At 63.6% G+C, this 223,119-nt stretch carries 215 protein-coding genes, 2 tRNA genes and 6 pseudogenes; 99 read left to right on the top strand and 124 right to left on the bottom strand.

Annotation, left to right across the window (positions count from 1 at the left end; all coding sequences use genetic code 11):
• Positions 1-75 precede the first annotated feature (75 nt).
• From AC0L2Z_RS04070 to AC0L2Z_RS04055, 4 genes are all read left to right on the top strand, one after another.
• Positions 76-873, top strand: coding sequence for a transporter substrate-binding domain-containing protein (locus AC0L2Z_RS04070; protein WP_473626808.1), 798 nt, complete (start codon positions 76-78; stop codon positions 871-873).
• Positions 874-894: 21 nt separating this feature from the next.
• On the top strand, positions 895-1,563 hold the full coding sequence (locus AC0L2Z_RS04065; RefSeq protein WP_023801531.1) for an amino acid ABC transporter permease: 669 nt from the start codon (positions 895-897) through the stop codon (positions 1,561-1,563).
• The gene (locus tag AC0L2Z_RS04060) at positions 1,560-2,207 is read left to right on the top strand and encodes an amino acid ABC transporter permease (protein WP_287345601.1); all 648 of its coding nucleotides are present in this window, start codon (positions 1,560-1,562) and stop codon (positions 2,205-2,207) included. The genes AC0L2Z_RS04065 and AC0L2Z_RS04060 overlap by 4 nt, the downstream gene beginning before the upstream one ends.
• A 111-nt stretch (positions 2,208-2,318) precedes the next feature.
• Positions 2,319-2,684: a hypothetical protein gene (locus AC0L2Z_RS04055; RefSeq protein WP_287246970.1), complete on the top strand. Its 366-nt coding sequence runs from the start codon at positions 2,319-2,321 to the stop codon at positions 2,682-2,684.
• A gap of 42 nt (positions 2,685-2,726) precedes the next feature.
• Here AC0L2Z_RS04055 and AC0L2Z_RS04050 read toward each other — a convergent pair whose 3' ends face one another.
• The gene (locus AC0L2Z_RS04050; protein WP_473626806.1) at positions 2,727-4,130 is read right to left on the bottom strand and encodes an MATE family efflux transporter; all 1,404 of its coding nucleotides are present in this window, start codon (positions 4,128-4,130) and stop codon (positions 2,727-2,729) included.
• A 65-nt stretch (positions 4,131-4,195) separates the two neighbouring features.
• Between AC0L2Z_RS04050 and AC0L2Z_RS04045 the strand changes: the two genes are divergently transcribed.
• The 3 genes from AC0L2Z_RS04045 (at position 4,196) to AC0L2Z_RS04035 (ending at position 6,102) form a co-directional block, all read left to right on the top strand.
• Complete coding sequence (locus AC0L2Z_RS04045) at positions 4,196-4,378, top strand: hypothetical protein (RefSeq protein WP_473626805.1); 183 nt, start codon at positions 4,196-4,198, stop codon at positions 4,376-4,378.
• A 165-nt stretch (positions 4,379-4,543) separates the two neighbouring features.
• Positions 4,544-5,299 (top strand): DUF1194 domain-containing protein, encoded by a 756-nt coding sequence (locus AC0L2Z_RS04040; RefSeq protein ID WP_473626803.1) that lies wholly within the window; start codon positions 4,544-4,546, stop codon positions 5,297-5,299.
• Positions 5,300-5,523: 224 nt separating this feature from the next.
• Complete coding sequence (locus tag AC0L2Z_RS04035) at positions 5,524-6,102, top strand: histidine phosphatase family protein (protein WP_473626801.1); 579 nt, start codon at positions 5,524-5,526, stop codon at positions 6,100-6,102.
• 25 nt (positions 6,103-6,127) lie between these two features.
• On the opposite strand, the gene AC0L2Z_RS04030 is transcribed toward AC0L2Z_RS04035, so the two are convergent.
• The 9 genes from AC0L2Z_RS04030 to gcvA form a co-directional block, all read right to left on the bottom strand.
• Positions 6,128-7,714: an FGGY-family carbohydrate kinase gene (locus AC0L2Z_RS04030; RefSeq protein WP_473626799.1), complete on the bottom strand. Its 1,587-nt coding sequence runs from the start codon at positions 7,712-7,714 to the stop codon at positions 6,128-6,130.
• Positions 7,711-8,394, bottom strand: coding sequence for an HAD-IA family hydrolase (locus tag AC0L2Z_RS04025; RefSeq protein ID WP_473626797.1), 684 nt, complete (start codon positions 8,392-8,394; stop codon positions 7,711-7,713). Before AC0L2Z_RS04025 ends, AC0L2Z_RS04030 begins: the two co-directional genes overlap by 4 nt.
• A 40-nt stretch (positions 8,395-8,434) precedes the next feature.
• The gene (locus tag AC0L2Z_RS04020) at positions 8,435-9,913 is read right to left on the bottom strand and encodes a mannitol dehydrogenase family protein (RefSeq protein ID WP_473626796.1); all 1,479 of its coding nucleotides are present in this window, start codon (positions 9,911-9,913) and stop codon (positions 8,435-8,437) included.
• 180 nt (positions 9,914-10,093) lie between these two features.
• The gene (locus tag AC0L2Z_RS04015; protein ID WP_473626795.1) at positions 10,094-10,864 is read right to left on the bottom strand and encodes an L-iditol 2-dehydrogenase; all 771 of its coding nucleotides are present in this window, start codon (positions 10,862-10,864) and stop codon (positions 10,094-10,096) included.
• Positions 10,861-11,865, bottom strand: a complete 1,005-nt coding sequence (locus AC0L2Z_RS04010) for an ABC transporter ATP-binding protein (protein ID WP_287059396.1) — start codon at positions 11,863-11,865, stop codon at positions 10,861-10,863. The genes AC0L2Z_RS04015 and AC0L2Z_RS04010 overlap by 4 nt, the downstream gene beginning before the upstream one ends.
• 50 nt (positions 11,866-11,915) lie before the next feature.
• Entirely contained in the window at positions 11,916-12,740 is an 825-nt protein-coding gene (locus AC0L2Z_RS04005; RefSeq protein WP_023801521.1) for a carbohydrate ABC transporter permease, read from the bottom strand.
• A gap of 11 nt (positions 12,741-12,751) precedes the next feature.
• A complete protein-coding gene (locus AC0L2Z_RS04000; RefSeq protein WP_091596287.1) occupies positions 12,752-13,624 on the bottom strand; it encodes a carbohydrate ABC transporter permease in 873 nt (290 codons plus the stop codon).
• 121 nt (positions 13,625-13,745) lie between these two features.
• Complete coding sequence (locus AC0L2Z_RS03995; protein ID WP_027152174.1) at positions 13,746-15,056, bottom strand: ABC transporter substrate-binding protein; 1,311 nt, start codon at positions 15,054-15,056, stop codon at positions 13,746-13,748.
• A 190-nt stretch (positions 15,057-15,246) separates the two neighbouring features.
• On the bottom strand, positions 15,247-16,155 hold the full coding sequence (gene gcvA, locus AC0L2Z_RS03990; protein WP_473626793.1) for a transcriptional regulator GcvA: 909 nt from the start codon (positions 16,153-16,155) through the stop codon (positions 15,247-15,249).
• 110 nt (positions 16,156-16,265) lie between these two features.
• Between gcvA and AC0L2Z_RS03985 the strand changes: the two genes are divergently transcribed.
• Positions 16,266-16,451, top strand: coding sequence for a hypothetical protein (locus AC0L2Z_RS03985; RefSeq protein WP_027152175.1), 186 nt, complete (start codon positions 16,266-16,268; stop codon positions 16,449-16,451).
• Between the two features lie 21 nt (positions 16,452-16,472).
• Here the strand turns inward: AC0L2Z_RS03985 and AC0L2Z_RS03980 are convergent, their stop codons facing one another.
• A complete protein-coding gene (locus tag AC0L2Z_RS03980; RefSeq protein WP_027152176.1) occupies positions 16,473-17,429 on the bottom strand; it encodes a sugar-binding transcriptional regulator in 957 nt (318 codons plus the stop codon).
• A gap of 237 nt (positions 17,430-17,666) precedes the next feature.
• Between AC0L2Z_RS03980 and AC0L2Z_RS03975 the strand changes: the two genes are divergently transcribed.
• On the top strand, positions 17,667-18,299 hold the full coding sequence (locus tag AC0L2Z_RS03975) for an HAD family hydrolase (RefSeq protein ID WP_473626791.1): 633 nt from the start codon (positions 17,667-17,669) through the stop codon (positions 18,297-18,299).
• Between the two features lie 41 nt (positions 18,300-18,340).
• On the opposite strand, the gene AC0L2Z_RS03970 is transcribed toward AC0L2Z_RS03975, so the two are convergent.
• From AC0L2Z_RS03970 to ureC, 7 genes are all read right to left on the bottom strand, one after another.
• Entirely contained in the window at positions 18,341-19,108 is a 768-nt protein-coding gene (locus tag AC0L2Z_RS03970; RefSeq protein WP_473626790.1) for a class II aldolase and adducin N-terminal domain-containing protein, read from the bottom strand.
• 85 nt (positions 19,109-19,193) lie between these two features.
• Complete coding sequence (ureG, locus tag AC0L2Z_RS03965) at positions 19,194-19,835, bottom strand: urease accessory protein UreG (RefSeq protein ID WP_128170112.1); 642 nt, start codon at positions 19,833-19,835, stop codon at positions 19,194-19,196.
• The gene (locus tag AC0L2Z_RS03960; RefSeq protein ID WP_287235963.1) at positions 19,832-20,272 is read right to left on the bottom strand and encodes a DUF3995 domain-containing protein; all 441 of its coding nucleotides are present in this window, start codon (positions 20,270-20,272) and stop codon (positions 19,832-19,834) included. Before AC0L2Z_RS03960 ends, ureG begins: the two co-directional genes overlap by 4 nt.
• Entirely contained in the window at positions 20,269-20,940 is a 672-nt protein-coding gene (locus tag AC0L2Z_RS03955) for an urease accessory protein UreF (protein ID WP_287238324.1), read from the bottom strand. Before AC0L2Z_RS03955 ends, AC0L2Z_RS03960 begins: the two co-directional genes overlap by 4 nt.
• Positions 20,933-21,502 (bottom strand): urease accessory protein UreE, encoded by a 570-nt coding sequence (locus AC0L2Z_RS03950; protein ID WP_287258864.1) that lies wholly within the window; start codon positions 21,500-21,502, stop codon positions 20,933-20,935. Before AC0L2Z_RS03950 ends, AC0L2Z_RS03955 begins: the two co-directional genes overlap by 8 nt.
• Before the next feature lie 156 nt (positions 21,503-21,658).
• The gene (locus AC0L2Z_RS03945) at positions 21,659-22,147 is read right to left on the bottom strand and encodes a DUF29 domain-containing protein (protein ID WP_128174682.1); all 489 of its coding nucleotides are present in this window, start codon (positions 22,145-22,147) and stop codon (positions 21,659-21,661) included.
• 105 nt (positions 22,148-22,252) lie between these two features.
• On the bottom strand, positions 22,253-23,965 hold the full coding sequence (gene ureC, locus AC0L2Z_RS03940) for an urease subunit alpha (RefSeq protein WP_473626787.1): 1,713 nt from the start codon (positions 23,963-23,965) through the stop codon (positions 22,253-22,255).
• Positions 23,966-24,156: 191 nt separating this feature from the next.
• Between ureC and AC0L2Z_RS03935 the strand changes: the two genes are divergently transcribed.
• Together AC0L2Z_RS03935 and AC0L2Z_RS03930 are read left to right on the top strand one after the other, a co-directional pair.
• Positions 24,157-24,540 (top strand): hypothetical protein, encoded by a 384-nt coding sequence (locus AC0L2Z_RS03935; protein ID WP_023801509.1) that lies wholly within the window; start codon positions 24,157-24,159, stop codon positions 24,538-24,540.
• 126 nt (positions 24,541-24,666) lie between these two features.
• On the top strand, positions 24,667-25,161 hold the full coding sequence (locus AC0L2Z_RS03930; protein ID WP_473626786.1) for a hypothetical protein: 495 nt from the start codon (positions 24,667-24,669) through the stop codon (positions 25,159-25,161).
• An 89-nt stretch (positions 25,162-25,250) separates the two neighbouring features.
• Here the strand turns inward: AC0L2Z_RS03930 and AC0L2Z_RS03925 are convergent, their stop codons facing one another.
• The 4 genes from AC0L2Z_RS03925 to AC0L2Z_RS03910 all read right to left on the bottom strand — a co-directional run bounded on the left by AC0L2Z_RS03925 (position 25,251) and on the right by AC0L2Z_RS03910 (position 27,142).
• Entirely contained in the window at positions 25,251-25,556 is a 306-nt protein-coding gene (locus tag AC0L2Z_RS03925) for an urease subunit beta (RefSeq protein WP_473626785.1), read from the bottom strand.
• Between the two features lie 114 nt (positions 25,557-25,670).
• The gene (locus AC0L2Z_RS03920) at positions 25,671-25,928 is read right to left on the bottom strand and encodes a DUF1272 domain-containing protein (protein WP_473626783.1); all 258 of its coding nucleotides are present in this window, start codon (positions 25,926-25,928) and stop codon (positions 25,671-25,673) included.
• A 25-nt stretch (positions 25,929-25,953) separates the two neighbouring features.
• Positions 25,954-26,256 carry an urease subunit gamma gene (locus AC0L2Z_RS03915; RefSeq protein WP_287139363.1) on the bottom strand — a complete coding sequence of 101 codons (303 nt, stop codon included), beginning with the start codon at positions 26,254-26,256 and terminating at the stop codon, positions 25,954-25,956.
• 43 nt (positions 26,257-26,299) lie between these two features.
• A complete protein-coding gene (locus AC0L2Z_RS03910; RefSeq protein WP_473627055.1) occupies positions 26,300-27,142 on the bottom strand; it encodes an urease accessory protein UreD in 843 nt (280 codons plus the stop codon).
• Positions 27,143-27,344: 202 nt separating this feature from the next.
• Between AC0L2Z_RS03910 and AC0L2Z_RS03905 the strand changes: the two genes are divergently transcribed.
• The 3 genes from AC0L2Z_RS03905 to AC0L2Z_RS03895 all read left to right on the top strand — a co-directional run bounded on the left by AC0L2Z_RS03905 (position 27,345) and on the right by AC0L2Z_RS03895 (position 29,604).
• A complete protein-coding gene (locus AC0L2Z_RS03905; RefSeq protein ID WP_023801503.1) occupies positions 27,345-27,602 on the top strand; it encodes an acyl carrier protein in 258 nt (85 codons plus the stop codon).
• Complete coding sequence (locus AC0L2Z_RS03900) at positions 27,603-28,811, top strand: beta-ketoacyl-[acyl-carrier-protein] synthase family protein (RefSeq protein WP_473626782.1); 1,209 nt, start codon at positions 27,603-27,605, stop codon at positions 28,809-28,811. It begins immediately after the preceding gene.
• 88 nt (positions 28,812-28,899) lie between these two features.
• Entirely contained in the window at positions 28,900-29,604 is a 705-nt protein-coding gene (locus AC0L2Z_RS03895; protein ID WP_473626780.1) for a glutathione S-transferase family protein, read from the top strand.
• A gap of 27 nt (positions 29,605-29,631) precedes the next feature.
• On the opposite strand, the gene AC0L2Z_RS03890 is transcribed toward AC0L2Z_RS03895, so the two are convergent.
• On the bottom strand, positions 29,632-29,760 hold the full coding sequence (locus AC0L2Z_RS03890) for a hypothetical protein (protein ID WP_473626779.1): 129 nt from the start codon (positions 29,758-29,760) through the stop codon (positions 29,632-29,634).
• Here AC0L2Z_RS03890 and AC0L2Z_RS03885 point away from each other — a divergent pair.
• Entirely contained in the window at positions 29,747-30,073 is a 327-nt protein-coding gene (locus AC0L2Z_RS03885; RefSeq protein ID WP_473626778.1) for a hypothetical protein, read from the top strand. The two genes, AC0L2Z_RS03890 and AC0L2Z_RS03885, sit on opposite strands and share 14 nt — an antisense overlap.
• Before the next feature lie 50 nt (positions 30,074-30,123).
• On the opposite strand, the gene AC0L2Z_RS03880 is transcribed toward AC0L2Z_RS03885, so the two are convergent.
• Positions 30,124-30,744 (bottom strand): nucleoside triphosphate hydrolase, encoded by a 621-nt coding sequence (locus tag AC0L2Z_RS03880; protein WP_473626777.1) that lies wholly within the window; start codon positions 30,742-30,744, stop codon positions 30,124-30,126.
• A 321-nt stretch (positions 30,745-31,065) separates the two neighbouring features.
• A complete protein-coding gene (locus tag AC0L2Z_RS03875) occupies positions 31,066-32,172 on the bottom strand; it encodes a hypothetical protein (protein WP_473626776.1) in 1,107 nt (368 codons plus the stop codon).
• Between the two features lie 425 nt (positions 32,173-32,597).
• On the opposite strand from AC0L2Z_RS03875, the gene AC0L2Z_RS03870 reads away from it, so the two are divergent.
• Together AC0L2Z_RS03870 and AC0L2Z_RS03865 are read left to right on the top strand one after the other, a co-directional pair.
• Entirely contained in the window at positions 32,598-33,482 is an 885-nt protein-coding gene (locus AC0L2Z_RS03870) for a D-alanyl-D-alanine carboxypeptidase family protein (protein ID WP_473626775.1), read from the top strand.
• 348 nt (positions 33,483-33,830) lie between these two features.
• Positions 33,831-33,907: transfer RNA gene (locus AC0L2Z_RS03865), tRNA-Arg, on the top strand.
• Positions 33,908-34,055: 148 nt separating this feature from the next.
• Here AC0L2Z_RS03865 and AC0L2Z_RS03860 read toward each other — a convergent pair.
• The 5 genes from AC0L2Z_RS03860 to AC0L2Z_RS03840 all read right to left on the bottom strand — a co-directional run bounded on the left by AC0L2Z_RS03860 (position 34,056) and on the right by AC0L2Z_RS03840 (position 42,920).
• Positions 34,056-36,125, bottom strand: coding sequence for an AIPR family protein (locus AC0L2Z_RS03860; RefSeq protein WP_473626773.1), 2,070 nt, complete (start codon positions 36,123-36,125; stop codon positions 34,056-34,058).
• Positions 36,112-37,095, bottom strand: a complete 984-nt coding sequence (locus tag AC0L2Z_RS03855) for a PD-(D/E)XK motif protein (protein ID WP_473626772.1) — start codon at positions 37,093-37,095, stop codon at positions 36,112-36,114. The genes AC0L2Z_RS03860 and AC0L2Z_RS03855 overlap by 14 nt, the downstream gene beginning before the upstream one ends.
• A complete protein-coding gene (locus AC0L2Z_RS03850) occupies positions 37,082-39,814 on the bottom strand; it encodes a Z1 domain-containing protein (protein ID WP_473626771.1) in 2,733 nt (910 codons plus the stop codon). The genes AC0L2Z_RS03855 and AC0L2Z_RS03850 overlap by 14 nt, the downstream gene beginning before the upstream one ends.
• The gene (locus tag AC0L2Z_RS03845; protein ID WP_473626769.1) at positions 39,811-41,286 is read right to left on the bottom strand and encodes an ATP-binding protein; all 1,476 of its coding nucleotides are present in this window, start codon (positions 41,284-41,286) and stop codon (positions 39,811-39,813) included. The genes AC0L2Z_RS03850 and AC0L2Z_RS03845 overlap by 4 nt, the downstream gene beginning before the upstream one ends.
• An 80-nt stretch (positions 41,287-41,366) precedes the next feature.
• Positions 41,367-42,920 carry a DNA cytosine methyltransferase gene (locus AC0L2Z_RS03840; protein WP_473626768.1) on the bottom strand — a complete coding sequence of 518 codons (1,554 nt, stop codon included), beginning with the start codon at positions 42,918-42,920 and terminating at the stop codon, positions 41,367-41,369.
• A gap of 76 nt (positions 42,921-42,996) precedes the next feature.
• Between AC0L2Z_RS03840 and AC0L2Z_RS03835 the strand changes: the two genes are divergently transcribed.
• Positions 42,997-43,521 (top strand): very short patch repair endonuclease, encoded by a 525-nt coding sequence (locus tag AC0L2Z_RS03835; protein ID WP_473626767.1) that lies wholly within the window; start codon positions 42,997-42,999, stop codon positions 43,519-43,521.
• A gap of 620 nt (positions 43,522-44,141) precedes the next feature.
• On the opposite strand, the pseudogene AC0L2Z_RS03830 reads toward AC0L2Z_RS03835, so the two are convergent.
• Positions 44,142-44,405 (bottom strand): annotated as a pseudogene (locus AC0L2Z_RS03830) (type I restriction-modification system subunit M N-terminal domain-containing protein); the annotation flags it as partial.
• 466 nt (positions 44,406-44,871) lie between these two features.
• Here AC0L2Z_RS03830 and AC0L2Z_RS03825 point away from each other — a divergent pair.
• The gene (locus AC0L2Z_RS03825) at positions 44,872-45,105 is read left to right on the top strand and encodes a hypothetical protein (protein ID WP_095484622.1); all 234 of its coding nucleotides are present in this window, start codon (positions 44,872-44,874) and stop codon (positions 45,103-45,105) included.
• An 83-nt stretch (positions 45,106-45,188) separates the two neighbouring features.
• Here the strand turns inward: AC0L2Z_RS03825 and AC0L2Z_RS03820 are convergent, their stop codons facing one another.
• Positions 45,189-45,509 carry a hypothetical protein gene (locus AC0L2Z_RS03820; RefSeq protein ID WP_473626765.1) on the bottom strand — a complete coding sequence of 107 codons (321 nt, stop codon included), beginning with the start codon at positions 45,507-45,509 and terminating at the stop codon, positions 45,189-45,191.
• Between the two features lie 183 nt (positions 45,510-45,692).
• Entirely contained in the window at positions 45,693-46,196 is a 504-nt protein-coding gene (locus AC0L2Z_RS03815) for a MarR family winged helix-turn-helix transcriptional regulator (RefSeq protein WP_473626763.1), read from the bottom strand.
• Positions 46,197-46,326: 130 nt separating this feature from the next.
• On the opposite strand from AC0L2Z_RS03815, the gene AC0L2Z_RS03810 reads away from it, so the two are divergent.
• Positions 46,327-46,809, top strand: coding sequence for a methyltransferase family protein (locus AC0L2Z_RS03810; protein WP_473626762.1), 483 nt, complete (start codon positions 46,327-46,329; stop codon positions 46,807-46,809).
• Between the two features lie 30 nt (positions 46,810-46,839).
• Here the strand turns inward: AC0L2Z_RS03810 and AC0L2Z_RS03805 are convergent, their stop codons facing one another.
• The 10 genes from AC0L2Z_RS03805 to AC0L2Z_RS03760 form a co-directional block, all read right to left on the bottom strand.
• Entirely contained in the window at positions 46,840-48,609 is a 1,770-nt protein-coding gene (locus AC0L2Z_RS03805) for an ABC transporter ATP-binding protein (RefSeq protein ID WP_473626760.1), read from the bottom strand.
• A 208-nt stretch (positions 48,610-48,817) separates the two neighbouring features.
• Complete coding sequence (locus tag AC0L2Z_RS03800) at positions 48,818-49,762, bottom strand: acetamidase/formamidase family protein (RefSeq protein WP_473626759.1); 945 nt, start codon at positions 49,760-49,762, stop codon at positions 48,818-48,820.
• Positions 49,752-51,347: an ABC transporter substrate-binding protein gene (locus AC0L2Z_RS03795; protein ID WP_473627054.1), complete on the bottom strand. Its 1,596-nt coding sequence runs from the start codon at positions 51,345-51,347 to the stop codon at positions 49,752-49,754. Before AC0L2Z_RS03795 ends, AC0L2Z_RS03800 begins: the two co-directional genes overlap by 11 nt.
• Positions 51,348-51,439: 92 nt before the next feature.
• Positions 51,440-52,360 (bottom strand): ABC transporter permease, encoded by a 921-nt coding sequence (locus tag AC0L2Z_RS03790; RefSeq protein ID WP_287065098.1) that lies wholly within the window; start codon positions 52,358-52,360, stop codon positions 51,440-51,442.
• The gene (locus AC0L2Z_RS03785) at positions 52,357-53,265 is read right to left on the bottom strand and encodes an ABC transporter permease (RefSeq protein ID WP_374120329.1); all 909 of its coding nucleotides are present in this window, start codon (positions 53,263-53,265) and stop codon (positions 52,357-52,359) included. Before AC0L2Z_RS03785 ends, AC0L2Z_RS03790 begins: the two co-directional genes overlap by 4 nt.
• Entirely contained in the window at positions 53,243-53,845 is a 603-nt protein-coding gene (locus AC0L2Z_RS03780; protein WP_473626757.1) for an ANTAR domain-containing response regulator, read from the bottom strand. The genes AC0L2Z_RS03785 and AC0L2Z_RS03780 overlap by 23 nt, the downstream gene beginning before the upstream one ends.
• Complete coding sequence (locus tag AC0L2Z_RS03775; protein WP_473626755.1) at positions 53,842-54,969, bottom strand: transporter substrate-binding protein; 1,128 nt, start codon at positions 54,967-54,969, stop codon at positions 53,842-53,844. The genes AC0L2Z_RS03780 and AC0L2Z_RS03775 overlap by 4 nt, the downstream gene beginning before the upstream one ends.
• A gap of 304 nt (positions 54,970-55,273) precedes the next feature.
• Positions 55,274-56,050 carry an ABC transporter substrate-binding protein gene (locus tag AC0L2Z_RS03770; RefSeq protein ID WP_287120243.1) on the bottom strand — a complete coding sequence of 259 codons (777 nt, stop codon included), beginning with the start codon at positions 56,048-56,050 and terminating at the stop codon, positions 55,274-55,276.
• A 108-nt stretch (positions 56,051-56,158) separates the two neighbouring features.
• Positions 56,159-57,904, bottom strand: a complete 1,746-nt coding sequence (locus AC0L2Z_RS03765) for a hydantoinase B/oxoprolinase family protein (RefSeq protein WP_473626753.1) — start codon at positions 57,902-57,904, stop codon at positions 56,159-56,161.
• 1 nt (position 57,905) lies between these two features.
• On the bottom strand, positions 57,906-59,993 hold the full coding sequence (locus AC0L2Z_RS03760) for a hydantoinase/oxoprolinase family protein (protein ID WP_473626751.1): 2,088 nt from the start codon (positions 59,991-59,993) through the stop codon (positions 57,906-57,908).
• Positions 59,994-60,226: 233 nt separating this feature from the next.
• Here AC0L2Z_RS03760 and AC0L2Z_RS03755 point away from each other — a divergent pair, with 233 nt between their 5' ends.
• The 5 genes from AC0L2Z_RS03755 (at position 60,227) to AC0L2Z_RS03735 (ending at position 66,922) form a co-directional block, all read left to right on the top strand.
• Complete coding sequence (locus tag AC0L2Z_RS03755) at positions 60,227-61,054, top strand: ferredoxin--NADP reductase (protein WP_128244738.1); 828 nt, start codon at positions 60,227-60,229, stop codon at positions 61,052-61,054.
• 276 nt (positions 61,055-61,330) lie between these two features.
• Positions 61,331-62,395 carry a deoxyribose-phosphate aldolase gene (gene deoC, locus AC0L2Z_RS03750; protein ID WP_473626749.1) on the top strand — a complete coding sequence of 355 codons (1,065 nt, stop codon included), beginning with the start codon at positions 61,331-61,333 and terminating at the stop codon, positions 62,393-62,395.
• Between the two features lie 16 nt (positions 62,396-62,411).
• Positions 62,412-64,784 (top strand): aldehyde dehydrogenase family protein, encoded by a 2,373-nt coding sequence (locus tag AC0L2Z_RS03745; protein WP_473626748.1) that lies wholly within the window; start codon positions 62,412-62,414, stop codon positions 64,782-64,784.
• A gap of 400 nt (positions 64,785-65,184) precedes the next feature.
• Positions 65,185-65,916, top strand: a complete 732-nt coding sequence (locus AC0L2Z_RS03740) for an SDR family oxidoreductase (RefSeq protein WP_473626746.1) — start codon at positions 65,185-65,187, stop codon at positions 65,914-65,916.
• Positions 65,917-66,076: 160 nt separating this feature from the next.
• A complete protein-coding gene (locus AC0L2Z_RS03735; RefSeq protein WP_023801471.1) occupies positions 66,077-66,922 on the top strand; it encodes a fumarylacetoacetate hydrolase family protein in 846 nt (281 codons plus the stop codon).
• Positions 66,923-67,087: 165 nt separating this feature from the next.
• On the opposite strand, the gene AC0L2Z_RS03730 is transcribed toward AC0L2Z_RS03735, so the two are convergent.
• The 7 genes from AC0L2Z_RS03730 to AC0L2Z_RS03700 form a co-directional block, all read right to left on the bottom strand.
• Positions 67,088-68,086, bottom strand: a complete 999-nt coding sequence (locus AC0L2Z_RS03730) for an ABC transporter ATP-binding protein (RefSeq protein ID WP_023801470.1) — start codon at positions 68,084-68,086, stop codon at positions 67,088-67,090.
• A gap of 64 nt (positions 68,087-68,150) precedes the next feature.
• The gene (locus tag AC0L2Z_RS03725) at positions 68,151-69,206 is read right to left on the bottom strand and encodes a Gfo/Idh/MocA family protein (protein ID WP_473626745.1); all 1,056 of its coding nucleotides are present in this window, start codon (positions 69,204-69,206) and stop codon (positions 68,151-68,153) included.
• On the bottom strand, positions 69,199-69,675 hold the full coding sequence (locus AC0L2Z_RS03720) for a DUF4304 domain-containing protein (RefSeq protein WP_473626744.1): 477 nt from the start codon (positions 69,673-69,675) through the stop codon (positions 69,199-69,201). Before AC0L2Z_RS03720 ends, AC0L2Z_RS03725 begins: the two co-directional genes overlap by 8 nt.
• On the bottom strand, positions 69,672-70,511 hold the full coding sequence (locus AC0L2Z_RS03715) for a carbohydrate ABC transporter permease (protein WP_023801468.1): 840 nt from the start codon (positions 70,509-70,511) through the stop codon (positions 69,672-69,674). The genes AC0L2Z_RS03720 and AC0L2Z_RS03715 overlap by 4 nt, the downstream gene beginning before the upstream one ends.
• 242 nt (positions 70,512-70,753) lie before the next feature.
• On the bottom strand, positions 70,754-71,677 hold the full coding sequence (locus AC0L2Z_RS03710) for a carbohydrate ABC transporter permease (protein ID WP_473626742.1): 924 nt from the start codon (positions 71,675-71,677) through the stop codon (positions 70,754-70,756).
• A 245-nt stretch (positions 71,678-71,922) separates the two neighbouring features.
• The gene (locus AC0L2Z_RS03705; protein WP_091591882.1) at positions 71,923-73,182 is read right to left on the bottom strand and encodes an ABC transporter substrate-binding protein; all 1,260 of its coding nucleotides are present in this window, start codon (positions 73,180-73,182) and stop codon (positions 71,923-71,925) included.
• A gap of 2 nt (positions 73,183-73,184) precedes the next feature.
• Positions 73,185-74,141 carry an N-acetylmuramic acid 6-phosphate etherase gene (locus AC0L2Z_RS03700; protein ID WP_473626741.1) on the bottom strand — a complete coding sequence of 319 codons (957 nt, stop codon included), beginning with the start codon at positions 74,139-74,141 and terminating at the stop codon, positions 73,185-73,187.
• Positions 74,142-74,341: 200 nt separating this feature from the next.
• On the opposite strand from AC0L2Z_RS03700, the gene AC0L2Z_RS03695 reads away from it, so the two are divergent.
• The 4 genes from AC0L2Z_RS03695 to nagA are packed head-to-tail and all read left to right on the top strand — an operon-like array spanning position 74,342 to position 78,205.
• Positions 74,342-75,223: a glucosamine kinase nucleotide-binding domain-containing protein gene (locus tag AC0L2Z_RS03695; protein WP_473626740.1), complete on the top strand. Its 882-nt coding sequence runs from the start codon at positions 74,342-74,344 to the stop codon at positions 75,221-75,223.
• Entirely contained in the window at positions 75,220-76,002 is a 783-nt protein-coding gene (locus AC0L2Z_RS03690; protein WP_473626738.1) for a GntR family transcriptional regulator, read from the top strand. Before AC0L2Z_RS03695 ends, AC0L2Z_RS03690 begins: the two co-directional genes overlap by 4 nt.
• Positions 75,999-77,030: an SIS domain-containing protein gene (locus AC0L2Z_RS03685; RefSeq protein WP_473626736.1), complete on the top strand. Its 1,032-nt coding sequence runs from the start codon at positions 75,999-76,001 to the stop codon at positions 77,028-77,030. The genes AC0L2Z_RS03690 and AC0L2Z_RS03685 overlap by 4 nt, the downstream gene beginning before the upstream one ends.
• Positions 77,027-78,205, top strand: coding sequence for an N-acetylglucosamine-6-phosphate deacetylase (nagA, locus tag AC0L2Z_RS03680; RefSeq protein ID WP_473626735.1), 1,179 nt, complete (start codon positions 77,027-77,029; stop codon positions 78,203-78,205). Before AC0L2Z_RS03685 ends, nagA begins: the two co-directional genes overlap by 4 nt.
• Before the next feature lie 41 nt (positions 78,206-78,246).
• On the opposite strand, the gene AC0L2Z_RS03675 is transcribed toward nagA, so the two are convergent.
• The 4 genes from AC0L2Z_RS03675 to AC0L2Z_RS03660 all read right to left on the bottom strand — a co-directional run bounded on the left by AC0L2Z_RS03675 (position 78,247) and on the right by AC0L2Z_RS03660 (position 86,389).
• Complete coding sequence (locus AC0L2Z_RS03675; RefSeq protein ID WP_473626734.1) at positions 78,247-79,626, bottom strand: malonyl-CoA decarboxylase; 1,380 nt, start codon at positions 79,624-79,626, stop codon at positions 78,247-78,249.
• 226 nt (positions 79,627-79,852) lie between these two features.
• On the bottom strand, positions 79,853-80,530 hold the full coding sequence (gene rpe / locus AC0L2Z_RS03670) for a ribulose-phosphate 3-epimerase (RefSeq protein WP_023801459.1): 678 nt from the start codon (positions 80,528-80,530) through the stop codon (positions 79,853-79,855).
• Positions 80,531-80,662: 132 nt separating this feature from the next.
• Entirely contained in the window at positions 80,663-82,621 is a 1,959-nt protein-coding gene (locus tag AC0L2Z_RS03665; RefSeq protein WP_473626733.1) for an EB domain-containing protein, read from the bottom strand.
• A 147-nt stretch (positions 82,622-82,768) separates the two neighbouring features.
• Complete coding sequence (locus tag AC0L2Z_RS03660) at positions 82,769-86,389, bottom strand: hypothetical protein (protein WP_473626732.1); 3,621 nt, start codon at positions 86,387-86,389, stop codon at positions 82,769-82,771.
• Between the two features lie 559 nt (positions 86,390-86,948).
• On the opposite strand from AC0L2Z_RS03660, the gene dnaK reads away from it, so the two are divergent.
• The 6 genes from dnaK to AC0L2Z_RS03630 all read left to right on the top strand — a co-directional run bounded on the left by dnaK (position 86,949) and on the right by AC0L2Z_RS03630 (position 92,890).
• Positions 86,949-88,865: a molecular chaperone DnaK gene (gene dnaK / locus AC0L2Z_RS03655; RefSeq protein WP_091591896.1), complete on the top strand. Its 1,917-nt coding sequence runs from the start codon at positions 86,949-86,951 to the stop codon at positions 88,863-88,865.
• 311 nt (positions 88,866-89,176) lie between these two features.
• On the top strand, positions 89,177-90,307 hold the full coding sequence (dnaJ, locus tag AC0L2Z_RS03650) for a molecular chaperone DnaJ (RefSeq protein ID WP_023801455.1): 1,131 nt from the start codon (positions 89,177-89,179) through the stop codon (positions 90,305-90,307).
• Between the two features lie 136 nt (positions 90,308-90,443).
• The gene (gene pmtA, locus AC0L2Z_RS03645; RefSeq protein WP_027154687.1) at positions 90,444-91,049 is read left to right on the top strand and encodes a phospholipid N-methyltransferase PmtA; all 606 of its coding nucleotides are present in this window, start codon (positions 90,444-90,446) and stop codon (positions 91,047-91,049) included.
• 235 nt (positions 91,050-91,284) lie between these two features.
• On the top strand, positions 91,285-91,881 hold the full coding sequence (locus tag AC0L2Z_RS03640; RefSeq protein WP_128169335.1) for an NADPH-dependent FMN reductase: 597 nt from the start codon (positions 91,285-91,287) through the stop codon (positions 91,879-91,881).
• Between the two features lie 20 nt (positions 91,882-91,901).
• Positions 91,902-92,585, top strand: coding sequence for an orotidine-5'-phosphate decarboxylase (gene pyrF, locus AC0L2Z_RS03635; RefSeq protein ID WP_128174823.1), 684 nt, complete (start codon positions 91,902-91,904; stop codon positions 92,583-92,585).
• Between the two features lie 17 nt (positions 92,586-92,602).
• Positions 92,603-92,890 carry a DUF1330 domain-containing protein gene (locus tag AC0L2Z_RS03630; RefSeq protein ID WP_473482011.1) on the top strand — a complete coding sequence of 96 codons (288 nt, stop codon included), beginning with the start codon at positions 92,603-92,605 and terminating at the stop codon, positions 92,888-92,890.
• 48 nt (positions 92,891-92,938) lie between these two features.
• On the opposite strand, the gene AC0L2Z_RS03625 is transcribed toward AC0L2Z_RS03630, so the two are convergent.
• The 14 genes and pseudogenes from AC0L2Z_RS03625 to AC0L2Z_RS03560 all read right to left on the bottom strand — a co-directional run bounded on the left by AC0L2Z_RS03625 (position 92,939) and on the right by AC0L2Z_RS03560 (position 103,816).
• On the bottom strand, positions 92,939-93,292 hold the full coding sequence (locus AC0L2Z_RS03625) for a cupin domain-containing protein (protein ID WP_128169333.1): 354 nt from the start codon (positions 93,290-93,292) through the stop codon (positions 92,939-92,941).
• 25 nt (positions 93,293-93,317) lie between these two features.
• Positions 93,318-94,704 (bottom strand): annotated as a pseudogene (locus AC0L2Z_RS03620) (NAD(P)/FAD-dependent oxidoreductase).
• 26 nt (positions 94,705-94,730) lie between these two features.
• Positions 94,731-95,839 (bottom strand): annotated as a pseudogene (locus AC0L2Z_RS03615) (ABC transporter ATP-binding protein).
• A gap of 1 nt (position 95,840) precedes the next feature.
• Positions 95,841-96,626: an ABC transporter permease gene (locus AC0L2Z_RS03610; protein WP_027154694.1), complete on the bottom strand. Its 786-nt coding sequence runs from the start codon at positions 96,624-96,626 to the stop codon at positions 95,841-95,843.
• Positions 96,626-97,516 (bottom strand): ABC transporter permease, encoded by an 891-nt coding sequence (locus AC0L2Z_RS03605; RefSeq protein WP_128169330.1) that lies wholly within the window; start codon positions 97,514-97,516, stop codon positions 96,626-96,628. The genes AC0L2Z_RS03610 and AC0L2Z_RS03605 overlap by 1 nt, the downstream gene beginning before the upstream one ends.
• Positions 97,517-97,526: 10 nt before the next feature.
• Entirely contained in the window at positions 97,527-97,787 is a 261-nt protein-coding gene (locus AC0L2Z_RS03600) for a hypothetical protein (protein ID WP_473627076.1), read from the bottom strand.
• 100 nt (positions 97,788-97,887) lie between these two features.
• A pseudogene (locus AC0L2Z_RS03595) lies at positions 97,888-98,013 on the bottom strand (ABC transporter); the annotation flags it as partial.
• Complete coding sequence (locus AC0L2Z_RS03590) at positions 98,010-98,597, bottom strand: extracellular solute-binding protein (protein WP_473626731.1); 588 nt, start codon at positions 98,595-98,597, stop codon at positions 98,010-98,012. The gene AC0L2Z_RS03590 and the pseudogene AC0L2Z_RS03595, both read right to left, overlap by 4 nt.
• A gap of 29 nt (positions 98,598-98,626) precedes the next feature.
• Positions 98,627-99,295, bottom strand: coding sequence for a helix-turn-helix domain-containing protein (locus AC0L2Z_RS03585; protein WP_091591909.1), 669 nt, complete (start codon positions 99,293-99,295; stop codon positions 98,627-98,629).
• Positions 99,296-99,402: 107 nt separating this feature from the next.
• Complete coding sequence (locus tag AC0L2Z_RS03580; protein ID WP_473626729.1) at positions 99,403-100,473, bottom strand: D-alanine--D-alanine ligase family protein; 1,071 nt, start codon at positions 100,471-100,473, stop codon at positions 99,403-99,405.
• Between the two features lie 95 nt (positions 100,474-100,568).
• Positions 100,569-101,450: an SMP-30/gluconolactonase/LRE family protein gene (locus tag AC0L2Z_RS03575; protein WP_473626728.1), complete on the bottom strand. Its 882-nt coding sequence runs from the start codon at positions 101,448-101,450 to the stop codon at positions 100,569-100,571.
• Positions 101,447-102,088 carry a 2-dehydro-3-deoxy-6-phosphogalactonate aldolase gene (locus tag AC0L2Z_RS03570; protein ID WP_128169325.1) on the bottom strand — a complete coding sequence of 214 codons (642 nt, stop codon included), beginning with the start codon at positions 102,086-102,088 and terminating at the stop codon, positions 101,447-101,449. Before AC0L2Z_RS03570 ends, AC0L2Z_RS03575 begins: the two co-directional genes overlap by 4 nt.
• Positions 102,089-102,110: 22 nt before the next feature.
• Positions 102,111-103,052, bottom strand: a complete 942-nt coding sequence (locus tag AC0L2Z_RS03565; RefSeq protein ID WP_128174804.1) for a 2-dehydro-3-deoxygalactonokinase — start codon at positions 103,050-103,052, stop codon at positions 102,111-102,113.
• The gene (locus AC0L2Z_RS03560) at positions 103,049-103,816 is read right to left on the bottom strand and encodes an SDR family NAD(P)-dependent oxidoreductase (protein ID WP_128169323.1); all 768 of its coding nucleotides are present in this window, start codon (positions 103,814-103,816) and stop codon (positions 103,049-103,051) included. The genes AC0L2Z_RS03565 and AC0L2Z_RS03560 overlap by 4 nt, the downstream gene beginning before the upstream one ends.
• 441 nt (positions 103,817-104,257) lie before the next feature.
• Between AC0L2Z_RS03560 and gshB the strand changes: the two genes are divergently transcribed.
• A complete protein-coding gene (gene gshB / locus AC0L2Z_RS03555) occupies positions 104,258-105,199 on the top strand; it encodes a glutathione synthase (protein WP_128169322.1) in 942 nt (313 codons plus the stop codon).
• 183 nt (positions 105,200-105,382) lie between these two features.
• Positions 105,383-106,915: a YifB family Mg chelatase-like AAA ATPase gene (locus AC0L2Z_RS03550; protein ID WP_128169321.1), complete on the top strand. Its 1,533-nt coding sequence runs from the start codon at positions 105,383-105,385 to the stop codon at positions 106,913-106,915.
• Positions 106,916-107,104: 189 nt separating this feature from the next.
• On the opposite strand, the gene AC0L2Z_RS03545 is transcribed toward AC0L2Z_RS03550, so the two are convergent.
• The 4 genes from AC0L2Z_RS03545 to lepA all read right to left on the bottom strand — a co-directional run bounded on the left by AC0L2Z_RS03545 (position 107,105) and on the right by lepA (position 114,068).
• Positions 107,105-107,647 (bottom strand): hypothetical protein, encoded by a 543-nt coding sequence (locus AC0L2Z_RS03545; protein WP_473626726.1) that lies wholly within the window; start codon positions 107,645-107,647, stop codon positions 107,105-107,107.
• Positions 107,648-107,791: 144 nt separating this feature from the next.
• Positions 107,792-109,984 (bottom strand): malate synthase G, encoded by a 2,193-nt coding sequence (locus AC0L2Z_RS03540; protein WP_473626725.1) that lies wholly within the window; start codon positions 109,982-109,984, stop codon positions 107,792-107,794.
• Positions 109,985-110,129: 145 nt separating this feature from the next.
• The gene (locus AC0L2Z_RS03535; protein WP_473626724.1) at positions 110,130-112,151 is read right to left on the bottom strand and encodes a hydantoinase/oxoprolinase N-terminal domain-containing protein; all 2,022 of its coding nucleotides are present in this window, start codon (positions 112,149-112,151) and stop codon (positions 110,130-110,132) included.
• Between the two features lie 111 nt (positions 112,152-112,262).
• Positions 112,263-114,068 carry a translation elongation factor 4 gene (gene lepA, locus AC0L2Z_RS03530; protein WP_473626722.1) on the bottom strand — a complete coding sequence of 602 codons (1,806 nt, stop codon included), beginning with the start codon at positions 114,066-114,068 and terminating at the stop codon, positions 112,263-112,265.
• Between the two features lie 164 nt (positions 114,069-114,232).
• Here lepA and AC0L2Z_RS03525 point away from each other — a divergent pair, with 164 nt between their 5' ends.
• From AC0L2Z_RS03525 to msrA, 3 genes are all read left to right on the top strand, one after another.
• Complete coding sequence (locus tag AC0L2Z_RS03525; RefSeq protein WP_473627052.1) at positions 114,233-115,282, top strand: TadE/TadG family type IV pilus assembly protein; 1,050 nt, start codon at positions 114,233-114,235, stop codon at positions 115,280-115,282.
• A gap of 418 nt (positions 115,283-115,700) precedes the next feature.
• Entirely contained in the window at positions 115,701-115,979 is a 279-nt protein-coding gene (locus tag AC0L2Z_RS03520) for a hypothetical protein (protein WP_473626721.1), read from the top strand.
• A 106-nt stretch (positions 115,980-116,085) separates the two neighbouring features.
• Positions 116,086-116,826 carry a peptide-methionine (S)-S-oxide reductase MsrA gene (msrA, locus tag AC0L2Z_RS03515; protein ID WP_473626720.1) on the top strand — a complete coding sequence of 247 codons (741 nt, stop codon included), beginning with the start codon at positions 116,086-116,088 and terminating at the stop codon, positions 116,824-116,826.
• 171 nt (positions 116,827-116,997) lie between these two features.
• On the opposite strand, the gene AC0L2Z_RS03510 is transcribed toward msrA, so the two are convergent.
• The 7 genes from AC0L2Z_RS03510 to AC0L2Z_RS03480 all read right to left on the bottom strand — a co-directional run bounded on the left by AC0L2Z_RS03510 (position 116,998) and on the right by AC0L2Z_RS03480 (position 122,673).
• Positions 116,998-117,723 (bottom strand): amino acid ABC transporter ATP-binding protein, encoded by a 726-nt coding sequence (locus AC0L2Z_RS03510; protein WP_473626718.1) that lies wholly within the window; start codon positions 117,721-117,723, stop codon positions 116,998-117,000.
• A complete protein-coding gene (locus AC0L2Z_RS03505) occupies positions 117,701-118,360 on the bottom strand; it encodes an amino acid ABC transporter permease (RefSeq protein ID WP_473626716.1) in 660 nt (219 codons plus the stop codon). The genes AC0L2Z_RS03510 and AC0L2Z_RS03505 overlap by 23 nt, the downstream gene beginning before the upstream one ends.
• Before the next feature lie 10 nt (positions 118,361-118,370).
• The gene (locus AC0L2Z_RS03500) at positions 118,371-119,042 is read right to left on the bottom strand and encodes an amino acid ABC transporter permease (protein WP_473626715.1); all 672 of its coding nucleotides are present in this window, start codon (positions 119,040-119,042) and stop codon (positions 118,371-118,373) included.
• Between the two features lie 38 nt (positions 119,043-119,080).
• Entirely contained in the window at positions 119,081-119,851 is a 771-nt protein-coding gene (locus AC0L2Z_RS03495; RefSeq protein WP_128169341.1) for a transporter substrate-binding domain-containing protein, read from the bottom strand.
• Positions 119,852-120,066: 215 nt separating this feature from the next.
• Positions 120,067-121,071, bottom strand: a complete 1,005-nt coding sequence (locus AC0L2Z_RS03490) for a cytochrome d ubiquinol oxidase subunit II (RefSeq protein WP_473626713.1) — start codon at positions 121,069-121,071, stop codon at positions 120,067-120,069.
• Between the two features lie 10 nt (positions 121,072-121,081).
• Positions 121,082-122,440, bottom strand: a complete 1,359-nt coding sequence (locus AC0L2Z_RS03485) for a cytochrome ubiquinol oxidase subunit I (RefSeq protein ID WP_287225169.1) — start codon at positions 122,438-122,440, stop codon at positions 121,082-121,084.
• A gap of 23 nt (positions 122,441-122,463) precedes the next feature.
• A complete protein-coding gene (locus AC0L2Z_RS03480; protein WP_128169312.1) occupies positions 122,464-122,673 on the bottom strand; it encodes a hypothetical protein in 210 nt (69 codons plus the stop codon).
• Between AC0L2Z_RS03480 and AC0L2Z_RS03475 the strand changes: the two genes are divergently transcribed.
• The 4 genes from AC0L2Z_RS03475 to AC0L2Z_RS03460 all read left to right on the top strand — a co-directional run bounded on the left by AC0L2Z_RS03475 (position 122,660) and on the right by AC0L2Z_RS03460 (position 125,675).
• The gene (locus AC0L2Z_RS03475) at positions 122,660-123,586 is read left to right on the top strand and encodes an ABC transporter ATP-binding protein (RefSeq protein ID WP_473626712.1); all 927 of its coding nucleotides are present in this window, start codon (positions 122,660-122,662) and stop codon (positions 123,584-123,586) included. The genes AC0L2Z_RS03480 and AC0L2Z_RS03475 overlap by 14 nt on opposite strands.
• Positions 123,583-124,344 carry an ABC transporter permease gene (locus AC0L2Z_RS03470; protein WP_027154718.1) on the top strand — a complete coding sequence of 254 codons (762 nt, stop codon included), beginning with the start codon at positions 123,583-123,585 and terminating at the stop codon, positions 124,342-124,344. Before AC0L2Z_RS03475 ends, AC0L2Z_RS03470 begins: the two co-directional genes overlap by 4 nt.
• Before the next feature lie 162 nt (positions 124,345-124,506).
• The gene (locus AC0L2Z_RS03465) at positions 124,507-124,998 is read left to right on the top strand and encodes a MarR family winged helix-turn-helix transcriptional regulator (RefSeq protein ID WP_473534732.1); all 492 of its coding nucleotides are present in this window, start codon (positions 124,507-124,509) and stop codon (positions 124,996-124,998) included.
• The gene (locus AC0L2Z_RS03460; protein WP_023801416.1) at positions 124,995-125,675 is read left to right on the top strand and encodes a GNAT family N-acetyltransferase; all 681 of its coding nucleotides are present in this window, start codon (positions 124,995-124,997) and stop codon (positions 125,673-125,675) included. The genes AC0L2Z_RS03465 and AC0L2Z_RS03460 overlap by 4 nt, the downstream gene beginning before the upstream one ends.
• Before the next feature lie 90 nt (positions 125,676-125,765).
• On the opposite strand, the gene AC0L2Z_RS03455 is transcribed toward AC0L2Z_RS03460, so the two are convergent.
• Positions 125,766-127,754: a PhoX family protein gene (locus tag AC0L2Z_RS03455; protein ID WP_473626710.1), complete on the bottom strand. Its 1,989-nt coding sequence runs from the start codon at positions 127,752-127,754 to the stop codon at positions 125,766-125,768.
• Between the two features lie 204 nt (positions 127,755-127,958).
• Here AC0L2Z_RS03455 and AC0L2Z_RS03450 point away from each other — a divergent pair, with 204 nt between their 5' ends.
• From AC0L2Z_RS03450 to AC0L2Z_RS03435, 4 genes are all read left to right on the top strand, one after another.
• Positions 127,959-128,297, top strand: a complete 339-nt coding sequence (locus AC0L2Z_RS03450; protein ID WP_027154722.1) for a hypothetical protein — start codon at positions 127,959-127,961, stop codon at positions 128,295-128,297.
• Between the two features lie 118 nt (positions 128,298-128,415).
• Positions 128,416-129,117, top strand: a complete 702-nt coding sequence (locus AC0L2Z_RS03445; RefSeq protein WP_287344283.1) for a phosphatase PAP2 family protein — start codon at positions 128,416-128,418, stop codon at positions 129,115-129,117.
• Between the two features lie 199 nt (positions 129,118-129,316).
• Positions 129,317-129,586, top strand: a complete 270-nt coding sequence (locus tag AC0L2Z_RS03440; RefSeq protein WP_023801411.1) for a helix-turn-helix domain-containing protein — start codon at positions 129,317-129,319, stop codon at positions 129,584-129,586.
• A gap of 122 nt (positions 129,587-129,708) precedes the next feature.
• Positions 129,709-131,430, top strand: coding sequence for a SulP family inorganic anion transporter (locus AC0L2Z_RS03435; protein ID WP_023801410.1), 1,722 nt, complete (start codon positions 129,709-129,711; stop codon positions 131,428-131,430).
• Between the two features lie 45 nt (positions 131,431-131,475).
• On the opposite strand, the gene AC0L2Z_RS03430 is transcribed toward AC0L2Z_RS03435, so the two are convergent.
• Both AC0L2Z_RS03430 and AC0L2Z_RS03425 read right to left on the bottom strand, forming a co-directional pair.
• Entirely contained in the window at positions 131,476-132,423 is a 948-nt protein-coding gene (locus tag AC0L2Z_RS03430; RefSeq protein WP_473626709.1) for a CHAD domain-containing protein, read from the bottom strand.
• Positions 132,420-132,893 carry a CYTH domain-containing protein gene (locus AC0L2Z_RS03425; RefSeq protein ID WP_473534729.1) on the bottom strand — a complete coding sequence of 158 codons (474 nt, stop codon included), beginning with the start codon at positions 132,891-132,893 and terminating at the stop codon, positions 132,420-132,422. Before AC0L2Z_RS03425 ends, AC0L2Z_RS03430 begins: the two co-directional genes overlap by 4 nt.
• Before the next feature lie 90 nt (positions 132,894-132,983).
• Here AC0L2Z_RS03425 and AC0L2Z_RS03420 point away from each other — a divergent pair, with 90 nt between their 5' ends.
• The 4 genes from AC0L2Z_RS03420 to AC0L2Z_RS03405 are packed head-to-tail and all read left to right on the top strand — an operon-like array spanning position 132,984 to position 136,724.
• On the top strand, positions 132,984-133,712 hold the full coding sequence (locus AC0L2Z_RS03420) for a CerR family C-terminal domain-containing protein (protein ID WP_473482063.1): 729 nt from the start codon (positions 132,984-132,986) through the stop codon (positions 133,710-133,712).
• The gene (locus tag AC0L2Z_RS03415; protein ID WP_473626707.1) at positions 133,709-134,662 is read left to right on the top strand and encodes an HlyD family secretion protein; all 954 of its coding nucleotides are present in this window, start codon (positions 133,709-133,711) and stop codon (positions 134,660-134,662) included. The genes AC0L2Z_RS03420 and AC0L2Z_RS03415 overlap by 4 nt, the downstream gene beginning before the upstream one ends.
• Positions 134,659-135,579 carry an ABC transporter ATP-binding protein gene (locus AC0L2Z_RS03410; RefSeq protein ID WP_091591967.1) on the top strand — a complete coding sequence of 307 codons (921 nt, stop codon included), beginning with the start codon at positions 134,659-134,661 and terminating at the stop codon, positions 135,577-135,579. The genes AC0L2Z_RS03415 and AC0L2Z_RS03410 overlap by 4 nt, the downstream gene beginning before the upstream one ends.
• A gap of 8 nt (positions 135,580-135,587) precedes the next feature.
• Positions 135,588-136,724, top strand: coding sequence for an ABC transporter permease (locus tag AC0L2Z_RS03405; protein ID WP_023801404.1), 1,137 nt, complete (start codon positions 135,588-135,590; stop codon positions 136,722-136,724).
• 69 nt (positions 136,725-136,793) lie between these two features.
• Here AC0L2Z_RS03405 and AC0L2Z_RS03400 read toward each other — a convergent pair whose 3' ends face one another.
• The 3 genes from AC0L2Z_RS03400 to AC0L2Z_RS03390 form a co-directional block, all read right to left on the bottom strand.
• Positions 136,794-137,447 (bottom strand): glutathione S-transferase family protein, encoded by a 654-nt coding sequence (locus tag AC0L2Z_RS03400; RefSeq protein ID WP_023801403.1) that lies wholly within the window; start codon positions 137,445-137,447, stop codon positions 136,794-136,796.
• A gap of 42 nt (positions 137,448-137,489) precedes the next feature.
• Positions 137,490-138,467 carry a threonine/serine dehydratase gene (locus tag AC0L2Z_RS03395; protein ID WP_473626706.1) on the bottom strand — a complete coding sequence of 326 codons (978 nt, stop codon included), beginning with the start codon at positions 138,465-138,467 and terminating at the stop codon, positions 137,490-137,492.
• A gap of 127 nt (positions 138,468-138,594) precedes the next feature.
• Positions 138,595-138,918, bottom strand: coding sequence for a hypothetical protein (locus AC0L2Z_RS03390; RefSeq protein ID WP_023801401.1), 324 nt, complete (start codon positions 138,916-138,918; stop codon positions 138,595-138,597).
• Positions 138,919-139,091: 173 nt separating this feature from the next.
• Between AC0L2Z_RS03390 and mbfA the strand changes: the two genes are divergently transcribed.
• Complete coding sequence (gene mbfA, locus AC0L2Z_RS03385; RefSeq protein ID WP_023801400.1) at positions 139,092-140,075, top strand: iron exporter MbfA; 984 nt, start codon at positions 139,092-139,094, stop codon at positions 140,073-140,075.
• Positions 140,076-140,279: 204 nt separating this feature from the next.
• Here the strand turns inward: mbfA and AC0L2Z_RS03380 are convergent, their stop codons facing one another.
• The 3 genes from AC0L2Z_RS03380 to AC0L2Z_RS03370 all read right to left on the bottom strand — a co-directional run bounded on the left by AC0L2Z_RS03380 (position 140,280) and on the right by AC0L2Z_RS03370 (position 141,278).
• Entirely contained in the window at positions 140,280-140,624 is a 345-nt protein-coding gene (locus AC0L2Z_RS03380) for an antibiotic biosynthesis monooxygenase family protein (RefSeq protein ID WP_023801399.1), read from the bottom strand.
• Positions 140,621-140,953 carry an NIPSNAP family protein gene (locus AC0L2Z_RS03375; RefSeq protein ID WP_023801398.1) on the bottom strand — a complete coding sequence of 111 codons (333 nt, stop codon included), beginning with the start codon at positions 140,951-140,953 and terminating at the stop codon, positions 140,621-140,623. The genes AC0L2Z_RS03380 and AC0L2Z_RS03375 overlap by 4 nt, the downstream gene beginning before the upstream one ends.
• Before the next feature lie 97 nt (positions 140,954-141,050).
• Positions 141,051-141,278: a DUF1127 domain-containing protein gene (locus AC0L2Z_RS03370; RefSeq protein WP_023801397.1), complete on the bottom strand. Its 228-nt coding sequence runs from the start codon at positions 141,276-141,278 to the stop codon at positions 141,051-141,053.
• Between the two features lie 68 nt (positions 141,279-141,346).
• Between AC0L2Z_RS03370 and AC0L2Z_RS03365 the strand changes: the two genes are divergently transcribed.
• Entirely contained in the window at positions 141,347-142,021 is a 675-nt protein-coding gene (locus AC0L2Z_RS03365) for an ArsR/SmtB family transcription factor (RefSeq protein ID WP_023801396.1), read from the top strand.
• Positions 142,022-142,024: 3 nt separating this feature from the next.
• Here the strand turns inward: AC0L2Z_RS03365 and ligD are convergent, their stop codons facing one another.
• Positions 142,025-142,984: a non-homologous end-joining DNA ligase gene (gene ligD / locus AC0L2Z_RS03360; RefSeq protein ID WP_473482320.1), complete on the bottom strand. Its 960-nt coding sequence runs from the start codon at positions 142,982-142,984 to the stop codon at positions 142,025-142,027.
• Between the two features lie 122 nt (positions 142,985-143,106).
• Positions 143,107-143,613: a YciE/YciF ferroxidase family protein gene (locus tag AC0L2Z_RS03355; protein WP_023801395.1), complete on the bottom strand. Its 507-nt coding sequence runs from the start codon at positions 143,611-143,613 to the stop codon at positions 143,107-143,109.
• Between the two features lie 420 nt (positions 143,614-144,033).
• On the opposite strand from AC0L2Z_RS03355, the gene AC0L2Z_RS03350 reads away from it, so the two are divergent.
• Complete coding sequence (locus AC0L2Z_RS03350; protein WP_023801394.1) at positions 144,034-144,180, top strand: hypothetical protein; 147 nt, start codon at positions 144,034-144,036, stop codon at positions 144,178-144,180.
• Positions 144,181-144,474: 294 nt separating this feature from the next.
• On the opposite strand, the gene AC0L2Z_RS03345 is transcribed toward AC0L2Z_RS03350, so the two are convergent.
• Positions 144,475-144,927, bottom strand: a complete 453-nt coding sequence (locus AC0L2Z_RS03345) for an Lrp/AsnC family transcriptional regulator (RefSeq protein WP_287237775.1) — start codon at positions 144,925-144,927, stop codon at positions 144,475-144,477.
• Positions 144,928-145,046: 119 nt separating this feature from the next.
• On the opposite strand from AC0L2Z_RS03345, the gene AC0L2Z_RS03340 reads away from it, so the two are divergent.
• A complete protein-coding gene (locus tag AC0L2Z_RS03340) occupies positions 145,047-146,042 on the top strand; it encodes a nucleoside recognition domain-containing protein (protein WP_473627050.1) in 996 nt (331 codons plus the stop codon).
• A gap of 113 nt (positions 146,043-146,155) precedes the next feature.
• Here AC0L2Z_RS03340 and AC0L2Z_RS03335 read toward each other — a convergent pair whose 3' ends face one another.
• From AC0L2Z_RS03335 to AC0L2Z_RS03325, 3 genes are all read right to left on the bottom strand, one after another.
• Positions 146,156-146,518, bottom strand: a complete 363-nt coding sequence (locus tag AC0L2Z_RS03335) for a DUF1850 domain-containing protein (RefSeq protein ID WP_473626705.1) — start codon at positions 146,516-146,518, stop codon at positions 146,156-146,158.
• Positions 146,515-148,617 carry a TRAP transporter permease gene (locus AC0L2Z_RS03330; protein WP_473626704.1) on the bottom strand — a complete coding sequence of 701 codons (2,103 nt, stop codon included), beginning with the start codon at positions 148,615-148,617 and terminating at the stop codon, positions 146,515-146,517. The genes AC0L2Z_RS03335 and AC0L2Z_RS03330 overlap by 4 nt, the downstream gene beginning before the upstream one ends.
• Positions 148,618-148,779: 162 nt before the next feature.
• Positions 148,780-149,739: a TAXI family TRAP transporter solute-binding subunit gene (locus tag AC0L2Z_RS03325; RefSeq protein WP_128169299.1), complete on the bottom strand. Its 960-nt coding sequence runs from the start codon at positions 149,737-149,739 to the stop codon at positions 148,780-148,782.
• A 242-nt stretch (positions 149,740-149,981) separates the two neighbouring features.
• Here AC0L2Z_RS03325 and AC0L2Z_RS03320 point away from each other — a divergent pair, with 242 nt between their 5' ends.
• Together AC0L2Z_RS03320 and AC0L2Z_RS03315 are read left to right on the top strand one after the other, a co-directional pair.
• Positions 149,982-150,335 (top strand): YciI family protein, encoded by a 354-nt coding sequence (locus AC0L2Z_RS03320; protein WP_027155901.1) that lies wholly within the window; start codon positions 149,982-149,984, stop codon positions 150,333-150,335.
• A complete protein-coding gene (locus AC0L2Z_RS03315; RefSeq protein WP_128169298.1) occupies positions 150,335-151,585 on the top strand; it encodes an RNA polymerase sigma factor in 1,251 nt (416 codons plus the stop codon). The genes AC0L2Z_RS03320 and AC0L2Z_RS03315 overlap by 1 nt, the downstream gene beginning before the upstream one ends.
• A 334-nt stretch (positions 151,586-151,919) precedes the next feature.
• On the opposite strand, the gene cysK is transcribed toward AC0L2Z_RS03315, so the two are convergent.
• The 3 genes from cysK to hrcA form a co-directional block, all read right to left on the bottom strand.
• Positions 151,920-152,900, bottom strand: coding sequence for a cysteine synthase A (gene cysK, locus AC0L2Z_RS03310; RefSeq protein ID WP_023803671.1), 981 nt, complete (start codon positions 152,898-152,900; stop codon positions 151,920-151,922).
• 305 nt (positions 152,901-153,205) lie between these two features.
• Positions 153,206-153,403 (bottom strand): hypothetical protein, encoded by a 198-nt coding sequence (locus tag AC0L2Z_RS03305; RefSeq protein WP_023803672.1) that lies wholly within the window; start codon positions 153,401-153,403, stop codon positions 153,206-153,208.
• 81 nt (positions 153,404-153,484) lie between these two features.
• Entirely contained in the window at positions 153,485-154,600 is a 1,116-nt protein-coding gene (hrcA, locus tag AC0L2Z_RS03300) for a heat-inducible transcriptional repressor HrcA (RefSeq protein ID WP_027155899.1), read from the bottom strand.
• A gap of 135 nt (positions 154,601-154,735) precedes the next feature.
• On the opposite strand from hrcA, the gene rph reads away from it, so the two are divergent.
• The 6 genes from rph to AC0L2Z_RS03270 all read left to right on the top strand — a co-directional run bounded on the left by rph (position 154,736) and on the right by AC0L2Z_RS03270 (position 159,485).
• The gene (gene rph / locus AC0L2Z_RS03295) at positions 154,736-155,452 is read left to right on the top strand and encodes a ribonuclease PH (RefSeq protein WP_023803674.1); all 717 of its coding nucleotides are present in this window, start codon (positions 154,736-154,738) and stop codon (positions 155,450-155,452) included.
• A 199-nt stretch (positions 155,453-155,651) separates the two neighbouring features.
• Positions 155,652-156,062 (top strand): VOC family protein, encoded by a 411-nt coding sequence (locus AC0L2Z_RS03290; RefSeq protein WP_473626703.1) that lies wholly within the window; start codon positions 155,652-155,654, stop codon positions 156,060-156,062.
• Positions 156,062-156,724, top strand: coding sequence for an RdgB/HAM1 family non-canonical purine NTP pyrophosphatase (gene rdgB, locus AC0L2Z_RS03285; protein WP_473626701.1), 663 nt, complete (start codon positions 156,062-156,064; stop codon positions 156,722-156,724). The genes AC0L2Z_RS03290 and rdgB overlap by 1 nt, the downstream gene beginning before the upstream one ends.
• Entirely contained in the window at positions 156,721-157,884 is a 1,164-nt protein-coding gene (gene hemW / locus AC0L2Z_RS03280) for a radical SAM family heme chaperone HemW (RefSeq protein ID WP_473626700.1), read from the top strand. The genes rdgB and hemW overlap by 4 nt, the downstream gene beginning before the upstream one ends.
• Positions 157,885-158,077: 193 nt before the next feature.
• Positions 158,078-159,109, top strand: a complete 1,032-nt coding sequence (locus tag AC0L2Z_RS03275) for a caspase family protein (RefSeq protein WP_473626699.1) — start codon at positions 158,078-158,080, stop codon at positions 159,107-159,109.
• On the top strand, positions 159,012-159,485 hold the full coding sequence (locus AC0L2Z_RS03270) for a peptidoglycan-binding domain-containing protein (protein ID WP_473626698.1): 474 nt from the start codon (positions 159,012-159,014) through the stop codon (positions 159,483-159,485). The genes AC0L2Z_RS03275 and AC0L2Z_RS03270 overlap by 98 nt, the downstream gene beginning before the upstream one ends.
• A gap of 111 nt (positions 159,486-159,596) precedes the next feature.
• Here AC0L2Z_RS03270 and AC0L2Z_RS03265 read toward each other — a convergent pair whose 3' ends face one another.
• The 3 genes from AC0L2Z_RS03265 to AC0L2Z_RS03255 all read right to left on the bottom strand — a co-directional run bounded on the left by AC0L2Z_RS03265 (position 159,597) and on the right by AC0L2Z_RS03255 (position 161,108).
• The gene (locus tag AC0L2Z_RS03265) at positions 159,597-160,502 is read right to left on the bottom strand and encodes an FHA domain-containing protein (protein WP_473626697.1); all 906 of its coding nucleotides are present in this window, start codon (positions 160,500-160,502) and stop codon (positions 159,597-159,599) included.
• A gap of 212 nt (positions 160,503-160,714) precedes the next feature.
• Entirely contained in the window at positions 160,715-160,903 is a 189-nt protein-coding gene (locus AC0L2Z_RS03260) for a hypothetical protein (RefSeq protein ID WP_023803680.1), read from the bottom strand.
• 7 nt (positions 160,904-160,910) lie between these two features.
• Positions 160,911-161,108: a hypothetical protein gene (locus AC0L2Z_RS03255; RefSeq protein ID WP_023803681.1), complete on the bottom strand. Its 198-nt coding sequence runs from the start codon at positions 161,106-161,108 to the stop codon at positions 160,911-160,913.
• Positions 161,109-161,274: 166 nt separating this feature from the next.
• Between AC0L2Z_RS03255 and rsmI the strand changes: the two genes are divergently transcribed.
• From rsmI to AC0L2Z_RS03235, 4 genes and pseudogenes are all read left to right on the top strand, one after another.
• Positions 161,275-162,204 carry a 16S rRNA (cytidine(1402)-2'-O)-methyltransferase gene (gene rsmI, locus AC0L2Z_RS03250; protein ID WP_473626695.1) on the top strand — a complete coding sequence of 310 codons (930 nt, stop codon included), beginning with the start codon at positions 161,275-161,277 and terminating at the stop codon, positions 162,202-162,204.
• Entirely contained in the window at positions 162,197-162,574 is a 378-nt protein-coding gene (locus AC0L2Z_RS03245; RefSeq protein WP_473626694.1) for a YraN family protein, read from the top strand. Before rsmI ends, AC0L2Z_RS03245 begins: the two co-directional genes overlap by 8 nt.
• Before the next feature lie 389 nt (positions 162,575-162,963).
• Positions 162,964-163,089: pseudogene (locus AC0L2Z_RS03240) on the top strand (winged helix-turn-helix domain-containing protein); the annotation flags it as partial.
• A gap of 486 nt (positions 163,090-163,575) precedes the next feature.
• Positions 163,576-164,880: a tetratricopeptide repeat protein gene (locus AC0L2Z_RS03235; protein ID WP_473627049.1), complete on the top strand. Its 1,305-nt coding sequence runs from the start codon at positions 163,576-163,578 to the stop codon at positions 164,878-164,880.
• A gap of 16 nt (positions 164,881-164,896) precedes the next feature.
• On the opposite strand, the gene AC0L2Z_RS03230 is transcribed toward AC0L2Z_RS03235, so the two are convergent.
• Both AC0L2Z_RS03230 and AC0L2Z_RS03225 read right to left on the bottom strand, forming a co-directional pair.
• Entirely contained in the window at positions 164,897-165,223 is a 327-nt protein-coding gene (locus AC0L2Z_RS03230) for a hypothetical protein (RefSeq protein WP_287171831.1), read from the bottom strand.
• A gap of 279 nt (positions 165,224-165,502) precedes the next feature.
• Entirely contained in the window at positions 165,503-166,309 is an 807-nt protein-coding gene (locus AC0L2Z_RS03225) for an undecaprenyl-diphosphate phosphatase (RefSeq protein WP_023803684.1), read from the bottom strand.
• A 181-nt stretch (positions 166,310-166,490) separates the two neighbouring features.
• Between AC0L2Z_RS03225 and AC0L2Z_RS03220 the strand changes: the two genes are divergently transcribed.
• The 13 genes from AC0L2Z_RS03220 to AC0L2Z_RS03160 all read left to right on the top strand — a co-directional run bounded on the left by AC0L2Z_RS03220 (position 166,491) and on the right by AC0L2Z_RS03160 (position 178,330).
• Complete coding sequence (locus AC0L2Z_RS03220; RefSeq protein WP_128169289.1) at positions 166,491-167,183, top strand: glutathione S-transferase family protein; 693 nt, start codon at positions 166,491-166,493, stop codon at positions 167,181-167,183.
• Complete coding sequence (queG, locus tag AC0L2Z_RS03215) at positions 167,164-168,324, top strand: tRNA epoxyqueuosine(34) reductase QueG (protein WP_473626693.1); 1,161 nt, start codon at positions 167,164-167,166, stop codon at positions 168,322-168,324. The genes AC0L2Z_RS03220 and queG overlap by 20 nt, the downstream gene beginning before the upstream one ends.
• Positions 168,321-169,223, top strand: coding sequence for an SDR family oxidoreductase (locus tag AC0L2Z_RS03210; protein ID WP_473626691.1), 903 nt, complete (start codon positions 168,321-168,323; stop codon positions 169,221-169,223). Before queG ends, AC0L2Z_RS03210 begins: the two co-directional genes overlap by 4 nt.
• A gap of 59 nt (positions 169,224-169,282) precedes the next feature.
• On the top strand, positions 169,283-170,473 hold the full coding sequence (gene mepA, locus AC0L2Z_RS03205; protein WP_473626689.1) for a penicillin-insensitive murein endopeptidase: 1,191 nt from the start codon (positions 169,283-169,285) through the stop codon (positions 170,471-170,473).
• Between the two features lie 324 nt (positions 170,474-170,797).
• Positions 170,798-171,814: a glucokinase gene (locus AC0L2Z_RS03200; protein ID WP_473626688.1), complete on the top strand. Its 1,017-nt coding sequence runs from the start codon at positions 170,798-170,800 to the stop codon at positions 171,812-171,814.
• Positions 171,815-171,928: 114 nt separating this feature from the next.
• Positions 171,929-173,782 carry an ABC transporter ATP-binding protein gene (locus tag AC0L2Z_RS03195; protein WP_473626686.1) on the top strand — a complete coding sequence of 618 codons (1,854 nt, stop codon included), beginning with the start codon at positions 171,929-171,931 and terminating at the stop codon, positions 173,780-173,782.
• A complete protein-coding gene (gene dapB / locus AC0L2Z_RS03190) occupies positions 173,779-174,609 on the top strand; it encodes a 4-hydroxy-tetrahydrodipicolinate reductase (protein ID WP_473626685.1) in 831 nt (276 codons plus the stop codon). The genes AC0L2Z_RS03195 and dapB overlap by 4 nt, the downstream gene beginning before the upstream one ends.
• Positions 174,610-174,642: 33 nt before the next feature.
• On the top strand, positions 174,643-175,263 hold the full coding sequence (locus AC0L2Z_RS03185) for a 2,3-bisphosphoglycerate-dependent phosphoglycerate mutase (RefSeq protein WP_473626684.1): 621 nt from the start codon (positions 174,643-174,645) through the stop codon (positions 175,261-175,263).
• 73 nt (positions 175,264-175,336) lie between these two features.
• A tRNA-Leu gene (locus AC0L2Z_RS03180) sits at positions 175,337-175,421 on the top strand.
• Positions 175,422-175,788: 367 nt separating this feature from the next.
• Positions 175,789-176,757: an ABC transporter substrate-binding protein gene (locus AC0L2Z_RS03175; RefSeq protein WP_473626683.1), complete on the top strand. Its 969-nt coding sequence runs from the start codon at positions 175,789-175,791 to the stop codon at positions 176,755-176,757.
• Entirely contained in the window at positions 176,754-177,446 is a 693-nt protein-coding gene (locus AC0L2Z_RS03170; protein WP_473626682.1) for a L,D-transpeptidase, read from the top strand. Before AC0L2Z_RS03175 ends, AC0L2Z_RS03170 begins: the two co-directional genes overlap by 4 nt.
• A gap of 184 nt (positions 177,447-177,630) precedes the next feature.
• Positions 177,631-177,849, top strand: coding sequence for a hypothetical protein (locus AC0L2Z_RS03165; protein WP_036263676.1), 219 nt, complete (start codon positions 177,631-177,633; stop codon positions 177,847-177,849).
• 241 nt (positions 177,850-178,090) lie between these two features.
• Positions 178,091-178,330 (top strand): hypothetical protein, encoded by a 240-nt coding sequence (locus AC0L2Z_RS03160; protein WP_023803696.1) that lies wholly within the window; start codon positions 178,091-178,093, stop codon positions 178,328-178,330.
• A 186-nt stretch (positions 178,331-178,516) separates the two neighbouring features.
• Here AC0L2Z_RS03160 and AC0L2Z_RS03155 read toward each other — a convergent pair whose 3' ends face one another.
• Positions 178,517-180,574, bottom strand: a complete 2,058-nt coding sequence (locus AC0L2Z_RS03155; protein WP_473626680.1) for a BTAD domain-containing putative transcriptional regulator — start codon at positions 180,572-180,574, stop codon at positions 178,517-178,519.
• A gap of 232 nt (positions 180,575-180,806) precedes the next feature.
• Between AC0L2Z_RS03155 and AC0L2Z_RS03150 the strand changes: the two genes are divergently transcribed.
• Positions 180,807-181,895, top strand: a complete 1,089-nt coding sequence (locus AC0L2Z_RS03150) for a PLP-dependent cysteine synthase family protein (protein ID WP_473626679.1) — start codon at positions 180,807-180,809, stop codon at positions 181,893-181,895.
• A 22-nt stretch (positions 181,896-181,917) separates the two neighbouring features.
• Positions 181,918-183,414, top strand: coding sequence for a pyridoxal phosphate-dependent decarboxylase family protein (locus tag AC0L2Z_RS03145; protein ID WP_473626678.1), 1,497 nt, complete (start codon positions 181,918-181,920; stop codon positions 183,412-183,414).
• 286 nt (positions 183,415-183,700) lie between these two features.
• Here the strand turns inward: AC0L2Z_RS03145 and AC0L2Z_RS03140 are convergent, their stop codons facing one another.
• The 10 genes and pseudogenes from AC0L2Z_RS03140 to AC0L2Z_RS03095 form a co-directional block, all read right to left on the bottom strand.
• Positions 183,701-185,341, bottom strand: coding sequence for an ABC transporter substrate-binding protein (locus tag AC0L2Z_RS03140; RefSeq protein ID WP_473626676.1), 1,641 nt, complete (start codon positions 185,339-185,341; stop codon positions 183,701-183,703).
• A gap of 534 nt (positions 185,342-185,875) precedes the next feature.
• On the bottom strand, positions 185,876-186,556 hold the full coding sequence (locus AC0L2Z_RS03135; RefSeq protein WP_287316973.1) for an isochorismatase family protein: 681 nt from the start codon (positions 186,554-186,556) through the stop codon (positions 185,876-185,878).
• Between the two features lie 86 nt (positions 186,557-186,642).
• Positions 186,643-187,947, bottom strand: a complete 1,305-nt coding sequence (locus AC0L2Z_RS03130) for a M24 family metallopeptidase (RefSeq protein WP_473626674.1) — start codon at positions 187,945-187,947, stop codon at positions 186,643-186,645.
• 293 nt (positions 187,948-188,240) lie between these two features.
• Positions 188,241-189,217: pseudogene (locus tag AC0L2Z_RS03125) on the bottom strand (GlxA family transcriptional regulator).
• Between the two features lie 196 nt (positions 189,218-189,413).
• Positions 189,414-189,602, bottom strand: a complete 189-nt coding sequence (locus AC0L2Z_RS03120) for a DUF1059 domain-containing protein (RefSeq protein WP_473626673.1) — start codon at positions 189,600-189,602, stop codon at positions 189,414-189,416.
• Between the two features lie 129 nt (positions 189,603-189,731).
• Positions 189,732-190,913 carry a cystathionine gamma-synthase gene (locus AC0L2Z_RS03115; RefSeq protein WP_473626672.1) on the bottom strand — a complete coding sequence of 394 codons (1,182 nt, stop codon included), beginning with the start codon at positions 190,911-190,913 and terminating at the stop codon, positions 189,732-189,734.
• The gene (locus AC0L2Z_RS03110) at positions 190,910-192,337 is read right to left on the bottom strand and encodes a pyridoxal-phosphate dependent enzyme (RefSeq protein ID WP_473626670.1); all 1,428 of its coding nucleotides are present in this window, start codon (positions 192,335-192,337) and stop codon (positions 190,910-190,912) included. Before AC0L2Z_RS03110 ends, AC0L2Z_RS03115 begins: the two co-directional genes overlap by 4 nt.
• 191 nt (positions 192,338-192,528) lie before the next feature.
• Complete coding sequence (locus tag AC0L2Z_RS03105) at positions 192,529-193,878, bottom strand: FAD/NAD(P)-binding protein (RefSeq protein WP_473482365.1); 1,350 nt, start codon at positions 193,876-193,878, stop codon at positions 192,529-192,531.
• Between the two features lie 37 nt (positions 193,879-193,915).
• A complete protein-coding gene (locus AC0L2Z_RS03100) occupies positions 193,916-194,368 on the bottom strand; it encodes an RrF2 family transcriptional regulator (protein WP_473626669.1) in 453 nt (150 codons plus the stop codon).
• Between the two features lie 457 nt (positions 194,369-194,825).
• Complete coding sequence (locus AC0L2Z_RS03095; protein ID WP_023802672.1) at positions 194,826-195,011, bottom strand: hypothetical protein; 186 nt, start codon at positions 195,009-195,011, stop codon at positions 194,826-194,828.
• Between the two features lie 306 nt (positions 195,012-195,317).
• Between AC0L2Z_RS03095 and AC0L2Z_RS03090 the strand changes: the two genes are divergently transcribed.
• From AC0L2Z_RS03090 to AC0L2Z_RS03080, 3 genes are all read left to right on the top strand, one after another.
• On the top strand, positions 195,318-195,677 hold the full coding sequence (locus AC0L2Z_RS03090; protein WP_023802673.1) for a septal ring lytic transglycosylase RlpA family protein: 360 nt from the start codon (positions 195,318-195,320) through the stop codon (positions 195,675-195,677).
• A 263-nt stretch (positions 195,678-195,940) separates the two neighbouring features.
• On the top strand, positions 195,941-197,218 hold the full coding sequence (locus tag AC0L2Z_RS03085; protein WP_473626667.1) for a polyhydroxyalkanoate depolymerase: 1,278 nt from the start codon (positions 195,941-195,943) through the stop codon (positions 197,216-197,218).
• A gap of 161 nt (positions 197,219-197,379) precedes the next feature.
• Positions 197,380-197,997: a transglutaminase-like cysteine peptidase gene (locus tag AC0L2Z_RS03080; RefSeq protein WP_128171022.1), complete on the top strand. Its 618-nt coding sequence runs from the start codon at positions 197,380-197,382 to the stop codon at positions 197,995-197,997.
• Positions 197,998-198,266: 269 nt separating this feature from the next.
• On the opposite strand, the gene AC0L2Z_RS03075 is transcribed toward AC0L2Z_RS03080, so the two are convergent.
• Genes AC0L2Z_RS03075 through AC0L2Z_RS03060 form a run of 4 tightly spaced genes read right to left on the bottom strand, consistent with a single transcriptional unit; the run spans position 198,267 to position 201,064 of the window.
• Positions 198,267-198,632 carry a helix-turn-helix domain-containing protein gene (locus AC0L2Z_RS03075; RefSeq protein ID WP_023802676.1) on the bottom strand — a complete coding sequence of 122 codons (366 nt, stop codon included), beginning with the start codon at positions 198,630-198,632 and terminating at the stop codon, positions 198,267-198,269.
• Positions 198,633-198,674: 42 nt separating this feature from the next.
• On the bottom strand, positions 198,675-199,205 hold the full coding sequence (locus AC0L2Z_RS03070) for a Smr/MutS family protein (protein ID WP_473626665.1): 531 nt from the start codon (positions 199,203-199,205) through the stop codon (positions 198,675-198,677).
• Positions 199,202-200,338, bottom strand: coding sequence for a murein transglycosylase A (gene mltA, locus AC0L2Z_RS03065; RefSeq protein WP_473626664.1), 1,137 nt, complete (start codon positions 200,336-200,338; stop codon positions 199,202-199,204). Before mltA ends, AC0L2Z_RS03070 begins: the two co-directional genes overlap by 4 nt.
• A gap of 24 nt (positions 200,339-200,362) precedes the next feature.
• Positions 200,363-201,064 (bottom strand): Tim44/TimA family putative adaptor protein, encoded by a 702-nt coding sequence (locus AC0L2Z_RS03060; protein ID WP_023802679.1) that lies wholly within the window; start codon positions 201,062-201,064, stop codon positions 200,363-200,365.
• Between the two features lie 199 nt (positions 201,065-201,263).
• On the opposite strand from AC0L2Z_RS03060, the gene AC0L2Z_RS03055 reads away from it, so the two are divergent.
• A complete protein-coding gene (locus AC0L2Z_RS03055; protein WP_473626662.1) occupies positions 201,264-201,758 on the top strand; it encodes an FxsA family protein in 495 nt (164 codons plus the stop codon).
• A 286-nt stretch (positions 201,759-202,044) separates the two neighbouring features.
• On the top strand, positions 202,045-202,545 hold the full coding sequence (secB, locus tag AC0L2Z_RS03050) for a protein-export chaperone SecB (protein ID WP_023802681.1): 501 nt from the start codon (positions 202,045-202,047) through the stop codon (positions 202,543-202,545).
• A gap of 127 nt (positions 202,546-202,672) precedes the next feature.
• Here the strand turns inward: secB and dnaQ are convergent, their stop codons facing one another.
• The 5 genes from dnaQ to AC0L2Z_RS03025 form a co-directional block, all read right to left on the bottom strand.
• The gene (dnaQ, locus tag AC0L2Z_RS03045) at positions 202,673-203,392 is read right to left on the bottom strand and encodes a DNA polymerase III subunit epsilon (protein WP_128176585.1); all 720 of its coding nucleotides are present in this window, start codon (positions 203,390-203,392) and stop codon (positions 202,673-202,675) included.
• 86 nt (positions 203,393-203,478) lie between these two features.
• The gene (gene coaE / locus AC0L2Z_RS03040; RefSeq protein WP_473626661.1) at positions 203,479-204,081 is read right to left on the bottom strand and encodes a dephospho-CoA kinase; all 603 of its coding nucleotides are present in this window, start codon (positions 204,079-204,081) and stop codon (positions 203,479-203,481) included.
• A gap of 6 nt (positions 204,082-204,087) precedes the next feature.
• Positions 204,088-204,930: a shikimate dehydrogenase gene (locus AC0L2Z_RS03035; protein ID WP_473482930.1), complete on the bottom strand. Its 843-nt coding sequence runs from the start codon at positions 204,928-204,930 to the stop codon at positions 204,088-204,090.
• Positions 204,923-205,522, bottom strand: coding sequence for a Maf-like protein (locus tag AC0L2Z_RS03030; protein WP_091592060.1), 600 nt, complete (start codon positions 205,520-205,522; stop codon positions 204,923-204,925). The genes AC0L2Z_RS03035 and AC0L2Z_RS03030 overlap by 8 nt, the downstream gene beginning before the upstream one ends.
• Before the next feature lie 196 nt (positions 205,523-205,718).
• The gene (locus tag AC0L2Z_RS03025; protein WP_023802686.1) at positions 205,719-206,540 is read right to left on the bottom strand and encodes a pyruvate, water dikinase regulatory protein; all 822 of its coding nucleotides are present in this window, start codon (positions 206,538-206,540) and stop codon (positions 205,719-205,721) included.
• Between the two features lie 746 nt (positions 206,541-207,286).
• On the opposite strand from AC0L2Z_RS03025, the gene hemE reads away from it, so the two are divergent.
• From hemE to rho, 3 genes are all read left to right on the top strand, one after another.
• Positions 207,287-208,315: a uroporphyrinogen decarboxylase gene (gene hemE / locus AC0L2Z_RS03020; RefSeq protein ID WP_473626659.1), complete on the top strand. Its 1,029-nt coding sequence runs from the start codon at positions 207,287-207,289 to the stop codon at positions 208,313-208,315.
• Positions 208,312-208,863 carry a protoporphyrinogen oxidase HemJ gene (gene hemJ, locus AC0L2Z_RS03015; RefSeq protein WP_473626657.1) on the top strand — a complete coding sequence of 184 codons (552 nt, stop codon included), beginning with the start codon at positions 208,312-208,314 and terminating at the stop codon, positions 208,861-208,863. The genes hemE and hemJ overlap by 4 nt, the downstream gene beginning before the upstream one ends.
• Before the next feature lie 295 nt (positions 208,864-209,158).
• Positions 209,159-210,424, top strand: coding sequence for a transcription termination factor Rho (gene rho / locus AC0L2Z_RS03010; protein ID WP_027153631.1), 1,266 nt, complete (start codon positions 209,159-209,161; stop codon positions 210,422-210,424).
• A gap of 64 nt (positions 210,425-210,488) precedes the next feature.
• On the opposite strand, the gene AC0L2Z_RS03005 is transcribed toward rho, so the two are convergent.
• Entirely contained in the window at positions 210,489-212,507 is a 2,019-nt protein-coding gene (locus AC0L2Z_RS03005) for a thioredoxin domain-containing protein (RefSeq protein WP_473626655.1), read from the bottom strand.
• Positions 212,508-212,571: 64 nt separating this feature from the next.
• Here AC0L2Z_RS03005 and mnmE point away from each other — a divergent pair, with 64 nt between their 5' ends.
• The 5 genes from mnmE (at position 212,572) to AC0L2Z_RS02980 (ending at position 218,503) form a co-directional block, all read left to right on the top strand.
• Positions 212,572-213,894, top strand: a complete 1,323-nt coding sequence (gene mnmE, locus AC0L2Z_RS03000; protein WP_473626652.1) for a tRNA uridine-5-carboxymethylaminomethyl(34) synthesis GTPase MnmE — start codon at positions 212,572-212,574, stop codon at positions 213,892-213,894.
• Between the two features lie 345 nt (positions 213,895-214,239).
• The gene (gene mnmG / locus AC0L2Z_RS02995) at positions 214,240-216,114 is read left to right on the top strand and encodes a tRNA uridine-5-carboxymethylaminomethyl(34) synthesis enzyme MnmG (RefSeq protein WP_473626650.1); all 1,875 of its coding nucleotides are present in this window, start codon (positions 214,240-214,242) and stop codon (positions 216,112-216,114) included.
• Complete coding sequence (gene rsmG, locus AC0L2Z_RS02990) at positions 216,111-216,746, top strand: 16S rRNA (guanine(527)-N(7))-methyltransferase RsmG (protein ID WP_128171034.1); 636 nt, start codon at positions 216,111-216,113, stop codon at positions 216,744-216,746. The genes mnmG and rsmG overlap by 4 nt, the downstream gene beginning before the upstream one ends.
• Before the next feature lie 36 nt (positions 216,747-216,782).
• Positions 216,783-217,583, top strand: a complete 801-nt coding sequence (locus AC0L2Z_RS02985; protein ID WP_473536365.1) for a ParA family protein — start codon at positions 216,783-216,785, stop codon at positions 217,581-217,583.
• Positions 217,584-217,618: 35 nt separating this feature from the next.
• Positions 217,619-218,503 (top strand): ParB/RepB/Spo0J family partition protein, encoded by an 885-nt coding sequence (locus tag AC0L2Z_RS02980; RefSeq protein ID WP_473626649.1) that lies wholly within the window; start codon positions 217,619-217,621, stop codon positions 218,501-218,503.
• A 419-nt stretch (positions 218,504-218,922) separates the two neighbouring features.
• On the opposite strand, the gene holA is transcribed toward AC0L2Z_RS02980, so the two are convergent.
• Positions 218,923-219,966: a DNA polymerase III subunit delta gene (gene holA, locus AC0L2Z_RS02975; RefSeq protein ID WP_473522975.1), complete on the bottom strand. Its 1,044-nt coding sequence runs from the start codon at positions 219,964-219,966 to the stop codon at positions 218,923-218,925.
• Positions 219,967-220,314: 348 nt separating this feature from the next.
• Between holA and AC0L2Z_RS02970 the strand changes: the two genes are divergently transcribed.
• From AC0L2Z_RS02970 to AC0L2Z_RS02960, 3 genes are all read left to right on the top strand, one after another.
• Complete coding sequence (locus tag AC0L2Z_RS02970) at positions 220,315-221,547, top strand: thiamine pyrophosphate-dependent enzyme (RefSeq protein ID WP_473626647.1); 1,233 nt, start codon at positions 220,315-220,317, stop codon at positions 221,545-221,547.
• A 2-nt stretch (positions 221,548-221,549) separates the two neighbouring features.
• Positions 221,550-222,563, top strand: a complete 1,014-nt coding sequence (locus AC0L2Z_RS02965) for an alpha-ketoacid dehydrogenase subunit beta (protein ID WP_027153639.1) — start codon at positions 221,550-221,552, stop codon at positions 222,561-222,563.
• A 229-nt stretch (positions 222,564-222,792) separates the two neighbouring features.
• Positions 222,793-223,119, top strand: a 327-nt coding sequence (locus AC0L2Z_RS02960) for a biotin/lipoyl-containing protein (protein ID WP_473498236.1), incomplete at its 3' end; no start/stop codon positions are given.

Raw genomic sequence — 223,119 nt, 5'->3', positions numbered from 1 at the left:
CACATCCAAGGCGACCGCCGCGCTGGAGCCGGCGGCCGCATTCAAACAAAACAAGCTTCCAGCAGGGGAACGACAATGGCACTTCACATGAAATCATCCATCGCCGCCGTGCTGATGCTCGCCGGCCTCGGTCTTGCCACCCAGGCCGCCAATGCCGACGCGCTCGACGACATCACCAAGGCCGGCGCGATCAATGTCGGCATTTTCTCCGACTTTCCGCCCTTCTCCTCGGCCAGTGCTGATATGAGCATCAAGGGCTATGACATCGACGTGGCGCAATTCATCGCCGACCAGCTCAAGGTCAAGCTCAATTTGGTCAGCGTGACCGGGCAGAACCGCATCCCGTATCTTACCGACAAGCGCGTCGATATCCTGATGAGCGTCGGCTACTCCAAGGAGCGTGAGCAGGTGATTGATTTCGCCGCCGCCTACGCACCCTACTATATCGCCGTGATCGGCCCGGCCGAGCTCAAGGTCGAAGGCAAGGACGACCTCGCCGACAAGTCGATCGCCGTCAACCGCGGCACGCTGGAAGATACGTCACTGACCGAGGCAGCACCCGCCTCGGCCGACATCCGCCGTTTCGACAACTACAACTCCGTCATCCAGGCCTTCATCTCGGGTCAGACCCAACTGATGGTCGTCGGCAACGATGTCGGCGCCCAGGTGCTCGCCCGCCAGGAGGCACTGAAGCCGGAGCAGAAGTTCCAGCTTCTCACCTCGCCCTCGCATATCGGCCTCAACAAGAACGAGGACCGCCTGAAGCAGGCGGTCAACGACGCGGTCGCCAAGATGCTGGCCGACGGCAAGCTGGACGAAAGCTCGAAAGCCTGGCTCAAAACACCGCTCAATCCCGACAACCTCAAGGATTGATCTCCGAGGTAAGGACCTATCATGGGCTACAGCCTCGACTTCGGCTGGCTTGCCGATGCGACAGGTGCGATCGCGCGCGGGGCGGCCATGACGATCCTTTTGATCGCCGTGACCACGCTGGCGGGAACGTTCCTCAGCATCCTCGGCGCAGCAGGGCGGCGAAACGGCCCCTTGCTGCTCAAGCGGGCAATCGGCGTCTATGTCGAAATTATCAGGAACACGCCGTTCCTTGTGCAGCTGTTCTTCATCTTCTTCGGGTTGCCCAGCATCGGCGTGAGGCTCGATCCGCTGCTGGCCGCCATGCTGGCAATGACGCTCAACATGGCGGCCTACACGATCGAGATCGTCGGCGCCGGGCTCGATGCGGTGCCGCGCGGGCAGACGGAAGCCGCCCTTGCGCTTGGGCTCAGGCTGCGTCAGGTCTTCGTCAAGATCGTGCTGCCGCAAGCGCTCAAGGTGATCTTTCCGGCGCTGACCAGCCAGATCATCATCATGATGCTGGAGTCCGCCGTGGTGTCGCAGATCGCGGTGCGCGAACTGACCTACGAGGCCGACATGCTGCAGGCGCGCACCTTCCGTGCTTTCGAGACCTATTTCGTGGTGACGATGGTCTATCTCGTCCTGTCGATGGGGCTGCGCCGGCTGCTGGTCAGCGGCGGCCGCCGCGCTCTGGGAGCCGGCGTGTCATGATCGAATTTACCTTCTGGGATATTGTCCGCAACCTTCTGCTCGCCGCGCGCTGGACGGTGCTTCTGTCACTGGCGGCCTTCGTCGGCGGCGGCGTGGTCGGCATGCTCGTGCTGTTCTTCCGGATCGCCAAGAATAAATGGGCGCGACGGCTTGCGTCGGGCTACATCGCGCTTTTCCAGGGAACGCCGCTGCTCATGCAGCTCTTCCTGATGTTCTTCGGCCTGCCGATGCTAGGCTTGCGCATCGAGCCGTGGACCGCTGCAGCGCTTGGCCTGACCTTCTTCGCCAGCGCCTATCTCGCCGAGATCTGGCGCAGCGGCGTCGATGCGCTGCCGCGCGGCCAGTGGGATGCCGGCGCCAGTCTCGGCCTTCACTATCTGCAGGAACTGAGGCTGATCATCCTGCCGCAAGCGTTTTCGATCACCCGTGCCCCGACCGTCGGTTTCCTGGTGCAGCTGATCAAGTCGACCGCGCTGACCTCGATCATCGGTTTCGAGGAACTGGTCAGGACATCCAACGCGATCAACAATGCGACCTTCGAGCCGTTCACCGTCTATGGGCTGGTCGCCTTGATCTTCTTCGTCATGTGCTTCCCGCTGACGCAATATGCGCGCTCGCTTGAACGACGGGCGACTTCAAACTAGCAAGCCGCCTCTGCGCTTGGCGTTCGAACGCCTTCTTCGCTTCTTCGGAGCTATCCCCTTGTTGGAAGAAGAGTTCTGTGTACTCTCACAATGCTTATCAAGGGCTTGGGGATGAGAATTGCAATGTTCGTCGCGTTGGCCGCGACAGTAGCCGGATGCGCGACCTCTCCGGTCGACTATGGAGCGTCGCTTTCGAAGCAAGACCGGAAATGGGCGTCGCCGGAATGCCAGCAAGCCCGCATGGAGGCTTCGGACTACGACGCTCGCGAAAAAAAGCAGCCGGGCTGGGGAACCGGCGTCTTTCTTGGCCCGTACGGATTAGGGCTCGCAGCAGCCATCAAGGAGCACCAGCAGAAGCAACGAAAATTGTTCGCCCGCGCGGTGCACTTGCGGTGCTCAAGCCTTCCACTGCCAAAAGAGTTGCACAGTGACCTAAGCCCACAGGCCGCGCGTGCAAATCAGACGAAATATCCATAGACGTCACGATCCCCGTCCTGCTTCGTGACGAAGCCGCTTTCATCAATGCCCAAAGGAGAGCGGCGGGGCGATCCGAACGCGCCCCAGCCAGCGCGCCAGGAGCAGCGCCGCCACCACCGCCAGCCCCAACGACAGGCCGATCCAGATGCCGACGCCGTCGAGCCCGGAATGGAAGGCAAGCAGCACGCCGAGCGGCAGGCCGATGCCCCAATAGCCGATCGCGGCATAGATCATCGGCACCTGGGTGTCGTGCAGGCCGCGCAGCATGCCGGCGGCCACGGCCTGGGCGCCATCGAAAATCTGGAACAGCGCGGCAAAGGCCAGGAACGACACGGCAAGCCCGATCACAGTGGCATTGGCCGGGTCGGCGAGATCGATGAAGGCGCTGATCAGCAATTGCGGCCACAGGATCATCACCAGACCCATCAGCGCCATGAACGAGACGCCCATGACAAAAGCGGTCCAGCCGGCGCGGGAAACACCTTCCGGATTGCCGGCGCCATGGGCGAGCCCGACGCGCACCGTCGCCGCCTGGTTGAGGCCAAGCGGCACCATGAAGCTGATCGAAGCGATCTGGATGGCGATGGCATGCGCCGCGAGCGAGGCGGCGTCTATCAGCCCCATGAGGAGGGCCGCCGCGTTGAAGATCGTCACCTCGAAGGCAAGCAGGCCGGCGATCGGCAGGCCGAGCCGGAGCAGGCCCTTGAAGCGCGGCCAGTCGGCCCGCCAAAACCGCCCGAACAGTTGGTAGCGGCGAAACTTCGGCTCAAGCGTCACCACCGCCGCCATGCCGGCGAACATCAGCATGCTGGACAGCGTGGTGGCGAGGCCGGAGCCGGCAATGCCCATCGAAGGAGCGCCGAGATTGCCGAACATGAACACCCAGTTGAAGAACACATTGCAGGCGACGGCACCGAAGACGATGACCAGCGCCCAACCCGGCCGCTCCAGCGCCGAGATGAACGAGCGCAGGACGATATAGCCATAGAACGGCAGCACCGCCCATTCGAGCGAGCGCAGGTAGATGCCGGCCTGATACGCCAGCGCCGGTTCCTGGCCCATGGCCAGCAACACGGCCTCGCCGTACCAGAGAAATATCCAGATCGGGATTGAGATGAGGATTGCCAGCCACAGGCCCTGCCGCACGGTGCGGCGCAGATCGCGCACCGAGTGGCGACGGCGGCCGAGTTCCGTTGCGATCATCGGCGAGGTCGCCAACATCAGGCCGAGCCCGAAGATCAGCGGCATGAAATAGAGGTTGGCGCCGAGCGCGCCGCTGGCCAGCGTGTCCGGACCCAGCCGCCCCATCATCATGACATCGGTGGCGGTCATCGCGGTCTGGCCGAGATTGGTGAGCACCATCGGCCAGGCGAGCGCCAGCGTCGCCTTGATTTCCCGACGCCAAAGATTTTCCGGCGCGCGCGCGCCGGCTTCGATCGCAGACATTATTTCGCCTATCCGATTGCGGCGCGTCGGCAAAAAGGGCCGGAAGCCGCGTCTCAGCGCGGAAAATGGCCGTGATCGGCCCGGATTCCGCATTATCCGCACGGCTTGTCGACGAAATGGGCAGCTATGGCAAGGGGGCTGGCTCAAGGGAAGCGTTGAGCCAGCAAGGCGTACGGCGCTGTGCCCTGTCATTCAAATGGACGATGACGGTGCTTGCCTGGAGAAGCGAGAATGTCGGGTTCATCTAGAATTTCGCGGCTAGTGCATATCGCCCAAAAGCGTGCCCTTGGGCTTGACCCAAAGGTGTGCGGCGGTTTTGGAACAACAGCATGCACAAAAACAAAGACTTCAAGCGCGTCGCATGAATCGGTTCAAACGCGACGCGCCTTAAGCGGGGAACGAGGAAACGCCCTATGTCTCATGCAACGCTGCGGAGCCTCCGCAGCCTCGTTTCCGGCGTTTGCTTGCTTGCCGCCATTGTACCCTTCCCTGGCGCGAAGGCCTGGGCAAACGATGTCGATGCGGCGATCGTCTTTGCGGTCGACAAGTCCGCCTCAATAAACATCGAACATGCGACCCTGCAGCGACAGGGGCATGTCGACGCACTCCGTTCGAAAGAGGTGGCGTACGCCATCGCCGGCGGCCTGGTCGGATGTATTGCCATCACTTACATCCAATGGTCGAGCGTTGGACGCCTCCAGACGGTGCTGCCGTGGACGACAATATGCGACAGTGGGCAAGCTGCAGCTGCGGCCTCAACCATCGACAGGGCGGGCGACACGGGTCAAGGGCGCAGCTCTCGCGGAAGAACGTCTCTTTCCTTCGCGATCGACGTAAGCGGCCAATTGCTCGACGGGTTTCCGGGAACTGCAAGAAAGAACATTATCGATGTCTCCTCGAATGGAACCAACAATGACGGGTTGCCGGTGACGGAAAGCCGCCGGCGAGCGGTTGCCAAGGGTTACATCATCAACGCAATCGCAGTGGAGCGAACCGAGCCTGGCATCACCACCGACCTTCCCGGCTACTTCAGGGAGAATGTCATCGGCGGGGCAGGATCATTCGTCATCGCTCCCGCTTCACCCGCCGACTATTGGGTCGCCATTCGCAGAAAGCTCGTTCTGGAGATCAGCAGCGCTACTCCAAGCAATGATCGCACGACCCGGTAGCAGATCCCTCTGTCTCTTCTCTGGATATCTCTGGATCATCCGCCTCCGCCGGCGCATTTCGAAAAGTTGCGATGATCGTCGCCGACCCTCGTGAGATCCGGTCGCGCCGCTTGCAATACCGTCGGAAGCAGCGACTGTAGAAGTGTAGAAGTCGATGAGGTCTGCTCTTCAGGCGGTTTCTAGCCGGGCAGGCTGTATACCCAGTGTCTCGAAAGGGCATGCGGATGAGCGCGTTTCCCGAAATCCATCTGGTTCGGCATGGCGAGACGGAATGGAGCGCGTCGGGAAAGCACACCGGCCTGACCGACATACCGTTGACGCCAGCCGGCGAGGCGGCCGCCGGGCGGGTCGCCGAGCGGTTGCAGGGGCTTTCGTTCCAGGCTGTCTGGTCGAGCCCGTCTCAGCGCGCCTTCAAGACTTGTACATTGGCCGGCTTCGGTTCGGCCGGCGTGAAGAAGGCCGATCTGGCGGAATGGGATTACGGCGCCTACGAGGGACTGACCACGAAGCAGATCCTCATCGAACGCCCCGGCTGGCGTCTGTTTCGCGATGGCTGCCCTGACGGCGAGGCGGCAGAGGATGTCGGCGCGAGGGCGGATCGGATCGTCAATGAATTGCGCGACGTCAACGGCAATGTCCTGGTGTTCTCAAGCTCGCATTTCCTGCGGGTGCTGACGGCGCGCTGGCTCGGGCTGCCGCCGCAAGATGGCACCTTGTTCGTGCTGGATACCGCCAGCACAAGCGTGCTCGGTTATGAGCACGACCTTGGCGAGCCAATTATCCGGCGATGGAATCAGAGATAGCAGACGCATTGCAGGCCATTCGAGACTACCTGATCGCATCCAGCGCCTGCCGCTGCCGGTGCATCTCCAAAAACACCCGGTAGTCGCGGTCGAACCGGCCGGCGGCCGCCGAGTTGGGTTCTCGCGTCTTGCCGCCTTGCTGCATGGCGACGCAGGCGGCGTTCAAATCGGGAAAAAGCCCGGCGGCAGTGGCGGCGATCATGCCGGTACCGAGCAGCACCGCCTCATCGGCCAGCGGCTCGACCACCGTGCAGCCGGTGGCGTCGGCATAAAGCTCCATCAACAGCGGGTTTTTGGTGTGACCGCCGGTGACATGCAGCGTGTCGATCAGATAGCCGTTCTCGTTCAGCGCTTCCAGCACATGCCGCACGCCCAGCGCAATGCTGACGGCGGTGCGCCAATACAGCTTGCACAGGCTGTCGAAGGAGGAATCCAGCGTCAGGCCGCTGATGACGCCGACGGCATGCGGGTCGGCGAGCGGCGAGCGGTTGCCATGGAAATCCGGCAGCACATGCAGCCTTCCGGCCAGATTTTCGCCCTCTATGGCGCGCAACTCGACAACGCGCCGGGCAATCCTGGCGTGCATGGCGGCGTCCGGCTCGCCGCCTGCGCCGTGCCAGCGGATGATGTGATCGAGCAGCGCGCCGGTGGCCGACTGGCCGCCTTCCGACAGCCAAAGCCGGGGAAGCGCCGCGCCATAATACGGGCCCCAGACCCCGGCAAAGGGCTGCGGGTCGGGCGACATCGCCATGACGCAGCTCGAAGTGCCGGCGATCAGCGCCAGATGCCGGCCGATGTTGGTTTCGTCGCCGGCGAAGCCGCCGAGCACACCGAGCGCGCCGGCATAGGCGTCGATGACGCCGGCGCCGACCCGGCATTGTTCGGTCAGGCCAAGCTCGGCTGCGGCTTGCGCGCTCAGCCCTCCGATATCGGCGCCCACCGGGCTGGCCTTGTCAGGCAGATTGCCATGCTCGAAAAGATCGCCGAGCCCGACGGCTTTGAAGAAGTCGCGCCGCCAGCCGGTCTCTTCATGCGCCAGATAGGTCCATTTGGCGGTCAGCGTGCATTGCGAGCGGGCAAGCGAACCGGTTGCCTTCCAACTGAGAAAGTCGGCGAGGTCGAATAGATAGCCGGCTTCGTTCCATGTTGCGGGCAGGTTGCGCTTCAGCCACATCAGCTTCGGCGTCTCCATTTCCGGCGACATGACGCCGCCGATATAGTCGAGCACGGCGTGGCCGCTTTCGGTGCATTCATCGGCCTCGGCAATGGCGCGGTGATCGAGCCAGACGATGGTGTCCCAGCGCCTTTCGCCTGATACCGAGACGCTGAGTTGGCCACCATCCTTGCCCCGCACCACCAGCGAGCAGGTGGCGTCGAAGGAGATGCCGACGATGTCCTGCGCTGCCACGCCGGCTTTTTCATTGGCCGCGCGCACCGCAATGCAGACCGCCGACCAGATATCCTGCGAATCGTGCTCGGCGTGATCGGCCTTCGGCCGGTTCATGACGATCGGATGCTCGGCGCGGCCGAGCAAGGTGCCTCCGGTGTCGAGAATGCCCGCACGGGCGCTCCCGGTGCCGACATCGACCGCGCAAACGAAACTGTTCGTCAAGATGTTCTTACTCTCGCTCCCAGGCCTGCAATCAGATCGGGCAGTTGCAGCATGTCAGCGAATATAAAGTCCGGTTCACTCGACGCAAGCCGCGCTTTCAGTGCCGGGTTGCCGGCATGCGAGCCGCCGGTGAAGGCGAGGACGCGCATTCCCGCCGCCCGTGCCGCCGCGACGCCGACGGGGCTGTCCTCGACGACGACGCAATTTTGCGGGATCGCTCCCATTTTGGCGGCGGCGTGGAGAAAAAGGTCCGGCGCCGGCTTGCCCCGCGCCACCATGGCGGCGCTGAACAGATGCGGCTCGAGCAGCCCGAGCAGCCCGGTGACGTCGAGCGCATAGCGGATGCGATCCAGCGTGCCGGAGGAAGCAACACAGCATGGCACGGTAAGCTTCGGAAGAACCCGGCCGATGCCGGGGATCGGCTTCAGCTCGTCGCGAAATTTGCGCATCAGCCCGACGCGCATCTCGCTCAGAAGCAGGTCGGTGATATCAAGTCCGAAGTCGCGACCGAGGATTTCGCGAACGCTTTTCATGCTCTTGCCGAGGAAATGCTCATAGGCGGCATCCTCGCTGACACTGCCGCCGGCAAGCGTGATCATGCTAAGCAGCGCCGAAACGGACAGCCCCTCGCTGTCGACCAGCACGCCGTCGCAATCGAAAATGACCAGGTCAAGCGTCATTGCAGGGCCCTCATCGGCGGGGACATGCATTGAGCCGATCTTAGAGGTTGCCGGCGAGGTAGCGCGTCAGCGTCGAACGTGCGCCCTCGGCCCAGAGCGCCTCGAGCGCCTTGGCAAAGGCTTCAACGAACGGCGTCGAGCGGCCGACCTCGCCATAGATGTCCTCCATGGCCAGCCAGGCGGCAGGCGCAGCCTTTGCCGCCCTGGCGGTCGTCTGCAGCCGGTCCCAGCTTGGATCATTGGGCTCGATGACGGCGCCGCTATCGGTCGTGCCGAAGCAGTAGCGGCACCAGAGCGCCGATTCCAGCGCCAGGCCGGCCACGCCCTTGCCGGCCTTCAGCCGGTCGGCGATGGTCGGGATGATGAATTTCGGCTGCCGGTTGGAGCCGTCGAGGCAAAGCCTGCGGATGGTGTCGCCGATCTTCGGATTGGAGAAGCGGTGCTCGATGAGCTGATAATAATCCTCCAGCACGGTGTCCGGCACCGGCGGCACGGTCGGGATGATCTCGTCGTGCTCAAGCCTGTCGAGAAAGCCGCGCACCAGTGGCTCCTGCATCGCCTCGTGGACGAAATGGATGTCCATCAGCCCGGCCGGATAGGCGATGGTCGCATGGCCGCCATTGAGGATGCGGATCTTCATCAGCTCATAGGGCGCGACATCGCTGACGAACTGCACGCCGACCTTTTCCAGCGCCGGGCGGCCGTCGGTGAAATGGTCCTCCAGCACCCATTGCCTGAACGGCTCGCAAAATACCGGCCAATTGTCGTCGAGCCCGAACTCGCTCGACAGAATGCCGCGCTCGCGGTCGGTGGTGGCCGGCGTGATGCGGTCGACCATGCCGTTGGGAAAGGCGACGTTCTCGCTCACCCAGGTCGCCAGTTTCTCGTCGATCAGTCGCGCGAGCCCGATGACGCCGTCGGCGGTGACATGGCCGTTGTGGGGGATGTTGTCGCAGGACATGATCGTGAACGGTACTATGCCGTCGTCGCGGCGGCGCAACAGCCCGGCAAGAATGATGCCGAAGACAGTCTTCGGCATTGCTCCCGGCTGCGCGTCGGCGACGATATCGGGATGGGTCGGATTGAACACGCCCGATGCCGGATCGATGAAGTAGCCGCCCTCGGTGATGGTCAGCGAAACGATCCTTATCGCCGGGTCGGCAAGCCGTTCTAAGATCGCGGCTGCATCGCCCGGCATCAGGAAGTCGATCATGGCGCCGGTGACGCGGGCGCTCATGTGGCCAGAATCCTGCTCGACCACGGTGGTCAGCCAGTCCTGTTCCTGCAACTTGCCGCGGCCAACTTTTTCACCGTCGAAGACGCCGGCGCCGACCAGTGCCCAGTCGTGGCCGACGCCCGCATTGAACAGGTCGTCGAGATAGATGGCCTGGTGCGAGCGATGGAAATTGCCGACGCCGAAATGCACGATGCCGGCCCTGAGCGCGGCGCGATCGTATTTCGGGCCGACGACTTTTTCCGGCAGGCGGGACAGTGCCGCCGATGAGAGTTTTACGGTCATTTTAACAAACGCCTTCTCATTGCGGCGCCTGCGCCTGCCTGACCTTCTCCCCTTATGGGAGAAGGTGGATCGGCGCGCGGCGCCGAGACGGTTGAGGGGTGCTGGACGAAGTGCTGCATCAGAACCCCCCGTCCACCTCGTGTCACTCGGCACCTTCTCCCCCAAGGGGAGAAGGAAAGTTCAACTCATCCACTGGCCGCCATCGACATTGTAGGTCTGGGCGACGATGTATTCGGCGTCGTCGCTGGCCAGGAACACCGCCATGCCGGTGAGGTCTTGCGTCGTGCCCATGCGGCCATAGGGCACGGCCTCGCCGACCAGCCGCTTCTTTTCGCCCTTCGGTCGGTTTTCGTATTTGGCGAACAGGGCATCGACATGGTCCCAGTGCTCGCCGTCGACGACGCCGGGCGCGATGGCGTTGACGTTGATGCGGTGCTTGATCAGGTCGAGGCCGGCCGACTGGGTGAGCGAGATGACGGCTGCCTTGGTGGCGCAATAGACGGCAACCAGCGCCTCGCCGCGGCGGCCGGCCTGGCTCGCCATGTTGATGATCTTGCCACCCCGGCCTGCCGCGATCATCGAGCGGGCGGCTGCCTGCAGCATGAACAGCGTGCCGGCGACATTGACGGAAAACAGCCTGTCATAGCTCGCCTTGCTGATCTCGACGATCGGCGCCAGGTCGAACAAAGCGGCGTTATTGACCAGGATGTCCAGTCCGCCGGCCCCTGTCTCGACTGCTTTCACCGCCGCCTCGATCGAAGCGAGATCGGTGACGTCCAGTTTCACGGCGTAAGCCTTGCCACCGATCTCCGAAGCGGCCTTTTCCGCGGCTTCGAGGTTGATGTCGCCGATGGCGACGGTGGCGCCCTCGCGAACATAGGCTTCGGCGAACGACCTGCCGATGCCGCGCGCCGATCCGGTGATCAGCGCCGATTTTCCCTCGAGCCTCATTGCATCATCGCCTTTCCGTCGGCGCCGAAGCGGTGCAGCTTGGTCTGGTCCGGCGTCAGATAGATCGTGTCGCCGTGATGGGCCGCCAGTTCGCCGTCGGCGCGCACCGTCAGCGGCCCGACACCGTCGGCCTGAACGTGCAGAAACGTGTCGGAGCCGAGATGCTCGGCAACACCGACCGTGGCTTTCCATTCGCCTGAAGTCGTCGAGATGTTCATATGCTCGGGACGGATGCCGACGGTCTTGGCGCCATGTTTGGCCGCCGGCGCGCCTTCGATCAGGTTCATCCTGGGCGAACCGATGAAGCCGGCGACGAACAGGTTCTTCGGCGTCTTGTAGAGCTCCATCGGCGAGCCGACCTGTTCGATGTTGCCGGCGTTGAGCACGACGATCTTGTCGGCCATGGTCATCGCCTCGACCTGGTCGTGGGTGACGTAGATCATCGTCGTCTTGAGCTGATGATGCAGTTCGCTGATCTCCAGCCGCATGGTGCCGCGCAGTGCTGCGTCGAGATTGGACAGAGGTTCGTCGAAGAGGAAAGCTGATGGCTGGCGCACGATGGCGCGGCCGATGGCGACGCGCTGGCGCTGACCGCCGGAGAGCTGGCCGGGGCGGCGATCGAGATAGTTGGTGAGGTTCAGGATGCGTGCCGCGTCCTTGACCTTCCGATCGATGGTCGCCTGGTCCTCGCCCGCCATCTTCAGCGGGAAGGCGATATTCTTGGCCACGGTCATGTGCGGGTAGAGCGCATAGGACTGGAACACCATGGCCAGCTTGCGCTTGGCCGGCGCCTCACCGGTGACGTCGCGGCCGTCGATGTTGATGGTGCCGGCGGTGGTGTCCTCCAGCCCGGCGATCAGTCGCAGCAGCGTGGACTTGCCGCAGCCCGACGGGCCGACGAAGACGACGAACTCGCCGTTTTCGATGACCAGGTCGATGCCCGGAATAATGATCGTCGACCCGAACGACTTGGAGACGTGCTTGAGCGTGATGTTTCCCATGGTTTCCTCCCCGAGGGGTTATTGTCCGTCGTTCATCGCTTGCGGCGGTGTTACTTCACGGCGCCAAACGTCAGGCCGCGCACCAGCTGCTTCTGGCTGAACCAGCCCATGATCAGGATCGGCGCGATCGCCAGCGTCGAGGCCGCCGAAAGCTTGGCCCAGAACAGCCCTTGCGGGCTTGAGAAGGAACTGATGAAGGCAGTAAGCGGCGCGGCCTCGGTGGTGGTCAGCCGGATCGTCCAGAACGCCTCGTTCCACGCCAGGATGATGTTGAGCAGCATCGTCGAGGCGATGCCCGGCACCGCCATCGGCGTCAGCACATAGACGATCTCGTTCCAGAGCGATGCGCCGTCCATGCGCGCCGCTTCCAGGATCTCGCCGGGGATCTCGCGAAAATAGGTGTAGAGCATCCACACCACGATCGGCAGGTTGATCAGCATCAGCATGATCATCAGGCCGATGCGGCTGTCGAGCAGTCCGGTATCGCGGAAGATCAGGTAGATCGGGAACAGCACGGCGACCGCCGGCATCATCTTGGTGGAAAGCATCCACATCAGGATGTCCTTGGTCCACTTGCCCGGCGAGAACGCCATCGACCAGGCCGCCGGTATGGCGACGAGCAAGGCCAGGATGGTCGAGCCGACCGACAGGAACACCGAGTTGAGGAAGAACTTGAAGTAGCCGCTCTGCGCCTCGACCGCGGTGTAGCTTTCCGTGGTTCCCGACGGAAACAGGTTGAAGCCCTGGATGGCCTCCTGCTCCGACTTGAACGAGGTGATGATCGTATAAAGGATCGGGAAGAAGATCAGCAGGGCGACGATCCAGGCGGCCGCGGTCGCGATCGTCTTGTGCTGGGTGCTGACTGCACGTGCCATCGTTTCCTCCCTTATTTGTCCAGGTTCTTGCCGACCGCGCGCATGGCGAAGAAGGCGACGATGTTGGCTAAAATGACCGCAATGATACCGCCGGCGGATGCCTGGCCGATTTTGAACTCCAGCAACGCCTTCTGGTAGACGAGGAAGGGCAGGTTGGTGGAGGCGTAACCCGGGCCGCCATTGGTGGTGACGAGGATCTCGGCATAGACCGACAGAAGGAAGATCGTCTGGATCAGGATGACGACGGTGATGGCGCGCGACATATGCGGCAGCGTCAGATAGATGAAGCGGCTGACAAAACCGGCGCCGTCCATCTCGGCGGCTTCCTTCTGCTCGCCGTCGAGCGACTGCAGGGAGGTCAACAGGATCAGCGTCGCAAACGGCAGCCATTGCCAGGCGACGATGATGATGATCGCCAGCATCGGGTATTGGCCAAACCAGTCGATCGGCTGCCCGCCGAAGAAGCGCGCAATGTCGGCAAAGACGCCGTATTGCGGATGCATGATCATGTTCTTCCAGACCAGCGCGGCGACCGGCGGCATGACGAAGAACGGCGAGATGACGAGGATGCGGACGATGCCCTGTCCCCACATCGGCTGATCGATCAGCAGCGCCAGCAGGATGCCGCCGATCACCGTGATCAAAAGCACGCTGGCCACGAGAATTAGCGTGTTGAGGATCGACTGCAGGAATGCCGGATTGGAATAGAAAAGCGCGTAATTCGAGAAGCCGACGAAGCCGTCGCGGATCGGGTTGAGCGGATTGTACTGCTGGAAGGAGAACCACAGGGTGAATGCCAGCGGCACGATCATCCAGACGAATAGCAGCACCACGGATGGCGCCATCATGAAGCGGGCAAGCGAACGGGTCTGCTGAGTAGCCATGACGGTCACCCTTCAAAGGTCAGCCAAATTTTTCAGTGTTGTGAAGGTGGCCGCCCGAACTGGGATTCGGGCGGCCCCTGCCGGTTAAGATGGGCAACCGGCTTTCGGCACCGGGAGGAGCCTACTGGATATAACCGCCCTCGGTCATCGTTGCGGTGGCGGCGTCCTGGGCCTGCTTCAGAGCGTCGTCGACGCTGGTCTGGCCGGCGAGTGCCGCCGAGAACAGCTGGCCGACGGTGGTGCCAAGACCCTGGAACTCGGGGATGGCGACGAACTGGACACCTACATAGGGCACCGGCTTGACGGTCGGATGCGTCGGATCGGCGGCATTGATCGAATCCAGTGTCATCTTGGCGAACGGCGCCGCCTTCTGGTACTCGGGGTTGGCGTAGAGCGAGGTGCGCGTTCCCGGCGGAACATTGGCCCAGCCTTCCTTCGATGCGACGAGCTCGAGATAGGCCTTGCTGGTTGCCCAGGATACGAATTTTTGGGCGGCGTCAGCCTTTTGCGTGCCGGCGGGAATGGCCAGCGACCACGCCCACAGCCAGTTGCCGCGCTTGCCCAGGCCATTGTCGGGCGCCAGCGCATAACCGACTTTGTCGGCGACCGTGGAGTTCTTTGGGTCGGAGACGAAGGAGGCAGCGACGGTGGCGTCGATCCACATGCCGCACTTGCCCTGCTGGAACAGCGCCAGGTTTTCGTTGAAGCCGTTCGAAGATGCGCCCTCCGGGCCATTGGCCTTCATCAGGTCGACATAGAACTGCAGCGTGTTCTTCCATTCGGGCTGGTCGAACTGCGGCTTCCAGTTCTCATCGAACCAGCGTGCGCCGAAGGAGTTCGACATGGCGGTCAGGAAGGCCATGTTCTCGCCCCAGCCGGCCTTGCCGCGCAGGCAGACGCCGTTCACGCCATTGGCGCGATCGGTCATCTTCTCGGCGGCCTGCTTGACGAAGTCCCAGGTCGGCGCGTCGGGCATGGTCAGCCCGGCCTTCTCCATCAGGTCCTTGCGGTACATGACGAACGAGCTTTCGCCATAGAACGGTGCTGCATAAAGCGTGCCATCGACCGACAGGCCACCGGCAATGGCCGGGATGATGTCCTTGACGTCATAGTCGTCGCCGAGCTTGTCGAGCGGCAGCAGCCAACTCTGCTTGGCCCAGATCGGAACTTCGTAAGTGCCGATGGTCATCACGTCGTACTGGCCGCCCTTGGTGGCGATGTCGGTGGTGACGCGCTCGCGCAGCACGTTCTCCTCGAGCGTGACCCACTGGAGCTGGATATCGGGGTTCTTGGCGGTGAAATCGTCGGTCAGCGTCTGCATGCGGACCATATCGCCATTGTTGACGGTGGCGATGGTGATGGATTCGGCATGCGCGGCGAACGCGAGGGTGCTGGCCGACAACAGACCCAGGGTGAGCGTGCGAAGTTTCATCAAAATTCCTCCCATGTACCAAGCTGAGCATTTGCTTTGGCTGTGAGCAATTACTCACCTCGCGTGATTTATGTCAAGCCGGATTCGTTGCTGCAGCGCAGCACGCAGCCTCGTGCGGATCTTGCTCCGGAGGATTTTTGCGCGCGAACAGGCCGGATGTCGGTGCCCGCTTGACCGGGTGGATTATCGACTATTGGCCGGCAATCTCAGCCAGGATCCATTCGCGAAAAGCGCGGATCTTCGGCACGTTGCGTCGCGCCTGGGGATAGACCAGCCAATAGGCGTGGCCGTCGTCGCCGACCAGATCGAAAGGCTGGATCAGGCGGCCATCGGCAAGCTCGGCCTTGAAAAGAGCGGCCGTTACGATCGCCACGCCCTGCCCGGCGATCGCGGCGTTGGCCTCATAGGCCTGCGCCCCCATGCTGGAGCCGGGGCGCCTGGCCAGTTCCTCCACCGGCAGGCCGGCGGCGATAAACCAATCCCGCCACCAGATATCGCCGGGGTCGAGGATCGGCAGGCGCAACAGATCGGCCGGCTCCTTCACCCCGCCGATGCTTGCCGCGAGTTTCGGGCTCAGCATCGGCGTGAAGTCCGCATTGAAAAGCTTGTGCACCTCCACGCCCGGCCAGTTTCCGCCGCCCGAACGGATGGCGATGTCGATGTCCTCGCGGGCGAAATCGACGAGGCGGTTCGATGTATCGAGGCGCACCGCCAGCGACGGATGCGCGACCTGGAACGAACCGAGATGCTGCGCCAGCCAGTTCGAGGCAAAGGTCAGCAGCGTCGAGACACAAAGTACGCCGTCGGCGCCGCTGCGCGCCGCGGCATAGGCTCCACCCAACAGGGCGAACGCCTCGCTGACCGCAGGCGCCATGCGTTGCCCCGCCTCGGTCAGCACGATCTGCCTTGGCCGGCGCAGGAACAACGGTGCCCCGACGCGCTCTTCCAGAAGCTTGATCTGATAGCTCGCAGCCGCCTGCGTCATACCAAGCTCGCCGGCGGCCTTGGTGAAGGAAAGATGCCGCGCCACCGCCTCGAACACCCGGATCGCCTGAAGCGGAGGGAGCTGGGAGACCTGCCGTGACTTGAGTTCAGGCATAAGCCCTCCTTATGGGCCGTGATCGACGTTTGATTGGCAGCAAGGGCCGAGCCGGCCGATATTTGAGGTCGACGATCACTCTCGTCTAGAGATAACGAAGGCTGATGATCATGACCATTGTACAGGAAAAGCTATTTCTGACGCCAGGCCAAGGCTGGTTTTTGCGGCTAGCGCGTGGATTGGCGCGGCACGGAGCCAGGAAACGGGCGTATCTCGACATCAGGGAATTGCCGCCGCATCTGCAGCGCGACATGGGTTTTCTCGACGGGAACGATCCTTATGGCCGGCGCAAATAGCCCTGCTTGATTTATCGCAAATCAGCTGGCGGCCAGCAAGGCGGCGGCGGTCCGCTCGTCGGTGATGAGGCCGTTGACCAGCCGCCGATTGACAGCCGCAAGTATGCCCGGCAGCTTCCGCTCGCCCATGGCGAGCGCGATCACCAGCGATTTTTCACGCGACGGCAACGATGCCGACGACACCCGGTCATTGGTGATGCCCTCGATCATCCGGCCCTCGCGATCGAACACCCAGCCGACGATCTCGGCGACGCCGCCTGCCTTTTGCAGCGCTTTCAATTCACTCTCCGAAATGAAGCCGTCCTCGTAAAGCGGCGCCTTGGGGCCGAGATCGCCGATGCCGACGAAGGTGACGTCGGCTTCCGCGGCAAGCGCCAGCGTCGGTTGGATCATCGGCTGGCTGAGCAGCATCTCGCGCTCCTGCGGCGAGGAGGCGATGACCGGCAGCGGCATCGGAAAAGAGCGTGCCTTGACCCTGTCGGCCATGGTGAAGATGACGTTGTAGAAGGCGGCCGAACCGTCGGGCGAGATGTTGCCGGTCAGCGACACCACCTTGTGCTGCGGGCATTCCATCGGCGGCAGCTGCTCGATTGCCGCCTTCAGGGTGCGGCCGGTGCCGATCGCCATGACGATCGGCGTCGGCGAGCGCAGCCGCCTCTCGATCTCGGCGGCCGCCGCCACGGCGACGCCAATAGTCGAGGAGGAGGAGGGATCGCTTGGAACCACCTCGACCAGATCGAGCGCGAAGCGCGATTTCAGCCGGGCCGCGAGGTCGAGGCAATTGGCGATCGGGTGGTCGACACGCACCTTGATCAGCCCTTCCGAGACCGCCAGCGACACCAGCCGCTGCGCCGTCTGCCGTGAGATGCCGAGCGTCGAGGCGATCTGGTCCTGCGTGTTGCCGGCGACATAATAGAGCCAACCGGCGCGCGCCGCGTCGTCCAGCCTGTTGCTGCCGCTGTCCTGCCGGGAATTCAACTTGCTGCCTCCCTGCCCCCGAGCACCGAGCGGGAGCGCATTTAGTTCTACCGGGGAATGCGTTTGTAAGCAATTGCCTGTTGCCAGAGCAATTGCCTAGGTAAAGCTCCCGATGGTGCCTGCGGTGTTTCGAGTGGGGGTTATATCCAAGCAGATCCCACAACGTTGGTGCAGCCAGGCGCGGCGGTTTATCTCCCGAGGCAAACCCTTTAAGGGATTCGGGCAAAGGAGCCTTGCATGACGCCGAAAGCGGTTTTCTGGGACATGGACGGCACGCTGGTCGACAGCGAGCCGTTGCACGAGGCGGCGCTGATAGCGGCGCTGCACAGCGTCGGCATCGCGGCGCCGGCCAACCTGCATGAGCGCGTGCTCGGCATCGCCGCATGGCCGGTCTACGAGATGCTGCGCGACGAGTTCGGCCTCGGCCTGGCCTTCGACGACTGGATCGTGCGCAAATACGACCACTATCTGCCGATGGCCGAGACGCTGAAGCCGCGCCCCGGCGCCATCGAGATCTACAACGAGCTGCGCGCGCTTGACGTGGCGCAAGCGGTGGTGTCCAATTCCGACCGGCTGGTCGTCGACGCCAATCTGCGCATGGTCGGTCTTTTCTATCCCGGCATGAAGACGATCAGCCGCAACGACGTGCGCGAAGGCAAGCCGCACGCCGAACCGTTTTTGCGCGCCGCATGGCTGGCCGGTGTCGATCCAGTCGATGCCATGGCCGTCGAGGACAGCGTGACCGGCGCCACGGCAGGGCTGGCGGCGGGGATCAGCACGATCTTCTGGCCGGAAGCACCCATGGCAGGGCCGCCCGGCGCGATCGTCATCAACAGCGCCGACGAATTGCGGGCTGAACTCGGGCTTTAAGAGGGTCCTTCTCCCCGTATAGTGACGGGGAGAAGGAGGCATCAGTTCCGGTAGACCGGCTCCTGCTCGTCGAGGATCGCCTTCAATTCGGAAAGGTGCCGCTCAGCCTGGCCGGGATAATCTTCCTGCTCCGCTGCTGCCTTCTCGGCGATTTCGTCCGACAGGACCCGTAGCGGACGGCCGGTCCACAGCGCCTTGATGTAGGTCTCGGCGGCGCGTTCGAAATAGAACATGCGGTTGAAGGTGTCGGCGACGGTATCGCCGATGACCAGCAGACCATGGTTGCCCATGACCATCACCTTGACCTTCGGATCGGTGAGCAGCTGCGAGCAGCGTTCGCCCTCTTCCTCGAAGGCGAGCCCACCATAATGGCCGTCGACGACGTGGCGGTTGAAGAAGATCGCCGAGTTCTGGTCGATCGGCGGCAGCGTCGAGTCGGCGAGCGAAGCGAGCACCGTGGCGTGGGTCGAGTGCACATGCATGACGCAGCGCGCATGACGGACATTGCGATGGATGGCGCCATGCAGCCCCCATGCCGTCGGGTCGGGCGCATCCGGGCCGGAGAGCGTATCGGGATCGTTGGCGTCGATCAGCAGCAGGTCGCTCGCCTTGATGCGCGAGAAATGCACCTGGTTGGGATTCATCAGGAATTGCGAGCCGTCATCGTTGACGGCCAGCGAGAAATGATTGGCCACCGCTTCATGCATGTTGAGCCGCGCCGTCCAGCGGAAGGCGCAAGCCAGATCGACGCGTTCCTCGTAGAAGGGCAGGTTGGTCAGCATTTCCTTCTGCAGGCGGGCGATGCTCATCGAAAACCTCCGTGAAAGAAGCAAGGATGCCGTGCGCCGCCGATGCGCGCAACCGGTTTCGTTTGGTGCAGGCGAGCGCCGTGCCTTACGCCGCCGTGCTTCTGGCGGCGTCGATGCGCAGCCCGCCATTCTCGACGATAAAATCGATCACCTGCTGCAGGCCCTTGCCGCGCGACAGATCGGTAAATCCGAACGGCCGCTTGCCGCGCATGCGGGCGGCGTCGCGCTCCATGACATCGAGATTGACGTTCACATAGGGGGCGAGATCGCTCTTGTTGATGACCAGGAAATCCGACCGGGTGATCGCCGGGCCGCCCTTGCGCGGGATTTCTTCGCCCTGGCAGACCGAGATGACGTAGAGCGTCAGATCGGCGAGATCCGGGGAAAACGTGGCGGCAAGGTTGTCGCCGCCCGATTCGATGAAGACGATGTCGAGATCCGGGAATTTCCTGGTCATCTCGGCGATCGCCTGCAGATTGATCGAGGCGTCCTCGCGGATGGCGGTGTGCGGGCAGCCGCCGGTCTCGACGCCGATGATGCGATCCTCGGGCAGCGCCTGAAGCCGGGCCAGCATCATGGCGTCTTCCTTGGTGTAGATGTCGTTGGTGACGACGGCGATCGAAAACTCGTCGCGCAGCGCCTTGCAGAGCTTTTCGGTGAGCGTCGTCTTGCCGGAGCCGACAGGGCCGCCGATGCCGACGCGAAGGGGACCATTGGCTTGTGTCATCCAGGGAACTCCATGATGGCTAGCACTGCAAAGCCGAGCCCGACAACCAGGCAGAGCGGCGAATAATAGCTGACATCGAGCCGCGCGAAAGGCTGTTCGGGCGCCAGCCGACGCCACCACGGCGTGAAGCCGGCAATGCCGCGCCCCAGGAAGACCAGCGCGATGAGCAGCGCTGTCGCGGCGAGCCCGGCCTTGGGAAAGGGCGTGGCAAACACGCCTTGGAGCGCCAGCGGCCACAGCGTCGCCAGGCCGAGGCAGGCGGCGACGGCAAAGCTGGCAAAGGGCGCCGGCATTTCGTCGACGCCGCGAAAGCCGACCACCGCGCGGGCGCAGGAGGCAGCGTCCCTGCCCGGCCAGATGCCGCCAATGCCCCAATAGACATGCAGGGTGGTGATCAGCAGCAGGACGAAGGAGAGCGCGAAGGCGAGGACGATCATGAGCGGAACAGCCGCGAATATTGCGTCTCGTGCTTCATCGCCATGACATCCGAGACGAAGGCGCAGCCGCCGAGATCGTCCAGCGTCGAGCCGGCAGCGCGGGCGGCAGTTTCCAACGCCAGCAGCTCGAAGCCGGCGAGCAGCGCGGTCGCTCCGGTCTGGCCGACGACGCCGAGCCGGATCGCGGCCTGGACGAGGTTGGAAAAGAAGCTGTGCAGGAAGGCGGACAGTGCATCGTGCAGGGCAATGGCATTGCCACCGGCAGTTGCACCGACGGCGACGCTATAGGCGCACTCGGCCGGCAGACGGTCGAGCACCTGACACGGCCAGGCCGACGCCGCGTTCAGGAAGGCGGCGCCCTGCAGCATGGTCTCGCTGTGGCGCTCGCGCGAGCCGGCCAAGGCCTCCGCGAGGGCTGCGATTTCGGCGAGATCGCCGGCTTGGCGGGCGCGCCGCCAGCTTTCGGCAAACAGCACGGCATCGTTCCAGCCCGAGCCCATCTCGACCAGCGTCTCCAGCCATGCGGCGAGGTCTTTGCTGTCGGCGACCAGGCCGGCATGCACGGCTTGTTCGAGACCATGGCTGTAGGAAAAACCGCCGACCGGGAAGGCAGGCGACAGCCACGCCATCAGCCGCAACAAAGCGACGTTGGAAGGCTGGTCAGTCATGGTCGTGGGAATGGCTGTGGGAATGCGATTCGCTATGGGTATGGGAATGCGACTCGCTGTGCGCATGCGCCTCGGCATGGGCATGACCGTGACTGTGCCCAGAATAGGCGCCGCGCACCGGCTTGAACGGCTCGGAGACGTCGCTCACCGTGGCGCCCAGGCCTTCCAGCATCGCCTTGATAACGTGATCGCGCAGGATGAGGATGCGGTTAGCCTCGATGGCGGCGGCAAGATGGCGGTTGCCGATATGCCAGGCAAGCTCGGCCAGATGGACAGGGCCGCTGGCACGGATATCGTAGAGCGGTTCCTCGGCCGCGACGATCTCGATATGACGGCCATCCTCCAGCACCAGGCGGTCGCCATCGTTCAAGGCCACCGGTTCGGGCAGGTCGACCAGCACTCTATCGCTACGGGCCGTTTCTATTGCGCGGCGGCGCAGATGCCGCTCGTCATGGGCAAGCACCGCACGATCGTAGGGCGCGACCGCTCCTGCCTCGCCGGCGCTCAGAACCGAGACGGCACGCGGGAATTTGGTGAAATCGGTGCGGATGTCGAGCTTCATGTAAAACTGCCTTTCCCAACAAGCGTAGCCTATCGCATCCGCCGCCCCAATGGTGCTCAACGATCGTGTCGAAGAGCCGCAGGATGAACGATATCTGGTAGACGAGGGCGGCGGCGACGAAGGTGGTGTGAAAGCGGCGGTCGCTGAAGGACCCAGCTAATCCCGCAGGAAATCGCCCATCGAGAGTGGATTGCCCGGCCAAAATCGTTCATCGAGCGCCTGCTTGCATGTGAATGGAGGTTCGCCTGGAAAGTGAGATTTCCTGAGACCCGTTTCCCTGACCGCGACAAGCAAAGCGTCTTTATATGCCTCGTCGAAAATCTGAGCGGGATATCGGCGAAGACTCGGGCTGTCCTTGATGATGTTTCCAATCCAGATCCGTTGTTCGGAAATTGACGACTGCCAACTATGACTTCGATGGCCGGGTTGGAATTCCCATTTCAGGAGATGTGCAAGCAGCACCTCCATCCGACTGCGAATTTCTCGTTTGTCACGTCTCCCCAAGCTCTCGATCTCCTCGGCAAGATTCTCACGATCGAGGTCGGAGAAACGACCTTCGCGCAACAACGCGCCTTGTTCGGCGCACCACTGGACGTAGTCCGCTTCGTAGGGAGTGAGGGCCCTGAGACGATCAATCCTGTTCATGAGGCCCATCATGCCGCAATTTCGAGACAATCGCAAAACGGCACGTCAGAGCTTGGACAACTGAGCACCGAATTTGACGCCCCGCCAACAGGGCGTTTGTAGGTATCAGAACAAAAAGTATCTCTGCGCCATCGGCAGCACGGTGGCCGGTTCGCAGGTGAGCAATTCGCCGTCGGCGCGGACCTCGTAGGTTTCGGGGTCGACCTCGACATGCGGGGTGGCGTCGTTGAGCACCATCGAGTGCTTGCCGATGCCGCCGCGGGTGTTGTCGACGGCGACCATCTGCTTGTCGACGCCGAGCCGGCCGCGCAGGCCGGCATCGAGCGCGGCTTTCGACACAAAGGTCACCGACGAATTGGTCATCGCCTTGCCATAGGCGCCGAACATCGGCCGGTAGTGCATCGGCTGCGGTGTCGGGATCGAGGCGTTGGGATCGCCCATCGGGGCGGCGGCGATCATGCCGCCGATCAGCACCATGTCCGGCTTGACGCCGAAGAAGGCCGGGTTCCACAGCACCAGATCGGCGCGCTTGCCGACCGCCACCGAGCCGATCTCGTTCGACAGGCCGTGCGCGATGGCCGGGTTGATCGTGTATTTGGCGATGTAGCGGCGGACGCGGAAATTGTCGTTGTCGCCGGTCTCCTGCGGCAGCGAACCGCGCTGGCGCTTCATCTTGTCGGCGGTCTGCCAGGTGCGGATCGCCACTTCGCCGACGCGGCCCATCGCCTGACTGTCCGACGAGATGATCGAGAAGGCGCCGATGTCGTGCAAAATGTCTTCGGCGGCGATGGTCTCCTTGCGGATGCGGCTTTCGGCGAAGGCGATGTCTTCGGGGATCGACGGCGACAGATGATGGCAGACCATCAGCATGTCGAGATGCTCGGCCAGCGTGTTGACGGTGTAGGGCCGGGTCGGATTGGTCGACGACGGGATGACGTTGGGCAGGCCGCAAACCTTGATGATGTCGGGCGCATGGCCGCCGCCGGCGCCTTCGGTGTGGAAGGCGTGGATGGTGCGGCCCTTGATCGCCGCCACCGTGTTCTCGACAAAGCCGGATTCGTTCAGCGTGTCGGTGTGGATCATCACCTGCACGTCATAGTTGTCGGCGACCGACAGGCAGCAGTCGATTGCCGCTGGCGTCGTGCCCCAGTCCTCATGCAACTTTAGCGAGCAGGCGCCGCCCAGCACCATTTCTTCAAGCGCGGCCGGCAACGACGCGTTGCCCTTGCCCGACAGGCCGATATTCATTGGGAAGGCGTCGAAGGACTGGATCATGCGCGCCAGATGCCACGGCCCAGGCGTGCAGGTGGTCGCCAGCGTGCCATGCGCCGGTCCAGTGCCGCCGCCGAGCATGGTGGTGATGCCTGACATCAGCGCCTCTTCGATCTGCTGCGGGCAGATGAAATGGATATGCGCGTCGAAGCCGCCGGCGGTGAGGATCTTGCCCTCGCCGGCGATGATTTCGGTGCCGGGACCGATGACGATGGTGACTCCGTTTTGCATGTCCGGATTGCCGGCCTTGCCGATCGCGGCGATGCGGCCATCGCTCAGGCCGATATCGGCCTTGAAGATGCCGCCTGACGCGTCGACGACCAGCGCATTGGTGATGACGGTGTCGACCGCGCCTTGGGCGCGGGACACCTGGCTCTGTCCCATGCCATCGCGAATAACCTTGCCGCCGCCGAATTTCACCTCTTCGCCATGCAGGGTGAAATCCTTCTCGACCTCGATGAACAGCTCGGTATCGGCAAGCCGCACCTTGTCGCCGACGGTCGGGCCGTACATCTGCGCATAGGCGGCGCGGGTGATTCTAGCCATCAGCAAATGCTCCCGAAATACGGCCCCAAATGCGGACCCAAGATACAGCCGGGCGAAGCCCGGCCCCACATTGTCGCCATCCTATGGTCACGCAATGACCTGCTGGGCGACACCTTCCGATCCCATTTAACGTTTGAGGTGGCAGGGTCACCCCAAAACGACCGTTTGCCAATCGATGGAAAGGAAGTTTTATGCGCAAAACGATCTCTCTCGCAGCCGCCGCCACCCTGCTGCTCGCGACCGCTGCCAGCGCCCAGCAACAGCCTGCGCCGCAGCCTGCCGAGCCGCCGGCTTCGCCCGCTCCCGCAGCACCCGGCGCTCAGCCGCAAGCGCCGGCGATCCAGACCGTCAACGTCGTCGACATCGAGGAACTGCCCAAGGAAACGCAGACCAAGGTCAACGAAGTGATCGCCAAGCGCGGCGAGGACGGCCTGCAGAAATTGCGCAGCTCGATCGACGCGACGCCCCAGGTCAAATCCGCGCTCGAAGCCAAGGGACTCACCTCGGCGCAAGTGATCGCCGCCAGCATGGACGCCAACGGCTCGCTGACCTTGATCACCAAGAAAGCCAGCTGACGATGCGCTGTGGCGGGCCGGCACCAGGCCGGCCTGCCGCATCGGGGAGGGAACCTTCGCAGGGCGGAATACGTTTCGACTTTTTGGCCTAGAACCGTGTCTCGAAAGAGGCTCTGAGAGCGAGCGATGGCGATCACCACCTTCCCCGACACCAGATGGCTGCATACGCTTGCCGCAACTGCGTTTCTTGCGGCGAGCGCTCCTCAGGCCGGGTTGAATGCGCAGGGCCTTGAAGGCCCTGAGACCCAGAACAAGATCATCGGCTCGGAGGTCGGCCAGGAAGAGACCAACACGGCTGTCGAGGCCGGCAAAGTTGCCACGGCGATCGACCGGACGCGTGAAAACATCGGCGCGGTGCGCAAGACATCCAAGCTCGACAAGGTCGACATCGTGTTCCTTACCGACGCCGCGCGCACGGAAGGCGGCCTGCCGCCGGCGATCGAAAGCAAGGTCGAGCAGCATCAGGAGGACATTGCGGAACTGCGCGACGAGATCGAGGCGAACGCATTGCTGTTCAACGCCATCGACTCTCGACGCGTGCAGACCGAAGACGTTCTCGCCGTCGAATTCGACGATCCTGGCAAGGTCGTCATCTACGCGGCGGCCAAGCCGCCCGGCTGAGCCGAAACTGATCGACGCTCTGGATCGCACAACGCGACCAGGGGATCGCACAACGCGACCAGGGGATCGCACAACGCGACCAGGGGATCTCACAGCGCGCCCATGATCTTCTGCTGGAACCCGTAGACCTCGCGCTTGCCGCCGAGCGGCACCAAGGTCACGTCGCGCTCCTGGCCGGGTTCGAAGCGCATCGCGGTGCCGGCGGCAACGTCGAGGCGCATGCCGCGCGCCTTGTCGCGATCGAATTTCAGCCCCTCATTGGTCTCGAAGAAATGATAGTGGCTGCCGACCTGGATCGGCCGGTCGCCGCTGTTGGCCACTTTCATGGTGACGGTGGGCAGGCCCTTGTTGAGTTCGATCTCGCCGCCTGCCGTGATGATTTCGCCCGGGATCATCGCCAGCCTCACAAGACGCCGAAGACGAGGCCGGCGGCGAGCAGCAGGATCGCCGCGAGGGACGTGCGTTTGATCGGGACCATCGATATGCCTTTCGCTGTCAGGATCGTACCGTCACGCGGCGTTGCGGGCCGGGCCGCAGCCTTCGGCCTTGAGGACGCGCTTTGTCGAGGCGGGATATTTGTTCAGCATCGCTGCCGGCCTGATCGGGCGCACTGAAAAATTGCCGCCGCAATTCGGGCAGACGCCGCCCAGCACATTTGCCGCGCAATCGGCGCAGAAGGTGCACTCGAAGGTGCAGATCAGCGCATCCGTCGCCTCAGGCGGCAGGTCCTTGTCGCAGCATTCGCAGTTGGGGCGCAGCTCAAGCATTTTTCTCACCTCACCTTGTCGGCCCTCATCTTATCGGTTCATGCACGGTCACCAGCTTGGTGCCGTCGGGAAACGTCGCCTCGACCTGGACGTCGTGGATCATCTCGGCGATGCCTTCCATCACCTGCGCGCGGGTGACGACGTGGGCGCCGGCCTCCATCAGCTCGGCGACCTGACGGCCGTCGCGGGCGCCCTCGACGACGAAGTCGGTGATCAGCGCGATCGCCTCCGGGTGATTGAGCTTGACACCGCGTTCGAGCCGCTTGCGCGCCACGATCGCCGCCATGGCGATGATCAGCTTGTCCTTTTCCCTTGGCGTCAGGTTCATGCGTTTCCCCGCAATAGCATGGTCAGGATGGCGTAATCGGAAATCAGAGTGACCATAATTTGGGCAGACCCGCCAGTCCGTTGAGCAATTCGACGAGCGGAACCAACCGCTTGCGGAGCTGGTAGCCGTTCTCGGCAAACAGCCTCGCAAGAAGCTTGCCAGATTTCTTCACGCTCCAGACGCTGGCGTCGCCCTGGCCGCCGATGATGTCCCGGGCCGGATCGAGCAAAGTCTCCACCCGCGGCGAGATCATCAGCACCGTCGCCATGGCGATGGCGCCGCCGGCCACGGCCGAACGGCCCAGAATCGCCGCTATGTCCGGCCCGATGCGGAAATCCTCGGCATGAACCAGCGCTCCGTCCTGGCTGACGCGCCAGCGGTCGTGGAAATCGCCGTGCGCCGCGCGTTCCCCCATGGCGAGGCGGCCGAAGACGGTCGCCTCGAGCACCAGCGCCTCGGCACCGTCGGCAAGCTCCAGGTCGAGCCGGCGGGCGAAGGCCGAGCGATCAAAGACGATGGTTTCCTGCGGCAGCCAGGCGATGCGGCCGCCGGCGCCGACGGTCAGCTTCACCCGCACCTCGGCACGATCGGCCGCGGCGCGGTAGACCTTCTCGCAGGCCTGGGTGGTTATGCTGGCGCAGGCGCCGGCGCCGACATCGACCTCCCAGCCGAGGCGGTCGCCGCCGGTCAGCCCGCCGGCGGTGTTGATCAGAACGGCTTCGAGCGGATCGGCCGAGACGGCCGGCATGCGAATCTTGGCGGAACCATCCTGATAAAGCCGCCGAAGACGCGTGCGGCCGCCATTCCTGTCACAGGCAAGCCGCGCCGTCCCGGCGACGCGCTGCGCCGGCGGGACAAAGGCCAGGCCAGGTTCGATCATATCCATGGTGCCAACGATAACCACAGCGCCGGCTTTGTCGACATATAGCTTGTTGCTTGACAACGTTTCGGTTTCTATAGAGGAGCCGTCTTGGTACGGTCACACAGCGCCTGGCGGGATAAAAGGCGATGATGACAATTTGAGCCTGGGGAAAAACAGGCGCCGATCAGTTGGCGTCGGGAACGACAAGGGTTGGGGAAGGAACCGAATGGCTGACCAGCTGGCAACGGACATCATCGAGAAGATCAAAGCTCATGCCGAGCCGGGTGGCGAAGAAATCACCACCAGCACCGAACTGACCTCACTTGGCATCCATTCGCTGGAACTGACGGAGATCATTTTCGACCTCGAGGAACAGTATGGCATCGAGATCGAGATGAACACGGTCGATGCCTGGAGCAATTTGAAGAACGTCGGCGACATGGTCGAGGCGGTTCGCGCACTGATCGCGAAAAAGCCTGACTGAATGCACAAGCGCGTCGTCATCACCGGCATCGGCGGCTTATGCGGGCTCGGCACCAATGTGCCGGCGATCTGGGACGAGATGCGCGCCGGCCGCTCGGCCATCGGCCCGATCGTCAATTCGGAGCTGCATGACCTGAAAATCAGGGTCGGCTGCGAAATCAGGACGCTTCCCGAGCACGGCATCGACCGCAAGCAGGTCGTGTCGATGGACCGTTTCAGCCTTTTGGCGACGATCGCCGCGCGGGAGGCCGCGCAACAGGCCGGGCTAAGCTTGCACGCGGGCAATACCTACCGGATGGGCGCCATCGTCGGCGTCGGCGTCTGCGGCTGGGAGGCGATCGAAGAGAGCTATCGCGCCATCCTGCTCGAAGGCAAGAACCGCACTGGCATCTTCACCGTGCCGAAAGTGATGCCGGGCGCCGCGGCCGGCCATGTCAGCATGAATCTCGGCCTGCGCGGGCCGGTCTTCGGCATCACCTCGGCCTGCTCCTCGTCCAACCACGCCATTGCCTCGGCGGTCGACCAGATCAGGCTTGGCCGCGCCGACGTCATGCTCGCCGGCGGCACCGATGCGCCGCTGGTCTGGGGCATCCTGAAAGGCTGGGAGGCGCTGCGGGTGCTGGCGCCCGACACCTGCCGGCCGTTTTCGGCCGATCGCCAGGGTCTGGTGCTCGGCGAAGGCGCCGGCATGGTCGTGCTGGAAACCTACGAGCATGCCATGGCGCGCGGCGCCACTATACTCGCTGAAATTGCCGGCGCCGGCCTTTCCGGCGATGCCTCCGACATCGTCGCGCCGACCATCGAAGGGCCGGAGGCGGCGATGCGCTTCTGCCTCGTCGATGCCAGGCTCAACCCCGAAGACATCGACTATGTCAATGCGCATGGCACCGGCACCAAGGCCAACGACCAGATCGAGACCGCAGCGATCAAGCGCGTCTTCGGCGACCATGCGCAAAAACTTTCGATCTCCTCGACCAAATCGATGCATGCCCACTGCCTCGGCGCGTCGGGCGCGCTGGAGCTGATCGCCTGCGTCATGGCGATCCGCGAAGGCATCGTGCCGCCGACGGCCAATTTTCGCGAAACCGACGCCGATTGCGATCTCGACATCACGCCGAATGTGGCGCGCGAGCGCAAGGTGCGCGCGGCGATCAGCAACGGTTTTGCGTTCGGCGGCACCAATGCGGTGCTGGCGTTCAAGGCGGTCTGACCGCAACCGGATCCCCAGCTACGGCGAGACGCGTCTTGCCACGCGCCACGACGGCGCGCTTGCGCGAAAAAAAATCCCAGGAGTTTCGATGACCGACCTGTCCGCCTTTCCGATCGCCACGCGCTGGCCGGCCAGCCATCCCGACCGCATCCAGCTCTATTCGTTCCCGACGCCGAACGGGGTAAAAGTGTCGATCGCACTGGAGGAACTCGGCCTGCCCTACGAGGCGCATGCGGTGAACATCGGCAAGGACGAGAGCTGGACGCCGGAATTCCTGTCGCTGAACCCGAACGGCAAGATCCCGGCGATGATCGATCCGGACGGCCCGGGCGGCAAGCCGATCGGGCTGTTCGAATCCGGCGCCATCCTGCTCTACCTCACCGACAAGACCGGCCGGCTGATCCCGGCCGACCCGGCGCGGCGTTACGAAACGATCCAGTGGGTGTTCTTCCAGATGGCCTCGATCGGGCCGATGTTCGGGCAGGTCGGCTTCTTCCACAAATTCGCCGGACGCGAAATCGCCGACAAGCGGCCGCTGGCGCGCTATCGCGACGAATCACGGCGGCTGATCGGTGTGCTCGAGACGAGGCTGACGGGCCGCAGCTGGATCATGGACGACGATTACACCATCGCCGATATCTCGATGCTGGGCTGGGTACGCAATCTGATCGGTTTTTACGAGGCAAGGGAACTTGTCGGCTTCGACGATTTTCCCCATGTCGCGGCATGGCTGGAGCGCGGCCTTGCCCGGCCGCCGGTGCAAAGGGGTCTTGCTATCCCTGCCCGGGGCTAGCGCATCGGCGCAGGCGCCGAAAACCGGCTATTTTGCCTTGGTTTTGGGTTTCGAGCCGCCCTTGCCCATGACGGAAGCGGCGAGGGACGCAGCGCCCCTGGCGGTGGCGACAACCGCGCCGGCCGCCACATTGGCCGTCGTCTTGACCGTGCGCATTGCGCTATCTGCCATCGAGCCGCCACTTGCCGACTTCCTCGACCTGGCCGGTTTTGCCGAGGCCTTGGCTGCGGTCGGCGTCACCTTCTTCGGTGCTGCCTTGCCGAAACTGGGTTTTGCATCCTTGGAGCGGGCGGCGACGGCCGGGCCAGCGCCGGTCTTCGATTCAGTTGCCTTCGATTCAGTAGCCTTGGATCCAGTTGCCCTGGATCGAGTTGCCCTGCCCTTGCCGGGCGCAGGCTTTCTTGCCTTGGTTGCCATCGGAGTAGCCATCGGACAGTCTTCCTCATGTCAGCATCATTGCCGTATCTGACACAACGGCCGGAAAGTCCTAAGGTTCCAGGCGCGGCTGGCCCTTGCAAATCAGGCGTGATCGCCGATCACCAGATCGGCGGGGCGGCGGCGGGCAAGCACACGGTCGATGTTGGGCATGTCGTTGGAGGCGATCCAGGCGCGGGCGTCCTCGTCGGAGCGGCCATGCTCGTGCCATCGCTCGAGCAGCCGGCGCTCGAGCTCGGCGCGCGGCACATCGACGAAAACAGAGAAATCGAACAGCGGCGCCAGCCGCGACCACGGTTCCTCGTCAAGCAGCAAATAATTGCCTTCGACCAGGATGAACTTGGTGTCGGCGGCGATGATCGAAGCGGCCGCGCGAGACAGCTCCATGCTGCGGTCGAACACCGGAATGGCGATGTCGGGCTCGGCAGCGCGGATGCGCTTCAGCAAGATTTCGAAGCCGGCAAAATCAAAGGTCTCCGGAGCGCCTTTTCGCGCGCGCAGGCCGCGCCGCTCGAGCACGATATCGTCGTAGTGGAAGCCATCCATCGGCACGATTTCGGCCGCGCCTTCCGGCAGCAGCTCATGCAGGCGGGCCGACAGCGTCGACTTGCCGGCGCCCGGAGGACCGGCAATGGCAACGACAAAGCGCCGCGCCTTGCCGGCGCGCTTGAAGATGGTGGCGGCGAGGTGGGCGATCTCGGACATCGGAGCCTTTCTGGCTGGGTGTTTTTCGATCGCATCTTGGCGATAGTTGGCGGGATTTTCAAACGCGGGATTATTGAAGATCGACCAATTGTCGAGGTCGGCGCCGCTGCCCCCTCATCCGGCCGCTTCGCGGCCACCTTCTCCCCATTGGGGAGAAGAGAGAGGCGTCGGCGCTGGCGATCTCCTCTCCCCTCGGGGAGAGGTCGGATTGCCCCGAATTGCCCTTTGCAATTCGGTTGGCAATCCGGGTGAGGGGGCAGCGCCAACGCTCGCAATAGGAGGGCTAACTCCAACCGAAGCGCCGCCCCCGACACAGCCCAATCAGGCGGGCACGGATCGGCCGATCCGCAGGAAATCGCCGTCGAAAGCGACATCCCGCGTCGTACCGTCGGCCGCCATGAGGCGCATGCGCCCCTGCGTGGTGGTGATATCGCGCGGCGGCTCGCCGTCCATTAAGGGCAGTGCGCCGATGACGTGGCGGAACGAGACGTTGCCGCCTTCGCCAAGGGCAAAGGCGGTTGCCACCCCTTCCCGCTTCAGCCAGTTGTCGCCCAGCGACGCGGCGTGGCCGAGTGCGGTGCGGCCGTCCTCGATGCCGAGCACGCTGCGATGGCGGCCGCTCCACGGCGCGTAGTCGCGCCCGCCATTGCTGATCCACAGCATGGTGACCGGCAGTTCGGCCGGGTTCTTCAGCACCATAACGAGATCGGCTTCCGCCTTTCGCGCCAGCGCGGTCCAGCCCGGTCTGCCATGGTCGGCCTCGACCAGCGTGACGAAATCCTCTCGGCTCTGGTCGATGCGATAGTCGGTCAGGTCGAGCGTGCCGCCATCGGCGGCGGGAAAGCGCGTCAGGTCGGTGGAACGCGCGGGATAGGCGAAGCGGAAACGGCCGCGGGCCGGATCAGGCTCCAGCGGGTCGTCCGGCGTTGCCGCAAATCGCTTCGGCGAGAAGGCCAGCCTGCCGCCGTCCTTCATCACCGTCATCGGATGATGGGCGACGGAAATGCCGCCCGAACCGCCGGAAAAAACATGCTCCTGATAGAGAAAGGGATGGTCATCGCGCAGGGTGAGTATCTTGTCGACCGTCGCGCCCATGACCTTGTGCTGCAGCCTGAAAATCGCCCGCCAGCCATCGGCAGTCGCCGCGGAGGCGACGACTTCCCAGCGGCTGTTGGCCGGCCAGCCGTGCAAGGGCGCTTCCTCGACATCGCTGCGCGAAAACGGCGCGCATAAAAAATCGCCGGACAGGCGAACGGTGCCCGCGGGCAGGTCTGGCGGCAGCGTCTCGCGCGGCTCGTCGATCCACGGCGCGCGATGCAGCGGTTTTAGCCGGCGGCCGTCGATATCGACCGTCATGTCGGCGAGATGGCCGACGGTGAGATCGACCGTTACCGAAATGCCCTTTGCCTTGATCGTCAGCGTATCCATGGCGCACCTGCTGATTCTGCCGGCGCCAGCAAACCCGCTCGGTGCCGGTTGCGCAAGCTGGGTGATGGGCATTTCATGTCAGGCCGGAACTCCATGTGGAGCTCAATTGTCGATCGTCGGCGCTGCCCCTCATTGCCCTGCCGGGCATTTCTCCCCGTATAGTGACGGGGAGAGGGGCTGGCCGCAAAGCCGGCGCCACTTCTTGCGAACGCTGGTGATTGGCGAAACCATCGATGCCAGCGTCCCTCTCCCCGTCACTATACGGGGAGAGGATGCCGGCAGGCAGGTGAGGGGCGGCGCCAACGCCAGGAGCAGGGTGATTTCAAACCCGAAGCGATTGCCGTGAACACCGGCATTAACCAAATGGACGGCACCATTGGGTTAGGCTAGTTTCCCACTCGTCTCAGCAACAGCTTACCTTCAGAATGTCCAAACCGCGCCACTTCCCGCTCATCAAAAAATTTGTCGCGGCGTTTGCGCTGCTGCTCGTTGCCGGCTGCGCGACGACGCCGACGGAGACCATGCTGGCGGTGCCGGCGCCGGCGCAGAAATATGCGGCTGTCGTCATCGACGGCAGCAGCGGCAAGACGCTGTTCGAGGCCAATTCGACGGCGCCGCGCTATCCGGCGTCGCTGACCAAGATGATGACGCTCTACCTGCTGTTCGAGGCGCTGGAGCAGGGCCGCGTCAGCAAGACGACGCTGATCCCGGTCTCGGACAACGCCGCCAGGCAGCCGCCGACCAAGCTGCGCTTCAGGCGCGGCGAGACGATCGATGTCGAATCGGCGATCCGGGCGATCACCGTCAAATCGGCCAATGACGTGGCGGTCGCCGTCGCCGAATATCTCGGCGGCAGCGAACAGGCGTTTGCCGCGATGATGACGGCCAAAGCGCGCCAGATCGGCATGCGCAGCACTGTCTTCCGCAACGCGTCGGGCCTGCCGGACGCCGGCCAGCTGACGACGGCGCGCGACATGGCGGTGCTCGGCACGGCGCTGCGCGCCCGCTTCCCGCAGCATTTTCACTATTTCTCCGAAAGCGATTTCATGTTCCGCGGCAGGCTGGTGCGCGGCCACAACGACATGCTCGGCCGCGTCCGCGGCGTCAACGGCATCAAGACAGGCTTTATCAGGGCCTCAGGCTTTAACATTGTCACCTCCTACGATGCCGACGGCCGCCGGCTCATCCTGGTGGTGATGGGCGCCGACAGCGCGCGCCAGCGCAACGACCACGTCGAGGCGCTGATCCAGCGCAACCTGTCGCCGGCGTCGAACACGACGACACGGCTTCTGTATGCTGGGGAGCAGTGAGGGTGAGGTTCGGCAGTGACGGGGGCGAGCTCTTGATCGGCGGTTTCACCTTGACAGGTGACGGCAACTATGCTAGGAATTTATTCATAGTGCTGATTTGCGCCCGCCCGCCGAGGCGGGTTTTTCATTTCAGGCTGCGGCGCCATTCTTCATAGCTCCGACAAACCGCAGGTTTGCATGGGCAGGCTCCAGATCGTGGGCCACCGTGGAATCCGAAAAATGCGTTATTCCGAGTTCGCAGCCCTGCCGCCTGCCACTTGCCCGTTGAAGCCCGCGCCGGCTTCCGCTAAGAAGCCGTGGCTGGCCGGTTACCCGGCTGGTTCGTTTTCCGGATCGTCGATCCTGAAGGCACCCGTAGCTCAGCTGGATAGAGCGCTGCCCTCCGAAGGCAGAGGTCACAGGTTCGAATCCTGTCGGGTGCGCCAGTTCTGCCATGTGGCTATCGCGTGGGTCCCGAAAGGAGTGTCGTAGCACGGTTGGAACTCAGGAAGGGTTACCGGCCCGGCCCCGCCGCGTTGCATTAGACTAAGACTAGACTGATGGTCTAATTGGTCGATTGGATATGATAGTGGTCTATTTGTCTCCGAAGCCTTGGCCCTTCATCCGCTCCAAGACAGCCAGCGCCTGCTTCGATTGAACGTCGGTTGGCAATCGCCGCGGGATGGACGAGCAAATCTGCAAGACTTGCAGCTCGTTGGGGGTCAGGCGTTTGCGTTCGCGACCCCAACCAAGGGCGGCATTCCAAAATTTGCCTCCCAATGTCACGACCTCTGCCTGGGCGTTTATTCCTGCAGTCAGAACCTTGTTGCTGCGCGCCTCGCGTGCAGTGGTTCTGGCTTCGTCGATCGGTGTAAGGCAACTGTCGAAATCTTCATCGTAAACCAGCTTTCGTGACTTCAAGCCGTTCCAGCAGGCTTGTTGTTTTGCCCATTCCGACATGTTTCGCACGCCTTGGGGCGGGTGCGTGATGACTTCGTGCGCTTCAGCAGCCGCGATCAACGATGCCCGAACCAGCGGTTCGGGCATCGACTGCCGTCGCCAGATGACGTCAAGGTCTAGAACCTGCTTTTCGCCGTTGGCATCATGAAAGACCTTGGCCATGGCGTAAGTTACGATATTTGCGCGATAGCCACCCTCGTACCATGTCTGTTTTGGGACTTGGGACTCCAGCTGGCGAAAGATCAATGCTTTGGAAATCAACCGCTTGAACCAGAGTTCATCATACTTGACGTCGCTCTTGCTCCACGCATCGCCGATCTCCTTTGCGAATTCCGCAAAGTTCTTCTGGGCACCCTTCGAGACCACATGGGGGCGCCCAGTGGCCGAAAACTCGAACTTTGCAAGATCGGTCTTGCTGAAAAGCTGCGCCTTTGGAAATTCCAGATCAAACTTTTTCTGCTGCGCGGCTGTAAGTTTGACTCGGGCATTTATGTATTGTCCACGCGAACGCTCGTAGAACCACTTGCTGTCATGTCTTTCGCCCTCTTTCGGGGCGAAGATCACGCTGCGCGAGAACTGTTCCAATTGGACGTGGAACGGATGATTCGAGAAGAAATCTGCGGCGTTTACCTTGTTTTGGGTGTTGGCGTATTCCGATATCTTCGGGACGATTTCTTCGGACCTGTCGGGCGGCACCACGGTCAGCTTCATCTGTACAAAGACCTGAGGAAGCTGGTCCTTGGCGGTCCTCAGCCCGCCATGAATCGATCCGGTGGTCTGTGCCCCGTTGACGATCTGCAGGTTGCTGATCGAGGCCACAGCCAGCCCTTCCGCCGTCTGGATGCAGGTCACATCATTGGCCGTGGCAGATAGCCCGTTGTTGTAGGGGAAGAACAATTCCGGCTCCGTCCTGATCGTGGTCTGGATGCCCTTGTTGGTCTTGGCCCGAGCCTGAAGGAACGACCGGACATTCGCCTCCAGCAGTCGCGCGCCCCATTTGTCGTAGATGTCGGCAAGCTGCTGCCCCGGCACGATCATCAGATAGCTTTCCAGTGCCGCCCCCGCCTGCGACGCCTTCAGAGCCGGCAGCGGTCCGCCGAAGTCCTTCGCGAAGTCGATGACCATATCTTCGCGCGCCTGACCGGAACGGTCGAAGCGCTCGAACCGAGCAAGGTCCCAGACCGAGTAGGTGATTGGAACGTCGCCGGCGTCTGCCAGCTTTACCGCATCATCACGGCCGATGTATTGCCGATTTGAGATCAGGATCAGCTTGACCTTGGTAATGTGAGACCAGGTCGTGATGATCAAGTCCGAAGCCTGAAAGGCGGCACTGACTTCGTTTAACGAATCCCGAAATTCTTCGGTCCGCGCCTTTTTGAGGAAGCGGATCAACGGATTGAGGATGGTCGGAGCATCTGCCTTTCCGAAGGTTCTGACATCGTCGGACTCGTCGAAGTCACAGACGATCAGGCCCAGCACGCCCTCGCAATCACGGGGGTCCCCGGCATAGCCGTCGATCCGTAGTTTCTGCCCGCCTTCGCCATTCTGGTAGAACGCTCGATCCGCCACTTCCAACTCGCCCGCTTCTGTCAACCGTTCAGCCATTCGGTCGAAGAAGGCCTCGACCATCATGACACCACTGGCGTCAGCCTCGCGCCGGATATCGGCCATCAGGTTCTGGTGATAGTCGTCAAGCATTGTCATGGGCGGGATTCTCGAACAATTTTGCCTCGACGGCCTTCGTTTCGGTGAGGTATGGCGCGCAAGCCGCAAGCGACAGCGCATAGGTAACGTTTGATACGCCTAGCGGAACGGGCGCCGCGAGGCGCGGAAAGTCGGTCGTCACCGCATGGAAATCTGGGGCCGAGACGATCCACCGCCATGGTGAGTAATCATGCAGATGATCGAACCCGGCATCTGCAAGATGGAGATCCCAGTCCAGAATGCTCGACGGTTCCAAGATCTCCAGAATGCTGGTTATCGCAGCGACAAACTCGGTCAATGTCTTGCCATGCGGCCTTTGCACGTTGTCCACGGCCAGTACCGCAAGCCAGAGTCGCCGATCCGCAACATCGGCAAGTTGATGTTCACTTGATATCTTCACGTAGGGCTGCGAGGCACCCCGTCGCGCCTTGACCTCGATGCAGTCGGATTTCAATTCAAAATCCTTTGGCGCTCCGGAAGGACCAGTCCAGGCAGTCAGCGCTGCCTTCGGGCCAAGTCCGGCAATCACCCATCTCAGGACCTCCAACTCGCCAATCAGGCCTTTCTGCGCGTCTTCGGAAAGAGCCTCGGCCCTTCCGCCCCGCATAAGGTAGTGCCAACGGAAAGTCCGGCCGATTGCACGCTCCAGCACTTCGGGCTCGGCATCCGCCTGTTCGCCCGCTGCAACGACATCCCGGCACAGCGTCTCGAACAGTTCAAGCTGGGCATTATCCTTCAGCCGGATGTAAAGGATCGGGCCTCCCGGCAAGGTCTGAAACCTGAATTCGAGGTTCTTGAGGTTTGGCAGATCAGGAGCCGGCTTCGGCAATTCCTTCAATTGGAGAACTAGGGCGACATCGGCCCGAGGCATCACCGCCCAGAAGAAGTTCCACTTAGCCTTCGCATCGACCCGGCGCGTGTCGACCTTCCCGGCCTCCAGCCCCGACCATGGCGTATCATTCGGGATCACCGTCGGCCTCCGTTTCCTGTTCTTCTTCGCCGAACATCTCGCGCATCCTGATGGTGTTGACGACGTACTCGACAGTGCCGCCTTCGATGTCACTTGATGGGAATGACATTCCCCAAGTCAGAACATCTTCTGCGTGCAGAGATTTGCCTTCCTGTTCCCCGATCTTCGGTCGGACCAAACGCATGACTAGCAACGGGCGGCGTCCTTTGACCTGCCGGAAAATCCGGGGTGAAAGCGTCGTTGGCAGTTTCTTGTCAGCGCGGGATTCCCGATATGTCTCGATCGCCGCGCTGATCTGATCCGTGGTAAGACCTTCCCGCTCGTCCTGTTCCGAACCTATGCGACGGCTTGAACCGCTGATTGCCAAGACACCTTTCGCGAAATTGCCAGGATCAACAGATCTTTCGAATGGAACGAGGAGTAGCCCCGCCAGATCAACTGCTGCAAATTCATCCCGCTGGGCACTGGGCAGGAACACATCCCATTTGCCTAGCTCGGTTTGCGCACGCGCGTCGATATAGTCATTGATCAGCCTTGGATCAGTCAGCGGATCGGCCGGGTCAGCGCGAAAAGATAGCAGGAGAGAGCGGATCAGTTCGACATCCACGGCCCTGAACAGGAAGCCACGCGGCCGCGGCTCGGCTGAATAGCCGCCCCGAGAGAGCGATTTGACCAATGATTCACCTGCCACCATGTTCTTTTTCAGTTGCTCTGGATCCAGACGAATGCGTGTCGTTTCGATCAGGCTCTCGGCGAGGCCTACCTTGACCGGCAAAGCCTTCCCGGTGCCCATCTTGTTGCGCGCCGTAACAATTAGCGCCTCGGGATGACTGCGCACAGCCAGACCAAATTGTTCCGGCGTGGCCTTAGCCAATTCCATCCGCTTCAGCTGCGCCTGCAAGTCATCCATCGCTTCGTGGATATGGGCGTACCAGCCGACGCCATCGGCCGGCATCCAGACGCGGCAGAGGTCCTCATATCCGGGTCGGTAGCCGAACCAGCGGCCCATCTGCATCAGGGTGTCATACATCATCGAGTTGCGAAGGAAGTAGCTGACCGTCAGCCCTTCCAATGTCAGCCCACGCGACAGGGAAAAGCCGCCCACCGCAATGACTGTGACGCCATGCTCGCCCCCTTGATCGTAGTCGAGCGGGGAGGACCGTTTGGAAGCATTCACCTCCACCACTTTTGCTGCAATTAGAACTTCATGGAGCCGTGACTGGGTCCCTGACCAATTCGCCCCAGCAGCGTCGGCAAACTCTTGCTCCCACACCGCACGCAAGGCAGCGATTTCGGGGTTCTTCAGCGCCGTGCCGCCTTTACCGCCATCCACGGCAACCGCATCGCGGATCCGCGCGACAAGATCGCTTACCTGCGATCTGAGCCGTCCCTGCACGTCGGTGAACCGAGAGGCGTTGATCAGCATTGAAGCATGTGCCGCCTGGTGACCGCGCAAATTGCGGATTGCTCGCGCCACAATGAAGGTGCGGACAGCCTTGATTAGGCTGGGGGGCAACGCATCGGCCGGGTGATCGATCTTGTGCTTCATCGGCAGTACGTCTTCATTGTCCGCAATGAGCCTGACATGCGTATCACGCGCGTCGATGAAGACCTTCTGCGCCCCGAAGTAGTTAGACGGCGCATCTAGCCCGATGATGAAATGCCGCGGGAACAGATCCTGCTTCAGAGCATCGTCATCGGTGTCTGGGTCGATGAATATGTTGGCAATGGGGGTCGCTGTGTAACCGACGTAGCAGCTGCGATGGAATAGCGAAAGAAATTCACGGATTTGGCTGTTGATCCGCGTCACCTCGTCCTTGTCGTAGCGCGTATTGATCGAAGCGTTGTCAGCCTCGTCATCGATCAGCAGCATTGGCTGTTGCACCATCTGTGTACTCTGTTGGACGGAGTGCTCTTTCAACCATTCCAGAAGGTTCTTTAGCGTGCTCGAGTTTTTCTTGATCACCAAGACAACGGGCACGTTGTACTGGCCGACCTGGCTGGTGTTTGTGGTGGCCGTAGCCTTGTTGAAATCGCGCAGCGTATTGGTCAGCGAAACGGGAAACTCTCGCTGATCGAAGGTACCCACACCGATGATCTTCTGGCGCTGTGCCCTGTTGGTATGGGCCAGCCGCCCGGTGTCGCGGCCGATGAAGCCTTCGTCGATCCGCGCTTGTGTCTGGTTGCGCAGGTTGTTGTGGATACCCGCGATGACCACGATCAGCCGATAGCCAGCATCCGCTGCCTTGCAGATCAGCCCCGTGTAGTTTGCGGTCTTGCCGCTCTGGACATGCCCAACGACCATGCCCCTTCGGCTCCACGGCATTGTGTTGCGCGGGTCGCCCAACCGGTCGAGTACCCGGTCCGTCACCTCGTCAGTCGCCTCGATGACCGCCTTCGGTAGGCCCCTGAGGTTCAGAAGTTGCCGGTAACGCCCCCAATAGAAATCTCCGATCTCGCCATTGATCTTGGCGTCGTGCAGCCACGGTCGAAAGTCCGCCGCATCGACAATGGCTCCAAACCCCATGCTGATCCCGTACTTTTCCTCGATCAAACGGGCGAGGTCTTCGGCTTCGGCTTCGGTGACCTTTCCCGCGAACATAGGCGTGCTGCACAATTGCGAGATGATGTCACGAATGGATTGCCCCGTGTGCGCGGCGCTCTGGGACGCCATGTACATCGACGTCATGCCTTCAAGGCTGCTTAGCACTGGGGTCACGAATTCTCCTTCGCATCAAGTACTGCGGCGATGATCCGCTGGGTATCATCCCAGGCAGACCGGAACGGGTCCACGTCCTTCATCATCGACACGATGTCCTTGATATCTTTCTTGGCCTCGATGAGTACGGACAAAGTCGCCTGAACAGCCTGAACCAGCGTGTCTTCATCCACCATGTCCGCTTTGATTTGCTCGGCTGCGCCCGCCATATCCGAATGCAGCGTCTCGACAGGAAGTGATGCTCCTACAAGTGCAATGCAGTTGAAGAACCCACGACGGAAGCCCTCTGGTAAACTATCTGCAAAATGGGCAAATGCAGGATGATTGATGTTCGGGCGATAGCGTATCTGGCCATCGGCCTGAATCCGATGCCACATCGGCAAACGCTCGTGATCGACAAGCTTCTGCCCGCGCTTCCGGTAAGTCCGCTTTGATCCGTCCAGGATACGCTCGATAACCTTTTTCAGTCGATCCCTGACCACGGGCGGTAGCTGGGCTGATGATTTCTTGACGTCGATCTTCCAGTCCCCGTCCATGCTGTTCGGAATGTCGATCCGCACGCGCGACAGCTTTGTGAGTTCCGACTGACGACACAGCCCGAACCAAGTGCCGTGAAGAATCAGTCGCCTGCCTCGATAGAGATAGAACCCTTGGGATTTCAGATGGCCCTCCGGCCCGCCGATGTCCTCCCAGCCTGAATTGGCCATTTGCTTGTGGTGCGGCAGCGTGAAGCTCTGGATTCCTACATCGCCACGTATGAAGGTCAGTTTTTCTTCCGGATCGGCTATGGTCGCTGGGTTTTGCCGGGCGAACGGGTCCAAGGGACGAAGCAACCGACCATTCAACAGTATGCGAAGAGGCTTCGATTCTTCCATGAAGCGGTGAAAGACAAGACGCAGGTGCCGCTCGGATTCGGCCAGTCGCTGATTGATCACCTCGGCGCGCCTAGCTGCGTCTTGGGAATAGCCCCCGGTGAGGCGGTCAAGCTTCTCCCAGAGAACAAGCGTGCCAGACGCTGCCAGCCTGTCCACACACGGGATAGCGGATAGATCATTCGGCAGCTGAACGGCCCACTCATTTCTTTGCGCGACGTCGTCAAGGTCCCAGACGGCGGCAGACGACTTTCCGGCCTTGCGTGAAATCACCGTCAACCGCCGACATTGCGAAAAACTTGCACTCTTGAGGCCTAAACCAAAACGACCGAGATCGGGTTGATCCCGGGTCGCCAGCGGGTTCTTGCTCCCGGGGCGCATTGCGGCGACCAGCTCATCCTCTGTCATACCCTCGCCATCGTCGATAATCGCGATGAATGGTTCGTCAGAAAAAGTCTCGGTCAGAATTTGTATGCGCCGCGCGGCTGCGGTAATCGAATTGTCAATAATGTCTGAAAGAGCAGTCTCAAGCGAATATCCAACATCCCGCAACCCTTCAATCAAGGCTGCCGCGTAGGGGGTGACGTCTGCCCGACGCATTATACTCGAATCATGCATTTACGACATCCAGGAGGGTTTCGATCTACTCTCACGCGAAATGTCGCAGAGTTACAAGATTCTCAGGATTTGTTGGTATCTTTTTTTGAGAGGGTCTTCGACAACAGCGCTGCTATCTGTCTTGCAAGAAATGGGGGCACCGCGTTTCCGACCTGAACGTATTGCTGAGTCCGGTTTCCCAGAAAAAGGTAGTCGTCAGGAAAAGTCTGCAACCTTGCCGCTTCCCGTACGGTCAAGCTGCGGCACTGAGCCGGATCGGGGTGGATGAAGTAGTGACCGTCCTTCGAAATGTGGCTGGTCACTGTTGTCGATGCCTCATGTGCCAGCTGCACGCGGAACCGATCCGAAAACACGCCGCTGTGCCAGTTGCGATGATCGGGGCTGAGCGCGATCGGAAATTGGTCTGCCTTCGGACTGGCCCCATGAACTTGGCCGAAGACTGCCGCGAACATGTAGCGCGCAAGGTCTGATACCATGTGGCCTCGGGTTTCGTGCTGGGCTATCGCGCGGAGCTCGGGGCGTTCTAGCCAGCGGACGAGCTCATCATTCGAATTGCCATAGCCGACCGGTAATGCGACTGCCGACCTCACTGGTGCCAGTTGCGTTCGCAGTTGCCGCTCCAGATCCAGGAACCTGAAGAGAAGTTCGCTGTTGTTTCCATGGTGGTGAATTTCGACAAGGTGCTTCGCCGCGAACGTCACCGTGGCCTGCCAGTGCTCCGCGCTGTCATTTCCGCGACTGAGGCCACTCCGAAGCGCGGGAAGCGCGCCTATGACATCGGCTACCGAGCGCGGCGCATCCACAACGGGCATACTCCCGCCAGATGCCAAATAGGCAAGATCAGAGCGAATACCGACGATGATCACCCGATGTCGCCGCTGAGGCACACCGAAAGCCTCCGCACGTACGATAAAGTCGGAGGGCTGCCGCGCCGTACGCAGATTTGCGACGCCATCCTCGACCCGGATCGCGCGCAACTGATAAAGTTCGCCTCGCCCCGTGCCCATTGACGACAGATCCTCCATCAACATCTCGAAAACAAATCTGCTTTCGACCGTTGATGAGAGCATGCCCTTGACGTTCTCCATCACGAATGCCGCCGGGCGCAGGCGGTCGAGCACACGGATATATTCCCGGAAAAGATAGTGACGCGTATCATTTTCGGGGACATAGCCAAGTTTGCCCTTCGCGCGCGCACGGCCGACCAGTGAGTAGGCCTGGCACGGCGGTCCGCCAATCAAGATCGTGTCATCAAAGTCGCGTCGTAGCCTCGACGCAGCCTCATCAATTGCCTCGGCGGCCGAGTCAGTGCCAAGTTCCAGACAGCGCGCCTCCTCTGCAGCCAGCCTCCATGCCTCGACGTCGACCGAGCCCCAATCCGGCTCAGCAATCAGGCCAGCATGGAAGTTGATAAACTGCTCCAACATGCCCCCGTGCCGACGCCGATGTTCCCTGAGGAAGGCGCGCAAGATCAGAGTGCGATGAGCCGATGCCTCCTTCTCGACCGAGATGCCGATCCGGAACGGCACATGTCCATCTTCGACAAGGGAGGCAAAGCCTTCACCCAACCCGCCAGGACCAGCAAATAGATCGACGATGCCGAAAGTTGAAGGCAAATCAGACCCCTTAAGAATTCCCCTGGCACCGTGTATATCAGCTAGGTGGGGGAGGCCAGGAGGCCTGCGACTGATTGTGACGGATATTGTCAACAAGGAAACCCGCTCCCGGATGATGGCCGGAATCCGGGGAAAGGACACCAAGCCCGAAACGGTGCTGCGGCGTGCGCTGCATGCTCGTGGTTTCAGGTATCGGCTGCATTCGCGGCACTTTCCGGGTCGGCCGGACCTCCTCTTTCCCAAGTTTGGGGCTGCCATCTTCGTGCACGGCTGCTTCTGGCACCGTCATGAAGGATGTCGCTACACCACGACCCCAGCGACGAGACCGGAGTTCTGGCAGTCCAAGTTCGCTGCCAATGTCGCGCGGGACAAAGCGGCGCGCGCGGCACTAATTGGGATCCACTGGCGCGTGGCGACAGTCTGGGAGTGCGCATTGCGAAGGGGCGATCAGGTGGAGGCTGTTGCGGAATTGCTAGCGGGGTGGCTGAGGTCCGAAGTTGCCCAGTTTGAAATCGGGGAAGATAACGGAAATTGCCCTGACCACGAGGGCAGCGTGCCTGGACATCTGCATACAGAACTGGTGCACAAGACTTCCATCTAGCGCTCGCGAACTCCTTGTTTTCCGAGCTTTTGACATGATGATCGGAGAATCGCTCCCTCTCCGCCAGTTTCGCCGATTCTGGCGCGCGATCCAAGCACCCCATGCACGCGTCTTTCGGGCGGCAGACCTGAGCCAGCATATATGCACTGCGGGCTTCGGTCTTGCCAGGCACGAGCCGCATCTCCGTGGCGGCCGATATGAACCAAAAGCCACCGACGACAGCGATGAGCGCCCGTCCGATGATGAAGGTCGGATCATTCGGCGCAATCGCCACGATGCGTCCCATAGACCGCCATGTTCACCTTCGAGACGGGCCTTCCGCTAGCTGCGATTGATGAACTCTCCTCATGACGACATGCGGATTTTGCCGCCTAATCGATCGCCGGCGTCGTCGCTATTCTATTTGGACATTCGCAACACTGCCGCGCATGCCGAGGAAATGAGCATGGCCCGGCAGGCCTGCGACAGTTCAGGACGATCAAAGGAGACAGGCATGAACAAGCAGATCGGAATCGAGAGCACGGCGCAGTCCAGTGTCGACTTTGGCCGGCGTGACCTCCTGAAGCTGACCGGCGCGGGCGGTGGGTGAAAAGCCATTGGTAGGAGGCTAGGTTCGGCGCGATATTCTCGGCATCGCCGAGCAACCGCTGGAAGGTGAACGGGCTGGTGTTGTAGAGCCTCGTTTTCTTGCGTTTGGGGTCCGCCGCCTTGCTGAGGAGTTTTTCCACCGCGTTTTCCGGCATGTTCTGCGCGGTCAGCTTGGCGTGTTCCTTGAGCACAGCATCCTTAGTCGGCTCCAGAACGCAATCCAGTCGGCGCAGCATGACCAGGCGGTATTGCGGCGGGCGATATGGACCGCGTAGGCGGTTGGCGATTTCCCAGATCGTAGACTTAAGGTTTTCGTGGCTTGGATATTCATGTCAGCGGTTCGCCATAGCACTTCGAGAACTTAGGGACGCACACGCGCCTGAGTTGAAGGTTGAATCGATCGACGGCGTATAAGTCAAGGGACGACTGGTGCATCTCCCCATCGTCATAGCCGACGCCGAAATGTCCTTAGGGATATGCTTGCAAACAGCCGGCATCAGGCACGAGCTGTTCCGTCGCGGATGCTCTATACGTTTCAACCTCAATCTCTGGGCGACCTGGTCCCCGAGTTCACTCCTCCAGCAGCGCCAACAGCCCATTTAGAATTTTCCACCGGCGGCGGCGGGTAGCCTGGAATGTACGGATCGACGGGCAGCATCTCCGACACGTCGCCCATCACGCCCGCCTTGCACCTCACCGATGCCTGGAACCCAATCCGCCTCGAATGACTTGTTCTCGCATAGCTCTCGAAAGGAGACCCCATTGTCCGCACCTGACGAAATGGATGTCGTCCTAGAAAAGTTGCCTTTGAGGATCGGCGCCTACATACCCGATGACTTGCTGGAGGACTGGTTCGCGCCGGGAACGGGCATGAACCCGGTCAGCCCGGCAGCGCTGGCGGCTGCCAAGACTTACGGATGGCGCTTCGAATGCGAGTTCAAGCACTATCCCGAACGGATGGAGGGCGTGTTCTGGAAGTGGGTGCCGGCGATCTGATTCGCACAATTGCCGTCGGCCCAGACTTCTTGGCGCTTCAGTGATCGAGCTTGCCGCGAGATGGGATCGCTGCCTTGTTCTTCTCAGCCGCCGCCTATCGGCGTCGTCACCTTTCCGGTTCCGCCGCATTCGGGGCAGGTGCGGCCGTCGATCATGCCTGTCCCGGCGCAGCGGCGACAGAAATGCTCGCCGGCGCCGGGAGTGCCTGGCGGAACCTCGTCGGGATTGGCTTCGCCAAAATGCTCGGGTTTGCCTTGCAGTTGCTTTCTCAACCGGGCGACCGCAGTCTCGTCGACTTCAAGCGACGTGCTGCTGTCATCAGGCAGACCTTCGCCGGACTGGCCGTTGGTTTCGTTGCGCGGCCGGTCGTTCGTGCCTGTCGTTATCTTTGATTTCTGAGCCATTGCAGTACTCTTTTGCAAATTGCAGGTGCAGCTCTCAGCTCCTGCGGTTCGAACGCCTCGGCTCCGCAGAGGTTCCGGTTGGCAATTTTTCGCCGGCAGGGCGGGCGGGCGTGGAAAACGGCAGGCAAGCTCATCGCTCCGGCATCGGGGGATCCCCCCATTAGCGCCGCCGTTGCCTTTGCGTCAGCCCAGCCGCTCCGAGCGCAGTTTCACATCGTCGCTCAGCTGCCGCACGACCTCGGCGGTCTTGCGGATATCGGCTTCGTCGAGAGCGAGGCCCATGGTCGATGCGATCGCCAAGAGCTGGGCGTTCAGCTCGCCATAGCGCGCGGCGCCTTTGCGCGTCAGCTGCACAAGCTTCGAGCGCCGGTGTTTTGGATTGTCGATGAATTCGACGAGCCCCTCGGCCGCAAGCTCATCCGCCAGCCGCTGCATGCGCTGGCGGCTGGTGGGCCGCATCTGGGCGATCTGCGGCACGGTGAGCGGACCAAGCAGCGCCAGGCTGCGCATAAAGCCGAACGCACCGCCGCCCCAACTGGTGATGAGCCCTGCCTTCTGGCCGAGAGCCCGTATCCTGAAGAAGCACTGGGCCACTTCGAGCATCAGCTCGGTGATCGCCTCGGCCTTGCCGTCAGCGATGGGGTCCGTCCCCGTCGTTCGGTCAGTCCGGTGTCGTGCCGACGCCATCGCTTCCGTTCCTCCTGTCTGTGCCAACTTCTGCGATTGACACCTCTGTTGTCAACTTCTAGAATGACACCTTGATTGTCATCTCTAGGGGCTATGGGCTTCATGGCCTTCAGCATCTGCGGGAGCGGACATGGACCAGGCTGGGCAAACGGACAGCGGAACCGCAGGCGTCATCGCGAGACCGCCCCTGCTCTTTCTCGCCGCTCTGCTGATCGGGTTCGTGCTGGATCGCCTGCTGCGCTTGCCGTTCCCGGTTGCGGGGCTGGTTAGCTGGATTATCGGCGGCTCGCTAATCTTGATCGGTCTTGCGCTTTTCGCGGCGGGCATTCGCAACTTCATGCGCGCGGAGACGCCGGTGCCGACGATCGAGCCGACGCGTGTGCTGGTGACGACCGGCATCCACGGCTGGACGCGCAATCCGATCTACATCGGCATGTTCCTCACCTATGGCGGCATCGGCGTCGCCGCGCAGAATATCTGGATACTCGTCCTCACGCTACCGCTTGCGATCCTGATCCGCTACGGCGTCGTCGCCCGCGAGGAGGCCTATCTCGAGCGGCGTTTCGGCGATGCGTATCGCGACTACAGGCAACGGGTGCGGCGCTGGCTCTGAGCGTCGCAAGAATGCCGACAGTTGCGCACGTCAGGAAACCGCAACGAGATGACCGTTGCCAAGATCCCTCAGGGCCAGTTTCGGCGGCTCTTCGCCGATTTTTCGGGTCGGGCTCGGGATCTCCTGATCGAGACGCGCGAAACGCGGCCGGCGTCTTGCCGGATCGGGCACCGGCACGGCTTCGATCAAGCGCTTGGTGTAGGGGTGGCGCGGGTTCGAAAAGACCTGGTCGCGGGTGCCCATTTCGACGATTTGGCCGAGATACATGACGGCGACACGATCGGAAATGTTCTCGACCACCGCCATATCGTGCGAGATGAACAGATAGGCGATGCCGAATTCGCGCTGCAGTTCCTTCAGCAGGTCGAGCACCCGGGCCTGGACCGACACGTCGAGCGCCGAAACGCTTTCGTCGGCGATGATGAGTTTGGGCCTGAGCGCGAGAGCGCGCGCGATGCAGATGCGCTGACGCTGGCCGCCCGAGAATTCGTGCGGATAGAGTTCCATCTGATCGGCCGAGAGGCCGACGCGTTCGAACAGCGCCGCCACAAGCTGGCTGCGCTCTTCCTTCCAAGCGATGCCATGGATCAACAGCGGCTCGGCAACGAGGTCGCCGACGCGCATGCGCGGGTCAAGCGAGGCATAGGGATCTTGGAAAATCATCTGCACATCGCGGCGAACCGCCTTGCGCTGGTCACGGCCAAGGCCCGCGAGATTGCGCCCGCCGATGACGATATCGCCGTGGTAGGGCACAAGCCCGGCCAACGCCTTGGCGGTGGTCGACTTGCCGCAGCCGGATTCGCCGACCAGCGCCAGCGTCTCGTGCGGCGCGATCGAAAAGCTGACGCCTTCGACGGCGTGGACACGGCGGTTCACTTGGCCGAAGAAGCCACCGCGCAGGTCGAAATGGACATGCAGATCGTTGACCACCGCCACGCTTCCGGGCATTTCCGCTTCGACGGATTTTTGTTCGGCGGATTTTTGGCGGCCGACGCCGGTACCAATGCGCGGCACGGCGGCGAGCAGTTCACGCGTATAGTCGGCTTGCGGGCGGGCAAAGATGTCGGCTGTTGTTCCCTGCTCGACCATGCGGCCGTGCCGCATGATGACGACGCGATCGGCCATTTCGGCAACCACGCCCATGTCGTGGGTGATGAGGATGACGCTGGTGCCGTGTTCGCGCTGCAGATCGCGCAGCAGTTCCAGCACCTCGCCTTGCACGGTGACGTCGAGCGCCGTCGTCGGCTCGTCGGCGATCAGCACATCCGGTTTCAGCGCCAGCGCCATGGCGATCATCACGCGCTGGCGCATGCCGCCGGACAGTTCGTGCGGAAACTGTTTTAGCCGGCTTTCGGCTCCCGAGATGCGGACGGCCTTCAGCGCCTCGACGGCGCGCCGGCGGGCCTCGGCACGCGACAGGCCGGTATGGGCCTCGATCGACTCGACCAGCTGCCGGCCGATCGACAGCACCGGATTGAGCGATGTCATCGGCTCCTGGAAGATCATCGCGATGCGGTCGCCGCGAATGCGGCGCATCCGACGCTCGTTGAGTGTCGCGAGGTCGATTTCGCCAAGCTGGATCATGCCAGAGGAAATTCGTGCGGCAGGCTGCGGCAGCAACTGCATTATCGCCAGCGCCGTCATCGATTTTCCGGAGCCGGATTCGCCGGCGATGCAAAGCGTCTCGCCACGCTTGAGCGTCAGCGACAGGTCCGACACGACTTCCCGTTCGCCGTCCTCGCCGCGCACGCTGACGGAGAGGTTGGCGATATCGAGGATGGGGTTGTCGGCGAGGGTCATTGTGGGCGCGGCCGGGAGAAGGTCGTGTTCCTGCGCACCCCCCTCTGTCCTGCCGGACATCTCCCCCGCAAGGGGGGAGATTGGCAGTTTCGCCCCCGCGGCCATTCTTCGCCGTTGAAGATTGGCGAAATCCGTCGTGACATCCGATCTCCCCCCTTGCGGGGGAGATGGTCGGCAGACCAGAGGGGGGTGTGACGGAACGCAGCGTTCATTCAAACACGCAGCGCGGGAAGTAGAACGACACCACCCAGTTCGGCATGTCGACGATCTCGCTGATCCGGAGATCGCCGCAGACCGAAACCAGCATATAGGCATCGACCGGGTCCATTGCGTAGCGGCCGGCAAGCAGGTCGATCATCTGCGAGACCGCTTCCCTGGCGCCCGTCATCAGGTCCGGTCCGATGCCGGTCGTCACCTCATAGCCCTTGGCGTCGAGATGGCGCGTCACCGGACCCGGCGTGGTGAAGCGCGGTGTCTTCAACCGCGCATTTTTAACCAGGTCGAGCTTGAGCACGACATCCATCGGGCTTTCGATCGCCGTGCCGCACACTTCGCCGTCGCCCTGCGCGGCATGCGTGTCGCCGACCGAAAACAGCGCACCGGCGACCTCCACCGGCAGATAGAGCGTGGTGCCCGCCGCGAGATCGCGGATGTCGAGATTGCCACCGACGCGCCTTGGCGGCACCACCGAGTGGAGACCCATTTCAGCCGGCGCGTTGCCGATGGTGCCGGCAAAGGGTTTTAGCGGCACCCGCGCATGCTTGCCGAACAGCGCCGGCTCGAGCGAGGCGGCGTCGTATGTCCAAATGTTCAGCGCCGGCTCCGGAAAATCGTCGGCGAGCAGCCCGAACCCCGGAATGTTCGCCGTCCAGCCGAAGCCGGACGGCTTGAACATCTCAATTGTGATCTTCAGCGCGTCGCCCGGCTCAGCCCCGTCGACATAGATGGGCCCGGTGACGGGATTCACCTTGGCGAAGTCGAGCAAAGCGACGTCGTCCACAGTGCTGTCCAGCGTCAACTGGCCTCCGGACGAGTCCAGGCACTGAAACTCGATCGTCGAACCGGGCGCCACCCGCTCAGTCGGGACAAAGGAATTGTCCCAGCCGAAATGGTGATGGCGCCCGTGGATGGTGTAGTCGCAGTTATTGCACATCGGTCACATACACATTGTCGTAGTTGATCGGGATATGGACAGGGTCGACATAGAGATTGTCGGCGCCGCCCATCCGGGGCGATTTCATGGTGAAGCGCTGCTCGTTGAAGACCGGCACCCAGGGCGCGTCTTCCATGATCTTGCCGTAGATCGCGCTCCACATCCTGGCACGTTCGCCTGATTTGGCCGCATCGACGATCGAGTCAGCCTCCGCCGCCTTGGCGTCGAGATCCTTGTTGCAGTACCACGACCAGTTCCAGCCGCCCGGAACCGCGCCGGCGCAGCTGAGGATCGGCCCGTAGAAATTCGACGGATCGGGGAAATCGGCGATCCAGGCCATGCCGCCGGACCAGATCATCGGCGCGCCGGCCTTGTCGCCGCCGGCCGCGATGACATTGGCCTGCGCCAGCGACTGGATGCTGGCCTTGATGCCGACTGCCGCCAGGTCCTGCTGGATCGCCTGGGCAATGCGCGGGTTGGGATCGGTGTTCATGGCGAACAGCTGGGTGTCGAAACCATCGGGATGACCGGCCTCGGCAAGCAAAGCCTTGGCCTTGGCCACGTCATAGGCATAGCCCTTGAATTCCTTGTCGTAGCCGGGCATCGACGGCGGCAGCGGCTGGTTGGCCGGCACCCCGCGGTTGTTGATCAGCTGGACGATACGGTCCTTGTTGATCGCCATGTTGACCGCTTGCCGCACCTTCACATTGTCGAAAGGCGCCATGGTGGTGTTCATGGTGATGTAGCCGGTGTGCAACTGGCCGCCCTCGACGACACGGGCCTTCTGCTCGGGATCGGCCATCACCTCCTGGAACTTGGCCGGCGGAATAACGTCGCCGAGCACGTCGATCTCGCCCTTCTGCAGCCGCAGCAGCGCGACGATCGGCTCCTGCCCGATCTCGAAGGTGACCTTGTCGAGATGCGGCAGGCCCTTGTGCCAGTAATCCGGGTTGCGCTCGAAGACGACGCGCTGGCCGAGCGTCCATTCGGCGAACTTGAAAGCCCCGGTGCCGACCGGATGCTTGCCAAAATCCGCGCCGTATTTCTCGACCTCCTCTTTCGGCACGACATGCGAGAAGTTGATGGCCATGACATGCAGGAAGGTGGCGTCGGGCCGGGTCAGTTCGAACTTGATGGTGTAGGGGTCGACGACGGTGACGCCCGCCAGGCTTTCCGCCTTGCCTGCAGCTACATCCTCATGGCCCTTGATCGAGCCAAAGAAGCCGGCGCCCGGGCTCTGCGTCTTCGGATTGGTGACGCGATCGAGCGAATATTTCACGTCGTCGGCAGTCATCTCGCGGCCATTGTGGAACTTCACCCCTTGGCGCAGCTTGAAGGTGAAGGTCTTGCCGTCGGGCGCAATCTCGTAGCTCTCGGCGAGGTCGGGCCGCAGATTGGTGGTGCCCGGCTCGTAGTCCATCAGCCCGTCGAACAGGCTCTTGATCATCGACCAGTTCTGCCAGTCATAGCCGATGGCCGGATCGAGCGTGGCGACGTCGTCCTTGTAGGTGATGGTGATCGCGCCGCCCGGCTTGGCGTTCGGATCGACGGCGTGTTCGGCGCGGGCGCTTGTCATGCCGAGCATCAGCGCGAGCGCCGATACCGCAACGGTGGAGGTCAAGAATTTCTTCATCTCATGTTCCCTTTCTCTGGTTGTTACCGGTCTTTTTTTGGTTTTCATCTGAGCTTGATTCGCGGGTCGATGAACGGTGCGACGGTGTCGGCCAGGAGATTGCCAAGCACGATGGCGAAGGCCGAAACCAGGGTGACGCCCATGATGATCGGAATGTCGACGCGCTGGATGGCCTGCCAGGCAAGCTGGCCGATGCCGGGCCAGCCGAACACGCTTTCGACCACCACGATGCCGCCCATAAAGATGCCGATGTCGATGCCGATCATGGCGATGACCGGCAGGATGGCGTTGGGCAGTGCATGGCGGAAGATGATGGCGCCGCGCGCAAGGCCTTTGGCGCGGGCGGTCCGCATATAATCCTGGCGCAGCACGTCGATCATCGATGAGCGCATCATGCGGGCGTACCAGCCGGCGCCGAGTATTCCCATGGTCAGGGACGGCAGCACCAGATGGCGCCAGGTGCCGTAGCCGCCGATCGGAAACCAGCCGAGCTGCACGGCGAATACGTAAAGGAGCAGCAGGCCGACGACGAACTGCGGCGCCGAGACGCCGACAAAGGACGCGACCATCAGCGTCTGGTCGGTGGCGGTGCCGCGCCTGACGGCGGCAACAAGGCCCATCGTCAGGCCGATCGCCAGCTCGCAAAGGATGGCGCCGACCATCAGCAGCAGGCTTGCCGGCAGCCGCGAGACGATGAGCTCCGTGACCTCTGAACGCTGGATGTAGGAGCGGCCGAGATCGCCGCTGAGCAGGCTGATCAGATAGTGCCAGTACTGGATGAAGAAGGGTTGATCGAGGCCGAGCTGCCGGCGGATGTTCTCGACCGTTTCGGGCGTGGCACTGCGGCCGGCGATCTGGCGGACGGGGTCGGCGGGCAGCAGGTAGAGCAGTGCAAAGGTGATCAATGAGACGCCGAGCAGGATGAGCACGGACTGGATAACGCGGCGGCCGAGATAGGCGATCATGCCCGGCCCCTTTGCGTCGGATCGAGGATATCGCGCAGCGCATCACCGATGAGGTTGAAGGCCAGCGCCAGCGCCAGGATCGCCGCACCAGGAAAGAAGACCAGCCAGGGCGCTGCCTGAAAATATGTCTGGTTCTCGAAAATGATGTTGCCCCAGGATGCGGTCGGCGGCTGCACGCCGATGCCGAGATAGCTGAGCGTTGCTTCGAGCAGCACCGTGGTCGAGATGCCGAGCGTGCCCCAGACGATGATCGTCGGCAGCAGATGCGGCAGGATATGGCGGAACAGGATACGTGGCGCGCTGGCCCCGATCGTACGCTCGGCGTCGATGAACTCGCGCTCGGCGAGCGAGCTGGTCTCGGTGTAGATAACCCGCGCGGTCTGCACCCAGTTCACCAGTGCGATCACCATGGCGACGATCCAAAGGCTCGGCTGGAGCACCGCCGCCAGGCAGATGGCGAGCAGCAGCGCCGGAAAGGCCATCATCAGATCGGTGAAGCGCATAAGCGCGCCGCCGATCCAGCCGCGGAAATAACCCGCGGTGACGCCGACCAGCGTACCGATCAAAAGCGCCACGCCGTTGGCGACGATGCCGATGATCAGCGAAGTGCGCGCGCCGAAAAGGATGCGGGTCAGCAGATCGCGACCGAGCAGATCCGTGCCCAGCCAGAAGCTGGCATTCGGCGGCAAGGGCGCGCCTTCAAGCGTCAGCCCGTCGAACATCTGCTCGTTCGGATCGTAGCCGGTCAGCCACGGCGCCAGGATGGCGCCGGCCACGACGACGGCAACGATCACCAGGCCGATCAACGCCAGGGGACGCTTGACCAAGCGCCGCCAGACGCCGGCGCGCGGCCTGGCTGGCATGCGCCCGGTTGCCGGAAGGTCAGGCGCGATGGGACTGGTCATCGCCGCCTTCTTCTTCCGTCATCGCCACGATCCGGCGCGCGGCCTCCTCGACGCTGATCTGCCAGCTCATCGCCAGCGACCGCAGCTGCGCATAGGCGCGGCCGTCCTCGGCACCTTTCGACAACGCCTCCACCGCGCGCACGATGGTCTGGCGCTCCGCGACGCGCTGGCGAAGCGACGATATCTCGCTTGCCAAAAGCTTGCGCGCCTCGAAACTCTGCCGCGCGATCAAAAGGGCGCTGTAGACGCCGGCATTGCCGACCGGCTTCAGCAACTGGGCGTCGGCCTTGTGCGACAGCGCCCACTCGATGCGGCCTGGCGCTTCGGAGCCGATCAGCGCCACCAGCGGCATCGGCGCCTCACCCGGCGTCCACGGGAATTGTTCGTCGAAGCCGAGATCGGCATCGAAGAAAACGAAGTCCGCCGCCAGCGCCTCGGCCGGCAGTTCCGGCCAGCACCCGACCGTCTCGAGGCCGATGGCCGACAATTGCCGCGTGATCGCCTGCACCGTCGGATGCGGACGATGCAGGACAAAGGCCCTGGCGCCGCCGAGGTTCGGGATGCGCGGGACCTTGCTCACGAGACCACCCTCAGGCGTGGGCGGCCGAATGTCTCGGTCCGATCATAGCGGGACAGATAGGGATCGGGCGCGACACTCTTGGTCAGCGTGACGGTCTTGAACGCGGTGCCCTCGATGCGCCCGATCTGCACCGGCAAGGTGGCGTGCTGGGTTTGCGGATCGATGGAGATGTCGCCGAGCGGGGTTCGAAACGAGGTTCCGGCAAAGGCCCGGGAAAGGTCCGGCCATTGTGCGCCGGGATTGCGGGCGAGGATTTCGGCGAGCGTCCGCACCGAGGCATAGGCGGCCGCCTCGAAGGACGAGGCAGGCATGATGGAGGGCGCCGAATCGCCCTGGCGATCCGCTGCCGAGATGTCGTGAAAGTACGGCCCGACGGAAAGGTGGCCATTGCCCGCCCCGTTGAGCGCCGGCAACTCGCATTCGGTGAGATTGCAGGACAGGATCGGGCAGCGCTCCGGCCTGAAATGCGGGTCGCGTTCGGCGAGCTCGGCATAGGCCGCGATGAAGGCATAGGACGAGGAGCCGATCAGGTTGTTCAAGATGAAATCCGGCCGGGTCGCCTGGATCTCGGCGATTAGCCTGGAGACATCGACCTCGCCGAGCGGCAGATAGCGCTCGCCCAAAACCTTGCCGCCGGCGTCGGCGATCAGGTCGCGCGCGACACGATTGGTCTCCCAGCCCCAGATGTAGTTCGAGCCGAGCAGGAAACCGTTGGCGCCGAAGCGCGGCACGACATGGGCCAGCAGCGGGACGAGATGCTGGTTTGGGCAAGCATGCATGTAGACAACATGCTCGTTCGCTTCGAAGCCCTCATAGGGGCAGGCGTACCAGAGCGTGCCGCCGGCGCGCTCGAGGATCGGGATGACCTCCTTCCGGCTCCATGACGTGATGCAGCCAATGATGTGGCGCGCGCCGCTGTTGGCGAGAATGTCGGCGCATCCCGTCGCGTAGCCATCGATGTTGCCCTGAGGGTCGCGTTCGACCGGAACGAATTCGATCGGGATGGCGGGATCGGCATTGACATCGGCGATGGCCGTCATCGCACCGGAACGGCAGGATTCGGACAGCAGGCGGTAGTTGCCCGACCGCGAGTAAAGGATGCCGATTTCAATACGCCGTCCCAAGCAAATCCCCAAAATAACAATGCCCCGCAGCCGCCGCCGCGGAAGGCGAGGCATACGAGGCATTTTTGCCGCCCGGCGGTCGGAGCCGGTATTTTCTCCATTAGCGTATTCGGTACGGCGGGTCAGTCAAGCGGGAAAGTGAGGGCCGGCCCGACGATGGTGCTGTAGAAGGGGGAGCGCCGTTCGGGCATACTTCACCAATTGTTGATGTCGGCGCTGCCCCTCATCCGCCTGCCGGCACCTTCTCCCCGTATAGTGACGGGGAGAAGAGGCTTATTCCTGCACCGTTGCCGATTGCCTCCGCCTACTCGCCGTAGACGTCGAAGGCAAAGTACTTGTCGTTGATTTCCTTGTATTTGCCGTTGGCGCGCAGCGCGTCGATCGCCGCGTCGAGTTTTTGGGCCAGTTCCTTGTTGCCCTTCTGCAGCGCGATGCCGACGCCTGGGCCGTGGATGGCCGGGTCGGGGGCCAGGGTGCCGAGCAGCTTGCAGCAGGCGCCCTCGGGCTTCTCCAGCCATTCGGTCAGCAGGATCGAGCCGTCCATCACCGCGTCGAGGCGGCCGTTGACCATGTCGGTGCGGGCGTCGTCGCCGGTCGGATAGGGCTTTATGGTCGAGCCTGCGTATTTCTGCTCGGCGAAATTCTGATGGATCGTCGCGCTCTGCACGCCAAGCGCCTTGCCTTTCAGGTCCTCGGGCGAGGTGCCGGTGACGGTCGAATCCTTCGGTACCGCGATGGCCGGCGGCGTCTGGTAGTATTTGTGGGTGAAGTCGACCTTCTCGGCGCGTTCCGGCGTGATGGTGATGTTGATGATGGCGTCGAACTTGCCGGCCTGCAGCGCCGGGATCGAGCCGTCGAAATCCTGCACGACGAACTCGCACTCGGTCTTCATCTCGGCGCACAGCGCCTTGCCGAGATCGATGTCGAAGCCGCCCAGCGTGCCGTCGGCATTGGCATAGTTGAAGGGAGGATAGGCGCCTTCGGTGCCAAGCCTGAGTTTCTTGTCCTGGGCGGAGGCAGCGCCGGTGGCGAGCGCCATGGCGACGGAAGCGGCAGCCAAGAAACGACCGAAAAGGCGCATGATCCAGATCTCCGTTGATGGGAGAAGTCTACGGGGTTTTGTGGGCGCGGCGGAGACGGAAACGACATGCGCTGCGGCGATCACGGCGCGGCAGGGGAGCTTCGGCGGTCAGCCGGCTGCTCGTGCCCGCTCGGTGGCGGCCAGGTCGATCGCCGACCCGTCTGCGGACAGAGCGACGCCAAATTTCTCGCTGGCCTGTTCGGGCGTATAATACCCCAGCCTGACATCCCGCAGCACCAGTTGCGGGTCGCGCGCTAGGGGATCGCCATAGCCGCCGCCGCCCGGCGTGCCGACGCGCACGCGGTCGCCGGTTTTTAGCGCGATGTCCTGCTCCTTGGAGAGGTGCGGCGGCACATGTTCTTTGCCGTCGCGAAAAACGGTCACCGTGTTGACCGCGCCGTCCCTGCCGCCGAGCACGCCTTGCGGGCCGAAACGGCCATGGTCCATGACGAAGGAGGCGCGGGCGTCGCCGCGCAGGATCTCGACCTCATAGGCGAGGCCGAAACCGCCGCGATGCCTGCCGGCGCCGCCCGAGCCCTCGCGCAGGGCATAGTGGCGATAGAGCACCGGAAACGCCTGCTCCATGATCTCGACCGGCGGCGATTTGGAAATGCCGATGGTCGAGCAGCCATTGCTCAGGCCATCGTGTCCGGCATTGCCGCCATAGCCGCCGCCAGAAATCTGGTACATGACATAATCGCGGCCGCGGGCCGGATCGTTGCCGCCGAGCGCGAAATTGCCGCTGGAGCCGGCGGGAGCCGCCGTCACCTTGTCCGGCAGCGCCTGCACCATCGCCGCGAACACCGCCTCAGCGATGCGCTGCGAAACCTCGGCCGCGCAGCCGGACACCGGGCGCGGGTATCTGGCGTCGAGGAAAGTGCCTTCCGGCCGCTTGACGATCAGCGGCTCGAAGGCGCCGGCGCTGATCGGCACATCGGGGAAAATATGGCGCATGGCGAGATAGACCGAGGACAAGGTCGTCGCCAGCACGCTGTTCATCGGCCCGGCGCAGGGCTTTGACGAGCCTGAAAAATCGAAGCTGAGCGTGTCGCCGTGTTTTTCGACCGCCAGCGCGATGGTCAGCGGCTCGTTGACCACCCCGTCGGAATCGACGAAGGCTTTTGAGCGATAAATGCCGTCGGGAATGGCCGCTATGTTGGCGCGCATCTGTTCGGCGGCGCGTCGGCGCAGCTCGGCGATCGCCTCGACGACTGTTTCGTTGCCGTAACGATCTATGATTCCGTTGAGCCGGTCTTGGCCGATCAGCAGTGCCGCCGCCTGCGCGCGGATGTCGCCGATGCGCTGGTCGGCAACCCTGATGTTCGAGCAGATGATGGCGTAGATCTCGCGGTCGAGCACGCCCTGCTTGAACAGTTTCACCGGCGGCAGCCGCAAGCCTTCCTGCTCGACCGCCGTTGCCGAGGCGGAAAAGCCGCCCGGCACCGAGCCGCCGATGTCGGGCCAGTGGCCGGTGTTCGACAGCCAGCAGAAAATTTTTCCGTCTCTGTAGACCGGCATGGCGAAGCGCACATCCATCAGATGGGTGCCGCCGAGATAGGGGTCGTTGACGATGTAGATGTCACCGGGCTCGGGCGGCAGGCAGCGGCCGTCGGCGATCATCTCAATCACCGTTTTGGTCGAATACTGCATGACGCCGACGAACACCGGCAGGCCCTGGCTGCCTTGCGCGATCAGCGATCCGTCAACGGCCGAATAGATGCCGTCGGAGCGGTCATTGGCCTCGGCGATGACAGGCGAGAAGGCGGCGCGCGAAAACGTCAGGTCCATCTCGTCGCAGACCTGCTGCAGCGCCGCCTGGATGACCGAAAGCGTAATGGCGTCGAGCTTTTCCATCTCAGGCCTCAATGCCGATGTCGATGATGATGTTGCCGTCGGCGTCCGAGCGCGCCCGGTCGCCGGGCTCGAGTACGGTGGTGGCGTCCATCTGTTCGAGGATCGCCGGCCCTGCGATGACGGCGTCGAGCGGCAGCTTTTCCCTGACATAAACCGGCGTGTCGTGCCAGCGTCCACCATACCAGACCGGCCGGATTTCGCGGCGCGCCTCGTCGAGCGTTTTGGCGCGCCCTGCCGGGTCGATCAGCCGCGAAAGATCGATCGCCGGCCGCACGCCGGTGACCGAAGTGTTGAGGTTGACCAGATTGGCGCGGATTTCCGGCAGCTCGACCTTGAAGCGGGCGAAATAGGCCTTTTCGAACAGTTGCTGCAGGACCGCGCGCGTCACCGCGGACGACGGCAGCGGCACGTTGATGATGTGGGTCTGGCCGACGAACTGCATGTCGGCGGAATGGGTGACGCGGATCGTCTCCGGCTTTATCGCCTCCTTGCCGATCAGCTCTTCACCTTCGTTTCGGTGCCGTTCCAATATCGCGTGAAGCTGGGCTTCGTCGAGGCTGGCCACCGGCTGGTTGACGGTGTTGACGAAATCGTGCCTGAGATCGGCGACGACGCAGCCGAGCGCATTGGTGATGCCCGGCCGCGCCGGCACCAGCACTTTGGGCAGGCCGAGCTCGCGCGCCAGTGCTGTCGCATGCAGCGGCCCGGCGCCGCCAAAAGCGAACAGCGCGAAATCGCGCGGGTCGTGGCCGCGCGACACCGAAACCATGCGGATGGCGCCGGCCATCTTGATGTTGCCGAGCCGCAGCACCGCGCCCGCCGCCTCGACGCCGGACAGGCCGGTGGGGCGGCCGATCCTGTCTTCAAAAATGCCGGTGACGTGCTCTGATGTGACCGGATTTTCGACGGCAAGCAGCTTTTTCGGCGCCAGCCGGCCGAGCACCAGATTGGCATCGGTGATGGTCGGTTCAACGCCGCCGCGCCCGTAGCAGATCGGGCCGGGATTGGCGCCGGCGCTTTCCGGGCCGATCTGGATCAGGCCGGCCGCATCGACGCGAGCGATCGAGCCGCCGCCGGCGCCGACCGTGTGCACCGCCACCATCGGCACGTGGATCGGCATTGCATATTCGATCTCGATTTCGTTCGACACCGCCGGTTCGGCATTGCGGATCAGCGCCACGTCGGTCGAGGTGCCGCCCATGTCGTAGGTGACCAGGTTTTCGAAGCCGGCGCGTTTTCCCGTATAGGCGGCGGCGATGACGCCGGAGGCCGGGCCGGACATCACGGTCTTGGCCGATTCACGGGTGACAAAGCGGGCCGAGATCATGCCGCCATTGCCGTTCATGATCAGGAAGTCGCGGGCGTAGCCTTTCGACCCCAATTCCTTGCGCAGCCGCTCGACATAGCGTTCGAGGATCGGCTGCACCGAGGCGTTGACCGAGGCGGTGACGCCCCGCTCGAATTCGCGCGCTTCCGACAGCAGCGCATGGCCTGTCGTGATGTAGCTGTTCGGCCAAAGCGCGGCGGCGATCGCGGCGGCGCGCCGCTCATGCGCCGGATTGGCGTAGGAATGCAGGAAATGGACGACGAGGGATTCGCAGCCGGCCGCGATCAATTGTGAAACCGCCGCGCGCATCTCGGCTTCGTCGAGCGGAATGCGCACCGCGCCCGAGGCTTCGACGCGCTCCGACACTTCGAGCCGCAGGTTGCGCGGAATGATCGGGACGAAGCTGCCGGTCATGCCATAGGGCTGCGGCCGCGTCCGCCGGCCAAGCTCGATGACGTCGCGAAAGCCGCGCGTGGTGATCATGCCGGTTCTGGCCAGCCGGCGTTCGAGGACTGCGTTGGTGGTGGTGGTCGTGCCGTGCACGATGAGGTCGATGCCGCGGATGGGAAAACCGGTGGCGTCGAGCGCGGAAACGACGCCGAAGGCCTGGTTGTCGATGGTGGTCGGGGTCTTGGCGATATGCACCTTGCCACCGTGACGGCCGTCGATCAGAAGCAGGTCGGTAAAGGTTCCGCCGACATCGATGCCGGCGACGACGCTGCCCGAGGAATCCAGCGTCTGCGCCGAAAAATTCTCTTCCATTGTCGAAACCCGAAATGTCAGGACTACAGATATGTCTCAGTTTGGAAAGGTGTTTCAGCCTGGCGTCTTGACGCAAATATCATTTGTATACTAATAAATTCCGGACACAAGAGCTTACCGCTTGGCAGTGTGCAAACGGCACGCCGGAACCTGATCGGTTCGGGCGCGCAGGAGAAAGTTTGGCGTCAGCGCCCTCGGGTTGGCCAGAAGGTTAGGCCAGAAGGTTAGGTTTGATGAACACCACATCCGCGCTCAACACCGCCGGCGCCCGGCCGCTGCAGTTCCCGATTCCGGCCAATGTCTATGCCGAAACCGTCGTCTCGGTGAAGCACTATACCGACCGGCTGTTTTCGTTCCGCATCACCCGGCCGCAGTCGCTGCGCTTCCGCTCCGGCGAGTTCGTCATGATCGGCCTGCCCAATGCCGAAAAGCCGGTGTTCCGCGCCTATTCGATCGCCAGCCCCGCCTGGGACGACGAGCTGGAATTTTTTTCGATCAAGGTGCCGGACGGCCCGCTGACGTCTGAGCTGCAAAAAATCGAGATCGGCGACACCGTCATCATGCGGCAAAAATCGACCGGCACGCTGGTGGTCGACGCGTTGACCCCGGCCAAGCGCCTGTTCATGATCTCGACCGGCACCGGCATCGCGCCCTTCGCCAGCCTGCTGCGCGACCCCGACACTTTTGAGAAATTCGAGCAGGTCGTGCTGACCCACACCTGCCGCGACAATGCCGAACTGACCTACGGCCAGGAGCTGGTTGCAGAGCTGGAGAACGACCCGCTGATCGGCGAGCTGACCGGCGGCCGCGTCACGCTCTACAATTCGACGACGCGCGAAACCTCCGAGCGCATGGGCCGCATCACCGCGCTGATCGGCTCGGGACAATTCTACGCCGATCTCGGCATCGACAAGCTCGATCCGGAGACCGACCGCATCATGATCTGCGGCTCGATGCACATGCTCAGGGATGTCAAGGAACTGGCCGAAAGCCTTGGCTTCGAGGAAGGCTCGCTGCACCATCCGGCGAGCTTCGTCGTCGAGCGGGCGTTTGTCGGATAGGTTCTTTCCTTCTCCCCTTGTGGGAGAAGGTGGATTGGCGCGCAGCGCCAAGACGGTTGAGGGGTGCTGGACGGAGTGCGGCGGTGCCAAGCTGGAACACCCCTCATCCGGCCGCTTCGCGGCCACCTTCTCCCCACAAGGGGAGAAGGGAGAGCGCCGCAGCGCTGTTCGGCTGATGTCACAGCAGGCTTTTTCCGTTATGACCGCCTGAAGGACTCGTGAAGCGCTGCTTCACGGGCTATCTTCGGCACAAGTCGTCGAACGAAAGGGCAGGAGATGAGCAGCACCAGCCGCGAAGCCGAGCTTAGTGCCGACAGATTGGGACCTTCGAAGATCATGCCGCTGCCGGCGCGCGCCGCCGCCAATGCGCCGGCGCCGCAAGCGCACGGCATTGCCCGCAACCCCGGCATGAAGCTCGATCTCGGCTTCATGGAATCGATGCGCAGCGTCAACCGCTCGGCGCTGGAACGGCGTGTCGCCAGCCTGACCAAGCGGCGCTCGATCAAGGCCGACAACCAGGCCGCCTGGCTGCTGCGCGCCGTCGCCTGCATGGACCTGACCACGCTGAACTCGAACGACACCGACGAGCGCGTGCGCCGGCTCTGCGCCAAGGCGGCCAATCCGTTCCGCCGCGACATCGTCGAAGGCCTCGGCATTGCTGGGGAAAAGATCCGCCCGGCGGCGGTCTGCGTCTATCACCCCTTCGTCGCCACCGCCGTCGATGCGCTGCGCGGCAGCGGCATCCATGTCGCCGCCGTTTCCACCGCCTTCCCGCACGGCCTCACGCCACTTTCGACGCGCCTGCAGGAGATCGAAGCTTCGGTGAGCGACGGCGCCGACGAGATCGACGTCGTCATTCCGCGCGGCCTGGTCTTTGCAGCGAAATGGCAGGAACTCTATAACGAGATCGTCTCGATGCGCGCCGCCTGCGGCGAGGCGCATCTGAAGGTCATCCTCGGCACCGGCGACCTCGCCACGCTGCGCAACGTCATGCTCGCCTCAATGGTGGCGATGATGGCCGGCGCCGATTTCATAAAGACGTCGACCGGCAAGGAAAGCGTCAACGCGACGCTGCCGGTCGGCCTTGCCATGGTGCGCGCCATCCGCGCCTATTTCGAGGAGACCGGCCACCTCATCGGCTTCAAGCCGGCCGGCGGCATTTCGACGGCCAAGGCTTCGCTCGACTGGCTGGTGCTGATGAAGGAAGAGCTTGGCCGGCGGTGGGTGGAGCCGGACCTGTTCCGCTTCGGCGCGTCGAGCCTTCTGACCGACATCGAGCGCCAGCTCGAGCATCATTTGACCGGTCATTATTCGGCCAATCATCGCCACGCGATGGCGTGACTATCGGGAGCGCTCCATGAACATTCTCGAACGCTATCACGACATGGACTACGGTCCGGCGCCGGAGGCCCGCAATGAAGCCGATGCCTGGCTTGCCGCTCGCGATTTTTCCAAAGCGCTGTTCATCGGCGGCGACTGGAAGGCAGCCGGCGACGGCAAGACCTTCGACACCAGCGATCCCGCCTCCGGCAAACTGCTGGCCAAGGTCTCGGATGCCGGAGCTGCCGATATCGACGCGGCGGTTTCGGCCGCGACAAAAGCGCTGCCGAAATGGAGCGCCAGCTCCGGCTACAGCCGGGCCAAAGTGCTCTACGCAATCGGCCGCGCCATGCAGCGTCACCAGCGGCTGTTTGCGGTGTTGGAATCGATCGACAACGGCAAGCCGATCCGCGAAAGCCGCGACATCGACGTGCCGCTGGCCATCCGCCATTTCATCCACCATGCCGGCTGGGCGCAGGCGCTGGACAGGGATTTTCCGGATCAGAAGGGCGTCGGCGTCGTCGGCCAGATCATCCCCTGGAATTTCCCGCTACTGATGCTGGCTTGGAAGATCGCGCCGGCGCTCGCCGCCGGCTGCAGTGTGGTGCTGAAGCCGGCCGAGTTCACGCCGCTTACCGCCATCCTGTTCGCCGAGATTTGTGAGCGCGCCGGCGTGCCGAAGGGCGTCGTCAACATCGTCCACGGCGGGCCGGAGGTAGGTGGGGCCATCGTCAACCATCCCGGCGTCCAAAAAATCGCCTTCACCGGCTCGTCCGAGGTCGGCAAGATCATCCGCAAGGCCACTGCCGGGTCGGGCAAAAAAATATCGCTGGAGCTTGGCGGCAAGTCGGCCTTCGTCGTCTTCGAGGATGCCGACCTCGATAGCGCCGTCGAGGGACTGGTCGACGGCATCTGGTTCAACCAGGGCCAGGTCTGCTGTGCCGGCTCGCGCCTTTTGGTGCAGGAGGGCATCGCCGAGGCCTTCATCGCCAAGGTCAAGGCGCGGATGAGCCGGCTGCGCGTCGGCAGCCCGCTCGACAAGAACACCGATATCGGGCCGCTGGTCGACCTGACCCAGCTCGATCGCGTCAAGGGCCTGGTCGCCGAAGGCGCCAAACAGGGCGCCGTCTGCTGGCAGCCGGACGTGGCGCTGCCGTCCTCCGGCTATTACCATTTGCCGACGCTGGCGACAGGCGTTTCGCCGGCCAACATCCTGGCGCAGGAAGAGGTGTTCGGCCCGGTGCTGGCGACCATGAGCTTCCGCAACACCGAGGAAGCGGTCGAGCTCGCCAACAACACGCGCTACGGGCTGGCCGCCTCGGTGTGGAGCGAGAACGTCAACCTCGCGCTGCACGTCGCGCCGCAATTGAAGGCCGGCGTCGTCTGGGTCAACGGCACCAACATGTTCGACGCCGCCTGCGGCTTCGGCGGTTATCGCGAGAGCGGTTTTGGCCGCGAAGGCGGGCGCGAGGGCATGCTCGAATATCTCTCGGCAAAACTGCCGCTCGGCCCCACCATCAAGCCGGCACCGGCTACGACAAATCCTGTCGAGCGGGCGGAAGGCGACGCCATCGACCGCACGGCAAAGCTGTTCATCGGCGGCAAGCAGGTCAGGCCGGACGGCAATTATTCGCTTGCCGTCGCCACCGCCAAGGGCAAGCTTGCCGGCGAGGTCGGTCTCGGCAGCCGCAAGGATGTTCGCGATGCCGTCGCGGCTGCACGTGCCTGCAAGGCCTGGCCGGAGGCGACCGCCTATAACCGCAGCCAGGTGCTGTATTATCTGGCCGAAAACCTGTCCGGCCGTGCCGACGAATTTGCGGCGCGCCTCACGGAGCTCACCGGCGCCACCGCCAAGGCCGCGCGCGACGAGGTCGAGCAATCGATCGAGCGGCTGTTCCTCTATGCCGGCCTGGCCGACAAGTTCGAGGGCCGCGTCCACCAGCCGCCGGCCCGCGCCGTCACGCTGGCGCTGCATGAGCCGGTCGGCGTCGTCGGCATCGTGGCAGCCGACAATGCGCCTTTGCTCGGCCTGATCTCGCTGGTGGCGCCGGCGCTGGCCATGGGCAACACCGTGGTCGCGGTGCCGTCGGAAAAATATCCGCTGCTGGCCACCGATCTCTACCAGGTCATCGAATATTCCGACGTTCCGGCCGGCGCCATCAACATCGTCACCGGCCGCACCGCCGAGCTCGCCGGCGTGCTGGCCAGGCATGACGATGTCGACGGGCTCTGGCTGTTCGCCGATGCCGAGACCTGCGCCAGGGCCGAAGCCGACTCCGTCGGCAATCTCAAGCGCGTCTGGACCGGCAACGGCCGCAGCCTCGACTGGGCGTCGGCCGAGGCCGCCGGCGATGCCTTGCTGCGCCGTGCCGTCGAGGTCAAGAACGTCTGGGTGCCCTACGGCGATTGAGCGTGTGTAGATTCTCGACGTCGGCGCCGCCCCTCATTGCTCTGCCGGGCATTTCTCCCCGTATAGTGACGGGGAGAAAGGGCTGGCCGCAGCCTCGGCGCACATTCTGCAACGTTGGATATTGGCGAAACCATCGATGACAGCGCCCCTCTCCCCGTCACTATACGGGGAGAGGATGCCGGCAGGCAGGTGAGGGGCAGCGCCGACGCCCGGAAAAGGTGAGCCGGTGTGGAGATTGCAATTGTCGACGTCGGCGCCGCCCCTCATTGCCCTGCCGGGCATAGTGACGGGGAGAAAGACGCTGCCTCGGCGCCGGGCTTGACGGGCTAAAAGATGTTCTTTACCGAGAAAAAACATTTGCCGCCCTAGGCACCCGGGCGGCCACAAGGAGAAAAAAAGCATGGCGGATCTGGGAGGCAAGATCGTTGTCGTCACGGCGGCGGCACAAGGCATCGGCCGGGCGAGCGCGCTGGCTTTCGCCAGGGCGGGCGCTGTCGTCCACGCCACCGACATCAACGAGGTGCTGCTCGCCGACCTCGGCAAAACGGCCGGCATCAAGACCCGCAAGCTCGACGTGCTGAACGACGAGGCGGTCGAGAACGCCTTTGCCGAGATCGGCGCTGTCGACGTGCTGTTCAACTGCGCCGGCTTCGTCCACTCCGGCCCGATCCTCGAGATGAAGGACGCCGATCTCGATTTTGCCTATGATCTCAACGTCCGCTCGATGATCCGCACCATCCGCGCCGTGCTGCCCGGCATGCTGGAGCGCGGCGACGGCTCGATCATCAACATGGCGTCGCTGGCCGGCTCGACCAAGGGCGTGCCCAACCGCTTCGTCTATGGGCTGACCAAGGCGGCGGTCATCGGCCTGACCAAATCGGTCGCCGCCGACTATGTCGGCAGGGGCATACGCTGCAACGCCATTTGCCCGGGCACGGTCGAAAGCCCGTCGCTGGAGGACCGCATGCATGCGCAAGGCGACTACGAGGCTGCCCGCGCCGCCTTCATCGCCCGCCAGCCAATGGGCCGCCTCGGCACAGCAGAGGAAATCGCCGATCTCGCCGTCTATCTGGCCGGCGCCACCTATACGTCGGGGCAGGCTTATAATATCGACGGTGGCTGGTCGATCTAGGAGGCCATTTGAAAACTCTCGGGCGCCTAGCGCGGTTTTCTGCGCTTGCCTAGGCTCACGTACTTTAAGTACGCTCCGCTCCGGTTCTCAAAAACGACGCCATTCGCCGCAGCGGAGCCAGTTTGCAAACGGCCTCTGGGTCGCAATCAGGAGAAAAAGAATGAAACTGCTGCGCTATGGCGAAGCGGGGAGTGAACGCCCCGGCCTGCTCGATGCGGATGGAACGATCCGCGATCTCTCCGCCCATGTCACCGACATTGCCGGCAAGGCGCTCGACCCGGCATCGCTCGAAACATTGTCGAAGCTCGATCCGAAATCGCTGCCGGCGGTTTCCGGCAATCCGCGCATCGGCGCCTGCGTTGCCGGCACCGGCAAATTCATCTGCATCGGCCTCAACTATTCCGACCACGCCGCCGAGACCGGCGCCACCGTGCCGCCGGAGCCGATCATCTTCATGAAGGCAAGCTCGGCCATCGTCGGGCCTGACGACGACGTGCTGATCCCGCGCGGCTCGGTCAAGACCGACTGGGAAGTCGAGCTTGGCGTGGTCATCGGCAAAACCGCGAAATACGTCACCGAGGCCGAGGCGCTGAATTATGTCGCCGGCTACTGCGTCGCGCACGACGTGTCCGAGCGCGCCTTCCAGGCCGAGCGCCAGGGCCAGTGGACCAAGGGCAAGTCCTGCGACACCTTTGGGCCGATCGGCCCGTGGCTGGTGACCAAGGACGAGATCCAGGACCCGCAGAACATCCCGATGTGGCTGAAGGTCAACGGCAAGACGATGCAGAACGGCTCGACCAAGACCATGGTCTATGGCGTCGCCTATCTGGTCTCCTATCTCAGCCAGTTCATGTCGCTGCATCCTGGCGACATCATCTCGACCGGCACGCCGCCAGGCGTCGGGCTGGGCATGAAGCCGCCGGTGTTCCTAAAGCCCGGCGACGTCGTCGAGCTCGGCATCGAAGGGCTGGGCATGCAGAAGCAGACGTTCAAGGCGGACGAGTAGCGGCGCTCTGCCTTCTCCCCTTGTGGGAGAAGGTGGCCGCGAAGCGGTCGGATGAGGGGTGCTCCAGCTTGGCACCGACAGCACTCCGTCCAACACCCCTCATCCGTCTCGGCGCTGCGCGCCGATCCACCTTCTCCCACAGGGGGAGAAGGAGAAAGGGGCGCGCTACTTCAGCACCTTGCCATCCGCTCCAAACCGATAAGTCTTCGCCGGATCCGGCGTCGCGTAGAGCGTGGCGCCCGGCTCGGCGTTGTAGACGCCAAAAATGCGCACGGTGATCAGCCCGGCCTTTTCGCAGTCGAGATAGAGGTTGGTGTCGGCGCCGAGATGCTCGGCATGGACGACCGTGCCTTTCCAGGCGCCGGATTTCGCATCGACGGTCAAATGCTCGGGACGGACGCCGATGGTCTTGGCCGTCTCGCCAAGCCTGGCGCCGTCGACGAAATTCATCTTCGGCGAGCCGATGAAGCCGGCGACGAACTCATTCGCCGGCGCATTGTAGAGTTCCATCGGTCCGCCGATCTGCTCGATCCTGCCCGCATTGAGCACGACGATCTTGTCGGCCAGCGTCATCGCCTCGACCTGGTCGTGGGTGACGTAGATCATCGTCGCCTTCAGCCGGCGATGCAGTTGCGCGATCTCCAGCCTGGTGTTGACGCGCAGTGCGGCATCGAGGTTGGACAAAGGCTCGTCGAACAGGAAAAGCTTGGGCTCGCGCACCACGGCGCGGCCGATGGCGACGCGTTGGCGCTGGCCGCCGGACAGCTCGGCCGGGCGCCTGGCCAGATAGGGCTCCAGCGACAGCATCGAGGAGGCGATGCCGATGCGGCGGTCGATCTCGGCCGCCGGCGTGCCTGCCTGCTTGAGGCCGAGGCCCATATTGTTCTTCACCGTCAGATGCGGGTAGAGCGCGTAGGTCTGGAACACCATGGCGATGCCGCGCTTGGCCGGCGGGGTGGCGGAGACGTCCGCGCCGTCGATGACAACACGGCCCGAGGTCGAATCCTCCAGTCCGGCGATGACCCTGAGCAGCGTCGATTTACCACAGCCGGAGGGGCCGACGAAGACGACGAATTCGCCGTCGGTCACTTCGAGGTTGATGCCCTTCAGCACCTCGACCGGCCCAAACGCCTTCTTCACATTCTCGATATTCAGCGAGCCCACGGCGTTCCTCCGGATTGGAATGTGGGGGCGCTGTAGAGCGCAATCCCTGACGAAAATTCCCCTGTCACAATTGCACCGCCTTTCCGCTGCGCACGCTCTCGTCGGCGGCAAGGCAGACGGCGAGCGACTTCACCGCGTCGTCCATGTGGCGGGAGAGATCCAGATCTTCGCGGATCGCCTTGAGCAGAAAAGCCTGTTCGAGGTCACAGAGATCCTGATGGCCGGGCTCACCCTCCATCGACAGCATCTCGTCCGGTTTGGCGAACTTGCCGTCCGCGCCGGTCGCCGCGCTGTGCAGGCGGATAGTCGAGGTCCTGGTGTGGGTGTCGATGTCGTCGGATTTGACGCCCTCTTTCATGACGATCGACACGCAGCCATTGGGCGAGATGACGTCCTTCACGAAAAAGGCCGTCTCCGAGATCATCGGTCCCCAGCCGGCCTCGTACCAGCCGACCGAACCATCGTCGAACAGCACCTGCAGGTGCCCGTAATTGTACATCGTGGGCGCAATCTCGTCGCTCAGCCTCAGCCCCATGCCGCGCACCTCGACCGGCCTGGCATCGGTAATCTGCAGCATCACGTCGAGATAGTGCACACCGCAATCGACGATCGGCGACGTCGTCTGCAACAATTGCTTGTGCGTCTCCCAGCTATGGCCGGAGGATTGCTGGTTGAGGTTCATGCGGAACACGTAAGGACCGCCCAGTTTTCGCGCCTCGGCGATCAGCCTGATCCAGGACGGGTGATGGCGCAGGATGTAGCCGATCACCAGTTTTTTGCCGTTGGCCTTTGCTGCCGCAACGACGCGTTTCGCATCCGCCACTGTCGTCGCCAGCGGCTTTTCGACAAAGACATGGCAGCCGGCCTCGAATGCCCTCACCGCATAGTCGGCATGGCTGTCGGAATATGTGGCGATGCAGGCGACATCAGGTCTCTCGTCGCGCAGCGCCTCGTCAAAGGAGCGCCTGATGCCATAGCCGGAAAGCCCGGCCGGCAGCGGCACATCCGAGCGGTTGACAAGTGCGGCGATGTCGAAGCCCGGATTGGTGTGATAGGCCAGCGCATGGCTGCGGCCCATGTTGCCGAGCCCGGCGACGACTATACGAAGAGGTTCAGCCATGTCGATCTGCCTTTTCTTGCTTGCGGGCCACAAGTGCCACCATCACTTGTGGCTCGCATTCATCTGCGACCCGCAAAGCCGCTGCTTCGCTGTCACAGCGGGATAAAAGTCGGAAGCCATAGCCATCGACTCCGTCCTTAATCAGTGAAAGCCTCTGATCGTCAGGCAAGGGATGCTCAAGATTGAGCGCCAGGGTGAACGCCTTCGACTGCTCGTCTTCCATCTGGGAATTGACGCGCCAACGAATGTGACAGTTGTATTCTTTCGGCCGGCGTCCCTTCCCAAGCCGCGTAAACCAGACTGCGGCGTTCATATAGAACTGCGGCCCCCAGGAAGACTTCTGAAGGTTTAGCAAGCAGATGGTCTCCGGCCATTCGCGGTAGAAATTCGCGGCGCGAACGCCTCGAAATCCATAACGGCTCGCTGTCTCGACGAGGGCCTGTACGATAATCCCTCGACCATCACTCATTTGACGGCTCCGGAAGTAATGCCGCGGATCAGCTGCCGCGAGAAGATGACGTAGAGAATCAGCACCGGCATGATCGCCAGCGAAAGTGCGGCCAGGATCGCGTTCCAGTTGGTGACGAACTGGCCGAGGAACAGCTGGGCGCCGAGCGTCACCGTCTTGGTTTCCTCCGACGGCGCCAGGATCAGCGGAAACCACAGATCGTTCCAGATCGGGATCATGGTGAAGACGGCGACCGTCGCCATCGATGGCCTGACCAGCGGCAGAACCAGCCGGAAAAAGATGGTATATTCGGACAGACCGTCGATACGCCCGGCATTCTTCAGGTCGTCGGACACCTGCTTCATGAATTCCGACAGGATGAAGACGGCGAGCGGCAGGCCTTGCGCCGTATAAACCAGGATCAGCGCCGTCAGCGTGTTGACCAGCCCGCTCGCCACCATCAGCTGCAGGATAGCGACGGTGCCGAGGCGGATCGGGATCATGATGCCGAGCGCGAGATAAAGCCCCATCAGCGAATTGCCGCGAAAGCGGTATTCCGACAGCGCGAAGGCGGCCATCGCGCCGAACAGCAGCACGAAGAACAGCGAGGCGACGGTGACGACAAGGCTGTTCTGGAAATAGTGGATGAAATCGCCCTGGCCTATGACGGTGGTGTAGCCGATCAGGTCGAAGGTTTTCGGGGTCGGCGGCGTCAACGGCGCGCCGAAGATGCCGGCGCGGGATTTAAACGAATTCATGATGACGATGATCACCGGAAACAGCGCGATCACCGTGTAGGTCAACAGCACCGCATGGGCGCCGATGGTGCGGGGCAGGGAGTGGGTTGCCGTGCTCATTGGAAAGTCTCCTGACGAGCTGCATTTCCAAAGGATGGCGCCAGGGCGCCCCCCTCTGTCCTGCCGGACATCTCCCCCTCAAGGGGGGAGATTGGACTGCAGCATTGCTTTCGCCACTCTTCAACGTTGCAAGAGAAGTCGCCGGGCTGAAGCTGCCAATCTCCCCACTTGAGGGGGAGATGCCAAGTGGTGGCAAAGAGGGCAGGCCAGAGGGGGGTATTCAAGCTCGACATATCGGCCCCCTAAAACTGATAGCGACGCAGGCGCGTCTGGACGAGGAACAGGTAGACGCAGACGCCGCCAAGAATGATCAGGAACATCATCGTGGCGATCGCCGCGCCCATGTTGGGATCGCCGACCTGCAGCTGGAAACCGAAGAAGGCCCGGTAGAGGAAGGTGCCGAGGATATCGGTCGAATAATTCGGGCCGGCCAGCGCGCCTTGCGCGGTGTAGATCAGGTCGAAGGCGTTGAAATTGCCGACGAAGGTGAGGATCGAGATGATGCCGATCGACGGCAGGATCAGCGGCAGCTTGATCTTCCAGAACTGCGACATGCCGGTGATGCCGTCGCATTCGGCGGCTTCGATCACCTCCTCTGGGATCGACAGCAATGCCGCATAGATCAGCATCATCGGGATGCCGACGAACTGCCACACCGAGATCAGGCTGAGCGTGGTCAGCGCATATTCTTCTTTGCCGAGCCACGGCGTGAACAGGCTTTTGAGGCCGACAAGATCCATCAGGTTCGGCGCCACGCCCCACAGCGGCGACAGGATCAGCTTCCAGGCGAAGCCGACGATGACGAAGGACAGGATCGTCGGCACGAAGATCGCCGTGCGGTAGAAGGCGGAGAATCTCAGCCGCGGGCTGGACAGCAGTGCGGCCAAAAGCACCCCGATCGGATTCTGCACGATCATATGGATGATGAAGAACCAGACATTGTTCCGGAGAGCGTTCCAGAAGCCCACGGACCAGTTAGGATCGCCGAACAGCGTGCGGAAGTTTGCCAGCCCCACGAAGATTTGGGACTGGTCTATGTTGCGGAACAGCGAGAGCCGTAGCGTGCCGGCCAGCGGCAGGATCATGATCGCGGAATAGACCAGCACCGCCGGCGCCAGGAAGACGACGATATGCCAGCGGAACGGTCGTTTCGGTGCTGCGGCCATGCGTTCGGTCCCCGCCGATCAGGTTCTTGCGATGCTTGCGACGGCAGCGCTGCCCCTCACCCTTACCCTCCCCGTGAAAGACAGGGAGAGGGGGGCGTCAGCGCCGGAGCTTCTCCCTTCTCCCCGTCACTATACGGGGAGAAGGTGCCGGCAGGCGGATGAGGGGCGGCGCCGTCGGTTGCAGTCGATGCTATCGAAAAAAGCAGAGCCGTCCACTTGCGACGGCCTTGCTTCTATCTGCGCTCTTACTTCGCCGGCTTATACCAGCTGTCGAGGCCGTCCTGCAGCTTCTTGGCGGCAGCTTCCGGCGTATCGGTGCCATTGATGACGTTAGCCGATTCAACCCATGTCTCGTTTTCGAGGTTCGGCGTACCGCGGCCCAGGATCTGGTAAGTCGAGCGGATCGTCGACTTGCACTTGTCGCGCCAGGAGACGAATTCCTGGGCCAGCGGGTCTTCCATCTTCACCGGCGTCTTGTTCAGGCTGAAGAAGCCCGGCAGCGCGTTGGCGTAGATGGTGGCGAAATCCGGCGAGGCGACCCAGGTCAGGAAGGTCTTGGCTGCATCCGCATTCTTCGACGCTGCATTGAGGCCCATGCCGATGTCGGTGTGGTCTGAGATGTAGCAGGTGTCGCCGGCCTTCTGCACCGGCGGCGGGAACGCGCCCATCTTGAACTGCGCCTGGGTGTTGAACAGGCCGATCTCCCACGAGCCGGCCGGGTAGATGGCGGCGCGGCCGAGGGTGAACAGGTTCTGGCTGTCCGGATAGGTCTGCGCCTCGAAGCCGTCGCCGAGATAGGGCTTCCATTTGGCGAGTTCGGCAAACGGCGCGACCCACTGCGGGTCGGTCAGTTTTTGCTCGCCCTTGATCAGCGCGGTGCGGCCTTCCTCGCCCTTCCAGTAGTTCGGGCCGATGTTCTGGTAGCCCATTGTCGCGGCTTCCCAGAGGTCCTTGGTGCCCATCGCCATCGGGATGTAGGTGCCATCGGCCTTGATCTTATCGAGCGCGGCGTAGAATTCCTCATTGGTCGTCGGCACCTTGATGCCGAGCTGGTCGAAGGCGTCCTTGTTATAGATGAAGCCATGGATGACGGAAGCCATCGGCACGCAGAAGCTCGACTTGCCGTCGTCGGTCTGCCAGGCGGCCTTGGCGACGTCGGAAAAATTCTCCATGCCGGGCAGCGTCGAGATATCGGCGAGATTGCCCTTCTTGAACAGCTCCAGCGACTTGTCGAACGGGCGGCAGGTGATCAGGTCGCCCGCCGAGCCGGCGGCGAGCTTGGCGCCCATCGCGGCGTCATATTCGGTCGGCGCCGACGGCGCGAACACCACCTTGATGCCGGGGTTCTTGGCTTCGAAAGCCGGGATCAGCTTGTCCTTCCAGATGGCAAGGTCGTCGCCGCGCCAGCTTTCGATGTTGAGCGTTACGTCCTGGGCATAGGCCATTCCGGCCGAGCCGAGAATGCTGGTGCCGAGAAGAAGTGCCGTCAGTAGTTTCGTTGTCATGCTCAGTCTCCCTGTTGACCTTTTTCAGGTTCGGTTTTGAGAACAGAGGCTTTGCGCCCCATGCTCCCCTCGATCGCGGAAAGCGCCGGTCGCAGCTTCTGCCCGGTCCCTTCCAGTATCTTCTGCGCCGCGTCGGCACTGGCGGCGCCGGCGGCGAGCAGAATGGCGGTCTTGACGGCGCCGCCGCTGTTCTCGAGCAGGCGCGCCGCATCGTCCCTGTCGCGTCCGCTGATGGCGGCGACGATGCGGGCGGCGCGGTCGCGCAGCTTGATGTTGTCGGCCATGAGATTGACCATGTAGCCGTCATGGACATGGCCAAGATGGATTGCGGCCAGCGTCGACAGCATGTTGAGCGCGATCTTCTGCGCGGTGCCGGCGCCCATGCGCGTCGAGCCGGCGATCAGCTCAGGCGGCGTTTCGAGCAATATGGCGATGTCGGCCAGCCGAAGCAGCGGCGCATGCTTGTTGTTGGCGATGGCGATGGTTGCCGCACCGCGGCGCCTGGCGTCCTCGATCGCCCTGACCGCATAGGGCGTCGAGCCGCTGGCCGAGACCGCGATCAGGCAGTCGCCCTCGCCGATGCCGGCAGCGGCAACCGCTGCCGAGGCTTCGTCGGTGTCGTCCTCCGGCCCGCCGGCCAGTGCCTTGAAGGCATCGTCGCCACCGGCGATCAGGATGGCGATACGGTCGCGCTGAATGCCGAAGGTGCCCGGCAGCTCCAGCGCATCGGCGAGCGCCATCAGGCCCGAGCTGCCGGCTGCCGCGTAAGCGAGCTTGCCGCCGCTGTTCAGCCGGCTGGCGATGATCTCGGCGGCTTTGGCGATGGCCGGAACGGCGCCGCGCACCGCCTTGGCGGCCTCGATCTGCGCGTTGGCCAACGAGGAAAGAATGGCGTCCGGAGCCTGGATGTCCAGTCCCTCGGCATTCTGGTGAAGCGCTTCGGTACGCGTTTCGGCCATCCGCTTTCCCTCCAATCCAGAAAACAATACCAAAAAAATACCACTTGTCCACACGCATTAGCGATTTCCCTGCCTCGGAACTGTCCTTTCGTCAAAATGCGTAGGTTTTTCAATAGAATACGCCTTAATCTTTTTGAAATGAAAATTAAGCCTTGGCTATTGGTATTTTATTGGTATTATCCGCCAGGAGGAGAAATCGTGTGAAATTCGTGCTTGGCATCGATGGCGGCGGCACCAGCTGCAGGGCGGCTCTTGCAACGGTGGACGGGACTGTCGTCGGCCGCGCCAAGAGCGGTGCGGCCAACATCCGCACCGATCTCACCGGCGCCAGGGCCAACATCGTAGAGGCGGCAAGGCAGGCCTTTGTCGCCGCCGGGCAGGACCCCGAACTGATCCCGCAGACCCCGGCCATCCTCGGCCTCGCCGGCGCCAATGTCGGCACCTACAGGCAGCAGCTCGAAGCGATCCTGCCGTTCAGCGTCAGCCGCGTCGAGACCGACGCCGAGATCGCGCTGGAAGGCGCGGTCGGCTCCGGTGACGGCGCCATGGCCATCCTCGGCACCGGCACCGCCTATATGGCGCGCAAAAACGGCAAGTCGCGCGCCATCGGCGGCTGGGGATTCCAGGTTGGCGACCAGGGCAGCGGCGCCCGCATCGGCCGCGACCTGCTCGAGCAGACGCTGCTCGCCTATGACGGCATCCGCCAGGGATCGCCGCTGACGCAGGCCATGCTCGCCATCTTCCGCGACAATCCCGAGGATTTGGTCGAGTTCACCACCAACGCAAAACCCGGCGATTTCGGCGGCTTCGCGCCCAAGGTTTTCGAGCATGCCGAAAAGGGCGACATCGTCGCCAACTGGATCCTCGACAAGGCAATCGCCGATGTCGAGGCAGCACTTGGCGTGCTCGATCTCGGCGACGACGATCCGCTCTGCCTGCTTGGCGGGCTGGCGCCGCTCTATGCACCACGCCTGTCGGCGCGCTACCGGGCGCTGCTGAAGCCGCCGCTCGACGATGCGCTGGGCGGCGCCGTGCAGATGGCGGTGCGCGTTTTCTCGAACGCGACGGAGGCGGCGCGATGAGCGAGGCCGCCGACCAGATATTCGCCACGCTGAAACAGTCGGCGCAAAGCGGCGCGCCGCTCTATCTGCAGCTCAGGAAGAGCATCGAGGACGCGGTCAATCGCGGCCTGATCGGACCGGGCGACGCGCTGCCGTCCGAGCGCGACATCGCCAGCAAGGCCGACATTTCGCGGGTCACCGTGCGCAAGGCGGTGCAGGATCTGGTCAAGGACGGCATCCTTGTCCAGCGTCACGGCTCCGGCACCTTCGTCGCGCCGCGGATGGAGCGCGTCGAGCAGTCGCTGTCGCGGCTGACGTCCTTCACCGAGGATATGGCGCGGCGCGGCATGGCGGTGCGTTCGGCCTGGCTCGACCGCGGCCTCTATGCGCCCTCGCCGGACGAGATGATGGTGCTCGGCCTGTCGTCGAACGAACTGGTGGCGCGGGTGGCGCGGCTGCGCATCGCCAACGAAACGCCGCTGGCGATCGAGCGCGCGGCACTGTCTGCCAGCGTGCTGCCCGACCCGGCGGCGATCGGTTCGTCGCTCTACGCGGCGCTTGAAACGACCGGCCATCGGCCGGTGCGGGCGGTGCAGCGCATCTCCGCCGCCAATCTCGGCGACGACGACGCGCGCCTGCTCGAAGTGCCGCTTGGCATTGCCGGCCTGCACATCGAGCGTATTTCCTATCTGGCGAGCGGCAAGGTGATCGAATTCACCCGCTCGATCTACAGGGGCGACGCCTATGATTTCGTCGCCGAGCTCCGGCTGAGCGGGCCGGGCGAAGAGGGCCGGCCATGAGCGCGACAATTACCTATATGCGGCGCGAGATCGAGGAGATCCCGGAGGCGACTGCCCGCCTGCTCGACGGCTCGGCGGCGGTACTGACCGAGGCCGGGCGCGGCATTCGCGAGCGCGATCCAAACTTCGTCGTCACCGTGGCGCGCGGCTCCTCCGACCATGCCGCCACCTTCATGAAGTATGCGGTGGAACTGACCGCCGGCCTCGCGGTCGCGTCGGTCGGCCCGTCGATCGCTTCGATCTATGGCGCCAGGCTCAAGCTGGCCGGCTCGGCCTGCCTGGCGATCTCGCAGTCGGGCAAGAGCCCGGACATCGTCGCCATGGCGCAAGCCGCGAGAGCTGGCGGTTCGCTGACCGTCGCCATCACCAACACCGCCGATTCGCCGCTGGCGCGGGCCTGCGATTATGCCATCGACATCCTGGCCGGCCCGGAGCGCAGCGTCGCGGCGACGAAGACCTTCGTCAATTCAGCCGTCGCCGGCCTCGCCTTGATGGCGCATAGCACCGGGGACGACAAGTTGCTGGCGGCGCTCGCCCGTTTGCCAGAACATTTCCGCAAGGCGATCGCCTGCGACTGGATGGCGCTGGCCAGCGCCCTTGAGACGCAGAAGTCTCTGTTCATCCTCGGTCGTGGTCCGTCCGCGGCGATCGCCAATGAGGCGGCGCTGAAATTCAAGGAAACCTGCGCCATGCACGCCGAGGCCTATAGCGCTGCCGAAGTGATGCATGGCCCGCTGGCGCTGGTCGGGCCTGATTTTCCGGTGCTGGCGCTCGCCGCCCACGATGCTTCCGAGCCGTCGGTCGCAGAGGCCGCCGACAGCCTGGCGAGCAAGGGCGCGGCCGTCTTCGTGACTTCGGACAAGGCGACAAGCGCTCAGCACCTGCCGCATGTCGCCACCGGCCATCCACTGACCGACCCGCTGGCGCTGATCGTGTCCTTCTATGGCTTCGTCGAGGCCTTTGCCCGCCATCGCGGTCTCGATCCGGACACGCCGCCCAATCTGCGCAAGGTGACGGAAACCATATGAGCGACCGTTTTGCCCTGACTGGCGCCCGGATTTTTGACGGCGACGACTGGCACGACGACGCTGCCCTTGTCGTGCGAGACGGTCTCGTCGAGGCCATCGTCGCCGCCGGAGCCGTTCCGTCCGGCGTCGAGCCTATCGAAACCGGCGGCGGCATGCTTGCACCGGGCTTCGTCGACCTGCAGGTCAATGGCGGCGGCGGCGTCATGCTCAACGACCACCCCGATGTCGCCTCGATCGAGACCATCTGCCGGGCACATGCGCCTTTCGGCACGACCGCGCTGCTGCCGACGCTGATCACCGACACGCCTGAGATCACCGCGTCGGCGGTTGCCGCCGGGGCCGAGGCCGCACGGCAAAAGGTGCCGGGCTTTTTGGGCCTGCATCTCGAAGGCCCGCATCTGTCGATCGCCCGCAAGGGCGCGCATGACCCGGCGCTGATCCGGCCGATGCTGGATGCCGACCAGGCGATGCTGATTGCGGCGCGGAAAAACCTGCCGGTGCTGCTGACGACTGTAGCGCCGGAATCGGTGGAGCCGGCGAGGGTTTCGGCGCTGGTCGGGGCCGGCGTCGTCGTCAGCCTCGGCCATTCCGACACCTCCTATGCCAAGGCGCGCGCGTTTGCCGACGCCGGCGCAACAATGGTCACCCATCTGTTCAACGCCATGAGCCAGATCGGCAACCGCGAGCCGGGTCTGGCGGGTGCCGCCATCGATACCGGCACATTGTTTGCCGGGATCATCGCCGACGGCATCCATGTCGATCCCGCCGCCATGGCCATCGCTTTGCGCGCCAAGCAGGGCCCGGCAAGGATTTTCCTGGTCACCGACGCGATGGCGACGATCGGCACCGACATGACCTCGTTCACACTGAACGGCCGCGCCGTCTACCGCAGGGACGGCAGCCTGCGGCTTGCCGAAGGGACGCTGGCGGGCGCCGATCTCGACATGATCGCCGCCGTCCGCTTCGTCCACCGCATCGTCGGACTGGACCTGTCGGAGGTCCTGCGCATGGCTTCGCTCTATCCGGCGCAGGCGATCGGCCAATCACACCGGCTCGGGCGCTTCGCCAACAGCACCGCCGCCGATATCGTTGCACTCTCGGACGAATTGGACGTCAAGGGCGTCTGGATAGAAGGCAAGAGGGTTTTCGAGGTCGGTGTCCCAAAGGGTGCCTAAGATATCAGCCGTTTGGCTCGCAGCCTGAAGCGGCTGGTTGCTCAACTGTCCCTCTTGTCCCCAATCACCTGGGCTGGCGCCGGAAGGCGCGGTGCAGACGGTCTCGTCGGTTTCGGCAGCAGGCGGCGCACGGCGGGCGCGGCCGCCACATCGTTCCTGGCGGCGAACAGCTCGTGGTTCTTCTCGATGTCGTCGAGCTTGTAGCGATAATTGACCATCAGGCCATGCGCCTGACGCAAGGCGCGGGGCGACAGATCGCCGAAAAGGTCGATGCGCTCCAGCCGCGCGCCATTGCCGAGATGGAAGCGGGCGACCGGGTCGATCACCTTGCCGGAGGCGGTGCGAGCTTCGAGGAAATACTGTGCCGCAAGCGGAAGCAGGACTTGGCCTGCGCGGTCGCGCACGGCAGCATCTGCATGCCAGCCCTCGTCGGCGACGAGATCCAGCGCCTCAGTGGCGGAGGGGATGGTTTCGGCCTGCTCGGCCAGCCAGCGGGCAAAGCCCGGCACTGGCGACAAGGTGACGAAATCGGTCAGGCCGGGAAGGTCGCGGCGCAGGTCCTCGACCACCTGCTTGATCAGAAAATTGCCGAAGGAGATGCCGCGCAGACCCTCCTGGCAGTTGGAGATGGAATAGAACACCGCCGTCGTAGCCTGCCGCGGCGGCACCAGCGGCCGCTCGTCGGCGAGCAGTTCGGCGATCGTCGTCGGCATCGCCCGGGTGAGCGCGACTTCGACGAAGATCAGCGGCTCGTCGCCGAGCTGCGGATGAAAGAACGCATAGCAGAGCCGGTCGGCGGGCTCGATCCGGCGGCGCAGATCGTCCCAGGTGTGGATGGCATGCACCGCCTCGTAGCGGATGATTTTCTCCAGGATGTTGGCCGGCGTCGACCAGTCGATCCGCCGCAGCACCAGGAAGCCGCGGTTGAACCATGACGACAGCAGGTGCGTGAAGTCGGCATCGACGATGGCGAGATCGGGCAATGTGGGCAGCCGGGAAAGCAGATCCTCGCGCATGCGCACCAGCGTCTCGATGCCGCCGGGCGCCAGGTTCAGGCGGCGCAAAAGCTCCTGCCTGGCCGGCTCGGCGGCGTCGTGCAGGGCAAGTGCCGAACGATCGTCCGGCGCGGCGCGATAGGCATCCACCGCGGCGGCAAGCCTGGTGTGATCGGTGCCGAAACGATCGCGCAGTACATGCAGGAAAGCCAGCCTGCCATCGGCGCCGAGAGTTCGCCAGCGATCGAGTATTTCTCTTGCATAGGCGACGCCCGATGCCTCCCCCTGGCTGGAAAGCAGACGGACGCACAAACGTGCCAGGCTGTCGGCCGAAACCGGCTCGTCACCGCGCACGAGGTTCAGCATCATCCGGCCGCGGTCGGCGATGGTGTTCAGCAGGTCAGCGAAGAAGGGGCTGCGATTCATCGATCCGACCGTCGAAGGGGAGCCTGCGGGAGGGTCCGGAGAGGCATCAGGGTGAGACAGAGAATATGGATGGTAGTTTTGGATATGCCAATAAAATCGGCAAAAATGGACAAGGCCATTTTGGCTGGGGATCGCATGTCACGAGCGCAGGCGCACCGGCGTCGGCCAACGAATTCCTGACCGGCTGGGGAGAACAGCGCGTGCCTATGACGTCGCGCCGGCAGCGTCAGCCGGCCACCTGGTCGGCCGCTGTCCTGATCGCCTCGATGTTCGCCCGATAGGCTTCGACGCTGCCGCCCTTGAAGATAGCCGCACCGGCGACCAGCACGCTGGCGCCGGCGGCGGTGACCAGTGGCGCGGTTTCGGGCGAGACGCCGCCGTCGATCTCGATCCGGATCGGCCGATTGCCGATCAGCGCCTTCACCCGCTTCACCTTGTCGACGACCTCCGGGATGAAGGCCTGGCCGCCAAAACCCGGATTGACGGTCATGATCAGGATCAGATCGAGCCGATCGAGCACGTATTCGATCGCCGTTTCCGGCGTCGCCGGGTTTAGCGACACGCCGGCCTTCTTGCCCAAGTTCCTGATCGTCTGCAGCGAACGGTCGAGATGCGGCCCGGCCTCGGCATGCACCGTCATGCCGTCGCAGCCGGCTTCGGCGAACGCCTGCAGATAGGGATCGGCCGGCGCGATCATCAGATGGCAGTCGAAAAAGGTTTTGGTGCGGTTGCGGATCGCCTTGATCACCGGCGGGCCGAAGGTGATGTTGGGCACGAAATGCCCGTCCATGACGTCGAGATGGATCCAGTCGGCGCCGGCCGCCACCACCGCCTCGACCTCGTCGCCGAGCTTCGAAAAATCCGACGCCAGCACCGATGGCGCGATCAGGGTCTTTTGAGCCATGTTCGCTTCCCGTTCTCGAGCCCGCCTTCGCCGTAATCGTCTCAGCGCTGCTTGTCGACAGGAATCCGGTGCCAGCGCGAAAGGAGAGAGGCAGCATCGGCCACCTCTCTCCCCTGTTCAAGCGTCGCGATTTCAGTTCACGGGATGCCGCGGCCTGGCCGGTCGTGGCGGCAACACCTTGCCGCTGCCTTGCTTCACTTTCTGCAGGTTGAGCTTCTTCACAGGGTGCTTGGGCACGCAGTGTCCACGCAGCAGTTTTTCGGTTGCCCGGCAGGCGGTGACGATCACCGGCTTCTTGACGCATGCATTGCCGACCAGATGATAGCCGCGCTTGCAATCGACAATGATGGAGGGCTTGTGCACGCATCTCCCATCGATGCGCTGTTCGTCGCGCTTACACCTGTCGGCGATCACTGCATTGCGCACGCATTTCAGGCCGACCTGATGGTGACCGGGCAGGCAGTGGATGCTGACCCCAACGCATTTGCCGTCGACACGCTTTTCGGTGCTGCGGCAGGCAGCCACGACCGGCCTGTCGACGCATTTGCCACGGATCAGCCTTTGGCTCGGCAGGCATGTGCGGCCGGCATCGATGACGACCGGCGGAAGTTGCGGTTTGCCGGGATTGGGTCGCGTATCGACCGCCAGACCATCGGCATTCGGATCAAAATTGCGCTTGATGCAGGTAAAATCCTCCGTGCTGTTGTCGACGGTGGCGATCGAACCGTTCTGCTTGATCTCCTGCAGGGTGCACTGGATCGAGCGGGTTCTGACGATGCTAAGTTCGTGTGCGGCACTCGCCTTGAACACACCGCCATTGTTAAAGGCGGCTGTCGTGCCGGTGAAGAATGCGCCGTTCGAGCAACTGATGCGGTAGTGAAACGCACCCGGCGCATCGCGCTCGACCTCGAACGCCACCTGGCCTTTGCGCGGGCAGAGTTTTTTGAAGCCAGCGCTGTCCGAGACGGTGACCTCGCCTTGCCAGTCCGAATGCGCCGGCGGGTTTTCGGGGTTATCCTGAGGTGCGTCGGTGAAGCCGCCCCCACCCGCGCCGGTGCAATGGACGGTGATGTCCTTCCAGCCGTCGAAAGGTTCGAACGGGCCGTTGCCGATGATCTCGGTCTTGTACTGGAAATAGGCGGTGGCGCCGACGTCCTCCCATTTCTCATAGGTGGCGAAATAGCCATTCTTGGTCGCGTCGTATGACGCCCACGCCTGCTGCACCTCGGAGGTGATCGGCCCGTCGTTCTTCTGGCGCCAGATGCGCATCGACACCGGCCCGGCCTGGTTGGCCTGCGCCCGGCTCGTGACCTTCAACGACGGGCAGACCGTACCGGGCGTCGAGCCGGCCTGGTTCGACTGGTAGGTGGTCAGGAACAGCTTGACGTTTTCGACGTCGAATTCGCCGAAATCATTGGCGACGTCCTGAACCGGCGGCTTGATGACGGGGTCGCAGACGATTTGGACGTCGAACGAGCCATGCTCGGCATAGTGCGAGTCGTACAGCGGATGGGGCCAGCTGCCGCCCTGGGCCTCGCTGACCGCATTGTCCATGTCGAGCGCCGTGTCGGTGAGTGCCGAGAAGCTCGCATGAAAACTGTGCGTGAACGAGTAGGATTTTGTCGGCCCATCGGGCTGGAGGTGCTGGTTGCACCTGGCGATGATCTGGTCGCCGTAAGGCACGACGGCGATACCGCTAGCTGAGGACAGCGGCATGATTGAGGGGTCGAAGGAGAAATTTTGCTGGTGATCGTAGTCGCGGCTGACAGGCGAGGCGCTCCAGATCGGAGGAAACGCGCCGCACTGGCCCGGTCCACAAACGCCGAGCGCCACGCCGACGTCCTGCACATAGCCTGGCCACCGTGTGTTGAGCTTCATGTGGCCCCAGAACTGGACGTTGCCGCTTTTCAGCGTGTCCCATTTTTGCTTGTCGCTCGAGCCGACATGGATTGTCGTGTTGGCGCTTTCGGTGTTGAACGACATTGACTTGATGTTCGCCTGCTTGGCGAAGGCCGGCGTGGTGGCGAGCGCAGCTGCGATCAGGGCAGCGGCCGCTGCCGTGTTGCGGAAAGCATGTTTGGCTGAAGACATTTTCTCTCTCCCTGAAATGTTGCTTCGGGGAGTTTGTCGCCGACTGCGGCGATAAGGTTCACGCAGCGGCTGAAACACGTCCGACGGACGAAAAAACCCCGCCGGATTGCTCGGGCGAGGTCTTGGTGCTGGGCTGAGCCCGGGACCCTACTGGAGAGCCCGCGGCCTGCGCCTCGGCTGCTGCAGGATGCTCGGGTTCAGCAGCAGGTTCGGATTAATCTGCAGCGTCGGCGCCCTGCGGATCGGAGTGCAGTCTGGGTACCGTCCGACTGTCCCGACCGGGCAGCGCCGCCTGATGATCGGCTGACACCGGCCGTTGATCAGCCCGGAGCCAGGCGCGCACTCCAGCTGTGCCCGGCGGCATGCGCCTCTGATCACCTCGGTCCCGCGCGGGCAGACACAGGCGCCACGTTTGTTGTGAACTTGGCCGCGGATGGTGCACTGTTCAACGGCCGGCTTCGTGACGATCGGCATGCAGGCCCTGCCCCTCAGTTCCGTCCGTCTCGGACAGACGCAATCGCCGCTCTTGGTGCGGATCTGGCCAGGCAGCAGCTTGCACAGGCGTGCCGGCGGCTCGTCGGTCGACACACACCTGCGGTTATCCAGCTCGGTTCCGCGCTGGCAGACACAACGCCCGTCGGAGGTACGGATCTGGCCCTTGAGCAGCACGCAGCGCTCCTTCGGCTTCGGTATGATGACCGTGCCGCCAGCCGACGAGCACTGGCCGTTGCGGAAAGTGGTGCCTTGCGGGCAGACGCAGCGGCCGGCGTCGTTCATGACGAGGCCCTGCGAGCACGCCTTCTTCACCTGTTTCTTGATGGTGAAGGGATGGCAGGCATAGGCCTTGCCGCGATCGCCCTGCACATTGGCCGACTCGCGGGAGAGCATTTTGCCGGCACCTCGCATCGGCGTATCGGGCGACAGCACGCCGACACAGTTCTGGCCGCTGACGGTGCCCTGCAGATTGGCCAGGCGGCCGTCGTCGGGAATGATCACAGTCACTTGGTGAACGTGGCTTTCCCCGGCGCCGAGCGTCAGGTTGGCGATGCAGGATGCCGGCAAGGTCGCCGGTTCCGGCGCACAGCCGAAGGGCGGGTCGATCGAGATGATCGCCACGCCTTCCAGCCGGCCGAGGCCTTCGACACCGATCGCATCACCAATGCGAACCGGACCGGAGAAGGCGTTTTTCCCATCATTCGCGATGGTCAACTCGAACGAGCAGGGCTGGCCGATCCGGCACTCGGCATCGCCGGTCTTCTCGACACGGATGCTCGAGGCGCCGCCACCCTTGGCGCAGGCCCTGCCGATCGGATGGACGATGTCGTCTCCTGGCGCCGGACCGTAGGAACCGCGTGCGCAGTTCTCGAACACGCCATTCGCCGCAAGCGCCACGTCGAAGTGGCGGCTGGTTCCGGGCGTCATGACGGCGCCGGGAATCTGGCACGACAACGCATTTGCCGGAACCGGTCCGCACGTCCATTCCGCGCCGTCGGGAGTGACGGTCTGGATCTGGACGGGCGCGCCGCCAGCCACCAGCGTGGCGGCATCGTTGACCCAAACCGGACCGGTGGGGGCACTGGTGCCGGTGCTGATGACGGTGATGCGGCAGGTGACGGCCGCAGCACCGGCCAGCGCTCCCCTGCACATCTTGGTGATGCGCATGGCCGGCTTGCCGCTGTCGGGATGACGGATGCGTTGCCTGGCGCAGGCCCTGTTGTTGGTGAGGTTGTTCTCGCCGGGGATGGCTTTCACCTCGGCGCAGTTCTCGACCGTGTTTGGCCGGTAACCGGCCGGCATCACCGCCTTGACGAAGATCGGCGTCGAGGCGCCCGGCGAGAGCACGATGCCGGCATTGTCGCAACGGAACTGGCCGGGGCCGTTCGGTCCGCATGTCCATGGCGGGATCGGGCCGAAGCTCGACGATGCCGGCACGCCACCCGGATAGGTGTCGGTAACCGTCAGCGGCCCGTCGTAGCGGACGTTGCCGTTGTTGATGATATCGATCACGAAGGTGCAGACACCATCTGCCGTGCAGACCTGGGTGCGGGCACGCTTCTTCAGGATCAAATCGACCTTCTTTTCCACCGGCGGCCGGCAGTCGCGGCCCCGGTCGCCACGCCGGCAGATCGGGATCGAGGCGCAGTCGCGGTCGTTGTCGAGGCAAGGAGGCATGCCGCCGGGCCGCGGAAAATCAGGCGGATAGAAAGGCGGCAGGTAACCGCCGCCCGGTATCTGCTCATTGTAGCCGGCACGGCCTTCGCAGGGATGCCAGACTTCGACGTCGCCGACATGCCCTTCTGCCTCAGGGCCTTCTACCTCGGGGTCTTCGACATAGCCGTCAAAGTCGACGAACCACGCGCCGAAAGGCGGCACGTTGGCTGGCTTGACCAGCGCCGTCGGCGTGATCTGCACACCGTGCACGGCGAGCGGCCCGCCGCCGGCAAGCCGTTCGGCAAGCGCGGGGTTGTCGCGCAACTTGTCTGCGGTCTTGACCAGCGTCTCGGTGCAGATGCTCGCGTCGAGATTGCCGTCGGCGTCATAGCCATATTGCAGGTCGAGGCCGCCAGCCGACTGCCGGTTGTCTTGCGGGAAGCCGACCGCATAGTCCTGCGGCATTTCCACCCAGATTGATTCCGTCGCCGGATCGTCCGGGTTTTCGCGCCCGTAGCGGAAGACCTCACCCGTGCCGGTATCGGCGAACCGGCTGTAGTCGTAGCGGTTTTCCACCGGGCCGCGCTGGGCCAGGTACATGAAGCCGCTGATGTCGAAAGCGATGTCGGTGACGGCGTGGCCGTTGTCGGCCTTGACCGCCAATTCCCAGCGCGGGTCGCCAGCAAAGCTGCCGTCGCGGGCAACGCCCACCGACCAGAGATCGGCCTTTTCAGCGACGGAATAATAGAGGCGGCCGCCGTGATAGGCGACGGACCAGACGCGACGCTCATCCTGCGTATAACCCCAGCTGTCGGGGTCCTCGCTGTCGAAGGCAGCATCCTCGATGTCCATCACCAAGCCATCGTCGGCAAGCGGGGCCAGCCCGTGCGCCGGGCGTCCGGCAACGCCATGGTCGAACCTGTCGACCAGCGTGCCGTTGGCGTCGATGCGGTGGATGAGACCGGTGTCGAGGTCGCTGGCGAAGAACTGGCGGCGGATAGTGTCGAAGGTGACGTCGCCGATGCCAGGGCCGCTGTTGGTTTCGAGGTCGGCGAATTTGCTGACCTGGCCGGTGATGCCGTCGATCTTCCAGATCGTGCCCGGTCCGCCACCGTTCTCGGTGCCGAACTGGCCGTCCATGAAGGTGGCGCCGGCAGCACCATGACGCTGCCGCTCGGGACGACCGTCCGCATCTTCGTCTGACGTGACGATGCTGACGCCATGCAGCGAGGTGGCGCCGGCATAGAGGTTCGCAATGCCCGAGGGAGAACCGTCGCGTACGCCGTCGTCATAGGTGATGCCGAACACCTGGCCGATCTGCCCGGCCGTCACTTCGAAGGGCGGCGGCGTGAAGACGAGTTGGCCGGAGGCCCGCCCGCCCAGCCTTGAAACGTCAAAGACGCGCAAGGTTGCGCGCGTCGTGTCGATAAAGGTCTCGTCGACCCGGTCGACGCTGGGCGGCAGGCCCTCCTCAGGATCACGAATGACGGTACCGGAAAATCCGGTCACCGCCATCGAGCCTGGATAGATGATCTGCGTTTCCTGCGCCTGCACGGCACCGCCAAGCCACAGGATGGTGGCGAGCGCCAACGCCGGAAAGCCGCTGGCTGTTTGCATCGCACGGCGCAAACGGCCAGCACGAGAGCGTACGAACGCGCCGTGGTCGCAAGACATGGAATTCCCCCCGCGGGCGACGGGAGAAACATCCGGTGTTTCCGCGCAAACCAGGGCAAGGCGCGACGTCCCGGCACGTTTTCCCTGATCGAATTTGTCTGCTTTCCTCGTAATCACGATATGCCGGCTCTTACGCATGGTCAACGGAACCAGCGGAACGCCTGGCATAGCGACCCCACCCCGAAAGCGGTGGTCGCGCCGAGCCTGGATTTCCAGTCATGGCCTTTCCTTTCCAGGGCCGCACCACGCAGCGCATCTGGGTGTCAGTCGCGAACCGACGCGGAAAGGTTCATGGGCCGGAGAACCCTGGCCGGGCCGAGAAAAGGATGTGTTGGATGCCTTGCGCAGAATGCTTGCGCGCCGCGCAGCCTGTTCTTATATACGCGCCAAGCCGTTCGGCGCCGGAATGCCGGTTGCCGAAGCGGAATTTCTTGTGAACAGGGGCTTTCGTCGGAACGCCTGTACGGGTCCTGAGAGCCTGCTTAGCGGAGAGATTAGAAAAATGGCAAAAGTAATCGGTATCGATCTGGGGACCACCAACTCCTGCGTCGCCATCATGGACGGCAAGGAATCGAAGGTCATCGAGAATGCGGAAGGCGCGCGCACGACCCCTTCCATCGTCGCCATCAACAGCGACGGCGAGCGCCTCGTCGGCCAGCCGGCCAAGCGCCAGGCGGTCACCAACCCTGAAAACACCATCTTCGCGGTCAAGCGCCTGATCGGCCGCCGCTATGACGATCCGGTTACGGAAAAGGACAAGAAGCTTGTCCCCTACCAGATCGTCAAGGGCGACAATGGCGACGCCTGGGTCGAGGCCGGCGGCAAGAAGCAGTCGCCCAGCCAGATCTCGGCAATGATCCTGCAGAAGATGAAGGAAACGGCGGAAGCCTATCTCGGCGAGAAGGTCGAGAAGGCGGTCATCACCGTTCCGGCCTATTTCAACGACGCCCAGCGCCAGGCAACCAAGGATGCCGGCAAGATCGCCGGCCTGGAAGTGCTGCGCATCATCAACGAGCCGACCGCGGCCGCACTTGCCTACGGCCTCGACAAGAAGGAAGGCAAGACCATTGCCGTCTATGACCTTGGCGGCGGCACGTTCGACATTTCGGTGCTCGAAATCGGCGACGGCGTGTTCGAGGTGAAGTCGACCAATGGCGACACCTTCCTCGGCGGCGAGGATTTCGACATGCGTCTGGTCGAATATCTGGCGGCCGAGTTTAAGAAGGAACAGGGCATCGACCTGCGCAGCGACAAGCTCGCGCTTCAGCGCCTCAAGGAAGCGGCCGAAAAGGCCAAGATCGAGCTGTCGTCGACAACGCAGACCGAGATCAACCTGCCCTTCATCACCGCCGATGCCACCGGCCCCAAGCACCTGACGTTGAAGCTGACGCGGGCGAAGTTCGAGAGCCTGGTCGAGGATCTCGTCCAGCGCACGATCGAACCCTGCAAGGCGGCGCTCAAGGATGCCGGCCTGAAGGCCGGCGAAATCGACGAGGTCGTCCTGGTCGGCGGCATGACCCGCATGCCCAAGATCCAGGAGATCGTGAAGCAGTTCTTCGGCAAGGAGCCGCACAAGGGCGTCAATCCGGATGAGGTCGTCGCATTGGGCGCCGCCATCCAGGCCGGCGTGCTGCAGGGCGACGTCAAGGACGTGCTGTTGCTTGACGTGACGCCGCTGTCGCTCGGCATCGAGACGCTGGGTGGTGTGTTCACGCGGCTGATCGAGCGCAACACGACGATCCCGACCAAGAAGAGCCAGGTGTTCTCGACTGCCGAGGATTCACAATCGGCCGTGACCATCCGCGTCTTCCAGGGCGAGCGTGAAATGGCCGCCGACAACAAGGCGCTCGGCCAGTTCGACCTGGTCGGCATTCCGCCGGCGCCGCGTGGCGTGCCGCAGATCGAGGTCACTTTCGACATCGACGCCAACGGTATCGTCAACGTCTCGGCCAAGGACAAGGGCACCGGCAAGGAGCACCAGATCCGCATTCAGGCGTCTGGCGGCCTTTCGGACGCCGACATCGAGAAGATGGTGAAGGACGCCGAAGCCAATGCCGAGGCCGACAAGAAGCGGCGCGCGTTGGTCGAGGCTCGCAACCAGGCCGAGGCGCTGGTGCATTCCTCGGAGAAGTCGCTGAAGGAATATGGCGAGAAGGTTTCCGAGGCCGACCGCACGGCGATCGCCGATGCGATCGCGGCGCTGAAGACCGCTGCCGAAGGCGACGACGCGGCCGAGATCGAAGCCAAGACGCAGGCGCTCGCCGAAACCTCGATGAAGCTCGGCCAGGCCATGTACGAGGCTTCGCAGAAGGAAGCCGCGGAAGCTGACGCCAAGGCGGACGCCGCCAAGGACAGCGACGTGGTCGACGCCGACTTCGAGGAAATCAACGAGGACGACGACAAGAAGAAGTCGGCCTAAGCGGCCTGCCGGCAGGTTTAGGCGCATGACCCCGAAATCGGAATCGATTTCCGGAAAGGATCATGCGCAAAAATCAAAGTGCTATAGCGTCCTTTGCGTGTCCAACAGGACGCGCGGCGCTGTAGTAAAGCCCGGCGTAAAGCCGGGCTTTTTTGCCACTCTGGCCGAAAAAGTGCGTGGCTGATCGAAAAAGTGCGGGCAAGCCCGTGTCAACACTGGCATCCCGGCTCCATCGCACCTAAATCGGAACAGCGTGCCGGCGAACGACGCAAAGTGCTTCAAGACGTTGAATATCCGGACTGCGGGAAAAGATGAAAGCTGATTTCTACGAAACGCTGGGCGTGCAAAAGGGGGCCGACGAGAAGGAGCTCAAGAGCGCTTTCCGCAAGCTGGCCATGCAGTTCCACCCCGATCGCAATCCCGGCGATCATGCCTGCGAGCACAAGTTCAAGGAAATCAACGAAGCCTACGAGACGTTGAAGGATCCGCAGAAGCGGGCGGCCTACGACCGTTTCGGCCACGCCGCCTTCGAACAGGGCGGCATGAACGGCGGCGCACACGGCTTCGGCGCCGGCGGTTTCGCCGACATCTTCGAGGATATTTTCGGCGACATGATGGGCGGGCGCCAGCGCCGCTCGTCAGGCGGACGCGAGCGCGGTGCAGACCTGCGCTACAATATGGAAATCACGCTGGAGGAGGCGTTTGCCGGCAAGACGGCGCAGATCCACGTGCCGGCCTCGATCTCCTGCATGGAATGCTCCGGCAGCGGCGCCAAGCCCGGCACCCAGCCCGTCACCTGCTCGATGTGCAACGGCCACGGCAAGGTGCGCGCCACGCAAGGCTTCTTCTCGATCGAGCGCACCTGCCCGCAATGCCAGGGACGTGGCCAGACCATCAAGGAGCCGTGCGCGAAATGCGCCGGCCAGGGCCGCGTCACCGAGGAGCGCTCGCTGTCGGTCAACATCCCGGCCGGCATTGAGGACGGCACCCGCATCCGCCTTGCCAATGAGGGCGAGGCCGGCCTGCGCGGCGGCCCGTCGGGCGATCTTTATATTTTCCTGGCGGTCAAGCCGCACGAATTCTTCCAGCGCGACGGCGCCGATCTCTACTGCAAGGTGCCGATCTCAATGACGACGGCTGCCCTTGGCGGTTCCTTCGAGGTGACGACGCTGGACGGCACCCAGACGAAGGTCAAGGTGCCGGAAGGCACCCAGAACGGCCGCCAGTTCCGCCTCAAGGGCAAGGGCATGCCGGTGCTGCGCCAGCACAATGTCGGCGATCTCTACATCCAGACCGCGGTCGAGACGCCGCAGAACCTATCCCGCCGCCAGCGCGAGCTGCTGGAGGAGTTCGAGCAGCTTTCCTCGAAGGATAATTCGCCGCAGTCGAGCGGCTTTTTCGCCCGCATGAAGGACTTTTTCGAGACCTTCAGCGAGCGCTGATGGCGACTCTCGCCAATCGGATGTAGAATACAACCGAGCGGAAGCTCCCCTAGCGTCATCAGCACCTTATACCGGCCTTGCCTTGAAGCCCGTAGCTGCTAAGTAGCCACTCGGGGGACCGTTCAGGAGAACTTGCATGGCACATGGTCCCGGACTGCGAAAGACGCTGGCAGAGAAGTTCGACGACGAACTGAAGTTCTTCAAGGGCTGGATCGACAAGCCGAAGGCGGTCGGTTCGATCGTGCCGACCAGTTCCATCACGGCCCGCAAGATGGCCTCCGTCGTCAACCCGATGTCGGGCCTGCCGGTGCTCGAAGTCGGGCCCGGCACCGGTGTCATCACCCGAGCCATCCTCGCCCACGGCGTAAAGCCTGAAAATCTCTACGCAGTCGAATACTCCCCCGATTTCGTGCGCCATCTGCGCCAGCTCTATCCCGGCGTCAACGTCATTGAGGGCGATGCCTTCAATCTCGATGCGACGCTCGGCGACAAGAGCGGCCTGACCTTCGATTCTGTCATCTCCGGCGTGCCATTGCTCAATTTCCCGGTCGAACAGCGCGTCGCCTACGTCGAAAGCCTTCTCGACCGCATCCCGACAGGCCGCCCGGTCGTGCAGCTGACCTACGGCCCGCTGTCGCCGATCCCGCCCGGCCGCGGCGACTACACGGTCGAGCATTTCCATTTCGTCATCCGCAACATCCCGCCAACGCAGCTTTGGATCTACCGGCGCGGGGCGCATTAGGGTGTGCCGATATTCAGGTGAGACCGGCCTGCAAATGGCAGCTTCCTGCGCTTCCGGTGCTCACGTACTTCAAGTACGCTCCGCTCCGGTTCTCGGAACCAACCATTTTCGGCTCGGCCTGACCTGAATCTCAACACACCCTTCACTCATGTGCCCCCAAGATCCCTTTTCGATTTTGCGCCGGTGCGTTGATTTGACAGATCCCTGGCTGTACCTGTCCGGGAACAAGGGGCCGATGGCAGTGATCGCGAAAATTCTCGTCTTCGCCGGTTCGATTCGCTCTGGCGCCTACAGCGGCAGGACCGCCGATGTGGCGCAGAAGGAACTCGCCCTGCAGGGCGCCGAGGTGACCCGCATCTCGCTTGCCGACTATCCGCTGCCGATCCTCGACGAGGATCTGGAAAAGGAGAAAGGCATTCCCGAGAACGCCATCAGGCTTGCCCGGCAAATCGTCGCCCATGACGGGTTGCTGATCGCGACGCCCGAATATAACGGCTCGATCCCGCCGCTGCTCAAGAATACCATCGACTGGGTGAGCCGGGTGCGCACGGATGGCGGGCGGTCGTTCAGGCCGTTCACCGGCAAGCCCGCCGGCCTTTGTTCGTCTTCCAAAGGACATTTCGCCGGGGTACGCTGCATCAACCACCTGCGCGCCGTGCTGGTGCGCTGCCAGATGGAGGTGGTGACGCCGGAGTGCTCTGTCCCGGAGGGCGGCAACGCCTTCGACGAGGACGGGAATTTCAGGGACGAGCGACTGCACAGATCGATGGAGCACCTATGCCGCACGCTGATCGAAACCTCGCGCCTGCTGTCGACGCGGATCGAGGCGTGATCCGGAAGCGCGCCAGCACCATGCAAGACAGGCTGATCGTCGGCCTCGACGTGCCGACGCTGAAGGACGCCGAGACGGTGGTGCGCGAGCTCGACGGGGTCGTCTCCTTCTACAAGATCGGCTATCAGCTCGCCTTCGCCGGCGGCCTCGACTTCGCCCGCGAGCTCGCCAGCGGCGGCACCAGGATCTTCCTCGACATGAAGCTGCTCGACATCGACAACACGGTAGCCAAGGGCGTCGAGGCCATTGCCAGGATGGGCATGACCATGCTGACGCTGCACGCCTATCCGAAGACGATGAAGGCAGCGGTCGCGGCCGCCAGGGGCAGCGATCTCTGCCTGCTTGGCGTCACCGTGCTGACCTCGATGGACGAGCGGGACGTGATCGACGCCGGTTATGAGCATGACCCGCATACGCTGGTGCTGAGGCGCTCCGAGCAGGCGCTGCATGCCGGCATGGGCGGCATCGTCTGCTCGGCCGAGGAAGCGGAGGCGGTGCGCCGGATCGTCGGCCCCAACATGGCCGTCGTCACGCCGGGGATACGGCCCAAGGGCAGCGACCATGGCGACCAGAAACGCGTCGTCACGCCGGCGCAGGCGATCCGCAACGGCTCCAGCCATCTCGTCGTCGGCCGGCCGATCGTCAGCGCCGCCGACAGGCGAGCGGTCGCGGAAGCAATTCTTGACGAAATGCGCTCGGCCTAACAATTCGGAGAACAAGCATGCCGAAGGGATACTGGATCGCCCGCGTCGATGTGCGCGATGCGGAAGGCTACAAGGACTATGTCACTGCCGCCAAACCGGCTTTCGATCGTTTCGGCGCGGTTTTCCTGGCACGAGGCGGTGCGCATGAAAAAGCAGAAGGGCCGGGCCGCGACCGCAACGTGATCATCGAGTTTCCGTCATTGGCTGCGGCGCACGATTGCTATCGCTCGCCCGAATACCAGCGCGCCGTCGCGATCCGGCAGAGGGTGGCCGACGGCGAGATCGTGCTGGTCGAAGGGGTCTAGTTTAGTTCAGCGGCCACTGCCGTACCGTCGCGAACGTGCCCGCGGCGTTCAGATCGAATGCAGGATGTAAAGCTTGCGCGTTTTCTCATGGATGGTCCATTCGCCCTCCCAGCCAAGCGGCAGGACGAGCAATTCGCCGGGTCCGACATCTTTGGCTGCGCCACCAGGACCGTGCAGCGTCACGCGGCCGGACACGATGTGGCAAATCTCGGAATTCGTGTCACGGCGCGCGGTGAACTGGCCTTGCGAACATTCCCAGACACCGACTTCGATCTTGCCATCCTCGGAAGTCCAAAGCGTGTTGGCTGCTTCCATCTGATCGCCTTCCAGCGAGGTGGGCTTCGGCTGGGGCTCACCGAGGTCGATATGCGCCAGGTGGGCGAAGGTCTTGAAGTCGATCATTGCTAAATTCCTGAAGTGATGCGGTTCAGTGCCCGGTGATGCGATCGGCCAGGGCGGCCAGCCGCGACGTGCGCGGCAGCCCCTTTGCTTCCCGCTCGTCGGCAATTCGATAGAGCTGATACATCGAATGGACGCCAAGCCAGCGCAGCGGCTCTGGCTCCCACTTGCGCACGGTTCGATTGACCCAGGGAAGCCGCGTCAACTCGGTGTCGTTGCCCAGCAGCAGATCGCGCAGAGTGCGCCCCGAGAGGTTCGAGGTGGAAACGCCGAGGCCGACATAACCGCCGGCCCAGCCTATTCCGGTCTGCCTGTCAAAGCCCACCGTCGTGCACCAGTCGCGCGGCACGCCCAGCGTTCCACACCACGCATGGTCGAGCTTGAGCCCCTTGGTCTGCGGCAGAAGCGTCGTCAGGATTTTATGCAGCTTGTCGATCGTCGCCTGCTGGGTGACCCCTCGAACGTCGGTCTTCGAGCCGAACCGATAGGGCACCCCGCGCCCGCCCATGGCAATGCGTCCTTCCCGGGTGCGCTGGGCGTAGCAGTAAGTGTGCGCGGCGTCGCCGAGCACCTCGTAGCCATCCCAGCCGATTTCGCTCCACAGCTTGTCGGAAAGCGGCTCGGTGACCACGATGGCGCTGTTGAGCGCCAACCACAGTCTTTCGTGGCCGGCGATTCCCGCGGTAAAACCCTCGGTCGCCCGCACGATCTTTTCGGCCCGCACCACGCCCCGGTTGGTTGCGACCTTGCCGCTCTCGATCGACAGCACGGTCGTCTGTTCGTAGATCGGGATGCCGAGCCGCTCCACTGCCCTGGCGAGCCCCTGCACCAGCTTTGCGGGCTGAATCCGCGCAACCTTCTTGATGACGAAGGCGCCGCGGGCGTTGTGTACCGCTATGCGCCGACGCATCTCGGCTGCATCGATATACCCGACGCGCTCGTCGGTCAGCGCCCAGGATCTGGCATGGGCATACATCGCCTTGGCGCGCTGCTCCTGCGCCTCGTTGGTTGCGACCAGCAGTTCGTCGGTGCGACGAATGTCGGCGTCGATGCCTTCAGCTTCCGCAACCGATATGACCTCGTTCACTGTGCCCGTCATTGCCGCCTGCATGGCGATGACTCCAGCGCGCGAGGTTGCCTCCTCATATTTTTCGCGCGACCATGAGAAGCCGCCGGACAGCCAGCCGCCATTGCGCCCCGAAGCACCGAAGCCGGCGAACTCCTTCTCGATGACGACAATATTGAGATGCGGGGCTGCCTGCTTCAGATAATACGCGGTCCAAAGGCCGGGTGTAGCCGGCCCCGACGATACAGACGTCGGCCACGATATCGCCCTGCAGCGGCGGCCGATAGCCGGGCACGCCGCCGATGTCGGCATACCAGAATGAAACGTCGCCGTTCTTCTTCACGTCCATTGTCGCGATTTTTCCCAGACAGGATTTTAGGTCAGCGTGAAATCGGCATTCTCGTCGTCGGCCAGCAGCTTCACGTCGTTGCCCGCGAATACGAGGTCGACCTCGTCGCCGATGGCGAAGGTTTCGGCCTCCAGCGTCGAGCGCACGATCGCCTTCGAGGTGTCGGCCAGCACGACCTCGTATTTGGAGCCAGATCCGAGATAGATGGCCTCGCCGATGCGCCCGGGCAGGATGTTTCGATCTTGTCCGCCCTTTCCCCGCCTGGCGAGGCTCAGCTTCTCCGGCCGCAGCAGCATCACCGGCTTGGCGCCGTCGGCAAGGCGTTTGGCGGCGGCCACTTTCCGTCCGGCTACGTCGATGGCGGTCTCGTTGCCGGAGGTGGAGGCTGCACCACGCAGTATCGTCGAGTCGCCGACGAACTTTCCGACGAACAACGTCTCGGGCTCGTCGTAGAGTTGGCGACCGGTGCCGATCTGCTCGATGCGTCCCTGGTTGAACACGGCGATGCGGTCCGAGAGGACCAGGGCCTCCTCCTGATCGTGCGTGACGTAGACGAAGGTGGTGCCCAATTCCCTGTGGATCCGTTTGATCTCGAGCTGCAGCCATTCACGCAGCTTCTTGTCGAGTGCGCCGAGCGGCTCGTCCATCAAGAGCAGCGGCGGGTCGAATACGATGGTACGTGCCAGCGCGACGCGCTGCTGCTGTCCGCCGGAGAGCTCGCTGGGGAAGCGGTGGCCGAAATCGGCCATCCTCACCATGTCAGCGCCTTGCGCACCCGGGCCGCGCGATCGGGATTGGCGATGCTGCGCAGGGTCAGCGGATATGCGACGTTCCTGCTCACCGTCATATGCGGGAACAGCGCGTAGTGCTGGAAGACGACGCCGATATTGCGTTTGTGCGCCGGTACGCCGATGACGCTTTTGCCGCCGACATCAAGCGAACCCGAGCTGACTTCGGTGAAGCCGGCGATGACGTTGAGCGTGGTCGTCTTGCCCGAACCGCTGGGTCCGAGCAGCGTCATGAACTCCCCCGGCTCGATGCGCAGCGAGACCTTGTCGAGGGCGATGAAGCTGCCATAGTGCTTGCTGACGGATTTGAGATCTATGGCTGCGCCGCGGGTCGATGGTGAGGCCATGTCAACGTTTTCCCTGTCTCGAACCGATCAGCAGCCCCGCCCCGATCACTAGCGACGTCACGATGAAGAGCAGCGTGCCCACTGCCGCAACGGTGGGGTCGGCGTCCCGGGTAATGCTCGAGAATATCTGGACCGGCAGTGTCTTCAGATACGGGCTGGTGATGAACAGCGCGACGATGATCTCGTCGAATGAGGTCACGAACGCAAACAGCAGCCCCGACAGGATGCCCGGCGCGATCAGCGGCAAGGTCACCGTCCTGAACGCCGTCAGCCGGGTCGCGCCGAGGCTGGCCGCAGCAGTCTCCAGCCGTTTGTCGAAGACTTCCAGGCTGGCGGAGACGGCAATGATGACGAAAGGAACGGCGAGCATCGTGTGGGCCAGCACGAAGCCGGTCATGGTGCCGACCAACCGCGTATCGAGATAGACCGCGTAGATTCCGACGGCGAGCACCACCCCCGGCACGACCATTGGCGTGATCAGCAGCGCGCGCAGCACGCCGCTGACGCGACTTTTCATGCGATCGAGGCCGAATGCCGCCAGCGTGCCGATGACGGTGGCGAACAGCGCCGTGACGACGGCGACCTTGAGCGAGCCGACCAGGCTCGCCGACCATTCGGGGTTGGTGAAAAAGTTCTGGTACCACTGCCAGGAAAAGCCGGATGGCGGAAAGGCCAGCGACTTCTTGTCGTTGAACGACATTGGCACGACGACGATTGTCGGTGCGACCAGCCAGACCGCGACCAGCAGGCAGTACAGACCGAGCAGGATTCGACCGGGCTGTTTCATCAGCGTCTCGAGCCCATCTTGTGCGGTTGACGCGACAGCGGTGCTGCGAGCGCGAGCAGGACGAAGGTGGCGATCAACAGCACCACACCCATCGCACCGCCGCGGCCCCAGTTGAGCAGGCTGAGCACCTGGTTCTGGATCAGGGTCGAGAGCATGGTCGACCGCGGACCACCGAGCAGCGCCGGGGTGATGTAGAACCCGAGTGCAAGAATGAAGACAATGATGGCGCCCGCGTAGACGCCCGGAAGCGAGAGCGGCAGATAGACTTGGGCAAAGGCGCGCGCCGGGCTCGCGCCGAGGCTCCGTGCCGCCTGCATGAGCCGCAGGTCGATCGTCTTCATCACCGAATAGAGCGGCAGGATCATGAACGGCAACAGCACCTGCGCCATGCCGATCACCACGCCTGTCTGCGTGCGGATCAGCTTGACCGGGCTGAGGCCGACTGCCCTGATGACGGAGTTGATCACGCCGGAATCCTGCAGCAGGATGACCCATGCCAGAGTGCGCACCACGCCGCTCACCCAGAACGGCACCAGCACGCACAGGATGAGGATGAGCCGCATCCTGGGTCCGACCGCGGTCATCACATAGGCATAGGGATAGCCGGCAATGAGACATACCAGCGTCACCCAGGCGGAGATCGCGAAGGTCCGCTGAAGCACGGTCAGATTGACCGGTGTGCCGAAGAACCAGGCATAGTTCTGCCATCCCCATTGCGGCTCGGAAAAGCTGCGCAAGGTGACGATGGCGAGCGGCAGGCCCAGGCAGATGACGAGCAGCAGCAGCGCCGGCGCGACGAGCCAGAAAGCCTGTCCACGAAACCAGCGCCGCCGGTCGTCTGCCGCGACAGCCGGAACAGTGTCCCGGCTGTCGATTGCTCTCGTTGCCACGGCGGCGGACCTAATTGCCGGCCATCAACCCATTCCACTTTTCGTTCGCCACCTCGAAGTTCTCCACCCAGAACTTGATGTTCTGCTGATAGCCAAGCTTCAGCTTGTCCGGCGTGTTGGTCATGAACGCCGCGGTGATCTCGTCCACTTCGGGCTTCGCGTCCTTGTGGATCGGGGTATACGAGGTGGTTTTTGCAAGCGTCTCCTGCGCGCTCTTGCCAAGATAGGCGTTGATCAGCGCATGCGCCGCGTCGGGGTCCTTGACGCCCATCGGAATGGTCCATCTGATCCATCACCACCAGCCAGTCCTGCCACGCCGGCGTGTACTTCGCGCCGTTCTTCACCGCGGTCATGGCACGTCCGGTCCACATCGCGATCATGTCGGCTTCGCCGGATTCGGCGAGCTGCTGGGAATCGGCGCCGGTCTTCCAGAAGATCGTGTCCGGGCCAAGCGATTTCACCTTCTCGATAGCCTTGTCGATATCGGCCACCGTCATGTTTTCGACCGACCCGCCGCGGCGAGCAGTGCCTGCTCGATCATGCCGCCGGACAGATCGCCGCTGCCCTCCAGGGCGCGCGAGCCCGGGAATTTCTCGATGTCGAAGAAATCCTTCCAGCTCTTGGGCGGGTTATCCTTGTACTTTTCGGTGTTGTACATCAGCACCACGCCATAGTTCATGGCCGGCACGCTGCATTCGCTGGTCTGGCCCTCCGGAATGTTGGACGTATCGATCTTTGAGAAGTCCAGCTTCTGGAACAGCTTGCCGCAATAGACATAGGGTGGGAAATCGCCGGTATCGACAACGTCCCAGGTGACATTGCCGGACTCGACCTGCGCCTGCAATTTCGAGATCTCGGTTGGCCCGTCGCTGAGCAGCGTCACGCCTGATTTGTCGACGAACTCTTTCAGCGCGGCGATCTGACCATCCTGATAAATGCCTCCATACGAGACGAAGGTAAGCGTCTTGCCCTTCAGCGAGCCCTCTGCCACCTCGCCCGCCACCGGCTTGCTCTGCGCAAGCGCTGCTGTGGTGATCATCAGCAGCCCGAGCGCGGCCACCTGTCCGATCTTGGTCTTCATGTTTTATCTCCCATTTATGTGCACCCGCATTACTTCGGTCCGCCCGGCTGCGAGCCTTGTCCGGGCGTGTATCGATTGAGTTCCGCCGCGCCACTGGTCGGAGGGGCTATGATCCAGAGCACCTGCGCCGGCGTCTTGCCGATATTCTCTGTACGATGCGGCGTCGAGGTGGCGTACTCGATGCTGTCGCCCTCGTTCATGACGAAGCGCTCGTCTGCCAGCGTCAGCTCGACTGTGCCCTTCAGGACGACGAACATCTCGTGCTTGCCGCCATGCGTGTAAGCGTCGTCGCCGGTCGAGCCGCCGACGTCGAACTCCCCCGAATAAACCTCGAATTCATGGATCGGCCGCCGCGACAGCAGCGTCTTTCGGCAACCGTGGCTGATCGGCAGCAGGGGGCGGTCGGCTCTGGTAAGCACCTTGTGGAACCCACCTTCGGTCTGCTCGAACAGCTCGTTGATGCCGAGATCCAACGCTGCCGCGATCCGCATCAGAGTGCTGGCGCTGGCGCCGCTCAGATTGCGCTCGAGCTGGCTGATGAAGCTCGCCGTCGTGCCGACCATGTCGGCCAGCTGGCGAAGCGAAATGCGTCGGGCCATGCGAATGGCCTTGATCCGGCCGCCGACATGCTTGGCCTTGCCGGCTTCCGTCGTCGCCAGCGCGGCTACCTCCGGGGATGTCGCAGGGTCGACTTTCACCGAGCGCCTCCTTCACTTAACACCCTATTAAGTGAAATGTCGGAACGCAAGCCGTTTGTCGAGGCACGGTCCTGGCCCGTCGGCGCGGCTGCGTACGCGGGCCCTGCTCATTTCGTGGGCGAGGCCAAAAAACGGCTCGCGGCGGTCGCGGCCATCGCATCGGCGAGGCCCATCTCCCATTGCGTGCGGCAATAGGCGCGGAAATCGAAGCAAGGCAGGCCCGGGCAGACCTCGAACTCAATGAGATGGATGCTATCGTCGGCTTCGACCCGGAAATCGACGGAAAACACATCCCGCAGGCCAAGCCCGGCGATCAGGCTTTGCGCGATCCCTCGGATCCTTGCATCGGCTCGCGGCTGGCTGGCGGCAACCGGCAGCAGCACCGGCTCGGCATATGTTCCCGCCGCCCTGGCCGCCTCGCCGGTGTCGCCGTAGAGCGCCAGGCTGTCTTCCATTGTCTGGAAATCACTTCCCGACTCGACAAAGACGATGCCGAGCGCTTCGACGCCGGTGTCCGGCTTCAGACCGAGAAAACTGGCGCGCGCATTGCGCCCGGTGACGTAGGGCTGCACGACGACATCGTCGCGATAGGCAGCGAAGACGCGCCGGCTAAGCTCAAGCGCGTGGCCGAGATCTCTGCTGCGCGAATCCGGCCAGATGCCGATCTTGGCGCCGAGCCGGTTCGGCTTGACGAACCAGCCGGCTGGCGAAGCCGGTGGCTCGACCAGCCAGCGTCCGTCGCGTGCCAAACCGGATTGCGGCACCGGCAGGCCGAGTGCGCCGAGCACGGCGCCGGAGCGGAACTTGTCCTGGCAGAGCGCGAACAGCTCATCATCGGCGCCGAGCAGCTTTAGGCCGTTCAGCCTTGCCAGCGCCGGCGCCGCACCGCCACGGAAATAGGCGATGCCGTCGGTCAGCGTCCACACCAGCGTCGTCTTCGGATCCTCACCGGCAAGCAGATTTGCGGCATCGTCGAGCGCCACCGGCGCGAAGGACAGGCCGCGCGTCTGGCAGGCTGCGGCCAGCGCGTCGAACTCGGGGGCGATGTCGGTCGATTGCGCCAGATAGGAGGCGATTTCGGCGGCGCGCCCCGGCACGTGGCCATCGGCAACCAGCCGCTCGAAGCAGGCGTTTTCCGGCTCGTAGACTAGGATCAGCTTCGGCCTGCGGCTTGACATGGCATCAACGATTCCTGGCGATGAACGGGGCCTGGCAGCGCGACTGCTACCATCGCATCGCGGATGTATCAGGCTTTCGCGAAATCGACGTCAGCCTAGCCAATCAGCACGCGCGGCTCGAAGCGGCCGTTGACCGGTATGTCGAGCAGAAACGTCATGCCGGCTTGCGGGCCCAGCAGGCGCTGTTTCTTATCCTTGCCCGACCAGGCGGAGGTGACCGCCAGCCGGTCGGCATTCCTGCCGACAAAGGCCGGGCAGGACGGCTGCGTCACCGGCATCGCGACCGAACGGATGAGCTTGCCGTCAGGTCCGTAGGCTTCGACGACGCTGCCGCCCCAGCACGCGTTCCACAGGACACCGTCGCGATCGAGCACCGAACCGTCGATATAGCCCTTGGCCTTGCGGTGATCGACGAAGATTTTTGGCTCGCCAGCCGGCAGGCCGGTCGCCGGATCGCAGCCGACGCGCATCAACAGGCCGGTGCTGGTATCGGTGTAATGGGCAACGGTTCCATCTTCGGAAAAACAGATCGAGTTCGACACCGTGATGTCTGAATAGAGCCGGCGCAATTCACCCCTGAAGAACCAGTAGATCGAACCAGCGGCCTTTGCCTCGCCCTTGCCCATCGTGCCGACCCAAAAGGCGCCGCAGGGATGGACGCGCGAATCGTTCGAGCGCGTCGCCGGATTGTCGGCCTCGATGGCCGTATGCAGCGTCATTTTGCCGGTCGCCACGTCGCGGACATGCAGGCCGGTTTCGGTGGCGATCAACTGTCTTTTGTCGTCGACGACGGCGATCGCGCTGGCCATTTGGCCAAGCTCGTGGATTTTGACGGCACCGCCGGACAGGGGCTTTTCCAGAAGTTGGCCGTTGACGATGTCGAACCAGTAGAGCGTTTCGGTGGCGGGGTCATAGCTCGGGCCTTCGCCGAGTTGACAGACATGGTCGGAAAAAACCGAAACGATGGCTTCGCTCATGGCGCTGCTCCAAACGCTGCGTCCCAGGCTGCGACTGCGGCCTGCGCCCGCGTTGCCACCTCGTCGACGCTCATACCAGGCTTGAACAGGCTGGAGCCGAGGCCGAAGACGCTGACACCGGCCGCCTTGTAGCCGGCAAAGTCCTTCTCCGACACGCCGCCGACCGCGCCGACCAGCGTCTCAGCCGGCAAAACGGCGCGCATCGCCGCGATCCCGGCCGCGCCGAGCACGCTGGCCGGGAAGAATTTCAGCGCCGAGGCGCCGAGCCGGATGGCCTGGAAGGCTTCGGTCGGCGTGAATACGCCCGGCATCGTCACCATGCCGTAATTCATGGCGCGACCCATGACCTCCGCATCGATGTTGGGGCTGACCAGCAGCCGCCCGCCGGCCTTGTTCAGTCCGTCGACATCGGCTGCGGTCAACACGGTCCCGGCACCGACCAATGCCGTCGCCGGCAGCGCCTCAACAATTCTCGCGATGGAGACAAACGGGTCCGGCGAATTGAGCGGCACTTCGATCGCTTCGATGCCGGCCTCGAAGATCGCCCGGCCGACGGCCACCGCCTTGTCCGGCTTGAGGCCGCGCAGGATGGCGACAAGCCCGCGCTCGAGCTTCGGAAACGATGCGGTCTCGGTCATGCGGCAACTCCGCTGTTGTCGATCATGTCTGGGCAATCATGCCATTTTCGCGCGCCGCCTCGATCAGGCCGGCACGCACCGCCTCGTCGGCATCGACGGCTCTCACCGCAAGCCCGGCAAGACCGAGCGCCTCAGTGTAGAGGGTGCCGAGCGCGCCGGATGCGACCAGCACGATCGACGCCGCGCCTTTTCGATAGCGGCGGCTGGCCGAGGCGATCTCGCCGCCGATCAGCAGGCCGGACAGGCAAGCAGCGGCATCGTCGGCCTTCAGGTCCTGCAAAAGGCCCGCAGCGCGGATCGAGAACAGCCTCGATGTGACATCGCCGCCCTCGGAAAGCGCGATCTCGCACCAGCGCTGGAAAAACGGATTGCCTGGTGCAACCGGCTTGGGCTGCTCGCCCAGCGAATGGCGCAGGATCGAGTGCGCCGCCAGCACCGAAAACAGCTCGCCGGTCGGCCAGGTGCCAAAACCGGCAACGGCGCCGTCCTCGACCAGCACCCATTTGGAGTGGGTGCCGGGCATGCAGACGAGATGGCGGCCTTTTGCCGGCAAACCGGCGCCGGCAAGCTGCGTTTCCTCGCCGCGCATGACGTCAGGCGCGTCGGCCTGGCGCTGGGCAAGGCCCGGCACGATGCGGATGTCGCGGCGCTGGCCGGGGACGCGCGCAGCGCCGGCAAGGATGGCGCCGATCGGCGCCGGCACGCTGACATAGGGCGCCTCCAGCCAGCCCTGGCGCGAGCCGGCCATGCCGCAGATGATCACGGGCATCGCTTCCGGCGCGCCCATCGCCGCCAGATGTCCTTCGAGGATGGTCGAAAACCCGGCCGCCTGCGCGGTGATCAGCCCGTCGTCGCCGCGACGCTCGGCGAGGACATTTCCGGCCTCATCGACCAGCCAGACCCTGAGACGGGTGGTGCCCCAATCGACGGCGGCCACAGAAGGCACGTTGCTCGCTGAGTTCACAGGAAGCCCCCGTCGACGATCAGCATCTGCGCGGTCAGCATGCGCGAAGCGTCCGACGCCAGGAACAGCACCGTGCCGACGACGTCTTCCGGCTGCATCACCTGCTTGATGCATTGCTTGGCCACGTGGGCGGCGAGCGCCTGTTCGGTGACCCAGAGCTGCTTCTGCCGCTCGGTGATCACCCAGCCGGGTGCGATCGCATTGACGCGAATGCCGTCGGCGCCGAGCTTGCCGGCAAGCCCCTTGGTCAGGCCGACGATCCCGGCCTTGGCAGCGGTATAGGCCGGCATGTCGGGGTGATTGATCAGGAACGACGTCGACGTGAAGTTGATGATCGAGCCGCCGCCGGCGCGCTTCATGCCCGGCGCCACCGCCTGTGCGGAGAAGAAATGCGGGCGCAGGTTGACCGCCTGGTTGTTGTCCCAGAACTCCACGGTGACGTCTTCCACCGCGTGGCGATCGTCAAGTGCCGCATTGTTTACCAGCACGGTGACGTCGCCATGCGCCTCTGCCGCCCTGGCGGCCGAAGCCCGCATCGCCTCGACGTCGCGTATGTCGGTCTTGAGATAGAGGGGGCGGCGGCCGAGATCCTTTTCGATGCGGTCGGCCAGCGCCAGGCTCGGGCCGTCGGCGATGTCGATGAAGGCGACCTTTGCCCCCTGGCGGGCAAAACCCTCGGTCAGCGCCGCGCCGATGCCGGAGCCGCCGCCGGTAATCAGCACCGAAGCGCCCTCAAGGTCGGCAAAGCGCGCCGATGGCATCATTTTTTTCTCCCTGCGCATGACCCCGAAAATCGGTTGCGATTTACGGAAAGGATCATGCGCAAAATCAAAGTGCTACAGCGTCGTTTGCGCGTCCAAAAGGACGCGCGGCGCTGTAGGCTCGGTCGGCGCGCATCCTAGCCAGCCCGGTCGGGGGAGCAAGGGAGAAAAACAAATTCGCGGGCTTATGTCTGACAAGTCGCTCGTCAGATCGCCTTGACGCGCAAGGTGCCACGGAGGGAATTTCTGAGATAGCCGAGCGTGGCATCGAAACCCGACCGGCCCGCCGAACGGGAATCGTTGCCGCCGGCGCAGCCGAACTGACAAGGCGCTCCGCCTGCGCCTCATCGAGGCCCAGCAGGCGATCCTCAAAATGTCGCGATTGGCAGATGACCGGCGAGGTTGTAAGGGCAAGCAGCCCATCCGATCCGCCGGAGATCCGCCATGCCCCTGAAAATCGCTGTCCAGATGGACCACATCTCCACCGTCTCGATTGCCGGCGACACGTCATTTGCGCTGTCGCTGGAAGCGCAGCGGCGCGGCCACCAGCTGTTCCATTATACGCCCGACCGGCTGTCGCTGCGCGACGGCAAGGTGTTTGCCGGCCTCGAGGAAATGCAGGTTCGCGACGAGAAGGACAATCACTATTCGCTCGGCGAGAAAGTGCGCACCGACCTGGCGGAGATGGACGTCGTCCTGCTCAGGCAGGATCCGCCGTTCGACATGAACTACATCACCACGACGCACATGCTCGAGTGCATCCATCCCAGGACGCTGGTGGTCAACGACCCGGCCTGGGTGCGCAACAGCCCGGAAAAGATCTTCGTCACCGAGTTTCCCGACCTGATGCCGGAAACGCTGATCACCAAGGACAGCCAGGAGGTTGCCGCCTTCCGCAAGGAGTTCGGCGACATCATCGTCAAGCCGCTCTACGGCAATGGCGGCGCCGGCATCTTCCACCTGCATGAGGCCGACCGCAACCTTGCTTCGCTGCTCGAAATGTTCGGCCAGATGTTCCGCGAGCCCTACATCGTGCAGCGCTATCTGAAGGAGGTGCGCAAGGGCGACAAGCGCATCATCCTGATCGACGGCGAGCCGGTCGGCGCCATCAACCGGGTGCCGGCCGAGCATGATTCGCGCTCCAACATGCATGTCGGCGGCCGCGCCGAAAAAACCGAATTGACGGAGCGCGAACGCGAGATCTGCGCCCGCATCGGCCCGTCGCTGAAGGAGCGCGGCTTTATCCTCGTCGGCATCGACGTGATCGGCGACTACATGACCGAGATCAACGTGACGTCGCCGACCGGCGTGCGCGAGGTGCAGCGTTTTGGTGGCGCCGATATCGCCAGCCTGTTCTGGGATGCGGTCGAGGACAAACGCAAGTAGCGTCCATGCTTGGCGGAACAGCTGGGTTTCCGGTCCGTAGCCGATGCGATGCCATCAACGCACAACGTTCGATTGTTCCCGTAATGTTCTTGCCTTGGCCCAAAATCTGTGGTTGTCTCAGATGACGCCGTTCGCGGCATGATCGCATGGGCTTCGGGCGAGCCCATGTCCGGGGGCAGAAAAATGGTTGCGCGGGTCCGCACGGTCGCTTTCCAGGGCATCGAGGCCGTGCCGGTCGACGTGCAGGTGATGATCGCGCCCGGCAAGGTCAACATGCACATCGTCGGCCTCGGCGACAAGGCGGTGGCCGAAAGCCGGGAGCGGGTGCAGGCGGCGCTGCACGCATCGGGCCTGTCGATGCCGTCGAAGAAGGTCACCGTCAATCTGGCGCCCGCCGATCTGCCCAAGGAAGGCAGCCATTACGATTTGCCGATCGCGCTTGGCCTGATGGCGGCGCTTGGCGCCATTCCAGGCGACATGCTGGCCGGCTATGTCGTGCTTGGCGAACTGTCGCTCGACGGCACCATCGCCGCGGTGGCCGGCGCGCTGCCGGCGGCGATCGGCGCCAATGCCGAAGGCAAGGGCCTGATCTGTCCTTTCGCCTGCGGCCCGGAAGCGGCGTGGGCCGGAAAGGATTTCGACATCCTGGCGCCGCGCAGCCTGATCGCCATCGCCAATCATTTTCGCGGCACGCAGGTGCTGTCGCGGCCGGAGGCCGGTATTCATGCCTCGGCGCGCGACCTGCCGGATCTTGCCGACATCAAGGGCCAGGAGACCGCCAAGCGGGCACTCGAAGTGGCGGCGGCCGGCGGCCACAATCTGCTGATGATCGGTCCGCCAGGATCGGGAAAATCGATGCTGGCGCAGCGGCTGCCGTCGATCCTGCCGCCGCTGGCGCCGAGGGAATTGCTCGAAGTCTCGATGATCGCCTCGGTGGCCGGCGAGCTTGGCGAAGGCAAGCTGACCGACCGGCGGCCGTTCCGCGCGCCACACCATTCGGCCTCGATGGCGGCGCTGGTCGGCGGCGGCCTGCGCGTGCGGCCAGGCGAGGCCTCGCTGGCCCATCACGGCGTGCTGTTCCTCGACGAGTTTCCCGAATTCTCGCCGCAGGCGCTCGACGCGCTGCGCCAGCCGCTGGAGACCGGCGACTGCATGATCGCCCGCGCCAATCATCGCGTCACCTATCCGGCGCGCATCCAGCTGGTCGCGGCGATGAACCCGTGCCGCTGCGGCATGGCCGGCGAGCCGGGCTATCGCTGCCTGCGCGGCGACCGCTGCCGCACCGACTACCAGGCGCGCATTTCCGGCCCACTGCTCGACCGCATCGATCTCCGGATCGAGGTGCCGGCGGTCTCGGCCAGCGATCTGATCCGGCCGGATCGGGCGGAGAAAAGTGCCGATGTGGCGCTGCGCGTGGCCCGCGCGCGGACAACCCAGCGCGAACGTTTCGAGCGGCTCGGCGCGACCTCCGTCACCACCAACGCGCACTGCTCACCCTCGGTCATCGAGGAGATCGCGATGCCGGATGCATCAGGCCTGTCACTGCTCAGGGATGCCAGCGAAAAGCTCGGCTTTTCGGCGCGGGCCTATCACCGGGTGCTGAAAGTGGCGCGGACGCTGGCCGATCTCGAGGCCAGCGAGACTGTCGGCCGCATCCATCTGGCCGAGGCGATTTCGTACCGCATGAGTTCGGAGCGAATGGCGCAGGCGGCGTGACGTTCCCCTCCCCCTTGAGGGCCCTTGAGGGGAGGGTGGCCGCGAAGCGGCCGGGAGGGGTCGCCGAGGAGACGCTCGGCCCGCCACATTCAAAACCGACCGGGGTGCGGGGGCGTTGCGATGACCCTTATCTCAATCGTCAGAATTGCTACGCAGCCTGATCGCTATCGCCAGTCATTTCGGCGGCAGCTACTTAACCGGGATCATGAGATGTGCGTAGGGAGTGCCCGCCCACATCACATATGGCCTGGACGTGTCAGGTTTGGGGTCCGCCGGATAGCCCTGCATCATGTCCATTGCATTGACGACCATCACGTGCGGGCCGGTCTCTATCCAATTGTTGCCTTCCTCGGGCTTCGTCGCAAAAGGATCGGTGTTGCTGCCGTCGCTGCCGCCGGCCAGCATGTACATGAAGCCGACCTTGCCCTTGGGCGGTTCCTTCTTTTGCATCCACGCCATTGCCCATTCCATCGCGTTGGCATCGCCACACATTGGATCCGGGCCAGGCGTGGCCGGGTGGTCCGGCATGCACCAGAAGCCGTTTGTACCCTCGCGCAGCGTGCGCATTGCGCCCTTGTCATCCATGGCGTGGATCGCAGCGCCGCTTGCCACAGCGGGGGGTGCAGCGGACTCAGCGCTCTTGATCATCGCAGCGTCATCGGCGGCTGCGCCTTGCATCGCAAACAAACTGCCCGCCGCCACAAGGGCAGCGACCGTCAGAAGCCGTTTCATGGCCGTTCTCCGGTTTTGAGTTGATCTTGTACATGATGTCGGACGCACGGCCTCCCAGAGCCGTTTGTCGGTGGCTAATTCGTAGCAGATCGCTTGCACCGGGACAACGATGTTTTAGCGATGGCTAATATCTGTCGGGTTATACTAGAACTCTGTGCGCGCTATCGAGGGTCTTTCCTTTGCCTTCAGCTCCAACCGCCGCGCGTGCAGCACCGGCTCGGTGTAGCCGTTGGGCTGGACCCGGCCCTTGAAGACGAGGTCGCAGGCGGCGAGGAAGGCAATCGACTTGTCGAAGTCAGGGGCCATCGGCCGGTAGAGCGGATCGCCTGCGTTCTGGCGGTCGACGACGCCGGCCATGCGCTTCATCGTCTCCATCACCTGGTCTGAGGTGCACACGCCGTGATGCAGCCAATTGGCGATGTGCTGCGAGGAGATGCGCAGCGTCGCGCGGTCCTCCATCAGGCCTATGTCATTGATGTCAGGCACTTTCGAGCAGCCGACGCCCTGGTCGATCCAACGCACGACATAGCCCAGAATGCCTTGCGCGTTGTTGTCGAGCTCGTTCTGGACCTCCTCCGGCGACCAGTTCGGCCGCACCGCTACCGGCACCGACAAGATGTCGTCGAGCTTTGCCTTGGGGCGGCTCTTCAGCGCCGCCTGCACAGCGTCGACGTCGACCTTGTGGTAATGGGTGGCGTGCAGCGTCGCCGCTGTCGGCGACGGCACCCAGGCGGTGTTGGCGCCGGCCCTGGGATGGGCGATCTTTTCCGCCAGCATCGCCGCCATCAGATCGGGCATCGCCCACATGCCCTTGCCGATCTGGGCGCGGCCGGCCAGCCCGCATTCCAGCCCGGTGTCGACGTTCCAGGCTTCGTAGGCGGCAATCCAGACGGCCTGCTTCATGTCGCCCTTGCGGATCATCGGGCCGGCTTCCATCGAGGTGTGGATCTCGTCGCCGGTGCGGTCGAGGAAACCGGTGTTGATGAAGACGACGCGATCTTTGGCGGCGCGGATCGCCTCCTTGAGGTTGACGGTGGTGCGCCGCTCCTCGTCCATAATGCCCATCTTGATGGTGTTTTTCACCATGCCGAGCAGCGCCTCGACACGGTCGAATATCTCGACGGCGAAGGCGACTTCCTCCGGCCCGTGCATCTTGGGCTTTACGACATACATCGAGCCCGCGCGGGAATTGGCGCGTCGTCCGTTCGGGCCGACATCGTGCAGCGCGATCAGCGCCGTCATCGCCGCATCCATTATGCCTTCCGGAACCTCGCTGCCGTCGCGGTCCGTAATCGCCGGATTGGTCATGAGGTGGCCGACGTTGCGGATCAGCATCAGCGAGCGGCCGGGCAGGGACAGCGTGCCCCCATCAGGCGCGGTGTACGACCGGTCGGGATTGAGTTTTCGCGTAAACGTGCTGCCGGCCTTGGTGATCTCCTCGGCAAGGTCGCCCTTCATCAGGCCGAGCCAGTTGCGGTAGACCAAAACCTTGTCCTGCGCATCGACCGCAGCGACAGAATCCTCGCAGTCCTGAATGGTGGTCACCGCCGATTCCAGCACGACGTCGGCAATGCCGGCCGGATCGGTCTTGCCGATCTGGTTGCTACGGTCGATCACAATCTCGATATGCAGGCCATTGCGGGTGAGCAGGACGGCTTCGGGATTATCGGCGTCGCCGCGATAGCCGGCAAACTGTTTGGGATCGGCGAACGTGGTGGCGCCGGCGCCCTCGCCCAGCCGCAGCATGCCGTTGGCCACGGAAAGCCCGTTGACCCCTGCCCATTTGCCTGAGGTGACCGGCACCGACTCGTCGAGAAAATCCTTCGCCCAGGCAATGACCCTGGCGCCGCGCTCGGGATTGAATCTCCCGCCCCTCTCGGCGCCGTCGGTCTCGGGAATGGCGTCGGTGCCGTAGAGCGCGTCATAGAGCGAGCCCCAGCGCGCGTTGGCGGCGTTCAGCGCATAACGCGCATTCATCACCGGCACTACCAATTGCGGCCCTGCAACCACCGAGATCTCGGGGTCGACATTGTCCGTCGCGACGGAGAAGGCCGGCCCTTCCGGCGCGAGATAGCCGATTTCCCTCAGGAAATCCTTGTAGGCTTCCATGTCGGCGGGCGCGCCATTGTCGCGATACCAGTGGTCGATCTGGCCCTGCAGCGCGTCGCGTTTTGCGAGCAGAGCCCGGTTCCTCGGCGCCAAATCGTGCACAATGGCCGAGAAGCCGGTCCAGAAGACGTCGGCTGCAATGCCGGTGGCCCGCAGCGCCTCGTTCACGACGAAATCATAAAGCTCGCGGGCAATCCGCAATCCGGCGATTTCGACGCGATCGGTCATCGGGGCTTCTCCAGACGAAGGGCTTTGGCCGGGCCTTTGACATGTCAGGGTGGCAGGGTCAATTCAGCTTAGGGTGAAGGTAGGGCATTTTCGCCGCCGGCCAAAGCCGCCAATCTCCCCCTTGTGGGGGAGATTGCGCTCTCCCTCAAACCGCGATCCTTGGCCTGCCCGACGCCACCGCCACCACATGCGCCTCGATAAACATGCGCTGGCCCTCGACGGTCGAGACGCGGAATTCGCTGGCGATCTCGATTTCGGCGCTGTCGGTGCCGGCGTCCCTGGCCCGCCCGGCGGCAATGGCGCGGACATCGGTTTCCGCTGCCGCGATCGCCGCCGCCTCGTCATTGAAGTCGCGCACGCTTTCGCCTGAGGCGACGCGAAACAGCCCTTCCTGGGGCTGGCTGACGCGCGCCTCCGCCGAAACCCTGACCTGGCCGACGACGGCGCCGAGCGCATTGGCGACATCGGTATCTTCGGGCACCACGCAGTCATGGCCGACCAGCGGTGGCAGCCCGGCATAATGCAGCGGCGCCGAGGCGCCGAGGCCGATGACCGGGCGGTCGAGCGCGACGCTCAGCCGTGCGATGCCGGGATGGGAATCGACGGCGCGCTGCACCAGCGCGTGCGCCACGGTCGCCGCGCCATCCAGCCCGTCCTCGGCAAAGGCGGTTTCGAGGATGACTTCCGCCGACAGCCGGGTCAGCGTGGTCAGCACCCGTTCCGAGATCGCCTCCGGCGTGGCGGCGATCGCCTGTCCGCGGCCGTCGCGCTTGCGGGCGAACAGCTCGGCGCCGAGCCGAGCCGTGGCGGCATCCCAGTTGGCCTGCTTGCCCAGCACATGGGCGGCGTCCGACGGCGTGAAGCCGGCGACATGCACCAGCCCGCGCGACACCAACCGGTTCAAGGTGGCGTTCTGGGCGTTTGATGTCAAAAGCCTGTCGACGGCGAGAGGCGTCGAGCCGATCAGCTCATAAAGCTTGGCCTCGGCGCCGGTCAGGCCGGCAGCCAGCCGCTCCGGCACGCCGGTCCTGACCGCCAGCCGGCCATCCATGCGGCTGGGGTTGGCCGCGCGGATCTGGCGTTCCAGTTCGACGGTCACCGCTTCGCCATGCATCATGCCGGCCAGCGCCAGCGGCACCAGTCGGCGCGGCCCGAGCAGGATTCTTGGGTTGAGCGCGCCATCCTCCAGCGTCACTTCGGAATCGCCGCCGAGTCCAAAGGTGCGCATGGCGACCGCCTCGACCATGGTGCGGAAGCCGCCGACGGTGGCGCCTTCCGGGTCAAGCCTGGGACGGCCCTGGTCGAGCACGGCAACGTCGGTGGTGGTGCCGCCGATGTCGGAGACGACTGCACTGTCGAGGCCGGTCATGTGGCGAGCGCCGACAAGGCTGGCGGCCGGGCCTGAAAGAATCGTCTCGATCGGCCGCTGGCGGGCGAAGGCGGCCGAGACCAGGGCGCCGTCGCCGCGCACCACCATCAGCGGAGCGGCGATGCCGCGCGCAGCAAGAAAGCCCTCGGTCGCCGCCACCAGCCGGTCGATCATCGAGATCAGCCTGGCGTTGAGCAGCGTCGTCAGCGCCCGGCGTGGGCCGCCGAGCTTGGCCGAAAGCTCGTGGCTGGCAGTGACCGGCAGGCCGGTTACGTCGCGGATCAGGTTCCGCGCGCCTAGCTCATGCGCCGGGTTGCGGGTGGCGAAATAGGCGCAGACGGCAAAGCCGGACACCGAGGCGCCCAATTCCGGCAGCGCTGCCTCCAGCCCGGACAGATCGAGTTTTGCCGCATTGCCGTGGACATCGTGGCCGCCGGGGCAGAACACGACAGGGTCGGTGCCGAGTGCGGCCTTCAGCCCGTCGCGGGCAAGGTCGCCCTCGGCAAAGCCGATCATCACCAGCGCGACGCGGCCGCCCTGACCCTCGACCAGCGCGTTGGTGGCAAGCGTCGTCGACATCGACACCAGTTTTATTGCTGCCGGATCGGTGGCTGCTTTTTGCAGCACCGCATCGACCGCGCCCGAAATGCCGACCGCCAGATCGTGGCGGGTGGTCAGCGCCTTGGCCTTGGCCAGAACCTTTCCGTTAGCGCCGCCGGCTTCCGACCACAGCACGGCATCGGTATAGGTGCCGCCGGTGTCGATGCCGAGGAACAGGGGGAAGGATTTGGCGGTCATTGGCGGATCCGGGATTTTGCTCCCCGCCCTTAGCCGATACGCGCCGGCGGATAAAGCCGCGAGCGCTGGGCCACGAAGCCTGATCCCCCTCAGCTACGCGCGGACGGCTTCTCAATCGCCCATCTTCAGCGCCTGGATAAACGCCTCCTGCGGGATATCCACCTTGCCGAACTGCCGCATCCGCTTCTTGCCCTCTTTCTGCTTGTCGAGCAGCTTGCGCTTGCGTGAGACGTCGCCGCCGTAGCATTTGGCGGTGACGTCCTTGCGCAGGGCCGAGATCGTCTCGCGGGCGATGACCTTGCCGCCGATTGCCGCCTGGATCGGGATCTTGAACAGATGGTTAGGGATCAGTTCCTTCAGCTTCTCGCACATCAGCCGGCCGCGCTTTTCTGCCGCCGTGCGGTGGACCAGCATCGACAGCGCGTCGACCGGCTCCTCATTGACCAGGATCGACATTTTAACCAGGTCGCCTTCCTTGTAGTCGGTCAGGTGATAGTCGAAGGAGGCGTAGCCCTTGGAGATCGACTTCAGCCGGTCGTAAAAGTCGAAGACGACCTCGTTGAGCGGCAGGTCGTAGGTCAGCATGGCGCGCTTGCCGACATAGGACAGGTCGGCCTGGATGCCGCGCCGGTCCTGGCAGAGTTTTAGGATGCCGCCGAGATACTCGTCCGGCGTCAGGATGGTGGCGCGGATCCACGGCTCCTCGATGGCCGATATCTTGACCACGTCGGGCATGTCGGCCGGGTTGTGCAGTTCCTTCGTCGTGCCGTCGTTCAGAGCCAAGCGATAGACGACCGAGGGCGCGGTGGCGATGAGGTCGAGGTTGAACTCGCGCTCCAGCCGCTCCTGGATGATTTCCAGATGCAGCAAGCCAAGGAAGCCGCAGCGATAGCCGAAGCCGAGCGCGGCGCTGGTTTCCATTTCAAAGGAGAAAGAAGCGTCGTTGAGGCGCAGCTTGCCGACTGCGGCGCGCAGATCCTCGAAATCGGCGGCATCGACCGGGAACAGGCCGCAGAACACCACCGGCTGCGCCGGCTTGAAGCCGGGCAGGGCCTGTGCCGTCTGGCGCTTGTCCTCGGTGATGGTGTCACCGACGCGGGTGTCGGCGACTTCCTTGATCGAGCCGGTGAAGAAGCCGAACTCGCCGGGGCCGAGCTCGTCGACATTGATGCGGGCCGGGGTGAAGACGCCGGTGCGCTCGACCAGGTACTTGGCGCCGGTGCCCATCATGCGAATGGTCTGGCCCTTCTTCAGCACGCCGTCGATGATGCGGACCAGCACGATGACGCCGAGATAGGCGTCGTACCAGCTGTCGACCAGCATCGCCTTGAGCGGGGCAGCAATGTCGCCCTCGCGCGGCGGCGGCAAATCGTTGACGATCGCCTCCAGCACGTCGGGGATGCCGAGGCCGGTCTTGGCCGAGATCAGCACGGCGTTGGAGGCGTCGATGCCGATCACCTCCTCGACCTGCTCGCGAATGCGCTCGGGCTCGGCGGCCGGCAGGTCGACCTTGTTCAGCACCACGACGATCTCGTGGTTGTTGTCGATGGCCTGGTAGACATTGGCCAATGTCTGCGCCTCGACGCCTTGCGAGGCATCGACGACCAGCAGCGAGCCCTCGCAGGCGGCGAGCGACCGCGACACTTCGTAGGCGAAGTCGACATGGCCGGGCGTGTCGATCAAATTGAGGATAAAATCCTCGCCATTGTTGGCGCGGTATTTCAATCGCACCGTCTGCGCCTTGATGGTGATGCCGCGCTCGCGCTCGATATCCATCGAGTCCAGCACCTGCTCCTTCATGTCGCGCAGCTCCAGCCCGCCGGTGGACTGGATCAGCCGGTCGGCAAGCGTGGATTTGCCATGGTCGATATGGGCGACGATGGAGAAATTGCGGATATTCTTGATCGGCGTGGTCATGTCGCGCGCTTTAGCAGGGGCAGCTTGCCCGGGCAAGCGGCGGCGGGCGCGGCGCATAAGCCGCCGGCGGACGCAAAGCCGTTAAACTTTGGTCCATCAGATTAGGGCATAGTTCGCGCCCTGCGTGACAGGCCACGAGCTGTCACCGTTTGGGGGGCCAAGCAATGCCACAATCTGGACGTCATTTTCTCAATTCCGAGAGCGGCTCCCTCGCGCCGATACTCGCCATCATGCTTATCCCGATGTGTGCCGCTCTGGGCTTTTCAATCGACTACAACTCAGCCGTTGCGACCAAGGGATCGATGCAGAATGCGCTCGATGCCGCGACGCTGTCGATCACGACGCTGCCAACCAGCACGTCACTGGCGGACCGTCAGGTGAAACTGCAGGAGTCGTTTACGGCCAATAGCGGGCAAGGCACCGCCAAGCTCGATAGCTTCGTCGTCGCCGCCGACGGCACCGCCAGCATCGATGCTTCGGCCAAGTTTGCCATGCCGACGAACTTCATGCAGATCGCCCACGTCGACACGGTGCAGATCGGCGTCGCGTCGGCAGTGCGCAAGCGGCCGGCGCTGGTGCAGACCACGTTCAAGATCGACAAGGTTTCGGGCCATTGGAACAAGACAATGACGCTCTACGGCACGAAATTCACCGAGACGGCGATCAATCCGCTGATGAAGATCACTTATGTCTACAACAATTTTGGTGATCCGAAAGGCTACGGCACGTCGACAGTGTATACGGTCAACGGAGCGACGAGCACGAAGGTCCAGGAACAGAAATGTACGACCAAGACGGTGCAGAATTTTAACGGCCTGCCTACCGGGGCGATTACCCAGACGAGCGGCAACAAGAAATACCTGACCACCTGCACCAACACTATGTACCCCGCGAACGGCGCAGGCGCGGTGATCGACGTCAGCCTGATGGATGTGCTGTATCTGCAGATGGATGTGCCATCGGCCCAAACACCCAAGCTCAAGTCGAATGACGCAAACACATCGAACCGGTTGTACATCGACGGCGTTGAAGTCGCGAACGGCAAACTGGTGGACATCTTCACCGCCGTGCCGTGCGGCCAACCCAGCCAGCAGGCTTGGGAAGACGGCGGCAATCCCGTACCGGCTCCGGTGTCCAACGCCGACTTCTTCTACACCGTGACCGGCAAGTGCGACTTCAATCAGCGGCCTTCGCAAACAGTGCTTACGCAATAGGGGCAGGCGCCTGAGCTGCCAATCTCCCCCCTTGTGGGGGAGATGGCCGGCAGGCCAGAGGGGGGCGCTGTCCCGCGGCCTTGCCAAGATCGAAAATCCCGCCGCCGTGATCCACCCCTGTTGCCAGGAGATTCGACCGCCTCTCCGGTTATCGATGCATTAACCTGGCGTTAGGGAGCGAGGCCACTGCACGCAAGGGCTGCCTCGCCGCGCTTTACGTCGCCCCCCTCTGTCCTGCCGGACATCTCCGCCACAAGGAGGGAGATTGGATGTCGCACCCGCTTTCGCCAATATCCAGCGTTGCAAAAACAACGAGCCTTCCGATCACGAAGCGGTGATGGCTGTAACGAAAGCCCAGGCGGCGGCGAAGAGCTGATGTGATCGCCATTCCGGCGCGCCACCAACCCTGGAGACCATCATGACCAACCTCACCCGCCTGACCTTGCCGGCACTTGCCTTGGCGCTTTGCTCGACGGCGCTTTTTGCCGGCGGCGTTGCGCGCGCCGAAGATGCGATGAAGCCGGCCGATGCGATGGCGACTGACGCCATGAAGCCGGCGACCGACGCGATGAAGCCCGCGGATCCGATGGCGGCCGAAGAGATGAAGGACTGCATGGACAAGGCTGCCATGGAAACCGACGCGATGAAGAAGGACGAGGCGACCAAGACCTGCGACGCGATGCGGACGGCCAAGTAGGCCGCGTCCGGAACCGGGCGCGGCCGGTGCACGCGCCGCACGGCAATGTGAGACCGCGACGGACCTATCTGTCGTATAGTCTTAAACTCATGCAGGGAGATCAGAGATGACCGGCATTGAAAAAACCGCCGCGAAACGATTGATGAACGTCGCCAGGGGCGCGCTTGCGGCGCTGATGCTCGCGGCGGCTGGCGCCGCCTTGTGGCAGACGCCGGCGATCTCGGCCGAGGCGGCGGTGGTGATCCCGCCACCGGCGATGGACGAAAAACCCGCCGCCGGCACCGCCAGGGCGATCTTCGCCGGCGGCTGCTTCTGGGGCGTGCAAGGCGTGTTCCAGCACGTCAAGGGCGTGACCAGCGCCGTCTCCGGCTATGCCGGCGGCGACAAGGACACCGCCGTCTACGAGACGGTCGGCACCGGCCGGACCGGGCATGCCGAGGCCGTCGAGATCATCTACGAGCCGTCCAAAGTCACTTACGGCCAGTTGCTGCAGGTGTATTTCTCGGTCGCGCACAACCCGACGCAGCTGAACTACCAGGGTCCGGACCGCGGCCCGCAATACCGTTCGACGATCTTTGCCGAAAGCGACGCGCAGAAGAAGATCGCCGAGAGCTATATCGCCCAGCTCGACAAGGCCAAGGTGTTTCCGGAGCCGATCGTGACCACGCTGGAGACGGGGAAAAAATTCTATCCGGCCGAGGACTACCACCAGGACTTTTTGACGCTGAACCCGACCTATCCCTACATCGTCTACAACGACCTGCCCAAGGTCGAGAATTTGAAGACGCTGTTTCCAGACCTCTACAGCGACAAGCCGGTGCTGGTGCTGGCCGGCAACAAGAGCTGATCTTTTGCCAGTGTGTACCTGGTGCGTCCTAATGGACGCATGTCGGCGTCAGGTGTGGTGAGGTACCAGGTCAGGCCGCGCCGAAAATGGTGGATTCCGAGAACCGGAACGGAGCGTACTTTCGGGTACGCGAGTAGCGCCGGTTGCAGGCCGGCTGAATATCAACACAGCTTATTGCACGCCCAGAAACTGCCGGAGCTCCGGCGTCCTAGGATTGGAAAAAACGTCCTCGGGGGCGCCGATCTCATGGACGCGGCCCTGATGCATGAAGACGACCCGCGAGCAGACGTCGCGGGCGAAGCGCATCTCGTGGGTGACCATCACCAGCGTCATGCCTTCCGCGGCCAATTCCTTGACGACGGCCAGCACTTCGGCGACGAGTTCGGGGTCGAGCGCCGAGGTGATCTCGTCGCATAGCAGCGCCATCGGCTGCATGGCGAGCGCCCGGGCGATGGCCACGCGCTGCTGCTGGCCGCCGGACAGTTCATCCGGCAAGGCGTCGAACTTATGGGCGAGACCGACGCGGTCGAGCATTTTTCGCGCGACCGCCTCGGCGTCCTTCTTCGGCGTCTTCTTCACCACCATCTGCGACAGCATGACATTGCCACCGGCGGTGAGATGCGGGAACAGGTTGAATTGCTGAAAAATCATGCCGACCTTCAGGCGCAGCGCCTTAAGATGCACCTCGTCGGGCAGGAACTGGGCGCCGGCGACGACGATCGAGCCTTCATCGATGGTCTCGAGCCCGTTGATGCAGCGCAGCAGCGTCGACTTGCCCGAACCGCTCTTGCCGATGATGGCGACGACCTCGCCCGGCGCGACGTCGATGGAAATCCCCTTCAGCACCTCGTTGTCGCCGAAGCGCTTCTTCACCTCAGTGATTGCGATGAGCGACATTGAGCTTCCTTTCCAGGAGCTGGCTGGATTTCGACAGCGGCCAGCAAAAAGCAAAGTAGATGAGCGCGACCAGGCCATAGACGGTGAACGGCTGGAACGTCGCGTTGGTGACGATCGAACCGGCCTTCGACAGTTCGACGAAGCCGATGATCGAGGTGAGCGCGGTGCCCTTCACCACCTGCACCGAGAAGCCGACGGTCGGCGGCACCGCCACTTTCAGTGCCTGCGGCAGGATGACGTAGCGCATCTGCTGGAGATAACCCATGCCGAGGCTGGCTGACGCCTCCCATTGACCCTTAGCAATGCTCTCGACGCAGCCGCGCCAGATTTCGGCGAGGAAGGCTGCGGTCCACAGGATGAGCGCGACACAGGCGGCAAGCCAGGCGGGAACGTCGATGCCGAACAGGCCAAGACCGAAGAAAGCCAGAAAGAGCTGCATCAGGAGCGGCGTGCCCTGAAACAGCTGGATGTAGCCGCGTGACAGAAACTGCATCCCACGCCGACCGCCGATGCGCAGGAAAAGCAGGGCCGCACCGACGATGCCGCCACCGATGAAGGAGACCAGCGAGAGGACAACGGTCCAGCGGGCGGCCAGAAGCAGGTTGCGCAGGATGTCCCAGAAGCTGAACTCGGTCATGGCGCCTGTCTCATCGCGACGCCTTCTTCGGGAACAGCATCCCGCCCAGGCCGGCCAGCAGCTGGCGCAGCAGGATGGCGAGCGCCAGGTAGATCAAGGTGGAGACGATGTAGGTTTCGAAGGCCCTGAAATTGCGCGACTGGATAAAATTGGCGGCGAAGGTCAGGTCCTCAGCGGCAATCTGCGAAACGACGGCCGAACCCAGCATGACGATGACGATCTGCGACGACAGCGCAGGCCAGATGCGCTGCAGCGCCGGGACCAGAACCACGTGCCAGAAGGTCTGGAACGGGGTCATGGCGAGGCTGGCGCCGGCCTCGAACTGGCCGCGCGGCGTGGCCTGGATGCCGGCGCGGATGATCTCGCAGCTGTAAGCGCCGAGGTTGACGATCATGGCGAGGTTGGCGGCGGTCAGTTCCGACATCCTGATGCCAAGCGACGGCAGGCCGAAGAAGATGAAGAACAACTGGATGAGGAAGGGCGTGTTGCGGATCAGCTCGACATAGGTCGCAACGACGGGTTTTAGCCATTTCGGCCCCAGCGCCCGCACCCAGGCGCAGGCAATGCCCAATGCCACGCCGAACACCGCGCCGATCAGGATAAGCTGCACGGTGATCCGGATGCCCTTGAGCAGCACCGGCAGAGATCCGATCAGCCAGCTGAAATCGAACTGATAGGTCATGGCTTGCTATCCGACCTCCCACACGCGGCGGGCGGCGATCACAGCTCAGCCGGCAGGTCCACCTTCAGCCATTTTTGCGAAATCGCGTTGAGGGCGCCATCGGACCTGGCGGCGGCGATGATCCCGTTGATCTTGGCCATCAACGCCGGCTGCTCCTTGTTCATGCCGATGTAGCAAGGCGAGTTCTTGATCAGGAACTTGAGCTCTGGCCGCTTGGGCGGGTTCTTTTCGAGGATGGCGGCGGCGACGACATTCCCGGTCGCGATCACCTCGACCTGGCCCGAAAGGAAAGCCGAAATAGTGCCGTTATTGTCCTCGTAGCGCTTGATCTCGACGCTCGCGGGCACAACCTTGGTCAGTTCGAGATCTTCGATCGCGCCGCGGGTGACGCCAACGGTCTTGCCGGCGAGGTCCTCCGCTTTTGCGACGGCGACGTCTGCCGGAGCGAACACGCCGTTGTAGAACGGAGCATAGGCTTCGGAAAAGTCGATGACCTTCTCGCGATCGGGATTCTTGCCGAGGCTGGAAATGACCAGGTCGACTTTGTTGGTCTGGAGATAGGGAATGCGGTTGGCGCTGGTGACCGGGACGATCTCGACCTTGGCGCCGAGCTTTTCGCCAATCAGATTGGCGATGTCGACGTCGTAGCCTTGCGGCGTCATGTCGGCGCCGACACTGCCGAAGGGCGGGAAATCCTGTGGAACGGCGATGCGGACGGTGCCGCGCGCCGCGATGTCGCTCAAGGCGTCGGCCCGCGCCTGCGGAGACGAAGCCATGGCCATTCCAACGGCGGCGGCGAAGGCCAGCATGCAGACATTGCGACGGTTCATTATCTTTCCCTTTGACTGGACAAAACCAATTGGTCGCCAGGGCAAAGCAACAGACATGCCAAACCATCGAAATCGCTGCGAATCGGACTTTCCCGGCGGGATTGGCAAGGTGGGATTGGCAAGGCAGTCTTCACGAGCCGCTGCCGCCCGAGCAATCGACTGCCTAAATATTGTGCAGTTCGGCGGTTTGCCAGTCAGTCGTAGGTCAGATCCGTCGCCTTGCCGCCGAAGACGCGGTAGGCATAAAACGAATAGAAAATGATGATCGGCAGCACCACCACCGTGCCGGCCAGGATGATGGCGAGGCTTTCCGGCGCGGACGCCGCCTGCCAGATGGTCAGCCTGTCGGGCACGACGAAGGGATAGAACGACCAGGCGAGGCCGGCAAAGCCCAGCGTGAAGATGGCGGCCAGCGTCAGGAACGGCGTCAGCGCATGGCGGTCGCCGGCCCTGGGCAGATGGAAGGTCTGCCGCCACAGCCATGCGAACAGCACCGCCGACAGGACCGGCAGCGGCGACAAATAGAGCATGGCCGGCCAGACGAACCATTTGTCGAAGATGCGCGGACTGGCGAGCGGCGTGGCCAGCGACACGGCGACCATGCCGAGCGCGGTCAGCACCAGCGCCCGGCGCAGCCATAGTACCGCCTTCTTCTGCAATTCGCCTTCCGTCTTGTAGATGACCCAGGCCGCGCCCATCGCCGCATAGGCGGCGGCAAGGCAGAGCGCCACCAGCCCGCCGAAGGCCATGCCGCCGGGGCCGACATCAAGGCCCAGCACATAGATCCCCAGCATGTAGCCCTGCGCCAGCGAAGCGATGACCGAGCCCAGGAAGAAGATGCGGTTCCAGCGATGCTTGTGACCGGCCGGCACCTTGGCCCGGAAATCGAAGGCAACGCCGCGCAGGATCAGGCCGACAAGGAGCAGGAAGACCGGAATGTAGAGCGCGGTGAGGATGGTGCCGTGCGCCAGCGGGAAGGCGACCAGCAGCAGGCCGACGGCCAGCACCAGCCAGGTCTCGTTGGCGTCCCAGAACGGGCCTATTGCGGCGATCATCGTGTCCTGCTCGGCGTCTCCGGCGGCTGCGAACAGGATGCCGATACCGAGATCAAAGCCGTCGAGGATGACGTAGATCAGGATGGCAAGGCCCATCAGGCCGGCGAAGATGAGGGGGAGCAATGTCGGCCAGTCGAGGATCATCGCCGTTCTCCTATTTCGCCGCCGGCTGCGACAGCGGCGCGTCGAGAACGCCCGGCAGCGGCGAGGCATCGCCGTCCTTCGCCGCCTTCAGCGCCAGATAGACCAGCACGCCGAGATAGGCGATCAGAAGCAGCGCATAGAGGATGAGATAAACCGCGAGCGACAGCGCGACCTGGCTGCCGGCGACCGGGCCGACGGCATCGACAGTTTTCAGCAGGCCGGTGACCAGCCACGGTTGGCGGCCGATCTCGGTGGTGTACCAGCCAGCCAGCGTCGCCAGCCAGCCGGACAGCGCCATCGGCACCATCACCAGCGCCAGCGGTCTCGGCAGGCTATGCCGGCGCTTGAGGAAAAAGGCGGCCGACCAGGAGACGACGAGCATCAGGACGCCGGTGCCGACCATGATGCGAAAAGCCCAGAACACCGGGAACACCGGCGGGTGGTTGCCGGCATAGTCGTTCAGCCCCGGCACGACGCCGCTGGCGCTGTGCCTGAGGATGAGGCTGGCGCCATCGGGGATGGTGATCTCGTATTTGTTCTCCCTTGCCGCCTCGTCGGGAAGCGCGAAAAGGACCAGCGGCACGTTGGGGCCGGTGTTCCAGTTGGCTTCCATGGCGGCGATCTTCTGCGGCTGATGCTCGAGCGTGTTGAGGCCATGCTGGTCGCCGGCGAAGATCTGGATGGGGATCAGGATCGCCGCGGTGAAGACACCGGTGCGCAAGGCTTTCCACATCGATTCCGAACGGTCGCCATAGAGATAGCGCAGCGCCGACAGGCCGGCGATCAGGAACGAAACCGTCAGGCCGGAGGCAAGCAGCATGTGGACGAGCCGGTAGGGCATGGACGGGTTAAAGACGATCGCCCACCAGTCGGTAGCGTGGGCTACGCCGTCGCGCATCTCGAAGCCGACCGGCGTCTGCATCCATGAATTGAGCGCGATGATCCAGAAGGCGGACAGGGTGGTGCCGCCGGCCACCAGCACGGTTGCCAGCGTGTGGATGCGGTTGGAGACGCGGCGGAAGCCGAACAGCATGATGCCGAGGAACGCCGCCTCGAGGAAGAAGGCGGTGAGTATCTCATAGGCGAGCAGCGGGCCGGCGATGTTGCCGACGATTTCCATGTAGCCCGGCCAGTTGGTGCCGAACTGGAAGCTCATGGTGACGCCCGAAACCACGCCCATGGCAAAGGACAGCGCGAACACCTTCACCCAGGTGAAATAGGCGCGCATCCAGGCGGTATCGCCGGTGGCGTTGTAGCGAAGCTTGAAGAACAGCAGCATCCAGCCAAGCGCGATGGTGATAGCCGGAAACAGGATATGGAACGAGATGTTGGCGCCGAACTGGATGCGCGAAAGGATGAGCGGGTCCATGGCGGGCTCCGGCTGCTGCTATGTCAGGGAAGATAGGCCGGATGCGCCAGGCGGTCAAAGCGGCGTGGCGTCACGCGAGGCGGAACGCCGCAGGACTGCGGCAGCGGTGGATGCGCCGATGTCCAGAATGTCAGGAGTGCCATTGACTTCCGGCCGCGCGCACCGACATTCAGCGGACTAAAATCAACAGACCTCCTTTCAAGCAGCCGTTTTTCAACCATGCCATCGATCATTTCCATTTCCGGGGTCACCAAGACCTACGCCACCGGTTTCAAAGCGCTGAAGGAGATCAACCTCGATATCGAGCGCGGCGAGATTTTTGCGCTGCTCGGGCCGAACGGCGCCGGCAAGACGACGCTGATCTCGATCGTCTGCGGTATCGTCAACCGCTCGTCGGGCACGGTCAGCGTCGACGGCCACGACATCAGCCGGGATTATCGCGCCGCACGCAGCCTCATCGGGCTGGTGCCGCAGGAACTGACCATCGACGCGTTCGAGAGCGTGTGGGCGACGGTCAACTACAGCCGCGGCCTGTTCGGCAAGCCGGCCAACCACGGCTTCGTCGAGAAAGTGCTGCGCGACCTGTCGTTGTGGGACAAGAAGGACGCCAAGGCGATCACCCTGTCCGGCGGCATGAAGCGGCGGCTGATGATCGCCAAGGCGCTGTCGCACGAACCGAGGGTGCTGTTCCTCGACGAGCCGACAGCCGGCGTCGACGTCGAGCTGCGTCAGGACATGTGGGCGATGGTGCGCCGGCTGCGCGAGGATGGCGTCACCATCATCCTGACCACGCACTATATCGAGGAGGCCGAGGCGATGGCCGACCGCGTCGGCGTCATCAATCGCGGTGAGATCGTGCTGGTTGAGGACAAGGTGCAACTGATGCGCACGCTCGGCCGCAAGCGGCTTTTGCTGGAATTGCGCAGTCCGCTCGCCACCATACCCGAGAAATTGTCGCGCTACGCTTTGGAGCTTTCGCCGGACGGTGATCGACTGACTTACACCTATGACAACCAGAGCGAGCGGCCGGGCGTCGCCTCGCTGCTGCGCGACCTTGAGACGGCCGGCATCCAGTTCCGCGATATCGACACGCAAAACAGCTCGCTCGAGGAGATCTTCGTCAACCTGGTGAGGAAGGGCGCATGAACCTGCGAGCCGTCTGGGCGATCTACAAAATGGAAATGGCGCGCGCCTTTCGGACCGTGCTGCAGAGCATTGTCTCGCCGGTCATCTCGACATCGCTCTATTTCGTCGTCTTCGGCTCGGCCATCGGCTCGCGCATCACCGAGATCGACGGCATCAGCTACGGCGCCTTTATCGTGCCGGGGCTGATCATGCTGTCGCTGCTGACGCAGTCGATCTCCAACGCCTCCTTCGCCATCTATTTCCCGAAATTCGTCGGCTCGATCTACGAGCTGCTGTCGGCGCCGGTGTCCTATCTGGAGATCATCATCGCTTATGTCGGGGGTGCGGCGACCAAGTCGATCATACTCGGCCTGATCATCCTGGGGACCGCGTCGCTGTTCGTGCCGCTGACCATCGAGCATCCGTTCTGGATGCTCTCCTTCCTGGTGCTGACGTCGGTGACCTTCAGCCTGTTCGGGTTCATCATCGGCATCTGGGCGAAGAGCTTCGAGCAGCTGCAGCTGGTGCCGCTGCTGATCATCACGCCGCTTACCTTCCTTGGCGGCAGCTTCTATTCGATCGACATGCTGCCCGGCACCTGGCGCACGGTGACGCTGTTCAACCCTGTCCTTTATCTGGTCAGCGGCTTTCGCTGGAGTTTCTACGGCAAGTCCGACGTCTCGATCGGCATCAGCCTCGGCATGACCGTGGTTTTCCTGCTTATCTGCATAGCGATCGTCGCGTGGATTTTCAGGACCGGCTACCGGCTGCGGAACTGACTGAACGGCCTGCCCAGGCGACGCAGCGCCAGCATCCGAGCGATGTTCCCGACCCAAGACGACCAAATCTGGTGACGACGCTTGAAAGCGGCCGTGCGATGGCGGCGCTTGATTTCCATATAATGTTATATATCATGTTATCAATTGCCTGGCAGGTTGATTATGGAAGACGTCATAAGGTCCCTTGGCTTCCTGTGCCTGGGCAGCAGGCTGAAGCGTATTGGCGAGCAATTGCAGGCGGATACGCAGCGCCTGCTCGACTGCCTCGATGTGCCGGTTCAGTCGAGCCAATACCCGCTGCTGGCTGCGCTCGACAGGCTGGGCCCGCTGCCAGTCGGGGAACTGGCGCAATCCCTCGGGGTCGCGCAGCCAGGTGTAACGCGGAGCGTGTCGCTTCTGGCCGAATTGGGACTGGTCGAGGTCAGTCCATCGGATGATGACCAGCGGCGCAGGATTGTCTGCCTTACCCTGCACGGCCAGCGGCTGGCCGATATTGCAAAGCACGACGTCTGGCCGCGCATCGAGAATGCCGTCGCGGATCTGTGCGCGGATCTTTCTGGGCCGCTTCTTGATCAGCTGGCCGCCATCGAGGACGGCCTCGCCGCGGCGCCTCTCGACCGTCGTGTAAAGAAGCCGGAAGGTGCCGCGCAATGAAACACCTGCTTGACCGTCCCGTGTGGAGCGCGCTTCGGACGCGACACCACGCCTTCGCGCAAGGTGACGACCTCGCCATGCGGTATCGGCCCTCGATAGCTCCGTTCGCTGCCAGTGCCGCGGACGATGCGGAAAGCCTGCAGGCGCTCGGAAAACTTGTCTCCCCAGGCGAGAGTGCGATCCTGCTTCAGGTGGACGCCATTGCTCTGCCCGCGGAACTTTCGGCGACTTCGACCGCGCCCGGGGTTCAGATGATTGCCGAGCGGCCATTGCAGATGGTCTCCGACGAGCGCGTGCAACGTCTGACGCGGGACGATGCAGCTGAGATGCTCGCCTTGGCATTGGTGACCAAGCCCGGCCCATTCACGCTCGAAGCCTTGAGCCTCGGCGATTTTTGGGGTGTGAAGATCGAGGGCCGACTTGCGGCGATGGCCGGCGAACGCATGAAGCAACCCGGCTATACCGAACTTAGCGGGGTGTGCTCACATCCGGAATTTCGAGGCGGTGGCCTGGGCAGGCTGCTGTCGCTGTTCGTGGCAAACCGGATAGCGGCGCGCGGCGAAGTTCCCTATCTCCACGCCTATGCCAGCAACACCACGGCCATAGGATTATACGAGTCCATTGGCTTCAGGTTGAGAAGCATGATGAACGTGGCCGTGGTTCAGCGCGCCGAATGAGCCCATCAGGCGCATTCCCGCGCATCAGGAAAAGGAAGGATTTCGTATCGACGAAATCCTTCCTTGGCGCTGCTAGCGCCTTGCGGCGATTCAGACCGCGATCTTGCCACCGCCCTGTTTGGTGATGGCGACGACCGACGGCCGCACCGGCATATCGGGCTTGAAGTCAGGCCAGCGGGTCGACGGGTCCTCGTAGTAAGAGGGACGGCCAAAAGCCTCCCAGTCTTCGCCGCCATCGGCCGGATGCTGAACCGCGACGAAGGCGGTCTGGTCGTCGGGCGTGAATAGCGGGCCGCACATTTCGGCGCCGATCGGCACGCGGAAGAACAGTTTCGAGGTCGCCCGCGCCTCGCCTTCGGTGTCGACCGCCCACAGGCCATCGGTGCGGCCGGTCGCCTTCGGGCCCTGGCCATCGGTCGAGACCCAAAGCCGGCCGGCCGAATCGATGGCGCAATTATCCGGCATGCCGAACCAGCCATTGGCGGTGGTTGCGGTCGAGAAGGTGGCGCCAACTTCGGCCACTGAGGGATCGCCGCATTTCAACAGCACTTCCCACTTGCCCTTGGCGGCAGTGAAATCGCCACCGTCCTCGACGATCTCGATGATATGGCCGAAGGCGTTTTCGGCGCGCGGATTGGCGGCGTCGACCTGGTCCGTCTTGCGCTTCGAATTGTTGGTCAGCATGACGTAGACCTTGCCAGTCGTCGGATTGGGCTGGATGTCCTCGGGGCGATCCATCTTGGTGGCACCGAGCAGATCGGCGGCACGGCGCGTCTCGATCAGCACGTCGGCCTGGCTGGCAAAGCCGTTCTCCGCCGTCAGCGGGCCCTGGCCGAAGACGATGGGCAGCCATTCGATCGACCCGTCCTCGGCGAATTTGGCGACGTAGAGCGTGCCGTCGTCGAGGAGATCCATGTTGGCGGCGCGGTCCTCGGCGTTGAACTTGCCGGCCGTGACGAATTTATAGACATAGTCGAAGCGTTCGTCGTCGCCGAGATAGAAAACGACACGGCCATCCTTGGCGACGATCGATTCAGCGCCCTCATGCTTGAAGCGGCCCATGGCAGTGCGCTTCCTCGGCACCGAGGTCGGATCGTTGACGTCGACCTCAACAATCCAGCCGAAGCGATTCGGCTCGTTCGGCTCCTTGCCGATGTCGAAGCGATCGTAATGCGCAGCCCATTCATAGGCGCCTTCGGGAATACCCAGGCGCTTGTAGTTGGTGGCTTCCTTGTGGCCTTCCGGCAGCTCGCCCGAGAAATAGCCGTGTATGTTTTCCTCGGCCATGACGTAGGTGCCCCAGGGCGTGACGCCGCCGGCACAATTGTTGACAGTGCCGATGACCTTCGTGCCGGTCGGATCGGCACTGGTCTTGACGCGGTCGTGGCCGGCGACGGGGCCGGACAGTGCCATCTCGGTGTTGGCGGTGATGCGGCGGTTGAGCTTGCCGTCGCGCACCACCTGCCATTTGCCTGATGCCTTGCGGATTTCGACGATGGTGCCGCCATGCGCGGCTATCTCGATATCGACCTGTTCCTTGCTCAGTGGGGCCTGCTTGGCCTCGCCATCGACGATGCTGACAAGGCCCGGGAACATCAGATGCGGATTGGTGTACTCGTGGTTGACCACCAGCAGGCCGTGCTCGGCCGAGCCGTCTATCGGGAGATAGCCGACATAGTCGTTGTTGTAGCCAAACTGTCTTTCCTGGGCCTGCGCCGACTGTTTTGTCGGATCAAATTCCGGCGAATCGGCAAACAGCGGATCGCCCCAGCGCAACAGCACGTCGGCGTCGTAGCCGGCAGCGACATGGTGCTTGTCGTCGACGCCTGCCTCGACCTCGTCGAAACTGAAGACCGAGCCGCCGCCGGCGCGGGCATCGTCGGCGAGGATCAGCGCGAGCGGGCTGACGGTGGCGGCGATGGCGGTTGCCGCGAGCGATCCCTGCAGAAAGCCACGGCGCGAGAATCGCGCGGCGATGATTTCGCCCATCGTCTGGTTGTCAGTGGGATTGGTTCCTGGCCCATCGTTTTCCTCGAGCAGGCTGGTGCGGAAATGGGCGTCGGGGCGATGTTCAGTCATGGGGGCGTGCCTCTGGCTCTTTGGGATGGCTGGAGCGTGTTGCTTGACTGACCGCGTATCGCCAGCAGATCACAGTTTGATGACGTTGCCGACCAATTTCCAGCCCGATTTCATGTCTTTGATCAGGCCGCTTGACCGCGACCGACGCTTCCGAAACAAGATCTGCGGCAGGCGCGCAAGCACGGCGTCGGGAGGAACAAAAAAGTGAGTTTCTGGGGACTGGGGCAGCTCGGCATTTCGACAGTGATCTTCCTGCTGGCGGCGACGGCGGCCAAGCAATGGGGGCTGGCGCCGAGCCTCGGCAAGATCGTTCTGACTCTGGCGCTCTATTCAGCGGGCAATCTGATCATGCTGAGGCTGATCCGTGAATTCGGCATGTCGGTGTCGTTCAGCCTGTCGGCGGTGATCCAGCTGGTGTCGGTGAACGTGGTGGCACTGGTGTTCTTCGGCGAGCGCGTCAATTCGTTGCAGGCGACCGGCATCGTGCTCGCCGTCGCAGCGGTGGCGCTGATCACGCTCGGACCCTATCTGCAAAAACTGTAGTTGCGCATGACCCCGAAAATCGGAAACGATTTCGGAAAGGATCATGCGCCAAATCAAAGTGCTACAGCGTCCTTTGCGCGTCCAAAAGGACGCGCGGCGCTGTAAGACGATTGGCCCGATGAAGAATACCGCAAACAAGCTGCTCAACTGGATCGAATTCCCGGTGCTTTTGGCCGGACTGGTCATCGCTGGCGGGCTGTGGGGGTTCGAGGAACTGATGGAGGTGGCGCGGGACACCACGCCGCACGCCTTCGACACGGAAATTATGCTCGCCTTCCGTGAAGCGGGCCAGCCCGACAATCCGATCGGACCGCTATGGCTGGAAGGGGCGATGCGCGACATTACCAGCCTCGGCAGCGCCATCGTGCTCGGGCTGATCACAGTGGCGGTGATCGTCTATCTGCTGCTGATCCACAAGCCGGGAGCAGCGTTTCTGGTCTTCGTCGCGGTGGCGGGCGGGCAGGCCCTGTCGAGCACGCTGAAGCTAGGAATCGATCGGCCGCGCCCCGACCTGGTCTCGCATCTCGCCGACGTGGCGACGCTTTCGTTTCCAAGCGGCCATGCGATGCTGTCGGCGGTGACATATTTGACGCTGGGCAGCATGGCGTCGCGTTTCCTGCCTGGGCGAACGACCAAGATCTATGTGCTGGCACTTGCCGTGCTGACAGCACTGCTCGTCGGCATCAGCCGCGTCTATCTCGGCGTTCATTGGCCATCGGACGTGCTGGCCGGCTGGTGCGCCGGCTTCGCCTGGGCGATGCTGTGCTGGCTGGTCGCATGGGCGTTCCAGCGATGGCGCGGGCAGACCGCCGGCGCCTGAACCGCCCGTTCCGAACGACGCTGCGCCAATTCTCCTCTAAGTTGCGGCGGCTGGGGCGTGCTGGCCCAGCGGGCGCGCAGGCTCGCCAAGATGCAAACGGCCTGGTGTGCACATGTCTGACATGTGCATGATGATGCTTGATCCATCACAATGATGGTATTATACATGGAATGCAGACTCAGACGGGGGTTTTTAGCCGATGATCACTGCCGCGCAGATGCGCGCCGCAAGGGCTCTGGCCGGCATCGATCAGAAGACGCTCGCCGAGCGCGCCGGGGTTTCGCTTCCAACCATTCAGCGCATGGAAGCGAGCGACGGCGTGGTCAGGGGCGTGGTCGATACGCTGATGAAGGTCATCCAGGCCCTCGACCGGGCCGGCGTGGAGCTGATCGGCGAGAACCAGGCCAGCGAGCGCGGCGGCAGGGGGGTGCGCCTCAAGCCGGTCGTGCCGCAGAACCCGCCAGGCTGAGCCGAAATAGAGTCGCGACGGCGACCGCCGACAGTCCTGCCGACGATCCCGCCGCCTGCTTGGTTTTATGCGTGGCCGCTGTGCACTTTTTGGCGGCATGCATCAGGAGCGGAAGGCAGTCCATGCATCGAACCCAGCGGGCAATTCATCAACCGGCGCAGCCGACATTTTCCGAACTGTTCACGCCGAAGCTGGCGACGGTGCTGCGCGAAGGCTACACATCAGAGCACTTCAAGGCCGATGCCATCGCCGGACTGACCGTGGCCATCGTGGCGCTGCCGCTGTCGATGGCGATCGCGATCGCATCGGGCGTGTCTCCGGAGCGCGGGCTCTACACTTCCATCATTGGCGGTTTCCTCGTCTCGGCTCTGGGCGGCAGCCGTTTCCAGATCGGCGGGCCGGCGGGCGCCTTTATCGTGCTGATGGCGGCAACCGTGGCACGGGTCGGCGTCGACGGGTTGCTGCTGGCGACGATGATGGCCGGCGTCTTGCTGCTCGTCATCGGCTACCTCAGGCTTGGCACCTACATCAAATTCATTCCTTATCCGGTGACCGTCGGCTTCACCGCCGGCATCGCCATCATCATCTTCTCCGGCCAGATCGTCGAGCTGTTCGGGCTAAAACTCGCCGGCAAAGAACCTGGACCGCTGGTGCCGAAGCTGATGGCGATCGGCGAGGCGGCCGGCACGATCAATCTCGCCGCCACCTTCGTCGCTCTGCTGACCATCGTCGCCATTGCCCTGATGAAACGGTGGCGGCCGAAATGGCCCGCCATGCTGATCGCCATCGGTCTGGCGTCGCTTGTCGTGGCGCTGTTTTCTCTGCCTGCCGAAACGATCGGCACGCGCTTCGGCGGTATCCCGCGCAGCCTGCAAATGCCGGCCTTTCCGCCGATCAGCTTCGGCAGGATGATCGACGTCCTGCCGGACGCCCTAGCCTTTGCGCTGCTCGGCGCGATCGAATCGCTGCTGTCGGCGGTGGTCGCCGACGGCATGACAGGAAGGCGGCACCGCTCCAACTGCGAACTCGTGGCGCAAGGCTTCGCCAACATCGCGTCCGCCCTGTTCGGCGGCATCTGCACCACCGGCACCCTAGCCCGCACCGCGACCAATGTGCGAGCCGGCGCGCATGGACCGGTCTCGGGCATGATCCACTCGGCCCTCCTGCTTGCCCTGATGCTGGTGGCGGCGCCGCTGGCCAGCTACATCCCGCTTGCAGCCCTTGCCGGCGTGCTGGCGGTGGTGTGCTGGAACATGTTCGAGAAGCAGGCCTTTGCCACGCTGCTGCGTGCCTCGCGCGGCGACGCGCTGGTGCTGATGGCGACTTTCCTGATCGTCATCTTCCGTGATCTCACCGAAGGCATCGTCGTCGGCTTCGCGCTGGGCTCGATCCTGTTCATCGACCGCATGGCCAAGAGCATTGCGGTTGAGCCGGATCAGGGACTGGTGCAGGACGATGTCGCCGACAGAACCGGCGCCGCCAGCGCATACGATTCCAGCGAGGCCAGCGATGCCGACACCGTCGTCTACCGGATTTCCGGCGCCTTCTTCTTCGGCGCCGCCTCGACCGTCGCCACGGTGCTGGACCGCATCGCCGACCAGCGCAAGAACTTCATCCTCGACTGCTCGGCCGTGCCATTCTTCGATTCAACGGCGGCCAACGTCATCGAGAGCGCTGCCCACAAGGCGAGGCGCGCCGGCGTGCGCTTCATCATATCAGGCGCTTCGCCGCAGACACGCCGCATGCTGATCAACCACGGCGTCAAACGGCCGCTGGTGACATACGCCGCCTCGATCAGGGACGCGCGAGCGCAGTTGAAGAATGCCGCGCCGGGAGAGGTCTAACCCTCTCCTCATCGTCAGCGATGTCGGACGGACGCAAGCACCGCGTCAGGCAGCGGCGCCGGGCGCGCTGGCGTCTTCGTGCGGCGCGGCGGCCAGATCGGTGCGCGCCTTGCGCGCGAGTTTTTTTGTCGAGCGCCTGGGCCTGTCGCCGAACAGATCGGCTGCCGCCGCAAGACAGGTCTTTTTCAGGCTTTTCTCCGAGCGCTTCAACAGCTTGCTCAGCCGTCGCGTTTCCTGGGGAGAGCCGAGCGGCCGGTCGTGGGCCTCGAGAAGCGTGCGCAAGACGAACACATCATGCAGTTCGCCCAGCTTTTCGCCAAGTTCGTCGACCGCCTTGCGCCGTGCCTTGATCGGCGTCGGCCACAGCCTTCCAAGCAGCGACAGATGCATGCCGTGAGTCTTTGCCGCCTTGCGCAGATCATGGAAATCGTCGGCATCACCGCGGGAGCCCGCCTTGTCCAGCGCCTTTCTGGCGCGACGCAGAGTGATGCGGGCGCCTTCGGCAAGCACGTCGGCGGCCTGTTCGGGCTGGTCGGGCAAGACCAGAGTATCGATGCGGCTGATGCCATCCTCGCAAGCGGCAGTCGCGGCAGCTATCGCGGCGCCGAGGCCAACTCCACCATGCAATTGGTGCTGGCGCGCCACCAGCGTGTCGCGAACGGCATCGAGACCGCCGCCGGCGCTTTGCTCGGGAAAGTTTTTTGCCAGCCGGTCGATGGTTTCAACCAGCGCGGTCGCCTCGCGCGGGCCGGCAAGCAGGGCAGCCACCTCTCGGTAGCATTGGTTCTCGGTACTGCAAAATGTTTCGTCTCCGGGACGGACCAGGCGCAGCAAGGCACGCACCTTCTTCAGCCGCCTGCGGCATTTGTGCAGCGCCTGCTCCGGCCTGTCATGCGCCGCGTCCAGATGGACGAGCGCCTTGCCGATCTCCTCGGCGAGGATACGCCTGACCTCGCCAGTCAACGGCAGGCGCGGATCGATGCGATAGCTCATGCGGCGATCTCCGGAATCCCCTCGAGGGCGAGCGACGCGTTGTAGAACCTGTGCTCGCCGGTGACTTCGCGGCCGAGCCAATCTGGCAGCATTTCGCCCTGCACGTCCTGCGGCGTCTCAAGCTCGGCGACCACCAGGCCGCTGAGCATCCCGCCGAAAACATCGACTTCATAGAGATGGCCGCGGTGCCTAACATGGTGGCGTGTCTTCTCGATGACACAACCGATGGCGAAGGCCCGCATCTCTTCCGCATCCGCCAGAGGGATCGGATATTCGAATTCGTCGCGTTCGCGGGCCTTGCTGCCGAATTTGAGCGTCAGCTTTGCCGAGGCGCCGTCGCTGATACGCACGCGGACCGAGCGGTCGGGCGCGGCAACGAGATAGAACTGGCGAATGCGGATGTCCGCTTCGACCAGATCCCGCCAGCCATCGCCGGAGACCAGGAACTTGCGCTCGATTTCCTTGACCATGGCTCCGCACTAAAGCGCGTGCGGCTGGAGATGGCAAGGTTGAGATAGGCTAGTATTGACTTTAATCATTCGATTGATTAAATGTTTGTTATGAGCAAACCCACAAACGCCAAAATTCCGCGCCGCGAGGCATCCCCCGCCGAGATGACGCGCGCGGCACTTGTTCGCGCAGCGCTGAAGCTGTTCGGACGCCAGGGTTTTGACGGCACCTCGACGCGCGAGATCGCGGCTGAGGCCAGGGCCAATATCGGCTCGATCGCCTATCATTTCGGCGGCAAGGAAGGGCTTCGCACCGCTGCGGCCGACTATATCGTCGACACGATCCAGACCATTGCCGGCCAGGCGATCGGCAATCTGCAGGGCTCAAGCGAACCAGAAACGGGCGAACCAGAAACGGGCGACCCCGAAGCGGCGCGGGCACAACTGTTCACCGCGCTGGAGCGGATGGTGGCTTTCATCGTGGCAAGGCCGGAGGCCGGCGAGATCGTGCAGTTTGTCCTGCGTGAGCTGTCGCATCCGACGGCGGCACTCGACCGCATCTATGACGGCGTGTTCGAGCCGACGCATCGCCGGCTCTGCCTGATCTGGGAGCAGGCGACGGGCGAGGCGGCCGAAAGCGAGGCTACCCGACTCACCGTGTTCACGCTGATCGGCCAGGTCGTCTATTTCCGCATCGGCCGCGAGGCGGTGATGCGCCGCATGGGCTGGCGCGCGATCGGCGACGCCGAGGCCACCAAGATCGCGGCGGCAGTGACGGATAATCTCGGCGCGATTTTGGCTCGGCGTCACTTAACCGACCGGAAGGATCGTAGATCATGAGTTTCCTCTGCTCTGTGCCGCTCGCCGCCCTGCTTTTCAGCACCTGCGCACCGGCGGCGCCGCTCGCCGTCGGCTATGTCGAGGGCGACTATGTGCTGCTCGCGCCGATCGAGGTGGCGCAGGTCGAGACGATTTCGGTCAAGCGCGGCGATCGCGTCGCGCCGGGCACGCCAGTGGTGACGCTGGAAAGCGCCGACGCAAAAATAGCCGTCGCGCAAGCCGAGGCGGCCCTTGCCCAGGCCCAGGCGCAACTTGCCGACCTGCAGGTCGGCAAGCGGCCGGAAGAGATTGAGGTGCTCAAGGCGCAGGTCGACATGGCCAAGGCGCAAGCCGCCGACGCCAAACGCAGATACACCCGCGCCAGCGATTTGTTCAAACGCGGCACCGGCACCCAGGCCGATCATGATACGGCTTCGGCGTCGCTGGAAACTGCCAACGCGCAGCTCGGCCAGGCGGAAGCCAATCTCGCTGTCGGAGGCCTGCCGGCGCGGCCCGAGACGATCAAGGCCGCCGACAATCAGGTCAGGCAGGCGCAATCGGCGCTGGAGCAAGCGCGCTGGCGGCTGTCGAAGCGTGTGCTGGCGGCGCCTTCGCCCGGCCGCATCAACGATGTGATCCGCTATCCCGGCGACACCGCCGGGCCGACCGCGCCGGTCATTTCGATTCTGCCGGACGGCGCGGTGAAGCTCAGCGTCTATGTGCCGGAAAGCGCGTTCTCGTCGGTGGAAGTCGGCACGCTGCTCAACGTCCATTGCGACGGCTGCGGGCCGGACGTGAAGGCTCGCGTCAGCTACGTGTCGCCGGACCCGGAATTCACGCCGCCGGTGATCTACTCGCTCGAGACCCGGCAGAAGCTGGTCTATCTGGTCGAGGCGCGGCCGGAGGGCGACGCCGGCGCGCTGCAACCGGGGCAGATCGTTGATGTCGAACTAGCGGATATCGGCAAATGAACGTCATCGACGTCCACGGCCTGGTCAAGCGTTTTGGTGACAAGACCGTCGTCGACCATGTGACGATGACGGTGGCCGAGGGCGAGATCGTCGGCTTCCTCGGCCCCAACGGCTCGGGCAAGACGACGACCATCCGCATCATGTGCGGCCTGCTGACGCCGGATGAGGGCGAAGGCACGGTGCTCGGCTTCGACATCCGCACCGACAGTCTGAGGATCAAGCGCGAAGTCGGCTATATGACCCAGAAATTCTCGTTCTACGAGGATTTGACCATCGCCGAAAACCTGGAATTCGTAGCGCGGCTCTATGGGTTGAAGCCGCTCAACGAGCATGTCGCCAGGACGCTGGAGGATCTTGGCCTCACCTCGCGCAAGGACCAGTTGGCCGGCACGCTGTCCGGTGGCTGGAAGCAGCGGCTGGCGCTGGCCGCCTGCATCATGCACAAGCCCAGATTGCTGCTGCTCGACGAGCCGACGGCGGGCGTCGATCCGAAGGCGCGGCGTGAATTCTGGGACGAGATCCATCGGCTGGCCAGCGGCGGGCTGACCGTGCTGGTCTCCACCCACTATATGGACGAGGCCGAGCGCTGCCATCGCATCGGCTACATCTCCTACGGCAGGATGCTGGCCACCGGCACGGTCGACGAGGTGGTCAGGAATGCCGGGCTGACGACCTTCGTTGTGCAGGGTCCGCGCCTCGACCAGGTCGCTGCCGCACTCAGCGGCCGGTCCGGTGTCGACCAGGTGGCGCCGTTTGGCGCGACGCTGCACGTCGTCGGCTCCGACAAGACGGCGCTTCAGGCTGCGCTCGCCGATGTCGAGAAAGACCACAAGGGCGTCACGGTGACGCCGGGCGAGACCAGCCTGGAGGATGTGTTCATCCAGTTCATGTCCGGCTCGAAGGACAATATGGGATGAAAAACGGGATAAACAGCGTCTTTTCCTTCGCCAGGCTCGGCGCGCTGCTGATCAAGGAGTTCATCCAGATGCGGCGCGACCGCATCACCTTCGCCATGATGCTGGGCGTGCCGCTAATGCAGCTGGTGCTGTTTGGCTATGCCATCAACAACGATCCAAAGAGCCTGCCGGCCGCCCTGGTGGCGATGAGCAGCGATCCCTATACGCGAGCCATGGTTTCGGCGCTGCAGACCACCGGCTACTACCGCTTCGACCATGTCGCGCAAAATGCCGCCGAGGCGGAATTCCTGATGGCGCGTGGCGACGTCGCCTTTGTCGTCACCATTCCCGCCGACTTTGCCCGGCGAGTCGAGCGCGGCGACCAGCCGCAAATCCTGATCGAGGCTGATGCGACCGACCCGGCAGTCGCCAGCGGGGCCATTTCGACGCTCGGCACCGTTGCCAACCAGGCGCTGCTCAGGGCGCGCGGCATGCAGGAGACGGCCGCCGAAGCTGCCCGAGGCCAGCTCGAAGTCGTTGTGCACCGACGCTACAATCCGGAAGGCATCTCGCAATACAACATCGTGCCCGGCCTGCTCGGCGTCATCCTGCAGATGACGATGGTGATGATGACCTCGATCGCACTGACGCGCGAGACCGAGCGCGGAACGATGGAAAACCTTCTGGCGATGCCGTCCAGCCCACTCGAAATCATGCTCGGCAAGGTGCTGCCCTATCTGGTGGTCGGCGCCGTGCAAGTGGCGGTGGTGCTGGCGGCGGCCAAGCTGCTGTTTGGGGTTCCCTTCACCGGGTCGTTGTCGCTGCTGCTTGCGGCGGTTCTGGTCTTCGTGCTGGCGCTGGTGCTGCTCGGCTACACCATCTCGACGATGGCGCGCACGCAGATGCAGGCACTGCAGCTCACCTTCTTCTTCTTCCTGCCGTCGATCCTGTTGTCGGGCTTCATGTTCCCCTATCGCGGCATGCCTGGCTGGGCGCAGATCTTCGGCGAGATCCTGCCGCTGACGCATTTCCTGCGCATCATCCGCGCGGTGATGCTGAAGGGCGCCGACCTGCCGGCGGTCGCGACCGAAATCGGCTGGCTGGTCGTGTTCGTGGCGCTGTTTGCCGGCGTGGCGCTGGTGCGGTTCCGCCGGACGCTGGATTAGGATCCAACTCAATAGCTCACGCAATGGCCGAGATGTCACCTTGGATGCATGACCATTCGGATCGAGATTTTATGCCGGTCTGGCCTGATCCGGGACCGGCGGCAATTCAGGCGCATCCAGTCCTTTGAAGGGATCGCGCCAGGCGTCGATCTCTTCAAGCTGGCGATACCAACGACTGACCGAAGGATAATCGTCGAGCGGCAATCTGGCGACATCGTTGAAAGGCAGAAACGTCGCCATTCGAAAGTCGGCATAGGAGACCGAGTTTTCGACCAGCCAGTCTCGCTCGGAAAGCGCGGCCTCAAGGGTTGCAGCGGCCGTGCGAAAGTCTCTCAGCCCCTCCTCAACCCGGTGCTGATCGATTGGGCCAATCCCATAGCGCTGCTTGGTGCCGCGTTCGAAATGCACGACGTCGCAAGCTCTTGCGAAGCTCTCTTTACCCCAACTGAGCCATCGGATCATCTCGGGTTCGTCGTCGCCGGTGCGCCAGAGATCCGAATGCGCGTCGCGTGAAAGCCGGCAGGCTATGGCGTCAGCCTCCCAGAGGCTGTTTCCCGAGCCTACGAGTATCGGCAATGAAAGATTGGGATTCAGCGGGCGATATCGCTCAGCCTGCCCGGGAGCGAAGGGCGATGCGAACTCAAAGTCGAGCTTTGCGTCGAGATAACGTGCCACGGCGACCGCGAGGCGAGGATTGGGATTGCGGCTGAAGAGCAGTTTCATTTCGTGTCAGCCTTTTTTGAATGGTGCCGGTTCGGTCGCCACCTAAGCCGCCGCCATGATTTCCGCATAGGTGCCGAAATCGACATTGCCGCCGGACAGCACCACGGCGACGCATTTGCCTGATAGCTCGATCTCGCCCGATGACAGCGCGGCCAGCCCGACGCAGCCGCCGGGCTCGACCACCAGCTTGAGATGGGCCATGGCGTCGCGCATCGCCTGTGCCGCCGCTCTGTCGGACACGGCAATGCCGCCGGCGAGATTCCTGCGGTTGATCTCGAAGGTGATCGCGCCCGGCTCGGCGGTGAGGAGCGCGTCGCAGATCGAAGTGTGGCCGGGTTCGATCGAAACCCGAGCACCTCTGGCCAGTGAACGACAGGTGTCGTCGAAATGCTCGGGTTCCACCGCCCAGACGGCGGTGCCCCGCGAGGCGTCCTTGACCGCGATGGAGATGCCGCTGCTCAGGCCGCCGCCGCCGCAGGGGATGACGACCGCGTCGAGGCTCACCCCGAGTGCTTTCGCCTGCGCCATCAGTTCGAGGCCGATCGTTCCCTGGCCGGCGATGATGGCCGGGTCGTCGAAAGGCGGCACCAGGACCATGCCCCGTTCCATGTACGGGCGAACCACCGCCATGCGATCGTCGCGAAACCGGTCGAACGGAACCACTTCGGCGCCCATTTTCCTGACATTGCCGACCTTCATTGCCGGCGCATCGGTGGGCATGGCGATAACCGCCTTGACGCCGAACATCGCCGCCGACGCGGCGACGCCTTGCGCGTGGTTGCCCGACGAGAAGGCGACGACGCCGCGGCTGCGCTGCTCATCGCTCAGCGACGACAGTTTGTTGTAGGCGCCGCGGAACTTGAACGAGCCGGTGCGCTGCAGCGTCTCCGGCTTGAACAGGACCCTGGCGTCGAAACGCTTGTTCAGTTCCGGTGATTCGATCAGCGGCGTTTCGACGATCAGGCCGGACAATCGCGTTGCTGCGCGGTGGATATCGGCGATGCCGGGAGGGGTGGTCATGGTGAGGTCCTGCAGAATGAAACCGCCCCATGGTGCACGGAAAACCAGGCCGCGCACCACTGGAAAAATGTGACCGAGACAATTCGTGGATTGCGAGCAGAGAGTGGCGCTCCTCGCCGACCGCTCCTCACCCCAAAAGCGTCCGTTGCCGTTTGGCGCCGCCCATCTTGCGCCAGGTGTTGAAGCGGTGGGTGGCGGCGGCGAAGGATATCTTCATCTGCTGGGCAACCGAATAGCGCGACTTGCCCTCGTCGAACAGGCGGTAGCAGCATTCGACGCCCTCCTCGGTCAGCTTGCCGTCGGGGGCCTTGTTGTGCGGATTGGCCGGGTCGAATTTCTCGACCTGCTGCTCGACCAGGCCCTTCAGGCGCTGCAGATCGGCCTCGATGCTGGCGATCAGGTCGAGAACGGGTTTCGGGTCAAATGCATGGGTGGGCTGTTTTGCCGGCATCCGGGTTCCTTTCGCTTGGCTTAAGCCCACTATATAGGTGAACATTCGCCAATAATGAAGGGCGCTGGCGGAGGATTCCCGCAACCATAAATTTGAACCTCCGGCTACAAGCGATTGACCAACGGTGCACCAAACTCTAGTTTAGAATAATTCTAAACTAGGGCGGATTTCTCATGCTTTCCCGTGTTTTCGATTTTGGTCGCCGTCCCTTCGAGTCGCTCTCGGAGCAAGAGATCCTGGCGCTCGCCATCTCTTCCGAAGAGGATGACGGGCGTATCTACCGCGCCTATGCCGACGGGCTGGCGGATAGGTTTCCGCATTCGGCCAAAGTGTTCGAGGAAATGGCGGAGGAGGAGGATGGCCATCGCGACTCGCTGATCGAGCTTCACCGCGAGCGTTTTGGCGAGCGCATTCCGCTGATCCGGCGCGAGCACGTAAAGGGCTATTACGAGCGCAAGCCCGACTGGCTGGTCCGGCCGCTCGGCATCGAACATGTGCGCCAACAGGCCGAGTCTATGGAGCGTCAGGCCTACCTGTTCTATGTCGAAGCGGCGAAACGCACCAGCGACGCCTCGACGCGAAAGCTGCTCGACAATCTGGCGGTGGCCGAACAGGGCCACGAGACGCTGGCGCAGCGGCTGGAGCAAAAGCATGTGTCGGGCGCGGTGAAAGCCGAGGAAGCAGCGGCCGAGCAGCGCCAGTTCATCCTGACCTATGTGCAGCCGGGACTGGCCGGGCTGATGGACGGATCGGTGTCGACGCTGGCGCCGATCTTCGCCGCCGCGTTCGCCACGCACGACACGTTCCAGACCTTCCTGGTCGGGCTTGCCGCCTCAATCGGCGCCGGCATCTCGATGGGCTTCACCGAGGTCGCCTCCGACGACGGCAAGCTGTCGGGCCGCGGCTCGCCGGTGAAACGCGGCATCACCACAGGCGTGATGACGGCGCTGGGTGGCCTCGGTCACGCCTTGCCCTACCTCATTCCGTACTTCTGGACCGCGACAATTCTCGCGGTCGTGGTGGTGTTCTTCGAACTGTGGGCGATCGCCTTTGTGCAGAACCGTTATATGCAGACGCCGTTCTGGCGCGCCACCTTCCAGGTGGTGCTGGGCGGCGCGCTGGTGTTTGCGGCTGGAGTGCTGATCGGGAATGCCTAGCAGCCCTCTTGCCTTCTCCCCTTGTGGGGGCCGAAGGGCGGGCGAGGCCCGTGACTCGCCCCGGGCGGTGGATCGGCGGCGCGCAGCGCCGAGACGGAAGAGGGGTGTTGGACGGAGTACTGTCGGTGCCAAGCTGGAACACCCCTCATCCGTCGCCTTCGGCGACACCTTCTCCCACAAGGGGAGAAGGAAGAGCCGCCCCACTCACCCGTTCGCCGCCCGGCTGTCCTCAGGCGCCTCGGCCCGTTCGGTCAGGCCATAGTCGCGCACGACGTGGGCGATGCGCAGACGGTAGTCGGCAAAGATGCCGCCACGGCCGGCCCTCTGCGCCTGCCTATGTTCCTCCGTGTTGCGCCAGGCTTTCACCGCTTCCTCGTCACGCCAGAACGACAGCGACAGGATGCGGCTCGGGTCGACAAGGCTCTGGAAGCGCTCGATCGACAGAAAACCGTCGATGCCGTCGAGCAGCGGGCGCAGGTCGGCGGCGAGGCCGAGATAAGCGTCGCGCTTGCCCGCTGCCGGCTCGACCTCGAAGATGACGGCGATCACAGTTTCACCAGAGAGGCATGCGGCCCGGATGCGAGTTTCAAAAAAGTCCGATGCTCTTTCAGGATGAATTTTTCACGCCGGGCGAACTCGTAATTGGCCTTGCCGGCCGGGTCGGCGGCGAGCCTGATACGGTAGGCTTCGTAAGCCGCCAGGCTGTCGATGTTATAGGCGGCATAGGCTGTCGTGGCCGAGCCCTCATGCGGCGCGAAATAGCCGATCAGATCGGCGCCGCAGCGCGGGATCGCCTGGCCCCAGTTGCGGGCATACTCCTCGAACGCCGCCTTGCCGAACGGGTCGATCTCGTAGCGGATGAAGCAGGTGATGGTCATCATTTGTCTCCTTGCTGAATCTGATTTGTTGCGGCGACAGTTCGAGCGGTGTCGAAACCTTCTGTGGTTCTATGTGCTAGGCAATTTTCCATGCTGATCACGCTTGCCAGAATGATTTCGCGCATTCGCGGCGAACGTCTTGTGGCGTCAGGCCAAGATCGCGCAAAAGATGCTCGTCAATCTCGGCGAGGTCGAGGCGTTGCAGATGGCGGTCATACCACCGCGCCAGCAGCCGCAGATGCGCCCGGCGCAAGATCATGAACGGAGACGGCCGCCGGCCGAAGCGGCTGACAGGCACGGTGTGGGAAGCGGTTCTTGCGGTCATCGTCATCTCCTTGATCTCAGCGCAGGATAGTGGTTATCTGACGCCCATGCTTCGATGAAGGACGAACTATGCGTGAAGGACCAGATATAGCCCGCATCGCCAGCCTGGTCGGCGATCCGGCGCGGGCAAACATGCTGACCGCACTGATGGGTGGCACGGCGCTGACAGCGAGCGAACTGGCGCTCGAGGCCGGCGTGTCGCTGCCGACCGCCAGCTCGCATCTGTCGAAACTGATGGAAGGCGGGCTGCTGACGCTGGCGAGCCAGGGGCGGCATCGCTACTACGGGCTCGCCGGGCCGCAGGTGGCTGGCATGATCGAGGCGATCACCGGCGTCGCCGCCGCGGTCGGACCGCAGCGGGTGCGGCCGGGTCCGCGCGATGCGGCGATGCGCGTGGCGCGGGTCTGCTACGACCATCTCGCCGGCGAGCAGGCCGTGGCGATGCTGGACCGTCTAGTCGCTCGACAAGTGCTCCTGCGCGACGATAAGGAGATCCGGCTCGGGCCGTCGGCCGCCTCGCATTTTGCCGCGATCGGCATCGATGTCGAGAGCAAGGCGCGACGACCGGTATGCCGGGCTTGCCTCGACTGGAGCGTGCGGCGCTCGCATCTGGCCGGCACGCTGGGCGCTGCCATCCTCGATAAGATCCTTCTGGAAAAATGGGCGCGGCGCGAGAAGGACAGCCGCGCGGTAATCTTCTCGCCGATGGGCAAGCAGGCCTTCGAGAGGGTGTTTCTCGCTTGATTGTCAGCCGCGCTTGAGCGGCTTGCCCTGCTTGAAAAAATCCGCCCAGGGATCGGCTTTCGCCAACTGTTTCAGCGTCGTCTTGTCGCCGATCGGAAATGCGTTCGGCGCCAACCCGGCCTCGACCTCGGCCCAAATCGCCGGCATCGATGCCGTGGCGCCCTTCTTGGCGCGCGACGAATAGGGGGCCACCGTGGTTGAGCCGCGGCCGTTGCGCAGGTAGTCGACGAAGATCTTGCCGGTGCGCGCCTTCTTCGACAGCGTCGCTGTATACCGATCAGGGGCGGCCTGCTCGAGGGCACGGGCGAAATCATGGGCGAAGTCCTTCACCTCATCCCAATCCGCCGACGGTTTCAGCGGCACGACGACATGGTAGCCCTTGCCGCCCGAGGTCTTGACGAAATTCGGCAATGACAGTGCATCGAGCCGGCCGTGAATTTCGAGCGCCGCCGCGCGCACCGCTTTCACGTCGACGCCTTCGTCGGGATCGAGATCGAAGATGATCTGGTCCGGCTTGTCCAGTTCGTCGATGGTGCAGCCCCAGATATGGATCTCGACCACGCCGAGCTGGACCAAGGCAGCGACACCGTCGAAATCGCGGATGAACAGGATCTCCTCGCCGTCGGTCGGATCCTTCATCTTGGCGATCTTGTCATGCATGCCCGCGGAGGCATGCTTCTGAAAAAAGCGTTGGCCACTGACGCCGTCCGGTGCCCGCACCAGGCTGAGCGGCCGATTGACGACGAATTGTAGCATGCGCGGCCAGACCAAAGCGTAATGATCGAGCAGGCCCTGCTTCGATATCTTCTCCTGCGGCCACAGAAGCTTGTCCGGGTGAGAAAGTTTTATGACGGTGTCTGCCGCCTCCGTGGATTTGACAGCGGCGGATGTCTCGCCCTTGCCGCTGGCAGGCTTTGCCTTGCTGGCGGCCCTGCCAGCGGGTGCTTTCGGCTTTTCCTGCACGACTTCCTCCGCCGGTTTGTCCTCGCGCAATCCCTGGAACGAGCGTGGCCCATTGTACGGTCGAAGCCCAGCTACGGAAAGTGAGGCAAAGCCGGTTGTCCGGCGTTGCCTCGATCGAGCTTCTACTCGGCGGCCTGAAGGTTGACCTTGGCTTCCGCAATCTCGGTGAGCTTGCGGTCGGTCGCCTGCTCTTCCTTGATGTTGTTGGCCAGGACATTGGCGCAGTCGGTGCGGCCAAGCTGCTTGGCCCAGGAGATCAACGTGCCGTAGCGGGTTATCTCGTAGTGCTCGACCGCCTGAGCGGATGCGATCAGGGCGGCGTCGAGAACGTCCTTGTCGTCGATGTCGCCGCTGACTTCATCGGCTTCCTCGAGAATGCCGTCGATGGCTGGACAGTTGACCGTCTTGGCCTTCACACCATGCAGTTCGAACACCTTCTCGACGCGCTCGATATGACCTTTGGTCTGGCCGAGATGCTTTTCAAGGCCGGCTTTCAGCTGCGGGTCGGTCGCCTTGTCGATCATCTTCGGCAGCGACTTCTCGATCTGTTTCTCGGCGTAATAGATGTCGCGCAGCGTGTGGACGAAGAGGTCGTCCAGCGTCTTGATGTCTTTCGAAAAGAAACCCATGGCTTTGCCTTTCCATTGTTCTTGCTGTGTTGGGGGTTCCGGCGGCGGTTCCGCTCGGAAGCCGCTGGGCCGGAGTTGGTCCCGGCTCTCAGCGTCAACGTGCTTCTATCGGACGGGTTCCTGGCTTTCCCGAGTAATCAGGGAAATTTGCGCAAACACGGAAATTTCGCGGCACCGGCCAAAGTTGAAACACAAGCGCGTCGGAGCGACATCCAAACGAAACATATGTGATGCAAAAGTCACACTAGCCGGAATGCCGACGAACTGCATGGAAAGACCCCGAATCAGCCGCATTCCAGCCACGAACCAAGGCCTTTTTGACCAAAGATTAACATCGTGTTCACCGAGTATTCACGCCTCGACGCTATGATCCCACGCAATTCGGAAGGGACATCCGAAATCGGGACAGGGACAGGGAAAATGAACTTCTTGACGCACCTCATCGGCTACGCTGCTGCCATCCGCGAATTCGTCGCGCCGACCTACCGGCCGGAGCGCTATTACATGCGCGGCCCAGGCCCCGCTTGCGCACGCCGCGGCCACACGCTCGGCATCAGCGCGCACTGATGACGACCATGGAAAGCCGTCACGATAGCCGGATCTGCAGGCCGGCCGCCGATCATCGTGCGACCACCTATCGCACGGAACGTCCTGGGCTCGCCGACAGGCGGCGTGCGACAACGCCAAGGGTCTGAGTTTCCAGAATTTTGAGAATCTGGGGCTTCGAGATTCTGGGCTTCGAGATTCTGGGGCTTATATCTCGCCGCCGGCAAGCTAAGTGGCGTTTGACACCAGGCAGCCGGGACTCGCGTGACCGCCCAGTAGCTGCAAGATCCCTTCCGCCGAGTTGCCTCCGAAAAGCTAGAGCGGGATTGCGGTCGTCTCCTTGGCGGTTCGAATCACAAACATGGTGTAATACCGCGCCACATTCGTCCGATCTCGGAACAGCCGCTCGCACAATGTGTCGAACTCGTCCATATCCATCAGACGCAGCATAAGGACAGCGTCGGTCGAGCCGCTCACGCTGTAGGCCTGGACCACCACTGGTTCCATGGCGGCAAGCTCGAGGAAGCGGCGCATGTGCTGCTCGCCGTGGCGCTCCAGTTCGACCGTGACGATAGCCTTCATCCCCCTGCCGGCCTTGGCCGGATCAAGAAGCGCGACAACGCGGTCGATGACACCGACTGACTTGAGCCGCCGTATGCGGCGCAAGCAGCTGGAGGGTGAAAGCCCGACCTCCGCCGCCAGGTCGGCATTGGTTCGCGAAGCGTCTTCTTGCAAAAGCTTGAGAAGCTTCCTGTCGATCCGGTCCATTGCGGTCCTCCGTCGTCGTCTACCGGTCTGCAATTTTATTGCACAAGTCCGCAAATTTTGACCACAAATGCGAACCGTCTCACGGTAGACATTTGGCGTCAATCACGGAGACAATCGCCATGGCAGTGCAGACCGCCCTCTATCGAAAGACGCTGGAAACGCTTGAAATCTATTGGGAATTGGTTCGGATTATCGTTCCGGTCACGATAGCCACACAGATCCTGCAGGATCTTGGTGTCATCCGGGCGATCTCTCCGTTCTTCGCGCCTCTCATGACGCTGGTTGGACTGCCGCCCGAGCTCGCTCTTGCCTGGCTAACGGGATTGCTGGTGGGAATTTGGGGCGCGGTGGTGACCGTGTTCACTCTGGCCCCGGTTTCGACGTTGAGCACTGCCGACATGACCGTTCTTTCAACCCTTTTGCTATTTGCGCATGCCATTCCGATTGAACAACGCATCATTCAGAAGGTTGGGCCAAGCTTCGTGGTCACTGCAGCACTTCGCATTGGCGGCGGACTGATCCTTGCCATGCTCCTGCACCAGATATTCGCAGTAACCGGATGGCTATCCGAGCCGCTGAAGCCGGCGTGGATACCAATGGTCGAAGGCACTGATTGGAGCAGTTTTTTTCCAGGCATGCTCAAAACCCTGGCAACCATGCTCGTCATCCTCCTCGCACTAAGCTGGCTGATCGAGCTACTCAAGATGTCGGGCATCCTGGGTTGGCTGAACAACGGGCTTTCACCGCTGTTTCGCCTTGCCGGCATCCAGTCACAAGCGGTGCCGTTCACTGCGGTCGGTCTGTTTCTTGGAATTTCCTATGGCGCGGGACTGCTGATCCGCGAGGCGCGCACGACCAGCGTAGACCCGCGCCAGATCTTCCTCGCTTGCGTGTTCATGGGCTTTGCCCACAGTCTCATAGAGGACACGCTGGTTGTCATCGCTCTGGGTGCAGACTTCACCAGTGTGTTTTTCGTTCGCCTGATCTTTGCCGTGCTCGCAACCGCGTTGATCGCCCGGGCAATCAGGTCGGCTTCCGACATTCTGTTTTTCAAAGCATTCTTCCGCAAGGAAGAAAGTCGGCTCGCTCAGTCGGAATCCGGTTTTGGCGGCTAACGATGGAGCGTTTGGTCCGCTTATGTGGCTGTGCCCGGAACTCGACATCCGACAACGCCCTGGAGGACGAGGTCCCGCACCCGCTTGCCGACCGTCCGCTACCGCGGCTGGTACTAACCTTCGCACAGCTCCAGCACCGTCGTGTCGCCTGCCGCCTTGCCCAGTTCGCGGCAGCCCTGAACCGTGCACAGCGTCCAGCCTTCACCGGTCGCGCCGGAGGCCGCGAGCACAAGGCGCGGCTGCGGCGCCATCTTGGGTTTATAGACCCACCAACCGTCCCGCAGCACCGAGCCTTCCGGCGGTTCCATGCCGGCGCCCGAGCCCTTGATCCGTGCCTCGGCGATCTCCAAGCCGGAAGGCGTCACCTTCCAGTCCTCCTGCCAATGCGTCTTTTCCACCGAATGCGTCCAGGCGAGCGTGAAGGCGGCGACAGTGAGCGTCACCGTCTTGCCGGCTGCGAGGATACAGAGGCTCATGCGGTGCCGGTGGCCTGCCGCGCCCGCCAGCAGTGCCAGCCGATCCAGGCGACAGAGAGTGCCCACCCGGCTTCGTCGGTGACAGGCAGTGCGGCAACCAGCAGCACGCCTGTGGCGAAGGCGACGAGACGTTCCCACCAGGCCATGCGCCGGGCCAGGAACCCGACGGCGGCTGCGCCCCACAGGGCAATGCCCATGCAGGCCTTGGCGACGATATAGGCGACCTCGACGGGATAACCGAACTGGGCGGCGATCGGACCGGGGTCCTGCAGCATCAGCGCCGGGGTGTAGACCGCCATGAACGGCACGACGAAGCCGGCGACGGCAAGTTTGGTGGCCTGGATGCCGATCTTGAGGCCGCTCTCCTTGGCCATCGGCGCGGCGGCGAAGGCGGCCAGCGCCACCGGCGGAGTGAGGTCGGCCATAATGCCGAAATAGAAGACGAACATGTGGCTGACCACCAGCGGCACGCCGAGTGACAGCAGTGCCGGCCCGGCCAGCGACGAGGTGATGATGTAGTTGGGGATCGTCGGTATGCCCATGCCGAGCACCAGGCAGGTGAGCATGGTCAGCACCAGCGACAGGAACAGATTGTTCTCGCCGATGGAGATGATCCAGCCGATGAAGGTGGAGGCGATGCCGGTGAGCGTCAAGGTGCCGATGACGACGCCGACGATGGCGCAGGCGATGCCGACCGGCAGCGCGTTCTTTGCTCCCTCGGCTAGCGAATCTATGCATATCTGCAGCGTCTCGCGTCCGCCCCTGAAGGTGACGCAGGCGATGACGAGCCCGGCGATGACAAAACTGAGGATGTTGACGCCGAACCTCATGAAGGAGGCGGCGGCAAGCCCCAGCGCCAGCCAAAAGACGATGCGGAAGGCAAGCGGCCCGATCAAAGCCGCCAGCGGCGTGCCGAGGATGAGCACGATGGTCAGCGCCAGCCCCATGGTGCCGGCGAAGATCGGCGTATAGCCGGCAAACAGCAGATAAATGAGCGCGGCCAGCGGCAGCACCAGCGGCCAATGTCTTCTCACCGCGTGCCACGGATTGGGCAGGTCCGCCTTGGCCATGCCCTGCAGGCCGGCCTTGCCGGCTTCCAGGTACACCTGCCAGAAGCAGGCACCGAAATAGAGCAGCGCCGGGATGATCGCTGCCTTGACCACCTCGGCATAGGGGATGTTCAGCGTCTCGGCCATGATGAAGGCGACCGCGCCCATCACCGGCGGCATGATCTGGCCGCCCATCGACGAGGTCGCCTCGACCGCACCGGCGAAAGCCGAACGGAAGCCGAAGCGCTTCATCAGCGGGATGGTGAACTGGCCGCTGGCCACCACATTGGCGACGCCGGAGCCGGAAATGGTGCCCATCAGCGCCGAGGACAGAACGCAGACCTGGGCCGGTCCGCCGCGCCATGTGCCGACCAGGCCAAGCGCGAAGTCGTTGAACAGCGCGATCATGCCGGCGCGCTCGAGAAAGGCGGCGAAGACGACGAAGATGAAGATATAGGCGGCCGAGACGTAGACCGGCGTGCCGTATATGCCTTCGGTGCCAAAGGCGAAGGTGTCGATAAGCTGGGCGAAATCATAGCCGCGATGGATGAAGGGCGGCGGCAGGTGATTGCCGAAGGAAGCGTAGGCGAAAAAGATCAAGGCGATCAGGGAAAGCGGCAGCCCCATCAGCCGCCGCGCGGCCTCGAAGACCAGCACAACCAGCACCGTGCCGACGATCAGGTCCGGTGTGTTGAGGAAGCCGGAGCGCCGGATGAGATCGGCATAGAACACCCAATTGTAGAGGCCGGTGCCAAAGCCGAGCAGGCCGAGCGTCCAGAATGCTGCTTTCGCCGGTGTGCTTGTGGCGCGCAGATTGGCGATCAGGCCAAAGCCGAGCAGCAGCAAGAAGCCGACATGCATGGCGCGCACCACCTGGCTCGGCAGGCTGCCATAGGCGGCGATGTAGATCTGGAAGACGGAGAAGGCGATGGCGATGAGAAAGGCGGCCTTGCCGGCGAAGCCGTCGCCGAAACCCGGCGGCAGCCCTTCGAGCGGGGCTTCGGCGGTGGGGGAAAGAACGGTCGGCGTTTCGGGATGGGCGTCGGTCATTGGCGGGTTCCTGGCGGGCGCAATCCCTCCCCCTTGAGGGGAGGGTGGACAGCCGCCGAAGGCGGATGGACGGGTGGGGTCGTTGCGGCAGTGCGCGGCCTGAACCGACCCCACCCGCCTCGCTTCGCTCGGCAGCCTCCCCTCAAGGGGGAGGGAGCACCCCTATTTCACCAATCCCTTTTCCTTGTAATACCGCTCGGCACCGGGATGCAGCGGCACCGGCATGCCGTCGAGCGCCTTGGCCATGTCGATCGCCTTGGCGGCGGCGTGGGCAGCAGTGAGCTGGTCGAGATTTTCGAACAGCAGCTTGGTCATCTGATAGCCGGTCTCGTCGGAGACGTCGGCGTGGGTGATGAGGAAATTGCCGACGGCGGCGGTCGCGACGTCCTCGGTCTGGCCTTCATAGGTGCCCTTGGGAATGGTCACCGAAAGATAGGGCGAGCCGATCTTGGCGACGTCCTGCGCCGGTACGGCGACGACGTTGATCGGCACCGAAGTGGCGAGGTCGCGGATCGAGGCGACGCCGAGGCCGGCCGATTGCAGCGTGGCGTCGAGCTGGCGGTTCTTGATCAGCTCGACCGATTCGGCGAAGGGCAGATACTCGACCCGTCCGAGATCCTCGTATTTCAGCCCGGCGGCGGCGAAGATGGCGCGGGCGTTGAGCTCGGTGCCGGAGGCCGGCGCGCCGACCGACAGGCTCTTGCCCTTGAGGTCGGCAAGCGTCTTGATGCCGGATTCCTTGCTGGCAACGATCTGGATATAGTTGGGATAGATGGCGGCGACACCGCGCAGCTTGTCGAGCTTGCCCGGGAAGCCGGCTTCGGTGTTGCCCTCGGCCGCCAGTTTGACGGCATCGCCGAGCGCGAAGGCGATCTCGCCCTTGCCCTGCTGCAACAGGTTGAGGTTCTCGACCGAGGCCTTCGTCGCCTGCACCTGGGTGCGGGCGCCCTCAATGCCCTTGCCGTAGATTTCCGACAGTGCGACGCCGAGCGGATAATAGACGCCCGAGGTGCCGCCGGTCAGCACGTTGATGAATTCCTGCGCCATGGCCGACACCGCGCCAAGACCCAGCGACAGCGCCAGCGCGCCGGCAGCAATAAATTTCGTCCTGAAATTGTGCATGTGATCTCCTCCCTGAAATATCTGCCACCGCGCGACCCGAGGCGAGTTTAGACAGCGGGCGGGAAATGCCAACCCGCAATAATATCCATTAGACGAACGGCTGAGTGATGCCGCAACGCATAGCCGCTTGCGCGATGTGCGATCGGAGCCGAAAGATTTTCGCAGAGCCTGTCGAAATCGCGCGAGGCCGCGCGACATACGTTCGGCTTGCAACGATGCGGCCTTCGAAAATGGAGAAGACCATGCGATACATGCTTTTGATCTACGTGAACGAAGCCGCGATGGCGGCCGCGCCGACGGAGAAGACGTACGAGATCAGCGCAGCCTATGGCGCCTATACCGAGGCGTTGAAGAAGTCCGGCTCCTGGTTGGCCGGTGACCGGCTGAAGCCGACCCAAGCCGCGACCTCGGTACGGATGGCCAACGGCAAGACCAACGTGCTCGACGGTCCCTACGCCGATACCAAGGAGCAGCTCGCCGGTTTCTACATGATCGAGGCGGAGGACGCCGACGCGGCTATTGCCTGGGCGGCGCGATGCCCAGCTGCCAGCACCGGCACAGTCGAGGTGCGGCCGATCTGGGAACAAACCATGTGATGACGAATGACTTGGAGGTCGCCCGGGCGGCGGCGGAAGCGGCCGCCCGGCAAAGCTACGGCAAGCTCATCGCCTTCCTCGCCGCCCGCACGCGCGACGTGGCCGGCGCCGAGGACGTGCTGGCCGACGCCTTTGTGGCGGCGCTGGAGCGCTGGCCGCAGACCGGCGTGCCGCAGAAGCCAGAAGCCTGGCTGCTGGCGGTGGCGTGCAGACGCCGCGTCGACGCGATCCGGCGGCGGCTGACCAGCGAGGCGAGCCGCGACCATCTCAGGCTGATCGCCGAGGAGATCGAGGCCCGCATGATCGATGAAGACCTGCCCGATGAGCGGCTGCGACTGATGTTTGCCTGTGCCCATCCGGCGATCGAGGCTGGCGTACGCGCGCCGCTGATCCTGCAGGCCATTCTGGGCTTCGACGCAGCGACGATCGCCTCGGCCTTCCTGGTATCGCCGGCAACGATGGGCCAGCGCCTGGTGCGCGCCAAAAGCCGCATCCGCGAGACCGGCATTCCGTTCCGCGTGCCGGAGCGGGCAGAGCTTGGCGAGCGGCTGGATGCGGTGCTGGAAGCGATCTACGCCGCGTTCGCCGAAGGCTGGTCCGACCCGGCCGGCACCGAAACCCGCCGCCGCAATCTCGCGACCGAAGGCATCTGGCTCGGCCGGCTGGTAGCCTCGCTGATGCCGGATGAGCCGGAAGCGCTTGGCCTGCTGGCGCTGATGCTGTTTGCCGAGGCGCGGCGTGCGGCGCGGCGCAACGCCGCCGGGGACTATGTGCCATTGGCCGAGCAGGAGCTTGGGCTGTGGGACGGCGCGTTGATTGACGAAGCGGAGACATTGCTGAAGCACGCCGCGGCCAAGCGCGTCGTCGGCCGCTACCAGCTCGAGGCAGCCGTGCAATCCGCCCATACGACAAGGCGGCTGACCGGCCGGACCGACTGGGCCGCGATCAAACAGCTCTATGATGCGCTGTCGGTGATTGCCGGCTCGCCGGTGGTCTCGATCAACCGCGCGGTGACCCTTGCCGAGGCCGACGGCGCCGCGGCGGGATTGAGTGCACTTGATGAGCTTGGCGACGACAAACGGCTGCATGATTATCAGCCTTATTGGGCCGCCCGCGCGGGCCTTCTGGCCAGGCTCGGCAAAACTCGGGAGGCTACCGAGGCCTATAACAGGGCGATCGGCCTCGAACGCGACCCGGCCGTGCGCCGGTTCCTGCAGGCACGACGGGCTGGGCTCGCAGCCGAAGAATGAGGTCAGGGAAAGGCCGGGGTCAGACATGATCCGATGTTTGGGATCTAAGGCCGACCGCTGGTGCCGCCCCTCATTGCCCTGCCCGTCCTCCGCAGCAGCTGCGGAGGACGGGCAGGGCATTTCTCCCCGTAAACGGGGAGAAATAGGCTGGTCGCGGTGTCGGCACTTTTTTCTGCAACGCTGGCGATTGGCGAACCCGTCAATGAGAGCGCCCCCTCGCCCCGTTTACGGGGTGCGAATGCCGGCAGGCAGGTGAGGGGCGGCGCCGGCTTCGACAATTGGCGGGCGCTACGGAAGCGCAGGAAACCGCAACCGCAGGCCGGCACAAATATGCCTAAGCCCCCAGCCCTTCGAACAGGATCGTCGACAGATAGCGTTCGGCGAAGGACGGAATAACGACCACCAGGTTCTTGCCCTCGTTCTCCGGCCGCGAGCCGACGACGATCGCCGCCTGCAGGGCAGCGCCCGACGAGATGCCGACCGGCACGCCTTCGAGGCGGGCGACGAGCCGCGCATTGGCGACCGAATCCTCGTTGGAGACCTTGACGATCTCGTCATAAATGGTCGTGTCGAGGATCTTCGGCGCGAAGCCGGCGCCGATGCCCTGGATCTTGTGCGGGCCGGGCTGGCCGCCCGACAGCACCGGCGAGGCTTCCGGCTCGACGGCGACGACATGCACGGAGGGCTTGCGCTGCTTCAGCACCTGGCCGACGCCGGTGATGGTGCCGCCGGTGCCGATGCCGGCGACGAAGATGTCGACTTCGCCATGAGTGTCGTTCCAGATTTCCTCGGCAGTGGTGCGGCGGTGAATTTCCGGATTGGCGGGATTCTCGAACTGCTGCGGAATGATGGCGTCGGGCAGCGTCGCGGCCAGTTCGTCGGCCTTGGCGATGGCGCCTTTCATGCCTTTCGGCCCTTCGGTCAGCACCAGTTCGGCGCCGAGCAGCGCCAGCATCTTGCGGCGTTCGACCGACATGGTTTCCGGCATGGTCAGGATCAGCTTGTAGCCCTTGGCGGCGGCGGCGAAGGCGAGCGCGATGCCGGTGTTGCCCGAGGTTGGCTCGATCAGCGTGGTCCTGCCGGGCGCAATCCTGCCCGATGCCTCCAGCGCCTCGATCATCGAGACGCCGATGCGATCCTTGACCGAGCCGATCGGGTTGAAGAATTCGAGCTTGGCCAGCAGATTGGCGACGACGCCCTTTTCCCCGGCGAACTTGTCGAGCCGCACCAGCGGCGTGTCGCCGATCGTCTCGGTGATCGAATTGTAGATGCGGCCGCGGCCGGGCACAGGCACGGTGGTGGCGGGCTTGTTCATTGGTTTCGCTCCCAAGAGGTCAGATGGGCAAGGGTCAGGCAATCAAGTGAGTCAGGCAACTAAGTCTCGACCAGGCAGGATAAAGCCTTCGGCCGCGCAAGCTAGTCTGCCGTTTGAAAATATCCGACGTGGTCGCATGCTGAATACATCCTCGCCCGCAGGTGACGGCCAGATGCAACCGCCGCCGCCCTCGGGGCAGCGCATCACTTGCCGGTCGGCCCCAGACCGCGTCGCCGGAGACGACGAAGCCGCTCACGAGATCCTCATGCTCGCCGGTCGGCTAGCCGTCCTTGCACCTTTCGGGCTCAGTTCCCGGCGGCGTAGAAATCGTCGTCGAGGCGCTTTTCCAGCGCGACGAGATCGGCCGGCAGCGGCAGGCCCATGGCGCGCATCTCCCCCAGCTTTTCGCGCAACTGCTCCTGCACTTCATGCTGATCCTCGGGCTGGTTGATCATCTGCTCGAGCAACAGGCTGATCTGAGCCTTGAATGATTCCAGCGCCATTTTTTTCTCCTTGAGGTTCCCTTAAGCGTGTCGCGTTGGAAGGATCCGTGCGACGCGCTTCGGTTTTTTGGGCGACTTGCATTATCGCAGCATGCGGGAAATAAGCTGCGCGGTATAGTCGACCATCGGCACGATGCGTGCGTAGTTCAGCCGGGTCGGGCCGATGACGCCGAGCGCGCCGATGACGCGGGCGTCCTTGTCGCGATAGGGCGCCACGACCAGCGACGAGCCCGACAGCGAAAACAGCTTGTTCTCCGAGCCGATGAAGATGCGCACGCCGGAGCCTTCCTCGGCGAGGTCGAGAAGCTGGATCAGCCCGTCCTGCGTCTCCAGATCCTCGAACAAATGCCGCAGCAGCTCGATGTCGGCCTGGGCGGTGACATTTTCCAGCAGATTGGCGCGACCGCGCACGATGAGACGCGCCGGCAAGCCGCTCTCGGCGCCTGCCCAGACAGCAAGGCCCTTCTCGACCAAATCCTGCGACAGCGTGTCGAGGGCGGCCCTGGTTTCTTCCTTGATGCGGGCGATCTCGACCCGCGCCTCGGCCAGCGTGCGACCGCGGATATGGGCGTTGAGGAAATTCGAGGCTTCGTGCAGTTGCGAGACGGTGATGCCGGCGGGCAGGTCGACCACGCGGTTTTCGACGTCGCCGTTCTGCGACACCAGCACGGCCAGCGCCTTGTTCGGCTCGAGCTGGATGAATTCGATATGCTTGAGCGCCACCTCGTTCTTGGCGGCAAGCACGAGGCCGGCGCCGCGCGACATGCCGGACAGCATCTGGCTCGCCTCGGTGAGCATGTGCTCCAGCGTCGCACCAGAGCCGGAGGCGCGTACCTGCGCCTCGATGGTGCGGCGCTCCTCGTCGGAGAGATCGCCAAGCTCCATGAAGGCATCGACGAAGAAGCGCAGGCCGGCCTGGGTCGGCAATCGGCCGGCCGAGATATGCGGTGCGTAGATCAGGCCGAGATGCTCGAGATCGCTCATCACATTGCGGATGGTGGCCGGCGACAGCGAAGACGGCAGGATACGCGACAGGCTGCGCGATCCGACCGGCTCGCCGTCCTTCAGATAGGAATCGACAATGCGCCGAAAGATGTCGCGCGAGCGCATGTCGAGCGATTGAAGGGCGGGCGATTGAAGCGCGGGGGATTGGAGCGCTGCCGCCGACTGGGAACCGGGATCGACTGCCTTGGTCATTCGAGCCAAATACCTCCGGCCCAAGGATATAGACATCGGCCGCGCCCGCGCAACTGGTCCATTTTCCTTTGCGCCTCTCGTCGCGTGCGGCTACAAGCCGGCCACGACTCCTAAAACGACAAGAAAGAAGCCTGAATGCGCCCTTCCAAACGCCAATTCGACGAAATGCGCGCCATCTCCTTTGAGCGCGGCGTCTCCAAGCACGCGGAAGGCTCGTGCCTGGTGAAGTTCGGCGACACCCACGTGCTGTGCACCGCCAGCCTCGAGGAAAAGGTGCCGGGCTGGATGCGCAATTCCGGCAAGGGCTGGGTGACGGCGGAATACGGCATGCTGCCGCGCTCGACCGGCGAGCGCATGCGCCGCGAGGCTTCGGCTGGCAAGCAAGGCGGCCGCACGCTGGAAATCCAGAGGCTGATCGGCCGTTCGCTGCGCGCAGTGGTCGATCTGCAGGCGCTGGGTGAGCAGCAGATCACCGTCGACTGCGACGTGATCCAGGCCGATGGCGGCACGCGCACCGCCTCGATCACCGGCGGCTGGGTGGCGCTTTACGACTGCCTCCGCTGGATGGAAGCCCGGCAGATGGCCAGCGTCGCCAAGGTGCTGAAGGACCATGTCGCGGCTATCTCCTGCGGCATCCACGACGGCCAGCCGGTCATCGACCTCGACTATCTCGAGGATTCATCGGCCGGCACTGACGCCAATTTCGTCATGACCGGCAAGGGCGGCATCGTCGAGATACAAGGCACGGCCGAGGGCGAGCCTTTCTCGGAAGAGCAATTTGCGGCGCTGATGGAATTGGCCAAGAAAGGCATTGCGCGACTGGTCAGCCTGCAGCAGATGGCTGTAGCGTAGTCCTGAAAATGCCGAGCTTGTCCGCCCCCCTCTGGCCTGCCGGCCATCTCCCCCTCAAGGGGGGAGATCGGGTATCCAATCGGCTTTCGCCAACTGTCGGCGGCGTGGGATGTGCGGAAGCGCTGAAGCTGCCAATCTCCCCCCTTGAGGGGGAGATGCCAAGTTTTGGCAAAGAGGGCAGGCCAGAGGGGGGTGCCTCGTGACACCCTCTGCCATCCTCGAATCAGCGCTGTACGTGACCGACCTCGATGCCGCGGAAGAATTCTACACCGATGTGCTCGGGCTCGATCTGCTGGGCAAGGTCGACGGCAGGCATCTTTTCTTCCGTTGCGGGGACGGCGTGCTGCTCATTTTCAACGCCGAGGCGACCAAGATCCCGCCGGCGCCCGATGCCAAGCTGAAAGTGCCGCCGCACGGCACGGTCGGCGACGGCCATCTCTGCTTTGCGGCGAGCGCGGACGAGATCGTCCGCTGGAGAGCGCATCTTGAGCGCAAGAAAATCGCCATCGAGAGCGAGTTCGAATGGCCGCAGGGTGGCCGCTCGATCTATATTCGCGACCCCTCCGGCAATTCGATCGAATTCGCCGAACCAAGAATCTGGGGCATCTGATGCATTCGCTTGATGGACATGAGATCGTTGTCGCCAGCCACAATGCCGGCAAATTGCGCGAATTCGCCGATCTGATGGCGCCGTTCGGCATAGAAGCGAAGTCGGCCAAGGAATATGGCCTGCCGGAGCCGGACGAGACCGGCACCACCTTCGAGGAGAACGCCTATATCAAGGCCTTTGCCGCCGCCAAGGCGACAGGCCTGCCGGCATTGTCGGACGATTCCGGCCTGTGTGTCGATGCGCTGGGCGGAGCGCCCGGCGTCTACACCGCCAACTGGGCCGAGGCGCCCGACGGGAGCCGCGACTTCGGCATGGCGATGCAGCGAGCCGAAGTGGCGTTGCAGGAAATCGGCGCGGTTGCGCCTGCGCACCGCAAGGGCCGTTTCGTCGCCGTCATCTGCCTGGCCTTTCCCGACGGCGCGGCCGAATATTTCCGAGGTGAGGTCGAGGGCACGCTGATATGGCCGCCGCGCGGCGAACTCGGCTTCGGCTACGACCCGGTGTTCGTGCCGGACGGTTTCCAAAAGACTTTTGGCGAGATGACCGCAGAGGAGAAACATGGCTGGAAGCCCGGCCAGCCGACGGCATTGTCGCATCGGGCTCGCGCCTTCCAGAAATTCGCGCAAGCCAGACTGGATTTGGCGCGATCGGCGGTGAAATGACCATGCTGCTCGACCGCAGCCCCGGTTTCGGCGTCTACGTGCACTGGCCGTTCTGCGCGGCCAAGTGCCCCTATTGCGACTTCAACAGCCATGTCCGCCACCGGCCGGTCGACCAGGAGCGTTTCGCGCGCGCCTTCGAGACCGAGCTTGCGACGATGCGCAACCGTAGCGGACCGCGCGAGGTGACCAGCATTTTTCTCGGCGGCGGCACGCCATCACTGATGAAGCCGCAAACCGTCGCGACGGTGCTGGACGCGGTGGCGAAGAACTGGACGGTGCCTGCCGGCATCGAGGTGACGCTGGAAGCCAACCCGTCTTCGGTCGAGGCCGAGCGCTTTCGCGGCTATCGGGAGGCAGGCGTCAACCGGGTGTCGCTCGGCGTGCAGGCGCTGAACGACAAGGATCTGCGCTTTCTCGGCCGGCTGCACAATGTCGATGAAGCGCTGCACGCGATTGGCCTGGCGCGTGAGATTTTCCCGCGGCTGTCGTTCGATCTGATCTACGCACGGCCCGGCCAGACAGCGGAAGCGTGGCAGGCGGAGCTCGAGCAGGCGATCGGCCATGCCGCCGACCATTTGTCGCTCTACCAGTTGACCATCGAGGAAGGCACGCCGTTCCACGCGCTGCATGCGGCCAGGAAATTCGCTATTCCCGACAATGACCATGCCGCCGATCTCTATGCGCTGACGCAGGAGATCACCGCTGCGCATGGGCTGCCGGCCTATGAGATTTCGAACCACGCCAGATCAGGCGCCGAAAGCCGGCACAATCTGACCTATTGGCGCTATGGCGAATATGTCGGCGTCGGTCCCGGCGCGCATGGCCGCTTCGTCGAAAACGGCCGTCGCGTGGTGACGATCGCCGAAAGAATGCCGGAAACCTGGGCCAATCTGGTCGAGGCCAAGGGCCATGGCGTCACCGGCGGCGAGATCCTGACGCGCTCGGAAGAGGCCGACGAGTTCCTGTTGATGGGGCTGAGGCTGGCCGAGGGCATCGACCTCTCTCGCTATGAAGCGTTTTCCGGCCGCGGCCTGTCGACGGCGCGGCTGTCCATGCTGCAGGGCGAGGGGCTGGTGGCGCCGATCGGTAATGCCCGCCTGCGCGCCACGCCGGCCGGCATGATCGTGCTAGACGCTGTGGTGGCGGATCTGGCGCGGTAAAGCTTGGGCCAGGAGCTGGCCTGTCCCAGACAATTTGTCGGCTCACGCAAGGATGCTGGAAATTCGGCTTGCTTGGCCGAATGGCCATCCCACTGCCATCCGCAGCCGATAATTACTTGCAAGCGTGGGCCTGACTGGTCAAGCTTCGGTCGGGCGCCGCTAATATGCGGCTGAAGCAGAGCACGGGGCTAAAATGCGCCTCTTCAACATCGCGCTTGCTGTCATTGCTCTGATCGGCGGGCTGGAGGTGGCGTGGGCTGAAAAACGTGTTGCGCTGGTGATCGGCAATTCGAGCTATCAACGGGTCGCTAGACTTCCCAATCCGAACAATGACGCTGCTGACATGGCGGCCTTGCTCTCAAAGGTAAGGTTCAAAGTATCTCGCAAGATGGACTTGGACCATACCGCGTTCAGGAAAGCTCTGCAGGAGTTCGGTCGCGAGGCGGAAGGTGCTGATTTCGCAATAATCTTCTTCGCGGGACATGGGGTTGAGGTTGAGAACAGAAATTTTCTCGTTCCTACAGATGTCAGCCTGAGCGCTGATTCCGACGTGGAGTTTGAGGCAATCCCGCTGGATCTGGTGATGAACGCGTTGTCCCGTGTCTCCGGCGTGCGGGTGGTTCTACTTGATGCTTGCCGGGACAACCCTTTTATCGCGGCCATGCGACGATCAAACGCAACGCGTTCCATCGGCAGAGGCCTGGCTGCGATTGAACCGGCAGCCGGAACCCTGGTCGGGTACGCTGCGAAGGAAGGTACAACCGCTTTCGATGGAGCGGGACGGAACAGTCCCTACACTGCAGGGCTGTTGGCGCATTTGGGTGAACCCGGGGTAGACATCCAATTCGTGTTCCGCAAGGTTCGCGACACTGTTCTGGCCGCGACCAGGCGGCAAGCAGGAACCATTCACGTATGGATCGCTGCCTGGCAGGGAAATTTTCATTGCCCCTCCTCGTGGCCCAACGGCAGTCTCGCCAGCCAACAACAGCAGCCGAGATGCGAGCCTGACGGAAATCGAGTTGTGGACCTCAATCCGCGGCTCCAAAAGCAGCGGAGCGTTAAAGGGTTATCTTCAACTGTACCCGGACGGCCTGTTTGTGCCTCTCGCCAGACTCCAAATTCAACAGTTGGAGAATGCAGATCATCAATCGGACACCAGCCAGGAAGATGCACCGAACGAGCTGGCGAAGCGGATACAGCGCGAGCTTGGCCGCGTTGGGTGTAATCCGGGAAAGCCAGACGGCATCTGGGGCGGAAGAACCCGGGAGGCGTTGCGCCGTTTCGCTCGCTACTCCGGCGCTGAGATCGACATGGCGAAACCGACAACAATTGCTTTGAAGAAATTGGAAGGAAGCACAGCTCGCGTGTGTCCGGTGGTTGCCCGGCCGAATTCGATACAAGAACCCCGCCATGCGAACAACCCGAACACCCGGCCACGACCGACAACGGAACAGAAGCGTGCCGCCGCTGCTCCGAGCGCGAGCAGGGCGGCTCGCGTTTGCAGGGCAGAAACCCGCGATGAGTGCAGGGTCAGAGCGCGGGCCGCCGGGGCTCGCCGGGGCAGCGGCTTCTGCCGCAATCCAATTACAATTTGCGAGTGACGTGTCGGCAGAGATTGCCGATCTGGCGTCGCCCAGCGGCCACGAGCCCTGTTGAAGCCGGCGAGAACCGGCGGCAAGCGGCAGCAGAAAGCTATGCTCCTGCTGGCGCGCCTATTCTAGGCTGAATACCTCGATCATCTCGGCGCGCCCTTTGACCTCGTGATAGCCGCAGGACTTGAAATATTCTCTACCTTCAGGCCAGTGCTCGACGAACTGGGCGCTGACCAACAGCGGCTTGTCCAGTTTTCGCGTCAATCCCTCAATACGAAAGGCCAAATTCACGGCATCGCCCAGCGCGGTGTTGATGCCTTTGCCCATAGCGCCGATAGCAACTTCACCCACATGAAGGCCAATGCGGCAGTCGAGCACGATGTCTTGTTGTTCCCTGACCAGTACTCGGGTTGGCGACGTAGCCGCGTCTTCCGCAGCGCGGAGCGCCTGGGCAGCCTGAACCGCAGAGACACAGACATCCGCTGCCGTCCCGTGCCAATAAGCAAATACACAATCACCGATGAATTTGTCGATCGAGGCACCGTAGTGCTTCAAGATCATATTGCAGTCCATATACCACTCGGCCAGGAGGGCCGCCACCTGTTCCGGGGACAGCCTGGCGCTAATTCCGGTAAACTCCTTCAAATCAGCAACGAACAGCGTGGCCGGCCGGCTCTTGGGGGCTGCCGGGTTGCCCCATTGAGTTTTTGTGTTCGCCACTTGCGAATCTGGATCGGGGGCAGTCGTGCCCTGGTCGAAAAGAAAAATCGATCTGCCGAACTGGACGCGATCGCCGGTGTGCAGCACACGCGCGGTTGTGAGCGCCACGTCATTCACATAACTGCCATTGGCACTGCCGACATCAACAACCCAGTAGTTCGCGCCGTCGCGCCGGATCGTTGCATGCTGGCGCGAAACTTCCCCGTCTTCCAAGCGTATGGTGGCATGTTCGCCACGACCAACCAGGTTGAAATCTCCCAGCCTGTAGGCCTCTCTGCTGCCCAGTGCGGTTAAAGTTGCCGACATGATCCTCTCCCGTACGCTCAAGCGCGCGCACGCAGGCTCAATATTAGCACGTTACGAACAGAGGCTGGCGACATTCCAGAGGACGATGAGTTCGTGGACCCAGCGTCTGCTGGAAGCGCGCGTGTCGAACAATCCGGGTTGAATGATGTGGCCGAGCGTTTCCCCCACGCTTTAGAGAGAAGTGTCTCGGCCAATCGCGAAGGTCGCGGTAGTCAGGCGTCGTGCTTGGGGAGGCGCTTGGCGTGGTCTTTCTCGGCGTCCGCCTCGCCGTCGCGAGCCGGCTTGGCCTCGCCCTTGTCGCGGCGGGCGCGGTATCGATCGCTTGTCGGATGTGGGGGCGCTCCATTGCGGGAGCTTTTGGTTTCAAGGCGGGTGATGAAAATGTCGAAGCGATTGGGCATCGTCTGGTCAGTGCTCCATCGTGCTGCCGGTGCCGGTCGAGGGCTCGATCTCGAGCTTGGTTGCCTTTGACGGACGACGCTTTCGTGGCTTTTTAGCCGAGCCGGCGCCGGCTTTGGCAGGCAGCCCCTTGTCCTTTCGCACGGCAAAGCGCTTGCGGCCTGCATAGTAGGGTTCGAAAACGTCTTGTATCTTGAGGCTGTCCATCCTGCTCCTCCCGAGATCAGGCATAAATCCGCCGGGCACGGTTTCGTTCCGCAGTGTGGCAAAGGCATGACAGCCGCGTCACTTCGGCATGGGTTTTGCAACCCGGCGTGAGCCGTGCCAAACAGAGCCGAATGCATTCAAGGTCAGAGCCTGACGGGGGACACCGGTGACCGGCGAGTCGGCAAAACGCAGCTACGTGATCGGCCAGACCGAGATACCGGCCCGGCCACTCGAGCCGGCGCTCTACCTGGTGGCGACGCCGATCGGCAATCTCGCCGACATCACATTACGCGCGCTTGAAACGCTCGCCGCAGCCGACATCGTCGCCTGTGAGGACACGCGTGTCAGTCGCGTGCTGCTCGACCGCTACGGCATCCGCCGCCGCACCACTGCGTATCATGAGCACAATGCCGGCGAGGCCGGCCCAAAGCTGATCGCAGCCTTGCTGGCAGGGCAGAGCGTGGCGCTGATCTCGGACGCCGGCACACCGCTGATCTCCGATCCGGGCTACCGACTGGTAGGCGAAGCGCTCGACCAGGGCATTCGCGTCGTGCCGATCCCCGGCCCGTCGGCGCCGCTCGCGGCGCTGACGGCCTCCGGCCTGCCCTCCGACGCCTTCCTGTTCTCCGGCTTCCTGCCGGTGAAGACCGGCCAGCGGCTGACGCGGCTGGAAGCGCTTAAAACCGTGCCGGCGACGCTGATCTTCTTCGAATCGCCGCGCCGCCTGGCCGAGACGCTCTGTGCCATGGTCGAGGCGCTGGGTGGCGCCCGCAAGGCCGCGATCGGTCGCGAGTTGACCAAGACCTTCGAGGAGATACGGACCGGCAGCTTGCAGTCGCTCGCCGATCATTACGCGGCGGCCGACACGCCGAAGGGCGAGATCGTCATCTGCGTCGGCCCGTCGGACGCAACGGCCGACGAACCGGCCGACATCGACCGGCTTCTGCTTTCGCTTGCCGCCGAGATGCCGGCCTCCAAGGCGGCGGCGGAAGCCGCCAAGATGACCGGCGGCCAGAAACAGGCGCTTTACCGGCGGCTGCTCGAACTCAAGGACACTGGGAAAGAGGGCGACACCGGGAAAGCCCGCAATGGCTGATCGCCCGGTCGGCAGCCGCCAGCGGGCCTATCGGCGCGGCCACCGCAGCGAGTGGCTGGCGGCTGCGGCGTTGATGGTGAAGGGCTATCGGATCCTGGCCCGCCGCCACCGCACGCGGTTCGGCGAGATCGACCTGATCGCGCGGCGCGGCGACCTGGTGCTGATCGTCGAGGTGAAGGCGCGCCGCACGCTGGTGGAAGCGATGGAAGCTGTTCGCTGCGAATCGGAGCGCCGCATCGAAAGCGCCGCCGATCTCTGGCTGTCGCGCCAGTCCGACTATGGCAGATTGTCGGTGCGCTTCGACATGGTCGCGGTGCTGCCGTGGCGCTGGCCGGTGCATGTCGAGAACGTTTTTTACGGGCGGAGCTAGGCTCTGGAAGTCGCCGGTGGCATCCGGATCGCAGCGCACTGACCATTCCACGTAGAACGCTCCATCGCGGCATAATCCAAGTCGATGCGCCAGCCGGCTCGGTCGTGAATTTCCGGACGTTTGCGATCGCAGCGCGAAGGTTTCGTCCCGGGAAGCAGCGCCGACTTTCAAACGCTGGTTGACTTTCGGCGACAGGCGCCGATTCTCAAGTCAAAGGCGGCCTGCCGAGCAACATGCCGCCCGAACGATCAGCACGATGATCGAGAGCAGCCTTGAACCTGGTCAATCCACCGAGCCTTGTTCTAAACGGTGTCGAGTTCGATTTCGACGCCGGTCTCCTGCACGGCGAGCATGGTGAAGATGTCCCGCTGAGGCCTCAATCGCTCGCGGTGCTGAAGCATCTGGTCGCCAACGCCAACCGTGTCGTGACCAAGGAGGAGCTCCTGGACGCTGTCTGGCCCGGCATCGCGGTGACGGAAAACAGTCTTTCCCAGTGCATCAGCGAAATCAGGAAAGCCATCGGCGACGAGAAGCAGAGCCTGCTCAAGACAGTCGCGCGACGGGGATATCGCTTTGTCCCCGAAAGCCAAGCGCCCGGCATACCTCACGATCGCTACCCGCAGGTTCACGGCACTGCCTCCCCTGACCAGCACGAGACCAAAAGCCGGCGAAGCCTGATATTTGTAAGCGCTGTACTGGCAATCATTGCCGCAGTCGCGGCGTTCATCTGGAGGCCTACATTTGACGCGGGAGTGCCGACCTCGCTCTCGATCGCGGTTCTGCCGTTCGCAAATCTCAGCGAAGCCGAGGAGCAGGCCTATCTTGCCAACGGTTTCGCGGACGATCTGACGACAGAGCTGGCGCGCGTTCCCGGCCTGTTCGTCGTCTCGCACAATGCCGCGCGTGCATATCGCAACAGCGGTCTGCCGCCGGCGAAGATCGCGAAAGAGCTCGGCGTCCGCTACCTGCTGGAGGGCTCGGTTCGACGTCTCGGCGATGAAGTGCGCATCAATGCGCACTTGGTCGATGCCTCGACGGTTGGCCAGATCTGGGCCGAGCGGTTCGAAGGTCCATTCAGCGATGTGTTCAAGCTCCAGGACCAGGTGACCGGTCAGATTGTCGCCGCGCTGCAGCTAAAGCTCGTCCCGGGAAAAGCAAACCTGGCCGTGTCCGGCGATACTGACGATCCGCAAGCTTACCAGGCTTTTCGGCGCGCTATCGAGGCGCGACGAACCGATACACCATCAGGCACCGTGGACGCATCTCGCTACCTGCGCCAGGCCCTGGCGCTGGATGCCGATTTCGGCGCGGCGGCCGCGGAATTGGCATGGCTCCACTGGGATGCCGACGACGCGAGGAGACAGGCCCTAGGGCTTGGTTGGACCGAGATCGACGATGAGCTCTACGGCAATCTGGCCATCGCTGCCGGAAATCCGTCGCCCGGTTACTATCAGCTGATTTCCGAGCTTCTGGTCCGGGAGCATAGGTCCGACGAGGCGGTGGCTGCCCTGCAAAAGGCGATAGCGCTCGACCCGAGCGATTCCTGGACCTACGAAGGGCTGAGCCAGGCCCTCATCTTCAACGGCAGGCCGGCTGAGGGGCGAACCTTTCTCGAGGCGGCCCTACGCGTCGATCCCGGGTGGACGGAGTGGCGACACTATCAGGCTGGCTTGGCGGCGTTCGGCCAGGGCCGCTACGAGGAGGCGGTCGCCCAGCTTGAGCAGGTCGATGTTCGGTCGCCCAATCCCTGGACGAAGTTCTACGGCCTGCATGTTCTTGTCGCAGCGCTTGCGCATCTCGATCGCCTGGCGGAAGCGGCCTCAGCCCTGGAGCAGCTCCGAAGCGTGCTGTCGGAAAGGCAGGAGGGTCAGCCGAACCTGCTGATCGCGCAGCAGTTCTTCGTCTACAAGCGACAGGAAGATATCGTTCGCCTGCTCGATGGCTTGAGGAAGGCAGGAGTTTCTGAGCTTCCTGCCGGAATGGAACCCGACTCCGCTGAACGGATGAATGGCGTCGACATCGGCAATCTCATGATCGGACACGAGCTGACGGGACGCCAGGTTCTGCCCGATGTCTTGGCTTACCATGCTGTGATTGCGGCAGACGGCAGCGTGACCCGAACAGTTGGTGAGGAGGTCGTGACCGGTCGAATGTGGGTGCAGGGCGACAGCTTGTGCACCGCCTATCCGCGTAAACTGACGGGCTGTGGCGCCGTGTTCCGCAACCTGAGCGTCACACCCGGAGCCCCGAACGAATACATCCTGCTGCCTCGCTTCAAGCGTTATGAATTCTCGGTGACGAAGTAGCAGCACTTCGCTGCGTTTACAGCGGCCATGAGAGATTGAGGTTCATTTCGCTCTTGCCTTCGGTGACGTACGGACCACAGCGCTTCAATGCATCCGCGAAATCCCTGGCCAAGCCCTTGAACGTCTCGGTCTGCGGCGCTACGTCGACGATCTGGATGGCACTGACGTGCCCCTCGCGGGTGAAGCTGACGTGGACATCTGCACTGAAGCTGATCCCGCGCATCGCCGTCTGCGTAGGCCAACAGCTTGCTGCCCGTTCGAGAATGTGGCGGCTCAGACCATCACCAGCGGACGCGGTGGTCGCGGCGCCGATCACGAGAACTCCCAAGATGCGGTTGATCACCCTTTATCTCCTCAGTTCGACGCCCGAACCGTGTGGGAACGTCGTGGGAGAGAGGACGCGAGGGCTCGTTCGAAGTCATGATATCGGCGTGAAAAAGTTCTGAAGAGTGGTGAACACAGTCGATTCGGCCATCAGATGCATTCAAGCGGGCGAGAACGACCCCGCGACGACGGCTTGGGTTGGAGGGGCGGGTCTACGCTGGTCGTCCCCCACCATCAGCCGACATTGTTAGGCCAAACGAACAACTAGAGCCCTTGGCGACAAAATAAGCGTGCCGCCTCACCCCCGGACGAACAGCGCCGCCAGGCCGACGGTGCCGATAACCAGCCGCCACCAGCCGAACAGCGAATAGCCGTGGCGCGAGACGTAGTTGAGCAGGAAGCGCACGACGATAAGCGCCGCGACGAAGGCGGCGATGAAACCGGCGGCGATGATGGGCAGATCGGCGCTGGTCAGCACATTGCGGTTCTTGAACAGGTCGAAGGCGAAGGCGCCGACCATCGTCGGCATGGCGAGAAAGAAGGAGAATTCCGCAGCCGCGCGTTTGTCGACGCCCAGAAGCAGCGCGCCGACGATCGTCGAACCGGAACGCGACGTGCCGGGGATCAGCGAAAGGCACTGGAACAGTCCGATCTGCAGATAGAGCCGGAGCGGAAACCGCTCGACGTCGTGATAGAGCGGCTTCGGCTTGAACCGATCCACCCACAGCAGGACCAGGCCGCCGATGATCAGCATGACGCAGATCAGCCTCGGCGATTCAAACAGCACCGTCTTGATGAAGCCATGCGCCAGCGCGCCGATGACGGCCGCCGGCAGAAAGGCAACGAGGATGCCGAGAACGAAATGCCGCGTCACCCGATCACGCGGCAGGTCGACCAGCATCTGCCACAGGCGATGGAAATAGACGCTGAGGATCGCCAGTATGGCGCCGAGTTGGATCAGGATCTCGAAGGCCTTGCCGGTCGAATGGAAGCCGAGAAAATGACCGGCAAGCAGGATATGGCCGGTCGACGAGACCGGAATGAACTCGGTCATGCCCTCGATCATGCCGAGCAGCAGCGCTTCGACAATGGTCTGGCTTTCCATGGAAACCTCGGCGTTCGAGTGAGAGCTTTGAAGAACGGCTTGCTTGTCATGGCGCGGAACTCCTCCTATAGGTCGCAGCACCCTGACGGCCCTTTGAATCGGGGCGGCCCCCTGAATCGGGGCGGCCAAGACTTACCGGCGCAGCCGGCGATTTGCCAGTGCGCTCTATTATCGCGGGACCATGCTGACGCTTTTCCACCACCCGATGTTCGCCACCTGCCGCTTCGTTCGCCTCGCTTTCGGCGAGTATGGCGAGGAACTGGCGCTGATCGAGGAAAAGCCGTGGATGCGGCGCAAGGAGTTCCTGGCGCTGAACCCGGCCGGCACGCTGCCGATCCTGCTTGCCGAGGGCGACGTGCCGATCGTCGGCGCCATGGTCATCGGCGAATATCTCGACGAGACGCGCGGCGTGCTCAAGCGCGACAAGCGGCTGTTCGCCGAGGACCCGATGGAGCGCGCCGAAATCCGCCGGCTGACCGACTGGTATCTCAGCAAGGCCGATAGCGAGGTGACGCGGCACCTGGTGCGCGAGCGCGTGCTGAAGCCGATCATGCCGGAAACGGCGGGCGGCGGCTCGCCCGATTCGGCGGCGATCCGCGCCGCGCGCGCCAACATCCGCCAGCACATGAAATACACCAACTGGCTGGCCGGCACCCGCCATTGGCTGGCCGGCAGCAAGGTCACCTATGCCGACCTCGCAGCTGCGGCTGCGCTGTCCGTGCTCGACTATCTCGGCGAGATCGACTGGCGCGAACACGCTGCCGCGCGCGAATGGTATGCACGGGTGAAATCACGGCCATCGTTCCGGCCGCTTTTGTCCGACCGGGTGCGCGGCCTGTCACCGGTGTCACATTATGCGGACCTCGATTTCTAGATCGCAAAACTTGCGCGCGCTGATCGACAGCGAGGCGCGGCGCGCCGGTTTCGATGCCGTTGCCGTCACCACGCCCGATGCCATCCCGCAGGCGCCGGCCCGGCTTGCCGCATTCGTCGCCGACGGCTTCCACGGCTCGATGGGTTGGATCGCCGAGACGCTCGAACGCCGCGGCGAGCCGCTGGCGCTTTGGCCCGAAGTTCGCTCGATCATCGTGCTGGCCATGAACTACGGGCCGGACCACGACCCGCGCGCGGTGCTGGGCAAGCGCCAGCGGGGCGCGATCTCCGTCTATGCGCAGAACCGCGATTATCACGATGTGATGAAGGGCCGGCTGAAAGAGATCGCCGGCAAGATCGTGGGGCACTCTGGGAGCGACGTAAAAGTGTTCGTCGACACCGCCCCGGTGATGGAAAAGCCGCTGGCAGAAGCCGCCGGCCTCGGCTGGCAAGGCAAGCACACCAATCTGGTCAGCCGCGAGCACGGCTCCTGGCTGTTCCTTGGCACCATCTTCACCACCGCCGAGCTTGCATCCGATACGCCCGAAGACGACCATTGCGGCTCTTGCCGCGCCTGTCTCGACGCCTGCCCGACCGACGCCTTTCCGGCTCCCTACCGGCTCGATGCGCGCCGCTGCATCTCCTACCTCACCATCGAGAACAAGGGGCCGATCCCGCACGAGTTCCGCGAAAAAATCGGCAACCGCATCTATGGCTGCGACGATTGCCTGGCCGCCTGCCCATGGAACAAGTTTGCCCGGGCAGCGTCCGAGGCAAAGCTCGTCGCCCGCGCGGACTTGCGCGAGCCGCCGCTCGCCGATCTGTTGGCGCTCGACGACGCTTCCTTCCGGTCGTTCTTTAGCGGTTCGCCGGTCAAGCGCATCGGTCGCGACCGCTTTGTCCGCAACGTGCTGATCGCCGCCGGCAATTCCGGCGAACCCTCGCTCGGAAACGCCGTGCGTGCGCTGCTCGGTGACGCCTCGCCGCTGGTCCGCGGCGCAGCGGTATGGGCGCTGTCACGGCTTGTGCCGGCTTCGGATTTCGCCAAATCGGCCACCGCTGCGGTGAAAGCAGAAGGCGACGAGGCCGTGCGACGCGAATGGCGCCTGGCGCTGGCAAACCAGATCGAGGCGCATGCATGAGCGAGAAGCAGATCCTCATTTTCGGCGCCGGCTATTCGGGCAAGGCATTTGCCCGCGCCAGCAAGGATGCCGGCACGATCCTTGGCACGACACGCGCAGCGGAGAAATTCGAAGCGCTGCGGCAAGCCGGAATCCAGCCGCTGCTTTTCGATGGCGCGCTGACGCTTGAAATCAGCGACGCGCTCGAGAAAACAACCCACCTCGTCGTCTCGGTGGCGCCGGAAGAGGCCGGCGACCCGGTGCTGAATGCGGCGCGCCAGGCAATCGCGAAGATGCCGGCGCTCGAATGGATCGCCTATCTCTCCACCGTCGGCGTCTACGGCGACCATGGCGGCGGCTGGGTCGACGAGACCGCCGAATGCAGGCCGCTGTCGAAGCGCTCGATGCTGCGTGTCGCCGCCGAGCAGGACTGGCTGAAGCTGGGTCGAGACATCGCCCGGCCGGTGGCGATCCTGCGGCTTTCCGGCATTTACGGGCCGGGCCGCAATGCCTTGGTCAATCTGGAAAACGGCACCGCGCGGCGGCTGATCAAGCCCGGCCAGGTGTTCAACCGCATCCATTGCGACGACATTGCCGGGGCGCTCTGGCATCTGCTCGAGGACATCAGCGGCGGCATCTTCAACGTCACCGACGACCTGCCTGCGCCGCCGCAGGACGTCGTCACCTATGCCGCAGGGCTGATGGGCGTCACACCGCCGCCGGAAATTCCGTTCGAGACCGCCCAACTTTCGCCCATGGCGCGGTCCTTCTATGGCGAGAACAAGCGTGTCGCCAACACGGCGATCAAGGCGGCCGGCTATCGCTTCCGCTTTCCCGACTACCGGTCGGCCTTCGACCATATGTGGGTTTTGGGCAACTGGCGCGATGGCGACGCGCGCAGCCCGATGAAGCGGTCGTGATCGAAATCGCGCGCCGGGCGTGATATGATTCGACCAATTTGCAGAGGGGTTCTGCTTTCATGACGATGTTGAAGCGACCATTGCCCGGCAAATCGCTGCTGCTGAAGCTCGTCGCAACGCGCTTTAGATTTCTGTTTACGCATGTCGTTGTCCCAAAACCGCTGCGCACTTTTGGGCGACATGCATTAGCAGCACTCGCCGTCCTCGCCTTGGCGGGGCTTGCAGCGCGACCTGCGGCGGCCGAGGAACTGGCGAAAAACCTGTTCGGCGCCAAAAAACTGCCGGCCGTGGCTTTGCCGCAGTCGATCGGTTTTTATTCCAAGGGCTGCTTTGCCGGCGGCGTCGCCATACCCCTGAACGGCCCGAAATGGGAGGTGATGCGGCCTTCGCGCAACCGCCGCTGGGGCCATCCGACGATGATCGCGCTGATCGAGAGACTGTCGCGCGACGCCGCGGCCGATGGCTGGCCCGGCCTTTTGGTGGGCGACATTTCGCAGCCGCGCGGCGGTCCGATGCTGACCGGCCATGCCTCGCACCAGATCGGCCTCGACGCCGACATCTGGCTGACGCCAATGCCCGACCGCAAGCTTTCGCTCGAGCAGCGCGAAAACATGAGCGCCACCTTGCTTGTCGACGAAAAGACCCATTTGGTTAAAGATGCGCTCTGGGCGCCGGCGCATACGCGGCTGCTGAAGCGCGCGGCAAGCTATGCGGAAGTCGAGCGCATCCTGGTCAATCCCGGCATCAAGAAGAAGCTATGCGACACGGTGAAAGGCGACCGTGGATGGCTGCGCAAGGTAAGGCCGTTCTGGGGCCACGACTATCACTTCCACATCCGCATCGGCTGCCAGCCCGGCTCGCCCAAATGCAAGGCGCAGGAAAACACCGCGCCAGGCGACGGCTGCGACCAGTCGCTGGCATGGTGGTTCACCGAGGAGCCGTGGCGCCCGAACAAGAACCCGGACAGGCCGAAAGCGCGCGACCTGATGACGATGGCCAGCCTGCCCGCAGCATGCCAGGCCGTGCTCGACGGGCCAAATCCGGCTTCGGCGGAGGCGGTCACCTATTATGGCGACTATCATGGCGACGGGGTGCCGGTCGCGGCTGCACCCGTTCTCACCAAGGCTCCGTCGCCGGCGCGGGCATCGGCAAGCGGCGCGGCAGCCCTCCCGGCCACGGCCACGGCCAACGCCTACGCCGAAACGCCCGAGATCGGCATTCCGCTGCCGCGACCCCGGCCGGGGTATTGAGGCCAACAGCCAACTGTTGGGGTCGGCGCCGCCCCTCATTGCCCTGCCGGGCATTTCTCGGGCTGGCCGCTGCCTTCGCGCCCTGCCTGCGACGCTGGTGATTGGCGAAACCGGTGACAAGAGCGTCCCTCTCCCCGTCACTATTCGGGGAGAGGATGCCGGCAGGCAGGTGAGGGGCAGCGCCAACGCTGAATGAGGTTAGTACGAAATTCGGACCGGAAGTGATTGCTCCGGAACTGACCCTGAAGCGACTTTCCCTTTCCCGGGTCATGCGGTAGTCAACGAAAGAACGGAACGCCACTGGGAACCGGGACGGACGAGAGCATGCCAGACGACGACACCGTGCTGCAGTTTCCGGTCCTGATCGGCGACATTGGCGGCACCAATGCGCGCTTTTCGATCGTGCTCGACGCGGATTCGGAATCAACCGAACCGCAGATCGTCCAGACCGCCAATTTCAACACGATCGACGCGGCGATCCAGGCGGCGGTGCTCGACCGCTCGTCGATGCGGCCCAACTCCGCCGTGCTGGCGGTGGCCGGCCCGGTCGACAGCGACGAGATCCCGCTCACCAACTGCCCGTGGATCGTCAAGCCGAAAAAGATGTTTGCCAGCCTCGGCCTCGGCGACGTCGTGGTGCTCAATGATTTCGAGGCGCAGGCGCTGGCCGTCGTGGCGCTCGGCGAAGAGCATATGGAAATGATCGGCGGCGATGCGCCGGAGCCGAATGCCGGGCGCGTGGTGCTCGGCCCCGGGACCGGGCTTGGCGTCGCCGGCCTGGTGCACGCGCTGAACCACTGGATCCCGGTGCCCGGCGAGGGCGGGCACATGGATATCGGGCCGCGCTCGCCGCGCGATTTCCAGGTGTTTGCGCATATCGAGAAGCTCGAGGGCAGAATCTCCGGCGAACAGATCCTGTCCGGGCGCGGCCTGGTCAATGCCTACCGGGCGGTGGCCAAGGCGGACGGCAAGCCGGCGCCGTTGACCACGCCGGCCGAGGTCACCGCCGCGGCGCTGGCGAAGTCAGATCCGGTGGCCGAGGAAGCGCTGTCGCTGTTCGTCACCTGCCTGGGGCGCACCGCCGGCGACCTTGCGCTGGTGTTCATGAGCCGCGGCGGCGTTTTCCTGACCGGCGGCATCGCGCAGAAAATCCTGCCGGCGCTGAAAACCGGCAATTTCCGCGCCGCCTTCGAGGACAAGGCGCCGCACAGCGAGTTGATGCGCACCATGCCGGTCTATGTGATCACCCATCCGCTGGCAGCGCTTTCCGGCCTTGCCGCCTTTGCCAGAAACCCATCGCTGTTCGGCGTCCAGACGGCGGGGCGACGCTGGCGGGCGTGACCCCACAGAGTTTTTGCCGGCCTCGGCCATAGGCAAGCCGGCACCGGGGCGCTAAGAGGATTGCCGAATTAACCCGGCCGCGGAGCCGGACCGACATCACGGAACGATCCCGACTTGAACCAGTCGCTAAACCACCAAGCCAAAGCCCGGCCCGGCGAGGTCGTGGCGGTGATCCGCCGCATTCTCACTGAGAACGGCCGCGACTATCGCTGGTATTATGCTCTGGCCGTTCTGTGCCTGGTGATGGTTGCGGCCACGACCGCCTTCACCGCCTGGATCATGAAGGATGTCGTCGACCAGATATTCTACCAGCAGCGCGGCGATCTCATCGCGCTGATCTGCTTGTTGATCCTGGGCGCCTTCATGCTGCGCGGGCTGGCCACCTACGGCCAGGCGGTGACGCTGGCCAGGATCGGCAACAATCTGGTGGCGCGCTACCAGCGCCGCATCTTCGCCCATCTGATGAAGCTCGGCATCGGTTTCTTCAACGACACGCGCTCGGGACGGCTGGCCGCCCAGATCAACGAGAACGTCAACGGCATCCGCGACCTGCTGTCGATGACGCTGACATCCTTGGCACGCGACGCCGTATCGCTGATCGCGCTGATCGGCGTCATGATCTGGCAGGATCCGATGCTGTCGCTGATGTCGCTGCTGGTCGGGCCGCCGCTGATCTACACCGTCGTCTACCTGACCCGCAGGATAAGGCGCGCCACGCGCGAAGCCGTGCAGATAAACGCGCGGCTGATCGGCGCCATGCAGGAAGCAACGCAAGGCATCGCCATCGTCAAGGCGTTTACCCTGGAGGACGAGCTGTCGCGGCGCATCAGCGATCTTGTCGCCGGCGCCGAGCAGCGGGCAAACCGCATCGCTCGCGTCTCGGAACGGTTATCGCCGATCTCCGACATGCTGGCCGGTTTCGCCGTCGCCGGCGTCATCGCCTATTCCGGCTACCGGGCAGCCGTCAGCGGCCAGCCGCCCGGTGCGGTGTTTTCCTTCATCACCGCACTGCTGCTTGCTTACGACCCGGCCCGGCGGCTGGCGCGCATGCAAGTCGGCATGGAACGGGCGCTGGTCAATGCACGCATGATCTACGAGTTGCTCGACCTCGAGCCGCAGCAGGGCGACGCGCCCGGAGCGGCCGAAGCGAAGATCACCCGCGGCGAGGTGCGCTTCAACAATGTGTCGTTCGGCTATGTCGCCGACGCCCCGGTGCTGCAGGATCTCAGCTTCGTTGCCGCCGCCGGCAAGATGACGGCCATCGTCGGCGCCTCGGGCGCCGGCAAGTCGACGCTGGTGGCGCTGCTGCAGCGTTTCCACGATGTCGACGAAGGCAGCATCGAGGTCGACGGCCAGGACATTTCGAAAGTCACCAAGCAGTCGCTGCGCCGCTCCATCGCCTATGTCTCGCAGCAGCCCTATCTGTTCGAAGGCACCATTCGCGACAACATTCGCTACGGGCGGCTGAGCGCCAGCGACGCCGAGATCGAGCTGGCCGCGCAACAGGCCGAGGCCGATGGCTTCATCCGCCAGCAGCCCCAGGGCTATGACACCCCTGTCGGCGAAGGCGGCCTGACGCTGTCGGGCGGCCAGCGCCAGCGCCTGTCGATCGCCCGCGCCATCGTGCGGCAGACGCCGATCCTTTTGCTCGACGAGGCGACCTCGGCGCTCGACAACGAAGCGGAAGCGCGCGTCCAGCAGGCGCTGACCCAGATCATGGCGGGGCGCACGACCATCGTCATTGCGCACCGGCTGTCGACCGTGGTCAATGCCGATCATATCATCGTGCTGGAACAGGGCCGGCTGGTCGAGCAGGGCACGCATGCCTCGCTGATGGCCGACCCGCACAGCGTCTATGCCCGGTTCCACCGGGTGCAGGGCAACAAGGGGCTGGGGCTTGTCGACGACGGCAAGCCAATCCAAACTCCGGGGCAACGCGCGAAGAAGGCGGTCGGGAGAACTTTATGAGCGGTACAAACGACGTCAATGAAATGGGCCTGGTGGTGGTCGGCGCGGCCGGAAGGATGGGCCAGGCGCTGATCCGCGCCACCCATACCATTCCGGGCGCCCGCGTCGCCGGCGCGATCGAGCGGGCCGGCTCGCCGCATCTCGGCAAGGATGCCGGCGAACTGGCCGGCATCGGCACTATCGGGGTTGTGATCGGCGACGATCCGCTGCCGGCTTTCGCCAGGGCCGACGGCGTCCTCGATTTCACCAGCCCGGCGGCGACCGTCGAATTCGCCGGCTACGCGGCGCAGGCGCGCATCGCCCATGTCATCGGCACCACCGGCTGCTCGGCGGACGACAATGCAAGGATCACTGCTGCGGCGCGCCACGCGACGATCGTCAAATCAGGCAATATGAGCCTCGGCGTCAATCTGCTGGCGGTGCTGGTGGAGCAGGCGGCGCGCGCGCTCGATGCCGACGATTTCGATATCGAGATCCTGGAAATGCACCACCGGCACAAGGTCGACGCGCCGTCGGGCACGGCGCTTCTGCTCGGTGAAGCCGCCGCCGCCGGGCGCGGCATCGATCTTGACGGGAACAGCGTGCGGTCGCGCGACGGCCATACCGGCGTGCGCAAGACCGGCTCGATCGGCTTCGCCACGCTGCGCGGCGGCTCGGTGGTCGGCGACCACAGCGTCGTGCTGGCCGGCACCGGCGAGCGCATCACGCTTGCCCATCACGCCGAGGACCGGGCGATCTTCGCCCGCGGCGCGGTCAAGGCCGCACTGTGGGCGCGCGGCAGGAAGCCGGGACTGTATTCGATGCGCGACGTGCTCGGACTCGCCTGAGACGATCTCATCCACCAAACCTAAGGAGCAAAAATGTCGGGAACTCTCGTGCTCGTGCGCCATGGCCAGAGCGAATGGAACCTGAAGAACCTTTTCACCGGCTGGCGCGACGTCGACCTGACCGAGCTGGGCCACGCCGAGGCCAGGAAGGCGGGCGCCAAGCTGAAGGCGCGCGGCATGAAATTCGACATCGCCTTCACCTCGTCGCTGATCCGGGCGCAGAAGACCTGCCAGCACATTCTCGACGCGGTCGGCCAGAGCGATCTCGAGACCATCCGCGACCAGGCGCTGAACGAGCGCGACTATGGCGATCTCTCCGGCCTCAACAAGGACGACGCGCGCCAGAAATGGGGCGAGGAGCAGGTGCATGTCTGGCGCCGCTCCTACGACGTGCCGCCGCCCGGCGGCGAAAGCCTGAAGGACACCGGCGCGCGCGTCTGGCCCTATTATCTGCACGACCTGCAGCCGCATGTGCTGCGCGGCGGCACGGTGCTGGTGGCGGCGCACGGCAATTCGCTGCGCGCGCTGATCATGGCGCTGGACGGCAAGTCGGGCGAGGAGATCGTCAGACTAGAGCTCGGCACCGGCGTGCCGGTCATCTACAGGCTCAACGCCGATTCGACGGTGGCATCCAAGGAAGTGCTGGAGGGGTAAGCCGGCAGTGGTTCGCGCCTTTCAAAAAAGCGCGTTGACACTCATGCCTCGCCCGCTTAATGAGCGCGCACCAGCCCAGATGGCGGAATTGGTAGACGCGCACGGTTCAGGTCCGTGTGCCGCAAGGCGTGGAGGTTCGAGTCCTCTTCTGGGCACCAATCCCTTTGTAAGCTCTTGATTTCCTGGAAACCATAGGTTTCCGGGTCATCGGCTGCTACACAAAGCTGTCGCCTTGCGAATGACCTCACCCAACAAGGAGTCCTGATACGCCCCCTGGTTCTTAAGGCGCATGCCTGCGGACATCTCTGAGGTTGTCGCGCGGCGGCCGTGTCTGAGCATCTTCCCATACGGAATGTCATCGAGTAGCGTGCAGGGGCGGCATGTGACGGCGCTCTCCTTGGCGAATGCACTGCTGCACCTTCAGCAGTTGCCGTCAGACCATTGGGCTGCTGTCACAACCCGGTGCTTGCCGAGACAATTTGTTCCCGTCCCGGTTCATTTCAGCACCGAAGCGAGGGGAAAGAAATGCACAACCGATTGCGGCAGTGCCTGCGGAGAATGTCGCTTGCGGCATTGATGCTGGCGGTAAACATCCCGGTCCACGCGGCTGATCTCGTCATTGCGATGCCGAACTGGCCGTCGGGCCAGGCGACGGCAAACATTCTCAAGGTAAGCCTGAAGCAACATTTCGGGCTCGATGCCGATGTGCGCGAGATGGGGACGCTTATTGCCTTTGCCGGCCTCGATTCGGGCGAGGTGGATATTCATCCCGAAATCTGGCTGCCCAACCTGGACAATCTGGTGAAGAAGTATGTCGACGGCGCCGGCACGGTAGCCATCAGTCCCATCGGTGTGCCGGCATGGCAAGGCATATGCGCTACCCGCGAAACGACCGACAAATTTGGCATTCGCGACATTTCGGATCTCACCGACCCGCGCAAAACCGCCGCGTTGGACACTGATCGGGACGGACGCGGAGAACTCTGGATTGGCGCCGAGGGTTGGTCCTCGACGGCGATCGAGCGTGTCCGCGCCAACAGCTATGGCTACGCCGAGACAATGACATTGCTGGAGACGCCGGAGGATGTCGGAATGGCGGCTGTCGATGCCGCGGTTGCCACGGCTCATCCGATGGTGTTTGCCTGCTATGCGCCGCATCACGTGTTTGAACTGCACGAAATTGTCCGGCTTGCCGAGCCGCCTTTTGACCCGGCAAAGTGGAAGATCGTGCTGCCTTCCGAGGACCCGCTCTGGGTCTCGAAGTCCAGGGCGCCGGTGTCATGGGATTCGGCACATTTCCACATCGCTTACGCCACCTCGCTGCGCAAGAAATATCCTGAGGTGGTCGCGTTCCTGGAACGGGTCGCCCTCAAGCCCGAGGACGCCACCAAGATGAGTTATGCGCTCCAGGTGGAGCGCCAGGATCCTTACGAGTACGCCAAACAATGGGTCGCCGCGCAAGGCGCTCGGGTGCAAGGGTGGGCAAATCCATGACCGGAAAGCTGACGATCGCGGGACGCACCGCTCTCCAGCGGCGCTGCCTGACGGCAACTGTCGCGGTAGCGCTCGGTCTTGTCGCGGTGGCGGCGCTGGCTGCTGGAACCCAGGTTTTCGATCCAAAAACCCGCAAATGGGTGGACTACGACCGCGCCAAGGCGCGCAAATACTATGCCGCGCATAATCAGGTGCCAGAGGCGTTTCGCCCGCAGATGGTCAAGTTCCGCACCGCGGAAGCGCCCGGTACGATCATCATCGACGGCAACCAGCATTTTCTCTACCTTGTGCAGCCGGGTCAGCGCGCCATGCGCTACGGTATTGGCGTCGGCCGGGAAGGCTTTGGATGGGCCGGAATCGTGCGCGTCGGCCGCATGGCGGAATGGCCGACCTGGACGCCGCCGGCCGAAATGGTCGCTCGCGATCCGAATGCTGTCAAACATGCGGGAGGCATGCCGGGAGGGCCCGACAACCCGCTCGGCGCCAGGGCGCTCTATCTGTATGAGCGCGACCAGGACACGATCTACCGGATACACGGCACGCCGGAGCCGTGGACGATCGGGCTCGACGTGTCATCAGGCTGCATCCGGATGCGGAACGACGACATCACCGACCTGGCATCACGCGTCAAGGTTGGGGCCAAGGTCATCGTTCTCATGCAGGGGGCGGCACTTTACAAGGGTGTTTGAAGCCAGGGTGTTTGAAGCCGGGGTGTGTGAAGCCGGGGTGTGTGAAGCGGCATTCGGAGAGGGACAAGCAATGTCGGCAAAACCTGCAGTGAGAACTTCGATCCGGGCAACAGCAATTGGGTTCCTGGCAGGGGCCTTGAGCGCTTGCATCAGCACGCCGCCGCCGCCGCCGCCTCAGGACCAGATGTCCAGGACCCAGGTCGAGACGGCCCCGGCCGACCTTCAGCTGCTTTGCGCCGACGCAGCCGCCAAGGCGAGCGGTGCCGACAGCAGCAAAATACTTCCGGTTTCGTCGAGCAAGATCGATTCCACAACCTATCGGGTCGAACTCGATGCCAGCGGCAAGAAGACAAGCTGCCTTGTCGATACCGAAGGCAATGTCAAATCCGTTCAGCCCACCTGATCCGCTCTGGTCGAAGGATTTTGCGGCGATCTGACGATTGCCGCGAACGTGGCGTCGGCTTCGGACGTGACGATTGGTGGCGACCAGCCGCGGCGAGGTTCAGACACTAGGAGAAAAAGCCCGGCCGACGGCAGCGTGTCTCAACCCAGCGGCATCATCGCGATTGGCAGCTTCGGGCATTCGCTGTACCATTCCTGCGCCGGTCGGCGAAATTGCGCGTTCCGGCAAGGGAGAAACGTCCATGTTACGATCAATTTCGCTCGCGGTTTTCCTGGCGGTCGTTCCTGCGGCAGCCTTTGCAAATTCATGCCCGACCATCATGGCCGCGATCGACGCGGCGTTGCCGACCGCGACGCTGGCCGAGGCCGACATGAACAAAGTCAAGGAACTGCGCGCCCAAGGCGAGAAATTGCACGCCGCCGGCGATCATGCAGGGTCGGAGGCTGCGCTCAACCAAGCCAAGTCGATGCTCGGCATATAGATGCTCCCCCTTCTCCCCCTGTGGGAGAAGGTGGCCGAGCGAAGCTCGGTCGGATGAGGTGTTCCAGCTTGGCACCAACAGAGCTCCGGCCAACACCCCTCAACCGTCTTGGCGCTGCGCGCCAATCCACCTTCTCCCACAAGGGGAGAAGGAAAGCTCTCCACCGGCAGGGCCGCGTGGGTTGGTTCACCCCAGCCCAATCCGCCTGGCGCCCTGCCGGAACATCGCCTCAGCGTCCGGCTCGAAGCGGAAGGTGCCGATGAAATCGTCGGCGCAGTAGTTCGGCAGCGTCTTGCGGATAGCGGCCGCGAAAGTGCGGGCCTCGTCAAGCCGCCCCGCCAGCGCCAGGCAGTGCGCCGCGATCGCCAGGATGATGGCATGGGCGTTGGGACGGGCGGCGGCCTTCAGCGCCCATTCGGCGGCCTCGTCAAACTGCCCGAGGCGGACATGCGCCATCGCCCTGGCGCCGAGCATGCCAAACAGCAGCGGATCGAACGGACTGAGATGGCGCGAGTGATCGGATGAACCGATCGCCGCGTTCGGATCACCCGACTGCGAGTGGACAAACGAAAGCGCGTAATGACCGAGCGCGAAGTTCGGGCTGAGGTCCACCGCCCGTTCCAACTCGATGAGGGAGCCGTCCTGCTCGCCGCGCAACCACAGCGCCCGGCCCATGGCCCAGTGCGCGGCCGGATTGTGATCGTCGATCAGAAGACTTTGGCCGGCGGTCTCGAAGGCGAGCGCGCTTTCCTGGTCGCGGTCTCCCCAGCGCTGAAAGGCGTTCTGCCAATGGGTGAAGGACAGGCCGGCATAGGCGCGGGCGAAGGTCGGATCGAGCTTCAATGCCATTTCGAAGAAATGCCGGGCCTGCTCGTTTTCCGTGCGGGTGAAGCGATACATGTGCCAGAGGCCGCGATGGTAGGCTTCCCAGGCGTTCAGCGAGCTGGGGGCTTTCAGCATGGCGCGGTTGCGTTCGACCATCTCGATCTCGGCGGAGATCGACGAGACGATGCTGTTGCCGATATCGTCGAGGACGGCAAAGATGTCGTCGGGCCTGCGTTCGAAGGTTTCGGCCCAGACGATCCTGGCCGTGCGCACCTCGACAAGTTCGACGCTGACCGCGACACGGCCAGCCTGGCTGCGCACCGTCCCGGTGGCGACGTAGTCGACGTTGAGCCGCCGGCCGGCATCTTCCGGCGCGATGTTCTTTTCGGCCAGCGCAAAGACCGAGCCGCGGGCGATGACGAAAAAATCCCTGAGCTTGGCCAGACGGGTGATGATGTCGTGGGTGAGGCCGTCGGCCAATCCACCGCAAGAGGGGCCACCGCAAGGGCCGCCGACAGCTGCCTCCTCGACAAACGGCATTACCGCGAGCGACGCCTTGCACGGTGCAGCAACACCGGAATCGGGAAGCACAATTGACGTTTTGGCGGCTGCGGGCGACAGCGCCGGCTGCGGCCGGAGCGTTGCGGCAGGTCGTTCGCTGCGGATCGTCCGCCATGCCTCACGAACGGGTCCGAAATCGAGATCCTCCGAGGCAAATAGCTGCGCCGCCGAAGCAAGATGGTCCTCGCAGGCGGCGATCTGGCCATGCCGCGCCAGGCTTGCCAGAAGAGCCACGTGCGCGCGCGCGTCGAACGGATTGAGTTCCAGCCATTTCTCCAGATGCGCGGACATTTCGTCGGCATCCGCCGGGAGCTTGCTGACGAGCTGTTCCAGAATGGCGGCGTGCCACGAGCTGAAGCGGCGGCGTTGCGCGATCAGCCAGCTGTTGAAATGCGGGCTGCGGTCGATCTCCAGCCCGTCGAGGAAGTCGCCGACGAATAGTCTGGACAGGGCCTGCAGCCGCTCAAGATCGAGCGTCTCGATGCCCGTGGCGGCGGCCGAGGCGATATCGAAAGCGTCGACGGAAACGCCCTTCAGATCGAGCGCGACCGTGTCGCCTGATGTTTCGATCCTGTGACGATCCGGTTCGTCAAGAATGCCCCTGAGCTTGCTGAGGCACCAGCGAAGCTCGCCGCGCGGATCGTTCGGCACATCCCACAAAAGCTCGCACAGACGGCTGCGGCCGACGGCATGCGGCGCGAGCGCCAGATAGGCGAAGAGCGCGCGCAGCTTGCGCGATGCCGGCAGTTGCACGGTGGCGCCGTCACGGATGACCGTCAGCGGCCCGAGCAGCCGCACGGACAGCCCGGCCGCTGCGCCGTCCAGGCTCGATCGAGCGGATTCCACGTGCGTTTCCACGCTTGCTCCCACGCTGGCCAGTTGTCCTCTGTTTTACCATCGAAAGCGATCGAGGGCATCCGGCAACGAATTTTCCGCGCCGGTTGCCCGCATTGCCAGCTTTCCGGGCCGCGTTGACGGCAACGGACCGTATCGCGGCAAGGTCTCGAAACCTCGCCGCCCAAGCCGCCGGTTTGTAACCGGCTCGTGACAACGAACACCTCGTGACGACAACAAAAAGGGGAGAGCAGACATGTTGCAGCAACGGAAAATCAGGACCACGGCCGGTCGCGGCCGCCTGTTCGACAGCATTATCGACACGGTCGGCGATACGCCGGTGATCAGGATCAACAATCTCGGCCCCGATCATGTGACGATCTATGTGAAGGCCGAGTTCTTCAATCCGGCAGCGTCGGTGAAGGACCGGCTGGCGCTCAACATCATCGAGGAGGGCGAGCGCAGCGGCGCCCTGAAACCGGGCCAGACCGTCGTCGAGGCGACCAGCGGCAACACCGGCATCGGTCTGGCCATGGTCTGCGCGCAAAAAGGCTATCCGCTGGTGGTGACGATGGCCGACAGTTTCTCCATCGAGCGGCGCAAGCTGATGCGCATGCTGGGCGCCAAGGTGGTGCTGACGCCGCGTGCCCAGAAGGGTTTTGGCATGTACAACAAGGCGGTCGAGCTCGCCAAGGCCAATGGCTGGTTCCTGGCCCGCCAGTTCGAGACCAAGGCCAATGCCGCCATTCACGAGGCGACGACGGCGCGCGAGATCATCAACGACTTCGCCGCATCGCGGCTCGACTGCTTCGTCACCGGCTACGGAACCGGCGGCACCGTCGTCGGTGTCGGGCGCGTGCTGCGCCGCGAGCGTCCCGAGATCCGGATCGTGCTGGCCGAACCCGCCAATGCCCAGCTCATCGGCAGCGGCAAGGCGCAGGAGCGCGGCGCCGACGGCGCACCCGCCGCCAGCCATCCGGCCTTCGAGCCGCACCCGATCCAGGGCTGGACGCCGGATTTCATTCCCAACGTCCTGCAGGAGGCGGTCGACGCCAGCCTCTATGACGAGGTCGTGCCGATTGCCGGGCCCGAGGGCATCAAATGGGCCAAGGCGCTGGCCCAGAAGGAAGGGATTTTCACTGGCATTTCCGGCGGAGCCAGTTTTGGCGTGGCGCGCCAGATCGCCGAAAAAGCCGCACCCGGCTCGGTGATCCTGTGCATGCTTCCCGACACCGGCGAACGCTACATGACGACTCCGCTGTTCGACGGCATCGAAGCCGAGATGGACGCCGAGGAGATCGCGCTGTCGCGCTCAACGCCGGGCTGCCAGTTCCCGGCCGAATAATTGCGCATCGGGAGCAACGCGGATGGATGCCATGCTGAAAGCCGCCGGCACTGCCGGTATGGTTGCCGAAGAAACGCTCGATCCGGTCGACTGGGCCGACGTGCAGGCGCTGTCGCACCGGATCGTCGACGACGCCGTCGACTATCTGCGCGATGTCAGGGAACGCCCGGTGTGGCAGGACATGCCGGCGGAGGTGAGAGAATTTTTCGCAGAGCCGCTGCCGCAATCGCCTCAACCGCTGGCCCAGGTCTATGGCGAGGTCGCCCGCAACGTGATGGCCTACCCGATGGGCAACATCCATCCGCGCTTCTGGTCCTGGTACATGGGGTCGAGCAATTTCACCGGGGCGCTCGGCGATTTCCTGGCGGCGGTGCAGGGCTCCAACCTCGGCGGCGGCAACCATGCCGCCGCGCTGATGGACAGCCAGGTCGTCGACTGGTGCAAGCAGATGATGGGCTTTCCGCAATCAGCCAGCGGCACGCTGGTCAGCGGCGGCTCGATGGCCAACATCATTGGCCTGACCGTGGCCCGCAACGCCAGGGCTGGCATCGACGTGCGCGAGCATGGCGTTGCCGCCATCGACAAGCCGCTGCGTTTCTATGGCTCGGACCAGCTTCACTCCTGCCATCGCAAGGCGATGGAGGCGCTCGGCCTCGGCAACCGCGCGCTGCGCCGCATCCCGACCGATGCCGGATTGCGGATCGACATCGACGCGTTGCGGGCGGCGATCACTGAGGACCGCCAGGCGGGTTTTCGGCCGGCCTGCGTGATCGGCACGGCCGGCACCGTCAACACCGGCGCGATCGACGATCTGCAGGCGCTGGCAAGGCTGGCGGCGCAGGAAGATCTCTGGTTCCATGTCGACGGCTGCATCGGCGCGCTGATTGCCATCGCGCCGGAAAATTCCCATCGCGTTGCCGGCATCGAGCACGCCCACTCGATCGCGCTCGATCCGCACAAATGGCTGCACGCTCCGTTCGAGGTCGGCTGCGTGCTGATCAGGGATGCCTCGGCGCATCGCAGCACGTTCGCGGTGACGCCGGAATTTCTCGAATCGACGCCGCGCGGCCTCGCCTCGGGGCAGTGGCTGCATGATTTTGGCCTGCAGACGTCACGCGGTTTCAGGGCGCTGAAGGTGTGGATGGCGCTGAAGCAGCACGGCATCGAGAAATTCGGCCGCCTGATCGACCAGAACATCGCGCAGGGACATTATCTCGGCACGCTGATCGCCGCCGAACCGCTGCTGGAACGGGTCGCGCCACTGAGCATCAACATCGTCTGTTTCCGCTACCGTGGCGACGGGCTGACGGGAGAGCGGCAGAAGGCGCTCAACACCGAGATCATGCTGCGGCTGCAGGAAGACGGCATCGCCGCCCTTTCGGATACGACGGTGCACGGCCAGCATTGCCTCAGGGCAGCGATCAACAACCACCGCACCCGGCGCGACGACCTGGATTTGTTGGTGCGGGAAACGGTGCGGCTTGGGCAGGAGATTTCAAGGCCTGGCGTCGCCGGCTAAGGATCCTGGCAATCACCTCAGACAAATCACAGCGCCCAAGCGTGTGGGGTGATCGACTGTTGATGTCGGCGCTGCCCCTCACCTGCCTGCCGGCATCCTCTCCCCGTAGAACGGGGAGAGGGGCGCTTTCATTAATGGTTTCGTTCAATCACCAGCGTTACAAGAAGGGCACCGGCATTGAGGCCAGCCCCTTCTCCCCGTGTCACTATACGGGGAGAAGTGCCCGGCAGGGCGATGAGGGGCAGCGCAAACCTGAAACGATTGCCCCTGTGCCCCGCAACGAGGATCACGCCTCGAGCCAGACCTTCTCGAAATGCTGCTCCAGAGACTGATGCTGCTCGCAGCCGTGCACGCCCTTGCGGAACGTCCGGTAGACCGAGCGCCAGTAGGGCTGGATGATGATGCCGGAATCGCGCAGATTCCGCTCGATCTTGGCCATGATCTCCTTGCCCGCGCTGGCGTCGGGTGTGGCCAGCGCCTTGTCGAGCAAGGCGTCGAACTCCGGATTGGCGTAGGCGGTCTCGTTCCAGGCAGCGCCCGATCTGTAGGCCAGCGCCAGCACCTGGACGCCCAGCGGCCGGCCGAGCCACTCGGTGCAGGAGAAAGGATATTTGCTCCAGTCGTTCCAGAACGTCGCCGCCGGCAGCACGGTCCGTTTGACCTTCAGCCCGGCGTCGCGCATCTGCGCGGCGATGGCGTCGCCGGTGTTCTTCTGCCAGTCGACATCGACGGAGATGAGCTCGTATTCGTGATCGGACTTGCCGGCCTCGGCAAGCAGCGTCTTGGCTTCGTCGACATTGCGGACGGCCGGGCCGATATCGGCGTATTCGGCATGCATCGGGCCGACATGATGGTTCTCGGCCGGCTTGCCGCGGTCGTCCATGCCGATCTTCAGGATTGCGGCATTGTCGACGGCGAGCTGGGCGGCGCGCCGCACCCTGATGTCGTCATAGGGCGGATTGCCGACGTTGAAGCGCGCGACGATGGTCGAGCCGGTGGCAAGCTCGGAATTGCTCAGACCCATGGCGTCGGTCTGCGAGACGGTATCGGCGGCGGTTTCGTGGTTGGTGTCGATCTCGCCCGATTCGAAGGCCGAAAACATCGCATTGGGATCGGAGCCGTAGTCGACCCATTGGATGCCGTCGAGCCAGAAATCGCCCTTCCACCACGGCTTGTCCTTGCGGCGGACCTCGGCGCCGACCTCGGCGTCCCATGCCACCAGTTCGCAAGGTCCAGTGGTGATCGCCAGGGCCTTCAGCGGATCGCCGTCGCCGTCGTAGCTGCGGTGCATGATCAGCGCCGGATAGTCGGTCGTGCCGGCAATCAGCGAAATGTCGGGCTTCGGCAGATTGAGCCGGACGGTAAAGTCGTCGACACGTTCGATGCCGCCGTCGATCGGCTTCTTGGTGGCGGCGTCGACCAGCGCCCCCATCCGCTCGGCGACCGAATTGCCGGCAACGCTCGCATCGCACCAGCGCGTCAGGTTGTGGACGACGTCGTCGGCGTTGAAAGTGTCGCCGTTCGACCAGGTGATGCCCTTGCGGACGTGCAACGTCAGCACGCGGGCGTCGTCGCTGGTCTCCCAGCTCTCGAGCAGCCACGGCTCGAAGGTAAAATCGCGGTTCCAGCGCACCAGATATTCGTTGCAGTGGCGGGCGACATTGGACATTTCGACGCCGTCGAAGGTGCGCGGGTCCTTCCAGCCCTTGACGTTCATGGCGACGCGCAAGACGCCGCCGCGCTTCGGCTCCTGCGCCTTGGCCGGCGAGGGCGCAAGGCCGCCAAGCGCCAGCGCGCCGGCGGCGCTGACGCCAAGTGCTGCCATGGTGGCGAGATATTCGCGCCGGTTCATGCTGGCTTTTTTAAAACCGTCGGCGACGGGCTCGGCCTGCGGATGCAGCGCTCTTTCGGTCAGCATCAACTTCATCGTCGAATCCTCCCTGTCGGGGGGGGGGGGGGGGGGGGGGGGGGGGGGGGGGGGGGGGGGGGGGGGGGGGGCGGGGGGGGGGGGGAGGGGGGGGGGGGGTGGGGGGGGGGTTTGTGGGTTTTTTTGCGTATAAATATTATTTCTTTGACGCCCCCGCCCGCCCCCCCCCCGCGGGGGGGGGGGGGGGGGGGGGGGGGGGGGGGGGGCCCCCCTTGGCCATAGGCGATGATAGTGCGGGATTCAGCGGGGAAGTGTTCGGGTTTCCGCAGGCGTTGTGCGCTGTTCCGCAGAAGCTTGCGCTACTGCGGCGCAGAACCTTTCGAGACGCCGGCGGGACAGCGCCCCCCTCTGCCCTACCGGGCATCTCCCCCACTTGGGGGGAGATCGGCTGTCGTCCCGGCTTTCGCCAATTTCCAACATCGCAGCAGGAGCGCAGCGCCGAAACTGCCAATCTCCCCCCTCGTGGGGGAGATGCCAAGTTTTGGCAGGGAGGGCAGGACAGAGGGGGCGCGAAGGATCGCCAGCCTTCCTGGTTCAGAGCTCGGCGTATAGCCGGGCGGCGTTTTCATAGGTGAAGCGCAAAGGCACCGAGCCCACGACCTGCCATGCATCGACCGTCTCGCCTGCCATCAATCGGCAGGCGCCGTCGGTTGTGGTGACGGCGCCGCCATAGAGCCGGTTGGCAAGGTTGAGGATGGCGGTCTGGTGCATCGCCGTGCTGCCGCTGCCGCAGGCGTCCTTGACCAGCAGCACCCGAAAGCCCGATGACACCGCATCCCTGACGGTGGCGTCGATGCAGGCCTCGGTCCATACGCCGGCAACGACCAGCCACTCGATGCCTTCAGCCTTGAGCCGGCCGGCGGCAGGGCCCGCACCGAAGGCGCTGGCCTCGGTCTTGACCAGCATCATCTCGCCGGCGACCGGCGCCACTTCCGGACAGATCGCCGTCAGCGGATCGTCCTTGTCGGAGAAGGCCGACCTGCCATTGGCATCGACCGGATGGAACCGCCGCGCCTCCCTGGTGAGATCGACGATATAGGCCGAATGGTAGAGCAGCACATCGTTGGCCCGTGCCGCCGCCTGCAGGCGCTGGACGTTGGCGAGGATGTCGGCAAAACCCTCGACCAGATAGCGCTTGTCCTGCCGGTGCTCCTCCTGGAGGTCGACGAACACCGCGGCCACCGTGCCGCGTCTGATCGAGACCGGGCCCTTCATGCGGACACCCTGAACGAAAGCATGAGCGCTGCGGCTACTCCCGAAGGTTTGCGATACCGCACCTCGATTGGTGGTGGATGCTGGGATCAAACCTGTTTCTCCAGAAAGTCGTCCTCATAGGGAAAGCGCGACAGAAGCTCGGTGCCGGTTTCGGTGACCAGGATCTCGTCCTCGAGCTTGACGCCCTCGCGTCCGCCTTTCTCGCCGATATAGCTCTCGACGCTGACCACCATGCCGGGCGCGACAAACCCGTCGCGGCCATAAGTCTCGTAGTCCATGGCGTGCGCGATGAACGGCGTCTCGCCATGCATGCCGACGCCGTGCATGACAGACGTGTAGCGCTGGTCGACGAAGCGGTCCGGGATCTTCCAGGCCTTTTCGGCAATTTCGCGAAACGCCATGCCCGGCCTGACGATCGAGATGTTGTGCTGAACCTGGTCGTGGGCCATGCGGTAGAGCGATTTCTGATAATCCGTCGGCTTGCCCGGCCCGCAGCGGAAGGTGCGCGAGAAGTCCGAATAGTAGCCGTAGCAGCCGATCGTATCGGTATCCAGCGCCAAAAGTTCGCCCGGCCTGATCTTGCGGCCGCTGGCTTCGTTGAACCACGGGTTGGTGCGCTGGCCCGAGGTCAAGAGCCGGGTTTCGATGAACTCACCGCCCTGGCGGATCACCTCGTGATACATGATGGCGAACAGGTCGTTCTCGGACACGCCGGGCTTGATCGCCTCGCGCACCGCATAGACGGCCGCCTCGGCGCCGGCCATCGATACCTGCAGGCATTTTACCTCTTCGGGCGTCTTGACCGCCCGCACGGCGAGGATCTCGCCCTGGCAATCCCGGACCTCGCAGCCGCGCTTTTCCAGCGCCAGCGCCTGCAGATGGCCGCAGCGGTCGAGGCCGAGCTTCATCGAGCCGCCGCCATGTACCTTGAGCAGCTCAGTGATCTCGTCGGCGAAGGGGCCGGCGGTCTCGTCGTCGCGGCCCGACACCGAAGACCACACCAGCTTCGACGGCCGCGCCTCGTCGATCGTGTCGAGCACCATCGAGACATGATAGCTCTGCGGATATTCGAACAGCACGATCGGCCCTTCGGTCGAGATGAAGAAGTAGCGCGTCGAGTTGCGCAGAAAATAACCGAACATGTTGCGCGAGCCGGTGGCGTAGCGCTGGTTGTAGGGGTCGAACAGCACGACGCCGCCATAGCCGGCCTCGCGCATCCAGGCACGCAGCTTCGCCAGCCGGCCTTTGCGCAGCGCGTCCGCATCGATGAAGGACGGCTCGGTGTCGGACAGCCACATGCCGCCGGCCGGATCGGCCGCCGCCGGGTGGCGCATACGGTCCTTGAAGTCGACGTCCTCAGTGCTGTCGGGGTCGAAAACGACGATGCTCACGGGTGCCTCCTGGAAGCGGGGAAGATGAGCCATGCACAGCGAAGAGGCTGTGCGGGATACCGCAGATGTTGTGCGGGATGCCGCCGGGATCGTCCCGTAGTGCTCTACGGCGCCCCCCTCTGTCCTGCCGGACATCTCCCCCACGAGGGGGGAGATTGGCAGCTTCGGCGTTCCGCTCATTCCTGCAACGTTGGCGATCGGCGAAATCAGCGGTGACAGCCGATCTCCCCCCAAGTGGGGGAGATGGCCGGCAGGCCAGAGGGGGGCGCTGTCCCGCCAACGTCCAAAAAGACCTAATGCCTGCGCGCCACCTTCGGCGCATGCCCATGCTCTTCCCTGAACGCCCGCGCAAAGCTCGACATCGAAGCAAAACCGCAGGCGAGCGCCACGTCGCGCACCATCAGTGTCGAATGCGCCAAAAGGTCGGCGGCGCGCTTCAGCCGCAGGCGGCGGTAATAGCCGTTGGGCGAGACGCTGAGCTCGAGCGAAAGTTTCGTTCGAGCTTGTCGGAGGAGACGCCGAGCTTTTCCGCCAGCGCCGCCATGCCGAGCCGCTCCTCGACCGCGTCCTCCATGATGGCGATGGCCGACAGCACCAGTTCGTTCTGGACGCCGGTGCGTAACCGCAGCGGCATCAGCTTGCGGTCGACGCTGGAGCGCAGCGGGCTGTGCACGAACCATTCGGCGACGCCGGCCGCGAGCTCGGCGCCATAGTCTGATGTGATGATCTCCAGCATCATGTCGAGGCTGCCGACGCCGCCGGCCGAGGTGAAGCGCTTGCGGTCGATGACATAGAGATCGCGCCTGAGCTCGATGTCCGGAAACGCCTCGGTGAAGGCCGCCTGGCTGGTCCAGTGCAAGGTGCAGGCATGACCGTCGAGCAGGCCGGCCCGCGCCAGGAAGAAAGCGGCATCCGCCACCGCGCCGATATTGGCGCCGCCGCGCAGGCTCCTGCGGATCCAGCTCACCGCGTCTTCGGCCACGAGATGATCGGCATCGCCGCCCGAGCAGACGACGATGCGGTCGACCTTCGGCGCATCGCCGGCGAAAAAGCCGGGCTGGATGACGACCCCGTTCGAGGCTGCGACCGGGCCTTCAGCGGCGCCGACGATGATCCAGCGGTAGCATTCTTTCTTGGCCAGCACGTTGGCCGCGCGCAACGGCTCGATGACCGAACTGAACGCCATCATCGGAAAGCCGGGGAAGACCAGCACCGCGAAGGTGAGCGGGGCGTCGGTGGCTATCGGCTGGTGGCGCTCGCGAATGGTCATGGCTTGAACCGGCCTGTCGGCAATTGCAGGGAAGGCCACAATTCCGCCGGATGCCACTCAGGTCAACGGGCGGTTGGGTCAGTTTGAAAATTCCATCGCGCCTAGGCGTTGTCGCCTATCGGCCGAACTCCTAAATGCTTGCCGTAGCATTGGAGATAGTGACGGTCGCACTGCGCGGCCCGTATAAGAAGCGAGTTTAGGTCGCTAAAATTAGCTTCTTGACCTGTTTACGGTCTTCCGGCGACCATTGCTTCGGGTCTTCCCCGTGAGCGATCGCGCCGTGAAGCTCGACGTGCTTCATCACTTCCGCCTCGGTCTCTGCCGTGAACATCGCTGGACAGGCGGCGTTTCCCGGATAATCCCTGCAACGATACGAGTAAGCCATGACTTTCCCTCCAGGTTGCCCCGATAGCAAAGCGAGGGTACGTCCCCTTTGTCAATTCACAGTTGGATGCGCCAGTCAGCCGGGAAATTTCAAACTGACGCCACTATCCAACAGGGCACGGACCCCCCTTCAACCCCCCAGCGCCTGATCCAGATCCGCGATCAGATCGTCGCCATCCTCGATACCCGCCGACAGCCGCACCAGCGAATCGGAAATCCCGATTTCCGCGCGTTTTTGCGCCGGGATCGAGCCGTGCGTCATCAGTGCGGGGTGCTCAATCAGGCTTTCGACGCCGCCGAGGCTTTCGGCCAGCGTGAACAGTTGCGTGTGCTCGAGGAAGCGTTTGGTGCCGGCGAGGTCGCGGTCGAGCTCGACCGTGATCATGCCGCCGAAGGCGTGCATCTGCTTTCTGGCGATGGCGTGCTGCGGATGGCTGGGGAGACCGGGATAGATAACGCGGCGGATGTCGGGACGGCGCTCCAGCCAGTGCGCGATCTTCTGGCCGTTCGACGAATGGCGCTCCATCCTCAGCGCCAGCGTCTTGAGGCCGCGCAGCGCCAGAAAACTGTCGAACGGTCCGGAAATGGCGCCGATGGCGTTCTGCAGGAATTTCAGCCGGTCGGCGAGATCCTTGTTGTCGCCGACCACGGCGACGCCGCCGACCATGTCGGAATGGCCGTTGAGGTATTTCGTCGTCGAATGCACCGATATGTCGATGCCGAGCTCCAGCGGCCGCTGCAGGTAGGGGCTGCAAAAGGTGTTGTCGGCGACCGAGAGCACGCCTTTGCGCCTGGCCAGGGCTGCGACCGCTTCGAGATCGACGACACGCAGCAGCGGATTTGTCGGCGTCTCGACCCAGAGCAGCTTGGTTTCCGGGCGGATCGCCGCTTCGACCGCGGCCAGATCGGTGAAGTCGACGAAGTCGACCTGCAAATTGGCCGAGCGCTTGCGCACCCGCTCCAGCAGCCGGAACGTGCCGCCATAGATATCATCGGTGGCAACGACATGGGCTCCGGAATCGAGCAGTTCGAAGATCGTGGCGATCGCCGCCAGCCCCGAGGCGAAAGCGAAGGCGGCTGCGCCGCTTTCGAGATCGGCCACCGCGCGCTCGAAGGCAAAGCGGGTCGGGTTCTGGCTGCGGGCATATTCAAAACCCTTGTGCACGCCCGGGCTCTGCTGGCCGTAGGTCGAGGTCGCATAGATCGGCACCATCACCGCGCCGGTCGTCGGGTCGTGGCTCTGGCCGCCATGGATGGTGCGCGTCGAGAAGGCCAGGCGGTTGCTGCCCGATACGGTGGCTTTGATGGTCATCTTGCGCGGCGCCTCAGATGGTTGATCAGGTCGATGCGGGTAATCAGGCCGATGAATTCGTCGCCGTCGAAGACGATGGCGACCTCGTTGCGGTCGAACACCGGCAGCAGCGCGTCCAGCGTCTGGCTGGCCTGCAGCGTGTGCAGATTGGAAGTCATCGCCGTGCGCACCGGGGCCTTGAAACGGTCCCAGCGGCTGTCATAGGGGCCTTCGACGTGGGCGAGGATATCGCTTTCGTCGACGATGCCGACCAGCTTGCCGTCGTCCAGCACCGGCAGCTGCGAGACGTCCGAACGGCGCATGCGGCCATAGGCGTTGAGCAGGCTTTCGTCCGGGCCGACAGACACGATGTCGCCGGTGCGGTGCGTGCGCATCACCAGGTCGCGCAGATCGCCATGCTGCTCGTGCTCGGCGAGGCCCTGCTCGATCAGCCAGAAATCGTCGAACACTTTCGACAGATATTTGTTGCCGCTGTCGCAGACGAAGGTGACGACCCGCTTCGGCACGGTCTGCTCGCGGCAATAGCGCAGCGCTGTCGAAAGCAGCGTGCCGGACGACGAGCCGGCGAGAATGCCCTCCTTGGAAAGCAGGTCGCGCACCGCCAGCATGCTCTGCTTGTCGGTGATCGAGTAGGCCTTCTTGACCAGCGACAGATCGGCATTGGGCGGGACGAAATCCTCGCCGATGCCCTCCACCGTCCAGCTGCCGGCCTCTTGCATCTTGCCGGTCTTGATCAGGGGCGCCAGCACCGAACCGACCGGATCGGCGAGAATCATCTCGGTTTTCGGCGAGATTTTTGCGAAATAGCGGCCAAGCCCGGTCAGCGTGCCGCCCGAGCCGACGCCGACGACCACTGCATCGACGTCACCGTCGAGCTGCGAATAGATCTCCGGACCGGTCGTGGTTTCATGGGCGTCCGGGTTGGCCGGATTGGCGAACTGGTTGGCATAGAAGGCGCCGGGCAGCTCGGCGGCGATCTTTTCGGCCATGTCCTGATAGTATTCGGCGTGGCCCTTGCCGACATCGGAACGGGTCATGCGCACTTCCGCGCCGAGCGCCCGCAAATGCTGGATCTTTTCGCGTGACATCTTGTCGGGCACGACCAGGATAATGCGATAGCCCTTGGGGATGCCGACCTGGGCGAGGCCAAGGCCGGTGTTGCCGGCGGTCGCCTCGACAATGGTGCCGCCGCGCTTCAGCCTGCCCTGTTTTTCGGCGTCGGCGATCATCGACAGCGCAATGCGGTCCTTGATCGAGCCGCCGGGGTTCTGGCTTTCGAGCTTGATGAACAGCCGGCACTTGCCGATGTCGAATTTGGTCAGCTCGACAACCGGCGTTTGCCCGATCAGGTCGAGAACCGATGCATAGGGCGGACGCAGGCGGGACATTGCCCTGTCCGGGAGGGCGCTCTTGTGCACGCTCATGCTGATGCTCCATGGTCAAGCGACCGCCTTGGGCAGGCTGTCAGCCTATCTTCTTTTCCAGCCGTTTGCAGTCTGAAAGAAGATAGATCGTGCCAATCCATTGGCCAGACGGGGAATGGGATTCCGGTGGGGCCGCTCCGTCACGCCAATCACGATAAGGTCGCGGGACAGCACCCCGTAGAGCGCCGACCTCACCCAAGCAACCGCTTCCCCAGCCTTGCACATTGCACGCGAATATCCGGTATGGCGTCGATCTCGAAGAAGGTGCCGCGCGTCAGCGGCCCGACCGCCAGGATCTTGGCCGAGACGGTGCCGTCGCTGGCGATGACCTCGCAATTGTCCGATACGTCGAGGCCAAGCCGCAGCGGATCCGGCCGGGCCAGCCCGCGGTCGACCAGCGACCGCACCACGCTGTTCGACGTTGTCGAGATGTCCCTGGCGATGCCGGTGCAATCGTAGATGCGGGCGACGTCGAACGTCTCGATGTTTTGCGTGTGGCGCGACTGGACCTGCACGCTGAATTCGTCGCCCGCCGTGATGCCGACGACGCGCCCGGCGACAAGCCGGATGCGGCCCGACTGCACCGCCTCGGTGACACGGGCATAGACTTCCGGCGCCATGCGATGGCGGTGGATGTCCCACCACGCCTTGGTGTGCTCGACAAAGCGGCGCTTGGCCGAAGACGGCCAGTTCTGCCAGATCTTCTGGTTGAACGGCCTGAGACCGTCGACGACGTCGCGCCAGTCGATGCCGGCCTTCTGGTTTTCCCGGATCAGGTCGCGAAACCAGCCGACGAAATAGGAGAGCTGGGTGCCGAGCGGAATGTCGGCGACGTCGAGCTTGATCGGATTGCCCTTGCGATGCGGCGAAGGCAGCAGGCCGCGCCGCGACACCGCGATGATCTCGCCGCGATGGCCGCGTTGTTCGAGCGACAGGAAGGCATCGACCATGCTCAACCCCGTGCCCAGCACCAGGACCCGGGCTTCCCCGTCGAGCACGGTGTCGGCCTCCGATCCCATCCTGATCGCATGGCCGTGGCCGGCACCTGGCTCCTCGTCATGTCCGGTCGCCAGCACGGCAAGGTGGGCGACGACGCTGGTACCGTTGGCCAGCGCCACCTCGACCCCGGACCCGGTCGGCGAGATCGACAGGCTCTCCTCGCGGATCAGGCGAAGACGCCCCGTCTCGCGAGCCTCGAGCTCGTCCAGTAGTTCCTTCAGATAGCGGGCGTAGACGCTGCGCGGTGCGTAGACCGGCGCCTGCTCTGGCGTTGCCAGGCCGCGCTCAAGCAGCCAGCGCCAGAAATTGCCGGGGTCGTCGGCATGGGCGCTCATGCCGGCCGCGCTGACATTCAGCACATGCGCCGACAGCAGCGTGGAATAGGCGATGCCCTGGCCGAAATGCGGCCGCTTTTCAATCAGCGTGACACGCAGATCGGGATTGGGCGACTTCAACAGATGCGCGGCAAGGACGACGCCGCTGGCGCCGCCGCCGACGATAATGATCGAACTTGGGACAATCGAATTTGCGCGGCCGGTCATGCGCGCACCAAGTGCCTGAGGAGCCGTCCGTTCCGGCTCAGGCCTGGATTTTCAACGCAGCCGAAAGGTCGTCGTCGCCGGCGATATCGCGCATCTCGGCGAGGCTGCGCTGATCCAGCACCTCGGCGATCGCTTGCCGGACCTCCAGCATCAGATGTCGGACTTGGCATGTCGCCTCGTTGCAGTCTTCACAGCGCTGATACCGGGTGCGGCTGGCGCAGGGAATTGGGGCAAGCGGCCCGTCGAGCACGCGCACGACGTGGCCGATCTTGATTTCATCCGCCGGCCGCGCCAGGCGGTAACCGCCCTCCTTGCCCTTGCGGCTCTGGACAAAACCGGCATTGCGCAGTTCGCCGAGGATGGCGTCGAGAAATTTCTTCGGGATGTTGTTTCCGGCGGCGATATCGCCGACGAAGGCGAGCTGACCATCCGGCAGCCGCGCCAGATGGACGAGCGCCTTGAGGCCGTACTTGCCCTTTTTTGTGAGCATAGACCGAACGTTTCTCTGTCATGCGATGACGAAGGGCCACCGGTTGCGAAACGCCTGGCGTGCGTCCCCACCGCGTCCGCGTCCAGGCTTTCAAGACACATAAATTCTAGTGACATAATATACAAGACGGGCACCATTGATTTTGCTTGATTTTCAAGCCGCTGCGACGACTTGCCGGACGTTCTTTCCTCCTGAAGCCGCGAGGCACGCCAATGGCGACAGCCGGCGCTCGGCACTCATGCGGGTGATCGCCGCGATATGGACATCCTCATCGTTCTCCAATTCCTGTAATGTCGATAAGACTACTATACTTAGCCGCGATACAGGAACCGGTTTTCAAATCGTCGGCCATTCGCAGCATTCATTTGCCGAAGCTGCGCGCAAAACAGGAAATGGGTGTTTGCGGCGGGCCGCGCATTCGCCGGTCGACCGAAACGCCGCCAGGGCCGTTCGAGTGTCAGGGGAGCGAACGGTTCGCCCACACCAGCCCGCCCAGGCCAACCAGCGCGGTGACGATGCCGATATAGAGCCATTGCGACTGGCCGGTCATGAAGCTGCCGCCGACGAGGCCGATGCCCTGCAGCGACCACAGCGCACCGATGGCGAGCACAATCAGCGCCAGCAGATTTTTGATCAATCTCATCGTCGGAATTCCTTTCCCAAGTCGATCGCCAATTCCGCCATGACCGCGATGGCAAGGCGAAAGGAAGCGACCCGATCGCTGTCACATCTACTTGCATAATAAAGCCGGGGTCTTGCCGGAAACGCCCCGGTACTGGTGCGAAGACCACCAGACATACATCGGCGCAATCCCGACATTCCATGACAGACTGTTTCGCGCCGACTCCAAACGTGTACTATTGTCATGGAACCGCCAGACGACTGCCGCATTTGGTGCCACATTCCATCCGTAACGGCCGGGTCTGTCAAACGGAGCCCCTTGCCGCAGATGAAGAAACCCAACCGGACCGCGCTTGTCGCGGCGGCGATAGCGGCTGGCCTGATGGTCGGCGCATCCACCTCCCCTGCCGCCGCACAATGCGGCCGCGCCTCCTGGTACGCGCTGACCTCGAAGACCGCTTCCGGCGAGCGGATGAACCCGTCGGCGCTGACCGCCGCGCACCGCACCTTGCCGTTTGGCACCAGGCTAAAGGTCACCAACCGCAAAAACGGCCGCAGCGTCGTCGTGCGCATCAACGACCGCGGCCCGTTTATCAAGGGTCGCGTGATCGACCTGTCGAAGGGCGCCGCGGGGCGGCTCGGCTTCATCAGCTCAGGCCATGCTGCTGTGTGCACCGACCGCGTGTGAATGGCCGCGCCGCTTTGCGGCCAGGCGGATGAGGGGCAGCGCAAACCTGAAGCGATTGCCCTTGCTCTCCGGCACCTTTCGCAGCTGCACAATAAGCCGGCTGCCGCCGTTCAAAACCGATTTTCAACGCCTTAGACAAAAGTATAAGCATAAATCAATTCAATTGACGTATTGCATCGCAGCAGTTTGTTGTTAACCTTTGCGCGAGAGATTCAAGGCTCGGCACTGCTGTCGTCCCTTCGGTCGCAGCAGCGGAGTTCTCAATGTTCTACCAGCTCTACGAATTGAACCACGCCGCCGTGCAGCCGGCCCGCGTCTATGCCGATGCGGTGCGGATGTTCTACACCAATCCGCTCAATCCGTTTGCGCACACGTCCTGGGGCCGCTCGGTCGCGGCGACGGCCGAATTGTTCGAGCGCACGACGCGCCGCTACAGCAAGCCCCAGTTCGGCCTGACCAAGACCGTCGTCGACTGGAAAAGCGTCGCTGTCACCGAAAAGACGGTGTGGTCGCGGCCGTTCTGCAATCTGCTCCGTTTCGAGCGGGCGGTTCCCGCCGGCCGCCGGCCTGATCCGAAGCTGCTGATCGTGGCGCCGATGTCCGGCCACTACGCGACGCTGCTGCGCGGCACGGTCGAGGCGATGCTGCCGCATGCCGACGTTCACATCACCGATTGGGTCGACGCCCGCATGGTGCCGATCAGCGAGGGCAGCTTCGACCTCGACGACTATATCGACTACATCGTCGACATGCTGCATGCGCTGGGCCCCGACACCCATGTCATGGCGGTGTGCCAGCCGTCGGTCCCGGTGCTGGCGGCGGTGGCGCTGATGGAAACGCGGGGCGACCCGTTCGTTCCCTCGACGATGACGCTGATGGGCGGGCCGATCGACACCCGCCGCAATCCGACTGCGGTCAACCTTCTGGCCGAGGAAAAGGGCACCGACTGGTTCCGCGACAACGTCACCATGCAGGCGCCATGGCCGGTGCCGGGCTTCGGCCGCGAGGTCTATCCCGGCTTCCTGCAGCTTTCGGGCTTCATGAGCATGAATCTCGACCGCCACATCATCGCCCACAAGGACTTCTTCATGCACCTGGTGAAGCATGACGGCGACAGTGCCGAGAAGCACCGCGACTTCTACGACGAATATATGGCGGTGATGGATCTGACAGCGGAGTTCTACCTGCAGACGGTCGACACCGTGTTCGTACGCCATGCTCTGCCCAAGGGCGAAATGATGCATCGCGGCGTCGCCATCGATCCCGCCGATATCCGCAATGTTGCGCTGTTCACGGTCGAGGGCGAGAACGACGACATTTCCGGCCTCGGCCAGACCCAGGCCGCGCACGACCTCTGCATCAACATCCCCGCGGACAGGCACGCCCACTACATGCAGCCGGCGGTCGGCCATTACGGCGTCTTCAACGGCTCGCGCTTCCGCTCCGAAATCGTGCCGCGCATCGTCGACTTCATCACCAGCTATGGCCGCCAGACCCGCGTTGCGGTGAGGCCGAAGCTGGTTCGCACCGCCAAAAAGTAAAGATGTCCCGGATGGCAGCCGCCGTTCAAGTCGACCTGTTGCACAATAGCCGCGCTTTCGGCGTCGCGGGTAACCATATCGCAAAACTGGCCGTTGGTATAATTGACAGGGACTGTAGATCGCCCTTAACGTTTCATTAACAACAAGGGACGAGGGGGACAATGATTTCCTCACCAATGGCGAGAGGGCTGCGCGTGTGCGCCCTGTTAGGGCTGGCACTTGCGACAGGCTGGTCTACGGCGGCTTCGGCGGCCGGGCCAATGGCAACCGGCGGCCCGACATCGCAGCCGATCGGCCATTACGATTTCTGCAAGACCAGTCCGGCCGAATGCTCGATCCACCCGGGCAATCTCGCCCCCGCCTCCATGACAGGCGCGCTCTGGCGCAAGATTCTCAGCGTCAACGCCAGGGTCAACAACGCCGTCAAGCCGATAAGCGACATCGATATTTACGGCAAGGACGAGGTCTGGGCCTACCCCGTCAGGGGCGTTGGCGACTGTGAGGACTATGTCCTGGAAAAGCGCCGCGAATTGAACCGCTTGGGCGTGTCCTATGCCAATCTTCTGATGACCGTCGTGCGCAAGCCGGACGGCGAGGGCCATGCCGTGCTGACCGTGCGCACAAGCAAGGGCGACTACGTCCTCGACAATCTCGACGGAAAGGTCCGCTCATGGGACCGGACCGGCTACCGCTTCCTCAAGCGGCAGGCGATCGACAATACCGGTCGCTGGGTGTCGATCCGTGATGGCCAGCCGGTTCTGGTCGGCGCGGTCCAGTAAGGTTTTTGCAAGCGACCACTGGATCGCTGCGTTTCGCGTTACCTGTTCCAGGCGTTTGCGCTGCCCCTCACCTGCCTGCCGGCATCCTCTCCCCGTATAGGGACGGGGAGAGGGGTGCTGTCATTGACGATTTCGCCAATCGCCGGCGTTGCAGGCCACGTTCGCGATCAGCCTCTTTCTCCCCGTTTACGGGGAGAAATGCCCGGCAGGGCAATGAGGGGCGGCGCCAACATCGACAATTGATCGCCTCCACACGAGTCGGGCAAACCCTACGTCCGCCCCAGCGCGGCGCGGATCGATGCGGTGATGCGGCGAAGCTCCGCCTCGTCTAGTTTTTCGATGTTTTCGGCCAGGACATTGGCAAGCTCGGTGGCGGCGGGGCTGAGGCCCGACGTGTCGAGTTTTACCCGCGGGTGCGAGGTCTCGGCCAGCCGCGCCAGTTCTTCGGCATCGTCCCAGATGACATTGAAATAGCCGATGATCTTCTGGATCAGCGTCCAGGTCGGCGCGCCGCGGCGGCCGTGCTCCAGCGCCGACAGATAGGCGGCGCTGACGCCGATCGCCCTGGCCATGGCCTTTTGGCTGACGCCGCGTTCGCTCCGCAGGGCGCGAAGCTTTTCGCCGAACGGGGTCACAAGTCCATCCTCGTCGGGTGCACCCTCATGCGCGCATCCGCATCAGCGCGTGCGCCGCAGGCGGATATAGAGCGCGCCCGAGCCGCCATGCTTGCGGGCGGCGTGGTCGTGGCTGGAGACCAGCGGTCTGAATGCGGGTGTCGACAGCCAGGCCGGCACGGCGCGCCGCAAGATGCCGTCGCCGCCGGACGAGGAGCCCTTGCCGGTGATCACCAGCACATAGCGGATGCCGCCGGCATGCGCCCGGTGCAGGAAGGAGAACAAAAGCGAATAGGCTTCGTCCTGGCTCAGGCCGTGCAGATCGACGCGGCCTTCGATCGGCAGCCGGCCCTTCGACAGTTTTTCCAGCGTCGGCTCGTCGAGCGCATGCGAAACATGCTGCGTCCTGGCTTTCGTGGCCGCAGCAGGAGCCATCGCCTGGTCGCGCAGCATTGGCTTGGTGTCATCAGCGATGTCCGGGCCAATATCCGGGATGTCGACGGCGGACTTGCCCTTCAGCGGCTTGGCAGTGCGCGCTACCAGGTTCCACAGCACCCGGTCGTCCTCGCTCAGCCTGTCGATGCGCCGGGTCATCGGCCCGCTCCCGGCACAAGCCGACGCGGGATCAGCGCGTAGAAATCGGCGGGGTTGCGGACAACGCCGGCGATCTCGCCGGCCGCATCTCCCGTACCAGTGAACAAATCGCCACGCGCCTGGCCGGTGATCGCCGAGCCGGTGTCCTGCGCGATCATCAGCCGCCGGAACGGCTTGTTGTCGAAAGCGGCCAGCGACGGCCCATCGATGTAGAACGGCGTGCCGAATGTATGCAGCAGACGGTCGACAGCGACGGAGCGGCCCGGCGTCAGCGGCACCTTTGCGGCAGCGATCGGCCCGAGTTCCGGGTCGTCGGCCGCCGCCGCCTCGCTGGCGGAAATCTCGCGGAAAAAAATATAGGAGCGGTTGCGCCACAGGATCTCGTCGATGCGTTGCGGATGCGCCTTGAACCAGGCGCGGACCGACCGCATGGTCACCGCTTCCAGCGGGATTTCGCCTAGCTCACTCAGGATCTTGCCCGGTCCGGTAAAGCGCTGGCCGGATTTGGCGGCATAGGTGACGCGGCAAAGCCGGCCGTCGGTCATGGTGAGCCGCGCAGAACCCTGTACGTGGATGAAGAAGGCATCGACCTTGTCGGCGAGCCAGGCGATTTCCAAACCCTTGCCAGCCAAACCCTTGACGAGCGCGCCGCGCTCGATCTCGCCGCGGTCGAAATACTCGACCGGTCCGTCCGGCGTGGCGCGGCCGAAGGCGAGATAGGGATCCATACCGACCGGCCGGTTGGCGCCGTCGATGTCGACGAGATCGGCCGGACGTGACAGCAGCGGCACCGTAAATCGTTCGGTTCGCACCGGCGAAGCGTCGACCACCGGTTCATAGAAGCCGGTGACGAGGCCGGCGCCGCCGCTTTCCGCCGCTATGTGCGCCGGGATGAAATGCCGCTCGAAGAAGGCGCGGGCTTCGCGCCGGTCGGTTGGCGACACGGTGCGGGCTGCAGCATAGGCCTCGGCGAAGGCATTGAAGTCGACACCGAGCCCGCCGGAGCGATAGGGTTTCGCCAGGACATGAAAAGCCGAACGCCGGAAAGCGGCGAACGCAGCCAGATGGTCGTCCTTGTCCCAGCCGGGCAGATCGGCAAAGGATTTTTCGCGGAACGCCTGAGAAAGCGACACGACAGACCCCGCCGTGGTCCGGGCTCAGTCTTCTTCTTCGGTGGCGACGAGCTTCCAGTTCGGGTCGCGCGAGCGCGTATCGCGGGCGAAGGTCCAGACGTCCTTGACCTCGGCGACGGTTTCGGGATCGCCGTCGATGACGGCGCCGGCCTTGTCGCGCGTTGCCGAAATCAGTTCGCTGACGATGCGCAGCGTGATATGCGCCTCGCTGCCCTTCATCTCGGCGGAAACGATGTCGGCCTTGTCGATGCCGACGAAGGAGGACTGGATCTTTTCCGACTTCGCCTCGCGGTCGCCGATCGCCGCGACAAAGCCGTCATAGACCTCGCGCGACAACAGGTTCTTCAGCGTCTTGCGATCGCCATCGGCATAGGCCATGACGATCATCTCATAGGCCATCTTGGCGCCGTCGACGAAGGTCTTGGGGTCGAATGCCGGATCATTGTCCTTGATCGCGCGCAGGCCCTTGTTGAGATCGGTGTCAGGCTTGGCGAAGGCGTCGATCGCCGCATAGGCGTCGATTGCCGGCTCTCCCGGCGCTCGCTTGCGCGGCAGCGAGACCACATTCTCGGGTTTTTGGGCGTCGTCGCGGGTGCGGCCCGCCGTATAGGGATCGAACGGCGGGCGCTCGCTGCCGGTGCGGCGGCCGAGCACATTGCGCAGCTGGAAAAAGATCACAACCGCCGCAACCAGAAAGAAAATCGTGCCGAAGTCGAAGAATCCCATATCTTCCGCCAATCAATCCCTACTCCGGCCGGACCGCCCGGCCAGGCAATGGCTGCGGTCGCATAGCGTTCAACATCCAAAGCATATAGAACGCAAGCTGCAATCATTCAAATTAAAGGCAGCCATACCTATCTAAAAGGTTCAGTGCCAGCGGCGATTGCCCGCCTGCCGGCAAAACATCGAAACGATCGGTCAAGATTTGCGCATTTCGCTGCTTCCCCTGTTCATCCTCGCGCTTCCGCTGCTGGAGATCGCCGGTTTCGTCATTGTCGGCCGCCAGGTCGGCGCCCTGGCGACGGTCGGCCTGGTGCTGGCTTCGAGCATCGCCGGCGCGCTGTTGTTGCGATACCAGGGGTTCGGCGTCATGTCCCGGGTCCGTGCCGAAATGGACGCCGGACGTGATCCAAGCCGTCAGCTCGCGCATGGCGCCATGATCGTGCTGGCGGCGATCCTGCTCATCATTCCCGGCTTCATCACTGACATTTTAGGCATTCTGCTGCTGCTGCCGCCGGTCCGCGACCTCGCCTGGCGCCGGCTGAAAGGCCGCATCGTGATGGCCACCAGTTTCGGCACCGGCGGATTCCGGGCCCGGCAACGCGACAAGACCATCGACCTCGACGACAGCGACTATTCGCGCGGCGACGAGCACGGCCCCGATCCCAATTCCCCCTGGCGCCGCCTCAAGGACGAGTAGATCGCCTCAAGGACGAGTAGCCCGGCGCGGCTCTTTCCTTGTCCCCTTGTGGGAGAAGGTGGCCTCGCGAAGCGAGGTCGGATGAGGGGTGTTCCAGCTTGGCACCGACGGCGATCCTTCCAACACCCCTCAACCGTCTTGGCGCTGCGCGCCAATCCACCTTCTCCCACAAGGGGAGAAGGGAAAGCAAAGCCGCGCAAACCTTGTCTTGTCATGCCGGCCATGGTAGCGAACGCCCGATTTCAATCCGGTCAGCAACGCTGCCGAGGCAAAAGGACAAAGGCTTATGGCCAGCAAAGACGACGCGCCGACCGGCGCGGCCAGTGGCAACGGCGACGCGACGCAGCCTTCGCTCAACGTGCTTGCCCAATATGTGAAGGACCTTTCCTTCGAAAGCCCCGGCGCGCCGAACTCGCTGCGCGGCCGCGACAAGGCTCCCGGCATCGCCATCAACGTCAATGTCAACGCCAACCCGCTTTCGGATAAGCAGTTCGACGTCAATCTTACGCTGAACGCCAAGGCGTCCTTCGACAAGGAAGTGCTGTTCAACGTCGAGCTGGTCTATGGCGGTGTGTTCGCCATCAGCGGCTTTCCGCAGGAGCACATGCTGCCGTTGCTGTTCATCGAATGCCCCCGGCTGCTGTTCCCGTTCGCCAGGCAGATCATCGCCGAGGCGACGCGCAATGGCGGCTTCCCGCCGCTGATGCTCGATCCGATCGATTTCGCGCAGATGTTCCAGCAGAAGCTGGCCGAGGACCAGGCCGCCAGCAAGGTCAAGGCGAGCTGAGGCGAGTGCTCGGTGACGTTTGAAAAACCCGGCCTCGCGCCGGGTTTTTCTTTGGGATGCGGCGGGACAGCGAAGGATCGCTACGGGTCGGCTGATCCTGAACGCCCCTGCCGCTCCGCCAAAATCGCTATGCCGCAGAACTCGCTTCCGGGGCGACGCGCAGCCAGAGCGCCTTTTCGCCTAATGTGCCGACCATGCTCGCGTGCGCGGCGCGCTCTGCTTCGGTCAGGCGAGACGGCAGCGCTATCGGCCGTGCAGCGATGCTGATGTCGATGTCGTCGACGTTTCTCCTGCCGCTGGCCGGCGCCGTGGCACTGTCGAGGATGAGTGCCGCCTGCTTGCCGCCGATGAGCTCGATATAGACCTCGGCCAGCAATTCCGAATCGAGCAAGGCGCCGTGCTTGGTGCGGCGGGCATTGTCGATGCCGTAGCGCCGGCACAGCGCGTCCAGCGAATTGGGCCCCATCGGATGCTTGCGGCGCGCCAGCGCCAGCGTGTCGACGACAAGTCCGGGGTCAACGACCGGATGGCCAAGCCGGCCGAATTCGACATTGAGGAAAGCGATATCGAAAGTCGCATTGTGGGCGACCAGCTTGGCGCCGTCGATGAAGGCAAGGAACTCCTCGGCGATGTCGCTGAAGGTCGGCTTGCCCATCAGGTCGGCGGCGCTGATGCCATGAACGGCCTGTGCCTCGGCATGGATCGGTCGCCCCTGCGGATTGAGGTAATGGTGGAAGGTGCGGCCGGTCGGGAAACGGTTGACCAGCTCGATGCAGCCAAGCTCGATGACGCGGTCGTCGCGGAAATCAAGGCCGGTGGTTTCCGTATCGAAGATGATCTCGCGCATCGAATCAGTCCGTTGGGTCCGGCGTTAGTCCAGCCGAATCATGATGGGAACAAATTGGCAACATATTACGCCGGGCGCAAGCGCCGTTAAGCAGGCTTGCCGGCTTTATCCCCGACCAGTTTCGCGACTATCGCATTGACCGCCGCGCGCGCCGCATCAAAACCTTGTCCGGTGTCGATGATGAAATCGGCGCGCTCACGCTTTTCGGCGTCGGGAACCTGCCTGGCCAGGATCGACGCCAGTTTCTCCTCGCTCATGCCCGGCCGCGCCAGCACGCGGGCGCGCTGGATGTCGGGCGACGCGGTGACGACCACGATCTTGTCGACACGGTCGCGGCCGCCGGTTTCGAACAGTAGCGGGATGTCGAGAACGACAAGCGGCGCGCCGGCGGCCCGGTGTCTGGCCAGGAAAGCGTCGGCGTCGGCGCGGACCAGTGGGTGGATGATCGCTTCCAGCCGTTTCAGTGCAGCTGCATCACCGAGCACCCGCTCGGCCAGCCTCGTGCGATCGACGGAGCCGGATTTCGCCGTTCCGGGAAACGCCGCCTCGACCAGCGGAGCCGCCTTGCCGGCGTAGAGGCGATGCACCGCCTCGTCCGAATCGTGGACAGGCACGCCGGCCTCGGCAAACATCCTGGCCGTCGTCGACTTGCCCATGCCGATCGATCCGGTGAGGCCGAGCACGATCATGTTTTTTTACTCCCTGGCGCCGAGATCGGCGACGATCATCTGCCGCAATTCGGCAGTGACCTCAGGCCTGATGCCGAACCAGCGCTCGAAGCCGGGCACCGCCTGGTGCAGCAGCATGCCGAGCCCGTCGACGGCTTTCAGGCCGCGCGCCTTGGCGGCGGCCAGCAACGGCGTTTCCAGCGGCACATAGACAATGTCGGTGACGATGGCATGGTCCGGCAGTCTGGCCGGATCGGCGGACAGGCCTTCATTGCCATGCATGCCAAGCGCTGACGTGTTGACCAGCAGGCCGGCATCGGCAAGCAGCTCGCGGGTCGCCGCCGTGCCGTGGGCCGAGACCCCGGCGCCGAAGCGGTGGCGCAGCTCCTCGGCTCGGGCGAGCGTCCGGTTGACGATGCGGATGTCACTGATGCCGCGCTGCTTGAGCGCATGGATGACCGCGCGGGCGGCGCCGCCGGCGCCAAGCACCACCGCTGGGCCGTTTGCGGCCCAGCCCGTCGCATGCTCGTCGAGATTGGCGGAAAAGCCATGGGCGTCGGTGTTGCCGCCGCACAAAATTCCGCCCTCGAGCCAAAGCGTGTTGACGGCGCCGATCTGTTCGGCCGCGTCGTCGCGGCGCGCCGCCAGCGCGAAGGCGGCCTCCTTGTGCGGGATGGTGACGTTGCCGCCACGATAGCCATTCGCCTCGAGTGTTTCGACGAATTCGGCAAAAGCCTCCGGCGCAACGTCGATCGCCCGGTAGCTACCGTCGATGCCGTATTTCGCCAGCCAGTAGCCGTGGATCTTCGGCGACCGCGAATGCGCGACCGGATGACCGGTGACGAAGGCCTTTTTCGCGGCCTCAGCCATCGATGGCTCCGAACTCGCGCAGCTTGGCCAGGACAGGCAGCAGCGGCAGGCCGACAATGGTGAAATAGTCGCCCTCTACTCTTTCGAACAGCTGGATGCCCTCGCCTTCGATCTGGTACGCGCCGACGCTGGACAGCGCCTTGGCGCCTACCCGCGCCAGATGGCGGCCGATGAAGGCCGGATCGAGCTTTCGCATGGTCAGGCTGGCGACGCCGACATGCCGCCACAGAACTGCGCCGTCGCGGGCCAGCACTACGGCGCTGTTGAGTTGATGGGTCCTGCCCGACAGCGCCAGGAGATGGCGGCGGGCGGCTTCCATGTCGGCCGGCTTATGAAACACTTCGTCGCCGAGCGACAGCGTCTGGTCGCAGCCGAGCACCAGGGCGCCCGGCTTTCGCTCGCTGACCTCGGCGGCCTTGGCCTCGGCCAGCACCAGTGCGACGTCCTCGGGCGAGATACCGCTGCCCTGCAAGGGCGCTTCGAGCGCGCGCTCGTCGACTGCCGCCGGAACCGCCTCGACCGCCACGCCGGCATGGACAAGCAACGCCTTGCGGAACGGGCTGCCGGAGGCAAGGATGATTTTTTCGGCCATTTTTGTCGCCTGCTTCTTCCTTCTCCCCTTGTGGGAGAAGGTGGATTGGCGCGCAGCGCCAAGACGGTTGAGGGGTGTTGGAAGGATCGCCGTCGGTGCCAGGCTGGAACACCCCTCATCCGACCTCGCTTCGCGAGGCCACCTTCTCCCACAAAGGGGAGAAGGAAAGGGCCGCCCACAGCACAAGCGCCCGAACCTAGCGCGTCTTTCCCCGCAGGGCAACGATCGCCGCCGCCGTCTCCTCGATCGAGCGGCGGCTGACGTCGATCATCGGCCAGCCGTGCCGGGTGCAGATCTGGCGGGCGTAGGCGAGTTCCTCGCTGATCGCCGCGCGGTCGACATAGTCGGTCGGCTCGTAGGCACTGGTGTTGCCGAGGATGCGGTTCTGGCGCACCTGCGAGATGCGCTCGGCGGTGGCGATCAGCCCGACGATCAGCGGCTTCGTGGCGTTGACCAGGCTTTCCGGCACCGGCACGCCGATCACGATCGGGATGTTGGCGGTCTTGATGCCGCGATTGGCGAGATAGATGCTGGTCGGCGTCTTCGAGGTGCGCGAAATGCCGACGAGCACGATGTCGGCGTCGTCCATATTGGCAGGCAGCTGGCCGTCATCATGCTCCATGGTGAAGTTGAGCGCGTCGATGCGGCGGAAATATTCGGCGTCCAGCACATGCTGGGCGCCGACACGGCGGCCGGCCGGCGTGCCGAGATAGGACTGGAAGACGGTCAGCACCGGTTCCAGCACGGAGACGCAAGGCAGGCCCATGGCGGCGCAGCGTTCGTCGATGCCGCGGGCGAGCTTCTGGTCGACGACCGTATAAAGGATGATGCCCGGCTCCTCCTCGATGTCCTCGAACACTTTCGTCACCTGCTTTTCGGTGCGGATGAGCGGGTAGATATGCTCGATGGCGCGCGCATCCTTGTATTGCGCCGAAGCCGCGCGCCCGGCCGCCAGCAGCGTCTCACCGGTGGCATCGGAAATCAGGTGAAGGTGAAAGAAGCTCTGGGGTTTGTTCACAGGGGTACGTTCCAAGCTGTGGGCCGATGTGGATAAGGTCGGTCGGAAAGATCGGCCGGTTCGGGGCGACTGTATCAGATGCCAGTTTGTCCACAATTCGATGCGCTGCCGGCTTCGTCGGGCGGCTGGGGACAAGTCCGGGGACGGGCTTTTTCGACTCGGTCTCATCCACAGGGTCATTTTCTCCAGGCGGGCGGTAACGCATTGTTCCGAGTCGGCAATTTCCGACTGTCCCCAAAGTCCTCCTATCCGGCAGAAGAAGCACGCGACAATATGCTGGCTGGCCTTTTCCGGGGCAAGGCGGGACAGCAGACAACCACCGATACCAACAGACTCTTAGAATCATGAGATTCCTAGAAATAGAATATTTAATTATAGAGAAGCCTGGAGAGGCGGAGGATTTGACTCTTTGGCAGGCCCTGGAAGAGATCATGAGCGGTCGTTGCGGATAGGCCTTCAGCTGCCAATCTCTGACGTTAGGGATTGGCCGACTCCGCCCCTCCCTTCGTCATTCCAGGGCGGAGCGAACGCGAAGCGGAGCGCAGACCCTGGGATCCATGCCGTGACACCTGGCGAAAAACGCGGCGGCGCAAAACTAAAGCTGCACTGTCCGCCGGCATCGAGGTTCTGCACTGCCACGGCGCTCCGATGTCACGGCATGGATCCCAGGGTCTGCGCCGCGTCGCTTCGCTCCTTGCTCCGCCCTGGGATGACGAAGGTGACAACATCGGAAAAGCGAGCGCTGAATGCCTGAAAACCGCATCATGCTGGACGTGTTGAGAGGCAAGACGGTATCTCCGGCGCCGCTCTGGATGATGCGGCAGGCCGGCCGCTATCTGCCGGAATATCGCGAGACACGCAGGCGGGCCGGATCGTTCCTCGATCTTTGCTATAATCCGGATCTTGCCGTGGAAGTGACGCTGCAGCCGATCGAGCGTTTCGGCTTCGATGCATCGATCCTGTTTTCCGATATCCTTGTCGTGCCGCATGCGCTGGGCCGCGACGTGCGCTTCGAGGAGGGCCGCGGACCGCTGCTGACGCCGATCTCGGCCGCGGAGATTGCGGCTCTCGACGGCGAAACGTTTCACGTGAATCTCGAACCGGTTTACGAGACGGTCAGACGATTGCGGACAAGACTGCCTGATCAAACGACGCTGATCGGCTTCTGCGGCGCGCCATGGACGGTAGCGACCTATATGATCGCCGGCCACGGCACCTCGGACCAGGCGCCAGCGCGGCTGTTTGCCTATCGCGAGCCGGCGGCTTTCCTGCAATTGCTGAAAGTGCTTGCCGATCACTCGGCTGCCTATCTGATCCGGCAGATCGAAGCCGGCGCCGATGTGGTGCAGATCTTTGACTCGTGGTCCGGCGTGCTCGACGAAGTTTCTTTCGAGGCGTTTTGCGTCAGGCCGGTGACGGAGATCGTCAGGCAGGTCCGGGCCGTCCATCCCGACATTCCGATCATCGGCTTTCCCAAGGGCGCCGGCGCCCATTACCGCAGCTATCGCCAAAAAACCGGTGTGACCGGGCTGGGGCTCGACTGGACCGTGCCGTTGACGACGGCGAAGGAACTGCAGCGCGACGGCGCCGTACAGGGCAATCTCGATCCGTTGCGGCTGGTGGCCGGCGGCAAGGCGCTTTCTGACGGTGTCGACGCAATCCTGGAAGCACTGGGCGATCGACCGCTGATCTTCAATCTCGGCCACGGCATCACGCCGGAAACGCCGATCGCGCATGTTGAGGCGATGGTGAAACTGGTGCGGGCGCATCGATGACCGACATGAACAACGCCAACAGTGGTGCGGGCAGCAGCGGTGGTGCAGCGATGCGTCGAGCATCGATCGCCATCGTCATCTTCCTCGTCCTGGCGGCGCTTCTGTTCCTGTTCGGGCCGGATGATTTCTATCCTTGGGCAAAGGCGATCCATGTCATCGCCGTCATCTCGTGGATGGCGGGCATGCTCTATCTGCCGCGGCTGCTGGTTTATCATGCCGATGCGGAAAAAGGCTCCGTCCAGTCGGAGACCTTCAAGGTGATGGAGCGCCGGCTGCTGCGCGGCATCATCAATCCAGCCATGATCATCACCTGGGCGTTCGGCCTCTGGCTGGCCTGGAAAGGTTTTGGTTTTCAGGGCGGCTGGCTGCATGCCAAGATCGCCGCGGTGCTCGGCCTCTCGGCGGTTCATGGCTACCTCGCCGGCGCGGTACGCAAATTCGCCGAGGACCGCAACGAAAAGCCCGCGAAGCACTGGCGGATCGTCAATGAGATCCCCACATTGCTGATGATCGTCATCGTCGTGCTGGTCATCGTGAAGCCGTTTTGAGCTTCGTCCTCAGCGAATATCCTGTAACGCCGACGATTGGCGAACCATCAATGAGAGCGTCCCCTCTCCCGTCTCTATACGAGGAGAGGATGCCGGCAGGCAGGTGAGGGGCAGCGCAAACCTGAAGCCGGTTGGCGGCCACAAAAGGCGACTTGCTCTTTCAGTCGACCAACGATAAAAGACGGGTCTTCCTTCCCGTCATGCGCCGCCCCATTCATCGCTTCGGCCGCGCCCGGCATTTGTCGCATCCCGCCGATATTTTCCCCATACTTACTCACTCAGAGTCCGTCTAATGATGCAAGAAATGAAACTCACAGAGTTCAAGAACAAGAAACCGCCAGAGCTGATCGCTTATGCCGAATCGCTCGAGGTCGAGAACGCCAGTGTCATGCGCAAGCAGGAACTGATGTTCGCGATCCTGAAGCGGCTGGCGACCCAAGATATCGAGATCATCGGTGACGGCGTCGTCGAAGTGCTGCAGGACGGGTTTGGCTTCCTGCGCTCGGCCAATGCCAATTACCTGCCAGGCCCGGACGATATCTATATCTCGCCGTCGCAGATCCGCCGGTTCTCGCTGAAGACCGGCGACACCGTCGAGGGCCCGATCCGCAGCCCGAAGGAGGGCGAGCGCTATTTCGCGCTGCTCAAGGTCAACACGATCAATTTCGACGACCCGGAAAAGATCCGCCACAAGATCCATTTCGACAATCTGACGCCGCTTTACCCGACCTCGCGGCTGAAGATGGAAATGGACGTTCCGACCTCGAAGGACATCTCGGCCCGCGTCATCGACCTGGTGGCGCCGCTCGGCAAGGGCCAGCGCGCCCTGATCGTGGCGCAGCCGCGCACCGGCAAGACGGTGCTGTTGCAGAACATCGCCCATTCGATCACCACCAATCATCCCGAATGCTACCTGATCGTGCTGTTGATCGACGAGCGGCCGGAAGAAGTCACCGACATGCAGCGCTCGGTGAAGGGCGAGGTCGTCTCCTCGACCTTCGACGAGCCGGCGGTGCGCCACGTCCAGGTCGCCGAAATGGTGATCGAGAAGGCCAAGCGCCTGGTCGAGCACGGGCGCGACGTCGTCATCCTGCTGGATTCGATCACCCGCCTCGGCCGCGCCTACAACACCGTGGTGCCGTCGTCCGGCAAGGTGCTGACCGGCGGCGTCGACGCCAATGCGCTGCAGCGGCCGAAGCGCTTCTTCGGCGCCGCCCGCAACATCGAGGAAGGCGGCTCGCTGACCATCATCGCCACCGCGCTGATCGACACCGGCAGCCGCATGGACGAGGTCATCTTCGAAGAGTTCAAGGGCACCGGCAATTCGGAAATCGTGCTCGACCGCAAGGTGGCGGACAAGCGCATCTATCCGGCCATGGACATCCTCAAGTCCGGCACCCGCAAGGAAGATCTTTTGGTCGCCCGCCAGGACCTGCAAAAAATCTTCGTGCTGCGCCGCATCCTGGCGCCGATGGGCACCACCGACGCCATCGAGTTCCTCATCGACAAGCTCAAGCAGACCAAGACCAACGCGGATTTCTTCGATTCGATGAATACGTAAGGGGCTGGCGCCTCTTGCCTTCTCCCCCGGTGGGAGAAGGTGGATCGGCGCAGCATCCCCTCTCCTATCCGCGCCGCAACCGACGCTCGAGTTCCTCGGCGTCCGTTATCACCGGCAAGCAGACCTGCCCCGTGCACAGCCAAGCGCCGGGCTTGCTCGTTGGCGGCAGAACGCCGTCTGGCAGCAACGGCAGGTTTGTCGCCGAGCCGACCGGCACGATCGTGTCGATCCGGCGCGGGTCCGGATTTCGATTCGCAACCGGAACAAGCCCCGGATTCTCTGGGCTATCCACCAGCACCAGCTTCAACGGCTCGAGTGCCAAGGCACAGGCGTTGACGATTCCCGCCTGGCCATAGGCCTGATGCACCGCCCGGCCGGCCGCGTGTTCGGCGACCTTCCAGGTTTTTTCCTGCAATTCGGGAGCGCCGGAAAGCGACGACAACCGGACCATGGCCTCGATGATCTGGCTGGTGGCTGACGGAATGGCCTCGTCGGCATCGCCCCTGATGCGGATCGGCACGTCGCTGCTGTCCGACGCGGTGAGATAGTAGCCGGTGTTGTTCTCATCACTATGCCATTGGTCGAGCTGCGCGATGAATTGGCCGGCCAGTTCGGCATAGCTCGATGTGCCGGTAGCCTCGAACAGCGAGATCGCGGCGTTGGCCATGGCGGCGTAGTCGCTCGACAGCGCCGGAAACAGCTTCTTGGCGCCTAGCATCGAATGTGGCAGGCGACCGTCTCGACCGGCACTGGCAATGGCGGCAAAGGCCTGTTCCGCTGCCTCGATCCAGTCGATCCGTTTCAGCGCGCGCCCGGCTTCGGCGAGAGCGGCGATCACCAGGCCGTTCCAGTCGGTCAGGATTTTTCCGTCGCGCCCGGGCCTGACGCGCTGCTCCCTGGCTGCCAGCAGTTTTTCTCTGAGCGCAACGAGCCGGTCGCGATCGGCGATGCTTTGTGTTTGCTGGGCCGCAGTCCGGTGGATGATCGGCTTGCCCTCCCAGCCTTGCGGGCTGGAAAGCGTGAAGTATTGGAAAAACAACGCCGATTCGTCACCGAGAGCAGTTTCGATCTCATCCCTGCTCCAGGTGTAGAACAACCCCTCCTCGCCCTCGCTGTCGGCGTCCAGGCTGGCAGCGAATGCGCTGCCTTCGACGCGCATCTCGCGCAACAGCCAGTCGACCGTCTCTTCGATTCGTATCCGGAACAATTCGTTGCCGGTTGCCGCATAAGCCCAGTTGCACAGCCGGATGAGCTGTGCGTTGTCGTAGAGCATCTTTTCGAAATGCGGCACCAGCCATTCGGCATCGGTCGAATAGCGGCTGAGGCCGCCGCCGACATGGTCATAGATGCCGCCTGCCAGCATCTTTTCGAGGCTGAGCAGGACAGCGTCGCGGTGGGCTGTGGCGCCGTCGCGCAGCCAGGACAGCCACAGCGTCTGCATGAACGGCGCATTGGGGAATTTGGGCGCGCCGCGCAGGCCGCCCAGATCCCTGTCGATCATGCCGTCGACGCCGTTGGCGAGTGTCGCGAGCGTGTCGCGGTCGAGCACCGCCTTGGCATGGCTGCCCGCCAGCCGCGCCTCGACATGCGTGGTCAGGCCGTCGGCGCTTTGGTTAACGCTTCCTTTCTTCTCCCGCCACGCCTTGTCGACCGCCTCCAGCACCTGGACGAAACCCGGGCGGCCGTAGCGGGCCTCGAGCGGAAAATAGGTGCCGCCCCAGAAAGGTTTTCCATCCGGCGTCAAAAACATGGTCAGCGGCCATCCGCCCTGCTCGCCCATCGCCGACAATGCGGCCATATAGATCTGGTCGATGTCCGGCCGCTCTTCGCGATCGACCTTGATATTGACGAACAGACGGTTCATGACGGCGGCGACGTCGCCGTTCTCGAAACTTTCGTGCGCCATGACATGGCACCAGTGGCAGGCGGCGTAGCCGACTGAGAGCAGGATCGGCCGCTCGAGCGCCTTGGCTTCGGCGAGAGACGCCGGCGACCACGCCCGCCAATGCACCGGGTTGCCGCTGTGCTGCTGCAGATAGGGGCTGGCCTCTTCGGCAAGCAGGTTTTTCGCGGGCAACGTCACTGTTGATAACTCGGCAATCTGTTGGTGAACAAGCGAAGCTAGGGCGGTTGTGCTGGGTCGGCAAATGATTTCAGGTAATTCCATTGTTGCCCTGTCGAGCGGCCGCCTGCCCGCCGGGGTTGCCGTGATCCGCATTTCCGGCCCGCAAAGTCGATTCGTCGTAGAAACGATTGCTGGCCCCAAGGTCAAGAACCGTGTTGCCGCCTATCGCCAGTTCAGGGCGCCGGACGGATCGGTGCTCGACAGCGGGCTGGTCGTTTTCTTTGCCGGCCCAAACAGCTTTACCGGCGAGGATGTCGCTGAATTCCACGTCCATGGCGGGCGGGCCGTGGTGGCGAAGATGCTGGAGGTGATCGCCGGCTTCGACGGCGTCAGACATGCCGAGCCGGGCGAGTTCACCCGCCGCGCCTTTCTCAATGGCAAGGTCGATTTGGTCGAGACCGAGGCGCTGGCCGATCTCGTCAATGCCGAGACTGAGGCGCAGCGGCGTTTTGCCGTCCAGAATGCCGAAGGCGTGCAGAGCGAGCTCTACCTCGCCTGGCGCCGCCGGCTGATTCATGCGCGCGCGATGATCGAGGCAGAAATCGATTTTGCCGACGAAGACGATGTGCCCGGTTCCGTTGCAGAGACGGTCTGGTCCGACGTCCGCGCGATGATCGGCGAGATCGAGCGTCATGTCCAAGGCTTCCGGGCCGCCGAAATCATCCGTGACGGCTTTGAGGTCGTCATTCTTGGTGCGCCGAACGCCGGCAAATCGAGCCTGTTCAACGCTTTGGTCCGGCGCGATGCGGCGATCGTCACCGAGGAGCCCGGCACCACCCGCGATCTGCTCGAGGTGGTGCTGGACCTGGAGGGGATGCGCATAAGAGTGACCGATACCGCCGGCCTGCGCGATACGCCCGGCAGGATTGAGGCGATCGGCATCGAAAGAGCAAGGAGCAAGGCCGGCACTGCCGATTTGTTGCTGATGCTGGAGGATATGGTGGAGCCGGTGCCGATCGGCGCAATACCACCTGATGTCCCGGCCTTGAGGATCGGGACGAAGGCCGATTTGCTGCGGGATGAATCGCTTGTGGCGCGCTACGACGCGGTTATCTCGACCAAGGACGGCACCGGGCTGGCGGAATTGCTGGTCGAGATCGGCCGTCGCGCCGCAGCGCAGGTCGGCCAGGCCGGCGAGATCCTGCCTTCGCGGCTGCGGCACGTCGAACTGCTCAACGAGACGAAGCACTTCCTGCTGGTGGCAGCGGCAGAGCATGGACGCGGGCAGGAACTGCGGGCAGAGGAATTGCGGCTGGCGGCGGATCGGCTTGGCCGCATCATTGGGGCGGTCGATGTCGAGGACATGCTCGACGTCATCTTTGCGCAGTTCTGCATCGGCAAATGACTCACGTGAAACATTGCGGGCCGGCCAGCTCTGGGTGATTCACGTGAAACACCACGCGATTAGCTCGAAGGCATTGTTTCACGTGAAACGATCCACGGTCCCCGAGGCGGGATCGAATTTCAGACTTAGCGCTGCCCTCATTGCCCTGCCGGGCATTTCTCCCCGTCTAGTGACGGGGGGAAAGACACAACCGTCGACGGTTTCCCAATCACCAGCGTTGCAAAAGACCCGTCGTTGCTGCGGCTAGCCCGCTTCTCCCCGTCACTATACGGGGAGAAGGTGCCGGCTTGACACCACGTCCTGACGGGGACATGTGTCGGTCAACCTGAATCTGGAACCCTAAAAATGACCGATCACTATGATGTGGTTGTGGTGGGCGGCGGCCATGCTGGTTGCGAGGCGGCCAGTGCTGCCGCGCGCGCTGGCGCGAAGATTGCCCTGGTGACGCTGCGCTTCGAGACGATCGGCGTCATGTCGTGCAATCCGGCGATCGGCGGGCTCGGCAAGGGCCATCTGGTTCGCGAGATCGATGCCATGGACGGGCTGATGGGGCGCGTCGCCGATGCGGCCGGCATCCAGTTCCGTCTGCTCAACCGCCGCAAGGGCCCGGCAGTTCGCGGGCCGCGGACGCAAGCCGACAGAAAACTCTATCGGCTCGCCATGCAAGCGGCGATACGCGAACAGGCCGGCCTCGACGTGGTCGAGGGCGAGGTCCTGGATTTCGAAATCGCCAATGAGCGCCTGGCGGCGGTGCTGCTGGCGGATGGCCGCCGGTTTGGCTGCGGCGCCGTGGTGCTGACCACCGGCACTTTCCTGCGCGGGCTGATCCATATCGGCGAGAAGAAGATCGTTGCCGGCCGCATGAACGAGCAGGCCAGCCTCGGCCTGTCGGCGACGATGAGCCGCGCCGGCTTCAAGCTCGGACGGCTGAAGACCGGCACGCCGCCGCGGTTGGACGGACGAACGATCGATTGGGCGTCGCTGGAGAGCCAGGCGGCGGATGACGACCCGGTGCCGTTCTCGCTGATGACCGACCGCATCGACAATCCACAGATCCATTGCGGCATCACGCGCACGACGGCGGCTACACATGAGCTGATCCGCGCCAATCTGGGCCGTTCGGCGATGTATTCCGGCTCGATCGAAGGGGTGGGGCCGCGTTACTGCCCGTCGATCGAGGACAAGATCGTCAAGTTCGGCGACCGCGAAGGCCACCAGATTTTTCTCGAGCCGGAAGGGCTGGACGACGATACCGTCTACCCGAATGGCATTTCGACCTCGCTGCCCGAGGACGTGCAACTCGACATTTTGAAGACCATCCCGGGTCTGGAACGTGCAACGATGCTGCAGCCCGGCTATGCCATCGAGTACGATCATGTCGATCCGCGCGAGCTCAAGCCGACGCTGGAAACCAAGCGGATCGCCGGTCTTTTTCTGGCCGGGCAGATCAACGGCACCACCGGTTACGAGGAGGCGGGGGCGCAGGGGTTGTTGGCCGGCCTCAACGCCGCGCGCAAAACGTCGGCAAGCGACCAGATCGTGCTCAGCCGCACCGAGGCCTATATCGGGGTGATGGTCGACGACCTGACCAGCCGTGGCATCGCCGAACCGTATCGGATGTTCACTTCGCGGGCCGAGTTCCGGCTGTCGCTGCGCGCCGACAATGCCGATGAGCGGCTGACGCCGCTGGCGATCAAGCTCGGGATAGCCTCGCAGGAGCGGATGCAACGGTTTAGCGATATCGTGCAGAACCTTGAAAATGCGAGGGACCTTGCGCTTGGCTTCACCATGACCCCGAATGAAGCGGCGCGTCATGGGCTGGAGATCAACCGGGACGGGGTGCGCCGCTCGGCCTATGAATTGCTGGCCTATCCCGGCGTCGACGTCGCTTGGCTGGCCCGGATCGCCCCGCAGTTTGCGGGCATTGACAGCAAAACGGCAGAGCGCCTTGAAACGGAAGCGAAATATTCAGTCTATCTCGACCGCCAGCAAGCCGACGTCACGCAGATCAGGCAAGAGGAGAGCCGATTGATCCCGGCGTCGCTCGACTTTGGTTCCGTTCCGGGCCTGTCCAACGAGCTGAAGCAAAAGATGCTGTCGCGCCAGCCGCGCTCGATCGCCGACGCACAGCGTATGGAAGGCATGACGCCGGCGGCACTGGCAATCATTGTCGCGCATGTCCGCAACGCCGAGGCTGCCACGCGAAGGAATGTTGCGTGAGCGCTGCCTCATGGGCCGGCCTGCAATCGGCTGCCGGTCCGGTTTCACGTGAAACATTCGAACGCCTGGTAGAGTTCGAGACGGTCTTTCAGAAATGGAACCGCCGGATAAACCTGGCGGCGCAGTCGACGCAGGGCGACGTCTGGCGCCGCCACATCCTCGACAGCGCGCAGCTGGCGCGAATCAAACCAGACGCGAAGCGCTGGCTCGATCTCGGCTCCGGTGGCGGTTTTCCCGGCCTGGTGCTGGCGTTCCTGCTTGCCGAGCGCGACGGCGCCAGCATCGACCTGGTTGAAAGCAATCGGAAAAAGGCATCGTTCCTGCAAGCAGTCGTCGGCCAGTTCAACCTGCCGGCCAGGGTCGTCGCACGGCGCATCGACGACGCGTATCCGTTTGTTTCAACACCTCAAATCGTTACCGCCAGAGCGCTGGCGTCGCTTCCGGTGTTGCTCGAACTGGCGGCGCCGTGGCTGACGACGGGCACCTGCGGCCTGTTCCACAAAGGCCGGGATTACCGAACCGAATTGGCAGAAAGCGCTCAACGATGGTCGTTCGATCTGGTAGAACATGCCAGCGCGACCGACGCTCATGGCGTCATCCTCGAACTGTCTGATTTGCGCCAACTGACTTAGATCGGCGACCTCGGCATGAATTTCTGGCATAGACCCATGATGAAGAATGGCCCCCGAATCATCACCGTAGCCAACCAGAAGGGCGGCGTCGGCAAGACGACGACCGCCATCAATCTGGCCACGGCGCTGGCGGCGATCGGCGAGCGGGTGCTGATCGTCGATCTCGACCCGCAAGGCAACGCCAGCACCGGTCTCGGCATCGACCGGCGCGACCGCACCGTTTCCTCCTACGACGTGCTGACCGGCGAGCTCGATCTGGAGGCGGCGGCGATCCCGACGGCGGTGCCGGGACTGTCGATCGTGCCGTCGACGCTCGACCTGCTCGGCATCGAAATGGAGATCGCCTCGGCGCCGGACCGGGTGCTGCGGCTGCGCAACGCCTTGAGCGCCTCGGCCGAGCGCTCGGCGAATTTTGGCTATGTGCTGATCGATTGCCCGCCGTCGCTCAATCTGCTGACGCTGAACTCGATGGCGGCAGCCGATTCGGTGCTGGTGCCGCTGCAATGCGAGTTCTTTGCGCTCGAGGGCCTGAGCCAGCTTTTGGAGACGGTCGAGCAGGTCCGCCGCTCGATCAATCCCGAGCTGACCATCCAGGGCATCGTGCTGACCATGTTCGACGGGCGCAACAACCTCGCCAACCAGGTGGTGCAGGACGTGCGGGCGCATATGGGCGACAAGGTCTATGAAACCGTCATCCCGCGCAATGTGCGCGTCTCCGAGGCGCCGTCCTACGGCAAGCCGGCGATCCTCTACGACCTCAAATGCTCCGGCAGCCAGGCCTATCTGCAGCTTGCCTCCGAGGTGATCCGCCGCGAGCGCAAACTGCGCGCCGCTTAGAAGCCGAATTGATACCGAAACGATCTGGACAGACGATGAGCGAAGACCTTTCGAGAAAAAGACTGGGCCGGGGACTGGCGGCGCTGATCGGCGAAATCGATCGTCCGGCAGTAGTGGAAAAGCCGGGCATGAATGCCGACGGCAAGGTGCCGATCGAGTTCCTTAGCCCGAACCCAAAGAATCCACGCCGGCATTTCGGCGACGCCGACCTGACCGATCTTGCCCAGTCGATCCGCGAACATGGCGTGGTGCAGCCGGTGGTGGCGCGGCCATCGCCGACGCAGGCTGGCCGCTACGAGATCATCGCCGGCGAGCGGCGCTGGCGCGCCGCGCAGCGCGCCGGGCTGAGCGAGATCCCGATCATCGTGCGCGATGTCAACGATCGCACCGCGCTCGAGCTGGCGATCATCGAAAACGTCCAGCGCACCGACCTCAATCCGGTCGAGGAGGCGATGGGCTACCAGCAGCTGATCGACGATCACGGCTACACCCAGGCCGATCTCGGCCAGGTGATCGGCAAGAGCCGCAGCCATGTCGCCAACACGCTGCGGCTGTTGAAGCTGCCGGACGTGATCCGCGACATGCTGGTCGACGGCGCGCTGTCGGCCGGCCATGCCCGTACATTGGTGACGGCGCAGGATCCGGTGGGCCTGGCCAAGCGCATCGTCGAGGACGGGCTTTCGGTGCGCCAGGCCGAAGCGCTGGCGCAGATGCCGGCGGGTGCGCCGACGGTGAAGCGACAGCCTGCAGCACCGGTGCAAAAGGATGCTGATACGCGGGCGCTGGAAAAGTTCATGACCGACACGCTCGGCATGTTCGTCACGATCGAGCACAACGAGCGCGGCGGCGTGATCAGCGTCGCCTATCGGACGCTGGAGCAACTCGACGAGCTTTGCCGGCGGCTGAAGCAGGAGCAGTAGTTAGCCGGCAAAGAGCCTAGGGGGTCCCGCTTGCTTTAGACGAGGATCGGCGACCTTATAGGCTACCTGCTCCAGCGTTTGCGCCGCCCCTCACCTGCCTGCCGGCATCCTCTCCCCGTATAGTGACGGGGAGAGGGGGCTGTCATCGACGGCTTCGCCAATCACCAACGTTGCAGATAAGAGGCCGGCAGGGCAATGAGGGGCGGCGATTGCCAGCCCTTCCCTTTTCCAGCGCCGGTGATTGGCGAAATCGTCGAGGCTGCTGATCTCCCTCCCTGAGGGGGAGATGGCCGGCAGGCCAGAAGGGGTCGCCTCACATCAAGCGCCGGCACCTTGCTGAAGCGAAGAAGATGTCGGCGCTCCACGCGCTGCGACCCCCTCTGTCGCCTTCGGCGACATCTCCCCCTCAAGGGGGGAGATCAGGTGCGCGCCAGTCTTGCGCTCTCCACGGCGATGCCGAGCAGCGCCTGTCGGGCCAGCGCGACCGCGAGGTCCGGCCGGCGCCGGGTCTGCAGCACCGCCGTCTGCAGGCGGTTGAGCGCGCGGGCGAGCGCCTCGCTGCTCCAGCGTTCGAGGGCTTTTTCGACCAGCTTGCGCCGCGCGAAAAAAACCGGCGGGCGCGCCGCGGCGACGACCGAAGCGGCGTTGCGGCCGCCGGCGTCCATCAGGCCGCGCATTGCCTGGATCGCCTGCAGCTGCCGCATCGCCGACGACAGCACCAGAAATGCCTGGCCGCCGGACTGGCAGTGACGGGTGAAGGCTATGTCGAAGTCGCCGACCTTGCCGTCGAGCAAAGCATCGACGGCGTCATCGAAGGACAGGCCAGAGACGTCGCCCGACGTCGCCTTGACGTCATCGAGGCCGATTTCGCTCTGGCCGTGGGCATAGAGCACCAGCTTTTCGATCTCGCCGCGCGAGGCCAGCCGGTCACCACCGAGGTTGCGGCGCAGCGCCTGGCGGGCTTCCAGCGTCATCGACATGCCGGCCTTGCGCAATTCGTCGTCGATGACCGTATCGATGTCCCGCGCCTCGTCGGTGTAGCACGGCAGCGCCATGGCAATGTCCGCCGCCTCGACAATGGCGCGCAGCCCGACGCCCTTCTTCAGGTCGCCGGCCTCGATCAGGATAATGGCGTCACGCGGCGGCTCCGCGGTCAGCGCCTTGACGTCGTCGGCAAGCGCCTTCTGGCCGGACGCATTGCGCACCCAGAGCAGGCGCCGGTCCGAAAACATCGGCACGGTGCGGGCCTCGTCGAGCAGGCGGCCCTCGTCGCGATCGACTTCCGAACCGTCCAGCCTGACCACGGAGAACGGATCGTCGAGCGGCAGGCCGGTCTTGCCGGCAAAGGCGCGGGCGCGCTCGGCGACCAGCCCGCGGTCGGGCCCGTAGAGCAGGACGATCGAGACACGCGGGTCCGGCCGCGCCAACCACGAATCGACCTCGTAACCTTTCTTCTGTGCCATGGGTTATGGGTTAGCATGATGCGGGCGCCGGGTGAAACGATAGGTGGGCAATCGCTGCGGACAAACGTTGAGGAGCGTGATCCCCCCACAAGGGGGAAGATTGGCAGCTCCGGCCGCCGTGCTCAGCCTCAATCCGAGGCCTTGTCCAATCTGGCGGGAAACCCGGCGCAATCATGCGCCAAATTGCGCGCAGAGCCGGAAGATCGACAAGAAATTTCGCTGACATATCTTCATCCTGGCTAGTGCTGCTGACGGCGCGGTGGTTGGCCGGAAGCCTTGCCCGACGAATTGGCACTGGTCTCCCGGTGTGCAAGTATCTTGGCCGGGCAACATGGGAGGACGAAGGTCATGGCCGATGCGGGAATGTTGCGCTTCCATGTGCCGGAGCCCGAGGTGCGACCGGGCGGAACGCCGGATTTTTCTGATGTGACCATCCCCAAGGCCGGCTCGGTGCCGCGTCCCGAGATCGATGTCGATCCGCGTGATATCCGCGACCTGGCGTTTTCGATCATCCGCGTGCTCAACCGCGCCGGCGAGGCCGTCGGGCCGTGGGCCGGGCTGCTTTCCGACGACGAGTTGCTGGAAGGCCTGCGCCACATGATGACGCTGCGCAGCTTCGACGCGCGCATGCAGATGGCGCAGCGCCAGGGCAAGACTTCCTTTTACATGCAGCACCTCGGTGAAGAGGCGGTGAGCTGCGCCTTTCGCAAGGCGCTGGCGCCGGGCGACATGAACTTTCCGACCTATCGGCAGGCTGGCCTGCTCATCGCCGACGGCTATCCGATGGTTACGATGATGAACCAGATCTATTCGAACGAGGCCGACCCGCTGAAGGGCCGGCAGCTGCCGATCATGTATTCGTCGAAGGAGCATGGTTTCTTCTCGATCTCCGGTAATCTGGCGACGCAATATATCCAGGCAGTCGGCTGGGCGATGGCTTCGGCGATCAGCAATGATTCGAAGATCGCCGCCGCCTGGATCGGCGACGGCTCGACGGCCGAGTCCGACTTTCATTCGGCGCTGGTCTTCGCCTCGACCTACAAGGCGCCGGTGGTGCTCAACGTCGTCAACAACCAGTGGGCGATCTCGACCTTTCAGGGCATTGCCCGCGGCGGCTCCGGCACATTTGCCGCCCGCGGCCTCGGCTTCGGTATTCCGTCGCTTCGGGTCGACGGCAACGATTATCTCGCCGTCCACGCGGTGGCCAAATGGGCGGCGGAGCGGGCGCGGAAAAATCTTGGGCCGACGCTGGTCGAATATGTCACCTATCGCGTCGGGGCGCATTCGAGTTCCGACGATCCGTCGGCCTACCGGCCGAAGGCCGAATCCGACGCCTGGCCGCTCGGCGACCCGATCGTCAGGCTGAAGAACCATCTCATCCAGCGCGCTGTCTGGTCGGACGAGCGCCACACCCAGGCCGAGGCGGAAATCCTCGAAACGGTGATCGCGGCGCAAAGGGAGGCCGAGCGCCACGGCACGCTGCATGCCGGCGGCAAGCCTTCGACGCGTGACATGTTCGAGGGCGTCTATGGTGAGATGCCGCCGCATCTCAGACGCCAGCGCCAGCAGGCGGGGGTCTGACCATGCCAAGACGGACCATGATCGAGGCGATCCGCGACGCCATGGACGTCTCGATGGGGCGCGACGAACGCGTCATCGTGTTCGGCGAGGATGTCGGTTTTTTCGGCGGCGTGTTTCGCTGCACCCAAGGCCTGCAGGCGAAATACGGCAAGAGCCGCTGCTTCGACACGCCGATCAGCGAAGCCGGTATCGTCGGCTCGGCCATCGGCATGGCCGCCTACGGCCTGAAACCTTGCGTCGAGGTGCAGTTTGCCGACTATGTTTATCCGGCCTATGACCAGATCGTCTCGGAGGCAGCGCGGCTGCGCTACCGCTCGAACGGCGATTTCACCTGCCCGATCGTGGTCAGGATGCCGACCGGCGGCGGCATTTTTGGCGGCCAGACCCACAGCCAGAGCCCGGAGGCGCTGTTCACGCATGTCTCCGGCCTGAAGGTCGTCGTGCCGTCCAATCCGCATGACGCCAAGGGTCTTCTGATCGCGGCGATAGAGGATCCCGATCCGGTGATCTTCCTCGAGCCGAAGCGGCTCTACAACGGCCCGTTCGATGGCCATCACGAGCGCCCGGTGACGCCGTGGTCGAAGCATGAGCTCGGCGAGGTCGCCGACGGGCATTATACGGTCCCGCTCGGCCGGGCGGTGATCCGCCGGCCGGGCGCCGCTGTCACCGTGCTGGCCTACGGCACGATGGTCTATGTCGCGCAGGCGGCGGCCGAGGAGACCGGCATCGACGCCGAGATCATCGATCTGAGGACGCTGCTGCCACTCGATCTCGAGACGATCGTCGACTCGGTCAACAGGACAGGTCGCTGCGTGATCGTGCACGAGGCGACGCTGACATCCGGCTTCGGCGCCGAGCTGTCGGCGCTGGTGCAGGAAAACTGCTTCTACCATCTGGAAGCGCCCGTGGTGCGGGTCGCCGGCTGGGACACGCCCTATCCGCATGCGCAGGAGTGGGACTATTTCCCCGGTCCGGCCAGGCTCGGCCGCGCGCTCGTCGAAACGATGGAGGCCTGACGATGGCAGGCAGAGCCTCGGACCAATTGCCAATGGTGGCGCCGCCCCTCATCCGCCTGCCGGCACCTTCTCCCCGTGCAGAACGGGGAGAAGGGACTGGTCGCCACGCCGGCGATCCCCAACTCCCCGTTTTTCACGGGGGTCCGAAGGACGGGCGAGACAAGCGGCTCGCCCCGGAATGGGCAGGGGTGAGGGGCAGCGCAAACGCTTCGGTAGAGGGGACCTGACGATGGGCGAATATGTGATCAAGCTGCCCGATGTCGGCGAAGGCGTCGCCGAGGCCGAACTGGTCGAATGGCAGGTCAAGGTCGGCGATCTCGTGCGCGAGGACGCGGTGCTTGCCGCCGTCATGACCGACAAGGCGACGGTCGAGATTCCTTCGCCAGTCGACGGCGAGATCGTCTGGCTGGGTGCGGAGATCGGCGACACGGTGGCGATCGGCTCGCCCATTGTACGCTTGAAAGTGGCCGGCGAGGGCAATGTGAAGGCAGCTGCGGAGCCGGGTGGCGAGGCGGCCGCCAAGAGCACCGACCGCAGTACCCCCACCCCTAACCCC

The sequence above is a fragment of the Mesorhizobium sp. WSM4850 genome, from assembly GCF_055811735.1.
The sequence above is the reverse complement of the archived record's forward strand: the minus strand, read 5'-3'. Positions and strand labels throughout refer to the sequence as shown.

Excerpts from the sequence above, each read along its gene's own strand:
- AC0L2Z_RS04070 (WP_473626808.1), top strand. The coding sequence starts at position 76 with ATGGCACTTCACATGAAATCATCCATCGCCGCCGTGCTGATGCTCGCC.
- AC0L2Z_RS04065 (WP_023801531.1), top strand. The coding sequence starts at position 895 with ATGGGCTACAGCCTCGACTTCGGCTGGCTTGCCGATGCGACAGGTGCG.
- AC0L2Z_RS04060 (WP_287345601.1), top strand. The coding sequence starts at position 1,560 with ATGATCGAATTTACCTTCTGGGATATTGTCCGCAACCTTCTGCTCGCC.
- AC0L2Z_RS04055 (WP_287246970.1), top strand. The coding sequence starts at position 2,319 with ATGAGAATTGCAATGTTCGTCGCGTTGGCCGCGACAGTAGCCGGATGC.
- AC0L2Z_RS04050 (WP_473626806.1), bottom strand. The coding sequence starts at position 4,130 with ATGTCTGCGATCGAAGCCGGCGCGCGCGCGCCGGAAAATCTTTGGCGT.
- AC0L2Z_RS04045 (WP_473626805.1), top strand. The coding sequence starts at position 4,196 with ATGGCCGTGATCGGCCCGGATTCCGCATTATCCGCACGGCTTGTCGAC.
- AC0L2Z_RS04040 (WP_473626803.1), top strand. The coding sequence starts at position 4,544 with ATGTCTCATGCAACGCTGCGGAGCCTCCGCAGCCTCGTTTCCGGCGTT.
- AC0L2Z_RS04035 (WP_473626801.1), top strand. The coding sequence starts at position 5,524 with ATGAGCGCGTTTCCCGAAATCCATCTGGTTCGGCATGGCGAGACGGAA.
- AC0L2Z_RS04025 (WP_473626797.1), bottom strand. The coding sequence starts at position 8,394 with ATGACGCTTGACCTGGTCATTTTCGATTGCGACGGCGTGCTGGTCGAC.
- AC0L2Z_RS04020 (WP_473626796.1), bottom strand. The coding sequence starts at position 9,913 with ATGACCGTAAAACTCTCATCGGCGGCACTGTCCCGCCTGCCGGAAAAA.
- AC0L2Z_RS04015 (WP_473626795.1), bottom strand. The coding sequence starts at position 10,864 with ATGAGGCTCGAGGGAAAATCGGCGCTGATCACCGGATCGGCGCGCGGC.
- AC0L2Z_RS04010 (WP_287059396.1), bottom strand. The coding sequence starts at position 11,865 with ATGGGAAACATCACGCTCAAGCACGTCTCCAAGTCGTTCGGGTCGACG.
- AC0L2Z_RS04005 (WP_023801521.1), bottom strand. The coding sequence starts at position 12,740 with ATGGCACGTGCAGTCAGCACCCAGCACAAGACGATCGCGACCGCGGCC.
- AC0L2Z_RS04000 (WP_091596287.1), bottom strand. The coding sequence starts at position 13,624 with ATGGCTACTCAGCAGACCCGTTCGCTTGCCCGCTTCATGATGGCGCCA.
- AC0L2Z_RS03995 (WP_027152174.1), bottom strand. The coding sequence starts at position 15,056 with ATGAAACTTCGCACGCTCACCCTGGGTCTGTTGTCGGCCAGCACCCTC.
- gcvA (WP_473626793.1), bottom strand. The coding sequence starts at position 16,155 with ATGCCTGAACTCAAGTCACGGCAGGTCTCCCAGCTCCCTCCGCTTCAG.
- AC0L2Z_RS03985 (WP_027152175.1), top strand. The coding sequence starts at position 16,266 with ATGACCATTGTACAGGAAAAGCTATTTCTGACGCCAGGCCAAGGCTGG.
- AC0L2Z_RS03975 (WP_473626791.1), top strand. The coding sequence starts at position 17,667 with ATGACGCCGAAAGCGGTTTTCTGGGACATGGACGGCACGCTGGTCGAC.
- AC0L2Z_RS03970 (WP_473626790.1), bottom strand. The coding sequence starts at position 19,108 with ATGAGCATCGCCCGCCTGCAGAAGGAAATGCTGACCAACCTGCCCTTC.
- ureG (WP_128170112.1), bottom strand. The coding sequence starts at position 19,835 with ATGACACAAGCCAATGGTCCCCTTCGCGTCGGCATCGGCGGCCCTGTC.
- AC0L2Z_RS03960 (WP_287235963.1), bottom strand. The coding sequence starts at position 20,272 with ATGATCGTCCTCGCCTTCGCGCTCTCCTTCGTCCTGCTGCTGATCACC.
- AC0L2Z_RS03955 (WP_287238324.1), bottom strand. The coding sequence starts at position 20,940 with ATGACTGACCAGCCTTCCAACGTCGCTTTGTTGCGGCTGATGGCGTGG.
- AC0L2Z_RS03950 (WP_287258864.1), bottom strand. The coding sequence starts at position 21,502 with ATGAAGCTCGACATCCGCACCGATTTCACCAAATTCCCGCGTGCCGTC.
- AC0L2Z_RS03945 (WP_128174682.1), bottom strand. The coding sequence starts at position 22,147 with ATGAACAGGATTGATCGTCTCAGGGCCCTCACTCCCTACGAAGCGGAC.
- ureC (WP_473626787.1), bottom strand. The coding sequence starts at position 23,965 with ATGGCTAGAATCACCCGCGCCGCCTATGCGCAGATGTACGGCCCGACC.
- AC0L2Z_RS03935 (WP_023801509.1), top strand. The coding sequence starts at position 24,157 with ATGCGCAAAACGATCTCTCTCGCAGCCGCCGCCACCCTGCTGCTCGCG.
- AC0L2Z_RS03930 (WP_473626786.1), top strand. The coding sequence starts at position 24,667 with ATGGCGATCACCACCTTCCCCGACACCAGATGGCTGCATACGCTTGCC.
- AC0L2Z_RS03925 (WP_473626785.1), bottom strand. The coding sequence starts at position 25,556 with ATGATCCCGGGCGAAATCATCACGGCAGGCGGCGAGATCGAACTCAAC.
- AC0L2Z_RS03920 (WP_473626783.1), bottom strand. The coding sequence starts at position 25,928 with ATGCTTGAGCTGCGCCCCAACTGCGAATGCTGCGACAAGGACCTGCCG.
- AC0L2Z_RS03915 (WP_287139363.1), bottom strand. The coding sequence starts at position 26,256 with ATGAACCTGACGCCAAGGGAAAAGGACAAGCTGATCATCGCCATGGCG.
- AC0L2Z_RS03910 (WP_473627055.1), bottom strand. The coding sequence starts at position 27,142 with ATGGATATGATCGAACCTGGCCTGGCCTTTGTCCCGCCGGCGCAGCGC.
- AC0L2Z_RS03905 (WP_023801503.1), top strand. The coding sequence starts at position 27,345 with ATGGCTGACCAGCTGGCAACGGACATCATCGAGAAGATCAAAGCTCAT.
- AC0L2Z_RS03900 (WP_473626782.1), top strand. The coding sequence starts at position 27,603 with ATGCACAAGCGCGTCGTCATCACCGGCATCGGCGGCTTATGCGGGCTC.
- AC0L2Z_RS03895 (WP_473626780.1), top strand. The coding sequence starts at position 28,900 with ATGACCGACCTGTCCGCCTTTCCGATCGCCACGCGCTGGCCGGCCAGC.
- AC0L2Z_RS03890 (WP_473626779.1), bottom strand. The coding sequence starts at position 29,760 with ATGCGCACGGTCAAGACGACGGCCAATGTGGCGGCCGGCGCGGTTGTC.
- AC0L2Z_RS03880 (WP_473626777.1), bottom strand. The coding sequence starts at position 30,744 with ATGTCCGAGATCGCCCACCTCGCCGCCACCATCTTCAAGCGCGCCGGC.
- AC0L2Z_RS03875 (WP_473626776.1), bottom strand. The coding sequence starts at position 32,172 with ATGGATACGCTGACGATCAAGGCAAAGGGCATTTCGGTAACGGTCGAT.
- AC0L2Z_RS03870 (WP_473626775.1), top strand. The coding sequence starts at position 32,598 with ATGTCCAAACCGCGCCACTTCCCGCTCATCAAAAAATTTGTCGCGGCG.
- AC0L2Z_RS03860 (WP_473626773.1), bottom strand. The coding sequence starts at position 36,125 with ATGACAATGCTTGACGACTATCACCAGAACCTGATGGCCGATATCCGG.
- AC0L2Z_RS03845 (WP_473626769.1), bottom strand. The coding sequence starts at position 41,286 with ATGCGTCGGGCAGACGTCACCCCCTACGCGGCAGCCTTGATTGAAGGG.
- AC0L2Z_RS03820 (WP_473626765.1), bottom strand. The coding sequence starts at position 45,509 with ATGGCTCAGAAATCAAAGATAACGACAGGCACGAACGACCGGCCGCGC.
- AC0L2Z_RS03815 (WP_473626763.1), bottom strand. The coding sequence starts at position 46,196 with ATGGCGTCGGCACGACACCGGACTGACCGAACGACGGGGACGGACCCC.
- AC0L2Z_RS03810 (WP_473626762.1), top strand. The coding sequence starts at position 46,327 with ATGGACCAGGCTGGGCAAACGGACAGCGGAACCGCAGGCGTCATCGCG.
- AC0L2Z_RS03805 (WP_473626760.1), bottom strand. The coding sequence starts at position 48,609 with ATGACCCTCGCCGACAACCCCATCCTCGATATCGCCAACCTCTCCGTC.
- AC0L2Z_RS03800 (WP_473626759.1), bottom strand. The coding sequence starts at position 49,762 with ATGTGCAATAACTGCGACTACACCATCCACGGGCGCCATCACCATTTC.
- AC0L2Z_RS03795 (WP_473627054.1), bottom strand. The coding sequence starts at position 51,347 with ATGCTCGGCATGACAAGCGCCCGCGCCGAACACGCCGTCGATCCGAAC.
- AC0L2Z_RS03790 (WP_287065098.1), bottom strand. The coding sequence starts at position 52,360 with ATGATCGCCTATCTCGGCCGCCGCGTTATCCAGTCCGTGCTCATCCTG.
- AC0L2Z_RS03785 (WP_374120329.1), bottom strand. The coding sequence starts at position 53,265 with ATGACCAGTCCCATCGCGCCTGACCTTCCGGCAACCGGGCGCATGCCA.
- AC0L2Z_RS03770 (WP_287120243.1), bottom strand. The coding sequence starts at position 56,050 with ATGCGCCTTTTCGGTCGTTTCTTGGCTGCCGCTTCCGTCGCCATGGCG.
- AC0L2Z_RS03765 (WP_473626753.1), bottom strand. The coding sequence starts at position 57,904 with ATGGAAAAGCTCGACGCCATTACGCTTTCGGTCATCCAGGCGGCGCTG.
- AC0L2Z_RS03760 (WP_473626751.1), bottom strand. The coding sequence starts at position 59,993 with ATGGAAGAGAATTTTTCGGCGCAGACGCTGGATTCCTCGGGCAGCGTC.
- AC0L2Z_RS03755 (WP_128244738.1), top strand. The coding sequence starts at position 60,227 with ATGAACACCACATCCGCGCTCAACACCGCCGGCGCCCGGCCGCTGCAG.
- deoC (WP_473626749.1), top strand. The coding sequence starts at position 61,331 with ATGAGCAGCACCAGCCGCGAAGCCGAGCTTAGTGCCGACAGATTGGGA.
- AC0L2Z_RS03745 (WP_473626748.1), top strand. The coding sequence starts at position 62,412 with ATGAACATTCTCGAACGCTATCACGACATGGACTACGGTCCGGCGCCG.
- AC0L2Z_RS03740 (WP_473626746.1), top strand. The coding sequence starts at position 65,185 with ATGGCGGATCTGGGAGGCAAGATCGTTGTCGTCACGGCGGCGGCACAA.
- AC0L2Z_RS03735 (WP_023801471.1), top strand. The coding sequence starts at position 66,077 with ATGAAACTGCTGCGCTATGGCGAAGCGGGGAGTGAACGCCCCGGCCTG.
- AC0L2Z_RS03725 (WP_473626745.1), bottom strand. The coding sequence starts at position 69,206 with ATGGCTGAACCTCTTCGTATAGTCGTCGCCGGGCTCGGCAACATGGGC.
- AC0L2Z_RS03720 (WP_473626744.1), bottom strand. The coding sequence starts at position 69,675 with ATGAGTGATGGTCGAGGGATTATCGTACAGGCCCTCGTCGAGACAGCG.
- AC0L2Z_RS03715 (WP_023801468.1), bottom strand. The coding sequence starts at position 70,511 with ATGAGCACGGCAACCCACTCCCTGCCCCGCACCATCGGCGCCCATGCG.
- AC0L2Z_RS03710 (WP_473626742.1), bottom strand. The coding sequence starts at position 71,677 with ATGGCCGCAGCACCGAAACGACCGTTCCGCTGGCATATCGTCGTCTTC.
- AC0L2Z_RS03705 (WP_091591882.1), bottom strand. The coding sequence starts at position 73,182 with ATGACAACGAAACTACTGACGGCACTTCTTCTCGGCACCAGCATTCTC.
- AC0L2Z_RS03700 (WP_473626741.1), bottom strand. The coding sequence starts at position 74,141 with ATGGCCGAAACGCGTACCGAAGCGCTTCACCAGAATGCCGAGGGACTG.
- AC0L2Z_RS03690 (WP_473626738.1), top strand. The coding sequence starts at position 75,220 with ATGAGCGAGGCCGCCGACCAGATATTCGCCACGCTGAAACAGTCGGCG.
- AC0L2Z_RS03685 (WP_473626736.1), top strand. The coding sequence starts at position 75,999 with ATGAGCGCGACAATTACCTATATGCGGCGCGAGATCGAGGAGATCCCG.
- nagA (WP_473626735.1), top strand. The coding sequence starts at position 77,027 with ATGAGCGACCGTTTTGCCCTGACTGGCGCCCGGATTTTTGACGGCGAC.
- AC0L2Z_RS03675 (WP_473626734.1), bottom strand. The coding sequence starts at position 79,626 with ATGAATCGCAGCCCCTTCTTCGCTGACCTGCTGAACACCATCGCCGAC.
- rpe (WP_023801459.1), bottom strand. The coding sequence starts at position 80,530 with ATGGCTCAAAAGACCCTGATCGCGCCATCGGTGCTGGCGTCGGATTTT.
- AC0L2Z_RS03665 (WP_473626733.1), bottom strand. The coding sequence starts at position 82,621 with ATGTCTTCAGCCAAACATGCTTTCCGCAACACGGCAGCGGCCGCTGCC.
- AC0L2Z_RS03660 (WP_473626732.1), bottom strand. The coding sequence starts at position 86,389 with ATGCAAACAGCCAGCGGCTTTCCGGCGTTGGCGCTCGCCACCATCCTG.
- dnaK (WP_091591896.1), top strand. The coding sequence starts at position 86,949 with ATGGCAAAAGTAATCGGTATCGATCTGGGGACCACCAACTCCTGCGTC.
- dnaJ (WP_023801455.1), top strand. The coding sequence starts at position 89,177 with ATGAAAGCTGATTTCTACGAAACGCTGGGCGTGCAAAAGGGGGCCGAC.
- pmtA (WP_027154687.1), top strand. The coding sequence starts at position 90,444 with ATGGCACATGGTCCCGGACTGCGAAAGACGCTGGCAGAGAAGTTCGAC.
- AC0L2Z_RS03640 (WP_128169335.1), top strand. The coding sequence starts at position 91,285 with ATGGCAGTGATCGCGAAAATTCTCGTCTTCGCCGGTTCGATTCGCTCT.
- pyrF (WP_128174823.1), top strand. The coding sequence starts at position 91,902 with ATGCAAGACAGGCTGATCGTCGGCCTCGACGTGCCGACGCTGAAGGAC.
- AC0L2Z_RS03630 (WP_473482011.1), top strand. The coding sequence starts at position 92,603 with ATGCCGAAGGGATACTGGATCGCCCGCGTCGATGTGCGCGATGCGGAA.
- AC0L2Z_RS03625 (WP_128169333.1), bottom strand. The coding sequence starts at position 93,292 with ATGATCGACTTCAAGACCTTCGCCCACCTGGCGCATATCGACCTCGGT.
- AC0L2Z_RS03610 (WP_027154694.1), bottom strand. The coding sequence starts at position 96,626 with ATGAAACAGCCCGGTCGAATCCTGCTCGGTCTGTACTGCCTGCTGGTC.
- AC0L2Z_RS03600 (WP_473627076.1), bottom strand. The coding sequence starts at position 97,787 with ATGGGCGTCAAGGACCCCGACGCGGCGCATGCGCTGATCAACGCCTAT.
- AC0L2Z_RS03590 (WP_473626731.1), bottom strand. The coding sequence starts at position 98,597 with ATGAAGACCAAGATCGGACAGGTGGCCGCGCTCGGGCTGCTGATGATC.
- AC0L2Z_RS03580 (WP_473626729.1), bottom strand. The coding sequence starts at position 100,473 with ATGTCAAGCCGCAGGCCGAAGCTGATCCTAGTCTACGAGCCGGAAAAC.
- AC0L2Z_RS03575 (WP_473626728.1), bottom strand. The coding sequence starts at position 101,450 with ATGAGCGAAGCCATCGTTTCGGTTTTTTCCGACCATGTCTGTCAACTC.
- AC0L2Z_RS03570 (WP_128169325.1), bottom strand. The coding sequence starts at position 102,088 with ATGACCGAGACCGCATCGTTTCCGAAGCTCGAGCGCGGGCTTGTCGCC.
- AC0L2Z_RS03560 (WP_128169323.1), bottom strand. The coding sequence starts at position 103,816 with ATGATGCCATCGGCGCGCTTTGCCGACCTTGAGGGCGCTTCGGTGCTG.
- gshB (WP_128169322.1), top strand. The coding sequence starts at position 104,258 with ATGCCCCTGAAAATCGCTGTCCAGATGGACCACATCTCCACCGTCTCG.
- AC0L2Z_RS03550 (WP_128169321.1), top strand. The coding sequence starts at position 105,383 with ATGGTTGCGCGGGTCCGCACGGTCGCTTTCCAGGGCATCGAGGCCGTG.
- AC0L2Z_RS03545 (WP_473626726.1), bottom strand. The coding sequence starts at position 107,647 with ATGAAACGGCTTCTGACGGTCGCTGCCCTTGTGGCGGCGGGCAGTTTG.
- AC0L2Z_RS03540 (WP_473626725.1), bottom strand. The coding sequence starts at position 109,984 with ATGACCGATCGCGTCGAAATCGCCGGATTGCGGATTGCCCGCGAGCTT.
- AC0L2Z_RS03535 (WP_473626724.1), bottom strand. The coding sequence starts at position 112,151 with ATGACCGCCAAATCCTTCCCCCTGTTCCTCGGCATCGACACCGGCGGC.
- lepA (WP_473626722.1), bottom strand. The coding sequence starts at position 114,068 with ATGACCACGCCGATCAAGAATATCCGCAATTTCTCCATCGTCGCCCAT.
- AC0L2Z_RS03525 (WP_473627052.1), top strand. The coding sequence starts at position 114,233 with ATGCCACAATCTGGACGTCATTTTCTCAATTCCGAGAGCGGCTCCCTC.
- AC0L2Z_RS03520 (WP_473626721.1), top strand. The coding sequence starts at position 115,701 with ATGACCAACCTCACCCGCCTGACCTTGCCGGCACTTGCCTTGGCGCTT.
- msrA (WP_473626720.1), top strand. The coding sequence starts at position 116,086 with ATGACCGGCATTGAAAAAACCGCCGCGAAACGATTGATGAACGTCGCC.
- AC0L2Z_RS03510 (WP_473626718.1), bottom strand. The coding sequence starts at position 117,723 with ATGTCGCTCATCGCAATCACTGAGGTGAAGAAGCGCTTCGGCGACAAC.
- AC0L2Z_RS03505 (WP_473626716.1), bottom strand. The coding sequence starts at position 118,360 with ATGACCGAGTTCAGCTTCTGGGACATCCTGCGCAACCTGCTTCTGGCC.
- AC0L2Z_RS03500 (WP_473626715.1), bottom strand. The coding sequence starts at position 119,042 with ATGACCTATCAGTTCGATTTCAGCTGGCTGATCGGATCTCTGCCGGTG.
- AC0L2Z_RS03495 (WP_128169341.1), bottom strand. The coding sequence starts at position 119,851 with ATGCTGGCCTTCGCCGCCGCCGTTGGAATGGCCATGGCTTCGTCTCCG.
- AC0L2Z_RS03490 (WP_473626713.1), bottom strand. The coding sequence starts at position 121,071 with ATGATCCTCGACTGGCCGACATTGCTCCCCCTCATCTTCGCCGGCCTG.
- AC0L2Z_RS03485 (WP_287225169.1), bottom strand. The coding sequence starts at position 122,440 with ATGGACCCGCTCATCCTTTCGCGCATCCAGTTCGGCGCCAACATCTCG.
- AC0L2Z_RS03475 (WP_473626712.1), top strand. The coding sequence starts at position 122,660 with ATGCCATCGATCATTTCCATTTCCGGGGTCACCAAGACCTACGCCACC.
- AC0L2Z_RS03480 (WP_128169312.1), bottom strand. The coding sequence starts at position 122,673 with ATGATCGATGGCATGGTTGAAAAACGGCTGCTTGAAAGGAGGTCTGTT.
- AC0L2Z_RS03470 (WP_027154718.1), top strand. The coding sequence starts at position 123,583 with ATGAACCTGCGAGCCGTCTGGGCGATCTACAAAATGGAAATGGCGCGC.
- AC0L2Z_RS03465 (WP_473534732.1), top strand. The coding sequence starts at position 124,507 with ATGGAAGACGTCATAAGGTCCCTTGGCTTCCTGTGCCTGGGCAGCAGG.
- AC0L2Z_RS03460 (WP_023801416.1), top strand. The coding sequence starts at position 124,995 with ATGAAACACCTGCTTGACCGTCCCGTGTGGAGCGCGCTTCGGACGCGA.
- AC0L2Z_RS03455 (WP_473626710.1), bottom strand. The coding sequence starts at position 127,754 with ATGACTGAACATCGCCCCGACGCCCATTTCCGCACCAGCCTGCTCGAG.
- AC0L2Z_RS03445 (WP_287344283.1), top strand. The coding sequence starts at position 128,416 with ATGAAGAATACCGCAAACAAGCTGCTCAACTGGATCGAATTCCCGGTG.
- AC0L2Z_RS03440 (WP_023801411.1), top strand. The coding sequence starts at position 129,317 with ATGATCACTGCCGCGCAGATGCGCGCCGCAAGGGCTCTGGCCGGCATC.
- AC0L2Z_RS03435 (WP_023801410.1), top strand. The coding sequence starts at position 129,709 with ATGCATCGAACCCAGCGGGCAATTCATCAACCGGCGCAGCCGACATTT.
- AC0L2Z_RS03430 (WP_473626709.1), bottom strand. The coding sequence starts at position 132,423 with ATGAGCTATCGCATCGATCCGCGCCTGCCGTTGACTGGCGAGGTCAGG.
- AC0L2Z_RS03425 (WP_473534729.1), bottom strand. The coding sequence starts at position 132,893 with ATGGTCAAGGAAATCGAGCGCAAGTTCCTGGTCTCCGGCGATGGCTGG.
- AC0L2Z_RS03420 (WP_473482063.1), top strand. The coding sequence starts at position 132,984 with ATGAGCAAACCCACAAACGCCAAAATTCCGCGCCGCGAGGCATCCCCC.
- AC0L2Z_RS03415 (WP_473626707.1), top strand. The coding sequence starts at position 133,709 with ATGAGTTTCCTCTGCTCTGTGCCGCTCGCCGCCCTGCTTTTCAGCACC.
- AC0L2Z_RS03410 (WP_091591967.1), top strand. The coding sequence starts at position 134,659 with ATGAACGTCATCGACGTCCACGGCCTGGTCAAGCGTTTTGGTGACAAG.
- AC0L2Z_RS03400 (WP_023801403.1), bottom strand. The coding sequence starts at position 137,447 with ATGAAACTGCTCTTCAGCCGCAATCCCAATCCTCGCCTCGCGGTCGCC.
- AC0L2Z_RS03395 (WP_473626706.1), bottom strand. The coding sequence starts at position 138,467 with ATGACCACCCCTCCCGGCATCGCCGATATCCACCGCGCAGCAACGCGA.
- AC0L2Z_RS03390 (WP_023801401.1), bottom strand. The coding sequence starts at position 138,918 with ATGCCGGCAAAACAGCCCACCCATGCATTTGACCCGAAACCCGTTCTC.
- mbfA (WP_023801400.1), top strand. The coding sequence starts at position 139,092 with ATGCTTTCCCGTGTTTTCGATTTTGGTCGCCGTCCCTTCGAGTCGCTC.
- AC0L2Z_RS03375 (WP_023801398.1), bottom strand. The coding sequence starts at position 140,953 with ATGACCATCACCTGCTTCATCCGCTACGAGATCGACCCGTTCGGCAAG.
- AC0L2Z_RS03370 (WP_023801397.1), bottom strand. The coding sequence starts at position 141,278 with ATGACCGCAAGAACCGCTTCCCACACCGTGCCTGTCAGCCGCTTCGGC.
- AC0L2Z_RS03365 (WP_023801396.1), top strand. The coding sequence starts at position 141,347 with ATGCGTGAAGGACCAGATATAGCCCGCATCGCCAGCCTGGTCGGCGAT.
- AC0L2Z_RS03355 (WP_023801395.1), bottom strand. The coding sequence starts at position 143,613 with ATGGGTTTCTTTTCGAAAGACATCAAGACGCTGGACGACCTCTTCGTC.
- AC0L2Z_RS03350 (WP_023801394.1), top strand. The coding sequence starts at position 144,034 with ATGAACTTCTTGACGCACCTCATCGGCTACGCTGCTGCCATCCGCGAA.
- AC0L2Z_RS03345 (WP_287237775.1), bottom strand. The coding sequence starts at position 144,927 with ATGGACCGGATCGACAGGAAGCTTCTCAAGCTTTTGCAAGAAGACGCT.
- AC0L2Z_RS03340 (WP_473627050.1), top strand. The coding sequence starts at position 145,047 with ATGGCAGTGCAGACCGCCCTCTATCGAAAGACGCTGGAAACGCTTGAA.
- AC0L2Z_RS03335 (WP_473626705.1), bottom strand. The coding sequence starts at position 146,518 with ATGAGCCTCTGTATCCTCGCAGCCGGCAAGACGGTGACGCTCACTGTC.
- AC0L2Z_RS03330 (WP_473626704.1), bottom strand. The coding sequence starts at position 148,617 with ATGACCGACGCCCATCCCGAAACGCCGACCGTTCTTTCCCCCACCGCC.
- AC0L2Z_RS03325 (WP_128169299.1), bottom strand. The coding sequence starts at position 149,739 with ATGCACAATTTCAGGACGAAATTTATTGCTGCCGGCGCGCTGGCGCTG.
- AC0L2Z_RS03320 (WP_027155901.1), top strand. The coding sequence starts at position 149,982 with ATGCGATACATGCTTTTGATCTACGTGAACGAAGCCGCGATGGCGGCC.
- AC0L2Z_RS03315 (WP_128169298.1), top strand. The coding sequence starts at position 150,335 with ATGACGAATGACTTGGAGGTCGCCCGGGCGGCGGCGGAAGCGGCCGCC.
- cysK (WP_023803671.1), bottom strand. The coding sequence starts at position 152,900 with ATGAACAAGCCCGCCACCACCGTGCCTGTGCCCGGCCGCGGCCGCATC.
- AC0L2Z_RS03305 (WP_023803672.1), bottom strand. The coding sequence starts at position 153,403 with ATGGCGCTGGAATCATTCAAGGCTCAGATCAGCCTGTTGCTCGAGCAG.
- hrcA (WP_027155899.1), bottom strand. The coding sequence starts at position 154,600 with ATGACCAAGGCAGTCGATCCCGGTTCCCAGTCGGCGGCAGCGCTCCAA.
- rph (WP_023803674.1), top strand. The coding sequence starts at position 154,736 with ATGCGCCCTTCCAAACGCCAATTCGACGAAATGCGCGCCATCTCCTTT.
- rdgB (WP_473626701.1), top strand. The coding sequence starts at position 156,062 with ATGCATTCGCTTGATGGACATGAGATCGTTGTCGCCAGCCACAATGCC.
- hemW (WP_473626700.1), top strand. The coding sequence starts at position 156,721 with ATGACCATGCTGCTCGACCGCAGCCCCGGTTTCGGCGTCTACGTGCAC.
- AC0L2Z_RS03275 (WP_473626699.1), top strand. The coding sequence starts at position 158,078 with ATGCGCCTCTTCAACATCGCGCTTGCTGTCATTGCTCTGATCGGCGGG.
- AC0L2Z_RS03265 (WP_473626697.1), bottom strand. The coding sequence starts at position 160,502 with ATGTCGGCAACTTTAACCGCACTGGGCAGCAGAGAGGCCTACAGGCTG.
- AC0L2Z_RS03260 (WP_023803680.1), bottom strand. The coding sequence starts at position 160,903 with ATGCCCAATCGCTTCGACATTTTCATCACCCGCCTTGAAACCAAAAGC.
- AC0L2Z_RS03255 (WP_023803681.1), bottom strand. The coding sequence starts at position 161,108 with ATGGACAGCCTCAAGATACAAGACGTTTTCGAACCCTACTATGCAGGC.
- AC0L2Z_RS03245 (WP_473626694.1), top strand. The coding sequence starts at position 162,197 with ATGGCTGATCGCCCGGTCGGCAGCCGCCAGCGGGCCTATCGGCGCGGC.
- AC0L2Z_RS03225 (WP_023803684.1), bottom strand. The coding sequence starts at position 166,309 with ATGGAAAGCCAGACCATTGTCGAAGCGCTGCTGCTCGGCATGATCGAG.
- AC0L2Z_RS03220 (WP_128169289.1), top strand. The coding sequence starts at position 166,491 with ATGCTGACGCTTTTCCACCACCCGATGTTCGCCACCTGCCGCTTCGTT.
- queG (WP_473626693.1), top strand. The coding sequence starts at position 167,164 with ATGCGGACCTCGATTTCTAGATCGCAAAACTTGCGCGCGCTGATCGAC.
- AC0L2Z_RS03210 (WP_473626691.1), top strand. The coding sequence starts at position 168,321 with ATGAGCGAGAAGCAGATCCTCATTTTCGGCGCCGGCTATTCGGGCAAG.
- mepA (WP_473626689.1), top strand. The coding sequence starts at position 169,283 with ATGACGATGTTGAAGCGACCATTGCCCGGCAAATCGCTGCTGCTGAAG.
- AC0L2Z_RS03200 (WP_473626688.1), top strand. The coding sequence starts at position 170,798 with ATGCCAGACGACGACACCGTGCTGCAGTTTCCGGTCCTGATCGGCGAC.
- dapB (WP_473626685.1), top strand. The coding sequence starts at position 173,779 with ATGAGCGGTACAAACGACGTCAATGAAATGGGCCTGGTGGTGGTCGGC.
- AC0L2Z_RS03185 (WP_473626684.1), top strand. The coding sequence starts at position 174,643 with ATGTCGGGAACTCTCGTGCTCGTGCGCCATGGCCAGAGCGAATGGAAC.
- AC0L2Z_RS03175 (WP_473626683.1), top strand. The coding sequence starts at position 175,789 with ATGCACAACCGATTGCGGCAGTGCCTGCGGAGAATGTCGCTTGCGGCA.
- AC0L2Z_RS03170 (WP_473626682.1), top strand. The coding sequence starts at position 176,754 with ATGACCGGAAAGCTGACGATCGCGGGACGCACCGCTCTCCAGCGGCGC.
- AC0L2Z_RS03165 (WP_036263676.1), top strand. The coding sequence starts at position 177,631 with ATGTCCAGGACCCAGGTCGAGACGGCCCCGGCCGACCTTCAGCTGCTT.
- AC0L2Z_RS03160 (WP_023803696.1), top strand. The coding sequence starts at position 178,091 with ATGTTACGATCAATTTCGCTCGCGGTTTTCCTGGCGGTCGTTCCTGCG.
- AC0L2Z_RS03150 (WP_473626679.1), top strand. The coding sequence starts at position 180,807 with ATGTTGCAGCAACGGAAAATCAGGACCACGGCCGGTCGCGGCCGCCTG.
- AC0L2Z_RS03145 (WP_473626678.1), top strand. The coding sequence starts at position 181,918 with ATGGATGCCATGCTGAAAGCCGCCGGCACTGCCGGTATGGTTGCCGAA.
- AC0L2Z_RS03140 (WP_473626676.1), bottom strand. The coding sequence starts at position 185,341 with ATGAAGTTGATGCTGACCGAAAGAGCGCTGCATCCGCAGGCCGAGCCC.
- AC0L2Z_RS03135 (WP_287316973.1), bottom strand. The coding sequence starts at position 186,556 with ATGAAGGGCCCGGTCTCGATCAGACGCGGCACGGTGGCCGCGGTGTTC.
- AC0L2Z_RS03120 (WP_473626673.1), bottom strand. The coding sequence starts at position 189,602 with ATGGCTTACTCGTATCGTTGCAGGGATTATCCGGGAAACGCCGCCTGT.
- AC0L2Z_RS03115 (WP_473626672.1), bottom strand. The coding sequence starts at position 190,913 with ATGACCATCAAAGCCACCGTATCGGGCAGCAACCGCCTGGCCTTCTCG.
- AC0L2Z_RS03110 (WP_473626670.1), bottom strand. The coding sequence starts at position 192,337 with ATGAGCGTGCACAAGAGCGCCCTCCCGGACAGGGCAATGTCCCGCCTG.
- AC0L2Z_RS03105 (WP_473482365.1), bottom strand. The coding sequence starts at position 193,878 with ATGACCGGCCGCGCAAATTCGATTGTCCCAAGTTCGATCATTATCGTC.
- AC0L2Z_RS03100 (WP_473626669.1), bottom strand. The coding sequence starts at position 194,368 with ATGCTCACAAAAAAGGGCAAGTACGGCCTCAAGGCGCTCGTCCATCTG.
- AC0L2Z_RS03095 (WP_023802672.1), bottom strand. The coding sequence starts at position 195,011 with ATGAGATTGATCAAAAATCTGCTGGCGCTGATTGTGCTCGCCATCGGT.
- AC0L2Z_RS03090 (WP_023802673.1), top strand. The coding sequence starts at position 195,318 with ATGAAGAAACCCAACCGGACCGCGCTTGTCGCGGCGGCGATAGCGGCT.
- AC0L2Z_RS03085 (WP_473626667.1), top strand. The coding sequence starts at position 195,941 with ATGTTCTACCAGCTCTACGAATTGAACCACGCCGCCGTGCAGCCGGCC.
- AC0L2Z_RS03080 (WP_128171022.1), top strand. The coding sequence starts at position 197,380 with ATGATTTCCTCACCAATGGCGAGAGGGCTGCGCGTGTGCGCCCTGTTA.
- AC0L2Z_RS03070 (WP_473626665.1), bottom strand. The coding sequence starts at position 199,205 with ATGACCCGGCGCATCGACAGGCTGAGCGAGGACGACCGGGTGCTGTGG.
- AC0L2Z_RS03060 (WP_023802679.1), bottom strand. The coding sequence starts at position 201,064 with ATGGGATTCTTCGACTTCGGCACGATTTTCTTTCTGGTTGCGGCGGTT.
- secB (WP_023802681.1), top strand. The coding sequence starts at position 202,045 with ATGGCCAGCAAAGACGACGCGCCGACCGGCGCGGCCAGTGGCAACGGC.
- dnaQ (WP_128176585.1), bottom strand. The coding sequence starts at position 203,392 with ATGCGCGAGATCATCTTCGATACGGAAACCACCGGCCTTGATTTCCGC.
- coaE (WP_473626661.1), bottom strand. The coding sequence starts at position 204,081 with ATGATCGTGCTCGGCCTCACCGGATCGATCGGCATGGGCAAGTCGACG.
- AC0L2Z_RS03035 (WP_473482930.1), bottom strand. The coding sequence starts at position 204,930 with ATGGCTGAGGCCGCGAAAAAGGCCTTCGTCACCGGTCATCCGGTCGCG.
- AC0L2Z_RS03030 (WP_091592060.1), bottom strand. The coding sequence starts at position 205,522 with ATGGCCGAAAAAATCATCCTTGCCTCCGGCAGCCCGTTCCGCAAGGCG.
- hemE (WP_473626659.1), top strand. The coding sequence starts at position 207,287 with ATGCCTGAAAACCGCATCATGCTGGACGTGTTGAGAGGCAAGACGGTA.
- hemJ (WP_473626657.1), top strand. The coding sequence starts at position 208,312 with ATGACCGACATGAACAACGCCAACAGTGGTGCGGGCAGCAGCGGTGGT.
- rho (WP_027153631.1), top strand. The coding sequence starts at position 209,159 with ATGCAAGAAATGAAACTCACAGAGTTCAAGAACAAGAAACCGCCAGAG.
- mnmE (WP_473626652.1), top strand. The coding sequence starts at position 212,572 with ATGATTTCAGGTAATTCCATTGTTGCCCTGTCGAGCGGCCGCCTGCCC.
- mnmG (WP_473626650.1), top strand. The coding sequence starts at position 214,240 with ATGACCGATCACTATGATGTGGTTGTGGTGGGCGGCGGCCATGCTGGT.
- AC0L2Z_RS02985 (WP_473536365.1), top strand. The coding sequence starts at position 216,783 with ATGATGAAGAATGGCCCCCGAATCATCACCGTAGCCAACCAGAAGGGC.
- AC0L2Z_RS02980 (WP_473626649.1), top strand. The coding sequence starts at position 217,619 with ATGAGCGAAGACCTTTCGAGAAAAAGACTGGGCCGGGGACTGGCGGCG.
- holA (WP_473522975.1), bottom strand. The coding sequence starts at position 219,966 with ATGGCACAGAAGAAAGGTTACGAGGTCGATTCGTGGTTGGCGCGGCCG.
- AC0L2Z_RS02970 (WP_473626647.1), top strand. The coding sequence starts at position 220,315 with ATGGCCGATGCGGGAATGTTGCGCTTCCATGTGCCGGAGCCCGAGGTG.
- AC0L2Z_RS02965 (WP_027153639.1), top strand. The coding sequence starts at position 221,550 with ATGCCAAGACGGACCATGATCGAGGCGATCCGCGACGCCATGGACGTC.